This window comes from Zobellia alginiliquefaciens (genome assembly GCF_029323795.1).
Lineage (GTDB): Bacteria > Bacteroidota > Bacteroidia > Flavobacteriales > Flavobacteriaceae > Zobellia > Zobellia alginiliquefaciens.
In genome coordinates this window covers 4,325,359-4,556,044 of record NZ_CP119758.1, presented here as the reverse complement: position 1 = coordinate 4,556,044, position 230,686 = coordinate 4,325,359, and the positions used below count along the sequence as shown (strand labels likewise).

The following is a 230,686-nucleotide window of genomic DNA, read 5'->3' as shown; positions in this document are numbered from 1 at the left end:
AGTTTCACGTAAATCTTCGCGAGCCATGGGTCCTAAGTCGGAGTTTTCATCGGTTGGGTCGCCTAGTTTCACATCTCTCATCGCTTTAACAAAAGCATCACGAAACTGATCATAGACTTTATCAACTACAACAAATCGCTTCGCTGCCACACAGGTTTCCCCATTGTTATAGATTCTACCCATAACACTCGTTTTAGCCGCTAGCTCAATATCGGCATCGTCCAATACCAAGTACGCGTCATTACTACCCAACTCTAAAACTGTCTTTTTAAGAACTGCTCCTGCTTTTTCAGCAATAATTTTTCCTGCATCCGGACTCCCGGTCAAGGTAACACCACGAACCAATTCATTTTTGATGATTTCATCAGATTGATCATGTTCGATTAACAAGACCGTAAATAAATCTTTTGGAAGACCAGCGCTCTCATAAATTTCTTTTAATAGCAATGCCGAACCTGTTACTCCACTTGAGTGTTTTAGTAGCACGCCGTTACCAGCCATTAAATTAGCAATTGAATACCGCACCGCCTGATATGCCGGGAAATTCCATGGTTGTATGCCATAGATTACCCCTATTGGAGAATAGCTAATTACTCCTTTCCCTCCATTTGGGAGTTCTCTTTCCTCGTCCTTTAAAAGTTCTAGACCTTCTGTGGCCGTATATTCGCAAATACCGCTACATAGGTCAATTTCAGGAGCGCCCTGTTTTATGACTTTACCCATTTCTTGGGTCATTAATTTCACGAATTTATCTTTGTTCTTTGCGAGTTCTTCACCAATAGCCTTTATAATTTTGGCTCGTTCTTCTAACGAAGTCAACCGCCATTCTTTAAAGGCCTTATGACATTTTTCAACTGCATTTTGAGCTTCTTCGGTGCTCATATATTCATATTCCTTGATTTCCTCTCCGGTTGCCGGGTTTTTTGTAGAAAATCCGTTTACTAAAGTTTCCATTTTCAATTTAGATTTTAGGGTTAATATTTAATGTATGGTTATAGGTTGGGGATTAATTCTCTTGTTTTTGCTTTATAATCTGTGTAGCCCTCTTTGCCGGTGGTATAAAATGTACTTTCATCCCACTCGGTCCTTTCAATTCCTTCGCGAAAGCGACCGACCAAATCAGGGTTGGAGATGAAAAGTTTTGCGAATGCCACCAAATCGGCATTCCCTTCTCTCAATACCTTATTTGCTTTTTCTTGGTCAAACCCGGTATTTATAATCAGTGTGCCATTATATTTTGGTCTATAGCGTTTGGCTATGTGTTGCTCGGCAAACTCAACTTCGGACACGTCATTAAACGGCTCGGACAAATGGATATATGCCAAATCATAATCCCTGTCCAGCTTTTCAATTATATAATCGAAGGCCGGAATGGTTTCTTCATCCATAGTCATTCCGAAAATATTATGTAAGGAAGGATTAAAGCGTGCCCCCACTTTATTTAATGGCACCACATTCTTGATTTCTTCTAGAACTTCAAAGAAAAATCGCGCCCGGTTTTCAATACTACCACCATATTGGTCATCTCTTTTATTGCTTGTCGCATTAAAGAATTGGTGAAAAAGATAGCCGTTGGACGAGTGTATCTCAATACCGTCAAAACCTGCTTCAATTGCATTTTTAGCTGCACGGACAAACTCTTTTTTAGTGATTTCTATTTCTTCAATAGTCATTGCCTTGGGAGTTACCGTCTTTTTCTTTCCTTCCGGAGTAAAGACTTCAGCCTCAGGGTTTATTGCGGATGGCGCCCAAGGTAATTCTCCGTTATGGAAATCGGGATGCGAAATTCTTCCTACGTGCCACAATTGGGCAAATATTCTACCGTCTCTTTTATGAACTGACTGGGTTACTTCTTTCCATCCATCTACTTGGGCTTTAGAATGAATTCCCGGAGTGTTAATATAACCTACCGCTCTTTCCGAAACTTGTGTTCCTTCGGTTATAATGAGTCCGGCCGTAGCCCGCTGTGTATAATAGGGTACGTGTAAATCTTCAGTAGGTTTCTTTTCGTCGTTATTAGCCCTGCTACGGGTCATAGGCGCCATAACCACACGGTTCGGCAATTTTAAACTTCCTAATTTGTAAGGCTCTAATATATGTTGTTCTTTCATGAATTATTTTGAGTCATTAATACTATTTCAAGTAGACGTCAAACTATAAAAGATACAAAGAGGTAAGGGCTGCAATCAAAATAGATTTTAGCTTAATAAAAATGGCAAGTGAGTTCTGCTCAAAGACGTTAATTTTTCAGCAATTCAAATAAAATAGCCTAAAGTACCAAAAGAAGATTTTCCACCTATTACTACATCCTTTTTGGACTTTCGTTATCGATAAAAAAGAAGAGAAAAATTATGTCAAAAAGACTTTGAGAAATATAACCCAACATTTCCTTGACCGTAACGAGGAACCAGTGTTACATTTTTAAATTTTAAGAAGGGATTATACTTCCATAAATAATCAAAATGATAAACGAGTTTGGTAATTAATATTCCTACTCCAGCACCTGCAAGAATATCAGAAATAAAGTGTTTATCATTAAATAATCTTAAACCACCCGTTACTGTGGCAAAACCATAACCACTATATGCTAAATAGGCATTGGTGTCCTTATATTCTTCATAAACAGCAGAACCAGAAGCAAAAGCAATAGAAGTATGCCCAGAAGGAAATGCATTGTCATTAGAACCGTCCGGTCTTATTTTATACACTGAATTTTTTATGGCTCTGGTTACCACATCCGTAAGTATCATGGATACCGCTAGATTTTTAGTTTGGTCAAACCAATGGTGTTTTGCTTTTACTCCGGCTACGTTCGCAACAAAAATAGTAGCCACGGGAGCATAACGGGTGTAATCATCCAAATGTGTACGAAAATCATTGCCCACCCAACCTTGCGCGGTTTCGTGAAGTTTTTTTTCAAAATTACTGTCCGATAATAGTATACCTGCGGTGAGCAAAGAAAGAGGAACAATTGTTTTTTTAAACAACTTCTTTTTCGGTGGAATCTGTAAACTATCAACTTGGGCAAATAGACTTCCAATGGTACAAAATGTTAGAAGTACAGCAATTTTTATTTTCATATTCGGATGGTGTTGGGTGAACCTTTATAAACCCTGAAACCCCAACCTGTATGGTGTTCAAAACCTTTTGGTACCGTAACAATATACTAAATGTTTTAAAAATATTTTTTTTTGATTTTTCACAATTTAATATATGTAAGATAGTTAAGAACAAAAAATAAGGCATCAACTAAACGTCAACGCCTTATTCAACTAAACTAAACAACTCTCAATTGTAAATGTTATTTATCAACCAGTTTGTAGGTGTGAATCCAGTCTATTTTCATAGTATTCAATGTACTATCCGACAAATGTTCTTTTTGTGCCAAACCGCCCAACCAATCGGCATCTACGGTCCACAGGTCCCATATGATATTTAAGTTTCTTGTAAATTCTCTTGCAGAAACCACATTTCCCGCTGGTTCCCCGTCCAAATAAAACTGAATGTGTGTAGCATCTTTCCACCAAACCCCAAACGTATGGTAGTCCTCATTCCAAGGCACTCCTTTTAAAGGGTTTTCGTCTGAAAGCTCACGATTATCAAAATTCCCTTTATTACGTTTGGTTTCATCGTCAATGACATGAAAATACTGTGCGTTCATCTGCCATGGAAAGTCCGGTTGGCAATCGCAAGAAGGGTTTGAATTATTTTCTATAACATCAATCTCATTACGATTAGAAATATTGCCATTGTTCAACCAAAAAGTATTGTAGGCCGATATATGGGCATTCTTGATTCTACTCACCGTAAACATCGGATAATTTACATCGGCAATGGACATAACCCTTGAACTTTCAAACCAACGTTCACTATCATTGCCCAGCGTAGCTTTTATCCATAAATTACCATCGGCCACTCCCGAATTTTCTTCAACCATTTGAACCGGGACCCCATAATTCCACAGGGATTTAGTCCATTTTGAAGTATTTAAATCGGCATCTTCAAACTCATCCGAAAGTTCATCAATCCGGTTCCACTCCATTCCCTCCGGAGCCTGTGGAGGTGTTTTTCCCGTGAAATCATATACGATATCACTGTTGGCATTTTCATCAGTATCTTCCTCCTCAACCACTTCAGTTGGGGTTAATTCTTCCTCATTAGGTAACTTTTGCTCCATCTGTTCTACAGCAGGTTCTTGTTCAGGTTCACTCTTGCAGGCGAAACTAAGTAGACAAACACTTATAACTACTAATTTTGAAAAATTCATTGAGGGGCATTTTGAGTTAAATTGATATGGGCAAGATACAGAAGGTGTCCAATTAAGAAAAGAAAACGAACTGATCAAAAACTTGACAATTGAAGAAAAAAACTCTACTTTTTCTAACAAATAATCACTAAACGTTTGGTATTCTTTTTATTAACTAAAAAAAAGGCTTGAGGTAGAGGAAATACGACCAGGCATATTCTATTTCCCACACGAGCAGAATTTTGAGAAGACTTAAAAATACAAAAACGGCTGTTTAATATGTAAACAGCCGTTTTATATATGTGTTATTAAATTAATTTTGATTCTCTTCTAATGCAGTTCTTATTTGTTCGCCATCCCAATGGGTGTCAAATTCAACAACACCTCTTTTAAAGTCTTGTTCCAGTAGTTTCTCTTGTTGTTCTAATTCCTTACGCGCTTTAAAGATGTAATTTTCATCACCAATTTTCTCTTTGGCCAAACGTCTAATACTATCTTCATCATACTTAATAAAATTCTGGATTTGACGCTGCAACGTATATCGTCTAAAGCCCATTTGGCTTAAAACCTCACTAGCCAATTTTAATGACGTTTCTAAAGATTCCCTATAAATATGGTCGATTTCCAAATTTAAAAACTCATAGGCCGCATACCTATCCCTTGCCCTGACCATTAATTTTACTTTGGGATATTTACTTTTTACGGTTTTCGCCAGTTGTTTTATCACCTCCGGATTATCCATGGCACAGATTAGAATATTTGCCTCAGAAATACCTGCGGATTCTAATAAGTCCATTCTGGTGGCATCCCCATAATACACTTCAAAACCCATTTTGCGCAGAAAATCCACTCGGTTGGAATCATGATCTAAGATAGTAGCTTCCACCCCATGGGTACGCAGAAACCTACCAATAGTACTACCAAAGTGTCCAAAACCTACTAGAATTACTTTCTGCGACCTTGCAATATGGTCCATTGGTCTTTTTATAGACTCTCTGGTGCCCAATCTTGGTAATAAAAGTCTTTCATTTATAATTCCTATTATGGGTGTAACCGTCATGGTCAATGCTGTTACCACCAACATAATATCTAATTGATCCTGTTCCAAAATATTCAACGAAAAAGCGAACGAGAGCAGTACAAAGGCGAATTCCCCAATCTGTGCCAAACTAAACGTAAGTAATAATTTTTGATTCAATTTCAACTTAAAAAAGGAACCTGTAATAAATAAGACCAATGCCTTTAAAACAATAACCGCTACTAGGATACCACCTACGGTCAACGGACTTTTTGCAATAACTATAAAGTTTATGGAAGCACCAACCGCCATAAAGAACAGTCCTAAAAGTAAATTTTTAAAGGGCTCCAATGTGCTTTCCAACTCGTGCTTAAACTCACTATTGGATAAAACTACACCACCTAAAAACGCTCCTAAAGCAGGACTTAGTCCTACCAATTCCATTAAAAATGAAATGCTAAAAACGATAAGCAAAGCCGCAGCTATCAGCAATTCCCTAACTCCCGTTTTTGCAACTTTACGCAATAACGGAACAATTAAATAACGACCGGTTATTATTATGGTTACCACTGAACCCAGAATGGCCAAAGTCTGTAAGCCTAATGGTAAATTTTGGAGAAGGTTAGCATGTTCGCTATGGCTTTCTTCAGCAGGTATGTCTGTATTTACCAGTAATGGTAAAGCTCCCAACATGAATATTACCACGATATCCTGAAACAATAAAATAGAGAATGAGGAAGCCCCAAAATTGGTATTCAACAGCCCTTTTTCTTTTATCGTTTGTAGTGCTATTGCTGTAGATGACAAGGCAACAGCCATAGAAAAAGTTAAGGCCACTTTCCAATCAAAATCAAATAATATGAACAAAAAATAAGAAAGCAACATGGTCCCGGCAACTTGTATACCTCCCATTCCCACAATTGTCTTCCTCATTTTCCAGAAGTTCTTAGGCTCAATCTCCAACCCAATTAAGAATAGCATCATAACTACTCCGAACTCCGCAAAATGAAGAATGTCTTCGCCCTCGTTTCCTATAAAACCCAATACATAAGGACCTATTAAAACCCCAGCCAGTAAATATCCCAGAACAGAACTTAGCCCCAAGCGCTTGGCAATAGAGACACAGATTATTGCGCCCAATAAAAAGACTATGGCTTCAAAAAGAATACTACCTGTCATAGCTTTACGTATTTAGTTGTGGAATATCGTTTAAAAAAGAAATGGTACTTACTTCGGCCACTACTACATCATCCATTAATAAATCGATTAGTTTATCATACTGATCCGCGTAGGTATGCAACTTTTCATCCTCTATTTTATGAGTACCCATAACGGCAAAAGGAGGTAAATACCGCATGCCACACAAGTTGGCCGTTTGCTGAAAAGGACGTAAAAAGTCATTGATAGCATAGCAGTTAATTCCATTTTCACAATACATAGCTTTGGAACCACCGGTAGTAATCACATTCAACCATTTTTTTTCAAGCAAAGCGTTTCCAGAAGGACCATAAGCCCAACCAAACTCTAAAACCATATCTATCCATTGCTTCATTAAAGGAGGACAGCTATACCAGTAAAATGGATGATGGAAAATAATAATATCATGAGACTCTACCAGTGCTTTTTCAGCATCCACATCTATATGAAAATCGGGGTAACACTCATACAAATCATGAAATGTTACCCCAACTTTATCCTTTATTTTATCCGCTAAAATGGAATTTGCCCTAGATTTTTCAAACTTAGGGTGAGAAAATAAAACTAATATATTCTTCATAACGCAAATTTAGCTGAAACTACAATGCAAAGAATCATTGTTATTTACTTTTTATACAGTAATCATCCGTATTTTTCTTTATAACTTATTCTATTCTAAAGTGATGGTGTCACTTAATGCAATGAGTTCTTCAATCTTTCTTGAATTATAAGCATCCGGATGTGCTTGCGAATACCCACCTTTATCATTGTCAAAATAAGATGCTGTTTTAGCTCTATCGGTCATACCTAAATCGTATAGAATGTCTACCCCTTTTTCAGCGGGAGACCAATGCTGTCCGTATGCTTCTTTCGCCATTTTTGTATTTAATAATGAACCAGGGTTAACGGCTACCACAAGAATAATAGGTTCTTTCGCAGCCAAATCAAAACTCCACATGGTTAAGGCTAATTTGCTTTGCGCGTAGGCTTCATTAGCACCTAATTTCGCTTTTCCTTCTAATGCGATCAATGAAACCGGAGACTGTGCCGCTGAACTCAAATTTACCACGCGTGGGGCTTCTGATTTTTTAAGTAAACTTAAAACTGAATTGGTAAGTTGATACGGTGCTAAATAATTTACTGCCAAACGAATATCAATTCCCGAAGGAGTACTATCTACCTTACTGGTAAAAATACCTGCATTATTAACCAGCACATCAATTTTCGGCATTTTTTCAATGACATCTGCAGCCATTTTTTCAACATCTGCTAGGCTTGAAAAATCCGCTAAAAAGCCAATTACATTTTCGTTATTGGATTGCTCTTTTATTTCTTTTAATGTAGTTTCTAATTTTGTTTGGTTTCTACCATGGATAGCCACAAAGTGTCCCTCTTTCGCTAAACGTAACGCTAAAAGTTTGCCTATGCCGTCTGTACTTCCTGTTATTAATATATGTTTCATTTTTTTAAACTTTTTATCTATTGAAATTTTTTTAAGTATAAAATCTTAGGTTAATCGTTACATTTGGGTGTTGGCATATTCTGGTAATGGATCAGGAATGTGATGCTTGTCATCATCGATCATTTCTCTAATATCAATTTCTATTGCCCTAGAAATGGTGGATATTGGCACATCATTACCCATTCCTTCAAACGGATTTTCAGAAGTATCTCCTACGCGTTCCATAGCAAAAAATATCCACGATATAATAATGGTAAACGGAATGGATAACCACACAAAATGTTCTACAAAAATTCCAAAAAACGCATTGTGTACACCAGATGCAACTAATGATTGGGCAGTTAAATCGAACTGACGCATAAACCCAAATGGCATTATGAAAATAAAAACCCAAATAAAATAGGAGTTTAAAGTAGCAAATTGTCTGGGATACGGGAAGTTTTTAATACGTTCCGCTTTTCCTTGAAGGGTAAATAATTCCCCAATTACAGTCTGAAATTCTACGTGTCTAAAGTTATCAATTAATCCTAATGAAGCTAATTGCCTAATGTGTTTAGACTGAAAATTTAAGACCGCAGTTTGCTTGTTTGTTTTAGAGAGCACCGCTGCTTTTTCATCCAAGGACAAATAACCTTCTAACTCATCTGATAGCGTATTTTCAAATTCTATTACCTTTATTTTTTTCATATGCTCTTGATCCGACTTATTTGTTTTGGCCGTTTCCCAGGTTTTCTTTTGGCGCAAGGCGTGTCTTAAAGCACTCATCCAAGCGACATGCCGTAAAACCATGGTTTTTCTTATTTGAAACATTTCGGCCTCTGTTTTATGAATATCGGCATAGCTATTGGTTATAAAATCATTAACCATTGTTGTAAACCAACGAGAGGCATTTACTATACCGCCATAAATTTTTCTAGCCTCCCATTGCCTGTCGTAAGAAGCATTGTTTTTAAAACCAGTAATAAATGCCAGTGCCATACCAATTAGCCCAATAGGTTGCCACGGTAACGTTAACCATTTAAAACCTGCCACTTCGTAAAGTAGAACCGGGATTAATGCGGTTATAAAAAAGATATAAATATATCTCCTGGTCCATTTAAGAACTGTTGAAATTGGGTATTTTGGTTTGGTATACATAATTTTATTGTTGGTGAAAAACCGGCAACACAAGCGTTGCCAGTTTCCAATGTTATTTATTAGACCGCACTATAAGCAGTAAGTGCATAACGCATACTTCATGTCTTTTTAAAACGGTGCAATGGTATCTTTAGGACCATCTGGTAAACTCCAACGCTGGCGTGCCGTGATGTCTTCTGCCGTCACAACTTTGGATGCAGCGTTATTGCCACCACCATAGCTGCTGGTACTACCTCTTGGTATTTGCATGCGGTCTCCATATAGCCATACTACCAAGTTACTGCGTTGTCCGCTGGTGATTGGGTGTGTAGCATGTGGTGCATTACCACGGTGTAGTATTGCCTTACCTGGTTCAAAAGTTGTTTGTACCGTTTTTCCGGAAGATTTATCATAGAAATCAACTTGTGAACCTGTAAATTCTTCATCAGGTAAGTTAATGTTGATATTTAAGGTTGCAGCCGAGGCATCCGTATGTGCGTGTAAATCTTTATCCTTATCTGGATTGTACTGAATAGAGAAACCAAAGGTTTGGTTATCGTAGCCATAAGTGCCAAGTAGCAAACGAGCGATCGGACGCATGTAACGATCCATCATTTCATTATAAAATGCCTGAAAATTAGGAGCTGCAAGATGACCTTCCGATCGTGGATCTAACATCATACCATAGCGATTCAATTGAATACCGTAAGGTGCGCGTTTCGGAATCTTTGAGTTGACCACATCTTCCAAATAACTGCGGAATTCTGCTAAACGTTCAACATCAAAAAACTGTGCAACATAAACACCAGGAATAATTTCTTCCCACAAATCGGCAACGGCAGATTCTTTTTCTGGATTTTCCCAAGCGTCTTTAATTGCTTTACGTAAACGTGGGTCAAGCAAGGTTTCATCAGGAACCAGTAAATCGTCTTTATTTTCAGTTTCCCATTCTGCCCAAGCGTCTTCTAACAATGTACGGTTGTCATTCCAAAATTGAGCAACAGATGGATCGCGTCTTAAAGAAGCTTCTCGTGTAGGAATTTCTAGTGCAAGAGCTTGTTCAAGTGCATTTGTATGTTCTATTGTTTTCATGATTTTTATTTTTTAAAAGTTGTATAACTGCTTATGTTCTTGTTATTTAATACAAAGTTAAGGACCAAAACCTGTTGGCGTTTGGTAACAAAAATGGAAGTTTAGGTAAAAAACAAGGTATATATATCCAGACCAATACATACACTTATTAGAACAAAAGGATGGAGGTATAATCCTGAAAAAAATTAAAAGAAAATAAGGGAAGCGGTTAGATATCTTTTTTATCCCAAAGATTATCTCCAATTATTTTAGGCACGACCTCTTTACGATAATTTCTGCTTAGTGGAATTTTATGTGCTCCTATTTGTAGTTCGTGTTGGGCGACACCTTCAATTTTATCAATAGCGACTATATATGATTTGTGAACTCGTATAAAAGCATCTTGACTTAACTTCTCTTGTACATTTTTTAAGAACAATAATGTAACGTATTTACGTTTATCAGTTTGTATGATCACATAGTTCTGCATGGCTTGTACAAAAAGAATATCATGGTGATTAATTTTTTCGTATTTACCATCGCATTTTATAAAAAAGCAACCACTCTCCTCTTCTTTCACTAATGCTATACCATTATTTATGAGTTGATATTGGTGGCGGGCTTTTGTAATTGCGGTAAAGAAACGATTAAAGGAAATAGGCTTTAACAAATAGTCTAGTACATTAAGGTTAAACCCATCAATGGCGTAATTTGGAAATGCTGTAGTTAAAATGGTCATAGGTGCATTAGGATTAGATTTTAAATATTCTAGACCGTTCATAAGAGGCATTTGTACATCCAGAAAAAGCAAGTCTACATCAGTTTTTTCTAAAATACGCGGTATATCTAAAGCAGACGTACCTGTGCCTACACAGGTTAGCATATCTATCTGGTCTATATAGTTGGTTATACATTCCCTAGCCAGCGGCTCATCATCTATAACAATACATCGCATCATACCGAAACCTTTTTTAAGTGTGCCCTAACAATATGGGCAAGTGTTAGAACTAGCTTTACGGTGTGTACATCTTTACCTTTTTTAATAAGAAGCACATGCGCATTTGGATAAATTAAATCTAACCTACGCTTTACATTTTTGAGTCCTAATCCACCATAATTTATCCCTTCCGGCAATTGATGGCGAACCTCGTAATTAGCACTATTACTCAGTTCAAAATTAAGCTGATTATTTTCTATGCCGATAGAAAGGTTAAGCCATTTTCGCAATTCTTTATCTTCTGAAATATGTTTAAAGGCATTTTCTATAAACGGAATTAATATAAATGGTGCAACGGTAAGAGTTTCAGCTGTTATTTTAGGAATCTTAATTTCAAGATCAAAATTATCATTCTGTCTTAAACTTTCCAGTTCAATAAAACTTTCAATGTATGCAAGTTCGTTTCGTAGTGGTATTTGATTGCTATTGCATTCATACAATTGATAACGCATTAGACTGGAAAATTTCACCAACGATTCTGATGCCATTTCAGGATTCTTGTTGATTAATACAAAAATGCTATTTATGGTATTGAAAAGGAAGTGCGGATTGAATTGTGATTTTAGAAATTTCAGTTCGGTTTCTAGCTTCTCTTTTTCCAATAGTTGCTGTCGTTTTTGAGCATCTAGCCAATTCTTAGCCAACTTAATGCTCATGCCTAAAGTTGTAGCCGAAATACAGGAAGATAGGGCATTATGTAAAAAAATAGTAGCGGGTGCCGCAGGGCTAATTTTGAAAAGTACATAAACCGATTGTTCAGAGAAGCTCGCCGCAAAAAAATAATTTGCTGTTATTAGGGCAGCCATACCTAAAATCACAATAGCAACTGAAATAAAAAAATGAAGGTACTTGCCTTTAATCAAGTATTTTGGAATGAGAACATACAGACAAAAATATACTCCAACCGCTTGTACTACCACATAACCCAAATACTTAATAATGGTATGGGTATGTTCAAACGAGTCTATAACTGAACTAATACTATTGGTATATACCGTCCACCAAACAAAATGATAACATGCCCAAAAAAGTACATGATGCACCTTATAGCGTATCAAAAATGATACTACTGTATTTTCATAACTACCAGGCATAGTTTTTTAAAGTCTTTTGCAACAAGATACAATGGTACTTGCTTTATATCAAAAGATTACGTTAGAACTTGCTATCAGGTAACTAATAATTGACGAAAGGTAATTGATGACACATATGTATCTATCGAAGCAAAAAATCGGATATATGCTCCTCTTATAATGAATATCCCTCTGTTCATCAATCGCTTTTTTATGCTGTGCTTTGTTAGCGGTACTTGTCTTAAAATTAAACGCAATGAATTTAAGATTTGTAACTACACTAATTGTCCTTAGTATTTCATTTAGTATTTCGGCACAGATAACAGGAAGAATATTGGATGAATTAAACAACCCTGTTGCATTTGCCAATGTAACGCTGCACGATGCAAAAACGAACACCTTAATTTCTGGAGGAATTAGTGATGACGATGGATATTTTGATATAGCTGTTACTCGTATGGGCAGTTTTAAATTAAAGATAAGTCTACTATCTTTCCAAACATGGCAATCTGGTTTGCTTGAGGTTACTTTACTTCCTTATGCACATGATTTCTCAAACATCAACCTGCATGAAGAGGTAACGGAGTTAGAGGGTGTATCGGTTCAAGGGCAACGTAGATTAATACAGCGCACACAAGAAGGTAGTGTAATAAATGTACAAGCCAGTGTTATGAGCAAGGGTACTACCGTATTAAGACTATTAGAGCGTTCACCGGGAGTGATCTTAGATCAATATAACAATACGTTTTCTTTGAACGGAAAAAGCGGAACCTTGGTGCTTATTAATGGTAAACCACAAAGAATGCCTACTTCAGATTTGATAGCTATGCTAAATGGTATGAGTGCAGATACCATAGAAAAGATAGAACTGCTCACCAATCCCTCCGCTCGGTATGATGTGGACGGTAATGCTGGTATCATCAATATAGTAACCTTCAAGAATGAAACTTTAGGCTCGCAGGGAAATTTAAATGTAAGCGCCGGACATGGTGAAGGACCAAAACAGACCACTAGCCTTTCTATAAACCACGGTGGTGAACTAGCAAATTTCTATGGTAGCTATACCTTTTCGTATGATGATACGTATGGTGGATTCAATGCAAAAGGCACCACTGAAATACCCGTTTTAGGTGGATTTACCTCGGTTGATTTTGCAAGTCATACCAAACAAATTAATAGAAATCATAATTTTAACTTAGGATACGAAAGGCAAATTACCAAAACTTCAACTTGGGGTGCCAATGTATTGTACAACATATCTAAACCATTGGTGCTAACAAAAAATAGAGGTATGTACGAGTTTACGAACAATCCTTTTTTAGATGCACAGATTATCTTAAACGGAAATGGCAGGCTAACTAATTTAAACATGTCCACTTTTTATGAAACACAAAAAGATGATAATACTTTTATGGTCTCGGCAGATTTCATAAAATACAATACCAGAACACCCAACCAAGTCAAAAGTTCTTATTTTGATGAAAATGGCAATTCTTTTCAGCCTGAAAATGAAATTTACAATAGAGGAAACAGAGGGTTTAATGAAACTGACATTAAGGTTGGCGTACTTAAACTAGATTATAAACACCAGTTTAAAGAAGATTTGGTTTTTGAAGGTGGAGTAAAAGGTTCCCTGTCCAAAACCGAAAACGATGCCCGTATAGAAATTTTACAGAATGATGAATATGAGCCCGATGACCGCTTTATCAGTAACATTGAAAATATAGAACATATAGGTGCTATTTATTCCATACTTGATGTTGGTCTCGGGAAAGGAACAAAAGCACAAATGGGTTTACGATATGAATATTGGAATCAAAACTTTGATAACTCCGACTTGAATCGAAGTTTTGGGAAAATTTTCCCAACAGTGTTTCTAACCCATTCATTTTCTGATACTACGGCATTGAATATTGCATATAATAAACGTATAACTAGACCAAATTATTCAGACTTGGCTTCTTTTTTAGTGTACAATAGCCCCACTTCCGTATTTAGTGGAAATCCACAATTATTACCCGCCATAACCAACAACATAAGTATAACTTATAATATTCACTCTTTTAGCGTATCCATTATGGCATCGAATGAAAAAAACCCAATTGCCCGTTATCAAGTTACAAGAAACGCCCAAAGTAATGTAGCGGTAATTGCTCCTGTAAATTTGGACTATCAAAGAAATTTAGACGTACAGAGCAACATACCTATAAGGCTCGCAAATTGGTGGAATGTAAACCTTAATGCTACAGTAGGTTATAGAACATTTAAGCTATTACATACCGATGAACCTAAAACTCATAATTATTTACATTATAATTTTAATGGAAGCCAAACCTTACGTTTGCCTGCAAATGTATCTTTAGAATTATCGGGTTGGTACACTTCACAACATTTCAACGGAAGTACTAAATTCAGGGGATTTGGAACTTTAAACGGGGGACTAAAAAAAGAGTTTAAAAATGGAAGTAGTTTGCAATTTACGATAACCGATATTTTTGAAAGTATGGATATGCGTTCTCAGGTAGGTAGTTTAACCAGAGAGGCTTTTGGAGACAGATTTAATGTATCCTATAGTCCAGAATCTGGTTTTTCACGAATCTTTACTATTGGATATACCTATCCTTTTGGCAATAACAAAGTAAAACGGTCCAATTCTAGAACAGGCGCAGCAACTGAAAAATCTAGATTAGGACAATAGTTAATAAAAAATGCCCCATAAATGGGGCATTCAACAAACATATTAATCGACATATATACATATGAAATCTATTCCTTCGCGTACATTTAATTCTAGTTCTCAACTACTATTTTACCAATAGCTTTACCACTTTGTAAATGTGCGTAAGCATCACCAACTTGTTCTAAAGAAAAGCTGTTTTCATCTACAATTGGAGTTAAGTGTCCTTCGTTAGAAATTTCTGCTAAACGCTCTAATACATTACCGTGCACGTCTCTTTTAAAATTATGTAACATTGGTATTAACATAAATACTACGTGTAGTGTAGCTCCTTTAAAGTGTAACGGTGTTAAATCTAACTCACATAATGAAACTGTAGTAGAAATGTGTCCGTTTAAGGCAACGGCATCAATAGAATTGGTTAGGTTTGGACCACCAACGGTATCAAAAACAACATCAAAACCACCATCGGTATATTTTGCTGTGTAATCTGCTACCTTTTCAGTTTTAAAGTCAATAAAGGTTGCCCCGAATTTTTCAACAATTGCTTTCTGGTTTTCTCCTGTTCCTGTAGCAAAAACTTCTGCTCCAAAATACTTAGCCAGTTGTACCGCTAAGTGACCAACGCCACCAGAACCACCGTGCACCAATACTTTTTGACCTGCTTTTACGCCTGCTCTTGTCAACCCTTCGTAAGCTGTAATAGCTACTAATGGTAAGGCTGCAGTTTCGCGCATTGTTAATCCTTTTGGTTTGTGAGCCACAAGGTTGCTATCTGCTACAATGTATTCTGCTAATGTACCTGGTAAATCTGCAAGTCCGCCTGCACAACCATATACTTCATCACCAACATTAAAACCTTCCACACCATCACCAACTGCTTCTACAATACCTGAAAAATCCATTCCCAATAATGCTGGAGTTGCAGGTGACAAAGGCAAATCATTACCCATATTTTTAATCATAGTGTCTATAGTATTTACACTAGATGCCGCTATTTTTACTAAAACGTGATTTGCGGTAACTTCTGGTTTCGCTATTTCTGAAACTTCAAAATTTGCATTTTCTCCGTAACTGTTTAATAACATTGCTTTCATATCAATCTCTGTTTTTATTTAATTATAATTCTTGTTTTATTAATTTACTTCTTGAATATCCATCACCATTTGCTCCCAATTCTTTTGGTTATTATGGTCAAACTGGGCACCGTTATCATCTGCATATTGGAAACGCTTAACGGCTGGTGTTTTACTTGTTGCTTGAAACAATTGGTATGCTTCTTCTTTTAAAGCCTCTTTAATTGGTAAGTCTATAGACGCATAAACTGCGCGTTTGCTAGCTGCAATAGAATCTGCCGGAAATTTTGAAATACGTTCTGCCAAAGCATCCACATAAGGTCCTATTTCATCAGGGTCTAAAGCTTTGTTTATGGTGCCAAATTTTTCAGCTTCATCAGCATCCCAATCTCTTGCTCCTAATATTATTTCTAATGCTTTTCCTAATCCTGCTTGTCTTGCCATACGTGAAGCTCCACCACCACAGGGTAAAATGCCCATACCTACTTCCATTTGCATAAATTTGGCTCTTCCTCTGGCTGCAAAACGCATATCTAAAGCCAATGCCATTTCATGTCCGCCACCACGCGCAAAACCTTCAATTTTTGCTATAGTTGCTTGTGGCACGTTGCTTAAGCGTTCTAATACAGCTTGTAAGTCCAACAATTCCACTTCGTTTCTTGGTACTGCTTCTATAGACATATCTCTAAGCAAGTTGGTATCATAATGACATACCCAATAATCTGGATTTGAAGATTCAAAAACGACTACTTTTACACTTCTATCGCGTTCTAATCGTAAACAAAGACTGCTTAAATCTGCTAGCATTTCTTGTCCTTGTACGTTTACTGGTCCAAAGTTGATATCAATTGTTAAAATTCCTCCTGTTTGTTTTGCCGTAAATGTTTGAAAATTCTTGTAGTCCATAGTATTAAGTTTTTGGTTGATATTTATTCTGTATTAATCTCAGTACAAAGGTATCTTGGACATACACTTTTAAATGGGTAAAAAACAAAGGGCTTCTGGTAAAAAAAAAGGTTAATGGTGATTTTTTAAGTTTATGGAAGTAAATTACTCCAATACAATTGAGATTAATATGAGTACATCTTGTAAGCCAGCACCACAGAATAAAAAAGAATTCATTTCTGATATAGGAGAAATACTAGTTAGAGATAATGGTAAGAAAAAATATTACACACCAGAAGAGGTGAAAAAAGCGCATAAAAAGAGTAAGTGGTATGATTATGTGGACTTGTCATGTTGGGCAATGTCCGTTTTTACATCTCATGAAGCCTTTGATTTGTATCATGAATTAGCGGGTGAAGCTTGTGATTATGTTGCGATGAAAACTGAAATGTTAACCGGACTGTCTTTGACATCAGCATCTGATTGGACTGAAATTTCAGACTTGGATATTGATGCTTCTTGGTTGGATTTCGGTGACGTATTTGAGGGGTTACTTGAAGGAGTTGTGAATTTATTTCAGGAATTTTTGATGGTATTTAATTAAGCAGAAATACTAGCCTTGTAAGCCCCAATTGTCATGCCTTTGTAGCTTTGGAAAGTTTTGTTAAGGTGACTGGAATCTGTAAACCCTAATTCCATTGCAATTTCTGAAAACTGCAAATCGGTATATTTTAAACGGGTTTCTACTAGTTTTAATTTGTAGTTAAGAATGTACTTTTTTAAAGAAACATCGGTATGTTTTTTAAAGTACTCACTAATATAATTGTCCGCCATATGAAACTCTTCTGCCAAGTTTTTGGTGGTAAGCAATTCTGAATTGTAAATATTAGCGTGAATGAAGTTGATGATTTGCTGAATTTTAGACGATTCAACAATTTTAGTGCTCATATCGGCATTTAAAAACTGAATGTTACGCGCAATTAAATGAAGAATTACAGAAAGTGAATTTTGAATGATAAAGAGATCATAGGATTTCTTTTTATCGTTTTCAGCAGCCACCATTTTTATCAGTGATATTAGGTGTATTTTGTCCGATTCCGTTTCAAAACGCATTTCACGTAATTGATGACTTTCACTATTTAAAATACCTTCAATTTTACGAAACCAATCGTTTATCGGAAGATTTGCATTTTGCGGAGCATCTCCCCTAAAAAAGCTCTTTAAAAACTTAATGGCTACAGTTGTAGTTGCCGATTCCGGATTTACGATGTAAATATCGTCCGGCACAAAAACGAAAATACTGTTAGCTGAATAGTTTACCGTTTTCCCATTAATTTTAATGGTGCCCGTACCTTTTTCAAAGTAAACAATTTCAAAAAACCGAATGGTTGTGTATTTACAAAATTCAAAAAACGTTTGCTCTTTGTATTCTTGAATTACAATATTTTCAATTATGGTACGTGGCATGGTCTATAAAATTACGATACAGTATTCACTTCGTTTTCCAGAGCTAAAAACTTATGGATATCACTCACCACAATAGACCCCTCGCCTACTGCCGAAGCTACACGTTTTACCGAACCTGAACGCACATCACCCACAGCAAAAAGTCCGGGTAAACTGGTCTCGAATGTATAAGGCTTTCTATTGTTGAATACAGATTCGCTTTTAAGGGCATTATCGCAAATGGTGAGACCCGTGTGCACAAAACCTTTTTCGTCGGTATCGATAATATTGTCTAGCCATTCGGTACAAGGTTTGGCACCAACAAAAGTGAACAGGTAATTGATGTTATTCTCAATCAACGTTTCATTCTTTTTTATTTCAACCTTTTCTAAATACGTATCCCCGCTAACTTTAACCACGTTACTACTGGTCAATACTTCAATATTTTCGCAAGCGATGATACGTTGCACCAAATAATCGCTCATTTTGGCACCAATATCCTCATTTCTGATGATTACATAAACTTTGTGTGCATAATTAGCTAAAAATAATGCTGCTTGTCCTGCAGAATTACCACCGCCAACAATACCAATTTCACTATTCTTGCACATATTGGCATGCATAGATGTGGCGCTATAGTATATGCCAGAGCCTTCAAATTTTTCAATTCCCTCTAAAGGAAGTCTTCTATATGCAGCGCCAGTTGCAGCAATTACTGTTTTGGCTTTTAATGTTGAAGTGTTGTTAGAGTTGATTTCATAGAAACCTTCTTTACGTTCAATGCCTTCCACTCTATGCGGAACGGAAATAGTACAGCCAAACTTTTGAGCTTGAATGTAGCCGTTGTTCGCTAAATCCCGACCTGAAATACCTGTCGGAAATCCGAGGTAATTTTCAATCTTAGAGCTCTTACCTGCTTGTCCGCCAGGAGAATTACTATCAATGGTCAATACATTTAACCCTTCTGAAGATGCGTATACGCTAGAAGCCAAACCTGCAGGTCCAGCGCCCACGACCAAAACATCATAGATTTCATCATCTAATTCTAACCGAACTCCCGTACACATACCAATTTCATCAATCGATGGGCGAACAGAAATCTTATTCTGACTGTTGATCAATACCGGTAAATCCGATTCCTTTAAGTTGAAAGTATCTAGCATCTGTACCAATCCGTCCTCCTTGTCAGAATCTATAAAATTGTACCAGATATCATTCTTATCCATAAAATCACGGATAGCATACGTTTCATTGGAGTGTTCGGATCCTATTAGTTTTATACCCTGAACGTTGTTTTTAAGAGCATCTTCCCGTAATAAAAAGGCATTTAAGAGTACATCGCTAATATCGCTGAATTTGGCAATAGCGCTTTTTAGCTTTTCGGGACTAATACGTATTAGTTGTGTGTTTTCTAAAGTTTCGCCACATACACCAACCGTTCTATGAGAGAGAATACTACTTGAACCGGAAAATTGATGCCTTCTATGTATGGTAAGGCTATCATCTTTTTTATCAGGATCAATAATTCTTATTCCGCCAGTGAGCACTACGAAAAAATCGTAGTGTTGATCACCAAAATCCAACACCACGGTGGGCTCTTTATAAAATTCGATTTCACCGTAAGATTTAAGCTTCTCTACTTGCAGATCGGTAAGTTCTGGATATTTAGGATCAATCATAGTTTTTGGTTTAGTAAGTTATAAAAGCTTCATCGGCATAGCACCATAGCCATTGTTCATTTTGTTCCGCGGAACTTATGACCGGATGTTTTGTAGCATGATAATGAGCTGTTGCATGCTTGTTCTTTGAATCATCACAACAACGGGTAACACCGCATTCTTGACAAGTTCGCAAATGCACCCAACCATCACCTAACTTTACACATTCGTCACAAACATGCTCAATAGCTGTTTTAATTTCTGAAATAGCAGTTATATGGTTGCATGGCTCTCGTTGCATAATACCTTTTTTGGGTGTTTTATAAATTTAGCGAAAGTACCTGGTACTACCACCACTCACACTTAACCGCTTTATACATTATTCTCTTTTTTTTCTTTAAGCATGCTAATCAGCAAAAAGAAATGAGTTCCAAAACCTTCTCTTCTGGGTCCTACTGTTTGAGTTTAGACTATAAACTTATTTAATCTTCTGGCGGATGACCGTGAATTTGTTCAAAAACGGAATCAAAATTTTCCCGAAGATAGGCGTTAAGCTTTTTTTGGTAATCCAGTTTTAACCAACTGATAAAATTATAGGTACTCTTACTTATACATTTACTGTACACTTGTATCCTGTTATCAATATCTTCTTTAAGTAATTTTGCCAATGCAAGAGCATCGTACAAATCTTCACTGTTTTCTATACAGATATAGGCATGTTGTTCAATGGATTTTTCCAATACCATTTTAGAGGATTCTCCCGAAAAGGTGATATCCTTATACAAAGCCTTAATATCCAGATAAGTATTTTCGGATTTTGAAAATTCCGAACGAATGTCATCGGCCAACTCATGTTTAAAGGTGCTTTCAATATCTTCATCGTCCTTAATACGGTCTATGTAGAAATTCGGAGATTTAAAAATAGCCTCCCAGTCTAGGTCCGCTCCCCAAGGACCAAAACGATGGATATTATTTCCAAGATCTATAACGGTAAATTTAGATTTGTTGTTCAGCACCCTAGAACCCCTACCAATCATTTGGTAGTACAAGGTCAAAGATTTAGTGGCCCTGTTTAGGATAATGGTATCGATAGTAGGTTCGTCAAAACCAGTTGTTAGAATACTTACGGATGTTAGTATCGCGTCCGGAGTTTCATGAAACCACTTCAAAATTTGTTTCCGTTGTTTTTTGGTAGCCGTATTGTCCAAATGCATAACGGGCAACCCTGCGTTTCTAAACGTATGGTATACCTGAATGGAGGTTTCTATACCATTATTAAATATTAATGTTTTTTTTCCTTTGGAATGTGCGGTATAAGCTTCCAATAATTTATTTAACATGGACGGACTCGTATACAGGTCCGAAGAGGATTTAACGGTATAATCCCCATTGGAACCTATCTCCAAAGAAGTCAACCCCATATCATATTGATACGTTTCTGCCCTGGCCAAAAAGTCGTTTTCAATTAAATTCTCTATGGATTCTCCTGGAATCAGCTCATCATAGTTACTGTTCATTGGCAAGTCCTTATTGGAACTTAAAGGCGTAGCCGTAACCCCAAGGACAAAAGAGTTTTCGAAAAATTTGAACAGTTTTGTAAAGGAGTTATAATGGGCCTCATCTACAATGACCAAACCAACGTCCGAGATATCCAATATACCGTCGTTAAGCCTATTATTTAATGTTTCTACCATGGCCACATAACAATTGTAGCGTTCTTGGTCATCTAAATTGGCTTTGCTATTGACTACTTTATTGACTACCCCAAAACTAGTAAGCACTTTAGAAGTCTGGTTACAGAGCTCTACACGATGGGTCATTACCAAAACCTTTTTTGAGTGGTTTTTAAGATATTGTCTAACTATTTCAGAGAAAATTACGGTTTTTCCACCGCCTGTTGGTAGTTGATATAATAGGTGATAATCATCTCTTTCATTATCAAACTTTTCAAATATTTGATTAATAGCACCTTGCTGGTAACTGTAAAGTTCTTTATCCGTTTTCTTTTCCTGAATTTCAAAAGGGGGCTCTTGCATGATATCTTTTTCTTAAGTCTGCAAAGGTAAAACCTTCAATAAGTTATTACTAATATAATGAAAGGCTTTCCGCAACAATTCTCCACGGTTTTCAAAAATACCATCGATTACAGGTATTCATTATAGAACTCTCACATGGTTACCGACAAAGCATCCCGTTTTACAACAAGATGCTTTAATTTGTTTTGCATGTTAGAATGATGTTGCTTAATAAGAACAGAACCTAACTCTTATCAATCTCTAGATACTATTTGTCTATATATTACCTAAAAGCAAAACCTTCAACAATAGGTTTAAACCTGAAAATATAAAAAGGTCTGGTCGCTACACTTTTACCATCATTAAAAGGAGCTCCCCTATTTACTTGTGCGGCTGAAACATACATGTACCCATCTGCGTGATTGTAACTAACACCATCTGGCCATACCATATTCTCATCTTGCACCATAGTTTTTACACTACGGTCTTTTGCTAAAACTACAGCTACGCTTTTGGTCTCCAAAGCTGTTAAGTAAATATTTCCTTCTTTATCAATGGACATTCCTCCATTGTTTGGTTTGTCTGAATAGGTTTCAATTTTAGCATCTAATTCGACATCTGTAAACTTTTCATTTACCAAATCAACTGTTTTGATACGATAGATTTTTGGTCCGTTTAACGGTCCGTAATAAATGTATTCAAAATTAGCATCGGCAGTAATTCCGTCATTACCAATCAACAAATCTTTTCCGTTTACTGCCAGATGCTTATTATTTATAACCGTTGGGGTATTTTCTGGTTTTGTAGTACGTGTACCCTCCAAAACCCGAGGTGTTTTTCCCGTTTTCATATCTACGATGATAAAAGCTGCCTTGCTTCCATCTCCTCCATTACCAATACCTTCATCGGCAATAATAAAATAACCGTGTTTGGTATCAACCACCATATCATTAGGTTGGTTAATTGAAGGTACACTTGACTCTGGCAAGTAATATATACGTTCTAATTTATCGGTTTTTGTATTCCAACCTACAATTTTTGGCGTAACATTATTACGCTGCGCCATATCTATCATCCAGATAACACCATTTTCATCATTACGGATTCCCAGAACATTACTTAAATAATTATCATCGGTTTCTCGTGGTGTGTTCCATTCCAAATTAGGAAAAGGCGAAGTTGTATTCGCCTTTTTATCAAACTTTACCACTCTTATTTCCGGAGAAAAAAATGGATGATGACTATACACTAATTCACCATCATTGGTGAAAGCAATATTCCCCACCGCTTGATCTACCGTAGCATATGTTTCTACTTCGGAAATGGTGTTTTGTCCTTGCAAAGCCATAACTGAAGTAACTAAACTTAATATGATACTAATCTTTTTCATCATTACTTCACTTCAAAATCACCGTTACTTCTTATGTATATCACCGTTTCTTTAGCTGTTGAAATGATTGAGGTTGCGTTTTCTTCTGCACCAAAATATGAAGGAGCGTCTAATTGATTTTTAGTTCCCTTTTTAGAAAACTGATGTGATATTCCTCCAGAAATAACAACTGCCCTAAAGTTAGGACTCAAATTTTTGATTTTTCCACTGAAGCCTGCTGGTAACCTTAAAAGTGTTGCACGCAATTGATTTTCCTCGTGGCTTCCCCATAAAAATGTAGTTTCAACATTACTCTTTGCAGATACCCATTCAATATCATTAGCATTTAGCCAAACCATATTGGTTTTGTCTACATTAATTGGTCTTTCCCCATTATCAAAAGCTTCCGATGTTGGTTGTACTAAATACGGACCTTCTTGAATATCTAAAAAAGCCATATTTTCATTATCGTCAGCAGCTGTAATATGTGCTTCTCCTGCTGGTTGCTGCCAATAAGATCCTGCTGGCAACCACTGTTTTTCTGCTTTTTCATCGTCATTGTGTAATAAACCTTGTATTACAACACCTCTATAAGTAATGTTGTGAATGTGTGGAGGCGATGAAAACCCTTTTTTAAATTTCACTAAAAAACCTGCAGGTTCATTTTTTGTACGATCTCCCCAAAGTTTTCCGGCAGCCGGACTTTTGTCCCCACGTAACGGATTTAACCAACCCCATTCTACATTGTCTGCCGTTACCACCTCATTTGCAGATTTGGCAGGATCCGTTGTTGGTGTTTGTGCACTTGTATATGCCGTTGTTGCTATTGCTAATGCAAGTAATATTGTTTTTTTCATTTTGATATATTTTATAATGTTTTATTAATAAGTATTGCTGATGCAAATTTTATTCGCTTTTCTTTAAATAATCTGGTAATTCTTTACTTAACCAATCTTGGCGAACAGGAACGTGAACATCTAAATCCACTGTTTTTTCCAATGCCCAAAATTCGTGTGGTACATTTTCTGGGAAAACAATTACTTCTCCGCCAGAAACAATTACAAATTCCTCTTTGCCATCAATTATAGTCTTGATTTTTACCTTACCAGACGTAATGTATGTTATCTGCTCATTAGGGTGTTTATGCCAAGGAATATGTGCTCCTTTTTCCAAGTCAAAAATGGTCATTTGCCCTTTTTCACCGTGAAACCATTTTCTTTTAATGCCTTCACCTATGGACTCAGATTCCATTTCATCAAAATTGAAATGTTGCACTTTTGAAGTGGCTACAGAATCTATGGTATTTACTTGAGCATTTGCCGTAGTACTTATAAATAATGCTGTTATAGCTACTGCTGCAAGTGTAATTTTAATTTTCATTATAATATATTTTTTGGCTCATTACACTTAAAATCCTTCTAAAACAATTTTACCTTTTGCTTTACCCGTTTCTAAAAAAGCGTGCGCTCTTCTAAGGTTTTCAGCGTTTATAGTTCCAAAATTTTCTCCTAACGTAGTTCTAATAGTTCCGTTGTCGATTAATTCAGAAGCTTTGTTCAATATATTATGCTGCTCAAACATATCTTCGGTCTGAAACATAGAGCGTGTAAACATTAACTCTATATGCGTAGAAACCGCTTTACCTTTAAAAGGCATTACATTTAGCGATTTTGGATCGTCTATAAATCCGAATTTCCCTTGAGGTTTTATCAGTTTAGCAATTTCATCTACGTGGTGTTCCGTAGCATTTAAGCTTACTACATACTCCGGAGCCGGTAAATTGTATTTCTCGAACTCTTCGCTCAATTTATTTCTGTGGTTAATAACCGTGTCTGCACCTAATTCTTTTAACCAAGAGGTAGTTTCTTCACGAGAAGCCGTACCTATAATGTTCAACTTCGTCAGTTTTTTAGCCAATTGCACCAAAATAGAACCTACACCACCGGCTGCACCAATAACCAAAATAGATTTGTTGGAATCGTCTTTAGATACCTCTAACCTATCAAACAACATTTCATAGGCTGTAAGCGTGGTTAAAGGTAATGCTGCAGCTTCGGCATAAGATAAGCTTTGAGGTTTTTTACCAACAATACGCTCATCTACAATTTGGTATTCTGCATAACTCCCTTGTCGTGTAAAATCGCCTGCATACCAAACTTCATCCCCTACATTAAAAAGGGTAACATCTTCACCAATTGCTGTAACTATTCCGGTAGCATCCCAACCAATAACTTTCCAGCTGTCACCTTCTGCAGGCATTCCCGCACGTACCTTATAATCTGCTGGATTTACGGAAATAGCTTTTATTTCTACTAAAATATCTCTTCCCGTAGCTTTTGGAGTTTCCAATTCTACATCTTGTAAAGACTTTATATTGTCAATTGGAAGGTTCTCTTTGTATCCTATTGCTTTCATAATATTTCTTACTTCCAAGTTACAATGTCCTCTAATGGTCTTCTAGATTTTGGAAATTCCGGATCCGCTTTTCTGTATCCGAATGCAGCCATAAAAGAAATTCCATATTTATCCGTATCTATTCCAAATTTATCTCTTAATAAAGCTTCGGTATCTTCAATATGGAAACCTTCTATAGGACAAGAATCTATACCTGTTAAGGCCGCGGCAGTCATCATATTACCTAGAGCAATGTAGCTTTGCTTTGATGACCAATCGAATAACTTTTTATCGGAATCTAAGGTAAAATCGCGCTCCTGAAACTCTCTGTAAAATTTGGAGTACACATCTACAATCTCTACAGGCATTTGTTTTACCTCTTTCATCATATGTTCAATATACGCCGCATCATGTTTTACCATAGGGGCTTTCATTGCCAGACCTAGAATAAAGTGACTAGCAGTATCTAATTTTACGGGAGCGCCCCAAGCTACTGGCTTTAAAAGCTCGCGTAATTCTTTATCTTGCACAACGATAAAATGCCAAGGTTCAAAACCAAATGAACTTGGAGATAAATTTGCTGTTTTTAAAATGAAATTGATTTGCTCATCGGTTAATGTTTTTGACGCATCAAACTCTTTTGTAGCGTGTCTGTAGTTAAACGCGTTTAAAATGTCTTCTTGTGCAATGTTTGGTGTGTTCATCCTTATGTAATTTATATTGTATTGTTTAATTTTCCTGAAGACAAAGGTAAATCCACAACACACCTTATTTAAGGTACAAAAAGAGGAGAAGAAGGTATAAAAAAAGGTTTTTTAGGGGTTAAATCTTAAAATATTGCCAAAATGCGACATGGACCGGTAAAATTACCGGTTTTTAATACCTTAAAATAAGAGCAAACCTTTATTAGTACAAGCCTAGTTTGTAAGTTCAGTCATCTTGTAAGCAGTAACATTTTCTAATTTGTCTTTTGAGGCAAGCCTATAAGCCGCAATGTGGTCACTTTGTGAATGTTTGGTCAAATAATCTTGATTCACCCATTTCTCGTGGAATAAAAACAGATTCGGATTATCGTTATCTTGATGTAAGTCATAGGCAATACAACCTTCTTCTCCTCTCGTGGGACTAATAAGTTTTAGCAACTCGGCTTTTATTTCTTCTCTAAATTCTTCTTTTACTAAAATGTGTACCACTAAGGTTAAATAAGATTTTTTCATAAGATGCTTTAAATTGGTTCTAAAGTTAGAACTATAAAAGTAAAGATTGATGCCGGATAAATTAGCCGATCCACCTAAAGGTTAGGTTAATTCGTGGGGAAATCTGTTTTGCGGTCTTTGGTATTTTATGCTTCCAGTTTTCTTGGGTAGCGTCTTGCATCAATAAAAGACTTCCATTTGCTAATGGGATATCTACACGTTTTAAATCTGTTCTTGATACATGTTTTAATTGAAAAGGTCTGGTTGCACCAAAGGTAACAGAAGCAATAACCGTATTTTTTCGTTGTTCCCCTTTATAATCTTGATGCCAGTCTACGCTATCTTTTCCGTCGCGATAATAATTGAGCAAACAGCGTGTAAATTTAATAGCTACCTCCTTCTCTATGCGTTCTTTAATGAAAAGTAAATCGTTATTCCACAAATGCATTTTACTCTTGGTATTCGTGTAATTAATGGCTTTGTCAACATCTCCATACCAAGCGGTCAACCTAGGGTAATCTACCAATTTACCGTGAATGGCAATTTGTTCTTGCTGCCACGGCGTATTATGAAGTAGACTTTTATACAGCTTGTTACTCTCTTCAATGCTAAAGAAATTTTCAAACAACGAAATATCCGCTCCTGGCAAGTCAAAAGTAGTTTTACGGACTTCTTTAGCTGAAAATAAATTGGTTTGATTAAATAAATCCATTTGTATTTCTCCCTCTTAATTATGCAGTAATTTGTCGTGGTATTGACTCAAAACTTACCAAAAGCATAGGCCTGCTACAATATATTCTTCAACCAATATTCTGCTTTTCGTTTGGTGATTTACACATCATTAATACTGATGCCAAAGCGGATTCTAGTATTAGATTTTATTAAGTTTAAAATCAGAATCGTCATAAAATACAAGACAAAGATATTTTCTTCTGAAGGTTAGAAAAAGGATAATTATGTATTTTAAAAGGTTAAAATGGATATAAAAATGGATCGTGCTCGTACAAAATCGTATTTTAGCAATCTAAATTGCCTATTATGCGGATATTGGAAGCTCATAAACCTTTTGAAATACAAGAAATTGAAATGACAGAATGGAAGCAACGCCCTGTCAAGAATAATTTTTTTGAGTTGGTATTAATAAAAGAAGGACAAGGTTCGCAGTGCATAAACTATAATGACCACAACTACGGAAAGGGCAACATGTTTCTGCTTCCCCCTCTAAAGTGTCACTCATTTACCATTGAAAAAACTACTAAATTTGTATTCTTAAAATTCACTGATTCATTTTTCAAAAATGAAAACGGATCGGTAATGGAGAAAAATGAATGGTTTAAGGAGGCTTCCTACATTTTATCCAATTACAATCAATTACCGGGAGATATAATTAAAAATGAAACCGACAGACAGTATTTGTTAAATCTGATTTCTATGATCTTACAGGAATCTAGAAGTTTTGGGAATGAATCTGTGGCCTTAATAAAAAGTTTGATGATTTCCGTAATGGAAATATTGATCAGAAATATAAAAAAGGGTAGCTTTTATGAACTCCCAGAAAGTAATATGGATGATCGTATTACAAAAATGTTGACTTTCATCAACGAAAATATTGATAAACCAGAGCTATTAAAAGTTGAAAATTTAGCGGAGGTATTTATGATGTCCCCTACCTATGTAAGTGAATTTTTTAAAAAACAGGTTAGCATCTCTTTGCGGGAATATATTATTAAAGCAAAGCTGAAATTAGTAGAAATACGCTTATTGAATTCGGATTTTACATTGACCCAAATAGCGGATGACCTAGGTTTCACGGATGTGAGCCATCTGTCTAAAACATTTAAGCGATACGCAGGAACATCTATACGTGACTTTAAAAGCAACGGAGAATACATGCTTTTAAAACGCAATAAAAATTGCGCTGCTCCTACCGCACAGCTATAAAAGAGCTGCTTTTAGTAGAACATATCATTATCGTTTCTATGCACCCCTCTTCTCCAAGCTATACTGGTCCCCATACTTGGGTATTGATTAGAACAAACACTTTTTCCTTCTAAAAGTCGATCCAAGGCCAAAATAAGGTCAGCTCCTGTAGCTGGTTGAATGTTGGGTCGGGTCATATCAAACCTTCCTGTATAAACACATTCCAAATTATGGTCAAAAACAAATAAATCCGGATTGCTTTCTGCACCGTAATCCAATGCCACATCTTGGAATTCATCATAGAGATAAGGAAAAGGGTATTTATGGTACTTAGCCACTTGAGACATTATAAAGGGAGTGTCTTCTGGATGCTGTTTTACATCATTACTGCTAATAGCTATAAACTGCATGCCCAAAGCTTGGTATTTATTAGCTATTTCAACAAGTTTTGAATTTATATGTTTCACAAATAAGCAATGATTGCAAATAAATATTATAACGGTTGCTTTGTCGGATTTTAATTGCTCTAAAGACAATAACTCTCCTGAAACCACATCCGGCAATTTAAACTCCGGGGCTTTCTTTCCCAATTCCATCATACTGGATAATACGAATGCCATAGTTATAGTATTAGGGGACTCTCTGTCCATCATTAGACATTTTATATTACATATAACGCAATACTCTCGCAAGTTTAAGTTAAGTATATCTAAAGGTTTTAAAGGTACAAATAAAGGTTTTTTCAAAAAAAAATTTGTATGCTATGCTATGATATCAGGTAAAATCGTACTTATTTACCCTGATAATCGCCAACACACTAACTTATTGCAGATAAAAATCCCTTATTCGTACAATTAAGAATATATTATCCCCTTTAGAGGGTATGGTAGATTTCGTCAATAAATGACCAAAAAGATGAAAAACGTGTAGATTTTTATGACATAAAAGCCCAAAAGCTACCTATTCCTTCCTAAATGATTAAAATAGTCCAAGGCTATCGATGAAAAAAGAAAGAATCTTTCCATCCTTTTAAATTACCCACTGGAATGAATACTATTTTATATTCGAAGAATAAATTACTGAACTCCTATAGAAGATTTAAGTAGAATTATAAACGGAGTTGTAGAACAATCCATGTCAATTTTTTGCCAAACCTATTTCTCTATAAAGGCAAGTACACTTTAAAAATAGCATAATGATCAGGCTTACCCAGAGCAATAATTTCCCCTCGGTGGTTTTCTACAATGCGTTTAACAATGGAAAGTCCAATTCCTGTAGACTTATCGTCTTCTTTAAATTTGAGACGTTGGAAAATTTCAAATATTTTTTGGCTGTATTGCTGATCAAAACCTGTTCCGTTATCTTTTACTATAATCTCACAATACATAACGTTATCCTCCAAACCTTCCATCCCAAACGTTTTACCCAATCCTTTAGCACTACTCACTTCAATTAAAAGAGGTCTTTTAGAACTCTTAAAACTTAGACTATTTGCAAAAAGGTTATAAAAAAGCTGTTCTATTTGTATGGGCACCACATTTAATGTACATAGCGTATCAATATCTATGACCGTGTTGGTTTCCTCTATTTGTTTGTTTAGCCTGGATTTTGCGCGCTCTACAAGAACTTTTAAGTCTTGTTCCTTGAAACTTTTAGGTTTAAATTCGGTCTCTGAATAGGTTAAAAGGTCATTGAGAATACGCCGCATTCTGGTTGCTGCCTTTTTTATCGATTTAAAATATTTTTTACCCTTATTCGAAAGGTTTTGATGCTCCTGCTCTTCAATGGTACTAGTTAAAATTTGGATTTTCCTAAGGGGTTCCTGCAAATCATGACTAGAAATAAAATCATAGGCAGCGAGCTCATTATCTTTCTTTTTTATAGCCGTATCTTGTTTACGCATGGTTTCAATAGCATCTAGGTGAAATGCTATCAACTCTGTAAACATAGAGAACATGTCAATAATTTGCGGATTGTTTACCTTGTTTGGTTTAAGGTCCAACGCACAAAGCGTTCCAAAGAATTCACCATTTTTTCGGATAATAGGCACGGAAATATAACTCTGAAATCCGTACTGCGCCGGTATTGGATGGTTGTGATAAACTTCATCGGTATCAACATGATCCATTACCACTAATTTATCACTTTCCCGAACCTGCTTACAAAATGTAGTTTCTATGGCCAACTCATCACCCACAGAAAGTCCAAAAGGAATCTTGTCCAGAACACCACACGTTACCCAAGTGTCTTCGGTTACCCTAGCAATAGCCGCAAACCCCATTCCGGTAGCTCTGCAAACCACATCTAAAATTGTGGGCACAATGCTTATTGACTGAATGTCTTCAATATCATTCTGTAAGGGACCAATTATCTTCATCAAAATAAATACTATATAATAAACTAACTTTTACCCTGATTACTTTACCATATAATTTAACCAAGAAATGGCCGTATGCCTGTAATCTATTACTTCAATAATACAATTTTTGTTTTTATTTTTTTCGCTGAAACTCATTTTTATATTAAAATTATTCATTTCATAAGATTATCCCCACAGTAGATTCTGTTTAATGTATAAATTGGATAGTTTTGCATTTTGAAAAAACAGTTTATTGAATGCGATTCATAGTATCTATTACCATAATTCTCCTTTTCATATACAATTCCAATGCCCAGTTGGTCAATATTGAATCTAAACGAATGCAAAAAGATTCGGTTCGTTTTGCCCTTAAAAGCGATTTACTCTTTAATTACACCGATAATAATGGCGCCTATATTCTTCAAATTGGTTCAAACCTTACAACCCAATTAAAGTCTAAGGACCTGAAGAAAATTCTCTTTTTTATTGGCAACTATAATCTTATTAGAAGTAAGGACGAAGACTTTCAAAACTCTTATTTCTTTCACCTACGATACAACCATAAAATAACGGACTTCTTTAGACTGGAAGGTTTTATACAAAATCAGAATAATACCCTACTTACCATTTCCAACAGGAATTTAGCCGGTGCGGGAATTCGCTTAAAACTAATTTCCGAGGAGAACGCAAAAGTCTATTTTGGGAATGCCTATATGTACGAGATAGAAAAGCTGGTAGACTCGGAGGTACGCCTATATAACCACCGAAATAGCAGTTACTTATCCGCTACATATGCCTTCCCTAAAACCCGATTAGACTTTACGGGAACCGTATACTATCAGCCTTTGTACCGTTATATGGCCAATCATAGAATACTGGGACAAGTTAAGGCCGAAATGCCACTAACGGAACACCTTAGCATTTCCGCACTGTATAATTATTTCTACAGCAGCTTCTCTACTTCTTCTGAAAGCGACCGTTCATCCAATCTAAAATTAGGTCTCACCTTATCCCTTTAATAATACCCAAAATAGATCAGTCCGCTAAAACCTTGCTCATCCCCTCCCCTATTTTTAGTAGATTTTTACGCTCTTCCTCTGTAAAATCGTACGGTACGGGCTTGGCAATGCCCAATGTTCCATAAAGTTTTCCATTGAGCAACATAGGCACTGCAATGGAGCCTTCTACTTTAGTTTCTTTAGCTGCAGGACGTGCCACTCCGGAATCATCCGTCTGGAGGTTACACATTTCTACGGCTTCCTTCCGCTCAGCAGCAATTCCCGCCATTCCTTTTCCAATAGGAATAGTAGATAACTTTGGGATTAAAAACGGTGGAATTCCTTTATGTGCCTGTATTTTTAAAAGCGATGTTTCTTGATCTAGAAAATGAACAGTACCCGTACTGCAATCAAAACTTGTTATTACATTTTCTAGCAATTCTTGCCAATCTACGCTTCCTTGCTTCAAATCTGATAAAATAGTCGCTACGCTTAATCCTGTCCTCATAATCTGGTATTTTCAAAAAATAGATTAGTGTATTTATAAAAGGCAATTGAATTATTAAAACCCTTGCCCTACAAATTTAACAAAGTAAACGGAAGCATGAGCCTGCCATTCTGGACTTAAAAACTAAACCTTTGTTAAAAAAGAATGAACGTTCATTTTTGTTCTTACCTTTGGACCAGAATTAGAAATCATGGCAGAATTAACAAAGAGTCAAATTAAGAGAAATGCACTGGTAAAAGCTACCATAGAGTTGGTAAACAACAGTGGTTTTCATGCGGCACCTATGTCCAAAATAGCTAAGATGGCCAATGTGTCCCCTGCTACTATTTATCTCTATTTTGAGAATAAACAAGATTTGGTAAATCAGGTGTATATAGAAGTAAAAGCAGCCTTTACAGCATACGCATTCGCCACTTTTGATGAAACAATGGATGTTGCGGAGGGCTTTGAACTCATTTGGAAACGCATAGCCGATTTTAAACTTAAGGAATGTGAAGAAGCTATGTTCCTTGCTCAATGTGACAACACTCCTATAATAGATGAACCTAGCCGTATGGAAGGTATTAAACATCTACAACCTTTGTTGGATCTATGGGCTCGTGGCAAGGCGGAAGGCTCTATTAAACCCTTAGATGATTACATCTTATATGCATACGCCATTAACCCGCTTTCTTTTCTGATGATCACACAAAAACGAGGCTCTTTTCAACTGACGGAGGAACATTTAGAAGAAGCTTTTCAGTCGGCTTGGAGCAGTATAAAAAAATAAATACAACTATCTTAAAATACGATAAAATGGAATTACTTGATAAATTAAATTGGAGATACGCTACAAAAGCAATGAACGGAAAAACCGTTCCGCAGGAAAAAGTTGACCGTATTTTAGAAGCGGCGCGCCTTGCCCCTACTTCTAGTGGTCTACAACCTTTTGAGATTATTGTAGTAAAAAATCAAGAATTAAAAGAACAAATCAAGCCTGTAGCTTGGAACCAATCCGTAGTTACGGATGCATCACATCTATTGGTATTTGCCGCTTGGGATACGTATACCGAGGAACGTATCAATAAAATGTTCGACCTCACCAATGAGATTCGTGGTTTTAAGAACGAAGGTTGGGAGAATTATAGAAAACAATTGTTAGGTATATATCCACAGAGAGATGCCGAAGAAAACTTTCAACATGCAGCAAGACAGGCATACATTGCCTTTTCACAGGCTATAACCGCTGCCGCCTTTGAGGGAGTCGATTCTACACCAATGGAAGGTTTTGACGCAGATGCGGTCGATAAAATTCTTGGACTACGCAAAAAAGGCCTGCGCAGCTGTGTACTGTTGCCAATAGGGTATAGAGATGCAAAAGAAGATTGGTTATCCGACTTAGTAAAAGTAAGAAAGAGCACTGAAGATTTAGTAACAGTTTTGGACTAAAAATGAAGAAAAACATGAAAACAATTTTATTAAAAAATAGACCAAAGGGAAAACCTTCGGTATCGGATTTTGAATTTGTTGAAGAGGATGTCGCATTAGACATAACGGATGGGGAAGTTCTTTTGGAAACCGTTTACGTATCAGTAGACCCCTATTTACGTGGCAGAATGAATGACAGCAAATCATACGTTCCTCCTTTTGAATTGAACAAACCCGTTCAATCAGGTATAGTGGCAAAAGTTGTTGCATCTAAGCACAATGAGCATAAAGAGGGCGACTACCTTTCCGGCATGCTAGATTGGAAGACCCAACAGGTTTCCACTGGAGAAGGTCTTAATAAAGTAGACCCCAATAAAGCACCCTTGAGCGCCTATTTAGGAATTTTGGGTATGACAGGATTAACGGCATACTTGGGTCTTACAGAAATAGGAAAACCCAAAGCCGGGGAAACTTTAGTGGTTTCCGGTGCAGCTGGCGCCGTGGGTAGCGTAGTGGGCCAAATAGGAAAGATTCTAGGTCTTAAGGTCATTGGTATTGCTGGTAGCGATGAAAAGGTAGACCTACTGAAAACGAAATTCGGTTTTGATGAAGGTATTAACTACAACACTACCGAAGATATGACCGCAGCTATCAAAGAGGCGGCTCCTGACGGAGTTGATATTTATTTTGATAATGTTGGCGGACCTATTTCGGATGCCGTTTTGTTCAGCATCAACAGATTTGCGAGAATAATTATCTGTGGGGCCATTTCGGTCTATAACAATACTGAACTGCCCAAGAGTGTTAGTGTGCAACCCTTTTTAGTAAAGAACAGTGCGCTTATGCAAGGTTTTATTGTTTCAAATTATGCGGAGAAATTCCCAGAAGCTATCAAACAACTGGCTACTTGGTTAGGTGAAGAAAAATTGACCTACAGTGAAACTATCGTAGAGGGTTTTGATAATATCCCTCAAGCATTCATCGATTTATTCGATGGAAAAAATAAAGGAAAAATGGTCGTTAAAATATAACGACAGAAACTATTGAAAAAGAGAATACATTATGAATAATTTTGAATTTAAGAATCCCACTAAAATTATATTTGGGAAAGATACTATCCAAAAATTAACCGATGAGATTCCATCCGATGCTAAAGTATTACTGCTTTATGGAGGTGGAAGCATCAAAAAGAATGGGGTTTACGACCAAGTTAAAGCTGCACTGAGCGAAGCTGATGTTGTTGAGTTCGGTGGAATTCCTGCCAACCCGGAATACGCTGTTTTAATGGATGCCCTAAAGGTCATCAAAGAAGAAAACATCACCTATCTTCTTGCCGTTGGTGGAGGTTCCGTAATTGATGGAACTAAATTTTTATCTGCTGCTGCAGTTTATGAAGGTGAGGAACCGTGGGATTTTGTAAGAAAACGAGAGCCTATGAAAAAAGGGATGCCTTTTGGTACCGTTTTAACCTTACCGGCTACGGGTTCTGAAATGAATTCCGGTACCGTAATCTCTAGAAAGGAAACTCAAGAGAAATTAGCGTTTGGAGGACCTGCCCTATTCCCGCAGTTTTCCATTCTTGACCCACAGGTGATTACTTCCATTCCAGAAAGACAATTGGTAAACGGTATAACGGATGCTTTTACCCATGTTCTTGAACAGTACATGACCTATCCGGTAGGTGGATTTTTGCAAGACCGTTTTGCCGAAAGTATTTTACAGACGCTTATTGAGATAGCTCCAAGAGTGATCAAAGACCCTAGCGACTATGAAGCTGCAGCTAACTTTATGTGGAGTTGTACCTTGGCATTAAACGGACTTATCCAACAAGGGGTTCCTGGTGATTGGGCCGTTCATATGATGGGCCACGAGCTTACTGCCTTGTTCGGGATAGACCACGCTAGAACATTAGCCGTTGTTGCCCCAAGTCACTACAAGTACAATTTTGAGGCTAAAAAGGAAAAATTGGCCCAGTACGGTGAACGTGTTTGGAATATTACAGAAGGTAGCATTGACGATAAAGCCTATGCGGCTATAGAAAAAACCGAAGCTTTCTTTAAAGAGTTGGGTATCGATACCAAATTATCCGATTATACTTCGGAGTACGAAGGTACCGCTGAAAAAATTGCCCAACGATTTACCGATCGTGGTTGGGAAGGTCTTGGCGAGCGTCAAGCATTAACCCCAAAAGATGCAGAGAAAATCGTAAAAATGGCATACTAGCCATAACAGTAACTTAAAAACTATATACATGAAAATATTATTCGTTTTGACCTCTCATGATAAATTGGGAGATACAGGGAAAAAAACAGGATTTTGGGTAGAAGAATTTGCCAACCCGTACTATACTTTATTGGATAAAGGAGCCGAAATAACTTTGGCCACTCCAAAAGGTGGTGCAGCTCCTATTGATCCCAGTAGTGATGCTCCGGATGCGAGTACTGCGGATACCGAGCGTTTTAACAATGACCCCGTTGCTCAAGAAAAAATCAAGAATACAAAGGTATTGGCGGATATGAATGCCGATGATTTTGATGCGGTTTTCTACCCTGGTGGTCACGGTCCGTTGTGGGATTTAGCAACAGATGCTCAATCTAAAGCCCTGATCGAAAAATTCAATACGCAGGATAAACCTATTGCTTTTGTTTGTCATGCCCCTGCTGCTTTGAAAGAAGTAAACGGAAAAGACGGTAACTCAATTGTGAAAGGTAAAAAAGTAACCGGATTCACAAACACGGAAGAAGAAGCAGTGCAGCTTACTAATGTTGTTCCTTTCTTGGTAGAGGATATGTTACAAGCAAATGGCGGAATCTATTCTAAAAAAGAGGATTGGGCCGCTTATGCTTTACAAGATGGCAATTTGATAACAGGTCAAAACCCTGCATCATCTGAACTAGTAGCCGAAAAACTTTTGGCTAGCCTAAACTAAATTGTAGTTCCCCCAATAGTAAAAAGCTTACTGGTTTATCAGTAAGCTTTTTTGTTTTTATGCTACCTTACTACTGTTGCTTCTAATTCTACTTTCAGCGTTTCAAATAGACTTTTCACTTCTAATAACGTACTTGCCTGTTTCATACCTTGCTCGTTTACCCAATCTTGGAAAATATCAAAACAGCTAAAAAGCTCCTCCGTAGAGGTTGTATAAACATTTAGCCTTACTATATTTTCACAGCTATAACCAGCATCCTCTATAACCTTTTCTAAGTTTTGAATTGATTGTTTAAGCTGACTTTTCATATCGGCCGTGCTTGTATTACCATCGGCATCTATGGCGGTTTGACCAGATACATAAAGGGTTCCATGAACATCTGTTACTTCAACAGCCTGTACATAACTTCTTTGGTCTTGCCACTCCCAAGGGTTAATTGTTCTTTTTTCCATTGCAATGTTTTGTGCGGCCAATGACATTCCACTTAGCGTTAGAATTGCCAACATTCCGCTTTTATAGTTCATACCTATTCATTAAAATCCTATTACAAAGATTCAAACAAGAAAAGGGTTAACATGTGACAAACATCACAATTACATTCAATGGAAGAATTAAGAAGAAAGCCTACTGAGCGTTTCCCGAGAAACCCCCAAATAAGATGCTAAAAGAGTTTTAGGTACGCGTTGAAACAAGACCGGATGTTGTTTTAGAAGCTGCTCGTACCTTTCCGTAGCGTTAGAAGTTAGAAAAGATAAGACTCTATTTTGTAAAGCAATATGACCAGAATGAGACTTCTTTAAAAAGAAATGCTCCATTTTAGGCAAACCCGCAGCGAGTTTATTATAATTCTTTAATGAGATGACAAACACCTTACTGTCCTCAATACATTGTAAAGATAACTTGGCCCTATTTCCAGAGAAAAACGCAGAAAAATCGCTTTCCCACCAGTCTTCCATGGCAAAAGATGCAATATGTTGCTTTCCGTCTTCATCCTCTAAAACCAGTTTTAACAAGCCATACACCACATAATAACATTGTGTTGTTTTATCCCCTGAACGGATAAGAAAATCATTTTTTCTATAGTTTTCAATCAAAAAATGAGATAGCACAAATCTGTACTCCTCATCTGTTAAGTGTACTACTTCCTCAATATGCTTCCTTAACTGGTTCTCGGCGGTCATAATCTCATTTTGGCTTTACCTATATTTTAAAGCTTGTTCCGCAAGTTAGTCTTAATGGGTTTTATTTATATGATTGTCTTTTAACTTCTTTAAATGGTACACATGAATAATACAGAAAACAACACCGGCAATAATTAACGGGCCGGATTTTAAGAATAGTCCGTAAATAATATAGAAAAAGCTGGAAACCAGGTGCCATATTCTAAATGACCCCATTTCTTTTTTGGTTGCCGCAAAAAATCCCGTACCAATCGCAATATATCCCAATATTTCAGCAAGCAGGTTCATCTCAAATCTAAATTGTTTAATGTTCGTTCCTTATAACTTTTCTTACTTATCTTAATTTCCATCTCTTTTAATTCCTTAATAAAATGCGGACTGTTGGCTACCAGCTCTTCGGTCGTTTTCATTCCAGCGTTCCAGTGTTTATGGAAAAGAGGTAGCTGTTTTTTGGATTTCTCAGACAGCTCTAGCAATTGTCTTCTCAAATCGCGATCATCTGTTCTGGTGGTTACATATCCCTTTTTCTTCATTTTGTTGATAATCTTGACACATGCGGGATGTGACATTCTCAACTCTTGCGCTATTTCCGTAATGGTCATGGACTCATGCTCCTCTAACAATAAGAATATCAAATGCCAATTAGGCTCAATATCCAAACCCACCGTTTTGTAGTAATCTCTTGTGCTATAAAGGATTTCATCACTCAATCGCTTGATTCTACTTATTAATCCTGCAAATTCTATCTCTGATAAATAGTCATCCATAGTCATATATGTAACTGGTTACTCAAATATAAAAATAATATCGTAACTGGTTACATAAATTATCTAAAAAAAGACGTCTTTATAGAATGTACTTTATAAATCTATTGTGCTTAGGTATAGAATTAAGCCCTTTTTATTCTCTTCTTAAGTCTAAGAATACCTCCCGTAATCAATGCTGGAATAGTCATTAGAACCGTAACCTTCACCATGGGAAGCACGTATCTCATTCAAGTTTTAGGACGACCCTCAGAAGTTTCATTTTGCGCTCTTTCCGTCACTTCTTTTGTGATTCGCAGGCTATCTGCCCACTCGCTATAATCTAAAATATAGATCACAAAAGACATAAAAATACTGAATACAATTATATACATCAATTGGCGCGAACTCGTACCTAGAATTCGTTTGACATCTGTTAAATGATGTATATCGCTTTTAAACTTAAGTTTCTTAAAGGCTCCAACAATCCATTTCCAATGCAGGGCAATGTGTACACCTAGTAAGGCCATAAATAATGTAGCACTCACATCGTGAATTTTAGACCAAAATGCATCCGGTTCAAAATGGATACCCACCAATGGTAAGGCGGATTCCGATATTACTATTCCGGAAACGGTAACAACCACCATAAATAGATATAAAATCCAGTTGAAAACATAGTCAAAACGAGTCTTATTAGGCTGTTTCTTGAAAAATTTATTGGAATTTGCACGAATCCATTCCCAATTAATAATAAGATGCAAAAAGAAAGGCATAATAATGATAAAACTTGCCCATTCATGAATAGGTACACCCGTAGTTTGAGGAATTAACACAAGAATCATCAAGGCAAAAAAGAAAATATCTACATATACCCTTACTTTAGAAGTTTTCTTCTTTACTGGATTTTCACTCATTTTTTTATGTATTAGTTTTTACTTAAGGTTTTTGATCGAACCTGCAAAGATGTGCCTTAATAACATTGGAATAAAGGTCAAAAAACGGTCACAGATGGTAAATCTGTAACCAGGGGTTCGTTTAGACAATAATGATCAGTACACCCCTACTGCAAATTGAATACAGAAAACTATTCCAACCCCTTTTTACCAGGATTCCAAAAAGGTTTTGTTTTAATTTGTTTGGTATTCCAGTTCAGTTCCTTTCTAAAATATTTGTTCAAAGCCACACAAACCCTACTGTCTCCTGCAATATAGACCATCTTTTTACCGGACATATTAGGGAGCAGTTTTTGCAACACCTCACTAAGAACTGCTGTTGGGTTTTGGTCCATTTCATAAAAATCGAAAGGGACGGTTCCATCTACATCTGAAAACAATTCACTCAGGTCTGAAGTATAAATAAGGCTCTCTACCTGCTTCGCATTACTCAAATGGCGGTTAATCATATAGAGGTGGGACAATGCCGATAAATCACCGATCATGAGGTAACTGTCCGCTGTATCATCCAGAAGGAAGTTCCCTTTTTTCCATTTAAAATATACTTCATCGCCTACTTGGCAATTTCCGGCCCACTCGGCCCCAATACCTCCACTATGAGTGGCAATGGCTAGGTCTATGGTTTCATTTTCCCGGTCTATATACCAAATACAATAACTTCTTACTTTATCTTTAAGTCCAATTTCATCCTTACCGATACCTACTCCTAATCGGATAAAATATCCAGGAACAAAATCCACATTTTTTATGTGCTCACTCCGTATCCTAATTTTAAAAACAGATTCCGACAGTTGGGTCTTCTGTACAATCATTCCTTTTTCAAGTACCTTTTTAATAAGGGTTTCCACTAATCCCATTCTATTCTTTTTTTTTAGATTCATAGGTAAAATCGCCTATACTTACACCAATCTACTGATTATCAACACCGTATTACAAGCACACCAATATTCAATCATCTGTTCTGGGTTCCTACAGATATAAAGTAAAACCAAAACCTTCTACTATTTAAGGTAAGAGGTGCTGAAAAAGCCGAAACCAAATCTCTTATTGGACGTTTATTTTTGTTTAAAGTTTAACCGGATACCCACTTTATTTACTTCTTTTTTTTGAGATTGAAAGCTGAAGCTGCAGATTCTATTAGCTACTTATGGTATCCTACGCTTTCTAAAATGAAATCTACAATTGGGGATGGATTTTCTAAACTATGCGGGTGATGCCCTACCCCCTTTTTTCCGATGAGTTCAATAGAACCTCCCGCCTCTTTAAACTTTTCCGAAAGCCTAGCGGTATTTTCATCATAGGGAACCACTACATCTGCATCTCCATACACATGCATTACGGGAATACCTTCCTTGGCAACTTCTACTGCATTGTTGATAGGAATATCTGTAAAGTCTTTAACTGAAACGCTATCAAGTTGATACGCTGCCAAACAAAGTTTCCAAGCCTCTGGACTACCTTCCCCATTGTACATTCCTCCTGGCCAACTTTTAATATCGCAAACGGGAGCATCCGCATAAATGCTAAAAACTTTATCCGTGTTTTTCGAGGCCCAGTTGTAAACGATCAATCCACCGCGACTCATTCCCTCTAAAACCGCTTTTCGGTTTAAATCGTACGTGGAAACACAAAATTCATAAAAGTCGTTCCACAATTCTACCGCTTCATTATTTCCGAAAAAGTTGGCAACGTCCACATAAACCACATGAAAACCTTTATTTAACAACGCTTTATCTAATTGTGGCTCATGCCCCCAGAATCTTGCTCGCCAAATCCAGTAGTGGTTGGCGTGTGCTTGTTTTGGAAATACAATTTTGGCATCACGACCTTTAAAAGAGAATTCCTTTACCGTATAATCCGTAAAAATTGTATCCTGCGCAAATACAGAAAATGAAAGAAAACAAGTGATTAAAATTAAGATGAGGGCTCTACTTTGATTCATGTTTCCAGTTTAAATTATCTTCCAGTTTTAGCAACTCTACATACGGATCTCCTTTAATTCCCAAGAGTTTGGCAAAAGCAGGTTCCGTTTTTAGACCTTTTGATTTTAGCTCTATAATGGCCTGTCTAAAATCACTGCCCTTTTTAAGTATCAGTCTATGCTCAATTATCATATGCCGGTAGGCATTTTGTTTTTCAGTGGGTAGGTTTTGACCAAAAATCTCAATTTCAAAGTTATCCAATTTAAATATTGCTACCGTGGTGTCCATTCCGTTTTGCGTTGCAGTGGTCAAACTAAAATCTTTTTCCTTTCCAAAATGCTTCTTTAAAAAACCCTCAAACTCCCTATGGTCCGTACACTGGCAAATTATATCCAAATCACTTTCCGGCAGATCTATTTCAATCGGAATAGTACCCGTTAAAAGAGGGCTATACTTTTCTAGTTTCTCAAAAACCTGGTGTTTTACTAGTACAGCATATGCCGATTGTTGTCTGCTGTTACCTTGTTTCAGGTAATCAATATTTTTAAAATCGATGATCAATTCTGCTTCTCTTTTAATTCTCGAAAATAGTCAATTTGGAGTTTAGCGAATAACTTCAGGTTACATTAAAACCAACGGTAACCGGCTTATAAAACAATCTTAAAGCCAGCCGGCAGTATTTCTCTTCAATGATTTCTATCCACTACAGTGAAAAACCGCTAGAAACAATTTTAGCTAAAGAAAATCAACTCAAACCTTTACCACACTAACAAATGCACACGCTTTATGTTAAAGAATGCCATTTTTAATAAGAATAGGGTGTTTATCATCTATTGTAAAGACAATAATGCTAATTTACAATCCGTTTAATTCTAGCTTGATAGTAAATCCGTTCAAGGCAATTAATTTGTACTGTGCGGTGTACGTTCAATTTTTGATAATTAATATTGAAGGAATTAAAACCCCTGAAGAAGTTTTATAGAATGTCCCTACCTATTGAAAAATTAGAGCGTATTTTAAGCAAACCACATAGAATTGTGGTAGTTTCCGTACTATTTTCCATCTCTTTATTTCTACTATCCGCTTGTTTCATTAAGGTTGCTAATTTTGTTTACGGTTTTACGCTTGCTTTTGTAATGCCCATTATCATTTCATATCCCATATCTCTAGTGGTGATTGGTTACACCCGAAAGATAAAAAGACAAAAACAGGAACTTACCAAGCTAAATACCATCAACAAAAAGCTTTTTACTTTAATATCCCATGATATAAGAAGTCCTATTGCCACTCTTGAGGGGTTGGTACATTCTATGGCGTGCAATGATTTTGACAAAGAAACAGAAAAGGAGTATTTAGCGCGATTATCAAAACATATTGGTAATCTAGATCTATTCCTAACGGATCTACTACAATGGTCACAAGATCAAATCCAGAATAAACCCGCTAATTTCACCCTATTCATGTGCAAAGATACCATTACCCAAATGGGCGGTTTGTTTGAAGGTATGCTACTGGAAAAACAAATAGATTTTACTATGGAAGGTATTGATAATACTATCTATGCCGACGAACAAAATTATGCTTTTGTTGTTCGGAACATTCTGCACAACGCCATTAAGTTCACCCCAGAAAAAGGTAAAATACATATTTCCGTGAAGGTTAAAGAGGATGAAGTCCATACCATAGTCCAAGATTCAGGCACAGGCCTTTCCAAAGAGGAAATAGATACCATCTTTAAGGGTGAACAGCTCTTTACCCAATTGGGAACGTTTGATGAAAAAGGAACAGGTTTTGGATTAAACGCCTGTTTGGATTATTTAAAGAAGAATAAGGGTAGGCTAGAAATTACAAGCGACCCTGTTAAAGGCGCTCGGTTTTCCATTGTTCTACCTAAATCGGCTTCCTAGGTTAGGAAAAAACCAATTACAAGCTAATTTTATTAGCTCCTAAGAAGGTAAATACCCTGTTTTTTCTGAACGAAGTAGTTATGTTTTATTGAGGTTTACTCTTTTTGTCATGGGCACGAGCGTGACACTAGAAAGCCTTTGTTTTCAGTAGATTACAGCAAGTAAAATATACTATAAATCATACCTAAATTGAACCCAGCATGACAAATTATAGAACCCCACAAAGAATCTGATGAGGTTTTCATTCTAAAAAAAATGAGGCTGACAACAAACATTCCCAAAACCCATATCAGTGTGGGAATAATATAAAATTGCCATCTACCATCTATATACAACAATCCAAAATGAGCTATATATGTAAGCGCAAAAGCTGAACTATCTATTAGCGATGCTTTTCTTTCTCCAACGGACTTCGCGAAAGCTCCATGAACAATGCCCCTAAAGAATAACTCCTCTCCAATAGGACTAAACATCATACCCGTACTTGCCATAATTGAGAACAGGACAAGCTTATCTTCAGCTGAAATTATAGCAGGAATTTGGTATGATTTACCAATATATTCATACCAGTTTTGAAAAGAATTGCCATATAGTTCCTGACCTAAAAAGTAAAGTAAAAAACTAAAAGCAGCCCCTACTCCTAAAGCCAATGCCAATGCACCCCATTTCTTAGTTGCTCTAAAACCAATCTTATATCTTCCTCTTTTATTTAAGAAAATAAATGGGACTAGTGCAGAAACAAGCATAATAGCACCAATAGGACCATAATTACCCGTTTGGTTGGCTTGTAAAACCAGTAGAAAACGTGGTACACAAATCAGTATAAGAAGAAACAACCCGAATTTCCAATCGAATTTAAAATACCTATTCCAAAATGGTTTGAGTTCAGCTTTCACTTTTTCTTCATCTTTGATGGTATTTTTACGCTAGCACAAGCATATTTCTTTTACTTTTCCTCTTTTTAACTACTGATAATTTTAATAATCTACAGCTCACATCAAATCTCTTTAGCCATTCGGTACATACCTCTCATAGCTTCATGCATAAAGTCCGAATCAAAACTAAAACTATTCACCTTTTTAAAACCCAATTTCTCATAAAACCGAAGTGCTTGATCTTGCGTATCCATCACTTCTAGCCATAAGGTTGATTTTTCCGTAGTTCTGTATTCCCTCTCTACCCAAAGGATGAGCGCTTTGCCAATACCTTTTCCTTGTAGTGACTGGTCTAAATAAATACGTTGTAGTTTGGTTCCGTTAACTGTATGGTCAGGAGGCAAAGATTCATTTAGAAGTACTTTTAAAATTCCCGCTTTTTCATTTTTATAGGTGATGAAAAAGTATTCGGAATTTGGTTGACCAAGCTCCTTCTCTAAATTCTCTTTAGCGTATAAACTGTTTATATACGAAGCTCCCTTATCCGGCCACAAATGTGAATAAGCAGGCGGATATATAGTACACATTAAATCATATAGCTGTTGATATTCACCTATCGTAATAGGTTTTAAATATAGGTCTACTGTTAACTTATGCATTTGAATAGTCCTGTTCTAGGTTACTAGACTAAAATACGCTTTTATGGGGTAGTAATCAGTTGCGAGAATGATGCCTCCAATAGCCTGGGTAGATTTGAAACTATTTTCCTTAAAGAGTTTTCGCTAAATAGTTAATATACAAACTCTTAGGTTACATTTTTTTCGCGCTAGCGTAGGCATATTGTTTGTGCCGAATTGTCCTCATGCTTTTATGCTATTTTGCCCTATTAGTTGTGGGTACGAGCGTGACCCTCGCACTAGCGGGTTTTTTTTCAATATAGCCTTTCAAAAATCCGATAGACCACATTAAATTCAGGTTTATTATCTGTAAAAGCTGCCGCTGGCCCAAGTGGGTTTCCAATGGCTAAAATCCCATATTTCTTATTAAATAAAATTGGACCCATTCCGTCTATTTCGGGTTTTATATGGACATAACTATCAAATCCATAATTTGAAATATCTCGATTAATTAAACGATTATCTTCTTCCTTTTTATAACCTGTAAATCCTAGGATTAGCTCCGATTGAGACTTGTTATAGTGTGCTTTAAAATTTCTTGTAGTGTCTATTTTACTTAAGTATTCATATTCGATAACCGAATCACCAATTGTTTTAATGAGCTGATATTCCGTTCTGATTTTCAAGGAATCATTTGAAATTCCAGAAAGAAATCTTGTTTCAGAAACTGTTCGTTTCGTGTGATTACCGTCAGAACAACTTACTAATATTACGGTGAGCAGTATTATAGAGATAACTTTTTTCAAAATGTTTTATAACTTTTTGGCTATGCGCAGTGTCCCAAAGGGCATTGCGTATTGGTGTTGTTGTGGTGCGTTTTCAATTGTTAAACTCTTCGTCAATTTCTATTAACATTTCTTCTAGTTCGTTTAGTTGGTTTCTTAAGCTATCGAGGAATATTTCTGCATCATCATTTCCAAACAAAGTCTTTTCTGCCCACCATTGATCGAATCGTTTAAGGATATAATCAATCAGTCGGAATGCTTCAGATATTCCACTAGGTAAATTATCATTATACCGTATATTTAAATTGCTTCTTATCTCGTCAACAGATGCTTTTAAGGTGGTAACTCCCAACTCACCTTGAAAATTCCTTGTTGTATCTCTTATTCCGCGATAAATGAGTTGGATATTTCTACCTGTTCCAACCATCATTTCTTGAAGAGATTTGGTTTTATGTTCGTTCTTTTTCATTTCAATCTTTTTCAAAATTTCTTCGTTTACATTTTGAAGAACATTTCTAGTAAAATCTAATTGTTTGCATATGAATGTTTTTAAATCAACTTCAACCTTTCTGAATTCCGGTGTATATCCTGCATATGTAAATCTATCTTTAGAAATCGGGCCTTTTGCGATAAAATAGAACTCTGTCTTCTTTCTGTTTGTTGGGTGTCCCGCAATATCGTTTCGAACATCTCTTATTTCCTTGTCGAAAGAGAATGCCTCAAAAAATTCCGTTTGTTTTATATTTTCATTTACAACACATTTGTACAAATGATACAGTCCGTCTTGCTGGAGAAAAAGAGATTGTAAGAGCCCATAAATTAGTAATGTACTTCTTCCTTGCTGGCCAATTGACTTAATACTTTCAAATTCTTCTATTGCTATTTGACTATCTTCAATTAAGTCGATTGAAGTAAATTTCTGATTATACACCAATTCGTTCGGTATATTATAGAAATTATGATACAATGGTTCGTGTATTACCCTGTTTAGAGTATTACACAAGTCTAAAATCTCATTCTCCATTGTTCTGTTAGTTTTTCGTCATCCTTTTAATGCAACACCATAATTGGGTAGCATCATTGATGCTATCCTGATTAAATGCACACTAAGATCATAAATTCTTAAACGCCTCATACGTAAAACTACTCCACACTAGCCACTTGACTACTCCCATCATCATAGCTCAGTCTATAAATAGCATCTCCAAAATCATCGGAAATTAATAATGAACCATCTTTTAGAAATAATAAATCTACAGGTCTACCAAATTGCTCTTGGGTTTCGTCATCCAACCAGCCATCAATAAGGGTTTCATAGGCTACAGCCTCATTGTTCTCAAACTTTACCAAAGAAATTCTATATCCAGATTTTTTGGAGCGGTTCCAAGAGCCATGTTCAGCTATAAAGGCGTACTGTTTGTACTTTTCAGGAAACATATCGCCCGTATAAAACTTGACCCCTAACGGCGCAACATGGGCACCTAAGGTCTGCACAGGGGAAACAAAATCCGAGCAAGGGTGTTGGTCGCCAAACTCAGGGTCTTTAATTGTGCCACCATGACAAAACGGATAGCCAAAATGCTGGCCAGCTTCCGTAACACGGTTCAACTCACATGGGGGAATATCATCACCCATCATATCCCTACCGTTATCCGTAAAATACATTTCCTTTGTTTCTGGGTGCCATGTAAAACCCACGGTATTTCTAACCCCACGGGCATACACTTCACGATTGCTTCCGTCTGGATCCATACGGGTAATAGAAGCAAAACGCTCATCTACGGAAGTAGAATCGCAAATATTACAAGGCGCGCCTACGGGCACGTACAGCTTATCGTCCGGTCCAAAAGCAATGTATTTCCATCCATGGTGAAAATTTTCAGGATAATCTTCATAAATCAATTTGGGCTCAGGAAGACTGTCTAGATTTTCCTCAATATTATCATATCTAAAGAGCTTGCTCACATCTGCCACATACAACGACCCATTTCTAAATGCCACTCCGTTGGGAGATTCCAAGGTAGAATCCAGTTCAATTATATGATCCGCTTTAAAATCTTTATCCCGATCTTGGACGGCATAAATACGTTTTTCATTTCTTGTACCTACAAACAAGGTTCCGTTGTCTCCCATAGCCATAGAACGCGCACCATCTATACCATCTGCATATACTTCTATTTTAAAACCAGCGGGCAAGTTCAAACGGTCAACGGGCAGTTCAGAAACTGGCTCATCATAGTTTACCATAGGTTCCTTCTCCTCTACTTTCTGCTTTTTTTCATTACAAGCGGTAAAACCTACAACCGCCAGAGCGATTACTAATGTTTTAATTGTGTTGTTTTTCATGAGATTGGTTTAAAGATATTGTTGCAAGTTCTTTTTGAAAAATTTAGCGCTATCAGCGATACTCTTCATGGAGTTTTTGGCAAAATTACTGCCTTGTTCTATGTAATAATACTCTAATGCATCCGTATCTATACCCGAAAGCATTTTTTTATAATCTATAGAGCCGTTACCCAGTTCCGTATAATCACGGCTTTCCTTATCCATATCCTTTATGTGCCACATGACAAAGCGGCCCGGATTGTCCGTAATAAGTTGCTGTGGTGTCTTTTTTGAGGAATGCATTACCCAATACATATCCATCTGTAACTTTACCAATTGTGGGTTAGTTTCCTTTAATAGAATATCATATCCGGTTTGCCCATTGTGGTCCGTAAATTCAAAATCGTGGTTATGGTACGCAAATTTTAATCCGGCGGCATTTACATATTCCGACATCCAATTCAGTTTTTCCGAAAGAATTTTAAAATTTTCAATTGTTCTAAATTCCGGAGCCAACCAAGGCCAAGTTATATAAGGCTTGTTTAAAATGTGAGCCCCTTGAATACAAGAGTTTAAATACCTTTTTAGTTCATCATCGGGTTTATCAAAATAAGACGAAAAGTCATAATGGCCACTGGTAGTGGTGAGGTTAAGGTCATCTAATATCAACTTAAATTCTTTTGCCTCATAGCCATAATATCCAATTTGCTCTGGGTCAAAACCATAAATTTCCAAGTCTTCATAGCCCATAGCCTTTGCTTTTTTTAAGCTACCCAACGGGTCTGCTTTCATGGCATCACGAATGGTAAATAATTGCAGCCCCATTTTAAATTTGGGTTTGTTTTTCATGGTAAAACCAGTTACCGGCAAAAATGTAGCGGCAGAAGCCAAACCACTCTGTTTTATAAAGTCTCTTCTAAGCATATTTTAATGGGGGAATTTCAAAAAATTGAACAAAAAAACGGGTTTGCCTTTTAAGGCAAACCCGAATATATTACAATCTTTCCGTACGACCGAAAATATCTACATTTTATGAAACCGAATCTATAGCTTTTCCTATTAAGGTCTCACCTTCCAAAATTTCGAAAGTGGCGTTTTTAGCCGCATCATCATGTAAAGAACGTACCAACGTCTGGGCTACATCATCCCTGCTAATTGACCCTGATTGCTCTAAACTTGCTTCGGCCTTAATTTTCCCTGTTCCCTTATCGTTCGTTAAAGAACCCGGACGAACAATAGTATACACAAGGTTGCTATCTTTTAGATACACATCTGCATTATGCTTGGCCTGTAAGTATTCTTTTAGGTCACTTGCCTTATCTGGGTTTTCGGCTCCCATAGAGCTTAGCATTACAAACTTCTTTAAATTTGCCGATTTTGCAGCATCTACCAATTTTTTAGCTCCGTCTTGATCTACAGCCTCTACCTTTTTTCCACCGGAACCAGCAGCAAAAATCACTTTGTCTATGTTCTTTACCGTGTGGGATATATCTTTTTCCAAATCGCCCATAACCGTGGCGATATTGTCTTTTTCAAATTGTTCTTTCTGCGATTCTTCCCGAATCATGGCTATAGGTGTAAAATATTGAGACTCGTTTAGAAGTGTTACTATTTTTTTTCCCGTGGTACCATTGGCACCCGCTACTAATACATTTTCCATTTCTTCATTTTTTTGTTACTACAAACTTATGCTACCCTAGGCTATTTTATTAATGCAGATTGATTGATTTTTAACCCATAAGAACTTCTTTGATTTTCCCATCTTATCCTACACTTCTCTCTAGGTTTTACAAGTTAGTCTTTACTACCTTTACACCATAATCTTTTAAATGGCCCACCAACATTACAAAATGTACAAACCCTTTGGATTTATAAGTCAAATGGGAAGTAATAATAGAAAGGAAAAAAGGTCCAAGCGATTTATAAGCGAGCTTCACCCATTTGATGATAGCGTTATGGCCATAGGACGTTTGGATTTAAAGTCCGAGGGTCTTCTTTTAATGACCACGGATGGAAAACTAAGCGATACCGTCAATCGTTCCGGAATTGAAAAGGAATACTATGCCCAATTGGATGGAATCATTACCCCTGAAGCTATAGCTGAATTACAACAAGGGGTTGAAATTGGGATTGAAGGGAAAAAATATTTGACCAAGCCCTGTAACGCAAGACTACTTACAGAAGAACCGGATTTTCCTGAACCACACCATTTGCTACGTGTTGGTACGCATAGACCAAATTCTTGGTTGTCCGTTACGTTAACGGAAGGTAAGTTTAGACAAGTTCGGAAAATGACAGCTGTAGTGGGTTTTCCAACGCTGCGTTTGGTGCGCGTTCGGATAGGGTCGGTTACGTTAGAAGGTATGAACCCATCGGATGTAATCGATTTTCCTGATTTACCACAGGAATTGAATTTGGAATAGAAAATAAGTTGAGACTTATTCTGTAAGTTGAGTGATCGGCGTGAGCGCAACCTTTCTAAACTCAACTTCCGAGCCTTCTGCTTGCAAAGCGATCTGCCCCGTCTGTGCCGTAGCATCATAACCGTGGTTTACCAAGTCGCCATTGACCCAAACCTTAATTTCGTTTTTTAGACACTCAATTTGCATGTGGTTCCACTCGCCTACCGGCTTTTCGGAATCATCGGTCAGGTTTAATATTCTCCGTTTCTTACCTTCGGTAATACCCCATTCTTCTTGAGGTCCACGACGCGCCAGCATATCATCAACGGTTATATCCTCTACAATACACCAAAAATCCCCTGCATTTTCGTGCATCATTTGCACCTCAATAGATTTTGGAAACATTTTGTATAGGGAGCGTGGCGTAGAAGCAAAAACCAAAACTCCACAGTTGCCAGGTTCACCGGCAAAACGGTATTCCACATCTAAACGAAAGTCTTCGTATGTGGCATCTGTAATAATATGGCCTGCTGGAGTGCCTAAGCTCACCAACATGCCATCTCTTATGATAAAAGGGTTTCTTGCATCTGTGCTATCCATAGCCGGCACATCTATATGCCAACCATTTAAATCTTTTCCGTTAAATAGATTTTTTGCTCTTGGTGCGCATGACCAAAGGGTAGCAAAAACTATAGAAAAAACTAAAATATATTTTTTCATAAATATTGGAAATGGACAAATTATTATGCCCAATTAGAACAATGCAATTGGAAGTTGAACAGCAACAGGTGCTATATTTTCTTTACTCTAACCGCATTCATACCTTTCATACCTTTTTCAAGTTCAAAAGATACTTTATCGTTCTCGTTAATTTCGTCGATAAGACCGCTTACGTGAACAAAGTATTTTTCCTGATTCTCAGAATCGATGATGAAACCGAAACCTTTTGAGAAATCAAAATAAGATACTTTTCCATTGCGTACCGGGTCAAATTCTTCTTCGTCTCCCTCTTCTTTTTTAGGAATACCAAGAACAATATCCTCGGCATCAACTTGAACTTTTTGTGATGGATCTGGCGGAGTATCCACTAGGTTGCCATTGAAGTCTACATAGGCAAACGGAATTCCTTCGTCATTTTCTTTTGCAGCAGCTTTACGCGCAACTTTTTTCTTTTGTTTCTCTTCGCGTTTCTTTAAACGTTTTTTCTCTTTTTCAGTCTTATTATAAGTTTGCTGAGATTTAGCCATTCGGTATTTTTCTTGTTTTAAAATTAGGAGGATAAGGTACGAAATAATTTTGATTTTATTTTGATTTCCATGTTAAGAAACACCAGAGACCTTAACATGAACTTATCATTTAAACAATCGATACAATTAATTGAAAAACAATATATTAAATATATTAATTGAAATTCAAAAACATTCTAAATAGTGGCTTTTTGACCTGCATGACAGAGAACCGACCATTTTGAACGACTACGAACCCATATCATGAAGCTGTAATTTCAAAGTAGAGAGGTAGTAAACTTCCTCGGAGCAAGCCTACTAGGAATAAAAAGGAATACACTTTGATTTCGTGGTAAGCCCGGAACACCTAATCTTTATTATCGAGTAAAAGGCGTTACGGAATTCATTTTTTCGGTTTATCTAGTTTTTATGTTTTTCATGTCATAAGCAATACTTTTATTTACCTTTATTAGTAACTTCCCCTAGTTTCATAACGCTGTCCCTCAAGCGAATAAAACCCTTTTGATTGTGAAGAAGCACTTAAAATCCTTTGCATTAGTAGTTATATTGTTAGTCGGTTACGCCTGTTCTAGCGATAGTAACGAGTACGAGCCTGTCCCTGACCCAGACACGGAATCTCCAACTCCTGATCCCGATCCAGAGCCGGTAACTGAACCTGAAGTAGTTCTGGAGCTAGATGCAATCCCTGCCTCCACCCAAAGAATAGGCAACGCCGCCCAAGGGTATGAGTTTTTGACTAGCGGAAACTACATGAGCTCCGGTGTACCTTATGACGCCTTTATACAGGGCTTTGGAGAAGACCATACAAACGTATTGGAACGCACGGGTGACAACGCCAATATTGGCTATGAATATACAGCCATTGATGCCGCAAATGGTGTTCGGATAGTCTCTCCCAATTGCATGTCATGTCACGCAAGTTTTATAAATAATGAGTTCATGGTAGGCCTCGGAAGTCAGGTTGCCGATTTTACCATTAACAGAGCTGATAATATTGGCCTGGTCAGTACCGGTATTTCTTTACTTTATGGTGGACAGGATAGTGATGAATGGGAAGCCTACGACCAGTTTAGAAAAGGCATTGAGGCTATAGGTCCTAAAACGGTTACGGAAACCCGCGGTGTTAACCCTGCGGATAAAATTACTAGGGTTCTAGCAGCCCATAGAGACAAAAACACGTTGGAGTGGACAGACACACCCTATGTAAATGTCAGTAACGAGGTAATTCCTACAGACGTGCCTGCCTGGTGGTTATTAAAGAAGAAAAATGCCATGTTTTACCACGCTATAGGGCGAAGAGATTTTTGTAAATCATTCATCGGTTCTAGTTTATTGACACTGGACGATAAAACGAAAGCGGAAGAGATAGACCCCAAAATGCCCGATGTACTAGCCTATATTTATAGTATAGAAGCACCGGAATACCCGTTTGAAACTGACACCGATTTAGCAGCTCAGGGTAAACCCGTTTTTGAGGAAAACTGCGTAAAATGCCACGGCTCTTATGGAGAAACCGAAGAATACCCCAACCTCTTGGTATCCCTTACATCTATTGGAACAGATCCGGCCCTTTCTAATCTATACACGACACCTTCAACCGTAAATGACTATTTTTTAGATTGGTTTAATACAGGTTGGTTCGGCACCGGAACTACGGGACTGGAGTTCAAAGCAGAAGGAGGATATATTGCTCCTCCGTTGGATGGTGTTTGGGCAACTGCCCCTTATTTCCACAACAGTTCTGTCGCAACAATAGCAGAAGTGCTAAATAGCTCTGAACGTCCTAAATATTGGAGCCGCAGTTTTAACAGTACCGATTATGATAAAGAAAACTTAGGATGGAACTACACCGTGGAAACTAGTAAAGTAGACAAGGAAACCTATGATACAACCATAAAAGGCTACGGAAACCAAGGACACACTTTTGGAGACGACCTAACCAGCGCCCAACGATTGGCACTTTTAGAATACCTAAAAACACTTTAGAAGTCTAACGCAATACAACAATGAAAAATGCCCTTATCCTAATGGACAAGGGCGTTTTATATTTATATTATGTCCCGTCCTAACATAGCGATACACTAAAATTTAGTGTAATGAATACATCAGTAAAGACGGGTTATATAAAAAGAACCCAAAAAGACTATTCGCTTTCTTTTAAGCTTCAAGTAGTAGAGGAAATTGAATCTGGTAAGCAGGATAGACTTTCCGCTCACCTTAAATATGGCATACAGGCCAGATCAACAATTACTTCATGGTTACGAAAATATGGTACCTTTGATTGGGAAAACCTATCCGTAGTAACCGTGGCAAAAACACCGGAACAAAGAATCGTTGAGCTAGAGGCTAAAGTTAAACTTTTGGAAAAGCAAAAGGCTCGTGCCGAGCACTTGGCCGAAAGAGCTGATAAAAAGGTAATCATTTTTGATATGTTAGTAGATATGGCAGAAAAGGAATATGATATTGCTATCAGAAAAAATTACACGCCCGAGTTATTGAACGCTTCAAAGAAGAACAAAAAGAAACAATAGTTTCCACCTGTAACTTACTCGGGCTAAATAGACAGGTATATTATAGAGCTGTTAAATCTAGGACGAAAAAGCAGCATATAGTAAAACAAGTCATTGCTTTAGTGCGCAGCATTCGTAGTGTCATGCCTAAAATAGGTACTAGAAAATTGTATTATATATTGAAGGATAAACTCTTTGTTTTAAATGTTGGCAGAGATAAACTCTTTAGAATACTCAAAGCAAATCATTTGCTTATAAAGCCTAAAAGATCATATCACATAACTACAGACTCGCACCATCGATTTAGAAAGCATAAGAATATTGTTTGCAATGTTGAGATCAATCGACCGGAACAAGTATGGGTTGGCGATATAACCTATTTAGGGGCTAGGAAAAACCCATCTTATCTAGCATTGATAACGGACGCTTATTCTAAAAAGATAATAGGATATAGCGTATCGGAAAGCCTGGCAGTTGATGGAACCATAAAAGCTCTGGAGATGGCTTTGAACAATAGGATGTATAAAGATGGACCACTTATCCACCACTCCGATAGAGGGTTGCAATATTGTTCCAATGAATATCAGAGCCTATTGTCGCAACACGCAATTACATCCAGCATGACCGAAAAATACGATCCTTATGAAAATGCAATTGCAGAAAGGATCAATGGTATACTTAAACAAGAGTTCAACGTTGCAAAACCTATGGAGTCGTTACCTATGAAGAGAAAATTGGTAGAACAAGCTATTTGCATTTACAACAACTTAAGACCACATCTATCGAACCACATGCTAACACCGGAACTCATGCATCGGCAAAACAAAATCATAATGAAACAATACAAATCAAAAAATCTCATTGAAGCTAGCTTCAATGAGATTTAAATAATAAATTTAATCCTAAATAATCTGTATCGATTATTTAGTACGAGTCATATCTATTTTAGAACTTGTTTCTTACATCTCTAAACTCACCTATAACTTTAGCGCTTCCGAGTTTTTTAACACTTCCAAAGACATTAGCTACAGAATCATCTCCTATAAATTCAAGGGTAGCACCATCATTAAGAATTATATCTCCGTAGACCGTAAAGTTACCTTCAATTCTAAGGGTAGCATCTTTATTAACTGTAATATTTTTTTTAGAATTATTTCTACCGATATACAACGTACCGTTCATTTCAAATAATCCACCACTATTGATGTAGCTACTGTTTTTCACTGCCCAGGTACCACATAATAACAAAGAACCGTTTACATTAAGGGTATTGAACCATTTAGACCCTTTGTATTCTTTAGTTTCACCTTCATTTACGGAGAGGTTAGAACTACCGGAATAATATAGCAAATCAGAACAACGAGCTTCTAAGCTTTCGTCAGGTCTATTTAATTTAACTATCTGCAGACCGGCTTTACCGGAAGCGGCAAAAATATAATCGCCTTTTGAGGCTACAAAGTTTATAGACCCGTCTAAATCTACAACCCCTATAATATTTGTCTGACCATCTTTTTCTTCGGAAAGACACAAGCCCGCACCACCATTGGCCATAAGCAACACATCTTCGTTAATTGCTACAGCGTTGGTTACGATGTTTTCACTTTCGGTTCCTTCAGGATTCAATAGAATAGGAATATATTGTACCAAATCTCCACTGGTCATATTATAAACTCCAGCACCTTTAGCACCTTCAGAAACAAATAATCTATCTCCTGAAAAATCCAACGTTCTCTTACTATTATCTCCAAAATCCGAACTAATTGAAATTTCCTGACTTACCGTAAAATCGGTATCCATAATACTCACACCATTACTGGCATCTAAAACTGCAATAGTTCCATTATTATGTGCCACAGAACGTAAATCGGAAAAAGAAACATCGTTTTGAGTAGAAAGGTCAGTGCTCTTATAAGACGTCAACAAACCATCTTTACCACTTGTAACCAAAACGCCATCAGATGATATTTTTACATCATTGGCCGTAAATCCTTCTTGAAAACCATATACCAAGTCACCACTTGTATCCAATCTTCCTCCAGAAGCAGGAATTTTAACCACAAATGAGTTTGCCGTAGCTCTCACCGACTTTTCTGCATCTACACCACCCACAGCATATACATATCCATTATCATAGGCAATGGCGTTAATATCTGCATTGGAATAGTACAATCTAGAAGTTACTTGAGGATTGTTTGGGTCACTTACATCTATAATATCAATACCGCCCGCATAACCATCTTCAACTGTATTATAAGATACATAGGCGTAGTTACCATCAACATCTACATGGGAAGCGGTAAGGTTTTCTGCACCAGCATATGAAGGTGGATGAACACGGGCAATTAACGTTAATGGATAATCGCCTGCCATTTCCTCAATTGTCTTTGAGGTTTTACCGGAAGAACTCTCGGTATTATTAATATCCAATACACCGGCATCATCATAAAGAATACTATTTTTTAATACAGATTCTTTGGCTTCTATAGCAATATCATCTTCAGTATCGCTAAAAACGGTTGTCTCATCACTACAAGATGTAGCAAATACAACAGCTGCTAATGCAGCTAGGGAAAGTCTTTTCATTATAAGTAGGTTTAAAAGCTATTAGATTTGGGTTCTAACAGAACGTAAAACTACGTTCAAGTGTATACCTATCTTATATTTTTTCGATGAAATACCTATATAACGGGATTTTCCTGCCTTTTTACCGAAATATTAATACGCTAACTAGGAGATTTATTAAGGAATATAGATAAACGGCACCTTATATTTTTCCCAATTTTGCCATCACAAGAAGTATAATAATGGGCAATGCCAGCAACCCTACCATAAGTGGCTCATTGACCAATAATCGAGGCATAAAGAGAAGCATACTTACATACCCACCAATGGCTCCCCCAAAATGGGCCGTATGGCCAATATTACCTAAACGGCTTTTCATTCCATAAATGGAATACAATAAATAACCAATACCAAAAACATAAGCCGGGAGAGGTATTGGAATGAACATAATACCCAATTGCATATTAGGTTGCAGAAGGATTGCCGCATAAAGTATGCCGGTTACCGCTCCACTAGCACCAACGGCACTATAATACGATTCATTTTTATGGAAAAAGAGAGCCAATAAACTTCCGGCCAACAAACTAATAAAATAGATGCCGATAAATTTTCCGGACCCAAACCAGTTCACTACCACAGGCGCAAAAAAGTAAAGCGTAAACATATTGAAAAAAAGATGGGCAATATCTACATGCAAAAAACCAGAGGTTAACATCCTATCCTTTTGTCCGGCTTGAATCTGACCTATGCCAAATTTATAACGTTCAAAGAAAGCGGTATCATTAAATCCTTTTAAGGAGACTAAAACATTGGCAGCGATTACCACAATGGTGGCAATATCTAGGTTGTTCATATTGTGAAGTTAATTTAGTGTCAAATATAGCTATATTTGTGCATTAAAATGTTTTCATGCAGTTGCTTGTTTTTGTTTTGGCGTATCCGTTGCTATGGTTAATTTCTATACTTCCCTATCGCCTTTTTTATGGATTTTCCGATTTTGTTTTCTTTTTGGTATTTCATGTGTTCGGTTACCGAAAAAAGGTTGTTAAGTCCAATTTAGAATTGGCGTTCCCAGAAAAGTCTCAAAAAGAAATATTAGACATTCAAAAGCGATTCTATCACCATATGTGCGATGCTTTTTTGGAAATGGTAAAGACAATGAACCTTTCTAAAGAAGATGTCCAAAAACGGTATGATGTACAAAATATTGAGCTCATCCAAGAAATTGAAAAAGAAAAAACCATTCTCGTGGTATGTTCCCACTATGCCAATTGGGAATGGAACGTTAGTATTAACAATTATGTGGAATCTAAAGGCTATGCCGTTTATCAAAAAGTAAGCAATCGATATTTTGATAAATGGGTAAGGAAAGTACGCGCACGTTGGAATACGACTTTAATTACCAAAGAAGAAACTGCTAAAACTGTTCTTGTAAACTACAAGAATAATGTGAAGGGAATTTTTGGCATGGTAAGCGACCAAACTCCTCAAATGTCACGTGCACAGTATTGGACAGAATTTATGGGCGTTAAAGTTCCTGTGATTAATGGAGCGGAAAGCCTAGCTAGAAAAATGGACCTTGCCGTAGTTTTTCTAAAAGTATCCAAAGTAAAAAGAGGCTACTATAAAGCTGAATTTATTCCTATAACCACCTCTGGGGCTTCTACCGCAAAACACGAGATTACGGACACTTTTATTCGTCTTGCGGAAGCACAGATTAAAGAAAAACCAGAATATTATTTGTGGACCCATAGGCGATGGAAGCATAGAAACAAGGTTCCTGTTGAGTTTCAGTAACCCCTCCCTTCGGCTGTGCTCAGGAAGGGGCAGTTATAACCAATAGTTTCAAACTGACTGTGCGCTGAAAGGGGTGTTTAATTATGGCCAAGCTCCAAGTGAGCTTATACACAAAAAAACGCTTGGAATATAAATGAGAGTAACCTCATTAAACATTCCAAGCGTTAAGTCTTAAAGCACAACCCTGAGCCTAGTCTAAGGGTGGTCTTGTTACAACCCCGCTACCTCTTTGATCTCACCAATAACGCGATCGGCAAGTTCATCTGCTTCAGACTGACTTTTTGCTTCGGTGTAAATACGGATAATAGGTTCCGTATTGGATTTTCTCAAGTGTACCCAATTTTCTGCGAAATCTATTTTCACTCCGTCTATAGTAGATATTTCTTCGTCTTTATATGTATCGGCCATAGCCTTCAAAATACCATCCACGTCCAAACTTGGTGTTAATTGTATTTTCTTTTTACTCATAAAATAAGAAGGATAGCTTGCTCGTAATTCTGCAACAGTACCCCCTTTTTCGGCCATTAACATTAAGAACAAAGCAGAACCAACCAGTGAATCACGACCATAATGGCTCTCTGGATAGATTATTCCTCCGTTGCCTTCACCACCAATAATGGCGTTGTTCGCTTTCATTTTTGTAACCACATTTACTTCTCCTACTGCTGCAGCTTCATACGTGCCACCATGCTTTTGGGTAATATCACGTAATGCACGGGAAGAAGATAGGTTAGAAACCGTATTTCCTTTGGTCTTGCCCAAAACATAATCCGCACAAGCCACTAGTGTATACTCTTCTCCGAACATTTCACCTGTATTGTCAATAAATGCCAAACGGTCAACATCTGGATCTACTACGATTCCAAAGTCCGCCTTTTCTTTGATTACCAAGTCACAGATATCTCCTAAATGCTCCTTTAAAGGTTCTGGATTGTGTGGGAAATGGCCTGTTGGGTCACAGTATAATTTTACAACTTCCACTCCTAGCTCTTCCAAGAGTTTAGGAATAGCGATACCTCCGGTAGAATTCACGCCATCTACCACAACTTTAAATTTTGCCTTTCGGATGGTATCTGCATCCACTAAGGGAAGATCCAATACTTCATCAATATGGATATCTATATATGAATCGTTTCTGGTAATACTCCCTAAATCATCTACTTCAGAGAAATCAAAATCTTCTTTATCTGCAATGTCTAGAATTTTAGCCCCTTGCGCGGCATCTAAAAACTCGCCTTTTTCATTCAAAAGTTTTAGTGCATTCCATTGTTTTGGGTTGTGACTGGCCGTTAAAATTATACCACCGTCCGCTTTTTCCAAAGGAACGGCAATCTCCACTGTAGGTGTTGTGGAAAGGTCCAAGTCAACAACGTCTATACCTAATCCTACCAAGGTAGAAACTACAAGGTTCTGAATCATTTCACCAGAAAGACGGGCATCACGACCAATTACCACTTTCAACTTGTCTTTTTTTGAATATTCTTTAAGCCATATTCCATAAGCTGCTGCAAATTTTACAGCGTCAATTGGGGTAAGGTTATCACCAGAACGGCCGCCGATGGTACCACGTATTCCTGAAATCGATTTTATTAATGTCATTTTTTTCTAAATTCTAAATAGTTTATGCAAATATACAGGTCTAGGGCTAATACTATGTTTGCAATTTGTAAATTCGGACTTATGAATTTTCTTGCACATATTTACCTCTCCTTTGGAGACCAAGAAATTACCTTGGGAAACTTTATAGCGGACAGTATTCGCGCCAATAAATACAAGCATTTACCAGAACGGGTGCAGCAGGGAATTATTTTACACCGCGAAATTGACACTTTTACGGATACACATGATATTCCTAAAATAAGTAGTAAACGGTTGCATAAAAATTATAGCCACTATAGCCGGGTAATCGTGGATATATTCTATGATCATTACCTGGCCAAAAATTGGAGTACCTATAGTGACACGCCTTTGGATATTTATGTGGAGAATTTTTACGACTTGCTAGAAGACAATTATACCATTCTGCCTGCAGGCGTGCAACGGATGATGCCGTATATGATTTCTGACAATTGGATATACAACTATTCCAAAATGGAAGGTATAGCCAAAGTTTTGAATGGCATGAACCGGAGAACGAAAAATAAATCCAAAATGAATTTTGCCATTCTAGATCTTGAGGAGCACTATGATAAATTTGAAGAAGAGTTTACCGCTTTCTTTGAGGAGCTTATGGTCTTTTCAAAACAAAAATTTATATCACTTTAATATAATATACAAGCTTATAGGATTCACTTTAAAAATAGATTAAAATTTTAAACCGGACCGCTTATGAAACCAACACGTTTAATCCTGCTCAAGTTCCTTTTACTTCTTCTCTTTGTAAATTGCAAAAGCACACCCGCTAAACCGGCAAGACCTACCGGTGTAGTGGCCGAAAAAGCAATGGTGGTCTCTGCCCGCGAAGAAGCTTCTACTATTGGTGCAACTATTTTAAAACAAGGAGGCAATGCTTTTGATGCTATGGTGGCTACTGAAATGGCCTTAGTGGTAGCCTACCCTTTTGCAGGTAATGTTGGTGGTGGCGGATTTATGGTCTATCGCAAAGCGGATGGTTCTGTTGGAGCCTTGGATTATCGGGAAAAAGCACCCTTATCAGCTACAAAGGATATGTATCTGGATTCGTTGGGCAATGTTATTCCGGGTATGAGTACCAAAGGTGCAACTGCCGTGGGCGTGCCAGGTACGGTGGCCGGAATCATTGAGGTACACAAAAAGTTTGGGTCTATGCCCTTAGCGGACATTCTCGCTCCCGTAATTGCACTCGCAGATAGCGGCGTTATCGTTACCGAAAAGCAAGCAGCCCGATTTGAAAATGTACGTGATGTTATTCTTGAAGTAAATGATAGCGTTACAACCTTTCCCATTGGTTGTAAAGCTGGCGATTTGGTAAAGTATCCCGCTCTTGCAAACACCCTGCGCCGGATAGCCAAAGATGGCCGAGACGGATTTTACAAAGGTGAAACGGCAAAAGTACTGGCAAGTTTTATCCAAGAAAATGGAGGTTTCGTTACCGAAGAAGATTTAGAGCAATACCAAGTACAATGGAGAGAACCGGTTTCTTTTAGCTACAAAGATCTTCATATTATTTCTATGAGCCCCCCAAGTAGCGGTGGAGTCACTATCAACCAAATATTAAAAATGATGGAGCCATATGATGTGGCTGAGTTTGGCCATAATTCCGAAAAGACCGTTCAATTGTTTACAGAAGCTGCACGCCGTGCCTATGCGGACCGTAATTATTGGCTGGGTGATCCTGATTTTGTAAGTATACCAATGGAAGACCTTTTGAGCGATGCTTATATTGAAGAAAGAATGGACGATTTCTCCTTTGATAAAGCAACTAAGTCTGTAGATGTTCGTGAAGGAAATCCGCAAATGGCGGAAAGTATGGAGACCACCCACTACTCTATTGTTGATGCAAAGGGTAATGCCGTTTCTGTTACCACTACTTTAAACGGAGCCTATGGATCAAAGCTCTATTGTGACGAGCTCGGATTTTTCTTAAACAATGAAATGGACGACTTTAGCGCCAAAGCCGGAGTACCTAATATGTTTGGGCTTGTTGGAGCCGAAGCCAATAGCATTGCCCCGGGAAAACGTATGTTAAGTAGTATGACACCTACTATTGTGGAAAAGGAAGGTCAACTGTGGATGGTTGTGGGAACACCGGGAGGCTCTACTATCATTACCGCTGTGGCACAGACCATTTTAAACGGGTATGAGTTTAATATGAGTATGCAGGAGGCCGTTGACGCACCACGTTTCCATCACCAATGGTTACCGGATATGGTTATTTTTGAGCCAGATGGTTTTTCTGATGAATTAAAGAACGAACTGAAATCCAAAGGTTATAACATTAATGAAGACCGGACGCCTATTATCGGAAAAGTAGATGCCATTCGTGTGTTAGCCGATGGTACTTTGGAAGGTGGTGCCGATCACCGTGGTGATGATACTGCGGTTGGTTTTTAATAGAATTGTAGATGATAAAAAGACTATTGAAAATTATTGGAAAAGGCGTTTTAATTCTTGCCGCTATTCTTCTTATCGGTTTTGGGGTTCTCTATCTAATCTACAATGAGCCATTACCAGAAGGAACCCCAGGAGTTGAGGCCGATGCTCTTGCAAATAAAATGTTAGAAGCGATAAATAATGAAGCCTATACAAAAACCAATTATTTGGAATGGAGTTTTGCCAATGGGGCACACCATTATAAATGGGATAAAACGAATGGTAAAGTTGATGTAAAATGGGATGACTATCATGTTCATTTGCACTTAAAACAATCGTCAAAAAGTAATGTGTTTGAAAACGGTTCTGAAGTAACAGGTGATACTAAAAATGAACTGATTAACAAAGCTGAAGGATTTTTTAATAATGATTCCTTTTGGCTGGTAGCTCCTTTTAAAGTTTTTGACCTCGGAACGGAACGGAGTTTAGTTACTCTAGAGAACGGTTCTAAAGCTTTACTAATTACGTACTCGTCTGGAGGCAGCACGCCTGGGGATTCCTACCTCTGGCATCTAGGCGCTAATGGCGTACCAGAAAGCTACCAAATGTGGGTCAGTATTATTCCCATAGGTGGAGTCAAAGCAACCTGGGAGTATTGGAAGATTATGGAAACAGGGGCTTTCTTGCCTACTTCTCACAAACTAGGACCTATAACTTTGGATATGGGGGAAGTTAGAGGTTATAATTGAGAGATAATTCTTAGCCTTGGATGGTTTTGGAAAGGTTTAACTCAATAATTTTTCACTCAAGAATCTCCCGACTTTTTTGATGTTTAACGATTTTCTGAATTTAATTTCAAAAACACCAACACCACTCACCCATATTTTAAAATCACTATCGCCATCAAAAGTTCCTGCCGTTTCGATGGAAAAGGAGCTAATTTTTGAATACGGAAAAGACTTAAATTCTTTTTTACTGCCCGTAAGTCCCTGAACATCCATAGCAATTATTCGCTTTGTAGTAAACCAAACTTTATCCCTTACATGAGAATATGCTAGGTTTATTTCCTCTCCGTCTATAAGTATATCTTCAATCTTTGCTCTGCTTGCTTCGGGGTTTTCTTCCTTTGTAACGCTAAAGGTTACTAGTAAATCAATTTTCATAAATTACTTAATTCAATTTTTTATACACCTCAATATTCTGAAAAACAGTGTCATTACGGCTGTACGTATTTACCTGTTTGTAACTGTTGGTACTACGTTCTATTGGAATGATGTAGGTGTTCACATCACTCTGCATGGATTTGGACATGGATGTCAAGGTTTCGGTAATTGTATCGTTCTTAAAAGTATACCTGCCATAACCATGCCACTCCGAACCATCGGGAGCTGGGTTTGTATTCCAAATAACATGACCGTCCATGTAGATTTTATGTTGCACTTTAGAGGTGTCTGTAATCAGCGTATCTCCATTACCAAGATTATAGAAATGGCTTAACTCCCACACGCCATCTATGGGAGTTGCATTTTTCGCTTCTGCTGTGGAGCTTGTTGAACCACAAGAGGATAAAACTAGTAGTAAAAGACTGAAATTGGCAAAAATGAGGTTTCTTAGACTAATTTTCATGTTCATTGTTTTGGGTTAAAATTATTATACATTTCTGCCCATTTTAAACGACAAAAGGATAGAAAAGCGTTTATTTCATTTTCAATCAATTCTAGCGCAAACCCAAGTTGCCTCAGCAATAGGTTCATTCTGAGCAAATGCAATACCTGTTTGCTTAATTATCCTATTGCTTACTCTAACATTTTGAATTACATATTTAATTTCCTCTCCATAGGTTACACCTTTCATAAAATTCACATCTGTCATACTCACTAAACCAAAAAAACCATCTGCGAGCCCGGCTTTCTTTAAACCTGCACCTCCACATTGCGCCATAGATTCAACTAAAATCATTCCGGGTATGAAATCATAATCAGGAAAACTTCCTGTTAATATTGAATCCACGGATTTATCAAAACTTTGTAGCCCGATTACCTCTTTCTCGTTCGCAATTAAAATTTTATCCACAAACAAAAAAGGAAATCTATGTGGTATTAACTTTTCTATTTCAGTTTCCATCGGATATTCGTTTTATAATATCCAATTTACGGCCTTTAATAGAATATACCCTACAAAAAGATGTAAGATTAGATATTAATTTTTTATAATAATGGTTTATAAAAAATGCAGCAAAAGCATAAAGCTTCTGCTGCATCAATTTTCAACCCGGTATTTGAGTAGTAACTTCTTTGTGATGTTTACATCACTTTGAATAGAATCGTTTACACTACCCCGGCCACAGCCTCCTTTTCACTTACCATATCTAGAATAAATTCATCAATCTGTGGTTTAGTTACATTTGGCATACAAATAATATGAGTGGCCTCATCTGTGGCCAATTGCCATTTGTCCTTTATGGATTTGGCTACTTTAGGAAACACTACGGTAATACTACCAGGATTCGTCCAAGCTTTAACTCCGATTTTAATTAATTCCTGTTTACAATATTCGGCTGTTTCTAAGCTATGACGGTAACGCTCTTCCAACCCTTTTACACCCATTTTCTTTATAGCATACCATAAAAAAAGTGGACTATGCCCGTTTCTAGAGCCTGTAATTGTTGTATCTAACGAACCTATATACGAAATGCCCCTTGCAATTCTATCCCTTAAAGAGCGCTTGGCGATAATAACTCCAGAAGGAAAAGGAGACCCAATAAATTTATGTCCACTTATAGAAATACTATCGGCGCCATCTTGAAAGTCAAAAGGAATCCTAGGTTCAATAAAAGGGCCATATGAACCCGCTAAAGCAGCGTCACAATGAATGTAGTGATTTTGAATAGCAAGCTTTTTTATAATCCGCTTTACCCTAGAAACATCATCCTTCGCCTCGGTCATGGTAGTACCAAAGGTTGTAAGAATAATTGCGGGTTTATCCCTGTTGAGTTGCAACGTATTTTCCAGGTCTTCATAATCTAGTTCCCCATTCTCTTGTGCTCTAATAGTAATACTTTGCATATTCAACAAATGAATATTCTTTCTTACGCTATAATGGGTAGATTCCGAGAAATACACCATTGCTTTTGGATGCGATTCCCGTGCTAAATACAAGCCATATAGGTTACTTTCAGAGCCTCCGTTGGTTACGTAGCCCCAATAATCGGATGGGTCGGCTCTAAATAAATTCGCAAAGAAATCCACCACTTCTCTTTCCATCTCATGTGTTTGAACCTTATAGGTTGTATCCTCATAAGGGTCTCCCACATTATTTATAGGGTGTTTTAAAAATTCGTACAATCGGGAATAATCAAAATCCTTCGCTACTGGGTAACCTAAAACTCTATTTTTTTCTTCAATCAGTTTGGTTAGCAGTTCATCTACCTGTTGCTCATCATTCATATTCGTTGATTTTATACTGTAAAATTACAAATAGTAAAACCAAATACTGTAAATTTTACAAATACAGAATAATAAACTATTATATTTGCTGTGAAAGTGTTTTTATTCTTTTTGAAAGGATAAATAGTTGAACCGTAGAAAAATAATCTAATATGGATGCGATCGATTACCAAATACTCATGCAGCTTCAAGCGAATGCGAAACAGAATACCAAAGAAATAGCGGGTAAAGTCGGACTTAGTGTAACGCCTACCTACGAGAGAATTAAAAAACTTGAGCAACAAGATATTATCAAATCTTATGTTGCCTTGCTTGATAGAAATAAAATCGGAAAAAAACTTATTGCTTATTGTCAGGTTACTTTAGTACAGCAGCAGAAGAAATTAGCGGACAGCTTTAAAAGTGAAATGCGTTTATTACCCGAAGTAATGGAGTGCCACGAAGTCTCAGGGAACTTTGATTATCTACTTAAAATTGCTGTGGACGATATCGCAGGGTTTCATCTGTTCATCAACCAAAAACTATCCATAATAGACGGAATTTCCACCATACACACTTCCTTTGTTCTAGACTCGGTAAAGGATAGTACGGCCTATAGTTTATAATTATGCCGCCATTTCTTTCAAAGCCTTTACAAACGTATCTAGTTCATCCGTTGTTGTAAATACGTTGGGCGTAATTCTACATCCGTTTACATTGGCATACTTAACAGCGACGGTAAAAATCTGATAATCGTCCAACAATTTCTTTGCTAAGTCGGCAGGTTCCATACCCTCAATACCCACATTGGCAATACCACAGGCTCTATAGGTTTCTTGGGGAGTGTTCAATAAAATCCCGGGTAAGTTTCTCACTTTGCTGGTCCAGTATTCCTGAAGATAGCGCATGCGTGCTTCCTTTTTTGCTCCACCTAATAAATTATAATAATCTATGGCATTTTCAATGGTCAAATCATGGTATACAGGTATTGTTCCTGTATGGTTCAATCTAGAAATATCACCCGGTTCTCTCTTTGCTTCTGCAAAAATGGGCCAAAGCGTATCTATATGCTCGTCGGCGACATACAATAAACCGGTACCTAAAGGTACTGCCAACCACTTATGGAGGCTTGAACCGTAGTAATCACATTCTAAATCCGTAATATCGAATTCAAAATGACCAATACAATGCGCTCCATCTACCAAGACCTGCACGCCCTTCTCATGAGCCATCTGACATATTTTTTTGACGGGTAAGATATGGCCTGTAATATTGATCATGTGGCTTACCATCAGTAATTTGGTATTTGGGGTTATAGCTTTCTCGTAAACGGCGACAATTTCCTCATCTGATTTTGGGTGATTAGGTACTGAAACTTCTTTATTTATAACACCATAACGTTTTGCCACCTGCTCGAACATGAGTTTCATGGCTCCATAATCTTGTAGGGCATACACCGCTTCATCGCCAGTTTTCCAATCCATACCCATAATTACCATATCTAGCGATTCGGTTGCATTTCTGGTTATGATAATGTTCTTATTAGTTGTGCCAATAATTTCGCCCAACTTCTCGGTCATCCGCGCTTTGTTCTCCCATTGCACGGTACGCATGTAATAAGACCCTTCGTAATTTATCTTATCTATATTTTTGTGAAGCCCTTCTAGTGTTGGTGTTGGAATAATATTGTAATACCCGCTTTCTAGGTTAATATAATCCGGTTTAAGTTTATAATCATCACGTACCTTCAACCAAAAATCTTCATCTGTAGTTAGTTTATGTATAGGGGTTTGTGCAACAACTTCTGCCGAATTTGCCAAAGCACTGCCGTAGAATGGTGCACCCAAAGCAGCCAATGATACATTTTTGAGGAAATCACGTTTTTTCATAAGGTCGGTTTTACAAAAATCACATTAATTAGAGAAAACCCAGATTGTGATAATTTGACTAAACCAACCTGGACCTTACTAAATATAGGGCTTTACAATGATTTGTAATACGGACATCAAAGAGAATTGTATATTATGTGTTCTTAAGGGTAGGATTTTTAGAATAATGAAATTTAGAGGGGCTTCTTTTCTCTCATATATAGCACATCCATTCGTATTACTAAGAAAATAGTGCTAGTGTTTCACTCCCGCAACAGTTATGGATTAAAGTTGAATTACCATTGTCAGGTATTTTCCTTATCAAAACAAATGGTTCTCTAAGATATTTATTTCAGATCTTTAAATGGCTTGTTGGCCTATAATGGTCAAAAATTCATCCCTATATGCTTTATCTGCAAAGCAGCCGCCATATTCTAAAGTTGTAGTGAAGCTGTTCTTGTCTTTAATACCTCTTGAAGAGACACATAAATGCTTGGCACTTACGGAAACGATAACATCTTCTGTATCCAACACCTTTTGCAAATCATTGCGTATTTGTAGAACCAATCTTTCCTGTACTTGCGGACGATGCGCATAGTAGTCTACCAGACGGTTAATTTTGGACAACCCGATTACTTTGTCCTTTGGAATATAACCCACATGAGCATGCCCAACTATAGGTAAAAAGTGATGTTCACAGGCAGAATCGATAGTAATATTCTGCTCTACCAACATTTTCTGATAGCCATATTTATTGTCGAAGGTAGAAAGCTTGGGCCTATTGGCTGGGTTTAAGCCATAAAACAACTCTTTTATATACATTTTAGCAACGCGATATGGGGTACCGGATAGGCTATCATCGGTTAAATCCAAGCCCATTTCTTTCATTATCATTCCAAAATGATGTTGAATGTTCTTAATTTTTTCATCATCGGAAGTATCAAAAGCGTCCGCACGTAAAGGAGTTTCCGTATTTGCAGAAAAATGGTTATCTCCCAATATTTCAATCTGCTCCCTATTCTTGTTATTCATGTGCACAGCATTGGTCGTTAGGTGCACAGTTACAGTACTTCTTATTGTAAAGGTGAAGTACTATCAGCGCCAAGGTAGGAATATAGATTACTGCTTCAGGTATGGGCAAAAGCCCCATTTTTTCATTCATAATAATAAAAAATAGGCCGCTATAGCTTAACCACAAGGCTGGTTTTATCCAATTGATAGTGGTTGTTTGAGTTGAACGGTAGACCGCTAAGAATGATATAGCAAGAAAAATATAATCTAGAAATTTCCACCATGAAGGCATAGTAAGGTGATTTACTACCAAGCCGCTTTGGGCAACAAATAAAAACGGAGTGGCAACGCAATGTACCAGACACAAAGAACTTGCTAATGCACCTAAAGCGTCCGGTTTTTTTGTAATATCAATCATGTATGTATTATTAATGCAACTGTGTTGCAAATGTAAAACACAAAATTTGTTGTTGCAACTATGTTGCGTTATATTTGTACTATGGGAATTGTTAGAAGGACAAAATCGGTCGATGCTATTTTGGAGGAATTTAAAATGAACTCGGGTGCTATTTCGGTGGTCAGTTTAGTGGACCAACTCAGTTCTCGCTTTAATAAAACTACTGTTTATAGGGTTTTGGACAGGCTAGAGGAAGATGGAATTCTACATTCTTTTCTTGGAAAAACAGGAATTAAATGGTACGCTAAGTGTTCTGGTTGCTCGGCTTCCGAACACCATGATGTACATCCGCATTTTCAATGTCTTAGCTGTGGAAAAGTGGATTGTCTAATCGTAAATGTTCGTATTCCCAGTATTCCCAATCGTAAAGTAGAAGCTTCCCAAATATTGCTTCAAGGGCAATGTGAGGCTTGTTTGGTGTAGTTTGGTACATTCACCCTACTCCTTTACTATTTCACTTGCTATAAACTCAACACTTCGCTTTTCTAAATATTTCCAAATCTCTGTTGTATTTGCCGTTTCTGATAATGTAGTGAAATCGTTTTGCGACATACAATAGGTGAGAAAACCATTAATATTACTTTCGGGGATATTGAAACTTTCAGCCATTGTTTCCTTCGAAAAATTAGCAAGAATTTTCTTTTCCATCTCTGTATTTACATCTCCTTTCACCATAGTTTCCAATAAATTGGTTTTACCGGAAATTCTATTGAAAATCTTATCCGTATTAACTACAGCACCAATTTTAAAGAACCCCAATAAGATTTTATCATCTTTCATCATCTCTTCTATAGTCATCAATCTTGCATATGTGCCCCTGTCCGCTACTAGAAGTTGTCTTTCATAATGAGACAGAACTTTTAAATTCGCATTGGGCAAACCCAACGTTTTAGAAGTGAGTATAGGGTCTAGACTTAGTCGGTCTAAATCCTGATCTATTCGCCCAGTTAAGTTATATGGGGTAACCGTTACATCCTTTAAATTAATGACATTCTCAACTAGGTTTATAGTAACTAAGCTCAGACTTAAAATGGCATCGGTAATATTAATATCCTTCGTAAGGTATTGAACGGCTGTTACCCTTAGTAAATCACCCAATTTTACCTCAATTGAAAATTGACCTAAAGAATCCGTAATTGTGGTTTTCTTAGAATTAAGGTTCATAACCACAACATCTCTAACTTCATTCTCAAAATTTTGAATTTTACCCTTGAGTAATTTAGTATTGACTTGTGAAAAGCAAGAATGTGTATTTAACAAAATGAATAAAAAACAACTAATTCCAAAATAGGGTTTACATACAGACATTCTTGTTTTTTTCTAAAACCAAAATAGAGAACAAATTAGTATCGAGGATGAAAACAGCAGGTAAAATATTGTTAAATAACTTGTTATAAATATGCTCAACTACTTTTTTGCGAATTCATTTTCTTTGAACTCAATACTTCGCTCTTCTAAATATGCCCAAATCTCTGTTGTATTTGCCGTTTCTGACAATGAAGTGAAATCGTTTTGCGACATACAATAGGTTAGAAATCCATCAACATTTGCTTCGGGGATATCAAAACTTTCGGCTAGGGTTTTCTTTGAGAATTTAGTAATGACCTCTCTTTCCATATCCATAATTTCATCACGAAGAACCATATCCTCAAATGATTTAGTTCTCCCGGACAATCGGTTCATTATTTTATGAGTGTTTATTATTAGTCCAATACCATAATAACGAATATACTTACCTCTATCGGCCTCTAAAAGTAGTCGTTGGCTTTGGCTCATGACCTCTAAATCTGCATTGGGCAATGCTAATGATCCCGAAGTTACCAAAGGTTCAAGTCCTAACCGGTCTAAATCACGGTTTATTTCTCCTGTCAGGTTATACGGGGTAACCGTAACATCCTTTAAATTGATGACATTCTCAACAAGGTTTATAGTAACTAAGCTCAGATTTAAAATGGCATCGGTAATATTAATATCCTTCGTAAGATATTGAATGGCAGTAAACCGGATTAAATCGCCCTTTTTAACCTCAATAGAAAATAGGCCTAAGGAATCTGTAATTGTGGTTTCTTTTGAATTTAGGTTTATCACCAATACGTCCCTAACCTCATTGTCTGCGTTTTGCACCTTTCCTTTTAATAGTTTGGCACCATTTTGTCCAAAAGCAGAGTTTAGGCCTAAGAACAGACAGAAAAAGCAACTAAAGCCGAAAAAAATTTTGGATACCAACCTTCTAGTTTTATCTAGAAGAAAATTATAAAACATTTACGGACTGTGGTTGATACTGGTAGGTAAATTATTGTTAAATAAACAGTTGTGAGCCCATACATTCTTCTTGCGACACAACTTTCCTATATATACTATATCAAGATACATATACCACAGCTACTGTTACAATCCAATCAACACATTTCATAATTGAAGAAAATCATTATCAAATTTTATGGATGTTTACAAAATAGATAAGGGTAAATGATAATTCAATTTAAATAAAATCAAAACTTCTTTTCATAGCAATACTTTAATAAGTTAGTATGTAGAACAGACTTAAAATCAACACTATTTGAAAGAAGAAATCAGTATTTCGCAATTGCAGGAAAAGTTTCCGAACGGAAAAACAGAAACGTATGAAAAGGGTCATACCATATGTTTCATACATAAGAAAGTAACCACGTTTAGGTGGCTTTTAGAAGGTGGTATAGCCTATTACATTTCTATTGAAAACCCTGATAAAGAAATATTGGTCTGTCAAACTTCCGAACCGTTTTCAACTTTGGGACTTAATGGCTTTACGCCTCCCAAACGTTATGTGTACAAGGTATTGGTGGCTTCCGAAAAAGCGGTCTTTTTTGAAATTCCTTTTGAGCAGATAGAAACATACCTGCAGGAAGGACATAAAAATATTCTTCTTAAGAACATAGGTTCAAAATTATACCACCTTTTACATACGGCCTTATTAAAGCAATCGGAACTGTTAAATCCGGTGCGTTTTCAACCTTTTGTGGAAGACCGTAAGTTTCATATTTCGCCCGTAGCGGAAAAAGAAGCGGTAATTTCGTTAATGAGGCGTTCCCCTTTTTTAGATTATTTTGAGGAAAAACAATTGGCCGCTATGGCTACATTGGCCGAGCGTAGGGAATACGAGCCGGACGAAGTACTATATGTCCAAGATGGTTATAGTAATGGCTTATTTATTCTGATCGATGGCGAAGTATCCATAAAACGTATTGAAAATTCAATAGAAATTAAACAGCGTTCCATCAAAAACTCAGGTTTTGTATTCGGTTGGTCTTGTCTACTGAAGCAAAAAGATAGCTGTTCTGCCATTACGCGTACCCGAACTTCGGCCTACTTTATTCATGACCATGACCTCATGAAGCTATTCCAAAAAGATGATCAGTTCGAAGGTCAGTTTTTTCAACGTTTAATATGGCTGATGGGCAACCAGCTGAACGCAGCATTCATAAGATATGTGGGCTTGCTTGGGAAGCATAATCTTCAGGCTGTTTTTCAACTGATCAAAAATAATGAATCCCGCTTATCGGTTTCTTCTTCTTTGCACCAAGTGCCCCATTTGTTAAAAAGCAATAACACCAAAGCTCTGGCTTATGATGCTTTGAACTCTTTGCTTGAAAATGGCACTGCTTTGGAAAGACATATCGCCTCTTTGAGTTTGGAGTTGCTAACGGAAGACCAAAAAGAGAGCAATTTTATAAACGGATTACAGGAAATCTATTCAAACGTAGCGGCAAGGGATACAACGGACCTGGATTTGAATCGGAAAATATGTGCCCGATTGACCAATAAAGTCTTTGAAAATGTACCGTATGTAATTGAAGGATGGGAAAACCTACCAGAAACGGCAGGTCATATTTTTACCTACAATCATTTAATCAATGATGCCCACTACACCTTAAACAACAGTTTTCAAATTACCTTGGATTCCCACTTTTTGAGTGCTAAGGTATTGTTCGAAAAATATGGGGAACCGGGTATTAGAACCGTTCGCATTGGCCGCGGACAGGAATATGGTCATCAAAACTATTACAACAATTTAGGCCATATAAATGTATATACCAAAGACTCGGAGCTCACGTCTTCCGAAAATGTAAAACAGGCGCGAAACATTTTTTATGAAGAGGCCTCCAAACACCTGAACAATAATTACAATATAATTATTAGTCCAGAAGGCACGTCTTACCGAACCGAAGAATCTCCCGGTCCTTTTAAAATGGGTGCTTTTAAATTGGCCGCCGCACAAGAAAAAGAACCGCTAATAGTACCCATAGTTCTTGTGAATTTTGATGACCGAATCGGTAGGTCCTTGTTTTACTGTAAGATTGGACAACCGTTTTTATTAAGCGAAAAGGTGGCATCAAAAAGCAAGGATGGCTTGCGTGCGTTTGTACAACAATACCAAGCGGAGTATACAATTGATGTTCAAAAGGCGAGAGAAAGAGCGGAAGAATTATTCCTATCTCCTGGTGGCACGGTACTTAATGAAGAACCACCTGCCATGTGGGCCAATGAAATTAAAAGGCTTAAAAGAAGGGTTTCAAAACTGAAGACCCAAGAAAATCTGATTGCCATTTATGGAAGTTCTTCGGTACGTTTATGGGTACACATGCAGAAGGATTTACAGCCCTTTCATACTGTGAACCTTGGTTTTGGAGGCTCTACATTTGCTTGGTGCATTCATTATTTTGATGAAATTTTTGCCGAGGTAAATCCTTCTAAAATTGTGCTTTATGCAGGTGAGAACGACCTAAGCCAAGGTAGAACACCGCAAGAAGTACTAGCGGATTGCCACGAATTGGTGGGCATGGTCAAAGCCAAATACCCAGATGTGGCACTGGCTTTTATAAGTTTGAAGCCCAGCGTGGAACGGGAACAGATGATTCCGTTGATTATAGAGACCAATTTACTGTTGTCTAAATATGTGATTTCCGAGTTAAACGCGCAGTTTATAAATGTATTTAGCCATATGATCAGTAGTGACAACCGGCCCATACCGGAACTCTATCTCTCGGACGGCTTGCACTTAAATAAAGAAGGCTATACCATTTGGAGCAGAGTTATTAAAAATGCGCTGGAGTCAGTAGCGCTGTTGGAGGTTGAGAAGTGATATTATGTATTGAAGGCAAGGCCGTCTTGTCGGTTTTTGTAAAAACCGGACTTCACAAGCTGCAAAGTGGGTTTCTATGTCCTGCGAGAACAATGGTTTGTTCTGGTGCTTAAAAAAAATCCCGCCCTAAAAAGCGGTTATGTGAGTCGTTATTTTAATGATTATGGGGTTGTGCAACGGTTACCAATGTTCTAAAACGTGTTTTATTCATTATTTAAATCAGTCCATAATTTATATGCACCGAGAAAAAGTCCAAAGGGAATACATATTCCAAACAGTCCAACATATTCTTTTTCAGAAATGGCGTTTGTAATGAAAAAATAAACTATTGTGAATGAGCATATTATTCCAAAAACAGCAAAAATCTTTAACATTCCTGTTCCCATAATTTTATTAAAACTATTGTTCATTCGAGTTGAGTCCTTTGAAAGACTTGAAAAAAACCAATAGAGCATATGAAATCCAACATTAATTGATATAAGAGCAAAAATCCGTTCTTTAAAATCAATGTCAGTTAAAAAAATGACAAGAAGAATACTGAAAATAAGGTTTGCATATCCGAATATTTGATAGTATTTTTTTATGTCTGTTTGATTGAAAATTTCCATTCAGATTTCGTTTGACAAATGTTTTACGTCAATGAGACTATGGCAAGAAGGCTGGCAAGGAAACCTTTCATTCCTGTCTTAGCACGAAGCTAAAGCTTATTGTTTAGTTTTATTTTTCTTATCCAGAGCTAAATCCATAAGATTTAGCGACACAATAAATATACGCAGACCTTTCGGTTTAGCCCTAAAGTCCGAATTGGGTTTAAGTTTAGTTAACTCATAGTACTATGCCAGCTCTCTTAGACCAAGCACTAACCCATTGATTACCATATGCAATAAAATAGAATATTTTAATCCCAATCGAATTCGAACATAGCCGAAATTAATACCAAATATAAAAAAAGGCAGCAAAATTAGAGGTAAAAAAATTACGTCATAAATATCTAAGTCTAAGTTGAAGATATGCATGAATGCAAATAAAGTTGCATTTGAATAAAATATAATATTTGGTTTCTGATTCCATCTTATTTTTAAATTAACAAATGCATCACGTTTGTAGTTCAATAAAATGAAAACAATACAACTTATAACTAAAATGTAGAAGATCCCGAGTAAAAAAAATGTAATGTTAGTGGAAGGCCACCATAGAATATCAACAAGTAAAAAAGAAATTAGCAGTCCACTAAGTACCGAAAACGAAATTTTAAAATTTCTTACATTAAAATTAGTTAATGGTAGTCTAAATGAAATCTCCTCTAAGATTGGATAAATGATAACAGATAGTAAGAGAAAATATGGTTTATAACTGCTTTGCTGTACTATGGAATCATAAATCTTAATTGATTTCATCTCAACTGGTTTAAACACTTCAAAGTGTACCAGAATCGTTTCCGGGATTGTAACAATAAATATTCCTAAGTAAGTCAATACAAAAACCTTAAATAAAATAACTAATTTACGAGAAGGGGTTACCTCAATCTTTTTCTCATACGTAGGATTTCGCAAAAAATTAAAATAGTCTTTTCTTATAGATTTTTTATCCATACAAGGTATTTTCTATTACCGAGGTTAAAGCGTATTGTTTAGTTTTATTTCTTCTTGTCCAAAGCTAAATCCATAAGATTTAGCGACACAATAAATGTACTCAGAGCTTTCGGTTCTGCCCTGAAGTCGCCATTACGTTTAGCATCTGTGTTGGCAAGCGTTATTTTTTTTCGTTCTTCTTGCGTAATTTTTCCGCCCAAAACAACATAATATCGGTATGAATATCTGGCGGATTTATCTCGTTGTACTTGGACGCAATATTGTATGCATTTGAACCAATTTGTAAACTAACAGCGGTACCATCAGTAAAATATATATTTATACCTTCTCCCGCATGTACATCTTTATGGAATTTAGTTTCTCCAAATTCAATGCTTTCAATTGTTTTTCCTTTCATTTTTAAAGCTTCCTCTAACTTAAATTCAGGCCTTGGTGGTTTGTCAAATTTTGGAAATATTGACAAAGACTCTAGTCTTTGTAAGCATGATTCTGAATCCAAATCAAAAACTATTTCAAATAGATTTTTTAATTCTTTTAAAGCACTAAATATATCTTCTAAATCAGAATTAAATGTTTCAAATGCAGCATAAGGAGTTATGCCTTTGGAAGGGATACCATGAATGGGCATTCTCTTTCTATTTATTTTGTGGAATGGCGTATATATTTCGGATTGTAGATTACTAGGAATTATTTCTTTAAAACTATTTAAACGTTTTCCCTCATCTTTCAGAGTAATGTTTTGTTCTTTTGCAATTTTAATTAGGCAGTTCTTTTCTATTCCATCGATAACCAGTCTATAAAGTTCTAATATTGATTTCGTGTATTCTTCACTATTTTCAGCAGCTGGATAGTTTACTAACCTATATTCATCTTGCTTAAATAATTTGTGGTTCAGTTTAGTTTCGGTAATTGAATTAATAAGTTTTAATTCTCGTTGAATTCCAATTTTTGGACCATCCATTACATCCCAAGAACCATCCAAATATCGTTTTGTCCATCTCTCAAATCCTTTGTTTACTTTATGAAACGATGGGTTTTTAATATAAAAAGCAATCCATTTTGCGTGGTCTTTCTCAGAAATTTTATCTTTAAAAGAAGGCATGAATGCTGCAATACAAACGAAATTATTTTCTAATTTTCTAAATGCAAATTTGAATTCAATATATGGATGTTCTTCACTTAAATTTTCATCCCAATTATCTGAAATGCGAATTTCTCCGCCCATATCATCTTCAATTAAATGATAAGCATGGGAATTTGCTCGATAGTAATTTAATACGGCTCTGTCGAAATATTGAAAGTATTTTTCATGTTCCATATTTTGTCATAATATTTGCTAACAATCATATCAAGCAACAAGTTGCTTTATATCTCTTTTACAAGACCTGTAAGATACACCTATTAACAAAATCTATCTTACAGAAATCTGTAAGGTTTTTAACAAAACCTTCAACAATAACACTTTAAAAATAGTATCGGAAAATTAACAAAGTCTTTGATCGTATTGTTGGTTGACTTTCTTTGAAATAGGTTATTTTTCACCTTACAAACCCTAACTAGCAATTCCATGAAAAAACCCACTGCCCTATTTATAGCAGTCCTTACCATTGTTCTTACCTCCTGTTCATCCACTAAAAAAACGGTAGACAATAAACTCTACGGCACCCTTTGGGAGCTGGAATATCTTTTCGGGCCCCGTATTGCTTTTCAGGGGCTATACCCAGACCGTAAGCCGCGGATTACATTTGTAGAAGCAACAGGTCGTGTTCAGGGTACCAACAGTTGTAATGGCTACTCCGCCCCATTTACCATTAATGGCAACAAACTTTCTTTTGGTGAACCAGGCCCCACTACAATGATGTTCTGTGGCCAAGGGGAATCGTTCTTTTTGAAAACCATAAAACAAATAACGGCCTACCGTATGGATGATGAAGGTAAACTGAACCTTTTGATGGGCGATGTTTCTATGATGCGGTTTAAACCGGTTGAAAATGGTTCAGCCAATGCCTCAGCAAATACAAGCGATAGCCTTCAACCTGGTTGTTACGGGTTTAGTGATACCAACAACAGTTTGGCATTCAACATTACCGAGGTAAAGGGAAATAAAGTAAAGGGCGAACTCAACTATGTTTTACATGAAAAAGATGCCAATACCGGTCATTTTTCAGGAAAGGTAGAAGACAATAAATTGATTGGAGACTATACATTTCAATCGGAAGGAAAGAAAAGCATACGTGAAGTCGCTTTTATGATAAAAGACAATGCCCTTATTGAAGGTTATGGTCCTATGGATGAGACCGGAACAAAGTTCAAAGACCGTTCCGTCATAACGTTCACCTCTACTTATCCGTTAATCATGGGCGACTGCCCAAAGCAATAACCTATATTGTTTTGGGCTGTCACCTGATGTATGGCTAATTGATTGTTACGATACTCTCCTTGATATTTCGGTCATTTTAAAGCGACTTTGCGGGATAGCGGGAAAACGAGCAAGATTCATATTTAAATTCTGTTCTGGAACCCTGTAAACTATGGTATTCACCAAAAAGTCCAAAGCGGACTTCATAATATCTATGGTAACCCATTCGCCGGCACATCTGTGGTTATGCTCGTGGTCACCGCCACCTTGGGGCACAAAATCATAAGGGCAACCACTCCACGAACTAAAACGGTCCGGATTAAAAACGGAAGGTTCGTTCCACCTTTTGGGGTCGTGGTTGGTAGCATACAAATCTAACAATACCCTAGAACCTTCTTGAAATTCAGTATCCTGCCAAGTAAAGGTATTTTTTACTATTGCGGCGGTATAGGGGAAGAATGGGTAAAAACGTCTCACCTCCTGCACGAACAGCCACTGAAAGTTATCTTCGTTCTTTCGTAATCTTTCCAAGTACTGCGGATTTTCGTGTACGGCTTTCCCAATAAAAACAATGTATCTTGCTATCGCTACAATAGGACGTATTAGGTTCAGTAACTCAACACTTACCGTTTGGGCATCCAACAGATTGCCTTCCAAATCTTTATATTCACTAAAACGCTGTAAAATGGTCTGGTTTTCTGGATTATTATTCTCCGGAGCTTTCTTTCGTTCTTCTTCTACCAAAGACGTTATCCAATCCTCAGCTTTCTTTCTACTCGCTTTGCCTTTGTAATGCCGTGTACCCAGGGCACCGGCACCATCGATCATATGATGCAGTTCTTCAGCTCTCAAGTCCACTTCCTCATCGGGCAATGGTACACCAACCCATAAGCAAGCTGCCTCGGTCAGAATTTTTTCCATTTCGCTGAACAGTACAATTTCCTCAGTTTTCTGCCAGTTTTCTAGATACTGGTGCCATATTCTAATAAAATGTTGTTTAAATATAGTAATGGATTCCGGTGTCATTTCACGCATAAACAGGTTTTTACGATGTACATGCGCTTCTCCGTTAAGACCTTGAACCCCACCTTTACCAAACAATGTTTTTTTGAATCGATCAGGGGTCGCCCCTTCCCTAGTAAACTTATCTTGGTCATAGAAAAGTTCCGCGGCCTTCTCCCCTCTTATAACATGGGTATTCTGAAATAATATAGTTGTATTTATAACGTCTGTATTTTCTTTATTGAACTGACGTAAAAAATTATTGTATCCACTTATTGCAATTCCTAAAGTACTATCCATAGCATGTATATTTTATATCCTGTCGGAAAATTATTGTCTAACAAATCGAAACTAATTTAAACACCGCTATCTATTTAATTTGACCTAAAACGTTTTTGGTTTAATACAATACATATGTATTCCAGATGGTAAGTTCTTTTTTATAGCCTGGCGTTTTTCATCCATAGTATAACATTACAGGGGTTCAGATGTATAGATGTTTTGAATATGTGGTATTTGGTTCAAATTCATTTTGATAGCAACCAATTTTTGAATTCCCTTCTTGTACTTTTGCGCAAGCCTTTACAGGTTTACTTTTAGACAATTATCAAAACTCTCATCTATGAAGAAAATATATATCCTACTGCTTGTAACCATAGCCTTTCAGTTTACAAACGCGCAATCGGAAGAACTGCAATGGCTAGATATTGAACTGGCTAATTATGAGTATCCTCTTCCCGTATCCGATATAACGGTGAACAATCAGAAGCAGACCTTAAAAATGGCCTATATGGATGTGCAACCGGACGACTACAACGGTAAGAACGTTCTTTTGCTACACGGTAAAAACTTTAACGGTGCCTATTGGAAAACGACGATTGATGCATTGACTAAAGAAGGGTTCCGTGTTGTTGTTCCTGATCAAATAGGTTTTGGAAAGTCTTCAAAACCCGACCATTTTCATTATACGTTTCAGCAATTGGCACAAAACACCAAAAGCTTGTTGGACAGTTTATCCATTTCAAAAACAGCCATTTTAGGGCATTCTATGGGAGGGATGGTCGCTACACGCTTTGCTTTAATGTTTCCCGATACTACGGAGAAATTGATTTTGGAAAACCCCATTGGCCTAGAGGACTGGAAACTGAAAGTACCCTACAAACCTGTAGAATGGTGGTATAAGAATGAATTGAAGAAAGATTACGAGAGCATCAAAAAATACCAGTTAGAAAGTTACTATGATAACAAATGGAAGCCTGAATATGACCAATGGGTGAACCTTTTGGCAGGCTGGACCAAAAATGCCGATTATGAAAAAATAGCCTGGAATGCCGCCCTCACGTATGATATGATTTTTACCCAACCCGTAGTATACGAGTTTAAAAATATAGAAGCTAAAACCTTATTAATCATCGGTACGCGAGACAGAACGGCTTTGGGCAAACCCTTGGTTTCGGAGGAAGTCCGAAAAACTATGGGGCTTTACAGCCAACTGGGCAAAACAACCCAAGAACGTATTCCCAACGCGCAATTGGTAGAAATTGACAACATTGGTCACTTGCCTCACATAGAGAGTTTTGAGCGGTTTATAAAACCTTTGGTTCAGTTTTTAAAGGAATAGGGGGCTAAAGCATCTTTTGAGTGGCTACTTCGTCTTTTTTGTAGACTTCTTTTACTATCTCGTACAAATCCGGAATCACCGTTTTGGCAATGGGCGAATTGTTGTTCAATAGCACACAGATACCTAAATCGGCCTCCGGATACACGGCAATTTCATTCCTGTAGTTGTTCACGCTTCCACCGTGGTGCCAGATGGTTTTTTCAAAATTGCTATCGCCTTCGGTGAATTTATGGATTCTCCATCCAAATCCGTAATAAGATCTAGTGTGGCCTGGCCATCTTTGGTAGTATTTACTATGTCCTGAAATTTCTATAAACGGATTAAATGCCTCGTTTATGGCATCGCTCTTCATAATATCAGGATTGTGTCCTAATAAAAAACGCATCCAACGGCCCATATCATGCGCGTTAGAGCTTATTCCCCCTGCTGCAACCGCATTGTAGTAGTTGTCCCTAATTTTAGCCGCTCTCCAACCATGTCTGATTTTTACATGTGGCATAGCAATATTAAGCTCGTGCGTTAGGGTTTCATAATCTGTAGAGGTAGTACACATTTCCAACGGCTTAAAAAAGCGGTCATCTAAAAGTGTGTTTATCTTTTTACCCGTAGCTTTTTTCATCATTTCGCCACAAAGCGCGAACATGGCGTTTTGATAGCTATACATAATTCCCGGCTTACTAATGGGCATCACCTCTTTAAAACGTTTGGCAATATCGTTTAAAGGAAGGCCTGCTTCTACCAAATTAGTATAACTGTGGTACGGTGTCCCGGAAGTATGCGAAAGAATATTGGCCAGGGTAACATTTTTGGTATTGGAACCATCGCCCAATTCAAACTCCGGAAGGTAATCGCTTACCCGGTCCGTCCAGTTTATTTTTCCTTCGTCCTTAATATTTGCCGCTAACATACCTGCAAACCCTTTGGATAATGAACCTAGCCTAAAAACAGTCTCGCCATTTACGGTATTATTCTCAACACTATTCTTTCTTCCAAATCCGTCTGAGATTAATATAGAATCTCCTTTTACAATGCTCACTCCTGCCCCAACAACATCTCCTTTGGCAATTGCTTTCTTAAAATAAGCCTTTAAGGCAGTTTGTAAATCCTTTTGTCGGGAAGCGTAAAGGTGAATTTCTTTTGTATTTCGGGGAGCTTTTTCCGAAGTGGTAACTGCGGTTTCTGCTTTTTGGACTTTAGTTTCTGATTCTGAACGAAATACTCGGGACGTAAGCGCTGACAGCGTAAAAACAATGAGCGCAGAAGCAATTAAAATTTTATATTTCTGCATTACGAAAGGGACTTTGGTTGTTTGAGATGAACGAAAATAGGATGAATTGCTTAAATAACGGATGAAATACACTTTTTCTTATGTTTTTAAGTCACTTTTTAAGTAGTTTTTAACATTATCCAATAATCCACCTTAATTTTCATGGGAATCTCACAAATACCATAAAAAAGTAAACAAAAATTGGAGTGCCCTTATCTTCGTATTAAATTTGACCTGAATTAGATACATGAGTTTAAAAGAACAAAGCCTTTCACTTAAAGAAGCCCAAAAATTGGCATTGCTTTCCCAGCGATTACCTGCTAAAAAACAGCTTGGTTCTACCCAAAATGCCACACTCTTCGCAATTGAACACTTGGGGTATATTCAGATAGATACTATTTCGGTAATTGAGCGGGCACACCATCACACCCTGTATAACCGCAATCCTAACTATAAGGCCGACCATCTGTCAGCCTTAGTTGCGGATAAAAAAGTGTTTGAATATTGGTCTCATGCCGCCGCCTTTTTACCTATGACTGAATATCGCTTTAGTCTTCCTCGTAAAACTGCCATTGCTTCCGGAAAACAAAAACATTGGTTTAAAAGGGATGAGAAGCTCATGAAAGCAGTTGTTGAACGTATAACACACGAAGGCCCTTTAATGGCAAAGGACTTTGATAAAAAGGGGAAGAAACATGGAGAATGGAAAACGGCACCGACAAAACAAGCGTTAGAAAATCTGTTTATGCAGGGCGATTTAATGATTACCAAACGTATCAATTTTCATAAGGTATACGACCTTACCGAACGGGTTTTACCTAATGATATCAGTACAGTCATACCTACGGAAGATGAATATGGCCGGTTTATGGTTAAGAAATATTTACAAACAAACGGACTAGGAACACTCCCAGAAATAACCTATTTGCTAAAAAACGTAAAACCATTGGTTACGAACGCTTTGGATACCATGCTGAATACTGGCGAAATAGAACTGGTAAACGTTTCCAACACTGCATATTACGTACTTCCCGAAGCACTAAAACTCCTAAACCAACCTTTGGCCAGAAAGAAACTTAAAATTTTATCTCCTTTTGATAATCTCCTCATTCAAAGAAAAAGAATGACGGACCTCTTTAATTTTGATTATACCCTGGAGTGCTATGTACCCCAACACAAAAGAAAACATGGCTATTTTACCTTACCTATTTTATGGGACGGTAAATTAGTAGCCCGAATGGATAGCAAGGCCGATAGAAAAGAAAAAGTTTTACACATTCACCAGTTAACCTTAGAACCTAGTTTAAGAAAAACCGAAGCCTTTGCAGATGCTTTAAGCAGGGAATTAGAATCGTTTATGAAGTTCAATGCTTGTAACAGTATTCTAATCCATAAAACGGAGCCGGCCAGCTTTAAGGAAGCATTTTTACGTAGCTTTCCCCCATTAATGGGATTGTAGATTAGAAAATTGAGTTAAACCAATTCGCCGTTCTAGGCTACCTCAAATTGAATGTTCATAGAGTTCTTTGTTCAAAAAAATGAACCTTAAGCCAAAACCCATTCATTAGAGGAGTGTCTCCCTCATTTGGTCTTCTTTTTTTGTTTAACTTGTACGTACTATGTTTTAATCTAAGCCTTGGAGAATAGCAATTTTACGCCATATAGCTTGAAACACTTTTTTCATCCTGAGGTCTAAAGAAATTTCAATTTTGAATGGATAACCTTCTTACCTTTTCTATTACCGTGTTCACTGGTTTCTTTGCCATAATGAATCCACTTTCTAACATGCCGGTTTTTTTATCCTTAGTTGAAGGTGCCGATAGGCAAACCCAACGCAACATTGGCAAAAGAGCCACCTTTACGGCCTTTATAATCGTTACCATTTTTCTGGTGCTTGGGAAGTTTATATTTCTCCTGTTTGGAATTACAATACCAGCTTTTAAGATTACGGGAGGTATTTTGGTTTTTGTTGTAGGTTTTGATATGCTCCAGTCCAAAAAATCCAATGTAAAGCATCTTAAAGAAACACACATTGATGAAAACATAGCGATTTCTCCACTTGCAATTCCCATATTGGCAGGACCAGGTACTATTGTAACCGGAATGAACTTTGTTTCCAACGCGGGATACCTTAAGATTGGAATTGTTATCTTAATTTTTGCTGCCATGTGCCTAATGACCTATTTTACATTTATGCTGAGCGAAATGTTCATTAAAAAAATTGGAAACAACGTCATATCGGTAATCGGAAAACTCATGGGACTTATCATTGCTATAATTGGTACGGATATGATTATTCAGGGAATAAAAATATCATTTTCACTATAACTAATAGGGAATGAATTTCTTCCATTTAAAATTATAATTTATGAACACAGCAGAAAACAAGAAAAATGCAATAGCCTTTTACAGAATGGCTTATGAAGGTAACCCTAAAGCTGCTATTGAAAAGTATTGTGGTGGCCAATACATTCAACATAACCCTGATGTAGCCAACGGGCCAAAAGGTTTTATTGATTATTTTGAGCGCATGCACCGTGAGTACCCAAAAAAGTCCATCAACTTTGTGCGATCTGTTGCAGAAGGAAACTTGGTTGCGCTACATACGCATCAAATCTGGCCAGATAATGACCAATACATCACCATGGATTTCTTTCGGTTTGATGAAAAAGGGAAGATTTGTGAACACTGGGATTCCATTCAGCAAATTCCTAAAACATCGGCCAATCCTAATACAATGTATTAATCCTAAAATCAGTTACTTCAAAGGTTGGTTAGTCAGTTTTTTGTATCAATTTTAAGATATACCCGTACTTTTGCTTCCAATATATTCTTAATTTTACTCGATAATCGAGATTAATTGCTTCGAGGCTTACCTCGATATTAAACACTATTTTTTTTAATGCTTCGTGGGCTCGTCCCGAGGTAGTTTACTTCAAAATTTTCAAATTACTAGGCATGACCATCGAAATTCTACATAAATTCAATCTTAACGATCAGGTTCAACAAGAAATTCAGGACTTATACAAACAGCTGAACGACAAAAACAAACAGCGACCTTTGCATCAAATACTTCAAGATGACAATCACGTAGTTTTTGCAGCTTGCAAGCACGAAGGTCATATTATTGGAATAGCACTTTTGGCAACGTACAAGGTTATTTCTGGGTATAGAGGTCTAATTGAAGATGTGGTGGTCAATTCCGAACATCGTGGAAAAGGAATTGGAAGGAAATTGATGCAAAAGCTTCTTGCTGAGGCCGAGCACTTAAACCTAGATGAAATCATTTTGTTTTCAGGTCATCACAGAACAGCGGCAATCAAACTTTATAAAAGCCTAGGTTTTACAACAAGGGAAAGCGGAGTTTACAATTTAAAACTAGCGGAGTCCTAAAAAACGGACTACACTTTTTTAACATGCTGTAGCTGACTTTTTAGTTCATCCATTGATTCCTGCAATTGTCTTAGTAGTCCTTTTTCCGTAGTAGCATCCTCCCCAAAGGTAATTCTACTGCTCACCTCCCAAATCTCCTGAATTTGAAAGGGTTTAATATCATACGGAGGGTAGGTTTCATTCAGAGAGACCAACGTGACATTATTTGAATTAGGTCTTTTTTCAACCTTTTTCACCAAAACGGCATCTTCTAAAACCACAACATACATTTTATTAGGGCTAACATCATCAATATGCTCCACCGCTTTAGCTAAGACCCACTCCCCTGACCTTAAATTGGGTAACATACTATCCCCATCTACCTGAAAACCACGGTATGTTGCATTTCTAAACTCTGGTATGGGAAGGTCAAAAGCGGGAAGTTGTTCATACCAGCTGGTATCCGCTATATTCTGCGGATATCCCGCCGCAGCTTTGGCATTTACTAAAACCATATTATCGTTTCCGGCATTGTCAACAGTTACTACCTTAGGAATAACGCTAACCTTTGAAGTCTCTAAAAACTGATTATCACTGTCACCAAACAACCATAGCGGATTTATCTTAAACTTCTTTAAAAGTTCCATCACCACTTTACCGGACAGTTTTGTCCGTCCACGTTCAATATCCGCAGTAGTACTGGACACTCCAATCAATTTAGCAAACTCTGCCTGTGTATAGCCCAGTTCTCTACGTATATCCGTAAAGCGCTTTAAAGTTATTTCATTTTCCATAGAGGTCAAGAATTACATCTGTTAGCGAAGTGATTAACAGAATTAGAAAAACTCTGCTACCCTTTCATCCTCAAATATACACAATTTGGATATACTCCAAAATATTATTTGGATTATATCCATTGTATGGATTTTTTCCATAATTTTGGAATAAATACAAATACCGTAATGACATCATCTTTTGATAGAATAAAAGAAAAATTGAACATTTTGGCTGATGCGGCCAAGTATGATGTTTCCTGCTCAAGTAGCGGAAGCGTTCGTAAAAACAATTCAAAAGGTTTGGGAGACAGCAGCGGAATGGGCATTTGCCACAGTTATACGGAAGATGGCAGATGTGTATCCTTATTAAAAATTCTATTGACCAACCATTGCATCTTTGATTGTGCGTATTGTGTTACTAGAAAAAGTAATGATGTACAACGGGCCGCTTTTAAGATTCAAGAGGTAGTAGATTTAACCATAAATTTTTATAGGCGGAATTATATAGAAGGGCTTTTTTTGAGTTCCGGAATTTTTAAAAGTCCTGATTATACCATGGAGCGTTTGGTGGCAGTAGCTAAGAAGCTTCGGCTGGAAGAAAATTTCAATGGCTATATACATCTTAAATCTATTCCCGGAGCTAGTGACGAGCTCATGCGTGAAGCTGGATTGTATGCGGATAGATTGTCCGTAAATATTGAGGTGCCTACCATTTCCGGACTGAAGCTATTGGCTCCCGATAAAAAACATGAAGATTTCACAAAACCCATGTTAAAGGTGAAGAATGAAATTATTCAATATAAGTTAGAGAAAAAAATCATTAAAAGTACACCCAAATATGCCCCTGCAGGCCAGAGCACTCAAATGATTGTGGGTGCAACAGGAGAATCTGATAAGGATATCATGTATTCCGCAACACATTATTATAAAAATTACAACATGAAACGGGTCTATTATTCTGGTTATGTTCCTGTTGCAGAAGACAGTAGATTACCTGCTATTGGCACACAGGTACCAATGCTAAGGGAAAATAGATTATACCAGACAGATTGGTTGTTACGATTTTATGGTTTTGGCGTTCAAGAGCTATTGAATAACGACCATCCTAACTTGGACATGGATGTAGACCCAAAATTGGGGTGGGCCTTGAGAAACATGGAGTATTTTCCGGTGGACATCAATAAGGCGGATAAGAATGTTTTGGCCCGTGTTCCGGGTCTTGGTATGAAATCGGTTCATAAAATAATCAGTGCTAGACGCTACCGTAAGTTGAACTGGGAGCACCTTAAGAAAATTGGTGTAGCCCTTAACCGAGCAAAATATTTTATTGTTTGCGACTCTAATACTTGGGAACATAAAGATAGGGAAGGAACAAAAATCAAAGGCCTGATTCTCCAGAATTCAGTGGGGAAATTTAGAAAGGAATACAGTAATCAATTGCAGTTATTTAGTTGATAGTGCCTTCTGGAAGACCATATGAACAGTGAAAAAACATGAAACTATGAATGCTACAAAAACCTTAATTTACGACGGAAGTTTTAATGGATTTCTAACGGCCATTTTTGTGGCTTTTGATGAAAAGGCCCAAGTGGTGGATATTCAAAAAAACTCATCTTCACAAAGCGGACTTTTTTCAGAAACTGAAACTATTTTTACTCAAATGGACAAAGCAAAAAGAGTCTGGAACGGTATTCACAAGAAAAGTCATAACGCCATCAAAGACATCTATTTTGCCTATTTGAGCGAAACTAAGGGCATTGAATTGTTGTTGTATAGATATATTAGAAAAATGTTTGCTTCGGCCTCTTCTATTTCTTCGGATTATTCAGATAGTACCGTTTTAAAAATTAGTCAATTGGCAAGGTCCGTAGGCAGGGAAAAACATAGAATGGAAGCATTTGTACGGTTTCAGTTGACAAAAGATAATATTTACTTTTCCAATATAGAACCGGATTTTGATGTATTACCGTTAATTACTAAACATTTCAGGTCAAGGTATGCAGACCAACAATGGTTGATTTATGATGTAAAACGCAAGTACGGTATTTTCTATGATATGAATCAGGTTGAAATTATAACTTTAGAACTTGAGGCCGCCTACACGAATAGTTTGAAAAAAAGTGTTCACTTTGGTGAGGAAGAATACAACTACCAAGACCTTTGGAACAACTACTTTAAGAGCACCAATATCAAATTCCGCATCAACCTAAAATTACACCAACAGCACGTTCCTAAAAGATATTGGAAATATTTAAGCGAGAAGAAGGTGGTGTAAAATATTACGAAGTATACGGGCTTATAGTAAATAGTTTTAAGACCATGGTTTCTATCGAATAAAATATAAATGCTAAGAGTGCTACAACCTATTAATTCAGGTGTTCACATGATTTCCTTAACATAGATATAAGTACCGGTCACTTCTTTGTTAAAGGTCAAAAACGTACCTTTGCCACTTTGCTATAGAAAATGATAAATTACGAAGAAAATATTGAGGTTCAGGGCGCTCGCGTTCATAATCTGAAAAATATTGATGTTACCATACCAAGAGAAAAATTGGTGGTCATAACCGGACTTTCGGGTAGCGGAAAATCCTCTCTTGCCTTTGATACTATTTATGCTGAAGGGCAACGACGATATATTGAAACTTTTTCGGCCTACGCAAGACAGTTTCTGGGAGGTTTGGAAAGACCGGATGTGGATAAAATAGATGGACTTTCTCCCGTTATCGCAATAGAACAGAAGACCACTTCAAAATCGCCTCGGTCTACCGTGGGTACTATTACTGAAATTTACGATTTTCTACGGTTGCTTTTTGCCCGTGCCGGTGATGCCTACAGTTACAATACGGGCGAGAAAATGGTAAGTTATAGTGATGAACAAATAAAAGACCTTATTAAAAAGGATTATGATGGTAAGAAAATTAATATTCTTGCCCCAATCATCAAATCTAGAAAAGGACATTATAGGGAGCTTTTTGAACAGATTGCCAAACAGGGCTTTGTAAAGGTTAGAATTGACGGTGAGGTAAAAGACATTGTTAAGGGCATGAAAGTAGACCGTTACAAAACACACGATATCGAAATTGTAATTGACCGGTTAAAAGTGGTCGATTCAGAGGATATGGACAAGCGCCTCTCCGAAACGCTGAATACTGCAATGTACAGCGGGGACAATGTTCTTATGGTACTCGAGGAAGGCCAAAAAGTAGCTAGGTATTTTAGTAGGGATTTAATGTGCCCAACAACCGGCATCTCCTACCCTGTTCCCGAGCCCAATACATTTTCATTTAACTCCCCAAAAGGAATGTGTCCTAACTGTAACGGTTTGGGCCATGTGTACGAAGTAAATGAAAAGAAGATATTTCCCAATAAACAATTATCCATAAAATCGGGTGGGATTGCACCTTTAGGTGATTATAAAAAATCATGGGCTTTCAAACAGATTGAAACTATTGCACAACGCTATAATTTTGAGCTCACAGACCCCATTTCCAAAATTTCGGATGAAGCTATCAACGTATTGTTGAATGGCGGACAAGAAAATTTTGAAGTAGATTCAAAAAGTTTGGGTGTAAAACGCACGTATAAAATTGACTACGAAGGAATAGCCAACTTTATAAAAAGTCAATATGAAGATGCCGGTACAACAGCTTTGAAACGTTGGGCCAAAGAGTACATGGACAAAATAGTTTGTCCGGTGTGCGAAGGTTCTCGTTTACGAAAGGAATCCCTTAATTTTAAGATAGATGAAAGGAATATTGCGGAACTGGCCCATTTAGACATTGCAGAGTTGGCAAAATTCTTTAAAGGACTAGAGAAGACGTTAGAAGGCAACCAACTTAAGATTGCCGAGGAAATTATTAAAGAAATTAGAACGCGAATTCAATTTCTGCTAGACGTAGGCCTAGATTACCTTTCCTTAAACCGAAGTTCTAAATCGCTTTCTGGTGGAGAGGCGCAGCGTATACGATTGGCCACCCAAATTGGTTCTCAATTGGTAGGTGTTCTTTATATTCTTGATGAACCAAGTATTGGCTTGCATCAACGGGATAACACTAGATTGATTAAATCGCTGGAATCCCTTCGTGATATTGGTAATTCGGTGATTGTTGTTGAACACGACCGCGATATGATCGAATGTGCAGACCATGTTATCGATATAGGCCCAAGAGCGGGTAAACATGGTGGTCAAATTATCTCGCAAGGCGCTCCAAAAGATTTAAAAAAGGAACATACACTTACTGCAGACTACATTACGGGAAAGAAAAAAATAGCGGTTCCTGACGAGCGTAGAAAAGGCAATGGCAAAAAGATTACCCTTTCCGGTTGCACAGGGAATAACTTAAAAAATGTCTCAATTACTATTCCTTTAGGGAAAATGATCGGTGTTACCGGGGTTTCGGGTAGTGGCAAGTCCACATTAATAAATGAGACCCTCTACCCTATTATGAACGCACATTATTTTAATGGCGTTAAAAAGCCTATGCCTTATAAAAAGATTACGGGCTTAGAACACATTGATAAGGTAATAGACATTAACCAATCGCCCATAGGCAGAACTCCACGATCTAATCCTGCAACATATACCGGTGTTTTTGGTGAAATTCGTTCATTGTTCTCCAAAACACCGGAAGCCGCAATTAGAGGATATAAGCCAGGTAGATTTAGTTTTAATGTAAAGGGCGGGCGTTGTGAAACTTGTCAAGGTGGCGGTCTTCGGGTCATTGAAATGAACTTTTTACCGGATGTTTATGTAGAATGTGAAACCTGTAATGGCAAACGCTTTAATCGTGAGACCTTAGAAATTAGGTATAAAGGAAAGTCCATAGCAGACGTTTTAGAGATGACAATCAATGAAGCTGTCGATTTTTTTGAACCTATACCCAAAATTTATCGTAAGTTAAAGACCATACAGGATGTTGGTTTGGGGTATATTTCCTTAGGACAGCAGTCTACCACGCTTTCGGGAGGTGAGGCTCAGCGTATTAAGCTGGCCACAGAACTTTCTAAGCGAGATACGGGCAACACTTTTTATATTTTGGATGAACCTACTACTGGACTTCATTTTGAAGATATTCGTGTATTAATGGAAGTTTTGACTCGTTTAGTAGACAAAGGAAATACCATTTTAGTTATAGAACACAATATGGACGTCATTAAAATGGTTGATTACATAATAGATATTGGATACGAAGGTGGACGTGGTGGCGGAAAAGTCGTTGCCAAGGGTACACCGGAAGAAGTAGCTCAAGATAAAAAGAGCTATACCGCTAAATATTTAAGACCAGAATTGAATATTCCTGATTGAGTATAAAAAATCATATATTAATTTAATAACAAGTTCAACTATAAATGTGTATAGTTGTGTGCTGCAATAAAATAAAAGCAATAAATTCATCCACTGAATCAATAAATAGAAATGGTCTTGGAGTACATTTAAGTCTTCTTAAAGGCCGTTAATAGTTTGATAATTAGATACTTTGCCTAATAATAAAATCATAAATGAGAAAAGAACAACATCATAAAGGTTGGAATGAAATAAAAACCAACGACTCTTGGGCCATATTTAAAATCATGGGAGAGTTTGTAATGGGATTTGAAAAAATGGGAACCATTGGACCCTGTGTTTCTATATTCGGATCGGCCCGTACCAAGGAGGGTGACAAATATTATGAATTGGCAGTAAGCATTGCTAAAAGTATTGCCGAGGCCGGTTATGGTGTTATAACAGGTGGTGGACCTGGAATAATGGAGGCTGGAAACAAAGGTGCTCATGAGGCAGGTGGTACTTCGGTTGGATTAAATATTGATTTGCCCTTTGAGCAACATGACAACCCTTATATAGACTCGGATAAGAGTCTAGATTTTGATTACTTTTTTGTGAGGAAAGTAATGTTCGTAAAATATTCCCAAGGTTTTGTTGTTATGCCAGGTGGGTTTGGCACACTTGATGAGCTTTTTGAGGCAATCACTTTAATTCAAACCAATAAGATTGAAAAATTCCCAATTATTTTAGTGGGAAGTGAATTCTGGACGGGTCTTATGGATTGGATTAAAAATACGATGCTAGAAGTAAAAAACATTAGCGCCCATGATTTAGACCTTATTAAAATTGTTGACACAGAAGATGAAGTTGTAGACATTATTGACGCATTCTACAAAGGTCGCAATTTGAGTCCTAATTTTTAATAGTACGCTTGAAAATCAAATCCCTCATATTTTGTTTTTATCTAGGAGCCACTATTTTTGGTGCTTCCGAAGAATTAGTTGCGCAGCATGAAAATGTACTGACCGCTACACTTGATGGCGTGGAAAAAGAAATCCATGTGCAGCAGGAATTCACATATAAAAACACGACCAACATTACCCTTAACACCTTGTACTTTAATGACTGGGCACATGCTTATGCAAGTAAAAGTACAGGTTTGGCCAAACGTTTTTCCGAAGAGTTCAAAAAAAGTCTTCATTTAGCTAAAAAACAAGAAAGAGGGTATACCAATATAATGAGTGCCGTAGACAGCGAATACAGGGGGCTTCATTGGCAGCGAACAACTGGTGAGGATATATTAAAAATCGATTTAAATAGTCCGTTGGGCCCAGGAGAATCAACTAAACTTTTTCTAACCTACACTATAAAACTTCCCGAAAACAAGTTTACGCCTTATGGTTATGACAAGAGAAAGAACAGTTATTACCTTAAGGACTGGTATTTGACACCGGCATATTTTGACGGTGCTTGGCATTTATATTCTAACAAAAATTTGGAAGACCTGTATACCGGGGTTACGGAAACTACGGTAAACTTTGTTTACCCCAGTAATTTAAATTTGGTTACCAATTTTACCGTTTTGGGCGATGACCCCATTCCAAATGGGCAAATGGCACAGTTAACTGCGGAACAACAGAAAAATTGTGAGATTCTATTAAGCGCTGAAAAGCGATTCATGACGCATGTAACCCCACAGATAACCGTAATAACGGATATTGAAGTTTATAAATATGAAGACATTTTTAAAGGCCTATCCATCAATAGAGTCACAGAGTTCATTGAGGAAAATCTAGGTACATACCCTCATAAACAACTATTGGTAAGTCAATTGGATTATGAGAAGAATCCGTTATATGGTATTAATCAGTTACCTTCTTTCATAAGGCCCTACGAAGAACAGTTTCAGTTTGAGATGAAGTTTCTAAAAACTGCCCTCATCAACATTCTGGAAGAGACCCTTTTTCTAGACCCAAGAAAAGAACAATGGTTAAGTGATGCTATTGCAAATTATTTAATGATAGAATTTGTAGAACAATACTATCCAGATCAGAAACTACTGGGTAAACTTTCCAAAATATGGGGGGTGCGCAGTTTTAATCTGGCAAAAATGGATTTTAATGAACAGTATCCGTTTTTGTATATGCTTACGGCCCGAACAAATTTAGACCAGCCACTGAGTACCAGTAATGACTCCCTGATAAAATTCAATCAGAAAATTGCCAATAAATATAAAGCAGGTCTTGGATTGGCTTATTTGGCAAGCTACATAGGCAAGGATAAAGTTGATAAAAGTATAAAGACATTTTATAAGCATTACAAGCTAAGTCAAGTTAAAACTTTAGACTTTGAATCCATATTAAAAAGGTCTACAGAGACCGATATTGATTGGTTCTTTAAAGACTATGTAACTACGGATCGTAAAATAGATTTTAAAATTAAAAAGGTTGAAAAAACCGAAGATTCACTCAAGGTTACCATTAAAAACAAAAAAGGGACTAACGTTCCGGTTTCCTTATTTGGGCTTAAAAAGGATTCCGTAGTATCTAAATATTGGTTTTCGGGTATTAGCGATATAAAAACGGTGACCATTCCCAGAAACGAGGAAAAACGTTTGGTACTCAATTATGACCAAAAGATTCCAGAATTCAACCAAAGGGATAACTGGAAGTCTTTGGGCGGCTTTTTCTCCGGAAATAAAAAGCTTAAGTTCACCTTTTTTAAAGATTCGGAAAACCCGTATTATAATCAAGTGTTTTATGTCCCCATTCTCAACTTCAATATTTATGACGGATGGACCCCAGGCATGCGGTTGTATAATAAAACCTTCTTAGAGCGCCCATTCGTATACGATTTTTCACCATCTTATTCATTCCGGGAAAAGAGTTTCGTAGGCTCAGGAAGTTTTTCATATCGTAAATACCTTAGCAAAAGTGGTTTGTATGTAGCCAATTTTAGGCTTGGTGGGTCAACCTACCATTTTCAAGAAAATTCTAGATATTCAACTATAACACCTTCTATTACTTTTGGATGGCGGCCTGAAAATTTAATTTCCAACAAAAGGGAATTCCTGAACTTTAGGTTTGTAAATGTCCTAAGGGATAAGGATGAGAATTTAGGAGATTTTGAAACCCCACCGGACTACAGTATTCTGAACGTTAGGTACACCAACAGAAATCCGGGTATTATTAATTATGTTTCTTGGTTTGCAGATGCCCAACACGCCAATGATTTTACCAAAGTTGCTTTTGAGCTAGAGTATCGGAAGCTATTTGAGAACAACCGTCAATTCAACTTTCGGTTTTATGCAGGTAAATTTATAAGAAATAAAACTACAGATTATACAGACCCCAACTATTATAGTTTTGCTTTGGACCGACCTACGGATTACTTGTTTGATTATGGGTACTTAGGTAGATCTGAAGATTCCGGTATTTACAGCCAGCAAATAATAATTGCCGAAGGTGGTTTTAAATCCTTTCTTCCAGAGGAGTATAGATTTGCCAATGACTACCTCACTACAATCAACACGAGCGTCAATCTTTGGAAATGGATTGAGGTCTATAGTGACCTAGGTTACGTTAAAAATAAAGGTCGAAGTGGCAAGTTTGTATATGATTCTGGTGTTCGCCTCAACTTGCTTACCGATTATTTTGAACTCTATCTACCTGTTTACTCCAATAATGGATGGGAAGTCTCACAGTCTCAGTATGGTGAGAAAATTAGATTCATCGTTACCGTAAGCCCTAAAACTCTAATTGGCCTATTTACTAGAAAATGGTTTTAAGATTTAGTTATTGAATTCTTAATGAAAATTAAATTTAACAACTGAAAATTGTCATAATGATATTTGAAAACAGTCTTTTTTGAATATTTTTTAATGAAGTATATGATGCAAGCATTGTAAAAATGCTTCTAGTTTGTTATTTTTGTGAAAATTCTCACAGCTTAATGGATACATCGCCTAAAACAAGTAACGATATTACGTTTGATGATTTCAAGACCCAAATTATAAGCGATTACAAAATTGCCGTTCTTAGTAGAACCGTAAGCTTATTGGGTAGAAAAGAGGTTTTGACCGGTAAGGCAAAATTTGGGATTTTCGGAGATGGAAAAGAACTGCCGCAATTGGCCATGGCCCGCTCTTTTAAAGATGGTGATTTCCGAAGTGGATATTACCGCGATCAAACATTCATGATGGCTTTAGGGTTAACCAATCCCAAAGAAATGTTTCATGGACTTTATGCCACTACGGATATTGAGAAAGAGCCTATGAGTGCCGGCAGGCAAATGGGCGGTCATTATGTGACCCACAGTCTTAACGAGGATGGTAGCTGGAAAAATCTTACCGAACAGAAAAACAGTAGTGCAGATATATCTTGTACGGCCGGGCAAATGCCACGGTTGTTAGGTCTTGCCCAGGCATCACAAATGTACAGACATTTGGACGGTGTGGATGCAACCAATTTCTCCAACAAAGGGAATGAAGTTGCTTGGGGAACAATTGGGAACGCCAGTACCAGTGAAGGCATGTTTTTAGAAACTATAAATGCCGCAGGGGTACTTCAGGTTCCTATGGTAATCAGTATTTGGGATGATGACTATGGTATTTCCGTGCCTGCAGAATACCACACCACAAAAGAGGATATTTCCGAAATGCTTAGCGGCTTTAAACGTACCGATGAAAAGGAAGGGTTTGAAATCCTAAAAGTTAAAGGATGGGATTACACGGCCCTTATGCATGCCTATGAAAATGCTTCGGATATTGCACGAGAAGAGCATGTGCCCGTTATTATTCACGTAACAGAACTTACTCAGCCCCAAGGCCATTCTTCCTCAGGTTCACACGAGCGTTATAAAGATGCCGAAAGATTAGAATGGGAAAAAGAAAACGACTGTAACAAGCGCTTTCGTGAGTGGATATTGGAAACCGGAATTACCACCGACGAGGAACTTAAAGCAATAGAAAAAAATATTGTTAGAGAAGTTCGCTCTGCTAAAAGAGAAGCATGGTCAGAATACCTGGAGGAGCACAAAGCACTCAAAAAGGAGCTAGTTCAGTTATTGGACAAAGCCTCTGCCAAAAGTCAGAACAAGAACTTTATAGCAAAAGTAAAGAACGATCTCATAGCCATTGAAGAGCCTATTAAAAAGGATTTGGCGGTAAGCTCAAGAAAAGCTTTGCGATACTTAATTGGAGAGTCTTTTTCGGAAAAACAAGAGCTGCTAAACTGGACCAACAGTTTTCTGAAAGAAACCCAGCCAAAATACAGCGCGGATTTGTACAATGATGGCCCAACAGGAGCCAAAAATATCAAGGAAGTCAAACCGGTTTACGCGGATGATGTCGAAAATGTTGACGGACGTATTATTCTCCGTGATAATTTTGACAAGATATTAGAGAAATACCCGAACAGCCTGGTCTTTGGAGAAGATAGTGGTGCTATTGGTGATGTAAACCAAGGGCTTGAGGGGCTTCAAAACAAATACGGTAAGTTTAGAGTAGCAGATACAGGCATACGCGAAACTACCATTATTGGACAAGGAACCGGGATGGCATTAAGAGGACTCCGGCCTATAGCCGAGATTCAGTATTTAGATTACATATTTTATGCTCTTGCCACGTTAACAGATGACGTAGCTTGTTTACGATACCGGACTTTTGGGAAACAAAAAGCTCCTTTAATTGTACGTACAAGAGGACATCGTCTGGAGGGCATATGGCATTCAGGTTCCCCAATGGGAACTTTGATACATTCGCTCCGCGGTATGTATATTCTTTCTCCACGGAACATGACGCAAGCGGCAGGCTTTTACAATACCCTTTTAAAAACAGATGAACCGGCACTAGTAATCGAAAGCTTAAACGGGTACAGACTAAAAGAAAGGAAACCTATAAACCTAGGAGAATTCTGTACACCAATTGGTAAAGTTGAAACTATAAAGCACGGAACGGACATCACCTTGGTTTCTTATGGCTCCACACTTAGAATTGTATTAAAAGCTGCCGAAGAGTTAAAAGAAGTTGGTATTGATGCCGAAGTAATAGACGCACAGACCTTATTGCCTTTTGATATACATCATGATACTGTAGAAAGTGTAAAGAAAACAAATAGATTGTTGGTAATAGATGAAGATGTTCCCGGTGGATGTTCGGCATATTTACTAAATGAAATTATTGAAAAACAGGGAGCTTATACCTATTTGGATTCCGCTCCGCAAACGTTAAGCGCTCAACCTCACAGACCGGCATATGGCACTGACGGGGACTATTTCTCAAAACCCAATGCCGAAGATGTTTTTGAAAAAGTATATGCGGTTATGAACGAAGTTGACCCAGGAAGCTTTCCTAAACTACGTTAAACACTTCATAATCAAACCAATTGGTATTTAATTTGATGACAACACTGTATTTTACAGTGTTCCTGTGGAATTTTTGTTTCATTTGTATTTTGGTCAGTTCATAAAAAAGAATACTTTTATCAATAATATAAACTGAAAAACACATGTCTAACACACTTTTGAAAGATATTGGCTTAGCTCTATTACGAATCGCAGCTTCTGCTATGATGGCTGTTCACGGTTATGGAAAATTGCAAATGTTGATCAATGGTGCTGAATTTGGAGATCCTATTGGTATAGGCGCAACACCATCCTTATTTTTAGCGGTATTGGCAGAGCTTGTGTGTCCAATTTTGATCATATTCGGTTTTAAAACCAGATGGGCGGCTATACCCACCGCCATTACTATGGCTGTTGCCGCTTTCCTTGTACATGGAGCAGACCCTTTTCAAAAGAAAGAATTAGCCCTAATGTACTTAGCAGTCTTTGTTTCCATTATTCTTTTAGGGCCTGGAAAATATAGCGTAGATAAAAGGTAATTTATATTATTTTAACCAGCAGTTCTTTCAATAGATCTGCTTGAGAATTAACATTAGCCCCTACCCCTTTTCCTTTTAAGTCCATTTCACGAAGAGCAGATATAATTCCGCTTACCTTTCTCATTGGATAATTTCGAGCCGCAGTCTGAAACTCACCCACAAAATATGGGTTAATTCGCAATGCACTTGCTACACTCTTAGCAGAATGGTCTTTTAAACCATGATACTGCAAAAGTTGACTAAAGAATGTATGCAATAAAGTTACAGTGAGTACAAATGGATTATCTTTTGGATTTTGAGCAAAATAATTGATTATTCGCGTAGCCTTAAGTACGTTTCTCTCACCAATGGCCTTCTTTAGCTCAAAATTATTGTAGTCCTTGCTAATACCAATATGAGCCTCTATATCTGTTGGTGTAATCTCACTCTTTTGAGGCAGTACAAGCTGAAGTTTTTCTATTTCGTTGTTTATACGGCTTAAATCCGTTCCTAAAAACTCCGTAAGTAATATTGCCGCTTTGTGCGATATACTATACCCCCTGCCCTGCAAGTTTTTCCTTATCCAGTCAGAGACTTGGTTTTCGTACAGTTTTTTGCTTTCAAAAAGAACACCTGCTTTTTTAACCGACTTATATAACTTCTTGCGTTTATCCAGTTTTTTATATTTGTAGCAAACAACCAAAACCGTTGTTGGTTGAGGATTGTCTACATAAGAGGTCAAGTTTTCAATGGTACGCACCAAATGTTGGGCCTCTTTTACGATAACCACTTGCCGTTCCGCCATCATAGGGTACCTTTTTGCGTTGGAAACGATATCATCTATTGTTACATCCTTTCCATAAAGAACCATTTGGTTGAACCCTTTTTCCTCTTCCGCAAGTACATTTTTCTCAATATATGAGGCAATGGCATCAATATAATAGGGCTCCTCCCCAAATAAAAAGTAAATGGGTTTAATTGTGCCGTTTTTAATATCGCTAACTATTTGTTTTGCTTCATCCATCCAAAAAAAATCATCAAATTTGCTATATGGTACCCCTTAATTTTCCTGAGTACAAATTCCGGTTCAAAAGTAGCGAAAATAACGTGCGTATTTTTGACAGCATACGCAAAAAATTTGTGGTACTACAACCGGAAGAATGGGTGAGACAGCATGTAGTCAATTATCTGTTACTCGAAAAAAAATATCCTAAAAGCTTAGTAAACGTAGAGAAACAGCTGATTATCAATAACATTAAAAAAAGGTATGATGTAGTTGTTTTTAATTCTGACGGAAGTATCCATATACTTGTGGAATGCAAGGCTCCTGAAATTACAATTAACCAAGTTACCTTTGACCAAATAGCGCGCTACAACCTAGAACTCAAAGCAGATTACCTGATGGTAACCAACGGGCTCGACCATTTTTATTGCAAAATGGATTTTACGTCAGAAAAGTATACATTTCTGAGGAATATTCCTGATTTTAGCCGTTAATTTGCCATCGTCTTGCGTATAGCCATAGTCATACTTAATTGGAACGGAGAGGTACTTCTTGAAAGGTACCTTCCATCGGTCATTCAATATTCCGATGGTGCGGAAATTTACGTTGTTGATAATGCCTCTACAGATGGTTCCGTAGCATTTATCAAAACCAACTACCCCAATATTACCGTTGTTCAAAATAGTGAAAATGGAGGGTTTACCACAGGGTATAACATAGGTTTAAAAAGTGTAGAAGCCGATGTGTATTGTCTTTTAAATTCCGATGTGGAAGTTGCAGAAGGCTGGTTGGAACCTATTATTAAGGCTTTTAAAGAAAATGAAGATGCGGCCATTATTCAGCCTAAAATTCTTGATTTGATGCGTAAAGATCATTTTGAATATGCCGGTGCTGGTGGAGGTTTCATTGATCAATTGGGGTATCCGTTTTGTAGAGGTAGAATTTTCCAAGAATTAGAGGAAGACAAAGGGCAATATGATGATATTATTGAAATATTCTGGGCCACTGGCGCATGTATGTTCATTAAAAGTGATGTGTTCTGGGATTTAAAAGGATTTGACGAGGATTATTTTGCCCATCAGGAAGAAGTTGATTTATGTTGGAGAGCAAAAAATAAAGGATATAAAATTCTATATGTGGGCACCTCCCATGTATATCATTTAGGTGGTTCCACTCTAAGTAATATGAACCCGAAGAAGACATTTCTTAATTTTAGGAATTCCCTTTTCTCCTTGACCAAAAACCTACCACGAAGAAAAGCATTGATTTTGGTGTTAATTCGCCTTCTATCCGATGGAGTGGCAGCCTTACGATTCATCTTTCAACTAAAATTTACACACTGTTTTGCCATTTTAAGGGCACATTTAAGCTTTTATAGACATTTTGGAAAGATGTATAAACGACGTGAAAAAGCTAATTTTATACCAAAGTATTATAAGGTAAAGTCCATTGTATGGCAGCATTTCGTACATCATGTAAAGAATTTTAACGATTTAGTAAAACATTAACTAATTTTACAAATACCGAGCAGTACGATTATATAATTTTGTAGCTTAGTGACGCTTATAAAAAAAACAAATAACAAACATTAAATACTAGTAACTCTCATTATGAAGAAATTAATTTTAGGCTGTTTAGGAGTGACCTTGTTGTTGTCCTCATGTGTTTCACAGAAGAAGTATTCAGATTTAGAAGCCAAGCATAAGGAAGCACAAGATCTTTTAAATTCTGCAACGGTTAAATTGAACGATTGTTTAGAAGAAAAAGCCACTGCTAGTTCTCGACTTAAAACATTACAAGATCAAAATTCATTTTTAAAAGCGAATAACCAAGAGTTGATCAATAACATGGGCAACTTAACTACCTTGACCTCTAAAGGTGCCGAGAACCTTGAGAAGTCTTTGGAAAGCTTAAAAGAAAAAGACCTTACGATACGTAAACTGCAGGATGCGATTACTAGAAGAGATTCTGTAAATCTTTCTTTGGTTCAGAGTTTAAAAGGTGTTTTGGGTAACTTAGATGACGAAGACATTGAAATCAGCGTTGAAAAAGGTGTTGTTTTTGTGTCTATCTCAGATAAATTATTGTTTAGCAGCGGTAGCTACAACGTAACTAGCAGAGCCAAAGAAATTCTTGGTAAAGTAGCAATGGTTGTAAACAACAAACCTGATTTTGAATTTATGGTAGAAGGTCACACGGATGACGTGCCTTACGGAAGACATGGTGTTTTGTTGGACAACTGGGATTTAAGTGTAAAACGTGCTACTGCCGTAGTTAGAATTTTACAAAATGATTACAATGTTGATCCTAAGCGTATGACTGCTGCCGGTAGATCAGAGTATGTTCCTGTATCTACAACTGAAAAATCAAAAAACAGAAGAACACGTATTGTTGTACTTCCTAAAATTGATCAGTTCTATAGCATGATCGAAGAAGGCATGGATGATCCTGCCATCAACAACTAAGAAGCTGTAAAAGCATAAATAAAAACCGCTACTTAAATTAAGTAGCGGTTTTTTTATGTCCTATTTTTTGGTTTAAAAGGAATACAGTGCTCTACTAGAAAATATCTAAATGACCTTTACCTTCTCTAAGCACTTCCGGCATACCCGTAGATAAATCAATTACTGTAGACGCCACATTATCTCCGTAACCTCCATCAATCACTACGTCCACTAAATTTTCCCACTTTTCATAAATGAGTTCAGGATCGGTAGTATACTCCAATAAATCATCATCATCCCTAATAGAAGTTGAAACAATTGGGTTTCCCAAACCTTCCACAAGAGCCTTGGATATAGAATTATTTGGCACACGAATACCTACCGTCTTTTTCTTTTTAAAGTCTTTGGGCAAATTTGAATTACCAGGAAGAATAAAAGTATAAGGACCAGGTAATGCTCTTTTTAATATCTTAAATGTAGCCGTATCTATTTGACGTACATAATCCGATAGATTACTCAAATCCGCACAGATAAAAGACCAATTGGCCTTAGCCAATTTTATACCTTTTATTCGCGCTATTTTTTCTAAGGCACGAGAATTGGTAATATCACACCCCAAACCATAGACCGTATCCGTAGGGTAGATAACCAATCCACCTTTTCTTAGAACCTCTACTACCCTATTAATTTCTTTGGGGTTAGGGTTCTCTTCATAAATCCGTATAAACTCAGCCATAATATTATTAGCATTTACTCCACTTCAAAAATAATTCATTTTTCTTTATCCAATTCAGCTAAGGCATTTATTCTCAGGGCTAAAACAAAAGTAATACAAGCTAGGGGAAAATGACTCTTAAATTGTTTACCGGTACATTATGGAACCATCTATAAAATTCCTTTCTCAATTGTTTTTGAGCATTAACATACCCCGCCGACATATATATATTTATGACTCGTCCTAAATAATCGATACAGATTATTAAGGATTAAATTTATTATTTAAATCTCATTGAAGCTAGCTTCAATGAGATTTTTTGATTTGTATTGTTTCATTATGATTTTGTTTTGCCGATGCATGAGTTCCGGTGTTAGCATGTGGTTCGATAGATGTGGTCTTAAGTTGTTGTAAATGCAAATAGCTTGTTCTACCAATTTTCTCTTCATAGGTAACGACTGTATATGTTTTGCAACGTTGAACTCTTGTTTAAGTATACCATTGATCCTTTCTGCAATTGCATTTTCATAAGGGTCGTATTTTTCGGTCATACTGGATTTAATTGCGTTTTGCGACAATAGGTTCTGATATTCATTGGAACAATATTGCAACCCTCTATCGGAGTGGTGAATAAGTGGTTTATCTTTATACATCCTATTGTTCAAAGCCATCTCCAAAGCTTTTATGGTTCCATCAACTGCCAGACTTTCCGATACATTATATCCTATTATTTTTTTAGAATAAGCGTCCGTTATCAATGCTAGATAAGATGGGTTTTTTCTAGATCCTAAATAGGTTATATCGCCAACCCATACTTGTTCCGGTCGATTGATCTCAACATTGCAAACAATATTCTTATGCTTTCTAAATCGATGGTGCGAGTCTGTAGTTATGTGATATGATCTTTTAGGCTTTATAAGCATATGGTTTGCTTTGAGTATCCTAAAGAGTTTATCTCTGCCAACATTTAAAACAAAGAGTTTGTCTTTCAATATATAATACAATTTTCTAGTACCTAATTTTAGGCATGACACTACGAATGCTGCGCACTAAAGCAATGACTTGTTTTACTATATGCTGCTTTTTCGTCCTAGATTTAACAGCTCTATAATATACCTGTCTATTTAGCCCGAGTAAGTTACAGGTGGAAACTATTGTTTCTTTTTGTTCTTCTTTGAAGCGTTCAATAACTCGGGCGTGTAATTTTTTCTGATAGCAATATCATATTCCTTTTCTGCCATATCTACTAACATATCAAAAATGATTACCTTTTTATCAGCTCTTTCGGCCAAGTGCTCGGCACGAGCCTTTTGCTTTTCCAAAAGTTTAACTTTAGCCTCTAGCTCAACGATTCTTTGTTCCGGTGTTTTTGCCACGGTTACTACGGATAGGTTTTCCCAATCAAAGGTACCATATTTTCGTAACCATGAAGTAATTGTTGATCTGGCCTGTATGCCATATTTAAGGTGAGCGGAAAGTCTATCCTGCTTACCAGATTCAATTTCCTCTACTACTTGAAGCTTAAAAGAAAGCGAATAGTCTTTTTGGGTTCTTTTTATATAACCCGTCTTTACTGATGTATTCATTACACTAAATTTTAGTGTATCGCTATGTTAGGACGGGACATTATAACAAATAGAAAAGCCCCATGAAATCTATTCATGGGGCTTTTGTTTCTTGTAAAACTAACTCGGGGCAAGTCCACTAGGCATTTAATCTCGGTTATCGAGTAAATGTCTATCAATTAGCCTATTATCTCCAACTTAGCAAAGCGAAGCAACAACTTCTTTATATCCCCTTTATCAAACTGGATTTCGGCTTTTTTATCGTTGCCCACACCTTCAATCTTCAATACCTTACCACGACCAAAACGCGTATGGTTAATAACACTGCCTTCAGCTAAATTAGGGTCTACGGAATTGGTATTCCCAACCGGAGTAGCAAGTTCTGGTTTCAATTTTCTTAATTTTCTGAGCTGCGTTTCATTTGGTTTTTTACGGCTTGGAGGTGTTCCACCTACTGGTTTAGCCTGCCTTAATCTACTTTTATCTACTTCCCCAAAAATATCATTATCTACAAGTGGCTTATATCGATATCCTGTATCTATCGGCGTAAGGTTCTCTACATATTTTTCATCGATCTCCTCTAAAAACCGACTAGGCTCTGCATCTATTAATTTCCCCCATCGGTATCGGTTTTGGGTGTATGTAAGATAGGCCTGTTTCTCTGCTCGCGTTAATGCTACGTAAAATAACCTTCGCTCTTCTTCCAACTCACTACGGGTGTTCATACTCATTCCAGAAGGAAAAAGATCTTCTTCCATCCCAACAATATACACATATGGGAACTCAAGCCCCTTAGCCAGGTGGATAGTCATTAAAGCCACACGGTCATCATCTCCCTTGTCATTATCCAAATCGGTTGCCAAAGCTACATCCTCTAAAAACTCACTGATACTTCCGGTAGCTTCGTCTATTTCTTTCTGCCCCTCCACAAAATCCTTAATACCATTGAGCAGCTCTTCAATATTCTCCATCTTGCCAATACCTTCTGGCGTGCCATCCTTTTTAAACTCTAAAAGAACACCGGTTTTTTTAGCCACATGTTCGGCCAAAGTAAAGGCATCCGTATTTTCATTCATAATTTGAAAACTTTGGATCATGGTGGTGAAATCTTGCAACTTTCGCTGTGTACCCGCGTTGATTTTTAGATTAATTTTTTCCAGATTTTGAATCACTTCAAAAATAGAACGGTTATAGTGATTGGCAGCCACCGTTAGCTTATCCAAAGTGGTTTGACCTATACCTCGGGCAGGAAAATTTATAATCCGCTTAAGGGCTTCTTCGTCTTTAGGGTTAATAATCAAGCGTAAATAACTTAAGACGTCCTTAATTTCTTTACGTTGATAAAAAGAAAGTCCGCCATAAATACGGTAAGGTATATCCCGCTTCCGCAAAGCATCCTCAATAGCACGTGACTGGGAATTTGTACGATATAATACTGCAAATTGACCATTGTCCAACTGTTCGTTCATTTTATGGTCCCAAATGGAACCCGCAACGAACCTACCTTCTTCAGCATCTGTAGTACTCCTGTGTATTTTTATGCTTCCGCCATCATCATTTGACGTCCAAACTACTTTCTCTAGCTGTTCTTTGTTATTTGCAATTATGGAATTAGCTGCGTTTACAATATTTCTAGTAGACCTGTAATTCTGTTCCAGACGGTACATTCCCACATTATCATAATCTTTCTGGAAATTTAGAATATTACTAATGTTAGCTCCACGGAAAGAATAGATACTCTGCGCATCATCTCCTACTACACAAATATTATGGAAACGATCAGCAAGAGCTTTAACAATAAGATACTGGGAGTGGTTGGTATCTTGGTACTCATCTACCAAGATATACCTAAATCGATCTTGATATTTTGCCAATACTTCAGGAAAACGATTCAGAAGTTCGTTGGTTCGAAGTAGAAGGTCATCAAAATCCATCGCGCCCGCTTTAAAACAACGGTCCACATAGTTCTGATATATTTCCCCTATTCTGGGTCTTTTGGCCATGGCGTCCGCCTCTACCAAATCCGGATTGTTCAAATATGCTTTAACCGTAATTAAGCTGTTCTTGAAAGAGGATATACGATTCTGTACCTGTTTGTATTTATATATATCCTTATCAAGTCCCATTTCTTTAATTATGGAAGCTAATAAACGCTGAGAATCTTGAGTATCGTAAATAGTGAAATTACTGGGGAAACCTAATTTATCTCCATCATACCGCAACAACTTTGCAAAAACGGAGTGAAATGTCCCCATCCAAAGGTTTTTGGTCTCAGATTTACCTGCAATCTTTCCAATACGCTCTTTCATTTCACGAGCTGCTTTGTTCGTAAAGGTAAGCGCCAGAATATTGAAAGGATCAACGCCTTGCTGCATTAAGTAAGCAATCCGAAAGGTGAGTACCCTTGTTTTACCGGATCCCGCTCCTGCAATAACCATTAACGGACCGTCTTTGTGAAGAACGGGTGCTCTTTGGGCATCGTTCAGTTCGTCTATGAAATTCTTCAATTTACTAGAGTATTTTTTAGAATTGTGAATTTAACCATAAATAGGCTTATCCTAAAATGATGTTGATTTCTTTTATAAACAGTATGGACTATTAGCTGTTAAAATAAAGGAAGACCACAAAAGTACACTTCTGTGGTCTTAAAAATATGATTTTTCCACACACTCAACATATTGAGCTGTACGGTAATGCTGTCTTGCGAATTAACTATTAACTTACTATACGTTAAATCTAAAGTGCATAACATCACCATCCTTAACGATGTACTCTTTACCTTCTACGCGCATTTTACCCGCTTCCTTTACTTTGGCTTCACTACCAAACTCCACATAATCATTATAAGCGATAACTTCCGCGCGAATAAAACCTTTTTCAAAATCCGTATGAATAACACCTGCTGCTTGCGGAGCAGTTGCTCCAACAGGAATAGTCCAAGCACGCACCTCTTTTACACCAGCAGTAAAATAGGTTTCTAAATCCAATAATTTATAAGCTCCACGAATCAACTTTGCAGAACCAGGCTCATCCAGACCCAAATCTTCCAAGAACATCTGACGCTCTTCATAGGTTTCCAATTCCGTGATGTCCGCTTCTGTGCCAACGGCCAAAACAATAACTTCAGCATTTTCTTGAGCAACGGCAGCTTTTACCTTTTCAACATAATCATTTCCTGTAGCAGCAGCTGCTTCATCAACATTACAAACATACATTACGGGCTTATCCGTAATGAACTGTAATGGTTTTACATATTCTTCTCTATCATCATCGGAAATATCAATGGCACGGACCGAAGTACCCGCCTCTAGGCCTGTTTTTAACTTCAACAGAACAGCTTCTTCTTTTTGAGCTTCTTTATTACCCGTTTTAGCGGCACGTTTTACCTTATCCAGTTTTTTGTCTACTGTTTCAAGGTCTTTTAGCTGCAACTCCATATCAATGGTTTCTTTGTCCCTTATAGGGTCTACAGAACCATCCACATGAACAATATTATCGTCATTAAAACACCGTAATACATGCAATATAGCATCAGTTTCCCGGATATTCCCCAAAAACTGATTCCCTAATCCTTCTCCCTTACTTGCCCCTTTAACCAAACCTGCAATATCAACAATTTCAACAGTTGCCGGGAGAACACGCTCTGGATCAACCAAAGACTCTAATTTTTGCAATCTTGCATCGGGGACATTTACAACCCCAATATTGGGTTCTATGGTACAAAAAGGAAAATTGGCGCTTTGCGCTTTGGCATTGGAGAGACAATTAAAAAGGGTTGATTTTCCTACGTTTGGCAACCCGACTATACCTGCTTTCATGTAATTGAACGTTAAATTTTAGAAGCTATTGACGCTTTTGATCTTTCGTTTTTCTTTTTCAGGATGCAAAGATAACGTATAAAGCCATAAATAGACCTCAAAATTCAAGAAACAAAAAACCCGAGCATTGCTCGGGTTTTATTCACGGTCTTTCGACCCAAAAAATTTCTTTAATTTTCTAACCGTCAGGGTGCATGAATTTTTGCTTTGCCAAAAGCGTGTCTTCAGACTCAACATGGTCATCATCGGGCACACAACAATCTACAGGGCATACCGCTGCACACTGTGGCTCTTCATGAAAGCCCATACATTCCGTACATTTATCTGGTGAAATATAATAAATTTCATCACTGATCGGCTCCTGAACCTCTTCGGCGTTTACTGCTTTCCCATCAGGAAGCACAACATCACCTTCAAGAGAAGTACCATCACTATACCTCCATTCATCCGCACCTTCGTAAATTGCAGTATTGGGGCACTCCGGCTCACAAGCTCCGCAATTAATACATTCATCTGTTATAACTATTGCCATATTATTCAATTTAAGCTGAACAGACTTAAAAGCTGTTCGTTATATTTTCATTTCGTAATCAAAAAGAAAAATCAATTCAGTATTCTTACTTTTGCACAAAGGTACTTCGGAATACAATTTTGAACAAATATATGAACGACCATCACAAAACTTTTATTGCATTTGTTAAACTCGGCCACTTTCTTAGAGAGTTTGTTACATTGGAAACACCAACTGAGGAATGGGCTCGGAAATTAGACGATGCTATTACGTTGTCCAAACATAAAAATGGTTGGTTTACAAGAGAAAATGTTACCCATTCACTAAAAAGCTGGGGAGAGCTATTAACAGAAGAAAATCTTTCCTCTTGGTTGGCATCTTATGATTTAGGTACCAATAGACCAAAAACGGTAGCCTTAATTATGGCCGGAAATATTCCGTTAGTCGGTTTTCATGATTTTTTATCCGTTCTCATTACGGGAAATAAGGTGTTGGTTAAACTATCTTCCAATGATAATGTACTCATTTTATTTTTAAATAGTTACCTCTGCTCTATTGAACCTATATTTAAAGAAACAATTGAGATAGTAGATGGAAAACTGGAAGGCTTTGACGCTGTAATCGCCACGGGAAGTAATAATACTTCTCGCTATTTTGAACACTATTTCAGCAAAGGTCCTCATATTATACGGAAGAATAGAAATTCTATTGCCGTACTAACCGGAAATGAATCAAAGGAACAACTGAATGCTTTGGGCGAGGATATTTTTAGATATTACGGATTAGGATGCCGTAGTGTAAGTAAAGTTTTTGTTCCTAAAGCGTATGATTTTGCTACGCTTTTTGAAGCAATTTACCCATACCACCCTATTGTAGACCATGATAAATATGCTAATAATTACGATTACAACAAGGCTGTTTACCTTATGTCCGAGTTTAAAATACTGGATAATGGGTTTCTTATCTTAAAAGAAGACCATAGCTATTCCTCTCCTATTGCTTCCCTATTTTATGAGCGTTATGAAAATTTAGACGCACTAAAAGAACGTCTGGCCTTAGACTCAAATGAATTGCAATGTATTGTTTCAGAGAATGTTGTTAAAAACGAAATAGCTTTTGGGCAAACCCAGCAACCATCACTCAATGACTATGCGGACAATATTGATACTGTTGATTTCCTGTTAAAAACCTAGTAGATTTTTTATCTAGAAACACCCCTATTTTCCTTTAAATTGAAGACCTTTACCTCTTAAATTTTTATAAGCCTTATGAAAAAACATAATTTTAGTGCCGGCCCATGTATTTTGCCTCAAGAAGTATTTCTAAAAGCTTCGGAAGCTATAATGGATTTTAATGGCTCGGGGCTTTCCCTAATAGAGATTTCTCATCGCAGCAAAGATTTTGTGGCGGTAATGGAAAACGCCAGAAGCTTGGCTCTTGAGCTTTTAGGGTTGGAAGGAAAAGGATACTCCGCAATCTTTCTTCAAGGTGGCGCTAGCATGCAGTTTTTGATGACAGCATACAACCTCTTGGAAAACAAAGCAGGATACCTTAATACGGGTACCTGGAGCGAAAAGGCCATTAAAGAAGCCAAAATGTTTGGTGACGTTGTAGAAGTAGGTTCGTCAAAAGATGAAAATTTTAATTACATACCTAAAGGGTATTCAATTCCCGAAGGACTTGACTATTTACACCTGACTTCAAACAATACTATTTTTGGAACGCAAATAAAGAAGTTTCCAAACACCAATGTACCATTGGTATGCGACATGAGCTCTGATATTTTCTCTCGTCAGTTGGACTTTTCCCAGTTTGATCTTATTTACGCCGGCGCCCAAAAAAATATGGGTCCAGCGGGAGCAACTCTTGTGGTGGTGAAGGACGAAATTCTTGGTAAAGTGACCAGACAAATTCCTAGTATGTTAAATTACCAGGTCCACATTTCAAAAGATAGCATGTTTAACACACCTCCTGTTTTTGCGGTCTACACATCTATGCTAACTTTAGAATGGTTGAAAAATGCGGGTGGCATTGCAGCAATAGAAGAAATTAACGAAAAGAAAGCGCAGTTAATCTACTCTGAAATTGACTTAAACCCAGTTTTTAAAGGATACGCAAATAAGGAAGACCGCTCTAACATGAACGCTACTTTCAATCTAACGGACGAGAAGTTAAAAGAGACTTTTGAATCCATGTGCAAAGAGGCAGGAATTAACGGTATTAATGGGCACCGTTCCGTAGGAGGCTACCGTGCATCTATGTACAATGCGCTTTCACTGGAGAGTGTTGGCATCCTTGTAGATGTAATGAGCGAAATGGAGAGAAAAGGGTAAACAAACCCTAATCATTAGGTTTTAAGAATACCTCCGTTGGCACGTAAGAACGGAACGTATATTGTGGACAGTCAAACTACCGCGAGGTATTAAAAGGAATACATTTTGATTTCGAGGCAAGCCTCGGAACATTTAATCTCAATTATCGAGTAAATAAAGCCGAGCTAAACCTTTCATTATTTACTGTCGATTATCAACAATACTAACAAATTTTCCGAATAGAATGAAGATACTTGCAAACGACGGAATAGCACAACCCGGCATAAAGGCACTTGAAGCCTCCGGTTTTGAAGTTCTTACCACCACAGTAGCACAAGAGCAGTTACAGAATTTTATAAATGAGAACGAAATAGAAGCTTTGCTGGTGCGAAGTGCTACACAGGTTAGAAAAGACCTTATTGACAACTGCCCTACCCTTAAACTCATTGGTAGAGGTGGTGTTGGCATGGATAATATTGATGTTGAATACGCAAAAGAAAAAGGTCTTCATGTTATAAATACACCTGCAGCTTCTTCGTCATCCGTAGCGGAACTCGTCTTTGCCCATCTCTTTGGAGGTGTACGCTATTTGCACGACGCCAATAGAAATATGCCCCTTGAAGGCGATAGCAATTTCAAGAGTCTAAAAAAGTCCTATGGCTCCGGAATAGAACTGCGCGGAAAAACCTTGGGAATTATAGGTTTTGGAAGAATTGGTCAAGCTACAGCCAAGATAGCTTTGGGCGTTGGCATGAAAGTTATTTTTTACGACCCATATTTAGAAGAAGCGTCAATTACAATTCCGTTTTTTGATGGACAATCCATAACCTTTAACTTGGAGTGTCAAACCAAAGAAACATTGGTTTCAACTTCAGATTTCATAACTCTACACGTACCTGCGCAAAAGGATTATGTTCTAGGCAAGGAAGAGTTTGAAATGATGAAACCCGGTGTTGGAATTATAAATGCCGCCCGTGGTGGTGTTTTAGACGAAGTTGCCCTTATTGATGCCTTAGAAAACGGCAATGTTATTTTTGCAGGTCTAGACGTATATGAGTCTGAGCCTAATCCAGAAATTAGAATACTAATGCATCCTAATATTTCTTTGACCCCACATATTGGTGGCGCCACTGGAGAGGCTCAAAACCGCATAGGGACTGAATTAGCGGAACAAATCATTTCGTTATTAAAATAAGTCTAATTCATCAATGCAAAAAACCTCGTTGAGCAATTGCTTTTCAACGAGGTTTTTCGCATTTCACCCATCACTACACCCGAGAACTGTAATTGATTTAATAATTGAAATAAAACTGTTAAATCACTGTTTAACAATGTTTTATTTCAATTATAAACATTTGTTTACTTTCATTTTAGAATCTTCTTTTTTCTCTTTAGCACAATTTTGAAGAAATCTTTTTCGTAAATTGTTATCCAATTATAAAACACTAAGCATTATGTCAGGATTATTAGATTTATTAAGCAGCCCAATGGGCAAACAATTAATAAGTGGTGTAGCCAGCCAGACCGGTAAATCTACCGATCAAACCGGTAGCGTATTAAGCATGGCTTTGCCTGTATTAATGGGCGCAATGAAAAAGAACGCATCTTCCCAGGAAGGCGCTGAAGGTTTAATGAATGCTCTTTCGGGAAAACATAGCGGAGGAATTCTAGATAATCTTGGCGGTCTGTTTAGCGGTGGTGTAGACCAATCCGTGCTGGATGATGGTGCAGGTATACTAGGCCATGTTCTTGGAGGAAAGCAAGCCACTGTAGAAAACGCGATTAGTCAAAAATCCGGAATGGATGCTGGTTCTGTTTCTACTATTCTAAAAGTAGCCGCCCCTATCCTTCTTGGATTTTTAGGCAAACAAACTCAGGAACAAAATATCAGTGATTCAAGCGGTATTAATAACCTTCTCGGCGGGTTAATGGGTGGTGGCAATGCTGGCAACCAACAGCAATCACTAATAGAATCTTTCCTAGACTCTGATGGTGACGGCAGCATTCTTGACGATGTAGCTTCTATGGCCCTTGGGGGAAAGAAAGGAGGTATTGGTGGTATGCTAGGTGGTTTGTTCGGAAAATAGCCGGAAAACCTTATGAAAATATGAAAAGCCGCTTGTTTACACGAGCGGTTTTTTTTGTAAATTGTTTTAATTGCATCATAGCATAAAACAAAGTTTAAGTCATGAGAAAACTATATATCCTTTTAGGAACGATTTCTTTTTTTACTTTATGCATAATAAGTAGCTGCAAAACAACAAAAGAAACCGTTTCTATCTCTGAAGAAGAAAAATCTGCATTCCAACAAAAGGAAGGCGACACCATTACTATTGCCGACGATTCTACGGAATATGAGATTATTATTATTGAACCTGGTTTTAATTTCTGGCTTCAAAGTATAGCTAGGCCGCGTAATTTTTATTCGCAATCATATATGGAGAATAGAAATCAGATTTTCGTTACCAATTACAATCAGCGAGTTACGCAACCCATGCGCTTTGACCCGAATCTGTACGAACTGCAAATTAACTATGATCCCCATATAGATTACGGTTATGAAGTAAATTATAAACTCTACAATTATTTTATTTATTTTCAACGAAAATACAATCAACGCTTAGGTCCTTTTGTACCAAGAATTTGATTGTTTATATTTGCGGAACATTGATGTTATGGAAAAATTAAAACAACGTTGGGGAATAGACTCCAATTTTCAGATAGTAGTTATCTTTATCGTATTTGCCATTACCGGCTCAACAGCTGCTAAATTGGCGGCACCTGTAACTGAATTTATAGGTCTGGATAGCGAAACCACCAATGCTTGGCTGTACTGGACAGCCCGCATACTGCTTATATTCCCCATATACCAAGTGCTCCTAGTGGCAATTGGATGGCTTTTTGGTCAATTTCAATTTTTTTGGAATTTTGAAAAGAAAATGATCAATAGAATCGGACTAGGGTTTCTGCTAAAGTAATTCGTAAATTTTCTATCCCAAACCTATTGCTTCTGTACTTTATGGAATAGAAGCAACATAATCATACATTTTATTTTACGTTTTATTTTACTGCTATTTTACACCATAGACATGCACGAGTATTTCTGATTCATGACTAACCATAAAAATCTAAAATAAAGCTGATTAACAACTTTTCCTAAAGCAACCCTTTAAGAAGTTTTCAAAAAAATCAGCTATTAAGATGATATATTTGTATAGAAATTGAAGATATTTTATTGGCTTTTTCTTCTAAAATTAAAACCATGTACCAGCTGACCCAGAAAGCTTTTAGGTAACTCGTGGTCCCCCTCATACCCTAGAGGTACCAAACCGCTATCCTCGGGAATATAATCTGTTCTAAATATATAATCCCACAAGCTTAGACTTATACCATAATTCACTCCATTCTTTCTGTTTTTGGGAAGTTCATAGGCATGGTGATACAAATGCATAACCGGATTATTGAAAATATACTTCAAAGGTCCCCAAGTAAGTTTTATGTTCGAATGATTTAAATGACCAATGGATATGGCAAAGAAATGAACAATATAAGCTTGTTCCGGCTCAAAGCCACCCAACAGCATTACTGCAAACGTTTTTAGCGGTTTATAGAAGATATTTTCCATCCAATGGTACCGCATATGCGCTGCAAAACCCATCTCTTTCACACTATGATGTACTTTATGAAACTCCCACAAAAAAGCATACCTGTGCAATAACATGTGAGTAAACCACTGAACAAAATCCAGCAAGACAAAAAAGACTCCTAATTGCACTATAGAAGGCCAGTTATCAATATCAAAAATTGATATAGTATCAAATGAAATACCGATATCTAAAAACAATATTTCCAATAACTTATAAAACCCACTAATAGCAATAGCGAACAAGAAGAAGTTGAAGAAAATATAGAACGCATCCAGCCAAAAATCCTTCCTGAAAACGGCTTGGTTTTTGCGCCATGGAAAGGCAATTTCAAGAATCCAAACTAAGATGGACAGCAAAATAATTCCCCAAAAATAATTGGTATACCAAGGCACCTCAAACAAAATGGATTTCCATGTCCAATTTAGAGTACCCAAGAAAGAATTCAGAAATGCATCTCCATACTTCTCCATTGTTAGAAGGTGTAAGTTTTGACTTAATAGTCGGTAAAAAGATTTAATCTTTCAACTCGTACCATTCAATATCTGTTAAAACTTCTCTTCTACCCTTCTTCTTAGGTGGATAGTTCGTTACCAAGTAATCTATGATGATATCTTCGTTTTTACCTAAATCCCATAAATTTTGGGTTTCCTGCATCCATTTAATAGTAGATTTCCAACGCTCTTTGTTCATACGGTTTTGCATCACCAGTTTAGCAGAATGACAATTGGTACAATTTTGAACCGTCTCCATCATTCCTGGCGCTTCTACAAAACCGGTACGTACATGAATTCCATTTTCAATCTTATCAAAATCATCCTCTTCCACAGGCACATCAACCATTTCCGAGTTATGTTCGGAGCTTTTAAAACTAGACAAATCAGGGTCAGCCATAAGATAAATCATAGCTACTGAAAAAAGGGCTACAATTACACATGCTAAAATTAGTATGCGATAAAAACCCTGAAATTCTTGTTTCAGTTTATCGTGATCGTATTTATTCATCTAAGCAACTTTTACGGCTATCCTATGACAAGCATTATTTAAATATCCTTTAGGATTCCAGCCCGGCAGCAACATAGGTTGGCTAACCCCATTAGCATCTGTTGCCCGTGCCCAAACTTCATAATACCCTTCCTGAGGAAAATCTACTTGGGCCGAAAAATGCTGCCATGCCAATCTGTTAGCAGGTTTATCAATAGAGCACTCTTTCCAGGTAGAACCAAAGTCAATAGAATATTCCATTTTAGAAACTTCTAGTTCTCCTGCCCAGGCGTGCCCACGAACCGTTAATTTTTTTCCTCTGGAGATAGTTGCACCGGATTTAGGATAAGTAATAAGGGATTTTACCGGCATAGATTCTATGATACACATATCTTCATCTGCCACCTTTTCTCCGGGAGCTACAGGTTTACAAGGCACTCTGTATGCAGTGCCTGTCATTTTAGTACCATCATGCACTATATTTCTAATGCTGATGCGTTGCAACCATTTGCCAGAAACCGAAGCAGGCCAACCACCCGCAATAACACGAAGCGGATATCCATGAACTAGTGGAATATCTTCCCCATTCATTTTAAAAGCCAATATAGTTTCATCCTGAAGAGCTTTTGCCATTGGAGCACCCCTAGAAATAGGTTCTTTACTCGGATCGCGACTCAAATGAATATCTGCTGCGTGATACCCAAAATATACAGCATCATCTTTTATTCCCACATCTTCAAGTACATCACGAAGTCTAACCCCGGTCCAACTGGCACAATAAACCGCTCCAATAGTCCATTGGTTTCCTTTTGCCGGTGGATCAAACTCACTCCTACCGTTCCCACCACATTCTAATGTTAATTGATAGGTATGATGTTTAAATTTCGATTTTAATTCAGCAAGTGTATAGGTCTTTTTCTGTTTTACAGATTCTCCATCTATGGTAAGCGTCCAGTTGTTCACATCTATCTGCTCTGGTATAAGTCCGTTGTTACGAACAAAAATAGCTTTGTTGGGCGTTATCTTATCATCTAAAAGATGGGCCTGTGCCTCCATGTTCCAAGGTTTGTCGTTCAAGACCACCATATCCTTGTCTTTTTTAAATAATTTAAAAGGATCTGGATCCTGAAGAGCCAATGGGATATAATTTTCGGTCATTTTTGAACCGTAAACGATATCGGTTCCAACGATACTGGCCAAAGATGCTAGCGCAGCCTTACCAATAAACTTTCTTCTTTGCATAAAATCTAGGTCTGGGTTTTACTCAAAGTTATGGCTATTTCATATACTCCTCTATGCTATTTTAAGAATTTAATTTTTTTTTAAGGTTTTGATTGCGACACTCTTAAAATATATGAAGTAAAAAGTCGCAGCCCCATACATACAAGAGCACAATGGAATTAAGAAAATTTTAATCCTAAGGATTTAAAAATGAATTATGTAAACAAATACCTACTAAATCGATGGGTTTTTAGGCAAACTGAAGCGCTTACCAACCTTTGCGCAAATATGCGTTAACAAAACATTAACTTTATATTTTGATAGCTTCCGCGTGCTTTGATTTTTTAAAAACATAGGTGTACAACCACATTATGGTGAAAGTGGGAATTACATCTAAACCAGGTATAATTTCTTCCAGGAAAGTTACAATACCCGCGCCTTGGCCAATTTTGCCCTTGTACATGCGGGTCATAAGCCAACCGGCCAGTGGTGCCCAAACAATATCCGAAAATTCGCCTACAAATGGAATAGCAAACGAGAGCATGCCAATCCCATCAAAAAGCAAACTTAGAAGTAGTTTTTTATATTTATCGTCTTTCTCTTTTGACATGATGAAAAGTTATTTATTCTCTTCATTAAAAGCAATAAGAGTGCCAAAAAATAACGATTAAATCAACTTGGTAAAATACAGGTGAACAAGTCCTTATGACAAATCTGAACTAATCAATTTCAAAAACTCGTTTCGAGTTTCTATTTTTTCAAACTGGCCTCTAAAACCGGATGTAGTAGTAACAGAATTTTGCTTTTGCACGCCACGCATCATCATACACATATGAGAAGCTTCAATGACCACGGCAACACCTTTAGGTTTTAATGTATTGTTTATGCACTCTAAGATATCATGCGTAAGACGCTCCTGCACTTGCAAACGACGAGCAAACACGTCCACCACACGAGGTATTTTGCTCAAACCCACTATATGTCCATTCGGTATGTAGGCTACATGGGCCTTACCAAAAAATGGTAGCATATGGTGCTCACAAAGGGAATACAGCTCAATATCCTTTATAATGACCATATCGTCATAATCTTCTTTAAACATGGCGCCCTTAAGTATTTCTACCGCATCTTGTTGGTAGCCCTGGGTAAGGAAAAGCATGGCTTTGGCAGCTCTTTCCGGAGTTTTTACCAACCCTTCTCGAGTAACGTCCTCCCCTATTCCATCTATAATTTTTGAAAATCGGTCTTTGACGTCGGCCGTGATTTCCATATTGTATTCTTCCAAATTTCTATAGGGTGCCATAAAGCTATATTGTTTATTGTAAATGTAAAAATAATGAACAAAAGTACAGTTTTCTATACTAAAGGGCGAATTTACTCTTTTTACCGTGAAAATGGAGTTTTGTTCCATCAGTATGTAAACATCAAATTTCACTACTTTTACTATCTCCTAAAGTTTAGGGTTATTTTTATTGATAGATTTCACGCAGATTAAGAATTAACATATATGATCAAAGCCAATAATATTAAAAAGTTCTACGGGGATTTAGAAGTTCTTAAAGGTGTTGACCTACATATAAAGAAAGGAGAGGTTATATCTATAGTTGGTGCCTCTGGAGCAGGAAAAACTACACTTTTACAGATATTGGGCACATTAGATGTTCAGTCTAATCCCAACGACAGTGAACTTTTGATAAATGGTACAGAGGTAACAAAACTTTCTGATAAGAATTTAGCGAAGTTTAGAAACGAACATATTGGTTTTATCTTTCAGTTCCACCAATTGCTACCAGAATTTACCGCTTTGGAAAATGTATGTATTCCTGCTTTCATAAAAAACACGCCTAAAGCAAAGGCTGAAACAAAAGCAAAACAACTTTTAGATTTCTTAGGGCTTTCCAAGCGATATAATCATAAACCCAGTGAGTTATCCGGTGGTGAGCAACAACGGGTTGCGGTAGCAAGAGCTTTGGTAAACGAACCTTCTATAATTTTTGCCGATGAGCCCAGTGGCAATTTAGATTCCGAAAGCGCAGACAACCTTCATAAACTCTTTTTTGAGCTAAGGGATGAATTTGGACAAACCTTTGTTATTGTTACCCATAACGAGCAATTGGCAGATATGGCCGATAGAAAACTGACTATGGTAGACGGTCTTATAGTCAACAAAGAAGTGGTTCTAGACGCTCCGGAACTATAACACACATTTGTTAAAATTTCTCCCTAAAATGAACCGTACCGAATTAAAGCAATTTTTAGATGCCAAGGTATTGGAGTACGAACATCCTAAATTTTTGGAAACAGACCCAATCCAAATACCACATAAATTTTCAAGAAAAGAAGATATTGAAATCAGTGCATTTTTAACGGCCACTATTGCTTGGGGAAATCGAAAAAGCATTATCACCAATGCCAATAAGTTAATGGACCTCATGGGTAATTCTCCCTATGATTATGTGGTTGAATATAATGCGGATAAGGCGGACGAACTGTCCAATTTTGTACATAGAACTTTTAACGGAGAAGATTTAAACTACTTTATAAAAAGTCTACAGAACATCTACGCAAACCACAATGGATTAGAATCGGTTTTTGCTAAGAAGTCCGAAGCCAACTCAATGCAAACGGCAATTTCGGAATTCAAGAAAACATTTTTTGAACTTCCACATCCTATCCGCACACAGAAGCATGTAAGCGACCCTTCAAAAGGTTCTGCCGCCAAGCGTATTAATATGTTTTTACGTTGGATGGTGCGAACCAACGCCACCTCAGTAGATTTTGGTCTTTGGAATAGCATTTCGCCCAGCCAATTATCTTGTCCTTTAGATGTTCATTCCGGTAATGTAGGCAGAAAATTAAAGTTGCTCACCCGAAAACAAAACGATGCAAAGGCATTGGCAGAACTAGATAAAAACCTGCGAAAACTAGACCCTTTAGACCCAGTGAAATATGACTTTGCTCTGTTTGGTTTAGGTGTTTTTGAAAAATTTTAGTTCTTATAGAGTCCTTTGAACTCCATGGGCGTCATTTTTGTTTTTGTTTTAAATACACGAGAAAAATAAGCATAGTCTTCATAACCAAGCACTTCTGACACATGTGCCAACGAGCTCTTTGAATGCACTATGAGTCGCTTAGCTTCCAATATGATACGCTCTGTAATTAAGTCCGAGGTGGTTTTACCCAATGTAGTTTTGGTCACCCGGTTTAAATGTTTTGTGGTTATATGCAATGTATCCGCATAAAAATGTGCCTTTTTTTCCGTTCGATAGAACGTTTCTATAGCCTTTTCCAAGTCCGAAAGTATCTTTATATAAGTAGAAGATACGCTATCAACAGTTTTGTCAAGCTCGGCATACATGCGGCTCAAGTCTATATATGTCAAATTTACAAGGCTTGCTAGTTTTTGCTTTTTGTACACACTATGGTGTTCATACTCTTCATTTATTTCTTTAAAACAAACCTCAATTTTTTGGAGTTGTGTTTCGTTTAAACTTAAGTTAGGTGGGTTCTTATAGGTATAATAAAAAGGAAATTGATGCAACTTTACATCCGATACACTCAGCTCAAAGAAAGGCTGTGTATGGAAGAATATATAGCCTTCCACTGGTGAATTAAATTTCCAACTGTGTGTTTGTCCAGGTTTTAGAAAAAAAAGGCTCCCTTTTTTAATGGGATATGAACTAAAATCGATTTCATGGATACCGCTTCCTTCAAGAAAAAGTACACAAAGAAAAAAGTCATGTTTATGTGGTTTGTGCACAATCCCCTTATTTTTCTCTAAATGTGCTGCCAAATTATTACTATAGAACTCTACTGAAGAACTATCAGGCTCAAATTGTTCAATATGTAATACGGGCACAATTTTCATAAAGCTTTAATATGTCCTAAAAGTACAAAAACCTGCGACAATACTATAAGACTTAATTTGCCTAAACCCATTAATTTTGTTGTTGAATTTATGGACTTTTATATTTTCAAGAAAACCCTGTTCGTAAAGTGATACGTGAAAAATATAAAATTCCCAATTAGATCACTCTGAACTGATATAGAGATGTTTTGTTGGTTATTGATTTTATAAAGTGAAGACTATGGAATTTTTAAAAGGAACTAAAGTTTACAGCATATTTACAGGCTCTTGCCCCGTTTGTCAAAATGAGAGTATGTATTTAGAATCAAACCCGTACCAACTTTCTAGCACCCTAAAAATGAAAGAACGCTGTGGGCATTGCAACACCAAATACAAAATAGAACCTTCATTCTTTTACGGAGCAATGTACGTGAGCTATCCCGTAGGGCTCATTTTTGCGTTTATCGCCTTGTTTTTGTGCTTTTTTGTGTTAAACCTAAGTTTGTTGACCACTTTTTTAATCATTGTAATAGAAATGATACTGGTCTTACCAGTTGTACTGCGGCTATCAAGAAATATATGGATCAACTTTTTTATGCATTACGGGCAGCATCTTAAAACAAAACAAAAAGCTTAACTGTAATTTAATAGAGCTAAGAAGAAATTAGTTCATTTAATATCTGTCGTATTTTTTCGGCATTCCAATCGGTAGCGCCTGTTTCCTTTACACTCATCTTTCCTTTTTTATCAATAATATAATTGGTAGGAATGCTTGTTTCGTAAAGTTTCTTAGGCGCTTGCATTTTTGGAATATACACTGGTAAATCAAAGTCCTTTTTATCTAAAAAACTACGTACAGTTTCAGGTGCCTCATTTGTTAAAAGAATAAAGTTCACCGACTCCCCATAATCATCATATAATTTTTGAATGCTTGGCATTTCGGCAATACAAGGTGGACACCAAGTTGCCCAATACCCAATAAATGTGACTCTGCCTTTTCCGATTTCCAGAGAAATGTTTTCACCATTCAAGGTTTCAACTCTATAATTAAAAGGCTCTATAACCGTTTGATTTTCTTCGCTTATTTTAGAAGGAGAGAAAAATTGCATTTTCACGCTATTAAGCGCCACCTGTATTGGTTTGCGTGTCTGGGGAATGACTAGTAACAGTATAAAGACCAACAAAACACCATCACTAATACTAAGCTTTCTTTTTTTCATTCCCATAAATATAACTACAAATTAAAAAGCGATAGTTTAAAGTAGAAGAATCTATTAACTAGCTTTTTTCGCTCATTTTTTTGAACTGTCTATAGATCCATTGTTTTTCTTGTAAGGTAAACTCTTTGTTTTCAAACCAGTCGTGAGCCGCAATTTTTTCATTTTCGATTTGAGCGTTCCGTATGGCCTCAAGGGAAACCAAGTGCCAATGTACACCTTTCTGACGGTTGACAGAATAACCGATACTCTCAGTAATATAGGATATTTTAGGACGATTAATCAGCTTTACGCCATTTCTTAATACCGCTAAAGTTTTAGTGAGTTTAACAACTTCCGAAAAAGAATATCGCACAAAATCGTTAAAACCTTCTTGTTTAGTGTTGTATAATTTGTCGCCTACTTTGAGTTCTTCCATGGGTCTAAAAAGCATCCAAAATTAAAGGCTTCAAACGGTTTTCAAAGAATTAGGATGTAAGAAATTATTAACAAATGGTATTCTTGGTGGATAGAAGATTGATTGCTAAGCATCCACAGAAAAAATAAAGGATGTTGATACAATGGCATCAACATCCTTAAAAAACACTTACTTAAAACTCTTGAATCTAGAACTTATAGGTAACCATTCCGTAAAAACTTCTAGGATCTGTTTGGTTGATGTAACGAGTACGATAAGCATTGTAACCAATTTCATCGAAAATATTATTCAACAATACACGAACACCCCAATTTTGGTTAATTTGATAGGCTACCTGTGCATTTACAAGCGTATATGCTTCAACATCAAAAGGCTCTTGAAGAGGGACAATTCCCTCATGCGTAACAGGACCTGCACTCCAGTTGTTTATAGGGCGCTCTCCCGTATAGTACGCTCCGGCTCCAACCGAAAGCCCTTTTAAATTGTTCTTGAAGGAGTAGTTTCCATAAACGTTAAAGGTGTGTTTAGGCGTGTTCAAAGGTGCCGAACCATAAACGTAAGACGTGTGTTCCTTATACTGCGCATCAATATAGGAATATCCCGTAATGACTTCAAAATTATCAAGAATACGACCCGTAAGTTCTACTTCAACCCCTTGGCGTTGGTCGTTACCTCCTTTTTCGTAAAAACCTGTAGCCACCCAGTTTTCATCGTATACAGGAAGGTTCATGTCTTTGTTGTTAATTTTAAAGTAAGTAAGATTGAAGCGTAATCTACTATCTAACCAGTTGGTCTTTATTCCTGCTTCAAGTTGATCATAACGCTCATTACCTAGTTCCGTGCCGTCTGCGCTTAACCTTGTCCCATTTAATGGATAGGAACTATTGGTATAGGAAGCAAAAACATTCACGTTTTCTAAAGGAGAAATAATAATACCCCCAAGTGGGTTAAACGCATCGCTATCGGTGATTTCCGCATCTGTGCTGGTTTCGGTAGTACTGTACCGGAACCCTAAGAAAGATTTCAACCAGGAATTGAAGGTAATTACATCTTGTGCTACAAAACCAATTGACCTAGATTCCGAACCTCCCGTTACATCACCTGTTAATTCAATATTATCAGGTGTACTATTTGATATTGTACCAAAAACATCTAGAGTATCTACAACGGCAGCGCTGTTGCTAAATGTACTAAATGTTGTTTTTCTATAATCCATTCCTACCTGAAAAGTATGACTGATGCCTCCTGTTTGTACTTCGTCCCCAATAAGGTCAATTTGTAAAACGCTGTTCTTATCGTCTCTGGTAGATGTAGCGTACCCTCTTTCTCTCAGGTTGTAAACAGGGTTTCCATCTGCGTCATTAACAACACCGCCAATACTGGCATTCTTTACATCAAGGTCTAATTTAGAAGCGAAATACGCTGCATTTATACTTAGCTTATCATTAATCTTTTTCTTGAAACGCGCAGAATAGGTAGCATTCTGAGTAAGGTATTTATCCTCTTTATAGCCCAAAAACTGCTCATGCGGTAAATCATAGATAGAATTGGTGTCATCTGCACTAAGGTTAACGGTACCCGGATCTGGAGTTCTACTATCATCAAAATAATCCATTTCTAGGGTTAAGGTCGTACCTTCATCAATTCGCCATTCAAAAGAAGGGTTGATATAAAAACGTTGTGAGGATACGCTAGCACGGTAACTATCTGCCCTTTCTAAAGCTCCGTTAATACGGAACGCCGTGTTTTTCTTATCGTTCAAAGGTCCGTAAACATCAAAAGTAGGCCTTGCTTGTCCAAAACTGCCTCCACGTAATGAAGCAGAACCTCCGTACTGATACTTTGGCGTCTTGGTTACAATATTGATAACCCCACCTGGGCTACCTAAATCTGTGGCTACACCTTGAGTAATGGAAGCCGCACCCTTTAAAACTTGAATATTATCTACACCTTGCATATCGGTTAAAATACCTTGCCCTCTAAAATCTGAGTGTACACGCACGCCATTTTTAAGAATGGGAATTCCTCTAAATCCACGAGAAGACATACTTTCACTGCGATTTCCATAAGTGGCAAAAGAATATACACCGGGAACATTCTTGGTAGCATCGGCAATTGTTAAGTTACCTTGGTTTTCAATTACTTTTTCAGAGATTACGGATATACTCTGTATCTGATCATAGGTCGCCAAAGGTAATCGCGTTAAAGCCTCTATTTTATCCGGATGCTCGTATCGCGAGCCGAATACTTCTACTTCATCCAATTCGGAATCCATACGGACAATAAAATTCAAGGTTACGTTACTATTAGTAATAGTTACTTGTTTTTTAAGCGGCTTAAAGCCCACCGCACTTACATAAAGTTCATATGTACCTGAAGTTACCCCTGATATCTTATAAACACCATTCTCATCTGCGGCGGCACCATTCTTACTTTTTACCACCGAAACATGAGCATAAGCAACGGGTTCCCCGTCACCGGCAGTTACTTTTCCTTGAATTGTATATTGTTGTTCTTGAGCATAGCCAAAAACTAAGCTGAACATAAATAGTAAGAGTGTTGGTTTCATTAAATTTTATTTAGACTTGTTATAAATAATTTTCATGACACAAATGTAAGTCACGATCAATACTTGACCAAGTTATTTATACTCAATCTAAATAGAAGAAAAATAAGTGTTTGATTTACAAGTTTTAAGAACCTAAATTTTAACATTTAAACCATAAGAAAAACCACGATCATTTGACCGTGGTTTAATAATGTATATTTAATTTGTTTTAGTTGAAATCAAACTTTTTTAGTCCTTCACGACTTACTTTAATAGCCTCCAAAGGTTTCATTTTAAAGGTTTTGTCCTGTTCTACCATATAATACTTCATACCCGATAATTTCTTTTGTGCTAGAATACGGCCAAAATCGATACTACCAGTGCCTACCGGCGCAAACCAACCTTCTTCATTCATGTCTTTAACATGCCAAATCTTAAAACGTTTTGGATATTTCTTAAAGTATTCAACCGGGTCAGCTCCCGCTTTAGTTACCCAGAAAAGATCCATTTGAAAGTTTACCAGTTTAGGATTACAATTTTCCAAAAGGTAATCTATGACCACTACCCCATTTTCATCTTTCTTAAATTCAAAATCATGATTATGATAAAGCAGTTTAAGTCCTTGTTTTTTACATTTTGCCCCTAATTCGTCAAGAATGTTCGCTAAGTTTTCTGCACCTCCGGTCATTCCCATTTTCATACCTTCTTCTTCAAAAGTAAAAAGTCCCATTGGTGGAATAGGAATTACGAAATACTTAAAACCTGCGGCTTTTACATCCGCTATCATGACATCTGCATTTTCTAGAGTTACCGATGCTTGATGACTACTAATTGGTTTTAGTCCCAATTCTTTTAGAGTGCTCTTGAACTCCACCGGGGTCATTCCATAGAACTTTCCATCGTCATAACCTGCCGCTTCAATGTATTTATAGCCCTCATCCGCAACGGCTTTTAGCGTAGTTTCCGCATTAGACGCCATATCATCTCTCAGAGTATATAGTGCCAATCCACCATAATTATCTTGGGCATTTACAAACAAAGTAGCCCCCATAAGAAGACAAACAAGAAGTACATTAATTTTTTTCATTTTCAATTATTTGAATTTAGTGAAGAATGCTAAGATACTATATCCTATTAAAAATAATCCAAATGTGTATTTTAGACTTAAAATTGATACAGATGCAATGTCCTTGTAACCCTATAAACATCTACCAAAACTGTTGTCAAAAAGCGCACAATGATATTAATAGTGTGCCAACCGCAGAAGTTTTAATGCGCTCTAGGTACAGTGCTTTTATTTTAGGAAACATAAATTATTTACAAAAAAGTCACCACAGTGCTACCAGACCGAACAAACGGGAAAAACGAGAAATTGAGTCCTGGGCCAAGTCGGTCAGTTGGATAAAGCTTGAGGTTCTGAATACCACCAAAGGAACTGCAATGGATACCGAAGGAACGGTAGAATTCAAAGCATTTTACACCGAAAATGGACAAATGGGCATCATTCACGAGAACTCAAATTTTAAAAAAGAAAACGGGCATTGGGTGTATGTAGATGGAATACATAAAAAATAGGTCCTCTATTTCATTATCGTATCAATGGTAAACTTATTGTTCGCCTTTAAATGCATGTCGCTTCTACGCTTTCCCCATCTGCACAACAACCTTCCCTTCATGCTTACCTTCTCCAAAATATTGGACCAAACGGGGAATGTCTTCAAATGGGTAAGGACCATCTATACGAACATTAATTTTATTCTGAGTATACAACTTTATGAAGTCATCCAAATTCTTATTTGTTTTTAAACTTAAAATCTGAAGTTTTTTTGAGGAGAAAGCTGTAGCCAATCTTCCAAAAAAGAAAATGCTAAGTAAACTGGTTAATTTGCCTCCAATGGTCACATATGCTCCATTGGGAGTTAGCAAGTTAGGGTATGAAAAAGCCGATTTGTTTGTTTTACAGTCCAGAATAAGGTCGTAGGTTTTTCCGTTTTGGGTGAAATTTTCTTTTTTGTAATCTATAACATGGTCAAACCCTATGGATTTCATCATATCAAGTTTCGCTTTGGAATCCACACCCGTAACCTCACAATCATAATTTTTTGCCAGTTGTAGTGCCAACGTACCTACTCCTCCACCTCCTCCGTTAATAAGAATTTTATCACCTTTTTTAATTTTCCCTACATCTTCCAAACCTTGATACGCCAATCCAAAAGCGTGAGGAGCAGAGGTGGCTTCTTCATAGCTCAACTCATCAGGTTTATTGACCAATGATTTTTCTTCAATACAAACATATTCTGCAAAAGTTCCAAAGCCGGATTCCGAAACATCCCCAAAAACGGCATCTCCAACATTAAAACGTGTTACTTCAGCCCCAACAGACTCTATTCTTCCTGCCAATTCCATTCCCATTATTGGGTGTTTCGGTTTGAATAATCCAAACATTAAACGGTATAGATATGGTTTTCCTCTCACCATGCTCCAATCATAATCATTTATGGCCGTAGCATGTACTTTAACCAAAACCTGGTTGGGTTTAGGAGTCGGTTTAGGAACTTCGGTTATTTTGAGTACTTTTTCCGGCGCTCCATATTTTTTAAAGGTAATGGCTTTCATGATTCCTAGAATAACGAGGCATTATAAGGCTGTAATTTAAGCAATTAGCTTTAATTATTTCGCTATCTTTTTGATGTGTGTTTTCTCTTCAACGGATTATACTTATGTTATACAAGGCGTAATCTGACCGGTATTGACCGTTAAAAACTGAAGGCATCCCTTAATTTTAGAGAAACCATTAATTTTTCAATTTCCAAAATGAAAAAACTTATCTCTTCTATTCTGCTTTTTCAACTTATGTTATTGTGGGTTTCGGCTCAAGATTCACCAAATATCCTATATATCATTACCGATGATCACCGGCCCGATGCCATAGAATCCTACAACCAAGCAACCACCGGTAAAAGAGAAAGTGCTTTAGGTTATGTATCTTCTCCGAATATTGATAAATTGGCGAACGAAGGCACAATGTTTGTAAACGCCTACTCCAATTCTCCCGCCTGTGGCCCCTCTAGAGGCTCTATAATTAGCGGGCGATATCCCTTCAGAAACGGGCATTATGGATTTGAACAGACACATCAGAATCCGGATTTTGTAAAACCGACTTTCCCTCAAACTCTTCAAAGAGAAGGGTACAATACGGCCGTTTTTGGAAAAACCGGTTCTTATATCTACAAGTGGGGACCAGGCCAAGGCTTCTATGACGCTGGTCATTACAACCATGTAACACACTTTAAACACAGTTTGCAAAAAAATGGTGTAGGTGACCTGTGGACAGCTAGCCCTTATAAAGTTGTTAATGGCAAAGGGGGATACCAAGGTGTTCTAGAGTATGTAAAATTTCCTGACGGAAGAACTGAAAACTATTACCTATCAAAAAAAAAGGGAGACATTAGCCCGGAAGATATTGCCAAACGGAAAGCTGTAGAAAAGGAACTTGATATTTTACGTTCGTATACGCGCTATAATAAGCATCTAATTATTGGCGGACTTAACCCCATGCCCGCTGGTGAAACTATTGATGCCAAAATTGTAGAAGAATTCAAGAAATACCTTTTCAATACCAATACAAGTTACGTCACTAGTTATGGAGAGGAAATGCAAGGTGCAAACAATCAGAAACCATTGATGATCAATTTGGGTTTTCATTTGCCTCATACACCAGTTCTTCCACCGAAAAGCTATCGGGAACGTTTTCAAAAAGAAAACTATAAAGTACCTGAATTTGATGAAAAGGAACTCGAGAAATTCACCCCACAATTGAAACAATTACATAAAAATTTAAACATGTCTAGAATGACCGATGCCGAAAAGCAACAGGCCATTCAGGATTATTATGCATTTTGCGCTTATGGTGACCGTCTAATTGGAGAAGCAGTTGAAGCTTTTAAGAAATATTGCGAGACTAATAAGCAAGAATACTTAATTGTTTTTACCGTTGGCGACCATGGGTGGCAATTGGGCGAACAAGGTATAGGTGCAAAATTCGGACCTTGGAAACAATCTACCAATGGAGCGGTCATTGTGGTTTCATCTGACAAAAACAAAGTTCCTGCAGGTAAAATCAAGAAGCAATTGGTAGAGTATGTAGATATTGCCCCTACCCTGCTTTCTGCATCTGGAGTTGATATTGAGAATACCGAATTTGATTATTTGGACGGAATAAGCCTTTTCAATTTTATTGACAAGTCAAAAGAACAACGTGATTATATTGTGGGAGAAATTAATCTGATTGCAGGTCCCAGGGCATATCTTAGGTCTAAAAATTTCTCATTTTCTATGCGGACCAGGCCTTCGAACAAACTGCAATTGAACAAGAATATAAAATGGGCATTGGAATGTCCCACCGAAGAGGTTGAACTCGCCTTGTACGACCTTAGAACAGACCCATTGGAACGCAAAAACATAGCCGCCGATCAAAATTACCACAAATTGGCAGCTTGGTTAAGAAACAAACTGGGTAATATTGTTTTAGGTGACGGTCGTGTGGAGTGTGATTGGTCTCAGGCCAACACCTACAACATAAGTAATTTTGCAAAAGGGGCTCACGACGGACATTTAAATATTCCCAAAAACCTGATTCCTAATTTGTAATTGATTTTTGTTAAGAAATTTTATGGCATTAACCGTATGTTAACATGCGGCTGTTGAAAACTCCCCTGAAATAAATGACCATGTTATTTAAATAAAATTAATTCCATGGTTGGCGCAAATGGCAGCTACTTTGTCAAAGTCCGGTGGTCCTTCGGGCAGTTCTGCCAATTCTCCAAACATTATCTCTATACCTGCCGGAAAAGCCGATGTTATCATTTCTGCCTTTTCCGTGCCTACAACCGTCCAAGCATGAGGAATGTTTTTTGGAGCATAAGCAACGTCTCCTTCCTCTAAAACAGTAGTTTCACCGTCTACCATGATTTCTACTTGCCCCTTTATTACCCTAAAAATTTCATCTTCTTTTGTGTGGATATGCGGTGGTATGCCCACACCAGGGTCAACATTGCTTACCCATTCCGTTATTTGATTTCCCGTACCTTCTCCTGCCAGTTTATGTGTTTGTATATCACCTAAAACATTTAAGATATCGCCTTCGCTATTTTTGACAATCGTAGGTTGGCTAGCGCCGGAAAGCCCAGAACTATCGGAATTGTTTTGACATTTTACCAAAGTTGGCATCAAGGTTAATCCTAACCCTAATCCTGTTGATTTTATAAAGTGCTTTCTGTTCATTACTGTAGTTTTTCTGCAATTTCGAACTTTAATAGGCACATGTAAATGTGAAAACCACGGTAAAACCATTGAATTTGAGAAGAACTAACTTTTTCTTAGGGAGGAAGGCGTCATTCCTGTATGGGTTTTAAAAAAATAACTGAAATAATCCGGAGTGGAAAAACCGAGTTCAAAGCTGATTTCCTTCACGGTTTTATCCGTAAACTTTAAAGCGTGACGAGACCTCATAAGCAATTGTTCAATTATGATGTTTTTGGAGCTTACCGAAAGAACTTCTTTAACACATTCATTCAGATATTTTGGAGATATGGTCAGCAGTTCCGCATAATCGGAAACATCATGTTTCTCACTAACATACTTATCTACTAGTTGTTTATATTTATATACCACATTGGTCTTGGAATTGGTGCTCGAGGCTACAGATTGAATGTTACATTGCCCATCGCAATACACAAAAAAGGTGTTCAAGAGTGAGAGTATGGCGTCATCTCTGTGGTTGAGTTGAGAAACCAAAAGTTCATCTATCATCTCAAGAATTGCCTGGGTCCGTTTTTCTATTCCAGGGCTGAGTTTAAACAAGGGAATTTCATCAGAACTAAAAAACCGAACTTGGTTAATGTGTAAATTGCTTAACAGCGGATTGCTCAAAACGGACTCTGCCAAGTACAATATATATCCTGATGAGTGACCGTTGTCGCTTTTTCCAATCTTCCAATATGCCTTTGAATCCAAAAAAATAATGGAGTTAGAAATATTTTGATACACATTCCCATTAATTTCAAGACACTCAATTTCATTCTTGATCCAACAAACCGTATAATGCCCATTATGGCTGGACACGGTTTCTCCTACTATTTGTGATATGTGTATCGTGTTTTCTTCCATTATATAATTACTCAATTAAAGCTATAAATCATAACCTACTGAAAAACAAATATTGAATGGGGGAAGTATATCTTAAAAACAGATACAGCAAAACTGTAGTTTTGATTTACCAAGCACTATAAATATACTAGTTTCTGTTAAATGGTAAAAACTATTATGGTGTAACAAATTCAAACACAGTAGTGTCTCTTTTCACTTCAATTAGTACACGATTGTTGAGAGCTGCTCCATTGCTATAATAGCCCTTTCCCACAATTTCTTTCTTCCCATTAGAACGGATAAAACTCAGCGTATATCTGCCATCTACTTTATTTTTTGACATAGGAAGAAACCCAGTGTACTGTATATTTGGGCCAATACTGTCCAGAACAACTGATTCAAGTTTTTCTGTAGTCGAAAACTCTACTTGAGTAACAGTTTCTTTTGTAGCGTTCTTAATCTGAACTTCAATACCATTTTTTTCAAAAAGCGAGCATGAAGTTAGAGTTAAGCATATAAAGACAAAGGCAGTTAGATTTCGCATTATCAAGTATTTTAATAAAAGAATATACACTTATAAAAGAAATAGAACTGTAAAAAACAAAACCCCATAAACAAAAGTTTACGGGGTTTTTCTGCGGAGAAAGAGGGATTCGAACCCCCGGAGGTGTGACCCTCAACAGTTTTCAAGACTGCCGCATTCGACCACTCTGCCATTTCTCCTGAGTGCCTCATCAGGTATTCCCTGAATGCGGGTGCAAATATAGTAACCTTTTTCTAGTTGGTAAAATATTTTTTTAATTTTTATTGCCCGTGACTTAATTTGCATGTCTATTTTCCTAAATTGCAGCCTATGCAACATCCCCTTGTTAGTATACTTATTCCTTTTAAGGACACTGAAGACTTTATAAATCAATGCCTTAACTCTATTGTATCGCAGAGCTACGAACATTGGCAAGTGCTTGCGGTAAATGATGGCAGTACAGATGGTAGTAAAAATTTAGTTCGTGCTTTCGCCAAAAACGACTCGCGCATACAGCTGTTTGATAATGAAGGAAATGGCATTATTGAAGCCTTACGAACAGCATATAAACAGAGTAACGGACAATTGATTACCCGAATGGATTCCGATGATATTATGACTCCAGAAAAATTGGAAATCATGGTAAAATCGCTTTTAAATCATGGGAAAGGTCACATAGCAGTTGGCCAAGTTCGCTACTTTTCGCATCGCGGAATCAGTAATGGTTACGAACGTTATGAAAAATGGTTGAACGAACTCACCCAAACAGGACATAACTATACTGAAATTTATAAAGAGTGTGTTATACCATCCCCTTGCTGGATGGTCTACAGAGAAGATTTAGACCGGTGCGGTGCGTTTATGCCTAATTTGTACCCTGAGGATTATGACCTTGCATTTCGGTTTTACGAAAACGGACTCAAATGCATACCATGTTCCCAACTCCTGCATATGTGGCGTGATTACGACACCCGAACTTCAAGAACGAGTGAACACTATGCCCAAAACTATTTTCTAGATATTAAACTACGATATTTTCTAAAGTTAAACCATACACCAACCCGACCTTTAGCCGTTTGGGGTGCAGGCGCCAAAGGAAAAGAAATCATAAAAAGCCTACAGGAACAAAATGTTGATTTTTACTGGGTCTGTGATAATCCAAAGAAAATAGGAAAACATATTTATGGTGAAGAAATGTTTCATTTTAGTAAGCTAAAGTCATTGCCGGATGCACAAAGTATTATTACTGTTGCAAACGCAGACGCTCAAGTGCATATTAAAAAGTTCTTTTCTAATCTTAATCAGAAACCCATGGAAGACTATTTCTTTTTTTGTTAAAAACTGAACGTCAAGCATTATCCAAAATTTTTTGACCTCCTTTAAAATTAGTTTTTACGTTGAGTAGCAATAAAGCACGAAATGTCTATCTTTGGAAACTCAATTCAGGAAATGCAGTTTAAATATCCAGAACTTTTTTGGGCCCTTTTTCTTCTCCTGATTCCTATTTTAATTCATTTATTCCAACTTCGCCGTTTTAAGAAAACACCATTTACTAACGTTAAGTTTTTAAAGAAGGTAGTTTCAGAATCAAGACAGAGCAATACCTTAAAAAAGTGGTTATTGCTCCTCACCAGAATGCTATTGTTAGCAGCATTTATATTCGCTTTCGTGCAACCTTTTTTCGCAAAAAAGTCGGCCTTAAAACATAAAGAAACAGTTATTTATTTGGATGATTCTTTTAGCATGCAACTAAAAGAAGAAGGTACATCACTATTAGAAAATGCAGTTCAAGAATTGATTAAAAACGTGCCCTCAGATGAGCAGTTTTCACTATTTACCAATTCAAGAACATTTAGAAACTCTAACATGCAAGATATTCAAAATGAACTTCTTGCGTTACAACACAGCAACCATCAGTTAAAGATTAATGAGATTTATTTAAAAGGTAATACCCTATTTTCTGCCGACCCCTCCACAGAGAAAAATTTAATAATTCTTTCTGATTTTCAATCACTAATGGATGCGCCTCAAATGGATAGCGTTAGTAGTATAAGTTCGCATTGGGTGGCATTGCGTGTTGACGAAATTAAAAACGTAGCCATTGATTCTGCATATATAGAATCCGAGACTTCAGAAAACCTAAATTTAGCGGTGCTACTTTCTGGTTCTGGAACTCTAGATAACACACCTGTTTCGCTGTTCAATGGAGAGAAATTAATGGCCAAAACATCGGCCTCCTTTAGCAACACAAAAAAAGCAACCATAAATTTTTCAATTCCTAAAAATGCAGCTTTTGACGGAAAGATTAAAATATCGGATTCAGGCCTTACCTATGACAACCATCTTTATTTTACTATTGGCGAAAAGGAAAAGATAAAAGTACTTGCCGTAAATGATACACCGACTGATTTTCTTGGCAAAATCTTCACCGAGGATGAATTCATTTATACCGAAACAAGCTTAAAAAATTTAAATTATAGTGACCTGACGACGCAAAACTTCATTGTATTGATCAATTTGCCTGAGATTCCCGCTTCTCTAACAACTAACTTAAAAGCCTTCACGGACAAGGGCGGACATTTAGCGGTTATACCAGCTTCGGATATCGATTTAACTTCTTATGACATATTAACGGCAAATTATAGCGGCACTACCCTTTTGCAAAAAGTTAGTGATGAACGTGCGGTTACAACTATATCTATTTCACATCCGCTATATCAGAATGTGTTTGAGAAAAATGTAACGAACTTTCAGTATCCCAAAGCCTCTGAATTTTACCAAATTAGTACAGGTGCACCAAGCGCATTGAGCTTTCAGGGGAACGAACCGTTTTTGGTGGGAAGCAAATCATTCTTTTTATTTACTGCATCCTTATCCCAGGAAAATTCCAATTTCATTAGCTCGCCATTGGTGGTGCCAACTTTTTATAATATGTCGGCAAGTAGTTTAAAATTACCTCCATTGTACTCTGTATTGGGAGAGTCAGTATCTATTGATGTACCAACCTCATTGATTCAGGATGATATTCTAAAGTTAAAGAAAGGGGATTATGAGTTTATTCCTCAACAACAATCGCTAAGCAATAAAGTATCGCTTTCTTTTAACCAAGAGCTGCAAGAAAACGGTAGTTATGCAGTTCTGCAAAGCGGTAAAACCCTGAAAAATATTAGTTTTAACTACAGTAGAACCGAAAGCAATCTTTCCTATATAAACGTAAACGAACAAAATATAGCGGCTACATCAACCTCAATACCCTCTTTGTTCCAATCCATTGAAAAAGACAGCAGTGTTACGGAGCTTTGGAAATGGTTTGTTATTTTAGCGTTGGTATTGCTGTTTGTTGAAGTACTTATTCAAAAATATCTTAAATGAACATTCTTTTAAAATCGGCAAAAATAATTGATAAGACTAATGAATCGCTTCATTTAAAGACACGCGATATTCACATTAAAAATGGCATTATTGTCAAGATTGCTGCTAAAATAGAACCTGAAAGTAAAACTCAGGTTATAAAACAAAAGAATCTACATGTATCTATCGGCTGGTTTGATAGTAGTGTTTCTTTTGGCGAACCCGGGTATGAAGAGCGTGAAACTATTGAAAATGGACTCCAGGTAGCTGCACACAGTGGATTTACAGATGTGGTTCTCAACCCCACTACCCATCCTTGCCCGGACAGCAGTTCAGATATTGTTTACCTTAAAAATGCTGCTACAGATCAACTCACCAACTTATATCCGCTAGGTACGCTTACCATGAAAGCGGATGGTAACGATTTGGCCGAGTTATACGACATGAAAAATGCTGGAGCTGTCGGTTTTTATGACTACAAGCTACCCATGACCAATGCCAATCTATTAAAGGTGTCATTGCAATATGTCCAGAATTTTGAAGGGTTGGTTTACTCTTTTCCCTTGGATACGAAAATTGCCGGAAAAGGAATTGTAAACGAGGGAGAGATATCCACTAAATTAGGGTTAAAAGGAATTCCCGCCTTGGCCGAAGAACTTCAGGTTGCCAGAGACCTTTTTATTCTAGAATATACAGGAGGAAAGTTACATATACCCACTATCTCAACGGCAACATCCGTGAAACTGATAGCAGAGGCCAAGAAGAAAGGTCTAAATGTGAGCTGCAGTGTAGCAATCCACAATTTAATGTATACGGACTCCGTTTTAGAGGAATTTGATTCAGCTTACAAAGTAATGCCCCCGTTACGCACAAAAACCGACACTAAAGCACTATTAAAAGGGCTAAAAGACGGAACCGTAGATTTTGTAACGAGCGACCATACCCCAATGAACATTGAAGAAAAGCGAGTAGAATTTGATAACGCTTCCTATGGGACTATAGGGCTGGAATCCGCTTTTGGAAGCCTTAATCAACTTTTGGATACGGAAACGGCAATAGACCTTCTAACGAAAGGGCGTGAACGCTACGGATTAAAAACACCTGAACTTAAAGAAGGAAATTCCGCTTGCTTGACACTTTTTAATCCCGAAGAAGCCTATATTTTTAACGAAAACAACATCGGCTCCACTTCAAAAAACAGCATGTTCTTGGGTGCTGAACTGAAGGGCAAAGTATACGGAACTATCAATAACGAAAAGTACAGCAACAACGATTAAGAAATAACACCTTAAACCAACCCAGTATGAACCACAATACAATTGAAGATGGAAAAACGATAGCCATCATTAGCTATATCACTCTTTTAGGAACCCTTGCTGCTTACTTTATGAACCGAAGTAAGAATAATGAATTCGCTACTTTTCATATAGGACAAGCACTTAGGGCATGGATTACAGGCATAGTGGTAGGCTTTATCGCAAAACTTTTAATTATGTTTACCGGTATAGGTTTGTTGGGTTATCTGCAATACGTAGGATTGATCCTAGCTATCATAGGCGCTCTAAACGCCATGAACGGTAAAGTGGAAAAGATTCCTTTGGTAGGTGATATCGGATAAATTAATCTTTAAAGTATAAGATAAAAGAGACCGGAACAAGGTCTCTTTTTTTTGTGCAAGACTATCGCTTACGTTAACTTTGGCTCCATGAACACAGTAAAAGAAGGAAAAACTGCCGCCTTAACGGCTTATTTTACTTTAATAGGCTCGCTTATAGCCCTGAGTATGAACTCCGAAACTAGAAATGAGTTTGCCAGATTTCATATTCGTCAAGCTCTTGGGTTACATTTATTCTTCTTAGGTTTCGCTTTATTTCTTAGCCAATGGTTTAATCAATATGCCTGGTACGGGCTATACATTTGCTATTTTGTACTTTGGTGGTATGGTTTTATTGGCGCTTTACAAGAAAAAAGACAATCCGTGCCTCTTGTTGGAGGCTTGATTCAAAAATGGCTTAAATTTATATAATGACAACAGCTCCCCTATCCCTAGAACATCTCATCAGACCATCTTCATTGACCGAGGGAAAACCTCCCGTTTTATTTATGTTTCATGGTTATGGCAGCAATGAAGAAGACTTATTTTCTTTTGCGCCGGAACTACCCGAAGAACTTTGTGTGATTTCAGTACGGGCGCCCTACCCTATGGAACCTTATGGAAATGCCTGGTATGCTATTAATTTTGATGCCCAGCAAGGTAAATGGAGTGATGATGAGCAAGCAAAATCTTCTCGGGACAAGATTGTCGCTTTTATAGATGAAGCCTGTGCCACCTATGCTCTGGATGCAGAACGTGTTACCATTTTAGGTTTTAGCCAAGGTACCATTCTAAGTTATGCAGTTGCGCTTTCCTACCCAGAGAAAATTAAAAATGTAATCGCATTAAGTGGTTATATCAATGAAGCTATTTTAAAGGGTGGGTTTGAAGACCAAGATCATTCCGGTTTAAAAATATATGCTTCACACGGCCAAGTAGACCAAGTTATTCCACCGGAATGGGCACAACGTGCACCAGAATTTCTAAAGAATTTGAACATTGACCATGTTTATGAGGAATTCCCCGTAGGTCATGGCGTTGCTCCTCAAAACTTCTATTCCTTTAAGAAGTGGTTGGCAGATAAAATCTAAACTATTCGCTGCGGGTATACAGCAAATGGTCTAGCATAGTGAAATCTACGCCTAAATCATCTTTAAGCTCGTACTTAATTAAAAGTTCTCCCCAATATTTTCCATCGGAAAAATCCGTTAGAATCCATTTGTGGTTTAGCACTTTGATTTTATTGATTTTAAAATCGCTTTCCATCCCCTCGTAAGGCACTAAAGGGTTATCACCTTTACTTTCGTTGGTCTCAAGCAACTTATCAGCAATATATCTAGATGGGTTTTCCAGCTGCAAGTGATCGTAATACGCCAAAGCATCATCATTGTTTTCCAAGGAAAAGTATTGCATTTCCAACACCTTTAATTTTGCATCTTGCACCGAGTCTTTTAACTGATCTATTTCAGCTTCCAGCTTAGCGATACGCTCATCTTTAACTGTAGCCATCTTTCCATTGCTCACAAAAAGATAAAGGCAAATAAGTGATACAAAAATCAATAGATAAAAAACGATTCTACTTTTCATAAATAAATATGGTTTGTAATTTAAACTGTAATGGTTAGATTATCGTATGCCAAATGTACATTTTTAGGCAATTTTTTCTCAACTTCGGCATGAAACCCCAACATATGGCTAATATGAGTGAGGTAAGCTATATCCGGATTCATCTCCTCTATAAACTCCAAAGCCTCTTCTAGGTTAAAATGGGAATGATGAGGCTCCTCCCGAAGCGCGTTCACAACCAAAACCTTACTGTTTTTTACTTTTTCCGCTTCCTCGTCTGTAATTGTCTTAACATCGGTTAAATACGTAAAGTCCTTAATGCGAAAACCAAGTACTTTAATACGATTGTGACTAGCTTCAATAGGAATCACCTTTACATCTCCAACGATAAAAGGGGTATCCTTATCTACAAGATTGACGGCTACTGCCGGGGCGCCAGGGTACCTGTTTTCATCAGCAAAAATATAATCAAAGCGTTTTTTAAGAGAGTCCGCCACTCGTTCGTGCGCATAAATTGGTACATCGCCCTGTCTAAAAAAATAAGGTCTAATATCATCTAAACCGGCGGTATGATCAGAATGCTCATGGGTAAAAAAAATGCCATCTAAGGTAGTCACCTGGTTTGTAAGCATTTGTTGTCTAAAATCAGGCCCGCAATCAATAACATAATTACAGTTACCCCATGAAACCAATGCAGAAACACGGAGTCTTTTATCTCTTGGGTCATCACTATTGCAAACTGGGTGATTACTGCCTATTACTGGGATTCCCTGTGAAGTGCCCGTACCCAAAAAAGTAATTTTTAACGCATCGTTCATCTAGAGTCAAATTTATAACTAAAAAATTTAATAGGTAACCCGATCTTGTTAACTTTGTTAAAAGCAAAATCGGACAAATGGCTTCAGTTTTAAAACGAGATACGGTATTTGAGAATATCCCTTCCATCAAAGCGAAAACTTTGAGAATTAACCTAAATCCTGACATTTACGGAACGTATTCGGAGATTGGTGCGGGCCAAGAAACGGCACGGCACTTCTTTCGCTCCGGAGGTGCTTCTGGAACCATTGCCAAAGCGATGAGTGCCTATGACAAGGATTTTAGCGATGCTATTTATGGTATTGAAGATGATGGCCGATATGTAACGCAATCAAGATTGAAAAAAATGCTTTCTCATGAGATGACCCTTATGGAAGAGCGTATTAGTCGCGAAACACACCCAGAACGTCTTTTCTTTTCGTACGCCAATACAGTGGCTACCATAGATTTTTCCAAACGATACAAAGGTCATGGTTGGGTAGGCATCCGTTTTCAGTTGGATCCTAACCAAAAGGAGTTGGACGAAATTATATTGCACATTCGTTTTAAACAGAACGAAGCACGCTTACAACAAGAAACTTTAGGTATTCTAGGTGTTAACTTAATTTATGGTGCTTTTTATAAGTACCATAAACCAAGGAAAATGCTGAAATATCTTTATGATCATATTGATAAGGATACCGTAGAGATTGATATGGTAAACTTTTCAGGGCCTAATTTTAAAGAGGTTGACAATCGACTAATGAGTCTTCAGTTGATCAGAAACGATATGACCGATGCAGTTATGTTCGGTCCTGATGGAAATAACTTCTTGCCTGCTGCTGCACTTTACAAAAAAAATATATTGGCGCTGCGCGGAAGCTTTAGGCCGGTTACCAAGGTAAATATGGATATGTTCCATAAATCGTACGATATTTTTATTCGCGACCCGGCCGTTAATCAAGAAAGTACCATGGTTATTTTTGAAATAACCCTTTCCAACCTAAAAGCTTCCGGAGAAATAGATGAACAAGATTTTATGGATCGTGCCGAACTGCTTTGTTCTCTTGGCCATACGGTAATGATCTCTAAATTTCAGGAATATTTTAAACTAGTAGAGTACTTTAATAGATATACAAAGGCCAAAATTGGTCTTACTATGGGAGTAAACAACTTGGTAGATATTTTTGACGAGAAATACTACAGACATTTATCCGGTGGAATCTTAGAGGCTTTTGGTAAGCTGTTCTTTAAAGAGTTACAGGTTTACCTCTACCCAATGAAAAATGCCGAAACCGGTCAGATTATGACCAGCAACAATATAAAGGTTCACCCAAGAATGAAAGAGTTGTACAAATTCTTTAAGTACAACGGTAAGGTAATGGACATTATAGATTACGATCCTGAGATTATGCATATTTTCTCAAGAGATGCGCTTAAAAAACTCATCAATGATGAAGAAGGATGGGAAGAAATGTTACCTGAAGGTATTCCTCAGATTATTAAGGATGAGAACCTGTTTACCAGGAAGTTAGTAAAACCAAAAGAAGACAAAGTAGAATAGAATTTAAAAAGGGGCTTAGGCCCCTTTTTTATGAATTTACTTTTTAAAAGCATCAAAATCTACTTATTCTTCAAGCAATTGAGTCGCGTGGTCCTTGGTTTTTACTTTGTCAATTACCTTAGTTACAATTGCATCACCATCTACAAGAAACGTTTTTCTATGGATACCATCGTATTCACGGCCCATGAACTTTTTAGGTCCCCAAACACCAAAAGTGTTGATTACAGTGTGGTCTTCATCTGCCAATAAAGGAAATGGAAAATCATATTTCTTCTTAAAGTTGGTCTGTCTTTTTTCGGAATCCGCACTAACTCCCAATAATTCATACCCTTCAGCCTGAAGATCGGCATAATTATCTCGTAAGTTACATGCTTCAGCAGTACAACCTGGTGTACTAGCTTTTGGATAAAAAAATACAATTAACTTCTTACCTTTAAAATCAGATAATTTAATTGTATTTCCGTCTTGGTCTTTCGATGAAAAATCGGGTACTTTGTCTCCTACTTGCAATGTGTTCATAGCACTTCTTTATTTTGTGTTTCTATTTTCATTGCTAAAATTAGACAAAAATGACAAAAGCGGAAAAGGTTGATTTTACTATTAAAACCCTTAGAGAAATTTATCCATCCATTCCGGTTCCATTAGACCATAAAGACCCCTATACTTTATTAATAGCCGTACTCATGTCCGCCCAAAGTACAGATGTGCGAGTTAACCAAATTACACCTCTTTTATTTGAAAAAGCAGACAACCCTTATGATATGGTAAAATTGTCCGTAGAAGAGATTCGTGAAATTATAAAGCCCGTAGGACTTTCTCCAATGAAATCAAAAGGGATTCATGGTCTATCTAAAATATTGATTGAAAAATATGATGGTGTGGTACCACAAGAAATTGAACTTTTAGAAGAATTTCCCGCTGTAGGGCATAAAACTGCAAGTGTAGTGGTGTCGCAAGCTTTTGGGATACCAGCATTTCCCGTAGATACTCATATCCACAGATTAATGTACCGCTGGGGATTTACAAACGGTAAAAATGTAGTTCAAACTGAAAAAGATGCCAAACGCTTATTTCCAAAAGAAATTTGGAACGACTTGCATCTTCAGATTATCTGGTACGGTAGAGAATATTCCCCGGCCAGAGGATGGAATTTAGACAATGACATCATTACCAAAACTATTGGCAGAAAAACTGTGATAGACAATTATTACAAAGCAAAAAAGACCCGCAAAAAAATCGAGTCTTAGTAATAATATTAGTTCAAGCTATTTTCAAATTGAAAATTCTTGTATTCAACAATATGAAATTGCTTTGAAAAACTCAGCAAAAAGTTGATAGTTTCTTTTGTTGCTTGTATAGCTTTACCTCTTTCAAGGTTCTCAGAGTAAATTTTTTCCATAATAGTAGTATTGTTATACAAAGGATAACGCAACTAGAATGGAAATATTGTCAAAAATTATTAGCGATCTATTAATTCGTTAAAACAATGTTATGCTTATCTATAATTTTTCTAAGATTAATAAGAGCGTAACGCATTCTACCTAAGGCAGTATTGATACTTACCCCTGTATTTTCAGAGATTTCCTTAAAGCTCATATCTTTATAGATACGCATTACTAAAACTTCTTTTTGATCATCCGGTAACTCCTCGATCAAGTGCTTTAAGTCTGATGTAATCTGATCTTTTATAATTTGCTTTTCTGCATTTAACTTATCATCCCCAATTACTGAAAAGATATTGAAGTCATCACTACCTTCAAACATTGGCATTCTTTTGTTCTTTCTGAAGTGATCAATAATCAAGTTATGTGCTATACGCATTACCCACGGTAAAAATTTACCTTCTTCACTATACGAACCTCTTTTTAAAGTTTTTATCACCTTAATAAAGGTATCTTGAAAGATATCTTCAGTAACGTCTCTATCTAGAACCTTTGAATAAATAAAACTAGAAATTCTTTGGTTGTGACGGTTGATTAAGATTTCAAGCGCTTTTTCATCTCCGCTGATATAATCTCTTACTAGTACTGAATCTTCGATTTGTGAGCTCATGGTGTAGGGTTTTTAGTTTTTGACTTGAGACTTTCTGAAGAAAGGCTTTTCGTTATTTAGTTAATTAGAGTTCTATTTTTATCCTTTGGTGGATGACCTTGTTGTTAATTATGATATAAAACTAGATAATAGAGGCCTCTAGAAAAAAACATTGTTGTAAAACCGCCAGTTTTTGATGTGAAAAGCTACTTTTCTATTTTTCTGCAAAATAAAATGCAATGTAGTGCGTTAGCCACACAAAATCAGACTTCTGAAGAATAGCCTGAAAGTGCTGTAATAATAAGTTGCTTTATAATAAATGGGAGATAACATATAGTATGTGCTATAAAGACAGTAAGTATAGTTGGTTATTTCCTACAAAAAAGCCCCGGCAAATTAAATTGCCAGGGCTATATATACTTTAAAAGAACTAGTGCTAGTTCAAATTCGATTCGAATTGTAGGCCTTTTGCTTCTGTAATCTCTAATGCCTTTGAATAATCCAATAGAAATTTAACTGTTGAAGGTTTTGCTTTAGCCAATCTACATTTGTCCGATTCTGTAGCGTAAATTTTTCCCATATCTATTTTAGTATTGTTACAGAAGTATAACGCCACCAAGGTAAATATAATGAATCGGTTCGACCTACCGCTTATTAATTCGTTAAAACAATATTGTGTTGATCAATAATCTTCCTAAGGTTTATCAATGCATAACGCATTCTTCCCAAAGCGGTATTAATACTTACACCCGTATTTTCGGAAATTTCTTTGAAACTCATATCCTTATATATACGCATAATCAAAACTTCTCTCTGATCTGCGGGCAACTCCGCCACAAGAACTTCTAAATCACAATCTATCTGGTCTTTTATTAATTGACGCTCTGCGTTTAGTTTGTCATCTCCTATGAGAGAGAAAATATCAAAACTATCCGCTCCGTCAAACATGGGCATGCGACTACTTTTTCTAAAATGGTCTATAATAAGGTTATGGGCAATACGCATAACCCAAGGTAAAAACTTACCTTCTTCATTATAGGCACCACGTCTAAGGGTTTTAATTACCTTAATAAAGGTGTCTTGAAAAATGTCTTCGGTAATATTACGGTTATTTACTTTGGAATAAATGAAACTGCTTAACCGTTGGTTGTGCTTTTCAATCAAAATTTCCAATGCTTTTTCATCACCGGAAACATAATTTTTAATAAGAAGGGAGTCTTCTGTCAATATATCCATAACAATTACTTTAATAGTTAAAACGAGACGCCTTCCCTATGGAAAGGTCTTGTAGTTAATGTTTTAATCTTTCTAAAAGTAATTTTATGCTATAGGCGTATTAACGTTTTGTTAGGGTTCAAATATAGATAAAATTAAATGACTTTTGAAAATTTCTGTTGTTATGCACACATTTTTTAATGCCATCCGTACAATTTTAGTTATTGAATTCCTCATATCGTATCTTTGCAAACTTAGACAAGAACATGGCAGAAATAGTAGATGTAAACCCTAAACACAACATTATCATTAAAGGTGCAAAACTGCATAATTTAAAGAATATAGATGTTGTTATTCCTCGTAATAAACTTGTAGTTATTACCGGGCTTTCTGGTTCAGGAAAGTCTAGCTTGGCCTTTGATACGTTATACGCAGAAGGTCAAAGGCGTTATGTAGAAAGTCTTTCTTCCTATGCTAGACAGTTTTTAGGAAAATTGGACAAACCCAAGGTTGACTATATAAAAGGTATAGCACCTGCAATTGCCATAGAACAAAAAGTAAACTCTACCAATCCAAGATCTACCGTAGGTACCACAACAGAAATTTATGATTATTTAAAACTTTTATATGCCCGTATTGGGCGCACCATATCCCCTATTTCTGGTCGTGAGGTAAAAAAGAATACGGTTACCGATGTTGTTGAACATGTAAAATCCTATGATGAGGGAACCAAACTCTTGCTGTTGGCCCCAATTGCAATTGATGAAAACAGAGAGACCTTAAAATCTCTCCAATTATTATCTAAACAGGGTTATGCAAGAATAAAATATAATAATGAGGTACTTCGGATAGATAATGTACCGGATGATATTGGCAGAAACTTTGATTTGGTCGTTGATCGAGTTATTGTAAAAGACGATGAAGATTTTTACAATCGTTTGGCCAATGCGGTTGATACTGCTTTTTTTGAAGGTAAAGGTGAATGTACCATTGAAGAACTATCTACCCAAAAGCAAACACCATTCAGCAACAAGTTTGAGTTAGACGGCATGTCTTTCTTGGAGCCCAATGTGCATTTGTTCAGTTTTAACAACCCATATGGAGCCTGCCCAAAATGTGAAGGTTATGGAGATGTTATTGGTATTGATCAGGACCTTGTTGTACCCAATACGGCTTTGTCTGTGTATGAAAATGCCGTGTTTCCCTGGCGTGGTGAGAGTATGGGCTGGTATAGAGACCAACTTGTAAACTCCGCTTATAAGTTTGATTTTCCTATTCACAAACCTTGGTTTGAACTCTCCGAAGAACAAAAACAACTGGTTTGGAATGGCAACGACCACTTCATAGGACTCAATAAATTCTTTGAGCAATTAGAAGAGAAAAGTTACAAAATACAAAATAGGGTAATGCTTTCTCGTTACCGCGGAAAAACAAGGTGTGGAGTCTGCCACGGAAAACGATTAAGAAAGGAAACGGACTATATTAAGGTAGGCGGCAAAAATATCTCGGACTTGGTTGAATTGCCAATTAAAAAACTGATCCCATTTTTTGAAGAATTAGTCCTCGATAAATATGATGAAAAAATAGCTTCTCGTCTTTTAAAGGAAATCAACACTAGATTAGGTTTTCTTCATAAAGTAGGATTAAGCTACCTGACCATGAACCGAAAATCCAATACACTTTCAGGAGGGGAAAGTCAACGTATCAACCTCGCAACATCATTGGGAAGTAGTCTGGTAGGAAGTATGTACATTTTAGATGAACCAAGTATTGGCCTTCATCCAAAAGATACCGAAAACCTAATTGAGGTTCTGCAATCGTTGCGTGACCTTGGTAATACGGTGATTGTTGTAGAACACGATGAAGATATAATGAAAGCGGCGGACGAAGTTATAGACATTGGCCCAGAAGCAGGTACCCATGGTGGCGAAGTAGTTGCCCATGGCACATTAACTGAAGTTCTAAAATCAGCTTCATTAACTGCAAGCTACTTAAACGGAAAAGAAGAAATTGCGGTACCTAACAAAAGAAGAACATCTACAGATTACATTACTATTAAGGGCGCCCGCGAAAACAACTTAAAGAATATAGACGTTACTTTTCCTCTGAATATGCTCACTGTTATTACTGGAGTTTCCGGTAGTGGAAAAAGCACTTTGGTTAAAAAACTGTTATACCCTATCATTCTTAAAGAAGTTGGCGGATACGGTGAAAAAGCAGGTCAGTTTACGAAGGTAGAGGGCAAATACAAGACTATAAAACACGTAGAATTTGTTGACCAAAACCCCATTGGGCGGTCTTCTCGCTCCAACCCGGTAACCTATATAAAGGCTTATGATGATATAAGAAATTTATTTGCATCTCAAAAACTTAGTAAAATAAGGGCCTACCAAGCCAAACACTTTTCTTTTAATGTTGATGGAGGCCGATGTGAAAAATGTAAGGGCGAAGGGGAAATAACAGTGGAAATGCAGTTCATGGCAGACGTTCACTTAAAGTGTGATACCTGCGATGGTAAACGTTTTAAAAAGGAAGTACTGGAAGTTAAGTTCGAAGATGCCAGTATTGATGATGTCCTGAATATGACCATTGATGATGCCATTTCTTTTTTTAATGGGCACAAGCAAACCAAAATTGTAAATAAATTGAAGCCCCTACAAGATGTAGGTTTAGGCTATGTTACTTTAGGGCAATCTTCCTCTACGCTTTCAGGTGGTGAAGCACAGCGAATTAAACTTGCCTCATTCTTGGTAAAAGGCACAACTAAAGATAAAGCCCTTTTTATTTTTGACGAACCCACAACAGGCTTACACTTTCATGATATTAAGAAATTATTGAAATCTTTTGATGCGTTAATCTCTAAAGGGCATTCCGTTATAGTCATAGAACATAATATTGAGCTAATAAAATGTGCCGATTATATCATTGACCTGGGACCTGAAGGTGGCGAAAATGGTGGACAACTTCTAGCCGAAGGCACTCCAGAAGAAATTATTAAGAGTAAAGCCTCCTTTACGGCTAAATACCTTAAAGAGAAGCTATAATTATCAAATAGTATAAAAAACAAGACCCTATTTCCGATTGTGAAAATAGGATCTTGTTTTTTCTAAGCACTATCTAAGATTACCTATTCTCATTTTAAAACTCTATCTAAAAAAAACACAACTTACTGATTACCAATATGTTAATTGCGAGTTGTGGTTTTTGGCATGCTGTTTGTATACTACTACCCGAATGTCAATAATAGCATTCAGAAATTAAAAACCTTATATCATGAGAAACTTACTACTCTTTTTTTCGGTCCTTATTTTAGGCACCTCTGGTGCTATGGCCACAAGTACAGTTGAAGATAAGGTTGCAGAACGCAATGCTTATAGATACAACGACTCATTCATTTTTGTAGAGAATGGCATTACGTTTTCGGTATATCCAGATGGTGAATTCGATTTTTATATAGATAGCCGAGTAACTGGTCGTCGTAATGGAGTAACCTTTAATTCCGGTTATGATTATAGCCCTTATGCACAGTATGATGATTATGGAGCTGTAATTCAAGTTGAGAACGTTCCTATTTATTATGACTATTACGGACGAGTAACCCAAGTTGGGGATGTAGACATAAGCTATAGCAACAACCGTGTTCGTAGTGTTGGGGGAATGTATGTATACTATAACAGAAGAGGTCTTTATGATTACCACACGGGTTATATCAACGTTTACAATAGAAGATATGTGTATAGACCTTTCCATGCTTTTTTCGCTAGACCTATAATTGGATTTAGCCTAGTGTTCAATAAGCCGTACAGAAGATACTACACTCCTATTCGATATACGTACTACAATCCATATAGATATAATAAAAGACGTGCTTACGCTACAATAGGAAAAACACACAGATATAATAAAGTACGAAGCAATAGATCTAAAATTTATAGAAACGACAGGAGAGTAGCTGTAAGGAATAGTACTTCTAGAAACAATAGATCGGTCTCTAATAGGAGTAACACTAATATCAGAACAAATAGAGCTATTGCAAGCCGAGATAATTCAAAAAGAAGAACTATATCTAGAAGTAGTGCTACACGTTCAAATACCCAAAATGGAAAAATAACGAACAGAAGCACAGCGGTAAGATCAAGATCAACAACTCCTTCTAGGAATAAATCGGTTACACAGCGATCTACTACAGTAAGAAGACCTGCTAGTAACACCGTTACTAAAAGAACGGTAACCAAGTCTCCGCGTAGTACAACAGTAAAAAGAAGCACAACGACTTATAGAAGTCCACAAAATAATAGAAGTACAAATAGAACTGTAAGAAAATCCCCTTCTCAGAGTAGAAGTAGTGTTAGCACAAGAAGTTCGTCAAGAACCTCAGTAAGCAAGGCTCCTTCCAGAAGTAGCAGAAATACGGCATCTTCATCAAGAAGCACATCATCTAGAAGTTCTAGAAGATATTAAAAATAGTTTTTAGGTTGGTTAGTTGTTGCCCCCGCAGTAGATTTATTTGCTGCGGGGGTTTTGTTTTATAAAAATATCAGCTAACTTTTTCAACAGTTACTTTAATAGATTTACTGATTGGCGTTTTACTCTTGTCCGCATATTGATCATGTGGAATCAATACATTGGTTTCCGGATAATAAGCGGCCAAATCTCCAGAGGGAATATTATAAGGTATAACCAAAAACTTATTTGCCGTACGCACTTTTCCATCGTAGGTACTACTAATATTGATAACGTCTTTTTTCTTTAGACCTTTCCTTTCCATATCCTCAGGATTCATGAACAACACACGTCGTTCATTATAAATACCCCTGTACCTATCATCCATACCATAAATAGTGGTATTGAACTGATCATGGGATCTAATAGTCATCAACATAAATTCATCAGAATTCAAACTGTGTTCTGGCAACGGATTTAAGGTTAATTGAGCACGCCCATTAGGTAACATGCTAAAATCCAAATCACGAACATTGTTCGGTAAATAATACCCTATTCCTTTAGAACGCTCCTTTGTATTTTCAAAACCCTTGATTACCTTGTCTATACTTTCACGAATAAGGTCATAGTTCTCCCCCATTTCCTTCCACTTAACAGAATGCTTACCTCCAAAAAATGTATGGGCCAGTTCGGCAATTAGTTCAGGTTCACTCTTTATATTTTCAGAAGTGGGTTTTAGCAAGCCACGGGATTGTCTTACACGCCCCATACTATCTTCCATAGTCTGATAGCGAAGGGTGCCGTCTTTCATATCTTTTTCGGAACGTCCAAAAGTTGGTAAAATCAATGCGGTTTTTCCTGTAACCAAGTGAGACCGGTTCAGTTTTGTACTCACCTGAACCGTCAATTCGCAATTTTGCACAGCTTCGGCAGTGTATAACGTATCTGAAGCGGCCATTAAAAAATTACCGCCCAAGCAGAAAAACACTTTACCTTCCTTATCATGCATTGCCTTAATGGCCCCTACCACGTCAACCCCTTCTTTATCAGGGGCCGTAAACCCCAAATGTTGTTTTATGCGTGCATTCAATTCTTCATTTACAAAATGCATAATCCCAACACTACGGTCACCTTGCACATTACTATGTCCGCGTACAGGGCAGGTTCCTGCATTTGGTTTCCCCAATGACCCTTTTAGCATTAATAAATTCAGGTATTCGCAAATGGTAGCAACACCATTTTTATGTTGTGTAAGCCCCATAGCCCAACAAACGACTATATTACTACTGGTGGCTAAAAGTGCTACTGTTTCATTTATTTTCTCCTCACTAACACCACTGAGACGCAAGAGGGTTGATTCATCATAATTTTTAAAATCTTCAATAAGAGCATCATAACCTTCAACATATTCCACTAAAAAATCATGGTCAAAGACTTTCTGCCCATTTTTATCTAAAGCTGCGAGTTTTTTCAGAATTAGCTTCATTAAAGCTATATCTTGATTAATACGCACTTGCAAATGTATATCCGTTAAATCTTCTCCACCTCCAATCAGCCCGTTTAAATGCTGCGGATTTTTAAAATTGATTAAGCCGGATTCCTCCAACGGGTTTATACTAATTACTTTACCACCGTTCTTTTTGCACTTTTCTAGGGCCGAAAGCATTCGTGGATGGTTGGTACCAGGATTTTGGCCCGCAACAATAACAACATCCGCTCCGTACAAATCCTCTAGTTTTACAGAACCTTTACCAATACCCAATGTTTCGGATAGAGCCACACCGCTAGATTCGTGACACATATTGGAGCAATCTGGCATATTGTTAGTTCCTAACGCACGAGCAAACATACCGTATAAATAAGCCGCTTCATTGCTAGAACGCCCGGAAGTATAAAAAATAGCATCGTCGGGCGAATTCAATTTATGAAGTTCTATAGAAATAACCTCATACGCTTCTTCCCAAGAAATAGGCTCATAGTTTACGTTGCCCGGTCTTAATACAAGCGGTTCCGTTATTCTTCCGAATTTATTAAGTTGATATTCCGTAAGTTTAGACAGTTCTTCAACTGAATATTTTCTAAAGAATTCACGGTCTATTTTATGGGTCGTAGCTTCATCTGCAACCGCTTTTGCTCCATTCTCACAATATTCCGCAACGGACGATGGATTTTCGGGATTAGGCCATGCACAGCTAGGGCAATCAAAACCATCTTCTTGATTCAGCTCTAAGAATGCCCGCATAGATCGCACAACCCCCATTTCTTTAAATCCATGACGCAACGCCTCGGTAACTCCTAATTTTCCGGCGGCATACCGAACCGGCTCCGTAATTTTAATATTTGAAAAATCTTCAGAACCTATTACTGTTACGTTTCTATGGAATTCTTTATTAGGCATACTAAATTCTATTTCTAGTGTTGTAATTTAGGGTTAGGATAATTATCGGACTCATCTTCCCCTCTATCATCCAAACAGGTGAAATCTTTTTCTACCAAAAGAGATAACTTGTTTTTGTCATTCAGGAATATTGAATTGCTAAACCCTATCTTTTTGTTGTTTTCCCAACCTTCAATAATTTGTGAAGGCAAAACCAAGGTTATTTTGTTCTGTTCAAAATTTGCCGTTAACTCAGGAGCATCTGCCATGCTACTCAAAGCATAAGTGAAGGTATTTTGAGGAAATTGAGTTTTTTCTTCAATATACCCTGTTTTACAAAGTTGAGAAACTTCTGTTTGAGTAATTCGCATGCGTATGGAATTACCTTTAATGCGTATTTTCATTTGAGGTACTAATGTTGTTGGCTAATAAAGTAGCCTTAAATCTTAATTGACCCTAAATATACAAGTCAATTATGAAACAACGCGGAATATTTCTCCTTTCTTGGGTCTTACCCATAGCTCTATTCTCCTCATATAACAAAATACCTTCAGAAGTTGTTATTTTAAAATAAACTCCTGGTCCGGGAATAGAAGATATTGGGGTTTCAATACTTAAAAGAGGAGAGAGATAAGTTTTTTTGAAGTCAATACTTTTATAATCTATTCTAAACTGTCCATTACTATCGGAAACTGCACTTCCCAAAAAATCGTCCTTTACCCAGTCAACGTCAATAGCCGAAACTACCACCCCATCAATGACCATATTTTTATCCGCCGCAGATTTTACACTACCTAGAATCGTCCAAATATCAAACTGTTGCCTTACTTGACTCCAGAATTGAAAATTGAAGCTGTAATTCCAGCTAAATTCCTTGACCTCGTTATTATTTCTCCATATAGGATTTAAGCGACGTGCCGTAAACTGTATTCGATTACTTCTTTTCTTGCGAGTTGTTAACTTATCTGAAACCACCAGATCTATTTCTATTGCGCCCTCATCATACAAGTCACAAATATTAATTCCGAAGTTTCCGTCTTCATCTGTAAAGCCAGTTCCTAAGCATCTCTTTTCCTTAGCAGCAATAGCATTTTCCGAAAGTGTAAGCAACTGGTTTTTGGGTATATTGGATTCATCAACCCCATCCAAGACCTTATAAATTAGAACTTGGACGTTATCTAAGGCCTCATAAATATCTAAATACAAACAAGCTCTTAGATTTCCTTTAATGTTGTACCCCATATTTTTTAATCTTACTTCTAATGAAAACTATTAGAGCCATAAAAGGCAAATCAATCATTTTGGGGGACTACTTAATAATTTAGAAAGCTTAAGGTAAAATTATTGTTGTTTTTTTCCAAATACTTTAGACAAGAGCTGAAAAACATCTTCTGAAATCTTGAATTTATACAAGACTCCAATGTAAAGTATACTGATACCAGCACTCTTTATAATTATGTTTACGATGGGATGAAAAGAAAGATTTACAAAATAAAAAGCAAGAATAGTTACCCCTAACAATAAAGACGTTTGAACAGTTTCTTTAGTAAACGGAAGCATATTGAACTTCATTTTTACATATATTACTTTTACAGTATTGTAGATAAAAAATGCAGAGAAACTGGCAATTGCAGCACCATCCAAACCATATGCGGGTATAAGCCAAACATTTAAAAGTACGGTAACTACGGCCAAAAACAATCCCATATACAAAACTGCCTTGTAATAATCCGAGTTATATAAAATGGAATTATTGTTTCCTAATATGGCGTCATAGAGTTTTGCCAGTCCTAACCAAACAAAGATAACATATCCATTGCGGTAAGCATCCGGTAACAATTCGTATAAATCATCCAAACTCAGAAATATTAGTGCAAATAGAAGGCCGGAAATGATGTACAAGGTCAATGAACTCTTTTGGTAAAGCCTACTCAACCCTACTAAATCGTTCTTATTAAGAAGTTCTGCTGTAAGCGGATAGGTTATCTGGTGCATAGAGCGTGAAGGAACTGCTATGACCAAAGCAATAAAACTGGCCACACTATAATATGCTACATTCTCAATCTTTATAAATTGATTGATCATTACCTTATCTATTTCCAGAAGTACAATTGCTACGGATCCCCCCAATATAATTAATGCACTATAAACAAGAATTTTTCGGGTATTCTCCGGAAAATCAAAAATTAATCTAGGTTTATGTAAGGTATACGCATAAATCTTCATAAACAACATTCGTAGTATATAAACCACTACAAGTCCGTCTATAAACGAGGTCACAGATATCACATCAAAATATAAAAGGATTAAAAGCGTGGATTGCCCTACCCTACCAAAAATCTCTTTCATGAAATTACCAAACACAGATTTCATATGTACCCTTGCCCAAGCATAAAAGACTTCAAAATAAGCCATGACCATAGCAATCAAAAAGATATGCCATACGTACCCCTTTACAATGGGGTTCTCTTTGGATAGGAAATTTCCAATAGTATCGTTAACCACATACGTAAGACCGGCAATAGGAAGTATTAAAACCAAAGGCAAGAATAACATAAGGGTCAAAAAACCATCAGTTGATTTAGCATCATTAAAGCCACTATAGAATTTTACAAGCGTGTTTGGAACTCCAAAAGCGAGCAAAGGCATCAAAACTACGGAAGCAGAGAGGACTACTTGCAGTAGACCATAATACTCGGGTTCCATAAATTGCAAGTACAACACAAGTGTATTCAGTGCCCCAAGTCCAAACCCTAGGTAGGTAATAATTGAGTTATTGAGTGATTGTTTAAATACCAATCCCATTACAGTAGTTTAGAAAGTTCTTGGGTCAATGACTTACGGCTATATTTTTCAATATCCGTAGATTCTGAAATAATCTTACCTTTTTTAAATGCTGTATACCATTCAAGGATGGTTTTCTTCAATTCAGTTTGAGCTTTATAATCAAAAACTTCACCCGCGTTCATATTCTTAATAATATCTCCTGCCTCCCAGCCTTCTGGACCAATGGCCAAAATAGGTCTTTTTGCAACCATATATTCAAAAAGTTTCCCGGGTATTATCCCTTTGGTCTCATCGCTATCTATTTCTACCATTAACAGGAGTTGAGACCTTTGTTGCTTACGTTGAGCCTCTGCATGAGAACCATAGCCCAACATTTTTATGTAGGGTCCTAACTCATAACGATACATGGAATCCATTACATCTTGACTAACAACTCCCATAAATTCTAATTGAAGGTCACCACGAAAAACAGCATCTTCTGCCGCAATCTGGGAAAGCACCTTCCATAGGTTTTTAGGATTTCTTCCGGTCAACAAAGAACCAATGTGCGAAATTGTAAAATTACGATCCAAATGTGCATCACCGCTATAGTCTGAATCATAACCATTGGTGATTACCGAAATGGGTCGTTTGGTAAGCTCCTCAAATTCTAGTTTTGTAGTGTTGCTCGTAACCAAAATTCTATCGGCCTCGTTTAAAACAGCCCGTTCTAATTCTTTATGTTTTTTTTCCGAACTACGGGTAAGCTTTAGCTCTTTATGATATCCAATAGAGGTCCAAGGATCTCTAAAATCTGCCAACCACGTAACTCCTGCATCTTTCTTTAGTTGCCTACCTATTAAATGTACACTGTGAGGTGGCCCTGTAGTAATTATAGTGTCTATATTTTCCTTGGATATAACTTCCGTTAAATATTTGACAGAAGGCTTAATCCAATATTTTCTAGCATCAGGAATGAAAAAATTACCCCTAACCCATAACATTATCTTTTCAAAAAACGATTGGTTCTTAGTCTGTATAATACCCGAACTTATCCGTTTTGTTTTTTTTGAAGAAAATACTTTTGCCAATCCATAGGGTTCAAAAAGGGGCTGGGTATATACTTTTAGACTTTTCGGAATTTCTGATGCCAAGGTAGCGTCCTCAATGGGATAATGTGGGTTTTCAGGAATATAAACAATAGGCTCAACTTCAAAATCTTGAAGGTATTTTACAAACTTTAACCACCTCTGTACACCTGGACCACCAGCGGGTGGCCAATAATAGGTGATAACGAGGACTTTTTTCATAAGTGTGATTTACTAGGTGTAAGATTGGGGAATCTTTACAAACTATTTTTGTACTTCTTTCTTTTCTTGACCTTCACTCTTCTTTGAACTATAGAAAGTAAGTCCAATCCCTCCCAAAACTATTAGCGCTAACAGAATTGAACTTGCCAACGTAATCTGGCTACCTATTCTAACAACTTCAGGTTCAAACTTAAACTCTATGGTATGCTCGCCACTAGGTATTTCAACTGCCCTAAGCGTATAGTTGACCTTAAAGTGTTCTGTTAGATTTCCGTCTATATAAGCATTCCACCCGTTAGGGTAATACATTTCCGAAAAAACAGCCAGACCTTCATTTCTGTTCTTGGATTGGTATGTTAAGTCATTCGGCTTATAATCCGTAAGAACTATTGCAGCCGTTGAATCGACTTTAAATTGAAAATTATTTAGATTCTTTACCTTAGCCAGGTTGACCACAGCTTCGGTCCGTGTATTTAGTTGCCCTAAAGCTTGAATCTCTTCATCGGCCGAATTTACCTTAACCACTTCTTCTACAAACCACGCATTCCCATTTGCATTTGGGTTTAATGCTGGATAGCTTTTTCCTTCTTCATCTTGTTGAACTACGTATTTTACGTTTAGCATATTCAACACCCCCATGTTGCCCTTATATACATAAAAGCTAAACAAATCCTCCAGACCTGCAGGTTTTGCCGCATGATAACCTCCAATTGATTGGTGGTAATAAGATGTTCGCGCACCGTTTATTCCTTCTTGGGGGTCGTAAACCCTATAGACACCTTTATCCTTATTTATTTCTTGATCAATAGCTGTCTCTGGAAAAGGCTGTGTCATTTTTCGCTTTGAAACAAAATTATTGGAATCTACATAGCGTAAACCTACACCTACCAAATCAAAAAGAATAAGAGCACCTACTGCAACAATCGCCAAGTTCTCTTTTAGTTTTCCTTTGATATAAAACCATAATGCCAAAGCGGACAAGAAAACATATATCATGGAACGCAAAAGGTCTGAATTATATACCGCCTTTCTATCCGCCTCAATTAATGAAACCAATTCATCTCCATAATTTCTTTTCAGGAATTCATCACTTGGTCCTTCAAAATCAAAACCAGCTTTAAAAATGAAAAGGGCTACACTTATTCCTAAAACCGTGAAAAATGAAATGCGTAGCGCCTTCAGTTTTTCTGAAACATCAACCGTAGATTTAAAAAGTTCTCGTAAAGCCAAAATTGCCAGTACGGGAGCACATAATTCTAAAATAACCTGAATAGATGATACGGCCCTGAACTTGTCATACAGCGGAAAATAATCTATCATTACATCGGTCAACAAACTAAAATTCTTTCCCCATGAGAGCAGCAAAGACATAATAACACCTCCCAGTAGCCACCATTTTGTCTTTCCCTTAACCAAAATAAGCCCCAGAATAAACAAAAAGAAAATAATTGCACCAATGTAAGCCGGACCAGATGTACCTGGCTGATCCGCCCAATATAACGGTAATCCGCTTGAGAAATTCAAAGCCTGACTTCGAGAAACTCCCTGATCGATTAGAAAATTATAACTTTTTGAATTTTCGCCTAAATTTTCATTGTTAGATCCCCCGAACAACCGTGGGACGAATAAATTAAGCGATTCCGTAATGCCGTAACTCCACTGCGTTATATATGCCTTTTCTAAACCTCCAGTATTTTCTTTCGTATTCCCATCAGGGTCAATAGTCAACTCGGATTTTCCACGCGTACTCCAATCCGCATATTCTTTTGTGGCCATTAGGCTCGTGGCATTTGCAGCAATGCCAAGAAAAACCGCTACCAACAAAAGCCCTACCGAACTAAAATAGTATTTCAACTTTTCTGTACGAATAGCATCAACTAGATATACAACTCCTAAAATCAACACCAATAGCATAAAATAATAGGTCATCTGGTAGTGATTGGCCCTAATTTCCAATGCCATGGAAATAGCGGTAAGAATAAATCCCCATAGATACTTTTTGCGGAATACCAACACAATTCCGCCCAATAACATAGGTAAGTATCCCAATGCGTGGGCTTTTGCATTATGCCCTACCCCAAGAATAATAATAAGATAAGTAGAGAATCCAAAAGCTAAAGCTCCAACAATGGATAAACGGTAATCTACTTTTAAACAGCAAAGCAAAATGTAAAATCCAATAAAGTACAAAAACAAGTAGTCTGCTGGTCTTGGTAAAAACCGAATGAGATTATCTAACTTTTTCACATAATCATGAGGATAATAGGCTCCTAATTGATAGGTTGGCATACCTCCAAAAGCACTGTTGGTCCAGTAGGGCTCCTCCCCTGTTTTCTTCCTAAAATCGTTTTGCTCTTTGGCCATTCCTGTAAACTGAACAATATCCGACTGTTCAATGACCTTGCCCTGAAGCACAGGGTTGAAATACGCCAGGGCGGCAATCACAAAAAAAACGGTAACAAAAAAATGTACGAAGAAGGCCTTCAATCCTTTTTGCATAATGGGATTTATCGGGTTGATTCGGCTAAAATAATGAAGTTATCTCGACTTTCGAATTTGTTTTGATCTTAACTTAAGATATAGCTATTAAGATTAGGATAATCAGCATAAAATAATTCAGTATTTCTTAAGAGAGAAGAGTAATTATCAAGCTGAAAAATATGGAATAGATTAATCGATTTCTTCAAAATCGATATAATCCCCAACTTTATTATTTGAAGAGGTCTTTCTAGAAGGTTTCTTATCAATTATTACATCACCTACTTGCTCGTGTTGTCTCTGAGCATTGTTCTGCTGAGCAAAATCACCAAACTTTTCATTGAAGTGCTCTTGTGTCTTACGAGCAGCATACCCAAAAATCTTAGGCGCAAACATCTTTACCAATATCTTAAAAAGGTAATAGATCAATACAATAATTAAGATTGTCTTTAAAAATGCCATACTTTTTTCAAAATGATTATATCAAAAATACGATTCTAACGTTGTAATAACAGTGTAGAAGTGCTAAAATATTATTAAAGTACCTTCTTTGGAGACCCTTATAGAAATGATAGTTGGTATAAACTGCCCTAAATAGCGGTGAATAGCAACCATTTTCTATTGTAAAAAAGCTCTGAGGGATATTTAGTATATATCCGTATTCTCCACAATAGAACAATTTGAAACGAATAAGAAAGTAACACCAAAATGAAAAAATATCTTTTATCCTTATTTTTCACGCTTCCATTAATTGGATCCGCTCAGTATACTGATGTTATAAATTCTAACCGACCAGGTTTGTCGGTCAGTGCTTATGCGGTGGGTAGAAATGTGTTGCAAGTAGAAGCCGGACTTCTCTATGAACAGCGCGATCACACGCTTTTAGATACTAAAAGCAATATTTGGGGCTCGGATATCTCTTTACGTTATGGTTTACTTTTTGAGCAACTAGAAATAAATTACGAGGGAACTTACGTAAACCAAGATATAACGTATAACAGTTTAGGTACTTCTGAGAGTTTTACAGATTTCTCTAGAAACCGGGTAGGTCTTAAATACTTAATTTATGACCGCTATAAAGACCCAGAACGAAACAAGCCCAATCTATATAGCTGGAAGGCCAATTACGGGTTCAAATTTAAAAATTTAATTCCATCCGTCTCTCTTTACGGTGGGGCTACTTTTAATCTAGGTGAGAATCCTTTTTATGTGGGCGACCCTACGGTTTCATACCGTGGAATGGTAGCCACACAAAGTAGACTAACACCACGGTTTGTTCTTATTACGAATATAGCATACGACCGGATTACGACAGATTATCCTGAATTGAGTTATTTGATTTCCATATCACATGCTTTCCGAAACCCTAAATGGAGCGCTTTTATAGAAAACCAAGGTATACAAAGTGACCGCTACTCAGATGCATTGATTCGTGGTGGTATAGCGCATTTGTTGACTGACGATTTGCAAGTTGATTTTAATCTAGGTGCTAGTTTTAAAAACACACCTTCTCGGATTTTCATAACTGCAGGCGGATCTTACCGATTTGATTTTCATAAAGATAAGTTGAAAGCGATAGATGAGCAGAGTGCAGGTGAAAATGGCGGTCCAATTAAAAAGAACGCTATGAAAAAGAAAGAAAAAGAAGAACGGAAAAAACAAAAAAACGGCAGTGGCGCCGAGGATATAGATTTAGGGCCTTCTAAAAAAGAATTGAAAAAACTTAAGAAAGCAGAGCGAAAGAGAAAGAAAAATGAAGAACGTGGTAGCGGAGCTATAGATTTCTAACTGATGTTAGCTAAGTCATAATTCATAAAATTAAGTTTCATAATTTTATTCTAACCCTATTTATCCCTAATATTGACCTTACAAAATGAATTGTATGGTCACCCTAAAAGAAGCGATTTCAAAAGACGAACTCAAAGCGTTCGTTAAATTTCCATTTTCGCTTTATAAAGATTCTGCTTATTGGGTACCGCCTTTAATTGCGGATGAGATGGCCACTTTTGACAAAGACCAAAACCCTGCATTTAAAAATGCCAGCGGATGGTTTTTTCTGGCATATAAAGACAATAAACTCGTGGGTAGAGTTGTGGCTATTGTCAATCACCTAGAGGTTAATAACCAAAACGTAAGGAAAATGCGATTTGGTTGGTTCGATTTTATTGATGACCCTGAAGTCTCAGAAACACTTCTTAACAAAGTTGCAGAAATAGGTGCAGCGCACAACCTGCAGTTTATGGAGGGACCTGTGGGCTTTTCTAACCTTGACAAGGTTGGTGTGCTTACAGATGGTTTTGACCAACCAGGTAGCATGGTAACTTGGTATAATCACGCATATTACATTAACCATTATGAGCGTTTAGGGTTTGTAAAGGAAAAAGGGTACGTAGAAAATAAGTTTCCGGCCAGTAATGCAGACCCTGCTCTATTCACCAAATTAAACGGGTTAGTAAAACGACGCTATGGTCTTCGCGAAATTAATTTTAAAAAAACTAGCGAAGTACTACCGCTAGTTGATCAAATGTTTGACCTGTTTAATCAAACATACTCCAAACTCTCATCGTTTGTACCGATTACGGATGTTCAAAAGGAATACTTTAAAAAGAAATACATAACATTTATAGATCCAGAATACATTAAGTTCATTGTGGACAAGAACGATAACCTTATTGCATTCGCCATAGTAATGCCATCTTTTTCCAGAGCTTTACAAAAAGCAAAAGGGAAGTTGTTCCCATTTGGGTTTCTGCACTTGCTAAAGGCTAAGAAATACAATAAGGATGCAGTATTCTATTTAATCGGTATCCATCCTGATTACCAAAATAAGGGTGTAACAGCTATCATCTTCAACGAGTATTACAAAACATTTAATAAAAGGGGAATTGAAATGTGCTACCGCACCCCTGAACTTGAAGACAATATTGCTATCCGCCAAATGTGGAAGCATTTTGATCCAAAAATATACAAACGGCGCTGCACCTATAAAAAGAGCTTATAGCTCAACGAAACGCTTTATTCCGTTTGTTTTAAATTATTTCAGGACGAGACATACCAATAAAAAAGCCTTACTTTAATAAGTAAGGCTTTTTCTTGTTTCAGGAGAGAAGTAAATTATTCCCCCATAGCCGCAGCAACTGCAGCCGATAATCTCTTATAAGTACCGTTTTCCAAACGGTCTCTAATTGCTGAAAAAGCATCTAAAGTTTCGTCAATATCCTGCATGGTATGCGTTGCCGTAGGAATCATTCTTAATAAAATCAATCCTTTAGGTATTACCGGATAAACAACAATAGAACAGAATATTCCATAGTTTTCACGTAAATCTTTAACAAGCGCCATAGCTTCAGGGATACTTCCGTTAAGATATACAGGAGTTACACAACTTGTAGTCGTCCCTATATCAAAACCTCTTTCTTTTAATCCATTTTGTAAAGCATTTACGTTCTCCCATAATTTGGCCTTCAATTCGGGCTGGGTACGTAACATATCCAATCGCTTCAATGCACCTTTCACATATACCATAGGTAATGATTTAGCGAACATTTGCGAACGTAAATTATATTTTAAGTAATCTATTATTTCTTGGTCCGCAGCTACAAAAGCACCAATACTCGCCATTGATTTAGCGAAAGTTGCTAAATAAACGTCAATACCGTCCTGGACACCTTGTTCTTGTCCTGCTCCTCCTCCAGTTTTACCTAAAGTTCCAAAGCCATGCGCATCATCAACCAAGAACCGGAAACTAAACTTCTCCTTTAAAGCTACTATTTCCTTAAGTATACCTTGTTCACCTCGCATGCCAAAAACACCTTCGGAGATAACCAAAATACCTCCGCCAGTTTGCTCGGCTAATTTCGTAGCTCGTTCTAGGTTCTTTTCTAAACTTTCAACGTTGTTATGAACAAAGGTAAATCGTTTACCCATATGCAGACGCACACCGTCAATAATACAAGCATGACAATCCACATCATAAACAATAATATCATCTTTAGTTACGAGGGCATCTATAACAGACATAAAACCTTGGTAACCAAAATTCAATAAATAAGCGGCTTCTTTTTCCACAAACGCAGCACATTCTTGTTGCAATTGCTCGTGAAAGTCCGTGTGCCCGCTCATCATTCTAGCTCCCATAGGGTATGCCGCACCATATTCTGCTGCTGCTTCACCATCAACTTTCTTAATTTCAGGAAGATTGGCTAAGCCTAAATAATCATTAATACTCCAGGTTATTACCTCTTTCCCTTGAAACTTCATTCTGTTAGAAATTGGTCCTTCTAACTTAGGAAAAACGAAATATCCTTCTGCCTGTGAAGCCCATTTTCCTAATGGCCCCTTGTTCTCTAAAATTCTGTCAAATAAATCTCGCATTTAGGTGTACTTTGGATTTTAGTGCAAAAGTAAGTTTTTAAGAGCAACATTCATAAAATATTATTCTCTAACAAAAAAGCAACGACCTAACGGCCATTGCTTTCTAACTTTTACAAACTTATAAGTTATTCTTTAATATACTGTACTTTTTGAGTTTCGCTTACTTCGTTGGTATCGAAGAAACCTTGATCTTCCATCCATTGATCACTGTAAACTTTACTCATATATCTTGAACCGTGATCCGGAAAAATAACAACTACATTATCTTTTGGCCCGAACTCCCCTTCTTCATTCAATTGTTTCAATGCTTGCATTGCCGCTCCACTTGTATAGCCTGCAAAAATACCTTCGGTTTTAGCCATTTCCCGAGCGGTATGGGCACTCTCAGAATCTGTAACCTTAATAAATTTGTCTATTACATCAAAATCGGTAGCACCTGGAATCAAGTTTTTACCCAGACCTTCAATTCTATATGGGTAGATTTCGTTGGCATCAAACTCTCTGGTTTCATGGTATTTTTTCAATACCGAACCAAAAGCATCTACACCAATAACTTTAATACCCGGGTTCTGTTCTTTTAAATATTTTGCGGTACCAGAAATAGTGCCTCCTGTGCCACTACACGCTACAAGATGGGTAATCTGACCGCCAGTCTGCTCCCATATTTCAGGACCTGTACTGTGGTAATGGGCATTCATATTCAACTCATTAAAATACTGGTTGATATAAATAGACCCGTTCGTTTCTTTGTGCAATCTTTTGGCAACTTCGTAGTATGAACGTGGATCATCCGCGCTTACATGAGCAGGGCATACATATACCGTAGCCCCCATCGTACGCAGCATGTCAATTTTATCCTTAGACGACTTTGAACTCACCGCCAAAATACATTTATAACCTTTAATAATACTCACCATAGCAATACTAAATCCCGTATTACCAGAAGTAGTTTCTATAATGGTGCTGCCTTCGGTTAAAATGCCCTTACGCTCCGCCTCCTCTATAATATGCATGGCAATGCGGTCTTTAGAAGAATGACCTGGATTAAAAGACTCTATCTTGGCAAAAAAGTTACCTGTAAAGTCTTCGGTAATGCGATTTAATTTTACTAATGGAGTGTTTCCTACAAGTTCTAGGATATTGTTGTATGCCTTAATTTTGTTTTCCATAAAGGATGTCTGGTTTTGGGAACTACTCAGAATCTATAAAGTTTCCAAAATATTCTAGGAGCAAAATTACTATTTTTTTTGAATATGTCATTTTATCATGGAAAATACCTCAAAAAAATGAAGAATTTAGGGCTCAAACGCCACTTTATTAACATTTCGTTAGCATTATACCGCAGATCTAGGTAAATTAAAAGCGGCTAGAACGTATATTTCATGAACAACCATGAGATTAAACGCCCAAAATCCTGCACCCATATATTTATCTAGTTAATTTTTCCTTCCAAATCCAATAAAAAGGCATATTCTTTAGCTACTTCTTTGAGTGCTTCAAAACGACCGGATGCCCCTCCGTGTCCCGTATCCATATTAATATCCATCATTAAAAGATTATTATTGGTCTTGACCTCCCGTAATTTCGCAACCCACTTGGCAGGCTCAAAATACTGTACTTGAGAATCATGAAGTCCTGTAGTCACCAATAAATTAGGATAAGCTTGAGCCACTACCTGGTCATATGGTGAATAGGACAGCATGTAATCATAATACGTTTTCTGGTTGGGGTCTCCCCACTCATCATACTCTCCCGTGGTTAATGGAATAGAATCATCTAACATTGTGGTAACCACATCTACAAACGGTACCGCTGCAATAACACCATTATATAATTCCGGTGACATATTAATTATTGCCCCCATTAATAAACCTCCTGCAGACCCTCCCATAGCATATAGATGCTCTGAAGAGGTATAACCTTCATTAATCAGATACTTAGAACAGTCTATAAAATCCGTAAACGTGTTCATTTTTTTTAATAATTTCCCATTTTCATACCAAGGTCTACCTAAATACTCCCCTCCTCTTATATGTGTTATGACAAACACAAACCCTCTATCTAATAAGCTTAGACGGACAGTAGAGAAATATGGGTCAATTATATGGCCATAGGAGCCATAGGCATATTGTAATACCGGTGTGTTTTTGTTCAATGGAGTGTTCTTGTGGTAAACTACGGACATAGGCACTTTTACTCCATCCCGAGCCGTTGCCCAAATACGTTTCTCTTTGTAATTGGCTTTATCAAACTTACCGCCTAATACTTCCTGTTCCTTTTTTACTTCTTTTTCCTTAGTTCTCATATTAAAATCAATAATGGAACTTGGAGTGGTCATGGAATTATATCCATACCGAAGAATCTCCGTATCAAAATCCGGATTACGACTTACACCAGCTGTATAGGTTTCACTTTCAAAAGGCAGGTAGTAAGAACTAGAACCGTCCCATCTATTGACCTGCACCAGGTTTAGTCCGTTTGTCCTTTCGGAAAGGACGTAGTAATCTTTAAAAATATCGATATCCTCCATAAGAACGTCTTCTCTATGGGAAATAAATTCCTGCCAATTGGCTGAAGAAGTTTTGTCTTCTTCGGTCTTCATCAACTTAAAATTTGTAGCCCCATCCTTATTGGTTAGGATGTAAAAATGATTTCCATAATGAAAAATACTATATTCTATACCTCGCTCTCGACTAGAGAACATTTTTAACTCACCATCTGGATTATCTGATCGTAAAATTTGATATTCCGAAGTAAGCGTACTATAAGAGCCTACAATAATATATTTCTTTGATTTTGACTTATAAACATAAGTGCCGAAGGTATCATCCTTTTCTTGAAAAACTAACTTGTCATCGTTGGCTGAGGTTCCGAACTTATGTTTCAGAATCTTATCCGAACGCAATGTAACCGCATCCTTTTTCGTATAAAAAAGCGTTTTATTGTCCTCTGCCCAAACAGAACCGCCGGTGGTATTTTCTATCCGGTCCTCATAAATTTCACCGGTTTCAAGATTTTTGATTCTTATGGTATATTGCCGTCTTGAAACGGTATCTACTCCAAAAGCAGCAAACTTATTATTTGGACTAACAGCTATACCCCCAATACTAAAATACTCATGGCCTTTTGCCATTTCATTTCCGTCGAACATAATTTCTTCAGGGGCCTCAAGACTTTCTTTCTTTCTAGCATAAATAGGATATTCTTTACCTATCTCATATCTAGTTATGTACCAATATCCGTTTTGCTTGTACGGTACGGAAGTATCATCTTCCTTTATTCTAGACTTCATCTCATCAAAGAGAAGTTCCTGATATTCCATAGTGTGTGCCGTTAAAGTATCATAATACTTTTTTTCAGCTTCTAAGTGAGATATTACCTCAGGATTCTCTTTGTCATTCAACCAATAATAATTATCCACCCTGACATCACCGTGCTTTTCTAGATTATGCGGAATCTTTTTGGCTATTGGCGCTTTTACTTTACTCATATTCTTTTCTTGACTTTGAACTAGGGGCACAAATGTAAGGCATAACCCAAGAAGGATTTTCTTTTTTTTAGAGAGACTCATAGTTAGTGGTTTTTCCTACACAATTTAGTAATTTTGCAAACTAATTTATTTATTAAAAACAAAACTATGTTTGGAGACATGATGGGTATGATGGGGAAACTTAAAGAAACCCAGCAAAAAGTAGAGGCCACAAAGAAACGCTTGGATACGGTAACACTAGAAGAATCTTCTTCTGAAGACCTGGTTAAGGTAGTTATTACAGCAAATAGAGAAGTAAAACAAATTCATATTGATAATTCTTTGCTTGAGGATAAGGACCAATTAGAAGATTTTTTAATTCTAACCATGAATAAGGCTATTGCCAAAGCAACTCAGGTAAACGAAACAGAACTTGCTGCTGTTGCCAAGGAAGGAATGCCCAATATTCCTGGTATGGACTCGTTATTTAAATAATGGCAAGCTATTTGCTTCTAAGTTATCTAAATTCAACTCAATGAAATTATTGCTTTTTCTCATATTACCTTTTTGTTTAATTGGCCAAACCGACGTTTCTACCAGTATAGAATGGTTAAAAGATTATGACGAGGCGCTAATAATATCAAAAAAGGAAAATAAGAATGTTCTAGTTTATTTTACAGGAAGCGATTGGTGCCCACCTTGTAAAATGCTAAAGCGTGACCTTTTTGATACTGATGAATTTTCCGAAGTATCAAAAAGCTATGTTTTACTTTATATAGATATACCTAGAAACAGAGATTTATTGAGTGAGACGCAATGGAACCATAATCAAGATCTTTTAAAAAGACTCAACAAGAAGGGCGTTTTCCCTATGTTGACCGTTTTAAACGAAAAAGGAAAAATGCTTGACGAATATTCCGGTTACGGCATGACCGGAGAAATTAGTTATCATTTAAAATTTCTAAAGAAGAATAAGAAATAAAAAAGGGCCTTTATAAGGCCCTTTTTTTGTGTGTTATTTAAAATTGATTAATTATTGATCAATCTAAATTCTGTCCTTCTGTTCACAGCATGTTCTCTTGAAGTACAAGAAACACCGTCTTTACATCTGTTTTTAAGCTTAGTCTCACCATAACCATTAGCAACCAAAAGACTAGAGTTAATGCCTTTTGAAATTAGGTATTGAGCTACAGATTTTGCTCTTCTCTCAGATAAATCTTGATTAGAAGAAGCACCACCTTGCGCATCCGTATGGGAAGCCAACTCTACCTTAACGCCAGGGTTTTGAGCTAAAACAGGTAACAAGCGAGTATCTATAATGCTCTTGGCCTGAGAAGTTAGAGTTGCACTACCGGAGTTCCAGTTTATAGGAAGCGCTTGATAGGTAACCAATTCGCACTCCACTTCTTTCCAAGTAGTTAAACCTCCTTTTTCCTTCAATACCTCTTTTGTGTAGGATTTGGTAACGGGCGGTACCATTTCCTCTACGGTGTAGGCATCCTTATCCAAAACAGTTCTAGTGATTTCATCATAAACCGCAGGAACAACTTCCTCAACAACTTTAGCTGGCGAAATAAGTATCCTTTTGGTATAGCTAGCGCTTTTTTCAGGAATTGCAGTTTTGCTTGCGCTAGCGTCATTGGCAAGTGTTGCCGTTTCTATGGTCTGAAACTCGGCAGGATAACCCTTGTAACACCAATATCTACAATCATCTGGGTTACCAGAATCACAATCCGGTGCAGAGGCACCCAGTTCCCATTGAGCGTACGCAGGTTTCACTTCAATGGTCTGCGAGGCACTGCCAAAACTAGCAGGACTTATACTTAAAGAATTTCCACCCTCTTTAGACACATAAGTAACCTTTTCAGAACCCCACTCTTCGGGTATAATACGGAGTTTTTTACTCTCCTCCTTAACCAAAACACGTTCGGTCACAGTCTTGTAAGTTGCGGGTATAGTTTTTAAAACTTTGTAGCCCGGTTTAACAGTGATTGTCACGGTTTCATTCACGTAGACATCGGGAGTGGTACATCGTACGTAACACTTTCCAGGTTCAGGGTTTTCTGGCAGGTCTTGTGCCATACCAAATGTTGCCGTAAGCACGGCCACAGAAAAAAGAATTTTTTTCATAATACAGTTAATGTTTAATGTTATTTATAGTTGCATTAAAGTTAACCGTTTAATATTTTTTTAACAAGTAGATTCCTGTTAAGTATAAAAAACATCGATGAAATGCATCATTTTAGAGTAAAAAAGCTTAAAAAATAACACTAGCATAGCATGCCTCATTTAGTTAAGTATTGTCTTTATAACCTGTGGTGTTTTGCATTTGGATTTATTTGTTTCGTAAGATTGCTGAATTAAAACCTTAAGCGTGTAAACTGTTACGCTTATTTTGTATCTTTTACCTAAAAAACCAAAGTGATAGAAATAGTTAACTTATCTAATTCCAATTTTCAGTTTCACATTAAATCCAAGAGTGGTTCCACGCTTCTTGAAAGTAAGGAGTATAGTGACAAAGCCGATTTAGAGACTGCGGTTTTCAACCTTAATAACCTCCAAATACATAGAAGTAATTTTGAACGAAAAACCAATCACCAAGGAAAGTTTCTCTTCAATTTTAAAGATAACAATGGTTCTTTAATAGGTACAAGTCAACTTTATGATTCTGAAGCCGGAATGGAAAACGGTATTAAAAATTTACACAATCGTCTTACCGAAGGAAAAGAATTATAAGCCCTTGAGTATTTCCATAAACCTATTGTGCATGTCAGAGGTATAATCCATGTGGGTGACTATTCGTAATTTTCCTTGACCCATATCTATAATGTGTACATTATTTTCTTTGAGTTTTTGCACAAAACTGGCACCACTCATGGCCTGTTCGTCTATTTCAAAAATGATAATATTTGTCTCTATTGGCTCTACATTTTTAATACAGTTCAGTTTTTTCAGCACCTCCCCTATTTCACGCGCTTTTAGATGATCAAATGCCAATCTTTCTATGTGATGGTCCAATGCATAAATACCGGCTGCCGCAAGAAAACCCGCTTGACGCATTCCTCCTCCAAATATCTTACGAATACGAAGCGCTTTGGACATCATTTCTTCAGTTCCCACCAACACAGAACCCACTGGGCAGCCCAAACCTTTGCTTAAGCATACGCTAATGGTGTCGAACAATTCCCCATATTCAAATAGGCTTTCCTTTTTCTCCACTATGGCATTCCATAATCGAGCTCCATCTAAATGATAGGCCAAATTGTTGTTTACACAAACGGTTTTAATTCGCCTTAACTCCTCTATATCCCAACAAGCACCACCACCCTTATTGGTTGTATTTTCTACACAAACCAAAGAAGTTAACGGACTGTGATAAAAATCGGGAGGATTAATTGCGGCTTCTACCTGTTTAGCCGTAATCATTCCCCTGTGTCCATTTATTAATTTACAGGAAACTCCGCTATTAAAACTAACGCCACCACCCTCATAATTGTAAACATGGGCATATTGATCACATATAAGTTGATCTCCAGGTTGCGTATGTAACTTTATTCCTGTCTGATTGGCCATAGTCCCCGAAGGAAAAAACAATGCCGCTTCTTTTCCGAACATTTTGGCAACCTTATCTTCAAGAGCATTTACAGTAGGGTCAGCTTTAAAAACGTCATCGCCCACCTCCGCAGTCATCATGGCGTCCAGCATTGCCAGCGTTGGTTTTGTTACCGTATCACTAATAAGATTAATATTCATGCGTGTTTTTTAATAATTGAAAGTAAAAAGACCAAATCCAAATGAACTTTTGACGAGTTTACCAATAGTCAATCAAAAGTAGCCAAATATGATAAAAAGAGGGTGTTTTAGCCTTTTTTCGCACAAAAAATGGTAAAAAAACCCCGTTATTTTTATTTATACTACAAATTTTCATATTGATTATTATCTGATTCTTTCAGTTAAAAACCTTGAAAACTAATACCTTAAGTACAAACAAATGTACTATGGTAAACCTCGAGAATCAGATCTTTTCATCTTACGAAAGGAACCCCGTTTTATTTGACGAAATCTTTGACGCCCAAGGACAAGTAAAAGAAGTATATTCTAAACTGTTCAATCTCTATGGAGAGCATTCCATTAATGATTATGTAAACCTGAACGAAAAGGCAAAATCATCATTTTTTAATCAAGGAATTACTTTTCAAGTGTATGACAAAAAGCAAACAAAAGAGAAAATTTTTCCTTTTGATCTTTTTCCGAGAATTATTCCACCTGAAGAATGGGAAATTATTGAAGCTGGCTCCATACAGCGCAGTAAAGCGCTGAACTTGTTTCTATGGGACATCTATCATGATAAAAAAATAATAAGACAAGGAATAGTTCCTATGGAACTCATAAGTTCTTCTGCTAATTATTTAGACCAGATGGTTAATGTTAATCCTCCCGGTGGCATATACAATCATATTTCAGGTACCGATGTCATTAAGCACAGTGACGGACAATATTATGTTTTAGAGGACAACATTAGATGTCCAAGCGGTGTAAGCTATGTTATTTGCAACCGTACGGCCTTAAAAAGAGCGCTCTTTGGCGTTTTTAATCATTACAAAACGTTCTCGGTAACCAATTATGCAGAGAATTTACTAGACCTATTGGAAACCGTTAAACCTAAAGGTGTAGATACACCCAACGTGGTTGTGATTACTCCCGGCATGTTTAACTCGGCGTTTTACGAACATTCCTATTTAGCAAAGACCATGGGGGTGGAACTGGTTGAAGGAAGAGACCTTTTTGTTGAGAATGATTTTGTATACATGAAAACCATTAAAGGTCCGCAGAGAGTTGATGTAATATATAGACGAATTGATGATGGCTTCATAGATCCGCTAGAATTTAATCCAGACTCGGCAATAGGTGTTCCCGGCCTATTTGCTGCATACAAAAAAGGAAATGTAACCTTGGCCAATGCTCCTGGTACGGGTGTAGCTGATGACAAGGCTATTTATACCTATATGCCGGAAATCATTAAATACTATTTAAATGAGGAACCAATTCTGAATAATGTGCATACCTATCACTGTAGCAGACCAAAGGAATTAAAATATGTATTGAACCATATAAAAGATTTAGTGATCAAACCTGTAGATGAAGCAGGAGGCTATGGTATATCTATAGGGAATAGGTTAAGTAAGAAGGAAATTGAAGTAGTGAAAGCCCAGATACTTTTAGATCCAAGAAAATACGTGGCCCAGCCCATAATGTCTCTTTCGGTACATCCAACCTACATAGATAAGACCGAATCTTTTGAACAACGCCATGTAGACTTAAGAACTTTTACGGTACTGGGTAAAGACAAAGAATTTGTACTTAAGGGAGGACTAACACGTGTAGCCTTAAAAAGGGGAAATCTAATCGTGAATTCCTCACAAGGAGGCGGGTCCAAGGACACTTGGGTCTTAAAGGTTTAAAGAACAAACATAAGCGAAAGACACACGATTAAAGAGAACACTAACATATAAAAAATGCCTATGCTAGCACGAGTTGCCAATAATCTTTTTTGGATGGGACGTTACATTGAACGTTCGGAACATATTGCCCGATACCTCCGTGTAAATTACTTCTCATCGTTAGATGCTCCTAATCAGATTTCTCAATCTAGACAATTTGTACTTCGTTCTATGTTAACTATGGTGGGCGACCCTATAAGTGATGATTCCATAGAGTTAAATGAGCCAGAGGTATTATACAAAATCGGACTAGACCCTAATTACCAATCATCCATTTTAAATAATGTTAGAAGCTCCCGTGAGAATGCCAATAGTGCCAGAGATTTGATCTCTACGGAATTATATGAATCGCTGAATAAGTTCTATCACTTTATATCTAACTATGATGTGAACGTGTACACAAAAAACGGACTCAACGACTTTACCCTGAATGTTACCGAAATGTCCGCTATTCTAAGGGGCAAGGTACGAAGTACTCTTATGCATGATGAAATATATGCCATAATCATGATGGGCGCCAACATTGAGAGAGCTATGCAAATTATACGTATTATAAATTCAAAATATAATGATGCACTAAAAGCACAGGGAAGTTATGGCGATAAATTTAAAAACAGCTTTGAGTGGACCACACTTCTAAAGTGCACGGAATCTTATGATATGATGCGCAGATATTATAAAAAAACCCCCACTAGTATATCTACTTTGGAGTTTTTGATTCTTAATCCTAATTGCCCAAGGTCAATTATGAACAGTCTTAACCAAGTGTGTAAACATATAAAGATATTGAGTCCGGACAAAAAACACGAACGGGGTTCAACGGCTTTTTTAGTGGGCAAGGTCCGAGCAGAATACGAGTTCAAATGTATTGTGCAAATAGAAAACGATATTCAATCTGTTATAAACGAAATACTGGGTAGCCTCTACGAGATAAGCGAAAAAATGGAAAATGAGTTTTTTAGCTATTAGAATCATTTATAATACTTCATCATACCTAACCAGTTTACACATCTACCATGTCTCTAGAATACGCTATTACTTATAAAGCTGAAAACACCTATCAAGAATGGGTTCATGATGCCTATTGGCAATTTACGGTCGTTCCGGAAGAAAACGAATCACAACAGTTCATAGCGGTTGATTTTGAAAATTCACTGAATGCCAAAAATGAATTCTCCATTAACGGATACGGTTTTAAAACCATACGTGTACACCCAAAAGACAAGTTTAAGGAAATCTCTTTTGAAGCTAATTTTAAACTCATCAAAAAAGAGATTAATCCGTTTGATTTTGAGCCAGATACAGACGTATCAAAATCATATAAAAAAATTAAAGAACTAGATTTTAAAATAGATTATGAGGCCTTCCTAAAAAAAACACACTACACTTTAATTCCTGAAGAAAAAACGAAGCTGTTTGAATTTGACAAAGAAAAATCGGTTTTCGACAACCTTCTTGCCTTAAACAAGTACACCTATAATTTTATTCAATTTAATGCGGAAGCTACGGATGTTCACACCACATTATCCGAACTATTGAAAATTCGGCAAGGGGTATGTCAGGATTTCACCCACTTGTTTTGTGCTTTAGCTAGGGCCAACAGTATTCCTGCCAGATATGTTTCCGGTTATTTACATCAAGGAAACGGTTACTTTGGCGATTCACAAATGCATGCATGGGCCGAAGCCTATGTGCCTTTTGTAGGCTGGATAGGATTAGACCCTACAAATGATATTTTAGCGGGCACAAACCACATTAAAGTTGCTCATGGAAAAGACTATAGTGATTGTTCCCCATTAAAAGGAGTGGTGTATACCGCGGGCAAAAATGAAACCGCCCATTCGGTACAGGTAAGTAGCCAGGACCAACAATAGGAATATAAAAATAACCTATACTTCTATATAAACATTCAACTATTTACTACAGAATAGATAAAAAAGAGTAGTATTTTTGTCTGAAAATAGAATAGAATGACAATTACTACAGACCTATTTAAAGGTCTTCAAGATCGCCTTGGTGCGTTAAGGAGGTATCTTTGACGTTGATGCGAAACTTATTGAAATAGAGAACGAACAGGAGAAAACCTTAGCTCCTGATTTCTGGGACAACCCTCAGGAAGCCCAGGCTCATATGAAATTCATACAGTCTAAAAAACAGTGGGTGGATGATTATAATGCCGCCAAAACACGTGTGGACGACTTGGAGATTTTAATGGAGTTCTTACAAGAAGGTGAGGTAAACGAAACAGAAGTAACCGCTCAATATGAAAAAACAATTGATCAGTTAGAGAAGTTAGAGTTTAAAAATATGCTTTCCGAAGAAGGAGATGAATTGCCTGCCGTTTTACAAATTACAGCTGGTGCCGGTGGAACCGAAAGTTGTGATTGGGCGTCCATGCTTATGCGAATGTATATGATGTGGGCCGAAAAGAATAAATACAAGGTAAAAGAACTTAACTACCAAGAAGGAGATGTTGCCGGTATTAAAACCGTAACGTTGGAGATAGATGGCGATTTTGCTTTTGGATGGTTAAAAGGTGAAAACGGTGTTCATAGGTTGGTACGTATATCCCCGTTTGATAGCAATGCCAAGCGCCACACTTCATTTGCTTCAGTATACGTGTATCCACTTGTTGATGATAGTATTGAAGTTGATGTGAATCCGGCTGACATAACTATTACCACAGCGCGCTCTAGCGGTGCGGGTGGTCAAAATGTGAATAAAGTGGAGACCAAAGTACAATTGGTTCACCACCCTACGGGCATTCAAATTTCTTGTTCGGATTCTAGAAGTCAGCATGACAATAGGGCTACGGCCATGAAAATGCTGAAATCCCAATTGTACGAAATAGAATTGCGCAAGAAGATGGAAGCTCGCCAAGAAATTGAATCTTCAAAGATGAAAATTGAATGGGGGTCTCAAATCCGTAATTATGTTATGCACCCGTATAAATTGGTGAAAGATGTGCGTACTACTCAGGAAACCGGTAATGTAGACGCTGTAATGGATGGTGATATTGATGCCTTTCTCAAAGCCTATCTTATGATGATGGGACAAAAAGAAGAGGATTAGGAAATTAGTACGACTATAGAAGTGTTCAAGAAAGTTTATCAAAAATATTACTTAAGATGATTAAAATTTATCATAACCCAAGATGTCAAAAATCTCGAGAGGGATTGAAGGTTTTAGAAAATTCAGGTAAGGAATTTGAAGTTATAAAATACTTGGAAGATGTGCCTACCAAAGAAGAACTTCGCAAGGTTTTGGATTGTTTGGCCATAACTCCCGAAATGCTAGTTCGTAAAAACGAAGCTGTTTGGAAAGAAAATTACAGAGGAAAGTTACTCTCTCATGAAGAAATTCTAGATGCAATGATTCTTCATCCAAAATTAATAGAAAGACCTATTGTCGTAAACGGAGGAAAGGCTGTCATTGGCAGACCTGCTAATTTGGTAGAGGATATTCTTTAAGAACGTTACCAAATCTTTAAAATTAAAGCATGAAGGTATCTCATTGGTTTTAAATGAGGTACCTTCTTTGTTTTTAGCCTATAATTCTCTTCAATAATTTGGTACATTTGTTGCATATTAGCTTTTAACAAAGCTTTAACCTAATTGGATTAAACCATTCTATAAAAACATAATCTCATTAATTGATATCGTCATGAAAAACAATATCCCATACGTTATTTTATTTTTTGTTCTATTGCTCACAAGTCCGGAATTAATGGCCCAATATGGCTACGGTGGCGGAGGTTACGGTTATGGTGGAGGTGGCTATGGTGGTGGATACGGAAGACAACGTAGTGCCATACCTCAAGTTCAGGATACCCCAAAAGAGCCGGAGCCAAAGACTGCCGAACAAATTGTGAATGATGAGATGCCCAATATTGCAGCTGTATTAGAACTTAACGAGTTTGAGTCTGCTGTAATGAGTTCCGTGTTAAAAAAGTATCTGCAAAAACGAATTGAAATGCAGATACTACAGCTTACTCCCGAGCAAATGCGCGAGGGTATGGAAAAGATTACCAAAGCACAGGACGAAGAGTTAAAAGCTGGGCTTCCTATTGAGAAATACGACGCTTTTGTAGAAATGCAGAAGAAAGGGATGCAAAAGACAAAAAAAGAAAAGAAGCGAGAAAAAAAACGAAAGAAGAAAAAATCTAAAGATTGATATGAAAAAACCGTTCTTGATTGCCCTGTTACTGTTATCGCTAAATACATTTGCACAACGGCCACAGAGGCCCCAAAATCAAGAACAAGAACCCATTAAAATAACCGGAAAAGTTCTGGACAAAGATGATGGGCAACCTTTAGAATACGCTACGCTGGTACTGCACAGCGTAGAAAACCCTGAAAAGGTCACGGGAGGCATTACAAATATAGATGGGGTGTTCGAAATTGAAGCGGCTCCCGGGGAATACAATGTTAGCGTAGAGTACATTTCATATAAGACCTACAAACTACCCAAACAACAACTTAACAAATCAACAGATTTAGGTACCATTAGACTCGCTCTAGATGTAGCACAATTAGAGGGTGTTGAGGTGGTTGGCGAAAAAACTACCGTAGAGGTTAGACTAGATAAAAAAATCTATAATATAGGTAAAGATCTTACCACAAGTGGTGCTACCATTAGTGACGCTTTGAACAATGTTCCTTCTGTAAATGTAGATGTTGAAGGTGGTATTAGCCTAAGAGGTAATGAAAACGTAAGGATTTTAATCAACGGTAAACCTTCGGCACTGGCCGGTTTTGGATCTACGGATGCACTTCAGGAATTACCCGCAGACGCCATTGAAAAGGTTGAAGTAATTACCAGCCCATCTGCACGTTATGATGCGGAGGGTACGGCAGGTATTTTGAACATTGTTCTTAAACGTGAAAAAACCCTTGGTTTTAACGGTTCTGTAAATGTTAATATAGGATACCCTTCACAAAGCAGTTTGTCTATAAATGCCAATCTCCGTACGGATAACTTTAATATATTCAACACCCTAGGTTATCGTTACAACAACTCACCCGGACACGCTTTTTACAAAAACTCATATATTGATGATGACGGAAGCCAAGTATACGATCAGATTAATGAAGAGCGCGATTATACAAGATCGGGCAAAGGCATTAATAATAACTTTGGAGTAGAATATTTCATCAACAAAAAATCTTCGATCACAGGTAGCTTTTTTGTGCGCTTTCAAGATGGTGATGACCTCACCGAAAACTATAGCGACTACTTTGAAAACGGAGTTCTTACAAGACAAAGTTTTAGGGAAGAGATTGAATTGGAAGATGAAGAAAATTACCAATTCTCTTTAAATTACATGAACAATATTGATGACGACGGACAAAAATTAACGGCCGACCTTCAATACTCAAATGGAGACGAAGTAGAAAATTCAACTATTGATGATAACAATACTTTTCCCAATTCAAGTTTAAACACGCTGGAAAGTGTTTATCAGAACGAAATTGAAGATGAGTATTTGGTGCAAGCAGATTACGTCCTGCCTTTAGGGGATGCCCAGTTCGAAGCAGGCTATAGAGGTACGTTCGAGAGAGAGATTACCGACTATAAACTTGACTCATTAAATCGAAACACGGGACAATTCGTCACTAACGAAGACTTGACCAATAAGTTTGAATATCACGAAAACGTAAACGCTCTGTACACACAATACGGTAACAAATTTGGAAAATTCTCCTTTCTCGCAGGGTTACGCTTAGAAAACACTCAATTAAAAGGAGAGGTTACTTCGGAATATGATACCGCTTCAATTGAAGAAGCTCTTGGGCAAGATGTAGACCTTAATTTTGACAAAAACTATTTAGGCCTCTTCCCTACCCTAAACTTCATTTTTGAAATAGGAGAGATGGAGAACATATCCCTAGGTTATAACCGCCGTATAAACCGGCCTAGAGGACGTTTTATAAACCCATTCCCTTCTAGATCTAGTAGAGCAAACATTTTCCAAGGTAATCCTGATCTGGATCCAGCTTATTCCAATTCATTTGACTTGGGCTACCTGAAGAGATGGGACAAGCTCACCTTAACCTCTTCCGTATATTATAAACGTGAGACCAACTCTTTTGAATACATTCAACAGGCTACAGGCCAGGTAACTACAGATAGCGTACAAATTATAAGATCTATTCCCATTAACCTTTCTTCCAATGAAAGAATTGGTGCAGAAGCGGGTATTCTTTATAATCCAAAAAAATGGTTGCGAATCAATAGTAGCGTAAATTTCTTTCAATTTTCTAGTGATGGGGAGTTTGATGGTGTGGATTACGGAACGGACAATACAAGCTGGTTTGCACGGTTTGGATCCAAAGTAAGCCTGCCAAAGAAAATAGAATGGCAAACCAACGCGTTTTATATGGGGCCTCGCCAGAATGCACAGACGGAAACCGATGGAATGCTTTCCATTAACTTAGCATTTAGCAAGGATATTATGAAAGATAAGGGAACTGTCTCTTTCAACGTGAGCGACCTTCTGAATTCTAGAAAACGGCAGTCATATACCGTTTCAGATGATTTCATCTCTGAAAGCGAATTTCAGTTTAGGCCTAGATCATTTACTTTATCGTTCCGGTACAGGATAAACCAAGCTAAAGACCGTGAACGTAAAGGTAGAGGTGATGATAATGGTGGCGGTGAAGACGAAATGGAAGGATAAAAAACTACGTAGTAAAAAATCCCTGTTAGATATTTAAATCAGTAGGGATTTTTTATTTACCAATAGGCATAAAAAAAGCAGGAAAGCGACAAATCGCTTTCCTGCTTTTTTCTATAAATAGAAGCGTTATACGCTACGTTTTGCTTTCTTCTTATCTCTCCACTCTTTGTAAAGTTCCAAGATGTTGCCACCTAACCAATAAGGTACTACAAAGGTTAACAAGAATATCATTAACCAAAAACCAATAGTTAAAATGGTCAAAAATGCTAAAAATCCAAGATACTGATCAAATTCCATGTGCTCAATTTTGCTGTACAAAGATACTTTAGAAAGAATGAAAATTGCAAATCGAAATCAAAAAAAATAGCATAAATTGAAAAACCTAAATTTTTAAAGCCCCAAAGGGGAAATAAAATGGCGAAATAGTACCTTTGTCAACTAACGTAATACTACCAATAATGAGCTTTAGAATCGAAAAAGACACAATGGGCCAAGTAGAGGTTCCCAGCGATAAATACTGGGGCGCCCAAACTGAGCGTTCTAGAAACAATTTTAAAATAGGACCTTCTGCATCTATGCCCTTAGATGTAGTATATGGTTTTGCTTACCTAAAGAAAGCTGCCGCTTATGCCAATCATGAACTAGGGGTTCTCGCCAAGGAAAAAAGGGACCTTATTGCACAAGTTTGCGATGAAATTTTAGAAGGGAAACATGATGACCAATTCCCTTTAGTTATTTGGCAGACCGGATCAGGTACACAAAGTAACATGAACGTTAACGAAGTTATTGCAAACCGTGCTCACGAAATAGCGGGCAAAAAAATCGGTGAAGGCGAAAAAACAATTCAGCCTAATGATGACGTAAACAAGTCGCAATCATCCAATGACACTTTTCCTACAGGCATGCACATAGCTGCTTATAAAAAAATTGTGCAGAATACGATACCTAGTATAACCCAATTGCGGGATACTTTAAACAAGAAATCAGAAGATTTTGCTGAAGTTGTAAAAATAGGTCGGACACATCTTATGGATGCCACTCCCTTAACCTTAGGTCAAGAGTTTTCTGGCTATGTTTCGCAATTAGACCATGGTTTAAAGGCCTTAAACAATACCTTAGACCACTTAAGTGAATTGGCCTTAGGAGGAACGGCAGTAGGAACAGGTTTAAATACACCAAAAGGGTATGATGTACTTGTAGCAAAATATATTGCGGAATTTACCGGACTCCCTTTTCGCACAGCGGAAAACAAGTTTGAAGCTTTAGCCGCCCATGATGCTATAGTAGAAAGTCATGGCGCCCTTAAACAATTGGCTGTTTCCCTAAACAAAATTGCCAATGACGTGCGTATGATGGCTTCTGGCCCAAGATCAGGTATCGGTGAAATTATTATCCCTGCAAATGAACCTGGTAGTTCTATAATGCCCGGCAAGGTTAACCCAACGCAATGTGAAGCCATGACAATGGTCTGCGCTCAAGTAATGGGTAACGATGTTGCCGTATCCGTTGGTGGTACGCAAGGACATTATGAATTGAACGTATTTAAGCCTATGATGGCCGCTAACATCTTACAATCCGCTGAGTTGATTGGTGATGCCTGTGTAAGTTTTGATGTAAACTGCGCCGCTGGTATTGAGCCTAACCACGAAGTAATCAAAGAACTTTTAAATAATTCCTTGATGCTGGTTACCGCCCTTAATACAAAAATTGGCTATTACAAAGCTGCTGAAATTGCAAATACCGCTCACAAAAACGGAACGACTCTAAAAACAGAAGCCGTTAATTTAGGGTATGTTACCGCCGAAGATTATGACGACTGGGTAAAACCTGAAGAAATGGTCGGGAGTCTAAAATAGATAGACCTTACCGTTGAACAAAAAAAGGGGCAATCTTTAGATTGCCCCTTTTCATTTATATGTAATGGATAGTGCGTTTTCTATTTTAAAGTGAACTTAGAAGTTCCCAATAATTTTAGTCTGTCATCATAAACATTCACCATATAGTTTCCTTCTTTGAAATCTCCAGAAGGCTTATTGATATAATCACAAACATCTAAAGACTTATTCTCATAGTAAAAACCAGTTCCTTTGCTGTATGTTACAGAAGCACCAGAATCATTAGTCTTAGAATAGCTCTCTCCTAGTACATTTCCTTGAGGATCAAGAACCTCAATAAAGAACTCTCTATCTCCAGCTTGTGCAATTACGTTGTCCGCAACCGTAAAACAGATTTTAAACTTATCACTTCTTTTAGCTCTAGAAGTAGAAACTAGTTTTCCACTGCTACGTTCCTTAACAGCATCAACACTAAACTTGGACAGGTTAAGAGCTGAACCTTTTTCAACTACATCTGCCAATTGAGTGTTCTGTACAACTAAAGAATCGTTAAAAACAGTTTGCTTCTCTAGTTCTGTATATGTACTGTCTCTTTGCATAGCAATAAAAGTGTTCGATTTGGTAAGTGAATCTACTTGCTTCAATAATTGCTCTCTTTCTTGCTTTAAAACACCTACTTGTCTTCTATATCTAGAAAGAGAAGAGATATCAGCCTTCATTCCTTTTACAGAATCAATATATTTTGCAATATTATCCCTTGCTGAAACCAACTCTTCATTTGTGGCGTTGCTCTCTAGGATAGCTTTGTCATATTCCGACTTCAAACTATTTAAATCCTCAACCACCAATTGCTTCTCTTGAGTAAGCGCAGTTTCGTTTTTCTTCTTTTCTTGGTATAGACTAACTGTGTAAATTATGGTACCCAAAAGTACTACACCTAGCAATCCTGCCAGCACTTTTAACCCATTGTTGTTTTTTGTTTCAGTCATAATGTTAATATTAATTACTAATAAAAATTATTGGTTTGTATCGCTTTATATACGATAAGATTTTCTTTTTAGATTTTTTGATGTAAAAAAATCAAATAATAAGTCAATCAAAAGTTATGATATAGTAACTTTAAACATCAGTAAGAAATTAACTGAATCTTATGTCAATCAAAATTATTCCTTTCAAAACCGCGTACGCCCCCATTTTTAAAGAGCTAAACCATAAATGGATAGAGCAATACTTTTCGGTTGAACCAATGGATATTTACCTTTTGGAAAATTGTCAAGAACATATCATTGATAAAGGAGGATATATCTTTTTTGCGCAAAAAGATGATAACATCGAAGGGTGTTTCGCTCTTTTGCCTGTAAACAACACCACTTTTGAGCTAGGAAAAATGGCTGTGTCATCGGAATTTCAAGGCCTTAAAATAGGTCAGAAAATGCTATCCTTTGCTATAGAATTTGCTAAGGACAAATCCTTGGAAACACTTATTCTTTACTCCAGCACCAAATTGGACAATGCTTTACATATCTACAAAAAATTTGGTTTTAAAGAGGTTCCCATTGAAAAACACGTAGAGTACGCACGAAGTGACATAAAAATGCAATTAACCCTATAACAGAAATATCATGAAAAATCTTTTATTTATACTAGTGAGCTGTGGCGTTCTTTTCCTAGGATGCAAAGAGAACAAGAAAAACACGAAGAGTACAACAGAAGTAGAAAATACTGCCGAAGCCGCACCTGTGGATAAAGAAATTGAATCCGAAATTAAAATAACACCTATAGAGCATGCTACCGCCGTAATGGAATGGAACAATGTTACTATCTATATTGATCCCGTAGGAGGAGCGGAAGCGTTTGATGGGCAAAAATCTCCCGACTTAATATTAATTACGGATATTCACGGTGACCATTTGAATGTAGAGACTATAGAAGCCCTGGGAACTGACAAGGCTAAAATCATAGTTCCACAAGCTGTTGCTGACAAACTACCGGAAGTATTTACGCCGCAGATTGATGTATTAAACAATGGTGATAGTAAAGAACGTTACGGTATTACCATTGAAGCTGTACCCATGTACAATTTAAGAGAAGAAGCTTTAAAATATCATGAAAAAGGACGTGGTAACGGCTATATATTAAATATAGGTGATGAGCGTATTTATTTTTCCGGTGATACCGAAGATATACCTGAAATGAGAGCCTTAGAAAATATTGACAAAGCTTTCATTTGTATGAATCTTCCGTACACTATGACCCCTGAAAGCGCAGCGGCCGGGGTGTTGGCTTTTAAACCAAAACAAGTGTATCCATACCATTACAGAGGCAAGCCCGATGTTAGTGATGTTTCCAAATTCAAAGAATTGGTAAATGCCGGTGACCCCGAAATTGAAGTAGTTCAATTAGACTGGTACCCAAATGAAGATTACTAAAAATAGAGTCACTAAAAAAAAGCTCCTAAGAATACGTTTCTTAGGAGCTTTTATATGAAAGATGGTTCTATTATTTATCGAATCAACTTCTTGTATTTAATACGTTGAGGAATTAAATCACCACCTAAACGTTTCTTCTTGTTCTCTTCATAATCAGAGAAAGACCCCTCAAAGAAATAGACTTGAGAATCGCCTTCAAAAGCCAAAATATGCGTACAAATACGATCCAAGAACCAACGGTCGTGAGAAATAACAACCGCACAGCCTGCAAAATTTTCAAGCCCATCTTCTAATGCACGTAACGTATTAACATCTAGATCATTAGTTGGCTCATCCAAAAGTAATACATTACCTTCTTCTTTCAGTGTCATTGCCAAGTGAAGTCGGTTACGCTCCCCACCGGAAAGCATATTTACTTTCTTATTTTGCTCACTTCCGGAGAAGTTAAATCTACTCAAATACGCTCGTGAATTTACTTGACGACCGCCCATCATAACAAGCTCTTGCTCATCACTAAAGTTTTGCCAAATTGTTTTCTCTGGATCTATGTTGGAGTGACTTTGATCTACATAAGAAATCTTGGCAGTTTCCCCTACTTCAAAATCACCTTTATCAGGCTTTTCTTCTCCCATGATCATTCTAAAAATGGTGGTTTTACCTGCGCCATTGGGTCCTATAACACCAACAATACCTGCTTGTGGAAGTTTAAAGTTCAAGTCTTCATAAAGCAACTTATCATCATAAGCTTTACTAACACCTTTAGCTTCAAGCACATTTGTTCCTAAACGTGGACCATTTGGAATATAGATTTCCAGTTTTTCGTCAAGCTGTTTTTGGTCTTGACTCATTAACTTATCATAGTTCTTTAAACGCGCTTTCTGTTTGGTCTGACGGCCTTTAGCTCCTTGACGAACCCATTCCAGCTCTCGCTCCAATGTTTTTTGTCTTTTAGATGCCGATTTACTTTCATCTGCCATACGCTTGGATTTTTGGTCCAACCAGCTAGAATAGTTCCCTTTCCACGGAATACCTTCGCCCCTATCCAATTCTAAAATCCATCCAGCTACATTATCCAAGAAGTATCTATCGTGAGTTACAGCGATTACGGTACCCTTATATTGTGCCAAATGATGCTCCAACCAATGTACGGACTCTGCATCAAGGTGGTTGGTAGGCTCATCCAATAATAGGATTTCCGGTTCTTGCAGTAATAGGCGACAAAGCGCTACACGTCTTCTTTCACCACCGGATAACACACTAATTTTCTTATCTGGCTCCGGAGTACGAAGGGCATCCATTGCTATTTCTAATTTCGTATCCAGTTCCCAAGCGTTTGAAGCATCAATTTGATCTTGGAGTTCTGCTTGCTTGTCCATCAACTTCTGCATCTTATCAGCATCCTCATATACTTCAGGAAGCCCGAACATATCATTGATTTTATTATACTCATCAAGTATCGCTACGGTCTCACTTACCCCTTCTTTAACAATTTCAAGAACCGTCTTGTTCTCATCTAGCCCTGGCTCTTGTTCTAGGTAACCTACTTTATACCCGGGAGAAAAAACAACATCACCTTGAAAGTTCTTATCCACTCCCGCTATAATCTTAAGCAAGGTAGATTTACCTGATCCGTTCAGACCTAGAATACCAATCTTGGCACCGTAGAAAAAGCTTAAGTAAATATTTTTAAGAACAGGCGTATTTGCGTTCTTATATGTTTTGGTGACTCCGGACATGGAGAAAATCACCTTCTTATCATCAGACATATTATGTTATTAAATATTTTATTAAAAGGATATTGTGTAACTTACCTAAACTCTTCCTTTAAGTGCATTAAACACCCAAGCAATAGCGAAAAATCCTATTCCAACAGAGGCAAAGCCCCAACCGGCAACTTCATCGTATCTAAAAGCGCCTAAAGCAATTAGTGCCAGACCCACAAAAATCATAATAAAAGTGGCCCATGCCAAAACGGTATTTTTATTCATTCCCATGTTAATTCGGTTTCAATTTTGGTAACTTCAAATATCGTAAATTTTAAAATATATTAGGGCTCTATCCCTGCTTTTGTTCCTCAAAAGGAAAAATAACCCCCGATTCCTGACGTACATCATAAAGAAGCTGTGCCAAATCCTTAGTATTCTGATGGCTCCAAACGTTACTTTGGAGTTGTCCGGAAGTTAAACAAGAATGTACTTCTTCAATTTCATATGTATACCCTTTACCCTGGGTGGGCAAACTATAATCCGTCAACTTACCTTCTTTTTCTATGGTGTATACCTGTGCTTCATGCCATCTTGGGTGAAGAAAAATGGCACCTTCACTTCCTGATATTTCAGCTTTCATTTCAGATTTTGAATTTAATCCACTGTAAAGAATAGCCTGCGCTTCGTCATACTCAAAAATTATTGAAGTCTGCATTTCTACACCTGTCTTAAAAAAACGAGATGATGCCTGTATTTTCTTTGGCATGCCCAGTAATATATAAGCTAAAAAGATAGGGTATATACCAATGTCCAGTAGAGAACCTCCTGCTAAATTTGGATTCAACAACCTACTTTCAACATCCCTACCCAACGCATAAAAAGCAAAATCGGCATGAATAAATCCAATAGGACCAATTTCTCCTTCTTCCACAAGTTGCTTGGTTTTTTGGATGGTTGGATTAAACCTACTCCACAAAGCTTCCATTAAAAATACTTCGTTCTTTTCCGCAACAGAAATCATTCGTTCTACCTCCGAGGGGTTCACTCCCATGGGTTTTTCACAAAGCACATGCTTACCGCTTTCCATGGCTCTTACACTTAAATCTTTATGGGATGTATGCGGTGTAGCTATATAAACCACATCTACCTCGCTAGATTCAAAAAGCGATTCATAACTATCAAAAATATGCTCCACCCCATATTCATTAGCAAATTCCTTAGCTTTATCCATACTCCTGGAAGCAACAGCAGCAAGAACTCCCCCTGAAACTAAAGCCAAATCTTTTGCAAAAGTGTGGGCAATACTTCCCAATCCTACTATTCCCCAACGTACCTCTTGTACCATATGATTTTCAATTTTTTCAAATGTAAACAATTTTACTCCTTATCTTTAAGCATTGAAATGTCAAGGCAAAAAAATGGATTTAAAATTTAACAAGAACGAAGACCACAACAAATTGCTTTTAAGCGACCTTAAGAGGCGCTTGGCCCAAGTAAAATTGGGCGGTGGTAAAGCGCGTATTGAAAAACAACACGCTCAAGGGAAAATGACCGCTCGCGAGCGCATTGACTATCTGCTGGACTCCAATAAAAATAGTGTTGAAATAGGTGCTTTTGTGGGAGACGGCATGTATGAAGAACATGGCGGATGCCCATCTGGCGGTGTCGTTATTAAAATTGGTTACGTTTCCGGCAAACAATGTATTGTTGTTGCCAATGATGCAACGGTAAAAGCCGGAGCCTGGTTTCCCATAACGGGAAAGAAAAACCTCCGTGCGCAGGAAATTGCCATGGAAAACCGCTTGCCAATTATTTATCTAGTTGATAGCGCCGGTGTTTACCTTCCGCTACAGGACGAAATTTTTCCTGACAAAGAGCATTTTGGCAGAATATTCCGGAACAATGCCGTAATGAGCAGCATGGGAATTACCCAAATTGCCGCAGTTATGGGCAGTTGCGTGGCCGGTGGCGCGTACTTACCTATAATGAGCGACGAAGCTTTAATAGTAGATAAGACAGGTAGTATTTTCTTAGCAGGAAGTTATCTGGTAAAAGCTGCCATTGGAGAATCCATAGACAATGAAACCTTAGGAGGAGCCACCACGCATTGCGAGGTAAGTGGCGTAACCGACTATAAGGCCAAAGATGATTCTGATGCGTTAACCACCATTAAAAACATCATGGATAAAATTGGCGATTTTGATAAAGCCGGTTATAACAGAAAACCAACGGAAAAACCAAAAGAGAACCCAGAAGATATCTTTGGTATCCTTCCTAATACCCGGACGGACCAGTATGATATGGGCGAAATTATAAAGCGCCTAGTAGACAACTCAGAGTTTGAAGAATACAAAGAAGGCTACGGCAAGACCATTCTAACCGGCTATGCTAGAATAGACGGCTGGGCAGTAGGTATTGTTGCCAACCAACGTAAAGTAGTAAAGACCAAAAAAGGTGAAATGCAGTTTGGTGGGGTTATTTATTCCGATTCCGCGGATAAAGCCACCCGTTTTATCGCTAATTGCAATCAGAAGAAAATTCCTCTTGTATTCCTGCAAGACGTTACAGGTTTTATGGTAGGAAGCAAAAGTGAGCACGGGGGCATTATTAAAGATGGTGCAAAAATGGTGAATGCCGTCAGTAATTCAGTGGTTCCTAAATTTACTATTGTTATTGGAAATAGTTACGGTGCCGGAAACTACGCTATGTGCGGAAAAGCGTATGACCCAAGATTGATTGTAGCTTGGCCCAGTGCTGAGCTTGCCGTAATGGGCGGTAATTCTGCTGCCAAAGTTTTACTACAGATTGAAAAAGCATCCTTGAAAAAGAAAGGTGAAACACTAACCGAAAAGAAGGAAGCAGAACTTTTTAATAAGATCAAAAGCAGGTATGACAACCAAGTTTCTCCTTACTATGCTGCTTCACGTCTTTGGACGGATGCTATTATAAATCCTTTGGATACCCGTAAATGGATATCCATGGGAATAGAAGCAGCAAACCACGCACCTATTGAGAAGGATTTCAATCTAGGCGTTATTCAGGTTTAGCTGTTTCAAAATACTAAAAATTAAAAGGCAATCTTATCTAGGGTTGCCTTTCTTTGTATTTTACCACTTGTGGTTTCCTCAAGCCTGTTCACAGAATAAATCTTCTTGGGTATTTCAAATTTCTCAAGTGAAGCTACTTTTTCTATTTTACGCTGAAGAGCCAGTGTATCTTGATTACCCTCTATTATCAAAATTAATTTTTGGCCCAATTTATCATCTGGAACTCCTGCTACAAAAAAACGACTCTCCACCACAGACGCTAGCTTTGTTTCTATATGTTCAGGAAATAATTTTACACCTCCCGAATTAATGACATTATCATAGCGTCCCAGCCATTTAAATTGGTCTTCAGACACTAAATTCACCATATCATTCGTATGAATCAACCCATTGGAAACTGAAGGCGCATCAATGAGTAAACATCCTCTTCTATCCATTTTTATTTTTACATTGGACAAGGTCGAGAATACATCCATATCCATAGACTGATTCAGTAAAGGCTTTACGGCTATATGGGTAATGGTTTCGGTCATACCATAAGTTTCGTAAACTTTTGTTTCTTGAGCCCCCTTCAAAAACTGCTGTTTCAATTTGTAAGAAATAGGCGCACCACCCACGATTAATTTCTTAACCCTGTTTAGTTTGTCCAAAGAATTCTCGAACTGTAAAGGAACCATTGCCACAAAATCATATAAATTATCGATTTCCTCTAACGGATATGAAGATGGGGTGACGCAATCAATTGAAAGTCCCAGTACCATTGCTCTGACCAACATCATCTTACCTGCAATATAAGTTGCCGGCAGACATAGTAAAGCATTGTTCATGGGTTGAAGTTCAAAAAAAGCCCCTGTTGCCAAAGCCGAGTTAACCATATGCTCCTTTAGCAGTGTAATGGGTTTTGGTTTTCCTGTAGAACCGGAAGTATGTACCGTTATAGTTGATTTTTCGTTTAACCAATCTATCAGAAAATCACCAATGTGCTTTTCGTACTCCTCTCCTTCCTTAACTAAACTGTAAGCTACTTCTTTCAGTTCCTCTTTAGCATATACATTGCCATTAAACTTAAAATGTTTATGAAGATTTTTATACGTCTGCATTTTCTTTTTCTAAAGCTAAAAATGTTTCTTCGGACGGAACATCGCCTGTTAGTCTTTCCTTCCAATCCGTCCACTTGTATTTTTTAGAGAAAACATAGAGAAGGATCGGATAAATTACGAATACCGGCACCAATACATCCCAACCCAAAACTGGGTCAGAAATATCTCTGTATATGGAATCCACCTGAAACGCGGTCCAATCTGCGGTCACCAAAAGTGCCGCTGTTAGGTTATTTGCTGCATGAAAACCTAAGGCCAATTCTAAACCTTCATCCATTAAGGTCAATATACCCAGAAAGAACCCTGTGCCAATGTAAAAAACCAAAATGCCATAACCCAGTTCCGCTACTTCCGGATTAAAAATGTGCATGATACCGAATAATAAGGAAGTAACCACTAAAGGCAGCCAACGGTTTTTGGCCATGATGCCCAGCCCCTGCATCATATAACCTCTCATATAATACTCTTCCATACTCGTCTGCAAAGGAATCATCAAAATTGCGATAATAGCCAAAACTACAAACCGATCTAGGTTAAAGTTTAATTCATAATCCTCCGGAGCCAAGGTTATATCTATAAAAATGAATGCCGTAGAAATCAATGCCCAAACACCAAATGCAAAGAATACCCTTTTAAAATCGATTTTCTTGCGTGAAGTGGTGAGCTGTGTAATTTTCTGTCTATGCACTATACTCACATAAGCGAAAAGACCTACCAAACCAATAACAAAGGTGAGTAACATAAAAAACAGTAGCGTATTTGAGCCTAAAACACTGGCCATTGCCCCCATATCCCCCGCGCCCAATACCGAAAGGGAGTCAGCTTCTACCAAAAGAGCTATTATCAAAGGAATACCACCAATAAACTGCCAAACAAAAAACACTGCCAAGAGACCAACTACATATCTCCATGAATCACTTAAACCTTTATAGGCTTGTGCTATATACATAAATCTTCTATTAAATTACTTTTCCAACTCTTTTCATTACTATAAAATAATTGCCCGTTTTTGACTGTTAAGGGAGAATCAAAATTATTTGTATACAAACCACCTGTTCCTAAACCCTGCGGCATTGAATTTTGCAAAGTATAGGTCCATTGAGCTATTGCATTTAAACCAATATTACTTTCCAGAGCACTTGTCACCCACCAACTAATATTCATTTTCTGAGCTATATCAATCCACTCTTTAGAACCTTTGTATCCACCTACTAAACTTGGTTTTAAAATTATATATTGAGGGTTTATGGTTTGTAGAAGTTCTTTCTTTTTTGTTACACCAAAAACCCCTATTAATTCCTCATCTAAAGCGATGGGTAAAGGAGTTTCCTCACAAAGACTATGCATGGCGGCATACTGCCCTTGTTTAATGGGCTGTTCTATGGAGTGCAGAGAAAATTGGGATAGAGTGTTTAATTTTTGCAATGCATCTTCCGGCGTAAATGCTCCATTGGCATCAACACGTAACTCTATTTCCGAAGCATTGTATTTTTTTCTGATAGACTCCAGAAGTTTAATTTCTGTTCTAAAATCAATAGCCCCGATTTTCATTTTAATACACCTGAAGCCGTCCTCTAATTTTTGGGCTATTTGCTCCAGCATAAACGATTCATCACCCATCCAAATAAGTCCATTAATGACGATAGGCTGCTGTTCTTTAATAAAACTAGAAGGAAAAAGTTGAAATGGGTTATCTGCAGAAAGTGATAAAAAGGCCTGTTCTACCCCAAACTGAATACTGGGATACTCCATTAATGCCTCCCACAAGGCATCTTTATCTAGATGAATATTTTCGCAAGTCCATTTTAGTATTTCCTCATAACCCTCTACATCATCAACACTTAAGCCTCTTAAAATTCCACATTCTCCAATTCCCTGACTTTCGTTATCGTTTAGGATTAGGAACCATGTCTCTTTTTGTCTTAAGATACCTCGGGATGTTCCGCTTGGACGCTTAAAGTCTAAAATATATTTTTTATAAGTTGCCTGCATAATTGACTTCAAATTTAGCTATATTTTACCTCATAAATACCCAAAATGGCAAGCATAAACAATAAAACAATTTGGATTACCGGAGCTTCTTCTGGAATTGGCGAGGCGTTGGCGTATAAACTGAGTGAAAAAGGGTGTCAACTCATATTAAGCTCCAGGAACCAAGCAGCACTTGAAGTCGTCCGAGGTAACTGCAAAAATCCAGAAACCGTTAAAATACTTCCATTGGATATTACCAAATATGAACTGATGCCCTCAAAAGCTGAAGATGCAATTAATGCCTTTGGCTCCCTAGATATTTTAATCAATAACGCAGGCATAAGCCAACGTTCTTATATTTTAGATACCGACTTTGAGGTTTATAAAAAATTAGTGGATATCAACTATTTAGGGACGGTAGCAATCACAAAAGCGGTTCTACCTTATTTCATTAAGCAGCAAAATGGACATTTTGCCACAGTAACGAGTCTGATGGGAAAATTTGGTTCCCCTATTCGCTCGGGGTATTGCGGCTCAAAACATGCTCTTCATGGCTTTTTTGATGTTCTACGGATGGAACATGAGAAAGACCACCTTAAAGTTACTCTTGTTGCTCCAGGCTTTGTTCAAACCAATATTGCAAAAAATGCATTAGTTGGGGATGGTAAAGCTAGAGGTCATGAAGATGAGGACAACGCCAACGGATTAACCACAAGCGATTTTGCAGAGAAAATGATCAGAGCTTTAGAAAAAGAAAAGTTTGAAGTATATATGGGCGGAAAAGAAGTTTTAGGCGTCTATCTAAAACGATTTTTTCCAAGGTTACTACATAAAATGGTCTTGAAAAATACAGCTAAAAATTCATAACCTAGCAAAAATTAAACCAGTACCGAACCCCATCTTCAGCGGTTTTATCGATATTAAGTGTGGTTTGCAATTGGTTGGCCAAACGATTCATTAACCTAATACCCATTGATGAATTTGCTCTTTCGTCCGTGTCATCTGGCAAACCTATACCATTATCGGAATATTCAAAATACCCTTCTTTCTCTCCAATTTTTCGAATGTGAATGTAAATCTTCCCATTATCATCATTCTCAGGAAAGGCATACTTAAAAGAGTTAGAAACAAGCTCGTTAAGCATAAGACCAAACGGAATAGCCCTATCAATATCCAACTCAACACCTTCGGCATCTACTGTAATATTAATATTGTGCCCACCTTTTTTGTAAACCGATTGAACGCTATTAATTAAACTTTCGATATAACTTTGCATTTCAATAACCGAAAGGTCCTCGTTTTGATATAATTTTTGATGAATCAGAGCCATAGCCTTAACCCTACTCTTTCCTTCTTCCAAAGCTTCTATAGCGGCTTTACTCCGTGTGTTCTTAGTCTGCAAACTCAATAAACTAGAAACCATCTGAAGGTTGTTCTTTACCCTGTGGTGAATCTCTTTTAAGAGCGAATCTTTTTCTACTAAAGAATTTTCTATAATATATTTCTGCTCCGCAATTAAACGTTGATTTTTTATACTTTTTAAATAGGCATAAACCAAGCCGGCAAAACCTACCAGGGTAAATAATAAGGAGATAAGCACCAAGTTGATATTTCTATCCTTAGCCATCATATCATTACGAGACTTCTCCAAAGCTAACTTTTGCTCCGCCAACATGGTTTGAGAAACAGCAAGATCTTGCCCCATAACCGTAGCTAATTGCTGCTTTCTTAATTCCGATTGATTATCTAAAATCGAATCTCGTACGCGAATGTTCTTTTTTAAATAAAGAGCTGCATTTTTGTAGTCCTCGGTTCTATCATAGTACAATGCCAGTAATCTATTTTTACGAAGCAGATTTTTAGTTGTACTAGTCTCTAAGTTATCACTTAAAAAATCAGTAGCTTTTTCATAATCTTCCAACTGAAGATAGCACTCACTAATTGCCAGGCTATTCTCGGTTATCTCAGAAGACAGCTCCTTGCTCTTATACTTTTTTAGGGTATTTATACCACTTTCCAAGTGTGGAATAGCCTCTTTATATTGTTTTAAATCTACGTGGCACTTACCTATATTACCTTCTATTATTCCCTTTAAAAGGTTGGCACTTTCGATTTCTTTTTCAGATTTTTTACGGGTAATAAGATTCATGAAGACATCTATATACCCTTTTGCCTTTTTGTAGTGGCTTAATGCAGTAGGTGCAGATTCATCCAACCTTAAGTAATTCCCTAAATTATTATAGTATTCAGCTTGAGCGTAGAAATCATTCTCTTCAATGGTCTTTTTAACATTATCTATATAATGCTCCATTGCCTTTCTATACATTCCTAGATTGGCATAGATATCATAAAAAGCTACGTTGTCATTGATTTTGAGCTCCTTTTGTTCCTTACGAATTTCAATTTGCTCAGTATACATCGTTAACTGCCCATAATTGTCGTCCATTGTGTCCAACAACTTAGATTTCAAATAAATATCTAAATCATCTTTTTCTGCATAGAGCTCTTTTGAAATAGCTAAACTCTTATCATAATCCCCTAAATCATAATAAATTCTAGCCTGAATAAGTTTGTAACGTACAATTTCCGACTCATCATCATCTTTTATTGCAGCGTTAAGGTAGAGGTTAACCAAATCCAGCCAATCATAGGTCGAAGTTTCCCTATAACGGTCTTGAGCGTTAAAAAAGAAACTGAGTTTCTCTTCAGGGGTCTCAATGTCCTGAAACTGATGAAACAAGTTTTGCTCAGTGGTTTCTTCTTCCTGGGCAAATACGCCGAAGGATAGAAAAAAAACTGCCCAAACAAAAAAGGTGTTTTTATAGTAAATGTTGCTCATATATCTAAATGGAACAAAATCAAAAATATTCTGTTCTGTTTGTACTTAGTTCTTACATTAGCTTATGGTATCCGGTCATAATACACACAAAAACAACATTTTATTAAAGCTAATGGCTTATCTAAGCTAATCTATTTAATTGGTTATTTAGTCCATTTATCTATAAAATTAAAAAAAAGGACTGTAAGAAAATAATCTAATCCAAGAACTATTCAAAATAAGTGTGCCGCCCCTATATAAAGTACTTGTCTATGCGATATTTTAATAATATAAAAATACTATTAACAAGTAAAGAACCGATTACTATTGTTGTGAAACCCCATTTAGTTGTTGTGAAATGTAACTTCCTTTATATACTCTTATGTACATCTTTAGCTTCCAATAACACTATATGAGAAAAATTTTCCTACAATATTCACAAACTAAAAGGAACCTTATCTGGGTAGACAAGGCTCCTTTACGAGAACACTATATGAAAATGAAAAATTGTATATCTATTTTGGATGTATTGTTTTTCTAATACACTACCAAACTATTGTATTATGTAGGAAAATGGAAAATAATGTTGTGAAACCTTCAAAAGTTGTGGTGAATGCGATCTTTTAGCAAATAAAAAAGGAGAACATACAAATGTTCTCCTTTTTCACTATTATATTTTGTTTGCTACGAATTCATGGCAGAGATAATAAACTCCTTAAAATCTTTTGAAATAGGAATTAATGTATCTTTTATCATAATATCCTTTGAGTTGATAGCGTCTATATGATCAACGTTTACAATATATGATTTATGGGCTCTGTAAAATTTGTTTTTCGGCAATTTCTCTAAATAATCCTTTAGTGGTGAACGGACCAAGAACTTCTTATCTACCGTATTCACTTCTAAATACACATTATCCGCTTTAATAAAGCGAATATCACTAAATTGTATACGATAATAAAGGTGTTGTTTCTTTACAAAAATAGAATCCTTTAAAACAGTATTGGACATTGGAACATCTTCTTCATTTTCCACTACAGCTGCCGTAGATTTGTCCGATCTTGTAAAATTAGAAAGAGCAATTTCTATAGAAGTGTAAAGGTCTTGCTGTTCAAAAGGTTTCACTAAATATCCATTTGGTTTTACCGTTTTAGCATTCTCTACTGTAGCCCTATCTGAGTTTGATGTTACAAATATGAAAGGTATATCATAATTTTCTCGAATATGTTTACCTAGGTCAATCCCAGTTTTGTCAGAAGCTAAAATTATGTCAATTAAAACAAGGTCAACATGTTGTGTTTTTAAAACTTCTTCGGCTTGCTCATAGACAATAACATTATCTACAATCTCATACCCTATTTCTTCTAGCATGGATTCCATATCATCTGCAATGATAACGTTGTCCTCTACGATTAGAATTCTAATTGGTTGTTCCAAAATGGTTGTTATTTTAGTAGGTTCATATTCTAAATTTACAAAAAAATATTACAACTGATGTAAATCAGTACTGACAAAAAGAAGGTGCTTAATGCTAGTTTCTTTAACTCAGGGTCTATTTGATCATTTCTATCCGTTCCAAGCACCCTTCTCAAATGAAGGAAAATTGGTACGTAAGCAATTAAAGGTAAAAAAAATAGCCAACCTTTTAAATTCACAACGGAAAATGCCAGTGTACTGAAAAAGGCAATGATCAATAATATACTATGATAGATTTTTCCTTTTTTAAACCCCATAAAAACAATCAGCGTGTTTTTATTGGCCTTTTTATCCGACTCATAATCCCTTAAATTGTTGAGATTCAAAACCCCTACACTCAAAAGTCCAATAGCAACTGCCGGTAATATGGCAATACTATGAAGCTCTTTTGTATAAAGTACCATAGAACCTATCACTGCCAATAATCCAAAGAAAAGAAAAACAAATATATCTCCTAATCCTCTATACCCATATGCCGAAGATCCTATTGTGTATTTTATGGCTGCCCAGATACTTATTGCCCCCAGGATTAAAAATAATATAGGATACATCATATTATCAAAACCGAAAGCAAAATATACTAGCGCTACAACCAGTATAACATCTATAAGTATTGAAAAAATTATACCTTCTTTTAAATCTTTTCTAGATATGCTACCACTCTGCAGTGCTCTTTTGGGCCCAATTCTGTCATCATTATCAGTTCCTTTTACTCCATCGCCATAGTCATTGGCAAAATTAGAGGTTACCTGAAACCCAATTGTAGTTAACAACGCTAAGACAAATACCACTGTATCTTCAAAGCCAAAGAAGTTAGCTAAAGCTGTACCTACTACTATACCAGAAACAGATAGTGGTAAAGTTCTTAACCTAGCCGCACGTATCCAAGCTTTAATATTCGTCAAAATTACTGAGGGGATTCAATCTGTATTCTTTTTCCTTCCTTATATGATGCTACAAAAGCATCTTGAAAACCAAGGTCTACCAATTGCTCCCTAAATTTTCGTGCCTCTTCTAAAGTTTCAAAATTACCTAGCGAGTATGAGTAAAATGGATTGGTTTTTACAAATATGGTATTGGTAAGTGCTTCCGAAGCAAGTGTCATATTGTTATCTACAAACGACTTTATTTGTACCGAATAAATTTTTTCCTTTTCTAAAAATTCTTTGGCCAAATAAAATTCACGCACCAAACTAAGTTCTTCATTTTGCTGCTTTAGATTGTCTATTCTAGACTTAATAGCATCTAAACTATCTATTGAAACCAGTAAGTTGCTTGGGCTTTCAAAATTATTGGAAACATTTCTTCCCGCGGTAAAAGAAAACACAATTAAAGCTCCAATAAGAAATAACCCAGTTACACCTGCAAGTAAGTTACGCTGCAACTTCTTCTTTCTTATCTCCTTATTTTTAAACTTAATCTGATCGAGAAGACGTTCGTTTATAATCTGCGCCTTGTCTATATCTTTGTGCAACTCCAATAAGTCGCTTTCTTCTATAAATGGCATATAATTATTTTTTCTAGGTTATACTGTTAAAGTTAACCAAAATACCGAAAGATCGATGAAATGCACTCCCGGAATGTTGCAAAATTACCATATTCTGTGGTATAGAATATAATACGCGATGTTAAAAACTAACCGTTCATCGATAAATAGCCTACCGTTCATCGAAAAGAGTCTCGCTTTTAATTAGATAGCATGGATACCATCCTCCTTAATCAAAATCTTTCGCTCTCTGTATAATGTCCCCACCCCTTTTTTAAAAGTCTTCTTGCTCATCTGAAGTTCTTTCTTAATAAGTATTGGATCGGATTTATCGTGAAGCGCTAAATATCCTCCATGCGCCATTAATTTCTTATATATTGCCTCTGCAGCAGGCTCAAGTACTTTTTCACCTATTGGTTGTAGAGAAATATCTAATTTGTTATCAGGTCTTATATTTTTGATATACCCCTTAGTTCTGTCCCCAACTGCAACGTGCTTATAAATCTCATTGGAATAAACCAAGCCTTTATGCTGGTCATTAATTATAACCTCCCAACCTAAATCTGTTAACCTGGTAAAAAGTAGTTCTACTTCCTGGCGCTCACGAACTGTTAGTTCATCATTGCTCAAAAACTTATCTATTTTATTGGAACCGACCAATCTAAAAGAAACGTCGTCCATATAGCAGCGTACCACATACCACTGCCCTTCTTTCATTTTATCGCGTTGTTCACTAAACGGAACCAACAAGTGCTTCTCTAGACCCCAATCCATAAAAGCCCCAATCTTATTCACTTCTGCCACCTGCAGAAACCCAAATTTATTTCTAATAACACTTGGTGTCAGAGTTGTAGCTATAGGTCTTTCCTCATGATCTAGATAACAAAATACCTTGATCATATCTCCAATATCTATTGTTTTTGGAACATACTTATTTGGCAAAAGAATTTCCGTGCCGGTCTTACTACCCAAAAAGAGTCCAACACTCGTGTCTCTAAGCACTTCTAACTCATTATAATTTCCTAATTCGATCATACTGCAAAAGTAACTTTAAAAATTGGGTATAAAAAAACCGTCCGCTTAAAAGCGGACGGTCAAAATTATATTTTATAAGTCTTTCTAGTATATAGAAGCTTTATCAAAGTGCTTACAAAGCATATAATATATAACCGCTCTGTGCTTATTTCTGTTAGAAGAACCGTATTTTTCTACTACAGACTTAATAGCTTCCATCAATTTTGGATCGTCAGCCATACCTAATTTCTTCATTAAGTAGTTTTTCTTAACCGTTTCTAATTCCTTTTCGTCAGAACCAGAAACCTTAGAAGCATCAATATTGTAGATTGCCGGACCTAGGCCCACGGTCACTTTTGTAAGAAGATCCATGTCCGGTGCTTCACCAAATTTATCCTTAATGTCTTCGGCGTACTTTACGATTAAATCGTCTCTTTTACTCATAATAGTTAGTGTTGAAAATGTTAATGGTTTTTATTAATTACCTCGAAGATATAAAATCAAAATAACCGAGCAAAATTTTGTTGTTTATAAATCTTGGTGTATGGACTTCCAAAATTTTTGGTTTTTCTGACAAAGCATAAAATTCCTTGAGCCTGTCATTCAGACTAGTTACCTCGTTTACCACTACATATTCTAACCCGAACTGACTACTTAAGTGTTCCACATTTCTATCGTGGGCAGTTTCAAAAAACGTAGCAAAATTTTCCGTTTCTTCTTGACCTGGTAAAATTCTAAAAATACCACCTCCATTATTATTTATAACTATTATTCTAAAATCTGGCCGAATATAATTATTCCATAAACCATTGCTATCGTACAGAAAACTAATATCTCCCGTAATCAACAAAGTAGGTGTTTTTCCATAAAATGCCGCTCCAACCGCCGTTGATGTACTTCCGTCTATTCCACTTGTTCCCCGGTTGCAGAAAATTTCTAAAGAAGGGTCAAGGTTGAATAGTTGGGCGTAACGTACCGTTGAACTATTGGCCAACTGAACTTGGTAGTTTTTTGGAATAGATTTAAGAATACTGTCAAAAGCTAGCATATCTGAAAATTCAATTTCATTTATGTAATTCTCTCGCTTGGCTTCGTACTGCAACCGCTTATTATTCCAATATTCGAAATAATCACTTTTTTGGGAAACAGTAAATTTCATAAGATTTCCAAAGAAGTTATTCACATCAGTTTTGAAGTGATGCGTTAACGAAAAAAATGTATTGAACGCCTTAAGCTCATCTATATGCCAATGATGTTCGGGTTTATAATCCCTTAAAAATGCTTTTATTTTTTTTGACACCACAAGTCCCCCAAACGTCAACAGCACCTGCGGACGAAGATTTTCAAACAACTCGTTTGATACCGAACTTTTTTCAATAGGAGCCACTATACTATCAATACTGGCAAAAAAATTAGGATGATGGAGATTAGAAGTAGTTTCCGTCATAACAATGACGGAAGGATCTGCCGCCAAAGTATTTAAAAACTTTTGTTCCACAGCATTGGGAGGATTCACCCCTACAAGAACCATCTTTTTATCGGAAGTATTCCAAATATCGCCGTATGTCTTATAATCTATAGCATCAATATCATTGATATTTTGAACAGGAACAATCAACGCCTTTACTGTAGGTTCCGTAATGGTATCATACAACGGCTCTTCAAAAGGAATGTTTATGTGGACAGGTAATTTCACCTGAAGCGCCACATTTAAAGCCGTATTGAGCTCCTTATCGTTATAATCCTTGATGTTTTGTTGTGCGGTTTCCTTATCCCCATTGGATAGCCATTCCGATTTGTATTTTTCAACACGTTGTACCGCATGCGAAACATCTTGTTTTAAATTGGCCGAATAGCCTATATGCCTGTCAAAAACATTATCCTGCCTAATGGTCTGACCATCACCAACATCAATTTTATAAATGGGGCGGTCTGCAGAAATAACCACTAACGGAATACCACTGTAAAAAGCTTCGGCCACAGCTGGATAGTAATTAAGCAACGCACTGCCCGATGTACATACCACCGCAACAGGTTCATGCAATTGCTGCGCAATGCCCAATGCAAAAAAAGCGGCGCTACGCTCATCTACAATACTAAAACATTTAAAATAGGGGTCTTCACTAAAATCTATGGTCAACGGAGCGTTTCGTGATCCTGGGGAAATTACTATGTTTTTTATCTTTTTCGCCTTGCAGTGTTGTACTACCAATTGGGCGGAAGGTATGCTAGAATATCTCATGAATTACAAAAATACAACGGTTGTATGTCTTAAACCAATCTTGTGTGAATTACTCGGTGGCCATTATTACCTTAAGCATGGTCTTGCTTTTAGCTACTGTTTCTTTCCATTCTTTTTCTGGATCCGAATCTTTAGTGATTCCGCCTCCTACATAGATTTTAATCTTATCATTAATCACCTGCATACAGCGTAAGTTGACAAAAAGTGTTGTGCTCTTAGAAATGGACCGATAGACACTATTCTCTGTATTTCTTGGGCGGTTATTACGATTTCTTTCTGTTTTAAAATTTAATTCACCTAAAAAACCTGTATAAAACTGGCGGTCATATTTTTCTTCTGTCAAAATAAAAGCTTTGGTCTCCTGCTTAGGCATACCACAAACAGCGGGCGTTGGATGCAGCGCACTAATTATTGTGCTAAGGTTTTCTTGTTTTGGAAATCCTGATATTTTGGTTCGCAAGTGCAATAAATTCCCGGCCCGTACGGTCTCCGTCTGTGTTTGTTCAAGACCAGAAACCTTGTTGCTTAAGGCATTAACAATATATCTTGTGACCAACTGCTGTTCTTCAAGTTCCTTGTTTCCCCAGCTGGGGTTTTCATTGGCAATATAGTTTTGGGTACCGGCCAATGACATGGTCGTTAACTTTCTATTTTGCATGGTCAATAGAATCTCCGGGGTAGCTCCAAGCCACATACCAACCTTAGGATGATACCATAAATAGCAAAATGCCAATTTATATTGACGCAACAATGTTTTGAATAAAGGCAAAGGTGGAATTTCCGAATTAACCTGAATTTTGCGTGATAACACCACTTTATCAAAAGTCCCAGCATCAATCTCAGCTATTCCTTTTTTCACCAAATCTAAGTGGCTATTTTTTTGTTCATCATTATCTTCTTCCGCATGCGTTTGAGATAATTCTTTGGTTTCAGAAGAGAAATCAGTCAAACTAAAAACTTCGTCCAGTTTTAAAAGTACTGCAGGCGAATCTGAATCAAAAGGAGCAAAAACGAAACCCGTTTCGGTATAATCCTTTACATGATGTAAATCACTATCTTTTTGGAAAATGGCGTTAATTGCATTCTCATTGGGTTTGCGATATGCTACAAAAGGTAATTTACGCTCTAACTGAGATTCAATTTTTTGAAAAAAATCCAACGGCATTAAATTTTCTTTGCTAATGCAATGGTCGTCAATTTACAGAACGAGACCAATTTGCCTTCTTCATTAGTAATCTTAATATCCCATAACTGAGTGGTTTTGCCTTTATGTAAAATAGTCGCTTTGGCAAAAACTTCACCTTTACGTACACTCTTTACATGGTTTGCCGAGATTTCAATACCACGGATAGCAAACTGTTGGGCATCAAGAAAAATATAGGAGGCCATACTACCAATGCTTTCGGCCAAGGCAACCATAGCTCCACCATGAAGTACCCCATCTGGCTGGTGAACCCTAGAATTGACAGGCATTTTGCCTATCAAAAAATCCTCCCCTACATCTACATACTCAATTTGCAGGGTTTCCATAAGTGTATTTTTTGAAGATTCATTACAGACCTTCAGTATTTTTTCCTTGTAGCCATCCATATCTACTATTTTTTTCAAAATTAAGCATTACGGCATCAATAAAAGCTATTACTTTTATGGAGATTTTTTATTCTATGGATTATTCTGAAAACACGGTGTCCTACACCTCTACAAATAGCTATGTTACACTCAATACACTAACAACCCGGACAAAAAATGTTTGGATTGTATTGCATGGTATTGGTTATTTAAGTCGCTACTTTTTGAAATATTTTGATAATCTGCCTCCTGAGGAGAACTATATTATTGCTCCACAAGCACCCTCTAAATACTACCTGAACAACAAATACAGGCATGTAGGTGCCAGTTGGCTCACCAAAGAAGCTACAGAGCAAGAAACGCAAAACGTCTTGGCCTATTTAGACGGTGTACTCGCCATGGAAAACTTTCCTGAAGATTGTAATTTTATTGTATTTGGGTATTCGCAGGGCGTTTCTATTGCTACCAGATGGGTTGCTAAACGAAAAATAAAATGTGATCAAATGGTATTATATGCCGGAGGAATTCCTAATGAGCTAACTGCTTTAGACTTTGAGTTCCTACAGGAAAACCAAACAAAAGTAACGACCTTAGTTGGTGATGCAGATGAATATTTAACTAAAGATAGAAGAACTTCCGAGTCCAATAAAATTATAAATCTATTTAACGGAAAGGCTGAGCAAATATTCTTTGAAGGAGGCCATGAAATAAAAAAAGAACTTATCCTTAATTTAATTTCATGAGCTCAGCTATTACTCTAGAAAAAAACTTGGTTAAATTAGTTCCCTTAAAAGAAACACATGTGGAGCCGCTCTGGCCTATCGCTCAGCAGGTAGACCTATACCAATATGGGTCTAACGATATTTCTACAAAGAACAAATTAAAGGCCTACCTCATGACCGCCTTAAATGAAGCGCAGCAAGGAAAGGCCATACCGTTCGCTATCTACAACACATCAACCAATGCATGTGTGGGTAGCACTCGTTTTGGTCATATCGATCATAAAAACAAAGTACTACATATTGGATGGACATGGATTGCTCCTGCGGTTCGTGGTACCGGCTTTAACCATCAAATGAAATTCTTGATGCTCAGTCACGCTTTTGAAAAAATGGGATTTGAAAAAGTTGAGTTCAGAATTGACGAACGAAATATACGCTCCAGAAAGGCTGTAGAAAAATTAGGTGCATCCCTAGAAGGTACCCTAAGAAAGAATATTATAACTAAAGACAATTTCAGAAGAAATTCTTGCTGTTACGGAATTCTAAAACAAGAGTGGGCAGGAATAAAACAAACAAAATTTAAGGACTTTATATGAGCCAAGAGATAGCACAGATTACCTTAGTTGTTAAAAACTATGACGAAGCAATTAACTTTTATACTAAAAAGTTAGGTTTCTCCCTTGTAGACAATATTGACCTTGGTGATAATAAAAGGTGGGTGACCGTATCTCCTACAAGCCATAATGGATTTTCTCTTTTATTGGCCGAAGCTACGAATGAAGAGCAGCGGAAGGCAATTGGCAACCAAACGGGAGGTCGTGTTTTCCTATTCTTGCATACGGATGATTTTTGGCGTGATTATAAAACAATGAAGGACAATGGTGTTGAGTTTAATGAAAATCCTCGCGAAGAAGCTTATGGTACCGTAGTAGTTTTTAAAGATTTATACGGTAATCTTTGGGATTTGATTGAAAAGAAATAACCAACTTATAAGTTTTTAAAACCTTCTATCCGGGGAAAAAGGTTCAATATTCATAGATATATTTCTACCATCTACTACTTCAGAGACCAATTTTCCTGTAGCAGGGCCCAAACTCCACCCCATCATGGCATGCCCTGTAGCAAAAGTTAAGTTGGCACATTTGGAAGACCTGCCAATGTAAGGCAAGCCATCTGGTGATACGGGACGCAACCCCGTTTTTACATTGGCAATCTCATTTTCATTTATATCTATATTGGGATAATACTTCTTTGCTCCATTGGCAATGGCAATCACTCTTTCTTTACGGATAAAATCGTTGTTTCCCGAAAATTCCATTGTACCGGCAAAACGAGTAAAACCTTCCATTGGTGTTACGGCCATTTTAGACTCCATAAGTATGGCCGGGATGGTTACTCCGGTGGGTCGTGCCACATTAATACTATACCCTTTCCCTCCTTGTAATGGTACATTAAGATGAAGTTTTTTTGCAATTTCCCCACTCCATGAACCTGCCGCTAGGACAACTTCATCTGCCTTATAATTAGATTTTGAAGTGAAGACCTCCTGAATGTGCCTCCCTTTTAACTTTAGATTCAAAACCTCTTCGTGGGTTCGTATATCCACGCCAACGTTTTTTAGATAGGATATCATTTTTGGCATAAATTGGGTGGGCGTGGAATGTGCATCACACTCATAATGAATAGCCCCTTTTGCATCAATAGCTACTTCTGGTTCAAGTCTGGCCAATTGCTTTTTATCCAATTCTTTTACTTCAAGACCAAGAAAAGCAGCTTTACTGGCTACATCTTTCTCATGACGATAAGCCTCCACCGTCTTGTAAAGCATTAATAGTCCCTTTCGCTCCAATTGAAAATCTCCTAAATCACCGGAGGTCTTTATGCCTTCAAAAAGTTCAAGACTTAACGTATTTATATCTTTGATGACCGGTATTGCCTTAGTTACTTTTTCTTTTGTTGAAGACTTGTGAAAATACCAAGACCATTTAAAAAAATCAGTGTCCCATCTAGGTTTCATATAAAAGGGGCTAGCTGAATTGAACATCATTTTGATTCCTTTGGCAATCATTCCTGGCGAAGCCAACGGAACTATATGACTTGGCGTGATATATCCCGCATTTACGAATGACGCACCCGCACTCATATCGGACTTATCAATAACCGTAACCTCATGTCCCTCCTTACTGAGGAAGTAAGCAGAACTCAGGCCAACGATTCCCCCTCCTATTATTATAATTTTCTTGCTCAATTCTCTTCTGTATTATATCACCTGAAACCCATGTGCGTAAGGGTCGTCATCATCTATTGTAATTGTATTGTGACCGTATATTTTCGCCCACCCTTGAATACTGGGGTAGATTGCCGTCATCCCATTCAAAACGGTCTCCTCCTCTACACGGCCGATAAATTTTGAACCTATAAAGCTCTCATGAACAAATGCTTCCCCTATTTTCAACTTTCCTTTGGCGTACCATTGGGCCATTCTTGCAGAAGTACCCGTACCACAGGGAGATCTATCAATTGCCTTATCTCCATAAAAAACAGCATTTCTGGCAGTTGCTTCTGGGGAAATAGTTTTTCCTGTCCACAAAATATGACTGACGCCATTAATGCTATTATCATCCGGATGAATAAATGTATCGGGATATTCAGTATTTATTTTATCTCGGATTTCTTTGCTCATTTGCACCAACTTTCCTGCAGAAAAATCTTGAATTCCCGAGAAGTTTTTTTGCGGATCTATAATGGCATAGAAATTCCCTCCATAAGAAACATCAAATATCAATTCACCTAAAACCGAGCTTTTTATAGTTAAATCTGTAGCTGCTAGATAAGATTTTACGTTTGTTAACTTTACCCAATCTACCTTTTTATCAGTTTGTTGATAAGTGATTTTCACTAAACCAGCTGGAGTTTCCATACGTATCTCTCCTGGAGTTTTAGGTTTTAACAAGCCCTCTTCGACACCTATGGTTATCGCTCCTATAGTTCCGTGACCGCACATGGGCAAGCACCCACTCGTTTCAATAAAAAGAATACCAAAATCGTTTTCAGGATTTGCAGACGGATAAAAAATACTACCACTCATCATGTCATGACCCCGGGGTTCAAACATAAGACCTCTACGGATCCAATCGTAATCCTTTAGAAAATGCTGTCGTTTTTCGCTCATAGTTGAGCCGCTAAGCTCAGGGCCACCATGAGCTACCACCCTAACGGGATTTCCACAAGTGTGTGCATCAATACATGTGAAAATACTAGTCGCCATAACTCAACTATTTTTTAATTAACAGTACTTTTATTCTATTTTTTTACTCGTATGTTCACTATCCACAATACGCATTATAGCAAGTGGATTCTCATTTTGCAATGCTTCCGGGAGTGCTTCCTGTGGCCAGTTTTGAAAAGAAACGGGTCTCACCCAACGCTTAACCGCAGAAACTCCAACCGAAGTAAACCGACTATCCGTGCTGGCCGGAAACGGCCCACCGTGTTGCATAGAAGGACAGACCTCTACCCCTGTAGGCACTCCGTTAAAAATTATACGTCCTACTCTACCTTGCAAAGCGTCTACTGCCGTACGATACAATTTTAATTCGTCTGCATTACCGAGCACAGTTCCCGTTAATTGTCCCTCTAAGCGATTTAGGATTTCCGTCAATTCCTTTGCATCGGCACATCTTACCACAACAGAAAAAGGACCGAATACTTCTTGATGTAATTTTGGATTTTTCAAAAAATTGGTTCCATTAACCGTCAACACCTTTTGTTGAGCATAATTTGGGGCAACAGATTTTCCATATTCCGCAACCACATCCGTACCTCCTTGGGAAGACACCTCTTTCTTCCCTTTTTCATAATTGCTATGAATATTAGGGTGTAGCATACATGTAGGCTCCAATTTATCTATTTCCTCGCCAAGGGCATTAATAAATACATCTAGCGAAGTGCTTTTTATCCCCAATATCAACCCTGGATTGGTACAAAACTGACCTGCACCTAACATAACCGAACCCGCATATTGCTTGGCCCAATCTATCCCTTTTTCCCGCAAAGCGGATGGTAGTGCAACCACAGGGTTAATGCTTCCCATTTCCGCAAAAACAGGAATAGGTTCCTTACGTTCATTTGCCAATTTATAGAGTGCCGTTCCTCCTTTAATACTTCCGGTAAAACCAACTCCTTTAATTTTTGGGTGAAGTACCAATTGTTGACCTACTTCAATACCACTACTATTTAAATTTGAAAAAACGCCATCCGGCATATTTGTACGTTCCGCCGCTTTAATTACCGCCGAAGAAATGAGCTCCCCAGTACCGGCATGCATTGGATGACTTTTTACGATTACCGGACAACCGGAAGCCAATGCGCTGGCCGTATCACCACCGGCGGTAGAGAATGCAAATGGAAAATTACTAGAACCAAAAACCGCAATAGGGCCAATGGGAAGTAACATTTTACGTAAGTCAATTTTGGGTAAAGGTTTCCTATCCGGTTGAGCGGTATCAATTGTAGCTTCAACCCAAGAACCTTCCTTTAATAATTGAGCAAACGCCCTTAACTGCCCCATTGTACGGCCTCTTTCCCCAACGGCTCTACCCTCTGGCAAACCTGACTCCCTACAATAGGTTTGTATAACTTCATCCCCTAAAGCCTCTATTTCTTCGGCAATTGCTTCTAAAAATTCAGCTTTTTTTGCACCTGAAAATGTTTTGTAGCTTTGGAAAGCTTCACTTGCCTTACTAACAGCACCATCTATTTCTTCCTTTGTGGCCTCATGAAAAGTCCACTCCGTATCCAAATTTAATTTTGGATCAAAGGTTTTATATGTGTTCGCTCCATTTGACGAAAGTTCCTTTCCTATATAATTTTTTCCTGTAATCATAATATGATGTTTCAACGCTTAACAATGAGCATGAAGCTACTCTATTTGAGATAAAGCACCAAGAATTTCAAAGAAAGTCTTTTGCCTTATAATTGAGAATAAAGATCAAAGATTTTGCTTCTTTTTTGGGATTACTTTCCTTTGAATAGCCCTGAGATTATTTATTTACCGATCAACTTCAATGTTTATATAAGATTAAAATCTCTACAAAAATTAATTAGTATACTAAACCAATTGCTTGTTCACATTTGTTAAACTCTTATAATCCGGTAAAACTGGTCTATTCTTTAAACCGGTATTAATAACGCTTAAAACTCGTTCACGCTCTTCGCCCCGTAACGGAAGCCTTGGTTTTCTTACAGTTTCTGTTCCAATTCCCGTAGCTACTTCGGCCAACTTAATATTCTGTACCAACTGCGGACTTATATCCAGCTCCAATAAAGGCAGAAACCAACGGTAAATTTCGGTAGCTTCTTTGGTGTAACCCGCTTTTGCCAGCTCGTAAATTGCAACTGTTTCAGCTGGAAAAGCGCAAACTAGACCCGCTACCCAACCATCGGCACCTATAAGAAGGCTTTCTAATGCCAAAGGGTCAACTCCGGTTAAAATACTTAGGTCAGAGCCAAACTTGTTTCGCAAACGCCCAATATTAATAATATCTCTAGTAGATTCTTTTACGGCTGTGATATTTTGCAACTCCACTAATTCTTCGAACATACCAACCGTTACCTCTATTTTATAATCCACGGGGTTATTGTAAATCATTATAGGAAGTTCTGTGCTCTTGGCTATTTCTTTAAAATATTCAACAGTTTCATAATCGGTAGATTTGTAACGCATGGGAGGAAGAACCATTAATCCGTCCGCACCACTATCTTCTGCGTCTCTTACCGATTGGAGTGCAACCTTTGTAGCCTGCTCCGCAATGGTCATAATTACCGGAATCTTCCCTTCAACAATGTTAATAGTTTCTTTAACCAAAATGATTTTCTCCTCTGACGTTAAGGTACTTGCCTCACCTAAAGACCCACCTAAAACAATTCCATGAACACCCGCTTTTACCTGAGCTTCTATATTGGTCCTGAACATTTTCAAATCTAGTGTATCGTCCGGATTAAATTTTGTGGTTACCGCTGGCATAACGCCTTTCCATTCAAATTTCATGTGATTGCCTTTTAATTATATCATTCAAAATTAAATCGCTTTCATGATCTACAATTAGATGATTTTATCAAAAAATTAGATTATCTTATCCATAAATTGCTGTAAAGTAACAATACAAGCGTTAAATGCGCTTATTAGAAATATGAAAGTACATCCGTTTCAGGTACCAAAACCTTTACATCAGAATCTAATTGTACAAGTAGACCGTGAATTGGTATTCTATGACAAACTGCATCAGCATGCAGAAATACAACTGACCTTAATCGTTAAAGGAAAGGGGAAACTGATTATAGGTGATAGTGTCCACCCCTTTACGGACGGGGATTTTTTTGTAATTGGATCACACAGTCCCCATTTGTTCAAAAATGAAATATCAGACGAAATGGTTCATAAAATTTCTATATTCTTTACCGAAACCACTTTTGGAGAATCCTTTTTTGCACTGCCCGATTTAGAAGAATTACAAGTATTTTTAAACTCATCAAAAGAAGGGTTTCATGTGGTAGGAAATACGGAAGCAATTCACAAAACTATGATTGCCCTTCCCAACTTGGAAAAACTAGACCGATTCATTTGTTTCGTGCAATTGCTACAGAACTTGATCAGTGCCGATAAAAAGACCTTAACCAACTTTGTCTACCCAAAAAGAATTGGTAGTTCACAAGGTCAACGTATGCAAACTATTTTCTCATATGTAGTAACGCACTTTCAAAACGACATAGATTTAAAAACCGTGTCGGACCAAGTTCACATGACGCCCAATGCCTTTTGTAAATTTTTTAAACAGCACACGAACAAAACATTTTTCCAATTCTTGATCGAGCTTCGTATTGAACATGCTTGTCAGCTATTAAAACGAGAAGATGACAACCTCTCTATTTTGGAGATTTCGGAACAATCCGGGTTTACCTCCATTTCTAACTTCAACAGGCAATTCAAGAAACTAAAAAATGTAATCCCTTCTAGATTTGTGTCTCAACAGAAAACGAATAGACCTACTATGAACAACGCCTAGTTTTCCGTAACACCAAACTTGTAGGTACAATACGAAGTATATGTTTCCCCTGGATTTAAGCGTGTACTAGGAAAATCCGGCTGATTAGGAGAATCGGGGAAATGTTGTGTTTCAAGACAAAAAGAACCTCTACGAACATAAGGATTTCCACTTTTACCAATATCGGAACCATCTAAAAAGTTACCACCGTAAAACTGTACGCCTGGTTCGGAAGTGTAAACTTCTAAGGTTCTACCACTGTTTGGCTCTACTACTCTAGCCGCAAAAGTAAGGCCTTCATTATTTTTAGGTTCTTCATTAAGAACAAAATTATGATCGTATCCTTTTCCTATTTTTAATTGTTCAAAATCTGCATTAATATCTTTTTCAATAGTTTTAGGCGCTCTAAAATCAAAAGGGGTGTCCTCCACATTCATTATTTCCCCCGTAGGAATCAACCCATTATCCACAGGTGTAAACTTATCCGCATTTAACAGGACCACATGATCGTTTACAGTGCCCTCTCCTTCTCCTTTTAAATTAAAAAAAGAATGATTGGTGAGGTTTACATAGGTAGGCTTATCCGTCTTTGCCTCATAACTAATCCGTAGTGCATTATCATCAGTAAGTACATAACTCACCGTAACTTCTAAATTACCCGGATACCCTTCTTCCATATCTGGAGAAACACGACTAAAGCTAATGCTATTATCCGTATGGTCGTCAACCTTCCAAACAACACTCTCAAAACCGACCAGACCGCCATGAAGGTGGTTTTCATTATTATTGATGGCTAAATCATAGGTTTTACCATCTAAACTAAATTTTCCCTTTGCAATTCGGTTACCATATCTACCTATAACTGCGCCAAAGAAATTCTTTTTCGCTCTGTAATCCTTCAAATTATCAAAACCTAAAACCACATCGTCAAATTTACCATTCTTATCCGGTGCATATAATGACACTAGACGTTGACCGTAATTTGTGAAGGTGACCTCCATACCATTGGCATTAGTTAAAACAAAGAACTTTACGGAATCTCCTTCTATAGTGGTGGTGAAATCTGCAGGGTTAATATTTTGCGCGTATTTTGCGCTTGGTGTTTTTGAAACGGATTCGGTCATTTTTTCTTTTTTCTTTTGATTACAAGAAATGCTTATAGCACTGGCAAGGCTACAAGCGATTAGTAGTTTTATAATTTTCATAATAAGAAATATATCTAGATTTGATAAAACCTTGAGCAAGTTAATTAAAAAAGTAATGGACCTGCGTACTAAATATTATCTAGTAAGAGACCGGTTCTATTTGTTTTCGTTATTTTTGGAAACTTTATGAAAGCATAACTCACATCACATGAAAAAACTCATAATCCTTAGCATAGGATTGGCTATGGCCTGTAATTCATCGCAAACCACTGTTTCCGATGGAAATAAAACTGTAGCTACTAAATCTACTCAAACCCCAGAAACTTTCGCCGAGACTATAACCGAAAGTGAACTAAAAGAACACTTGTACACCTATGCCTCCGATGAATTTGAAGGTAGGGAAACAGGTAAACCTGGACAAAAAAAAGCTGTTGAATATTTAAAAGCAGCATATGAAAATTTAGGAATTCCAGCCGCTCAGGAAAACGGTGATTATTTTCAAAAAGTGCCGCTCGAAGTCAGTCAGCTGCCTGTTGGTTCTCTTACTGTTAACGGTAAGGAATATCCATTAGGAGACGATTTCCTAACTTTTTCAAAAGCACAAGGGTCTTTTGATAATATCGTTTATGCCGGTTATGGTATTGAAGATGGCGATTATTCAGATTACAAAAACATTGATGTTACCGATAAAGTGGTTCTGGTAAAATCCGGAGAGCCTTTAGCCGCAAATGGAAACTATCTTTTATCCGGAACTTCGGAAAAATCTATTTGGAGCAATATGTCCGAATCTTTAGGCAAACGTTTGGAATTGGCTACATCAAAAGGCGCTAAAGGCATTCTTTATTATGACGAAACTAATTTTTCCCGTTTTAAAAGTAGGTTTAATTGGATGAAAAATAATGATAGTGGAAGAATGGAACTTTCTAAAGATGGTGCGGACGATTTTTTTAACTTCTTAATCAACGCTAAACTCGCTAAAGCCATTTTACCAAATATCCAATCTGACGATAAGCCAAAAAAAATAGCTAAAAAACTAGCCGTAGACGTGCGAAGTGAAAATAATGGGATTGAATCTGAAAATGTTGTTGCCGTGCTAAAAGGTTCGGAAAAACCAGATGAATATCTGGTGTTGTCCTCTCACTTAGACCATATTGGTATTACCGCAGATGGCGAAATAAATAATGGTGCTGATGATGATGGTTCTGGAACCGTTGCCCTTTTAGAAATTGCCCAAGCGTTTAAAAAAGCGGCAGATGCTGGTCAAGGCCCCAAGCGTTCCATTGTTTTTTTACATGTTACCGGTGAAGAAAAAGGGTTGTTGGGTTCTCAATACTATGCCGATGTAGATCCTATTTTTCCTTTGGAAAACACAGTGGCCAACCTAAATATTGATATGATAGGAAGAATTGATCCTAAACGTACAGGTGATCGGAATTATATTTATCTAATCGGCTCCGACAAACTTAGTACTGATTTACATGAGCTATCTGAAGAGGTCAACACCAAATACACTAATATTGAATTAGATTACACCTATAATGATGAGAACGACCCTAACCGTTTTTACTATAGAAGTGATCACTACAATTTTGCTAAGAATAATATTCCTATCATCTTTTACTTTAATGGTACGCATGATGATTACCATAGACCGGGAGATACACCGGATAAAATTAATTACGATCTTCTAGAGAACCGTACACGTTTGGTTTTCTATACTGCGTGGGAAGTTGCAAATAGAAAAGACCGTGTTGTTGTTGATAAAGCAACTAAATAAAAATATGAGCCCATAAAAAACCTGCTCTATAGGGCAGGTTTTTTTATGTCCAAATTTCAGCAATGTATATTACCAAAAAGCCCTGTCAATTAAGACAAGGCTTTTTATTTTGGGGTGGAAGACCGGTTTCGAACCGGCGACCTCTTGAACCACAATCAAGCGCTCTAACCAGCTGAGCTACAACCACCATTTGTAAGCGGTGGCAAAGATACTTTTTTTCAAGTAATCTTTCAAAATAAAACTTCTGTTATTTTTATACGTCATCAGATTACACCATAGAACGTGTTGATAATGAATGTCTAATGGGAAACAAAAACTTCAAAAACATCGATAAAGTGCAAGGTACTTACGTTAAAACACACAATTTTTAGCGTTTCACAACAATTATTAGAGATATCTACATCATGTAGATAAATTAGATGAATAATTAATTTTCAAAATGCTTTTTGTCAAAAATCTTTCTTTGACCCCCAACCGGTTATCTCAAATAGGTATTTTCCTCTTTGGAATACTGGTTTTGTGTACTGCTCAGGTAAAAGCGCAACATGAGATTAAAGACAGTTTACAAACACGCATTAAGGAATTAAGAAATACTCCCAATTTTTCCCCTAAAGACACCACTCACATCAACCTGTTAAATGACCTGGCTTACGAATTAAGGTATTATAATACGGACAGTCTTCTTTTGCTTTCACAGCTTGCCCTAGACTATAGTAAGTCTTCCCACTACAAAATAGGAGAAAGTTACGCATTAATAGGTATGGGTAATTATTATTCCGATAAGGGAGATCATACCCAAAGTATGCTTTACTTTAAAAATGCGCGCTCCATAGGCAAAATGATAAAAGCTGTTAAACCGCAGTTGAGGGCCCAGAACAATCTTGCTTCAGAATTCGCATATATTGGTGATTACGCAAAAGCTCTAATCTACTATTTGGAAGCTATAGATATCGCCAATGAAAATGACGACAAATTCATGCAGTCCGTGCTCAGTGAAAATGTAGCCAACCTATACGCTTCACAAAAAGACTATGTGCAGGCCTTGGAGTTTTACAAAAACGTAAAAAAGATTAACGAAGAAATTGGCAATGAGATATATTCTGCGGAGACCATGAGCAATATAGCCTCTTTATATGCAGATATGGGTGAATTGGAATACGCCATGTACAATGCCAACTCTAGTATTGCCATCTTTGAGAAGAACAAGAAAATGGAATGGCTTGCGTATGGTTACGCTACAAAAGGTAAAATCTATTTAAAGGACAACAAACCGGAGTGGGCACTATATTGGTATAGCCAAAGTGAAATGTTGCACAAAACCATTCAGGATGATCGAGGCAAAATAGAGTTGCTAAACGGAATGTCTCAAGCCTATCTAGGAATGGGTAAAGACAGTATTTCTGAAAAATATGCATTAGATGCTTACGCTATTTCCAATGACATACAAGATATGGAAGAGTCTCAGCAATGTGCTAAAACGCTATATCTAATTAATAAGAACAAAGAAAATTACACCGAAGCTTTAAAATATCACGAGATATATCAGACGTTGTCAGACACACTATCACGAAACGAGAACAAAAAGAGTCTGACCATGTTGAAAACCAAAATGGAACATGAAAAACAAAAGGCAGATCTTATAGAAGAAAATAACAAACAGCTAGACATGCAACGGGCTTATGTTAATGTAGCCCTAGGTATTCTTGTAATTTTCATTATCGTTACTTTATTGGTCGGTAGAAGTGAGAAAATCCAAAAAAACTTAAATTCGGAACTTCAGAAGAAAAAAGAAGATTTAGAGCAAAATGAACTTGCCCTACACGAAATAAACCGTACCAAAGACAAACTATTTTCTATAATTGGTCATGACCTTCGTGGTCCCATTGCCGCTTTCCAAGGGTTATTAAAATTATTTAAAGATGGGGAGATAGAACAAAATGAGTTTATGGGATTCCTTCCTAAGCTCTCTAATGATATCGATCACATATCTTTTACTCTAAACAACTTGTTGACTTGGGGCCAGACCCAAATGAACGGTGCGGTTACCAGACCTGAAGTAGTTGCGCTAGAAACGGTTGTAAAAGATAATATCGATTTACTTTCCGAGATAGCAAAAACAAAATCTATACGTCTTATAAACCATTTGGAAACCAAGACACTTTCTTGGTCAGACAGTAACCAAATAGATATTGTTGTTCGTAACCTCATAAGCAACGCCCTAAAATTTACACCTGAAAACGGTATGATAACTATTACTGCCATTGAAAAAACAAAACAATGGCAAGTTTCAATTAGAGATACCGGTGTAGGTATGACAGAAAAAACGATTGAAAGGCTATTTTTAGATAACTCCACATTAACAACTTACGGCACCAATAATGAAAAAGGTACTGGTCTAGGTCTATCTCTTTGTAAAGAAATGATAGAGAAAAATAATGGAAAAATCTGGGTAGAAAGTACTTTTAGAAAAGGAAGTACCTTTCACTTTACCTTACCCAAGGCTAAAAACAAATACCAACGAACTGCTTAGATTAAATCGTCAATATTTTTAACAGCAACAAAACGTTCTGTTGTAAAACCCTCGGCATACTCTACTCCTACCAATCTCCCTAAATCCCTAGCTCGGTAATTTACACTTTCAATAAAATTTTTACTGCTTATGGGCGTTTCCGGTTCCTTACTATTAGGATCATGAAACTGTGACGAATATGCTAAAATCGCCTCTGTTTTCTTTTCAATAAATTCTGAAATATCTACAACAAAATCGGGCTCTATATTTTTCCATTGAATATAATGGTACACCACTTTAGGCCTCCATTGTCCTTGGTTCGTCTCTTCTCCATCTAACTGCGTATCAATTTTCACCAATCCACTTAAAAAACAGGCATCACTAACCAATTTACTTCCCTTACCATGATCTATATGGCGATCATCTATAGCATTACATAAAACCATATCCGGTTGGTATTTCCGTAGTATTTTAATGATTTCTAATTGATGCGCCCTATCGTTCACAAAAAAACCATCTGCAAACCCCAAATTTTCACGAACCGTTACTCCCAATATTTCAGCGGCGGTAGTAGCCTCCTTATCTCTTATCTCCGCGGAACCCCTCGTACCAAGTTCGCCCCGGGTCAAATCTATAATTCCTACTTTTTTACCATTGGCAATGGCTTTGGCTATAGTTGCTCCGGCACCAAGTTCAACATCATCTGGGTGAGCGCCAAAAGCTAATATGTCTAATTTCATTCGTTTTTCTTGAGTATTGATAATCTTTAAGGTCTTTTGAGCCTAACTAGTCGTTATTACATCAGTAGACCTTACTTTTTCCAATGCCTGTTCTATGTCCGCTATTAAATCCTCTGGTTCTTCTATACCCACTGAAAAGCGAATTAAACCGTCTTGAATTCCCTGTTTAGCTCTTTCCTCGGCACTCAAAAGTGCGTGCGAAGTTTTGGTCGGCGAAAGTACGGTACTCTCCACCCCTGCCAAACTCATAGAAGGTTTAATTAATTGTAGTTCTCTCTGAAACTGAGCTGCATCATAATCTTCGTTTAATTCAAAAGACAGCATACCTCCAAAACCATGCATTTGGGATTTTGCCAGTTCATGATCAGGGTGACTTGGTAAACCTGGGTAATACACTTTATTAACAGCGTTGTTCTCATGAAGATATTCCGCCATACGCTGGGCATTCTCATTTTGTGCCTTCACCCGTATTCCCATAGTCTTTAAACTTCTTTCTAAAAGCCAGACCGTGTAATCACTAAGGCTTCCGCCAAAATTCTTTGCCAAACCAAAAATACGATTGATATTTTCTTCGGATGATGCAACAGCTCCTGCCAAAATATCGGAATGCCCCCCCATATATTTAGTCGCACTATGAACAACTACATCAATACCAAAGTCAATAGGATTTTGATTGACAGGACTAGCAAACGTATTATCGATCATGGAAACTAGGTCATGCTTTTTAGCCAACATTCCTATAGCATCCAGATCGGTTATGGTTAACAATGGATTAGAGGGGGTTTCAATATAAATGACCTTGGTGTTAGACCTAATCTTTTTTTCAAAATCCTCAGGACGCCATCCTTCGGTAAAAGAATATTCTATACCAAATTTCTCAAACTCCTCTACCACCAAATTATACGTCCCTCCATACAAAACCTGTTGAAGAACAATATGGTCTCCAGCTTTTAAAAAAGCCATAAGCGAAGTAGTAATAGCAGCCATACCACTGCCAAAAATGAGTCCTGCTTCAGCATGCTCCAAAGCTGCAATTTTTCTGCACAGTGCTTCTTGATTTGGCGTATTAAAGTATCTAGGGTACCGTTTTGCATCAACGCCTTCAAAAGCATACGAACTGCTCATGTATAAGGGCGAAATTGCTCCTTTAAACTGTTCATCTTTCACTTCACCCACATGGGTACAAATTGTATTCAGGCCTATTTTCTTCTGCTGCATATTTTCCAAGATTAAGAAGGATAAAGTTACAAAAAGCGGATTAGACGCTCACCTTTTTCCAGTTTCCTTTTTTAAACCAAATCATAGAAATTATGGCCAATAGAACCTCTGCAGCGGTAATTGCAATGAACACGCCCATAGCCCCCAAATTAAATGTTATGGCGGCCAAGTAAGCAAATGGCAGTTGAAACAACCAAAAAGCAATAAGATTAATCTTAGTAGGTGTACCTGTATCTCCAGCCCCATTAAAAGCCTGAGTCACCACCATACCATAGGCATAGAAAATATACCCTATAGCTATTATCTGAAGACACAACCCTCCATTTTCCACCACTATGGGATTAGTATTGAACCACGCAACGATATCGTAAGCAAAGAGGAGATAAATCACCGAAACAACCCCCATAAAAATGGCATTGTACTTTCCTGTTTTCCAGACCGATTTTTCTGCGCGTTCCGGTTGTTGGGCACCTAGGTTCTGCCCAACTAATGTAGCCGCTGAATTGCTCATACCCCAAGAAGGCATTAACGTAAATAACATTACCCGGATGGCAATCGTATAACCAGCCAATACCTCGCTACCAAATTCCGACATCATGCGCATTAAAAATACCCAGCTAGAAGTGCCAATTAGAAATTGAGCGATTCCCCCAAGAGAAACCTTAATAAGATTGAACATTACACTAAAACGAATGACAATATCTTTGAACCCTATTTTTATACGGCTCCATCCAAAGAATAAAACCGCTAGTTGAAACAAAACGGCAGTTCCTCTTCCAATATTGGTTGCTATAGCAGCTCCCATTACTCCGTATTCCGGTATTGGACCCCATCCGAAGATAAAAATAGGGTCAAGAATAATATTGAGTCCGTTAGAAAGAACCAAGGCCCACATAGCAACGGAAGCGTCACCCGCTCCCCGAAATATAGCATTGATAAGAAACAAAAGTAGAATAGTAATATTACCTCCTAATAAAAGTTGGGTATAACCATAGCCCTCCGCTATCAAATCTGGTTCAGCTCCCATAAGAGCCAGAATGTCTTTGGCGTAGAAAACCCCCAAAACACCTACAATTACCGAAACTAATACTCCTAGAGCAATTGCTTGCACGGCGGCTTCTTGTGCACCTTTGATGTCTTTTGCCCCAATTCTCCGAGCAACGATTGCAGTAGCTGCCATGCTCAGGCCAATGGCAACCGCATATACCAAAGTAACTACGGATTCGGTAAGTCCAATGGTTGCTACGGCATTTACGCTTACCTGTGATACATAAGCTATATCTACAATGGCGAAAATAGATTCCATCATCATCTCCAAAATCATGGGGATGGAGAGCATAAAAATAGCCTTGCGGATACTTCCGGTGGTAAACTCTGTTTCTTTACCCGTAACGGCAACTATAAAGTACTGAAACAGTCTTTTAAATGTGATTCTATTTAAGTGTGGCATTTGAAATGAAATTATGTTGATAAAAAGAAAAGTATGTCAAAACCGAACGAAGAAAGCACGATTCATTTCTAGGCAAAAACCTAGCGACATTTATATGGAACATAATTTCTATAACTTCATGATGTTGCAAAGATGCAAAAAAAAGTGAATCGACTCCTCCAAAAAAAGAAAAAACACACTAGAACTACTTCGTTTTGCGTTTATAACTTACTTAAAGTTAGCAGTATGAAATACAGTCAGCATATATATAAGCATATTTTCACTCTATTATTCACATGTCTGATCGCAAGTGCATGTTCCAAAAATTCTGATAAAAACACCGATACCGGAGAAAATTCTAAAGAACAAATCCAAACTGTAACAGATGACGAAGGCAACACTAAAGAAGTAGATGTTTCAGGAAATAAAAAGTCTGTAGGTGATTCTTCTAATGATCTATTGAGCCAAGACACCTATAACGCCATTATATTTGAACTGTTTTATGTAGCAGGATTTAAACCAACGGAAAGCACAATTGAAAACTTTGAGGAATTCGTTTCTCAACGATTGAATAAACCCGAACAAATTAGTCTAGAATTAATAGAAATTGAATCTCCTGGGCAAGAGGTGTATTCCATAGAGGATATTCGTGACCTTGAAGATGATATACGCACCCAATATAACCTAGAGAGTACTATTGCCGTGTTCGGTATATTTCTTGATGGCGAATATTCTAAAAACACGGAGAACGGGTCTGTTCTTGGTATTGCGTATCAAAATACATCTTTTGTTATATTCGAGGAAACCGTAAAAAGTTTTAGCGGTCAAACACTTGGTCCGAGTCTTGCTGTTTTAGAAAGCACTGTTCTGAAACATGAATTTGGACATCTATTGGGAATGGTAAATGCCGGTACACCAATGCAAACTGAACACCAAGATACAGAACATGGTCGCCATTGTACCGATGATAAATGTTTGATGTACTGGACTGCGGAAACCGGTGAAGGACTGGTAAACATGCTTAGTGGAGGTACGGTGCCCAACTTTGATTCTCAATGTTTAGCCGATTTAAAGGCGCATGGAGGAAAGTAAAACCGCCTCGTATACCTATGTCCAAACGAACATTAGTACTCGAAACGGCTTGTTATTTCAGGTTGTGAATGTACTAAGGTTTTTAACCTCAATTATTTCAATTCCAACTCTTTGATCTCCACATCAGACGTACCTCTTATTGCCTCATAATCAGCAATTAGCTCTTGTAGTTTTTCAGGATTTTCCTCTGCCACGTTTTTAGTTTGACTTAAATCCTCTTTTACATTATACAACTGGTACTCGCTGTCGTTACCTAATTCAATATTAACTTGCGTATTAACTGCAGCACCCTTATATGGTGGAATCATTGCCCAATCTCCTTTTCTTAAAGCCGTTCTAGAACCGGCTTCCAATACTAGTTCCGTTCTTGCTTCCTTAGTTTCACCCATAAAGGCCTCTAAGAGATTCTCACTATCCTCTCCTTTTTTATCGCTGCCTACCAATGTCGCCAAGGACGTAAGTAAATCCACCTGACAAACCAAAGCATCTGATTTCCCCGGAGCTATCTTTCCTTTCCAATAGGTAATAAATGGAACACGCGTACCCGCTTCAAAAAGACTATATTTTCCGCCACGCAGTACTCCCGCTGGCGTATGGTCACCTAATTTCTCTTCTGAATCGTCATAATAACCATCATTTACCACAGGACCGTTATCACTTGAAAAAACAATCAGCGTATTTTCCAATAACCCTTGGGCTTCCAAAGTTTTCATGAATTCACCTACAACCCAATCCGCCTCAAGAATAACATCGCCACGTGGTCCCATTCCTGATTTACCCACAAATCTTGGATGTGGCGTACGCGGCACATGTGGTTGTTGTAATGCGTAGTATAAGAAGAAAGGTTCATCTTTATGGTCTGTTACATAGGCTTGCGCTTTCTCCAAAAAGTGATCTGCCATATCCACATCCTTCCATTGAGCAGCTTCGCCACCTTTCATGTAACCAATACGTGGAATTCCGTTTACAATACTATTATTGTGGCCGTGATGCCATTTCATGGTAGTCAACTCCGGGTTGTCCAAGCCTGTCGGCTCCCCTTCAAAGTTCTTCTTATAATCAACCTCGATCGGATCATTGGGGTCTAGACCGTCTACATTGCCATTGTCTATATATACTGTTGGAACCCTATCTTGTGTTGCCGCAAGAATATAAGAATAATCAAAACCGACTTCGTTCGGCCCTGGTGATACTCTTTCGTTCCAATTTACATTTCCACTTCCTAAGCCCAAGTGCCATTTACCTACTATACCCGTAGCATAGCCTTTTTCCTTTAGCATTTTAGGTACGGTCAACTGATCCGTACTTATAATTAAAGGTGCCGTTCCCGGAAGTATTTTCGCATCTTTGTTTCTCCAAGGATACCTACCGGTAAGAATGGCATAACGACTTGGCGTACATGTGGCTGAAGTAGCATAACCATTGGTGAATTGAACACCACCTTCCGCCAAAGCGTCAATATTGGGCGTACTCAATTCGGTTGCTCCATAGGAACTAAGGTCTCCGTACCCCAAATCATCCATATAAATGAAAACGATATTGGGCCGCTTTGGACTTTCGTCCTGAACTACCGTTTTTTCTTCCTTTGACTTACAGCCAGATAACACCAGCAATAAGATGGCGCCACTCAAAAAATACTTCCTTAAACTTGTCATGAACTATTTTGTATTTATAAATTAATCTACTCTCAAATTTATTCCTTTTCGCTTAAATAGAAATTACCTTTTTAGGATCAATGGTTATTTCTATACCACTTATGGTTTTTTCTGTTGCCCCTTCTCCTATAAGTAGGGTGTATTTCCCCTTTTCGTATACGGAGGGCGTATAACTATTCCCTTTAATCCGCATAGCATGTACCAGTTCTTTGGTATCTTCATTGATAAGCTTCACCAACTGATCTTCTGTTTTTAACTTTAACTTTGGAAGAAATCCTATTGCTCTTCTTCCGTCATTATCCGTTTGTTGAATCGTTAACGGCCACCCGGGATAGGTGTTCTCTTCAGAATTGTTATTCAAATCCGCTAAAAATCGAATAGCCTCCATTTTTATAGTACGTTCAGAAGTATTAAAAGTAACGAGCCCATACCCCGAAGCTTTTTTCTGCGCCTTTTGGTATCTGTTGAATTCTTCATCAAAATCATCTGTGGGGTTACCAACGGCATAAATGAAGTTATCGTTTCCAAAACCATCACGATAACATCCTGTGTTCGGTAATCCGTGTGCCGGTCTATCCGTATAAGGAACGTTTACTGAATCTGGTTGTCCCCATCTTGGGTACCCTGTAGAAATAGCTGGCGTACAAAATGTCCAACCTCCATCCCTTGGTTCATTTACACTGTATTGTACCATAAATGGCAAATGCTGATCACCATTAATGTGAAAAGCACAAGCTTTTCTAATTGTTTCAACAACCTTATCCCGTTTTGATTTTGGCCATCCTCCCGAATCAAGGTCTCCAAAAAGAAATTCTTTTGTTGGCCCGTGATGTGTTCCCACATTGGAGAAAAGCGTCTGACTCAGCAATACTTTCATATTGGCCCCTTGCCAATCTGCAACCCATTTTTCTAGAAAATGGAGTTGTCTTTGCCCCATAAAAGAAAGGGTTTCCGCTTCCAATTCCCCTTCTTTTGCAGGAGCGGTCAAGTGATCTATTCTGCCCTCGCCTTCCCTAACCATTTCTGGTCCGGATTTAAAAAGACGATCACTGACAATGGCAAAACTGACCTTACCATATACCAGCTCCGTATACCAAGTGGTCATGCCGGATTTTAAAGGTGTAGCATCATAAGCATCTGGCATGTGACCACATTGTGTCTGGTTCACCACATTTACAAAATTGGGAGTCTGTACCAAACCACCATGGGCATCACGCACTTTCTCCCATTCTTCAAATGAGATTCCTTCTCCCCCTTCTCCCCAAAGGTTTCCTTGATACACATCATGATCATCCGGTGTACATACGCTTGGTCTATTTTTTAGAACATCGCCAAACGCCCATCCGAACATATACCATTTGCCCAAATAATTTAAAATAGCCTTATTTTCCGGTTGTCTTTTAATAGGATAACCACCGTTACCTTCATACAATTGGTCTCCTGAAAAATAGAGCATATCCGGATTGGACTTATCTAAATTTTCAACCAAAGGACGGTACGGAAACCCCATAGCATGCTGACATGTTAGTCCGCCAAAGGTTAACGCTCTATCCGTAGGTTCTTCACGTATAACGCCTTCGTAACTATGTTTTTTCTTATTCAAACTGTAACGTAGACGGTATTTTACATCTTCAGAAGCATCCCAGTTAGCAACAGAAAAAATTGAAGTAAAAGAAACAGGATCTATTTGTACCTTATCTGCTTTTACCCATTTCCCATTCCTCAAAAACTGCAGTTCCACCTTTTGTGAGTCTTTGGCCCCTACAGGCGGTAATTGAGCGGTAAGCTTTAAATTCCCTTGCGACAAGGTATACATTGCCCATAAAATAGGACCAAAACTGTTATCTGGTTCATGTTGAACCTTTGTGCCCGATAGATTTATAGCACCCCACCAAAAAGTACTTTCCTCTTTTTCTCTCCCTTTATTCTCAAGAGCGACTAACCCGTTTATATTTTTATCTACTGAATACTCTAGAGTTTTAGAGATACCTGCACTATCAATTACTTCAAGGGTCAATTCTGTAGCCTTAGCTTTAGTTTGTCCATTCAGTTGAAGGGAGAAATTTTTAAAGTCGAATTCCGCTGGAAGCGATTCTTTCTTCTTATCAAGATATATTTCCCTATCTAGATTTACCCCTACGGATATACCTTTCCCAAAATAACAGGCAGCTTTTACACTTTTAGGATCGGTGAAATCTTTAATTCCTACGGAAAAACCAACACCTCCTTTTTTGCCCTTATCCGCTAGTAACCCTAAGTTTCCTTTCAGCACAAAATCACCTTGATTCTCACCTAACACATGGGTTAAGATATGTAGCCTTGACTGTTTTTCTACACCGGAAAATTCCAATCGGTTGTTTTTTATTTCCCAATCTTCCATGGGTACCGCCCAGAAAGAGCTACCAATCCACACTCTATCATTCAACTTTTTAAAATCCGCTGAAAAACTAGAGCTAGCAGAATCTAATAATGTCCCTTTCTCAAATACCATTTCTTTGGCAAGAATAGGATTAAAAGGACTTGCCAGCATGGGCACGGCAAGTCCTAAATTTTGTATAAACTTTCTTCTTTTAATGGTCATGCTTAGTTTCCTAATTTAGGATTAACGTTAACCTCAGATTCCGGAATAGGCCAAATATCATCCGTTCCTGCCCTGAAATTTTTGGTCGTCACGTACCATCTTGATTGTGGGTCGATTTTCTTGGATGTAGTTGGATACAAAGTGGAGTTTGGAAAAGGAGCTCCCCAGAAATCGCCAACTAGGACTTCGTCTCCTATATCCCATCTAAAAATATCCCAAAGGCGCTGACCTTCCAATGCCAATTCAATTCTTCTTTCGTTTCTTAAAATAGGACGAAGTGTAGCCGGATCGGTTTCGGTTATCGGTGGCAGTCCTACAGAAGCTCTACCTCTAACCTTATTAATAGTCTCGTCTAACAACGCTTGTGTTATAGGGTTACCCGCTTCAAGCTCAGCTTCCAAATAACTCAATAAAACTTCGGCATACCTTACAATTGGAATATTTCCGCCATAATCAGATTGCAGATTGCCACTGAAAGACTCGTCAAAAAACTTTCTTAGCCCATAACCCGTTCGCGTTGCCTGTTTGGAATACGTTAACTGATCCAAAGATTCTGTATGATCAGGGTGACAGTCATAAATTTTGTCTCCAAAAGAAGAACCGTCCCAAAGCAAATTATATCTAAACCTTGGGTCTCTATTGGCACCCATATCATCATAATCAAATCTAGGATCGTCATAGGACAATGGCGTACCATCATCAAAACCATAGGCATCTGCCAAGCTACCCAAGGGGTTCACAATATGCCAACCCGAAGATACTGCTGGGTAAGCATGTTGAGGCAAAGCATTCCCGGCCTGTCCTCCAAAATATTGTGTACTGAAAATATTTTCACTGCTTGCTTCATTAGCCGGAGTAAAAAGAGAGGCATAGTCCGGGTCTATTATATTCTCGCCCATATCTATAATCTCTTTGTACACCTTTGATGCTTCCACAAAGTTCTTTTCTCCAAGGTACATTCTACCCAAGAAAGCCAAAGCCGCTTGCTTGCTGGCCCTACCTGCCTCTGTACCGGACAACTCTGCAAAAGATGGTAAATCTGCAGCGGCTGCTTGTAATTCACTGATTACAAAAGAAACCAATTCTGCCTTTGATACTTTATCTACATTGTTTGCCTCATCTGGCGTTAAGGTTGTGGTCACCAAAGGAGCACTTCCCCAAAACTGGGAAATATAAAAATACGTTGCCGCCCTTAGGAAACGAACCTCGGCACTCATTCTATCAATCTTGGCCTGATCCATATCAACATTACCAATGTTTTCTAAAAAGTCGTTACAGATGGCGATTCGCTTATAAGAACCTGTCCAATACCCATTAATAACATTATTATTTGGTAACAAAGTACCGTCGGTAAGACGATTTTGAGTGGAGTTATCCCCCCTACGATCATACGCGTTATCCGTTGCAAATTCCATAAAAACGATTCCACAATACGTCCACCAATCAGAGGGTACTACTTGCGTTCCGTATTCTATAGCCCCGCGATATGCCCCTGTCAAGGCTATATCTGCATTGGACTCCGATGTCCAAAAGTTATCTTTTGCAAAAGCATTACTTGGAAATTGTTCTAGTTCTTCGTCGCAGCCCCATAGGGTAATCAATGCCATGCTTAAAACAGCGAACCGAGCGGTGGATGATATGCGACCTATATATGTGTTTAATAAGTTTGTCATGTCCTAAAATTTTAAGTTTAAACCAAAGGTGTAGGTAGTTAGAATAGGATAATAGCCCCCAGAAGAATTAATCTCAGGATCCCATCCATCTCTATAGGAATTGAACGTATGCAAATTCTCTGCGCCCAAATAGATCCTTAGGTTATCTATACCGATTAAATCGGTTACCGGATCAGGGAAATTATAGCCCAATTGCACATTTTTAACTCGAAGGTACCCAGCGTCTATCACCCAAAAATCCGAAGTTTCCGTATTTGGTGTACCACTGTTGGTAATCACTTCAAGTCTAGGATAGTCTGGGTAACGTACCGGGTTTTCCGGGTCAAACCTTCCTTCCATTTGCCACCTTTGGATATTACCTAAATTGTAAAAAGCATAACCAGCATAATTGGTCAACTGCCCTTTAACCCCTCCAACACCTTGAAGGAAAAGGGAAAAATCGAAGTTTTTGTAATTAAGGTTAATGTTAGCTCCATAGGTGTACTTTGGAATACGACTTCCTAAATATTTACGGTCATATGTTGGATCAACTTGACCATCCGGTACCCCATCCGGTCCACTGATATCTTTATATCTAAAATCTCCAGCCTGTGAACTAGGGTTAACTGCTGTCTGGTCTGCCCAGCTAGATACTTCTCCGTCATTTAGAAAAACACCGTCCGTTTCATACCCATAATACATTTGCATAGGGTAGCCAATAAAAAGATCAGATCCGTTACCAACATACCCGTTAGGTTGTTCTACGTTACCTAAGCCCAATGTTACAACCTCATTATCTATTACCGAAAAGTTTCCGTTAACCGAATAGCTGAAATCACCTTTACTTCCTCTGTATCCTAAATCAAATTCCCAACCTGTATTTTTGACCGCTCCCGTATTGGTTTCACTAATGCCAACCCCTAGAACCGAGGATACACTTGAAGACGGCTTAAAGAGAACATCTGTAGTATTTCTTCTAAAATACGTAGCGTTAAACGTCAATCTACCATCAAAAAATCCAGTTTCGACACCTATATCGGTAGTTTCCGTTGACTCCCATTTAATGTCGGCATCTCGATATGTAGAATACGCAGCACCTGTTGAAAGTCCACCGCCCAATGCATAATCACGCCCTGAGGCCAGTACGGTCTGATATGGATAGTTCCCAATATTCTGGTTACCTAAAATACCCCAAGATCCTTTCACTTTTAAGTTTGAAAGCCAATCTACATCTTGTAAGAAAGATTCCTGTGATGCTCTCCAACCAACAGCCGCCGCTGGAAATACCGCATATTTATTACTCTTTGGGAATCTTGATGATCCATCATAACGAAGCGTAGCTTCAAAAAGGTAGCGCTCATCAAAACTATATTTTAAGCGAGAAAAGAAAGACTGTAAGGCCCACTCCGCATCATAACCCGCAGTTTGCTGATTTTCCGCACTACCTAAATCTAGTACAGTGTAATCATTACTAGCAAAGTCTTGACGGTAGCCATTAAAAAATGAAAACTCTTCGTTCTCAAAAGAATAACCTCCCAAGAAGCTAAAATCATGTATGCCTACTTCTTTTGACCATTCACCTGTAAATTGCAGTGTTTTATAAAGTTCTTTATTACTGTACTGGTTCAAATAAGACTGACTCAAATTAATCTGGTCGTTCAAACGTTGAGACGCGTAGTATGAGCGTTCTTCGTGCAGTGTAAAATTATACCCGCCTATTGCCGAAAACACTAAGTTATCATTAGGCTTATAGTCTAGTTTAACGTTTACACCTGCTTTTGTCCGTGGGTTTTCCAAATAAGAATCAGAAGCCAACCAAGCCACTGGAGTTCCACCACTTTCAGGACCGATTCCAAAATTACCTTGAGAATCTTGCCCTAGCTCAATTGCTGGATATCTTACGGCATTAGATACCAATTGACTCACAAAACTGCCCGCATTATCAGTTGCGTCAGATGCCCTACTAGCTTCACTCTGGTACCCTGGGCCTTTATTCCCTGTCACCTGAGGCTCTTCTCTTTTTTCTACACTACCAAAAAACCGGGTATTTAATGTAAACTTATCCCCCAACTTATTCTGAAGGTTCATACGCACATTATAACGGTTAAAACTATTTTTTGGAACGATACCGTCTTGTTGTAAGATTCCGGCAGATACATAGTATTTATTTTTTTCGTCTCCACCATTCAAGGTTAGCGTATGTGAAGTCTGGATTCCGTTTTTTGAAAATAAATCTTCTAGAAATTTTGTGTTCGGATAATTATCCGGGTCATCTTGTGCCTTATATTTTGCAATATCCTCCGCAGTAAAACTATTACTGCCAGAAGCTATATTATACATTTCGGCATATTCCCAAGAATCAACAAATTCCGGAAGCTCTGTTGCCGCATTAAAGCCAACGTAGCTATTGTAATTTATAGAGAACTTGTTCTCGCTTCCATTTTTTGTAGTAATAAGAATTACCCCATTTGCCGAACGCGCTCCATAAATTGCCGCAGAAGAAGCATCCTTTAGAACAGAAATAGATTTAATATCATCCGGATTAATATCATTCATACTTCCAGCAATACCATCTATCAAAACAAGTGCGTCCGGTGTTGCTCCAAAAGAACCTACACCTCTAACACTTATGTTTCCACCACTCTGACCAGGTCGCCCAGAGCGTTGAACCACCGTAACACCCGGCATTTGACCGGTAATGGCCTGAGATACCTGAGTAACCGGTCTGTTCTCTATATCTTTGGAGGATACTTGCGAGACAGATCCAATTACGTTCACTTTCTTTTGTGTGCCAAAACCCACAACAACCACCTCTTCTAGACCAGCAGCACTTTCCACTAGCTGAACGTTAATGGATGTTTGATTGTTAACGGGAATTTCCTTGGTAGCAAAACCAATGTAAGAGACTACTAAAATTGCATCATCAGAGGTTACTTCAAGACTAAAATTACCGTCAAAATCTGCCGTAACACCGTTTGTGGTTCCTTTTTCTACCACATTGGCACCCGCTAGGGGAACTCCGGTTTCGTCTGTGATAGTACCGCTAACAGACTGTTGGTCTTCATTTATAACATTATTTTGGGGAATACCTGATACATCATGTGCACTCCTTTTTAAAACAATTTGGTTTTTAACTAAAGTATAGGTGACATTTTCCCCAAAAACCAAGTTCAAGACTTCTTTTATAGGGCGTTTTTCTACATTGAGTGTTACTCTTCTAGATACGTTTAACTGTCCCGTTTTATAAAAAAAACGGAACTGACTTTGCGCTTCTATTTTCTCCAATACACTTTCAATAGTTTCGTTGTTCGCTTCTATTGAAACCTTCTTGTTTTGCGAATAGGAATTCGCATGAAGATTGAACAAGGCAAAAGCAAACATTAAAATGGATATTTTCACTGTGCGATTCTTGTTAAGAATGTTTTTCATGAGAATGAAAAACAATGGTTTTTTTTCCATAATTTTAAATGATTTTGGTTTGTTATTACTCGGACTGAAATCACTATTGATCGGGGACGTGGCAGCGTACCCCGATTTTTTTATATTTTAAGCTACATCATATTTATACTGGTTTTTTGATTAATATTTGGTTATTGGCTATCTCATAATCGAACTCTGCACTCTCCTTGAAAGTGTCTAACAAGTCTTGTATCGTCTCATTTTTAAAAGCCCCCCTAAACCGAACGGCTTCCAATTCTGTATAACCATTTTGAATACGTACACCATAGCGACGTTCTATTTTTCGTATAATATCTTCAAAAGGCTCATTGTTGAAGGTTAAATCACCTTCTCGCCAATTAAGGTAATCGTTTATATCAACCTCACTGATTACAACAGCTTCTTCTTTCATAGCTGCTTTTTGTCCAGGCTCAAGAATACTTGGTTCTTGCTTTATCTGTTCACTTCTATTATCATTTATAGCCACACTACCTTCGGCAAGTACCGTATAGGCTTCTTCGTTCGCATAACAACTAACGTTAAAATGGGTTCCTAGCACCTGAACATCCATATTCTGGGCCACCACGGTGAATTGATGATCTGGGTCCTTGGCAACTTCAAAATAGGCCTCCCCCTTTAAAAAAACTTTTCGCTCTACACCTTTCACAAAACTTACGGGATACTTGAGTGAAGTATCTGCATTTAAATGCACTAATGTGCCATCGGAAAGTAGTAATTCAAAGGTCTTTCCCTTTGGAATAATTATCTCATTATACACAAGCTCAGTAGTAGGCTTGCCATGGTACACCATTTGATCATTAGCTTGCGATGCCAAAATGTTCCCATCTGCATCTTTTATGGATTCCTCACTACCAACAACGATTTCCTTTGTTTTATTATCACCGGTTTTCAGCACAATAGCGGTATCATCCACTACCAATTCCGATTCTTCCGATTTATCTTGGGTCAGAAAAAAATATGATCCCATAAGCCCCACTACCCCAACAAATATGGCCGCATACCTTAAAAAAGAAAGATTAAAATTAACTTTCTTGATTTTGGATGGATTCGTTTCATTTGTGATTTTTTGCCAAACCTCCTGCTTTACCGAATTGTCAAACTTAAAATTTGACATTTCAGTGTCATCACCTTGATACGATTCAAGAAACCTCTCCAACAACTCTCTTTCCTCTGCAGAGCACTCATTATTCAAGTATTTCTTAAATAGCTTTTTTGCATTTTTTGCGTTCATCTATACCTCTATTAGAAACCGATATCATTATTAAGTACCCAAAATAATGCGATGGTACACGTTAGAAGTCGATTATTTTTTAAAATCAATAAAATATTGATGATTAAATTGCGATTAACCCAATTACAACCACCTGACATCTTAACTAAAAGGAGCTTTAAAACACTCGTTAACAATGTTTAGCAGAAAGGTTTAATAAAGAAGAAGGAGAGAAAGAATAATGGCTTCCTCTAACTGAAGATTGTTTCTAAGAGAAGCCAATGCTTTTGAAATTTGATTTTTTACCGCTTGCACGGATATTTCTAGTTCTTCGGCAATTTCTTTGTTCGATTTGTGATGGTACCGGCTCAGAACAAAAATATGACGACACCTTTTTGGAAGTTTAGCTACATGATCACGTATAATTTGATCAAGTTCTGAGTACTCCAGTTTTTGAGATACGTTCATTGAAACGTCAATAATGTTCAATCGGGTTAAATCTTCCGTCGATAACTTATTGTTCCTAAAATGATTGAATATCTGAAACTTTACAGCTTGAAACAGGTAAGGTTTTAAGGAAGTAATCTTATTTGTTTTTCTTTTTGACCAAAGCGAAATAAAAACCTCTTGAATAATATCTTCACATACAGCCCTGTCCTTAATTATGTTGTGCGCATATATGAACATAGCCCGAGAATATTTGTCATAAATAGCCTTGAAAGAAGAGTTATCATCTTCTTTCATGCCCTTTAAGAACGCGGAATCCTCTGTTATCATCTTCATCACACAACAATCAAGATGCTAAATCTATAAAAAATAGACTTAAAATTACAATAACAGTAAAAAGAACACTAATTTTTAGATAAATATGATGCCTTATAACTAATAAACGATAGATTCCAAAACCTACTTCACATAATTAACCCTATACCTCCAGTAACTTATGATGCCAAGAATCAATGCTCCTAAAGCTATATACCAAACATAATCTGGAGTAATTGCAGCTGCACCACTTTGTCCGTAACTATGTAGACCTACCAAGTAATAATTCACTCCAAAATAGGTCATCATAATACTTCCAAAAGCTATAACACTTAGAAAATTGAACGTCCATTTACTTCGTAAAGCGGGTACGAGACGTATGTGAAGGACAAAGGCATACACCATTATGGATATCAATGCCCAAGTTTCTTTAGGATCCCAACCCCAATATCTACCCCAACTTTCGTTTGCCCATTGCCCCCCTAAGAAGTTTCCAATGGTGAGCATAACAAGCCCTACAGTCATAGATAGTTCATTGATAATAGTCAGCTCTTTAATATTCAGATCCATTTTGGCTTTGTTCTTCTTGTTGGTAAAAATCATAAGCAACAAAGAAACCAAACCAAGAATCATAGCTACGGATAACGGCCCATAACTTGCAACGATTACGGCAACGTGAACCATAAGCCAATAACTATCAAGCACCGGCACCAAATTAGAAATAGCAGGATCTACCCAGTTCCAATGCGCAATGGTAAGCAACATACTCGCAACAAAAGCCGAGGCTGCAATGGTTATATTACTTTTTCTAGCAAACAAGAGTCCCATTCCCATGGTTGCCCAGGAAACGTAAAGAATACTCTCATAGGCATTTGTCCAAGGGGCATGTCCTGAAATATACCAACGTAAAATAAGACCTGCCGTATGCCATAGGAACAGAATAAAAATAGTACCCTTTAAGGCGTACACGGAAACCCGCCAAATAGAACGATCTTTAAAAATCTGGAATACCAAAATAAAGAACATTACCACCCCTACTACAGCATAAAGACGATACAATGTGTTGAAAATATCCAGCTTATTATAGATGACCTCCGTATTGATTTTAGCTTCAGAAGGAAGTACTTCTTTACCATGATTCAATTGATTTTGCTTAAAAGCATCCAACAATTTATCGGCATTAGTATAGTCTCCTGTTTCCTTTGCTTTACGCAAAGTCATAAGATAATAGGGAACCGAATTCTTTATAAAGTTGGCGTAAAGCGAATCCGAAACCTGATACTGCCCTCCTCTATATTCTATAGCCGATATCCATTTGTTGTTTTCGTCATTCAACAATGGGAAAATTTTAATGATACGCCCACTTAAAGCCTGATCTAATAGACTTAAACGAATATTGGCATCCTTTAGATCCGTATCAAACTGATTGGGAATATTGGTTGAAGTTGCTTTAGCTAAAAAGGGTTGTAATTTATAATTGCCTTCAGCATCAAAAAAGTCGGTAGCCTTAGCAAATTTCTGTCCTTCCGGAACACCTATTACGTGTCGTATACTATCGTTCTTTCCCTTTTTATCAACAGCCAAGAATTTTGCATTGTACCACGCTGCCGGACTCAACATCATGGATAAAAACACCTGATCGGCATTCATATCCTTATACACATCCTTTAAGCTTAGTTTTCTTAACAACTCTGATGAAAACGTATGGATAGGCT

The 230,686-nt window shown here is 37.4% G+C and carries 214 protein-coding genes and 2 tRNA genes (2 of these 216 running past the window's edge); 82 read left to right on the top strand and 134 right to left on the bottom strand.

Annotation, left to right across the window (positions count from 1 at the left end):
* The 11 genes from P0077_RS18745 to P0077_RS18695 all read right to left on the bottom strand — a co-directional run.
* On the bottom strand, positions 1-954 hold the 5' portion of the coding sequence (locus tag P0077_RS18745; RefSeq protein ID WP_276166725.1) for an NAD-dependent succinate-semialdehyde dehydrogenase. Its footprint begins 441 nt before the window's first position; the window shows 954 of its 1,395 coding nt (coding positions 1-954); the start codon lies at positions 952-954; its stop codon lies off the left edge, out of view.
* A 38-nt stretch (positions 955-992) separates the two neighbouring features.
* The gene (locus P0077_RS18740) at positions 993-2,111 is read right to left on the bottom strand and encodes an alkene reductase (RefSeq protein WP_276166724.1); all 1,119 of its coding nucleotides are present in this window, start codon (positions 2,109-2,111) and stop codon (positions 993-995) included.
* A gap of 243 nt (positions 2,112-2,354) precedes the next feature.
* Positions 2,355-3,080, bottom strand: coding sequence for a phosphatase PAP2 family protein (locus P0077_RS18735; protein ID WP_276166723.1), 726 nt, complete (start codon positions 3,078-3,080; stop codon positions 2,355-2,357).
* Positions 3,081-3,301: 221 nt separating this feature from the next.
* Positions 3,302-4,267 (bottom strand): LamG domain-containing protein, encoded by a 966-nt coding sequence (locus tag P0077_RS18730; RefSeq protein ID WP_276166722.1) that lies wholly within the window; start codon positions 4,265-4,267, stop codon positions 3,302-3,304.
* A 292-nt stretch (positions 4,268-4,559) separates the two neighbouring features.
* Positions 4,560-6,443, bottom strand: a complete 1,884-nt coding sequence (locus P0077_RS18725) for a monovalent cation:proton antiporter-2 (CPA2) family protein (protein WP_276166721.1) — start codon at positions 6,441-6,443, stop codon at positions 4,560-4,562.
* A gap of 4 nt (positions 6,444-6,447) precedes the next feature.
* Entirely contained in the window at positions 6,448-7,041 is a 594-nt protein-coding gene (gene kefF, locus P0077_RS18720; RefSeq protein ID WP_276166720.1) for a glutathione-regulated potassium-efflux system oxidoreductase KefF, read from the bottom strand.
* Positions 7,042-7,131: 90 nt separating this feature from the next.
* Entirely contained in the window at positions 7,132-7,923 is a 792-nt protein-coding gene (locus P0077_RS18715; RefSeq protein WP_276166719.1) for an SDR family NAD(P)-dependent oxidoreductase, read from the bottom strand.
* A 57-nt stretch (positions 7,924-7,980) separates the two neighbouring features.
* The gene (locus tag P0077_RS18710; protein WP_276166718.1) at positions 7,981-9,060 is read right to left on the bottom strand and encodes a bestrophin family protein; all 1,080 of its coding nucleotides are present in this window, start codon (positions 9,058-9,060) and stop codon (positions 7,981-7,983) included.
* 108 nt (positions 9,061-9,168) lie between these two features.
* Positions 9,169-10,131: a 2OG-Fe(II) oxygenase family protein gene (locus P0077_RS18705; RefSeq protein ID WP_276166717.1), complete on the bottom strand. Its 963-nt coding sequence runs from the start codon at positions 10,129-10,131 to the stop codon at positions 9,169-9,171.
* A 208-nt stretch (positions 10,132-10,339) separates the two neighbouring features.
* Entirely contained in the window at positions 10,340-11,068 is a 729-nt protein-coding gene (locus tag P0077_RS18700; RefSeq protein ID WP_116769099.1) for a LytR/AlgR family response regulator transcription factor, read from the bottom strand.
* Complete coding sequence (locus P0077_RS18695; protein ID WP_276166716.1) at positions 11,065-12,201, bottom strand: sensor histidine kinase; 1,137 nt, start codon at positions 12,199-12,201, stop codon at positions 11,065-11,067. The genes P0077_RS18700 and P0077_RS18695 overlap by 4 nt, the downstream gene beginning before the upstream one ends.
* 235 nt (positions 12,202-12,436) lie before the next feature.
* On the opposite strand from P0077_RS18695, the gene P0077_RS18690 reads away from it, so the two are divergent.
* Entirely contained in the window at positions 12,437-14,878 is a 2,442-nt protein-coding gene (locus P0077_RS18690) for an outer membrane beta-barrel protein (protein WP_276166715.1), read from the top strand.
* Between the two features lie 92 nt (positions 14,879-14,970).
* On the opposite strand, the gene P0077_RS18685 is transcribed toward P0077_RS18690, so the two are convergent.
* Positions 14,971-15,954, bottom strand: a complete 984-nt coding sequence (locus tag P0077_RS18685) for a zinc-dependent alcohol dehydrogenase family protein (protein WP_276166714.1) — start codon at positions 15,952-15,954, stop codon at positions 14,971-14,973.
* 39 nt (positions 15,955-15,993) lie between these two features.
* Positions 15,994-16,839, bottom strand: a complete 846-nt coding sequence (locus P0077_RS18680) for an enoyl-CoA hydratase/isomerase family protein (protein WP_276166713.1) — start codon at positions 16,837-16,839, stop codon at positions 15,994-15,996.
* A 133-nt stretch (positions 16,840-16,972) separates the two neighbouring features.
* On the opposite strand from P0077_RS18680, the gene P0077_RS18675 reads away from it, so the two are divergent.
* Positions 16,973-17,422: a DUF6559 family protein gene (locus P0077_RS18675; RefSeq protein ID WP_276166712.1), complete on the top strand. Its 450-nt coding sequence runs from the start codon at positions 16,973-16,975 to the stop codon at positions 17,420-17,422.
* On the opposite strand, the gene P0077_RS18670 is transcribed toward P0077_RS18675, so the two are convergent.
* From P0077_RS18670 to P0077_RS18620, 11 genes are all read right to left on the bottom strand, one after another.
* Entirely contained in the window at positions 17,419-18,285 is an 867-nt protein-coding gene (locus tag P0077_RS18670; RefSeq protein WP_013622430.1) for an AraC family transcriptional regulator, read from the bottom strand. The genes P0077_RS18675 and P0077_RS18670 overlap by 4 nt on opposite strands.
* Positions 18,286-18,296: 11 nt before the next feature.
* Entirely contained in the window at positions 18,297-19,943 is a 1,647-nt protein-coding gene (locus P0077_RS18665) for an FAD-dependent oxidoreductase (RefSeq protein ID WP_276166711.1), read from the bottom strand.
* Between the two features lie 10 nt (positions 19,944-19,953).
* Positions 19,954-20,223 carry a UBP-type zinc finger domain-containing protein gene (locus P0077_RS18660; RefSeq protein WP_116769093.1) on the bottom strand — a complete coding sequence of 90 codons (270 nt, stop codon included), beginning with the start codon at positions 20,221-20,223 and terminating at the stop codon, positions 19,954-19,956.
* Between the two features lie 181 nt (positions 20,224-20,404).
* Entirely contained in the window at positions 20,405-21,958 is a 1,554-nt protein-coding gene (locus P0077_RS18655; RefSeq protein WP_276166710.1) for a DEAD/DEAH box helicase, read from the bottom strand.
* A gap of 262 nt (positions 21,959-22,220) precedes the next feature.
* Positions 22,221-23,330 (bottom strand): L-dopachrome tautomerase-related protein, encoded by a 1,110-nt coding sequence (locus P0077_RS18650; protein ID WP_276166709.1) that lies wholly within the window; start codon positions 23,328-23,330, stop codon positions 22,221-22,223.
* Positions 23,330-24,163 carry a DUF4437 domain-containing protein gene (locus P0077_RS18645; protein WP_276166708.1) on the bottom strand — a complete coding sequence of 278 codons (834 nt, stop codon included), beginning with the start codon at positions 24,161-24,163 and terminating at the stop codon, positions 23,330-23,332. Before P0077_RS18645 ends, P0077_RS18650 begins: the two co-directional genes overlap by 1 nt.
* Before the next feature lie 49 nt (positions 24,164-24,212).
* Positions 24,213-24,686: a cupin domain-containing protein gene (locus P0077_RS18640; protein WP_276166707.1), complete on the bottom strand. Its 474-nt coding sequence runs from the start codon at positions 24,684-24,686 to the stop codon at positions 24,213-24,215.
* 27 nt (positions 24,687-24,713) lie between these two features.
* Complete coding sequence (locus P0077_RS18635) at positions 24,714-25,721, bottom strand: zinc-binding alcohol dehydrogenase family protein (RefSeq protein WP_276166706.1); 1,008 nt, start codon at positions 25,719-25,721, stop codon at positions 24,714-24,716.
* Between the two features lie 8 nt (positions 25,722-25,729).
* The gene (locus tag P0077_RS18630; RefSeq protein ID WP_276166705.1) at positions 25,730-26,404 is read right to left on the bottom strand and encodes an NAD(P)H-dependent oxidoreductase; all 675 of its coding nucleotides are present in this window, start codon (positions 26,402-26,404) and stop codon (positions 25,730-25,732) included.
* Between the two features lie 213 nt (positions 26,405-26,617).
* On the bottom strand, positions 26,618-26,917 hold the full coding sequence (locus P0077_RS18625) for a putative quinol monooxygenase (RefSeq protein WP_276166704.1): 300 nt from the start codon (positions 26,915-26,917) through the stop codon (positions 26,618-26,620).
* 61 nt (positions 26,918-26,978) lie between these two features.
* Positions 26,979-27,608: an alpha-ketoglutarate-dependent dioxygenase AlkB family protein gene (locus P0077_RS18620; protein ID WP_276166703.1), complete on the bottom strand. Its 630-nt coding sequence runs from the start codon at positions 27,606-27,608 to the stop codon at positions 26,979-26,981.
* A 326-nt stretch (positions 27,609-27,934) separates the two neighbouring features.
* Here P0077_RS18620 and P0077_RS18615 point away from each other — a divergent pair, with 326 nt between their 5' ends.
* Positions 27,935-28,837 (top strand): AraC family transcriptional regulator, encoded by a 903-nt coding sequence (locus P0077_RS18615; RefSeq protein WP_276166702.1) that lies wholly within the window; start codon positions 27,935-27,937, stop codon positions 28,835-28,837.
* An 11-nt stretch (positions 28,838-28,848) separates the two neighbouring features.
* Here P0077_RS18615 and P0077_RS18610 read toward each other — a convergent pair whose 3' ends face one another.
* Together P0077_RS18610 and P0077_RS18605 are read right to left on the bottom strand one after the other, a co-directional pair.
* Complete coding sequence (locus tag P0077_RS18610; RefSeq protein ID WP_276166701.1) at positions 28,849-29,436, bottom strand: thioredoxin family protein; 588 nt, start codon at positions 29,434-29,436, stop codon at positions 28,849-28,851.
* Positions 29,437-29,978: 542 nt separating this feature from the next.
* Positions 29,979-31,193 carry a GAF domain-containing sensor histidine kinase gene (locus P0077_RS18605; protein WP_276169231.1) on the bottom strand — a complete coding sequence of 405 codons (1,215 nt, stop codon included), beginning with the start codon at positions 31,191-31,193 and terminating at the stop codon, positions 29,979-29,981.
* 239 nt (positions 31,194-31,432) lie between these two features.
* Here P0077_RS18605 and P0077_RS18600 point away from each other — a divergent pair, with 239 nt between their 5' ends.
* A complete protein-coding gene (locus P0077_RS18600; protein ID WP_276166700.1) occupies positions 31,433-32,194 on the top strand; it encodes a DUF481 domain-containing protein in 762 nt (253 codons plus the stop codon).
* A 16-nt stretch (positions 32,195-32,210) separates the two neighbouring features.
* Here the strand turns inward: P0077_RS18600 and P0077_RS18595 are convergent, their stop codons facing one another.
* Positions 32,211-32,681, bottom strand: a complete 471-nt coding sequence (locus P0077_RS18595) for a GAF domain-containing protein (protein WP_276166699.1) — start codon at positions 32,679-32,681, stop codon at positions 32,211-32,213.
* Between the two features lie 190 nt (positions 32,682-32,871).
* On the opposite strand from P0077_RS18595, the gene P0077_RS18590 reads away from it, so the two are divergent.
* The 5 genes from P0077_RS18590 to P0077_RS18570 are packed head-to-tail and all read left to right on the top strand — an operon-like array spanning position 32,872 to position 37,017.
* Complete coding sequence (locus tag P0077_RS18590; protein WP_276166698.1) at positions 32,872-33,450, top strand: TetR/AcrR family transcriptional regulator; 579 nt, start codon at positions 32,872-32,874, stop codon at positions 33,448-33,450.
* A gap of 26 nt (positions 33,451-33,476) precedes the next feature.
* Positions 33,477-34,109 carry an NAD(P)H-dependent oxidoreductase gene (locus tag P0077_RS18585; RefSeq protein ID WP_276166697.1) on the top strand — a complete coding sequence of 211 codons (633 nt, stop codon included), beginning with the start codon at positions 33,477-33,479 and terminating at the stop codon, positions 34,107-34,109.
* Positions 34,110-34,123: 14 nt separating this feature from the next.
* Positions 34,124-35,119, top strand: coding sequence for an NADP-dependent oxidoreductase (locus P0077_RS18580; protein WP_276166696.1), 996 nt, complete (start codon positions 34,124-34,126; stop codon positions 35,117-35,119).
* 31 nt (positions 35,120-35,150) lie between these two features.
* The gene (locus P0077_RS18575) at positions 35,151-36,311 is read left to right on the top strand and encodes an iron-containing alcohol dehydrogenase (RefSeq protein ID WP_276166695.1); all 1,161 of its coding nucleotides are present in this window, start codon (positions 35,151-35,153) and stop codon (positions 36,309-36,311) included.
* Between the two features lie 28 nt (positions 36,312-36,339).
* The gene (locus tag P0077_RS18570) at positions 36,340-37,017 is read left to right on the top strand and encodes a type 1 glutamine amidotransferase domain-containing protein (RefSeq protein ID WP_276166694.1); all 678 of its coding nucleotides are present in this window, start codon (positions 36,340-36,342) and stop codon (positions 37,015-37,017) included.
* A gap of 62 nt (positions 37,018-37,079) precedes the next feature.
* Here P0077_RS18570 and P0077_RS18565 read toward each other — a convergent pair whose 3' ends face one another.
* The 8 genes from P0077_RS18565 to P0077_RS18530 all read right to left on the bottom strand — a co-directional run bounded on the left by P0077_RS18565 (position 37,080) and on the right by P0077_RS18530 (position 42,380).
* Entirely contained in the window at positions 37,080-37,469 is a 390-nt protein-coding gene (locus P0077_RS18565) for a RidA family protein (RefSeq protein ID WP_276169230.1), read from the bottom strand.
* Positions 37,470-37,628: 159 nt separating this feature from the next.
* Positions 37,629-38,198 (bottom strand): Crp/Fnr family transcriptional regulator, encoded by a 570-nt coding sequence (locus P0077_RS18560; RefSeq protein WP_276166693.1) that lies wholly within the window; start codon positions 38,196-38,198, stop codon positions 37,629-37,631.
* Between the two features lie 51 nt (positions 38,199-38,249).
* Positions 38,250-38,486 (bottom strand): YgjV family protein, encoded by a 237-nt coding sequence (locus tag P0077_RS18555; protein ID WP_276166692.1) that lies wholly within the window; start codon positions 38,484-38,486, stop codon positions 38,250-38,252.
* Entirely contained in the window at positions 38,483-38,965 is a 483-nt protein-coding gene (locus P0077_RS18550; RefSeq protein WP_276166691.1) for a MarR family transcriptional regulator, read from the bottom strand. The genes P0077_RS18555 and P0077_RS18550 overlap by 4 nt, the downstream gene beginning before the upstream one ends.
* A 227-nt stretch (positions 38,966-39,192) precedes the next feature.
* A complete protein-coding gene (locus tag P0077_RS18545) occupies positions 39,193-39,858 on the bottom strand; it encodes a DUF4405 domain-containing protein (protein ID WP_276166690.1) in 666 nt (221 codons plus the stop codon).
* Between the two features lie 170 nt (positions 39,859-40,028).
* Positions 40,029-40,754, bottom strand: a complete 726-nt coding sequence (locus P0077_RS18540) for a siderophore-interacting protein (protein ID WP_276166689.1) — start codon at positions 40,752-40,754, stop codon at positions 40,029-40,031.
* A gap of 284 nt (positions 40,755-41,038) precedes the next feature.
* Positions 41,039-41,839, bottom strand: coding sequence for an alpha/beta hydrolase family protein (locus P0077_RS18535; RefSeq protein WP_276166688.1), 801 nt, complete (start codon positions 41,837-41,839; stop codon positions 41,039-41,041).
* A complete protein-coding gene (locus P0077_RS18530; RefSeq protein WP_349292963.1) occupies positions 41,826-42,380 on the bottom strand; it encodes a DUF4269 domain-containing protein in 555 nt (184 codons plus the stop codon). Before P0077_RS18530 ends, P0077_RS18535 begins: the two co-directional genes overlap by 14 nt.
* A 422-nt stretch (positions 42,381-42,802) precedes the next feature.
* On the opposite strand from P0077_RS18530, the gene P0077_RS18525 reads away from it, so the two are divergent.
* Positions 42,803-43,726, top strand: a complete 924-nt coding sequence (locus P0077_RS18525; RefSeq protein WP_276166687.1) for a sensor histidine kinase — start codon at positions 42,803-42,805, stop codon at positions 43,724-43,726.
* 152 nt (positions 43,727-43,878) lie between these two features.
* On the opposite strand, the gene P0077_RS18520 is transcribed toward P0077_RS18525, so the two are convergent.
* The 7 genes from P0077_RS18520 to P0077_RS18490 all read right to left on the bottom strand — a co-directional run bounded on the left by P0077_RS18520 (position 43,879) and on the right by P0077_RS18490 (position 49,988).
* Positions 43,879-44,622 (bottom strand): CPBP family intramembrane glutamic endopeptidase, encoded by a 744-nt coding sequence (locus P0077_RS18520; protein ID WP_276166686.1) that lies wholly within the window; start codon positions 44,620-44,622, stop codon positions 43,879-43,881.
* A gap of 101 nt (positions 44,623-44,723) precedes the next feature.
* The gene (locus P0077_RS18515; RefSeq protein WP_276166685.1) at positions 44,724-45,260 is read right to left on the bottom strand and encodes a GNAT family N-acetyltransferase; all 537 of its coding nucleotides are present in this window, start codon (positions 45,258-45,260) and stop codon (positions 44,724-44,726) included.
* Positions 45,261-45,532: 272 nt separating this feature from the next.
* Entirely contained in the window at positions 45,533-46,024 is a 492-nt protein-coding gene (locus P0077_RS18510; protein WP_276166684.1) for a hypothetical protein, read from the bottom strand.
* Between the two features lie 73 nt (positions 46,025-46,097).
* The gene (locus P0077_RS18505; protein ID WP_276166683.1) at positions 46,098-47,027 is read right to left on the bottom strand and encodes a hypothetical protein; all 930 of its coding nucleotides are present in this window, start codon (positions 47,025-47,027) and stop codon (positions 46,098-46,100) included.
* Positions 47,028-47,146: 119 nt separating this feature from the next.
* Positions 47,147-48,349: a PQQ-dependent sugar dehydrogenase gene (locus P0077_RS18500; protein ID WP_276166682.1), complete on the bottom strand. Its 1,203-nt coding sequence runs from the start codon at positions 48,347-48,349 to the stop codon at positions 47,147-47,149.
* Between the two features lie 9 nt (positions 48,350-48,358).
* Positions 48,359-49,252, bottom strand: coding sequence for a sugar phosphate isomerase/epimerase family protein (locus P0077_RS18495; protein WP_276166681.1), 894 nt, complete (start codon positions 49,250-49,252; stop codon positions 48,359-48,361).
* 106 nt (positions 49,253-49,358) lie between these two features.
* A complete protein-coding gene (locus P0077_RS18490; RefSeq protein WP_276166680.1) occupies positions 49,359-49,988 on the bottom strand; it encodes an SDR family oxidoreductase in 630 nt (209 codons plus the stop codon).
* 190 nt (positions 49,989-50,178) lie between these two features.
* On the opposite strand from P0077_RS18490, the gene P0077_RS18485 reads away from it, so the two are divergent.
* Complete coding sequence (locus tag P0077_RS18485; RefSeq protein ID WP_276166679.1) at positions 50,179-50,751, top strand: pseudouridine synthase; 573 nt, start codon at positions 50,179-50,181, stop codon at positions 50,749-50,751.
* A gap of 15 nt (positions 50,752-50,766) precedes the next feature.
* On the opposite strand, the gene P0077_RS18480 is transcribed toward P0077_RS18485, so the two are convergent.
* On the bottom strand, positions 50,767-51,450 hold the full coding sequence (locus P0077_RS18480) for a 3-keto-disaccharide hydrolase (RefSeq protein ID WP_194527370.1): 684 nt from the start codon (positions 51,448-51,450) through the stop codon (positions 50,767-50,769).
* A 71-nt stretch (positions 51,451-51,521) separates the two neighbouring features.
* Positions 51,522-51,977, bottom strand: a complete 456-nt coding sequence (locus P0077_RS18475) for a cold-shock protein (RefSeq protein ID WP_276166678.1) — start codon at positions 51,975-51,977, stop codon at positions 51,522-51,524.
* 507 nt (positions 51,978-52,484) lie between these two features.
* Between P0077_RS18475 and P0077_RS18470 the strand changes: the two genes are divergently transcribed.
* The 3 genes from P0077_RS18470 (at position 52,485) to P0077_RS18460 (ending at position 55,374) form a co-directional block, all read left to right on the top strand.
* Positions 52,485-53,963, top strand: a complete 1,479-nt coding sequence (locus P0077_RS18470; protein ID WP_276166677.1) for a c-type cytochrome — start codon at positions 52,485-52,487, stop codon at positions 53,961-53,963.
* A 110-nt stretch (positions 53,964-54,073) separates the two neighbouring features.
* Positions 54,074-54,508: a hypothetical protein gene (locus P0077_RS18465; RefSeq protein ID WP_276166634.1), complete on the top strand. Its 435-nt coding sequence runs from the start codon at positions 54,074-54,076 to the stop codon at positions 54,506-54,508.
* Positions 54,472-55,374 (top strand): IS3 family transposase, encoded by a 903-nt coding sequence (locus P0077_RS18460; protein WP_349293007.1) that lies wholly within the window; start codon positions 54,472-54,474, stop codon positions 55,372-55,374. Before P0077_RS18465 ends, P0077_RS18460 begins: the two co-directional genes overlap by 37 nt.
* Positions 55,375-55,432: 58 nt before the next feature.
* On the opposite strand, the gene P0077_RS18455 is transcribed toward P0077_RS18460, so the two are convergent.
* Both P0077_RS18455 and P0077_RS18450 read right to left on the bottom strand, forming a co-directional pair.
* Positions 55,433-57,070, bottom strand: a complete 1,638-nt coding sequence (locus P0077_RS18455) for an LVIVD repeat-containing protein (RefSeq protein ID WP_276166676.1) — start codon at positions 57,068-57,070, stop codon at positions 55,433-55,435.
* 181 nt (positions 57,071-57,251) lie between these two features.
* On the bottom strand, positions 57,252-57,902 hold the full coding sequence (locus P0077_RS18450) for a rhomboid family intramembrane serine protease (protein ID WP_276166675.1): 651 nt from the start codon (positions 57,900-57,902) through the stop codon (positions 57,252-57,254).
* Positions 57,903-57,958: 56 nt separating this feature from the next.
* Here P0077_RS18450 and P0077_RS18445 point away from each other — a divergent pair, with 56 nt between their 5' ends.
* Positions 57,959-58,846 (top strand): lysophospholipid acyltransferase family protein, encoded by an 888-nt coding sequence (locus tag P0077_RS18445; protein ID WP_276166674.1) that lies wholly within the window; start codon positions 57,959-57,961, stop codon positions 58,844-58,846.
* 210 nt (positions 58,847-59,056) lie between these two features.
* Here the strand turns inward: P0077_RS18445 and glmM are convergent, their stop codons facing one another.
* The gene (glmM, locus tag P0077_RS18440) at positions 59,057-60,445 is read right to left on the bottom strand and encodes a phosphoglucosamine mutase (protein WP_276166673.1); all 1,389 of its coding nucleotides are present in this window, start codon (positions 60,443-60,445) and stop codon (positions 59,057-59,059) included.
* 81 nt (positions 60,446-60,526) lie between these two features.
* Here glmM and P0077_RS18435 point away from each other — a divergent pair, with 81 nt between their 5' ends.
* The 3 genes from P0077_RS18435 (at position 60,527) to P0077_RS18425 (ending at position 63,606) form a co-directional block, all read left to right on the top strand.
* Entirely contained in the window at positions 60,527-61,111 is a 585-nt protein-coding gene (locus P0077_RS18435) for an acyl carrier protein phosphodiesterase (RefSeq protein WP_276166672.1), read from the top strand.
* A gap of 63 nt (positions 61,112-61,174) precedes the next feature.
* A complete protein-coding gene (gene ggt / locus P0077_RS18430; protein ID WP_276166671.1) occupies positions 61,175-62,878 on the top strand; it encodes a gamma-glutamyltransferase in 1,704 nt (567 codons plus the stop codon).
* 11 nt (positions 62,879-62,889) lie between these two features.
* Positions 62,890-63,606 (top strand): hypothetical protein, encoded by a 717-nt coding sequence (locus P0077_RS18425; protein ID WP_276166670.1) that lies wholly within the window; start codon positions 62,890-62,892, stop codon positions 63,604-63,606.
* Positions 63,607-63,642: 36 nt separating this feature from the next.
* Here the strand turns inward: P0077_RS18425 and P0077_RS18420 are convergent, their stop codons facing one another.
* The 4 genes from P0077_RS18420 to P0077_RS18405 form a co-directional block, all read right to left on the bottom strand.
* Positions 63,643-64,020 (bottom strand): PH domain-containing protein, encoded by a 378-nt coding sequence (locus P0077_RS18420; protein WP_276166669.1) that lies wholly within the window; start codon positions 64,018-64,020, stop codon positions 63,643-63,645.
* Between the two features lie 7 nt (positions 64,021-64,027).
* The gene (locus P0077_RS18415; RefSeq protein ID WP_276166668.1) at positions 64,028-64,483 is read right to left on the bottom strand and encodes a hypothetical protein; all 456 of its coding nucleotides are present in this window, start codon (positions 64,481-64,483) and stop codon (positions 64,028-64,030) included.
* A gap of 81 nt (positions 64,484-64,564) precedes the next feature.
* A complete protein-coding gene (locus P0077_RS18410) occupies positions 64,565-64,981 on the bottom strand; it encodes a 3-hydroxyacyl-ACP dehydratase FabZ family protein (RefSeq protein WP_276166667.1) in 417 nt (138 codons plus the stop codon).
* A 203-nt stretch (positions 64,982-65,184) separates the two neighbouring features.
* Positions 65,185-66,303, bottom strand: a complete 1,119-nt coding sequence (locus tag P0077_RS18405) for a histidine decarboxylase (RefSeq protein WP_276166666.1) — start codon at positions 66,301-66,303, stop codon at positions 65,185-65,187.
* Positions 66,304-66,455: 152 nt separating this feature from the next.
* Between P0077_RS18405 and P0077_RS18400 the strand changes: the two genes are divergently transcribed.
* On the top strand, positions 66,456-66,908 hold the full coding sequence (locus tag P0077_RS18400) for an Lrp/AsnC family transcriptional regulator (protein ID WP_276166665.1): 453 nt from the start codon (positions 66,456-66,458) through the stop codon (positions 66,906-66,908).
* Here the strand turns inward: P0077_RS18400 and P0077_RS18395 are convergent, their stop codons facing one another.
* The 3 genes from P0077_RS18395 to P0077_RS18385 all read right to left on the bottom strand — a co-directional run bounded on the left by P0077_RS18395 (position 66,909) and on the right by P0077_RS18385 (position 69,579).
* Entirely contained in the window at positions 66,909-68,171 is a 1,263-nt protein-coding gene (locus tag P0077_RS18395; RefSeq protein ID WP_276166664.1) for an aminotransferase class V-fold PLP-dependent enzyme, read from the bottom strand.
* 339 nt (positions 68,172-68,510) lie between these two features.
* Positions 68,511-69,182, bottom strand: a complete 672-nt coding sequence (folE, locus tag P0077_RS18390) for a GTP cyclohydrolase I FolE (RefSeq protein ID WP_276166663.1) — start codon at positions 69,180-69,182, stop codon at positions 68,511-68,513.
* Positions 69,175-69,579, bottom strand: coding sequence for a MerC domain-containing protein (locus P0077_RS18385; RefSeq protein ID WP_276166662.1), 405 nt, complete (start codon positions 69,577-69,579; stop codon positions 69,175-69,177). The genes folE (P0077_RS18390) and P0077_RS18385 overlap by 8 nt, the downstream gene beginning before the upstream one ends.
* A gap of 81 nt (positions 69,580-69,660) precedes the next feature.
* Between P0077_RS18385 and P0077_RS18380 the strand changes: the two genes are divergently transcribed.
* The gene (locus tag P0077_RS18380; RefSeq protein WP_276166661.1) at positions 69,661-70,041 is read left to right on the top strand and encodes a Fur family transcriptional regulator; all 381 of its coding nucleotides are present in this window, start codon (positions 69,661-69,663) and stop codon (positions 70,039-70,041) included.
* Positions 70,042-70,056: 15 nt separating this feature from the next.
* On the opposite strand, the gene P0077_RS18375 is transcribed toward P0077_RS18380, so the two are convergent.
* Together P0077_RS18375 and P0077_RS18370 are read right to left on the bottom strand one after the other, a co-directional pair.
* Positions 70,057-70,782: a hypothetical protein gene (locus P0077_RS18375; RefSeq protein WP_276166660.1), complete on the bottom strand. Its 726-nt coding sequence runs from the start codon at positions 70,780-70,782 to the stop codon at positions 70,057-70,059.
* Between the two features lie 243 nt (positions 70,783-71,025).
* The gene (locus P0077_RS18370; protein ID WP_276166659.1) at positions 71,026-71,742 is read right to left on the bottom strand and encodes a hypothetical protein; all 717 of its coding nucleotides are present in this window, start codon (positions 71,740-71,742) and stop codon (positions 71,026-71,028) included.
* 436 nt (positions 71,743-72,178) lie between these two features.
* Between P0077_RS18370 and P0077_RS18365 the strand changes: the two genes are divergently transcribed.
* Positions 72,179-74,740 (top strand): cyclic nucleotide-binding domain-containing protein, encoded by a 2,562-nt coding sequence (locus tag P0077_RS18365; protein WP_276166658.1) that lies wholly within the window; start codon positions 72,179-72,181, stop codon positions 74,738-74,740.
* A gap of 203 nt (positions 74,741-74,943) precedes the next feature.
* On the opposite strand, the gene P0077_RS18360 is transcribed toward P0077_RS18365, so the two are convergent.
* The 3 genes from P0077_RS18360 to P0077_RS18350 form a co-directional block, all read right to left on the bottom strand.
* On the bottom strand, positions 74,944-75,348 hold the full coding sequence (locus P0077_RS18360; RefSeq protein WP_276166657.1) for a hypothetical protein: 405 nt from the start codon (positions 75,346-75,348) through the stop codon (positions 74,944-74,946).
* A 225-nt stretch (positions 75,349-75,573) separates the two neighbouring features.
* A complete protein-coding gene (locus P0077_RS18355) occupies positions 75,574-76,332 on the bottom strand; it encodes a CPBP family glutamic-type intramembrane protease (RefSeq protein WP_276166656.1) in 759 nt (252 codons plus the stop codon).
* A gap of 160 nt (positions 76,333-76,492) precedes the next feature.
* Positions 76,493-77,650 carry a hypothetical protein gene (locus tag P0077_RS18350; protein ID WP_276166655.1) on the bottom strand — a complete coding sequence of 386 codons (1,158 nt, stop codon included), beginning with the start codon at positions 77,648-77,650 and terminating at the stop codon, positions 76,493-76,495.
* 249 nt (positions 77,651-77,899) lie between these two features.
* On the opposite strand from P0077_RS18350, the gene P0077_RS18345 reads away from it, so the two are divergent.
* A complete protein-coding gene (locus P0077_RS18345) occupies positions 77,900-78,712 on the top strand; it encodes an META domain-containing protein (protein ID WP_276166654.1) in 813 nt (270 codons plus the stop codon).
* 45 nt (positions 78,713-78,757) lie between these two features.
* Here P0077_RS18345 and P0077_RS18340 read toward each other — a convergent pair whose 3' ends face one another.
* Entirely contained in the window at positions 78,758-79,993 is a 1,236-nt protein-coding gene (locus P0077_RS18340; RefSeq protein ID WP_276166653.1) for a cytochrome P450, read from the bottom strand.
* A gap of 322 nt (positions 79,994-80,315) precedes the next feature.
* On the opposite strand from P0077_RS18340, the gene P0077_RS18335 reads away from it, so the two are divergent.
* A complete protein-coding gene (locus P0077_RS18335) occupies positions 80,316-81,314 on the top strand; it encodes an alpha/beta fold hydrolase (RefSeq protein ID WP_276166652.1) in 999 nt (332 codons plus the stop codon).
* A 4-nt stretch (positions 81,315-81,318) separates the two neighbouring features.
* Here the strand turns inward: P0077_RS18335 and P0077_RS18330 are convergent, their stop codons facing one another.
* Positions 81,319-82,602 (bottom strand): serine hydrolase domain-containing protein, encoded by a 1,284-nt coding sequence (locus tag P0077_RS18330; protein WP_276166651.1) that lies wholly within the window; start codon positions 82,600-82,602, stop codon positions 81,319-81,321.
* Between the two features lie 226 nt (positions 82,603-82,828).
* On the opposite strand from P0077_RS18330, the gene P0077_RS18325 reads away from it, so the two are divergent.
* The 4 genes from P0077_RS18325 to P0077_RS18310 all read left to right on the top strand — a co-directional run bounded on the left by P0077_RS18325 (position 82,829) and on the right by P0077_RS18310 (position 85,974).
* Positions 82,829-84,040, top strand: a complete 1,212-nt coding sequence (locus P0077_RS18325) for a winged helix-turn-helix domain-containing protein (RefSeq protein WP_276166650.1) — start codon at positions 82,829-82,831, stop codon at positions 84,038-84,040.
* A gap of 254 nt (positions 84,041-84,294) precedes the next feature.
* Positions 84,295-84,909, top strand: a complete 615-nt coding sequence (locus P0077_RS18320) for a MarC family protein (RefSeq protein ID WP_276166649.1) — start codon at positions 84,295-84,297, stop codon at positions 84,907-84,909.
* A 40-nt stretch (positions 84,910-84,949) separates the two neighbouring features.
* A complete protein-coding gene (locus tag P0077_RS18315; protein ID WP_276166648.1) occupies positions 84,950-85,327 on the top strand; it encodes a nuclear transport factor 2 family protein in 378 nt (125 codons plus the stop codon).
* 212 nt (positions 85,328-85,539) lie between these two features.
* Positions 85,540-85,974, top strand: a complete 435-nt coding sequence (locus P0077_RS18310) for a GNAT family N-acetyltransferase (protein WP_276166647.1) — start codon at positions 85,540-85,542, stop codon at positions 85,972-85,974.
* Between the two features lie 8 nt (positions 85,975-85,982).
* Here P0077_RS18310 and P0077_RS18305 read toward each other — a convergent pair whose 3' ends face one another.
* The gene (locus P0077_RS18305; RefSeq protein ID WP_276166646.1) at positions 85,983-86,747 is read right to left on the bottom strand and encodes an XRE family transcriptional regulator; all 765 of its coding nucleotides are present in this window, start codon (positions 86,745-86,747) and stop codon (positions 85,983-85,985) included.
* A gap of 126 nt (positions 86,748-86,873) precedes the next feature.
* Here P0077_RS18305 and P0077_RS18300 point away from each other — a divergent pair, with 126 nt between their 5' ends.
* From P0077_RS18300 to P0077_RS18270, 7 genes are all read left to right on the top strand, one after another.
* Positions 86,874-88,184, top strand: a complete 1,311-nt coding sequence (locus tag P0077_RS18300; RefSeq protein ID WP_276166645.1) for a putative DNA modification/repair radical SAM protein — start codon at positions 86,874-86,876, stop codon at positions 88,182-88,184.
* A gap of 46 nt (positions 88,185-88,230) precedes the next feature.
* Complete coding sequence (locus P0077_RS18295; protein ID WP_276166644.1) at positions 88,231-89,004, top strand: TIGR03915 family putative DNA repair protein; 774 nt, start codon at positions 88,231-88,233, stop codon at positions 89,002-89,004.
* Between the two features lie 191 nt (positions 89,005-89,195).
* Positions 89,196-92,036, top strand: a complete 2,841-nt coding sequence (uvrA, locus tag P0077_RS18290; protein WP_276166643.1) for an excinuclease ABC subunit UvrA — start codon at positions 89,196-89,198, stop codon at positions 92,034-92,036.
* Between the two features lie 194 nt (positions 92,037-92,230).
* Positions 92,231-92,917 carry an LOG family protein gene (locus P0077_RS18285; RefSeq protein WP_194527160.1) on the top strand — a complete coding sequence of 229 codons (687 nt, stop codon included), beginning with the start codon at positions 92,231-92,233 and terminating at the stop codon, positions 92,915-92,917.
* A gap of 14 nt (positions 92,918-92,931) precedes the next feature.
* Entirely contained in the window at positions 92,932-95,781 is a 2,850-nt protein-coding gene (locus P0077_RS18280) for a gluzincin family metallopeptidase (protein ID WP_276169227.1), read from the top strand.
* 164 nt (positions 95,782-95,945) lie between these two features.
* Complete coding sequence (locus P0077_RS18275) at positions 95,946-98,357, top strand: alpha-ketoacid dehydrogenase subunit alpha/beta (protein ID WP_276166642.1); 2,412 nt, start codon at positions 95,946-95,948, stop codon at positions 98,355-98,357.
* Between the two features lie 143 nt (positions 98,358-98,500).
* Positions 98,501-98,875: a DoxX family protein gene (locus tag P0077_RS18270; protein ID WP_276166641.1), complete on the top strand. Its 375-nt coding sequence runs from the start codon at positions 98,501-98,503 to the stop codon at positions 98,873-98,875.
* Position 98,876: 1 nt separating this feature from the next.
* Here the strand turns inward: P0077_RS18270 and holA are convergent, their stop codons facing one another.
* Complete coding sequence (gene holA, locus P0077_RS18265; protein WP_276166640.1) at positions 98,877-99,878, bottom strand: DNA polymerase III subunit delta; 1,002 nt, start codon at positions 99,876-99,878, stop codon at positions 98,877-98,879.
* A 26-nt stretch (positions 99,879-99,904) separates the two neighbouring features.
* Between holA and P0077_RS18260 the strand changes: the two genes are divergently transcribed.
* From P0077_RS18260 to P0077_RS18250, 3 genes are all read left to right on the top strand, one after another.
* Entirely contained in the window at positions 99,905-100,351 is a 447-nt protein-coding gene (locus tag P0077_RS18260) for a type I restriction enzyme HsdR N-terminal domain-containing protein (RefSeq protein ID WP_276166639.1), read from the top strand.
* Between the two features lie 12 nt (positions 100,352-100,363).
* Positions 100,364-101,365 carry a glycosyltransferase family 2 protein gene (locus P0077_RS18255; RefSeq protein WP_276166638.1) on the top strand — a complete coding sequence of 334 codons (1,002 nt, stop codon included), beginning with the start codon at positions 100,364-100,366 and terminating at the stop codon, positions 101,363-101,365.
* Between the two features lie 102 nt (positions 101,366-101,467).
* Complete coding sequence (locus P0077_RS18250; RefSeq protein ID WP_276166637.1) at positions 101,468-102,322, top strand: OmpA/MotB family protein; 855 nt, start codon at positions 101,468-101,470, stop codon at positions 102,320-102,322.
* Positions 102,323-102,416: 94 nt separating this feature from the next.
* On the opposite strand, the gene P0077_RS18245 is transcribed toward P0077_RS18250, so the two are convergent.
* The 6 genes from P0077_RS18245 to P0077_RS18220 all read right to left on the bottom strand — a co-directional run bounded on the left by P0077_RS18245 (position 102,417) and on the right by P0077_RS18220 (position 108,931).
* Entirely contained in the window at positions 102,417-103,037 is a 621-nt protein-coding gene (locus tag P0077_RS18245; RefSeq protein ID WP_276166636.1) for an L-threonylcarbamoyladenylate synthase, read from the bottom strand.
* Positions 103,038-103,300: 263 nt separating this feature from the next.
* Positions 103,301-104,050 carry an IS3 family transposase gene (locus P0077_RS18240; protein WP_276166635.1) on the bottom strand — a complete coding sequence of 250 codons (750 nt, stop codon included), beginning with the start codon at positions 104,048-104,050 and terminating at the stop codon, positions 103,301-103,303.
* 117 nt (positions 104,051-104,167) lie between these two features.
* Positions 104,168-104,602, bottom strand: a complete 435-nt coding sequence (locus P0077_RS18235; protein WP_276166634.1) for a hypothetical protein — start codon at positions 104,600-104,602, stop codon at positions 104,168-104,170.
* 158 nt (positions 104,603-104,760) lie between these two features.
* Entirely contained in the window at positions 104,761-107,088 is a 2,328-nt protein-coding gene (locus tag P0077_RS18230) for an ATP-dependent helicase (protein WP_276166633.1), read from the bottom strand.
* Between the two features lie 216 nt (positions 107,089-107,304).
* Positions 107,305-108,399: a redox-regulated ATPase YchF gene (gene ychF / locus P0077_RS18225; RefSeq protein WP_276166632.1), complete on the bottom strand. Its 1,095-nt coding sequence runs from the start codon at positions 108,397-108,399 to the stop codon at positions 107,305-107,307.
* A gap of 178 nt (positions 108,400-108,577) precedes the next feature.
* A complete protein-coding gene (locus P0077_RS18220) occupies positions 108,578-108,931 on the bottom strand; it encodes a 4Fe-4S dicluster domain-containing protein (protein ID WP_276166631.1) in 354 nt (117 codons plus the stop codon).
* A gap of 131 nt (positions 108,932-109,062) precedes the next feature.
* Between P0077_RS18220 and P0077_RS18215 the strand changes: the two genes are divergently transcribed.
* From P0077_RS18215 to P0077_RS18190, 6 genes are all read left to right on the top strand, one after another.
* Positions 109,063-110,103 carry an acyl-CoA reductase gene (locus P0077_RS18215; protein ID WP_276166630.1) on the top strand — a complete coding sequence of 347 codons (1,041 nt, stop codon included), beginning with the start codon at positions 109,063-109,065 and terminating at the stop codon, positions 110,101-110,103.
* Positions 110,104-110,178: 75 nt separating this feature from the next.
* Entirely contained in the window at positions 110,179-111,243 is a 1,065-nt protein-coding gene (gene serC / locus P0077_RS18210) for a 3-phosphoserine/phosphohydroxythreonine transaminase (protein WP_276166629.1), read from the top strand.
* A gap of 223 nt (positions 111,244-111,466) precedes the next feature.
* Entirely contained in the window at positions 111,467-112,417 is a 951-nt protein-coding gene (locus P0077_RS18205) for a D-2-hydroxyacid dehydrogenase (RefSeq protein WP_276166628.1), read from the top strand.
* Between the two features lie 259 nt (positions 112,418-112,676).
* Positions 112,677-113,309: a DUF937 domain-containing protein gene (locus P0077_RS18200; protein ID WP_276166627.1), complete on the top strand. Its 633-nt coding sequence runs from the start codon at positions 112,677-112,679 to the stop codon at positions 113,307-113,309.
* Between the two features lie 101 nt (positions 113,310-113,410).
* Complete coding sequence (locus P0077_RS18195; protein ID WP_276166626.1) at positions 113,411-113,869, top strand: DUF6146 family protein; 459 nt, start codon at positions 113,411-113,413, stop codon at positions 113,867-113,869.
* Positions 113,870-113,897: 28 nt separating this feature from the next.
* Entirely contained in the window at positions 113,898-114,200 is a 303-nt protein-coding gene (locus P0077_RS18190) for a DUF6787 family protein (protein WP_276166625.1), read from the top strand.
* 254 nt (positions 114,201-114,454) lie between these two features.
* On the opposite strand, the gene P0077_RS18185 is transcribed toward P0077_RS18190, so the two are convergent.
* The 5 genes from P0077_RS18185 to folE (P0077_RS18165) form a co-directional block, all read right to left on the bottom strand.
* A complete protein-coding gene (locus P0077_RS18185; RefSeq protein WP_276166624.1) occupies positions 114,455-115,339 on the bottom strand; it encodes a sterol desaturase family protein in 885 nt (294 codons plus the stop codon).
* 43 nt (positions 115,340-115,382) lie between these two features.
* Entirely contained in the window at positions 115,383-115,871 is a 489-nt protein-coding gene (locus P0077_RS18180; RefSeq protein WP_276166623.1) for a monoheme cytochrome C, read from the bottom strand.
* Positions 115,872-117,092 carry a sulfite oxidase gene (locus P0077_RS18175; protein ID WP_276166622.1) on the bottom strand — a complete coding sequence of 407 codons (1,221 nt, stop codon included), beginning with the start codon at positions 117,090-117,092 and terminating at the stop codon, positions 115,872-115,874.
* A gap of 289 nt (positions 117,093-117,381) precedes the next feature.
* Positions 117,382-117,681: a hypothetical protein gene (locus P0077_RS18170; RefSeq protein ID WP_276166621.1), complete on the bottom strand. Its 300-nt coding sequence runs from the start codon at positions 117,679-117,681 to the stop codon at positions 117,382-117,384.
* Positions 117,682-117,774: 93 nt separating this feature from the next.
* Positions 117,775-118,374 (bottom strand): GTP cyclohydrolase I FolE, encoded by a 600-nt coding sequence (gene folE / locus P0077_RS18165; RefSeq protein ID WP_276166620.1) that lies wholly within the window; start codon positions 118,372-118,374, stop codon positions 117,775-117,777.
* A gap of 204 nt (positions 118,375-118,578) precedes the next feature.
* On the opposite strand from folE (P0077_RS18165), the gene P0077_RS18160 reads away from it, so the two are divergent.
* Positions 118,579-119,271 (top strand): ABC transporter ATP-binding protein, encoded by a 693-nt coding sequence (locus P0077_RS18160; protein ID WP_276166619.1) that lies wholly within the window; start codon positions 118,579-118,581, stop codon positions 119,269-119,271.
* A gap of 28 nt (positions 119,272-119,299) precedes the next feature.
* Complete coding sequence (locus P0077_RS18155; RefSeq protein WP_276166618.1) at positions 119,300-120,064, top strand: TIGR02757 family protein; 765 nt, start codon at positions 119,300-119,302, stop codon at positions 120,062-120,064.
* Here the strand turns inward: P0077_RS18155 and P0077_RS18150 are convergent.
* A complete protein-coding gene (locus tag P0077_RS18150; RefSeq protein WP_276166617.1) occupies positions 120,061-120,939 on the bottom strand; it encodes an AraC family transcriptional regulator in 879 nt (292 codons plus the stop codon). The genes P0077_RS18155 and P0077_RS18150 overlap by 4 nt on opposite strands.
* Positions 120,940-121,159: 220 nt before the next feature.
* Here P0077_RS18150 and P0077_RS18145 point away from each other — a divergent pair, with 220 nt between their 5' ends.
* A complete protein-coding gene (locus tag P0077_RS18145; RefSeq protein ID WP_276166616.1) occupies positions 121,160-121,555 on the top strand; it encodes a DUF983 domain-containing protein in 396 nt (131 codons plus the stop codon).
* 16 nt (positions 121,556-121,571) lie between these two features.
* Here the strand turns inward: P0077_RS18145 and P0077_RS18140 are convergent, their stop codons facing one another.
* The 4 genes from P0077_RS18140 to P0077_RS18125 form a co-directional block, all read right to left on the bottom strand.
* On the bottom strand, positions 121,572-122,138 hold the full coding sequence (locus P0077_RS18140; protein ID WP_276166615.1) for a TlpA family protein disulfide reductase: 567 nt from the start codon (positions 122,136-122,138) through the stop codon (positions 121,572-121,574).
* A 58-nt stretch (positions 122,139-122,196) separates the two neighbouring features.
* A complete protein-coding gene (locus P0077_RS18135) occupies positions 122,197-122,553 on the bottom strand; it encodes a pyruvate kinase (protein ID WP_194527132.1) in 357 nt (118 codons plus the stop codon).
* Between the two features lie 187 nt (positions 122,554-122,740).
* Positions 122,741-125,122 (bottom strand): TonB-dependent receptor, encoded by a 2,382-nt coding sequence (locus tag P0077_RS18130; protein ID WP_276166614.1) that lies wholly within the window; start codon positions 125,120-125,122, stop codon positions 122,741-122,743.
* Positions 125,123-125,330: 208 nt separating this feature from the next.
* A complete protein-coding gene (locus P0077_RS18125; protein ID WP_432422794.1) occupies positions 125,331-126,188 on the bottom strand; it encodes a sugar phosphate isomerase/epimerase family protein in 858 nt (285 codons plus the stop codon).
* A 62-nt stretch (positions 126,189-126,250) separates the two neighbouring features.
* Between P0077_RS18125 and P0077_RS18120 the strand changes: the two genes are divergently transcribed.
* Positions 126,251-126,676, top strand: a complete 426-nt coding sequence (locus P0077_RS18120) for a YchJ family protein (protein ID WP_276166613.1) — start codon at positions 126,251-126,253, stop codon at positions 126,674-126,676.
* 63 nt (positions 126,677-126,739) lie between these two features.
* Here P0077_RS18120 and P0077_RS18115 read toward each other — a convergent pair whose 3' ends face one another.
* Positions 126,740-127,717, bottom strand: coding sequence for an NAD(P)-dependent alcohol dehydrogenase (locus P0077_RS18115; protein ID WP_276166612.1), 978 nt, complete (start codon positions 127,715-127,717; stop codon positions 126,740-126,742).
* 198 nt (positions 127,718-127,915) lie between these two features.
* On the opposite strand from P0077_RS18115, the gene P0077_RS18110 reads away from it, so the two are divergent.
* Positions 127,916-129,751 (top strand): sulfatase-like hydrolase/transferase, encoded by a 1,836-nt coding sequence (locus P0077_RS18110; protein WP_276166611.1) that lies wholly within the window; start codon positions 127,916-127,918, stop codon positions 129,749-129,751.
* An 87-nt stretch (positions 129,752-129,838) separates the two neighbouring features.
* Here P0077_RS18110 and P0077_RS18105 read toward each other — a convergent pair whose 3' ends face one another.
* From P0077_RS18105 to P0077_RS18090, 4 genes are all read right to left on the bottom strand, one after another.
* Positions 129,839-130,384 carry a cupin domain-containing protein gene (locus P0077_RS18105; RefSeq protein WP_276166610.1) on the bottom strand — a complete coding sequence of 182 codons (546 nt, stop codon included), beginning with the start codon at positions 130,382-130,384 and terminating at the stop codon, positions 129,839-129,841.
* An 84-nt stretch (positions 130,385-130,468) separates the two neighbouring features.
* Positions 130,469-131,284 carry a helix-turn-helix domain-containing protein gene (locus tag P0077_RS18100; RefSeq protein WP_276166609.1) on the bottom strand — a complete coding sequence of 272 codons (816 nt, stop codon included), beginning with the start codon at positions 131,282-131,284 and terminating at the stop codon, positions 130,469-130,471.
* Positions 131,285-131,423: 139 nt separating this feature from the next.
* Positions 131,424-131,792, bottom strand: coding sequence for a hypothetical protein (locus P0077_RS18095; protein ID WP_276166608.1), 369 nt, complete (start codon positions 131,790-131,792; stop codon positions 131,424-131,426).
* Between the two features lie 94 nt (positions 131,793-131,886).
* A tRNA-Ser gene (locus P0077_RS18090) sits at positions 131,887-131,971 on the bottom strand.
* A 130-nt stretch (positions 131,972-132,101) separates the two neighbouring features.
* Here P0077_RS18090 and P0077_RS18085 point away from each other — a divergent pair.
* The 6 genes from P0077_RS18085 to P0077_RS18060 all read left to right on the top strand — a co-directional run bounded on the left by P0077_RS18085 (position 132,102) and on the right by P0077_RS18060 (position 137,807).
* Complete coding sequence (locus P0077_RS18085) at positions 132,102-133,109, top strand: glycosyltransferase family 2 protein (RefSeq protein ID WP_276166607.1); 1,008 nt, start codon at positions 132,102-132,104, stop codon at positions 133,107-133,109.
* Positions 133,110-133,190: 81 nt separating this feature from the next.
* A complete protein-coding gene (locus tag P0077_RS18080; RefSeq protein ID WP_276166606.1) occupies positions 133,191-135,143 on the top strand; it encodes a BatA domain-containing protein in 1,953 nt (650 codons plus the stop codon).
* Positions 135,140-136,399, top strand: a complete 1,260-nt coding sequence (locus tag P0077_RS18075; RefSeq protein WP_276166605.1) for a dihydroorotase — start codon at positions 135,140-135,142, stop codon at positions 136,397-136,399. Before P0077_RS18080 ends, P0077_RS18075 begins: the two co-directional genes overlap by 4 nt.
* A 26-nt stretch (positions 136,400-136,425) precedes the next feature.
* Positions 136,426-136,740 carry a magnetosome magnetite crystal formation protein family gene (locus P0077_RS18070; protein ID WP_276166604.1) on the top strand — a complete coding sequence of 105 codons (315 nt, stop codon included), beginning with the start codon at positions 136,426-136,428 and terminating at the stop codon, positions 136,738-136,740.
* Between the two features lie 87 nt (positions 136,741-136,827).
* On the top strand, positions 136,828-137,148 hold the full coding sequence (locus P0077_RS18065; protein ID WP_194527125.1) for a hypothetical protein: 321 nt from the start codon (positions 136,828-136,830) through the stop codon (positions 137,146-137,148).
* Positions 137,148-137,807 carry an alpha/beta hydrolase gene (locus P0077_RS18060; protein WP_276166603.1) on the top strand — a complete coding sequence of 220 codons (660 nt, stop codon included), beginning with the start codon at positions 137,148-137,150 and terminating at the stop codon, positions 137,805-137,807. The genes P0077_RS18065 and P0077_RS18060 overlap by 1 nt, the downstream gene beginning before the upstream one ends.
* Position 137,808: 1 nt before the next feature.
* Here P0077_RS18060 and P0077_RS18055 read toward each other — a convergent pair whose 3' ends face one another.
* Positions 137,809-138,303 (bottom strand): hydrolase, encoded by a 495-nt coding sequence (locus P0077_RS18055; protein ID WP_276166602.1) that lies wholly within the window; start codon positions 138,301-138,303, stop codon positions 137,809-137,811.
* A 20-nt stretch (positions 138,304-138,323) separates the two neighbouring features.
* Complete coding sequence (locus tag P0077_RS18050) at positions 138,324-139,100, bottom strand: MBL fold metallo-hydrolase (protein WP_276166601.1); 777 nt, start codon at positions 139,098-139,100, stop codon at positions 138,324-138,326.
* 77 nt (positions 139,101-139,177) lie between these two features.
* Here P0077_RS18050 and P0077_RS18045 point away from each other — a divergent pair, with 77 nt between their 5' ends.
* A complete protein-coding gene (locus P0077_RS18045) occupies positions 139,178-140,641 on the top strand; it encodes a TonB-dependent receptor (protein ID WP_276166600.1) in 1,464 nt (487 codons plus the stop codon).
* Positions 140,642-140,704: 63 nt separating this feature from the next.
* Here P0077_RS18045 and bcp read toward each other — a convergent pair whose 3' ends face one another.
* The gene (gene bcp, locus P0077_RS18040) at positions 140,705-141,160 is read right to left on the bottom strand and encodes a thioredoxin-dependent thiol peroxidase (protein WP_276166599.1); all 456 of its coding nucleotides are present in this window, start codon (positions 141,158-141,160) and stop codon (positions 140,705-140,707) included.
* A gap of 50 nt (positions 141,161-141,210) precedes the next feature.
* Between bcp and P0077_RS18035 the strand changes: the two genes are divergently transcribed.
* Positions 141,211-141,888 (top strand): endonuclease III domain-containing protein, encoded by a 678-nt coding sequence (locus tag P0077_RS18035; protein WP_276166598.1) that lies wholly within the window; start codon positions 141,211-141,213, stop codon positions 141,886-141,888.
* 223 nt (positions 141,889-142,111) lie between these two features.
* Here P0077_RS18035 and P0077_RS18030 read toward each other — a convergent pair whose 3' ends face one another.
* Positions 142,112-142,693: an RNA polymerase sigma factor gene (locus P0077_RS18030; protein WP_276166597.1), complete on the bottom strand. Its 582-nt coding sequence runs from the start codon at positions 142,691-142,693 to the stop codon at positions 142,112-142,114.
* 633 nt (positions 142,694-143,326) lie between these two features.
* On the bottom strand, positions 143,327-143,908 hold the full coding sequence (locus P0077_RS18025) for a sigma-70 family RNA polymerase sigma factor (RefSeq protein ID WP_276166596.1): 582 nt from the start codon (positions 143,906-143,908) through the stop codon (positions 143,327-143,329).
* A 245-nt stretch (positions 143,909-144,153) separates the two neighbouring features.
* On the opposite strand from P0077_RS18025, the gene uvrA (P0077_RS18020) reads away from it, so the two are divergent.
* Together uvrA (P0077_RS18020) and P0077_RS18015 are read left to right on the top strand one after the other, a co-directional pair.
* The gene (gene uvrA / locus P0077_RS18020; protein WP_276166595.1) at positions 144,154-146,931 is read left to right on the top strand and encodes an excinuclease ABC subunit UvrA; all 2,778 of its coding nucleotides are present in this window, start codon (positions 144,154-144,156) and stop codon (positions 146,929-146,931) included.
* Positions 146,932-147,160: 229 nt separating this feature from the next.
* Positions 147,161-148,348, top strand: a complete 1,188-nt coding sequence (locus P0077_RS18015; RefSeq protein ID WP_276166594.1) for a hypothetical protein — start codon at positions 147,161-147,163, stop codon at positions 148,346-148,348.
* A gap of 76 nt (positions 148,349-148,424) precedes the next feature.
* On the opposite strand, the gene P0077_RS18010 is transcribed toward P0077_RS18015, so the two are convergent.
* From P0077_RS18010 to P0077_RS17980, 7 genes are all read right to left on the bottom strand, one after another.
* Positions 148,425-150,728 (bottom strand): FdhF/YdeP family oxidoreductase, encoded by a 2,304-nt coding sequence (locus P0077_RS18010; protein WP_276166593.1) that lies wholly within the window; start codon positions 150,726-150,728, stop codon positions 148,425-148,427.
* Between the two features lie 14 nt (positions 150,729-150,742).
* Complete coding sequence (locus P0077_RS18005; protein ID WP_276166592.1) at positions 150,743-151,111, bottom strand: DUF7009 family protein; 369 nt, start codon at positions 151,109-151,111, stop codon at positions 150,743-150,745.
* Positions 151,112-151,163: 52 nt separating this feature from the next.
* A complete protein-coding gene (locus tag P0077_RS18000) occupies positions 151,164-151,949 on the bottom strand; it encodes a peptidase associated/transthyretin-like domain-containing protein (protein WP_276166591.1) in 786 nt (261 codons plus the stop codon).
* 99 nt (positions 151,950-152,048) lie between these two features.
* On the bottom strand, positions 152,049-153,512 hold the full coding sequence (locus tag P0077_RS17995; protein ID WP_276166590.1) for a lipopolysaccharide biosynthesis protein: 1,464 nt from the start codon (positions 153,510-153,512) through the stop codon (positions 152,049-152,051).
* Positions 153,512-154,783: a glycosyltransferase gene (locus tag P0077_RS17990; protein WP_276166589.1), complete on the bottom strand. Its 1,272-nt coding sequence runs from the start codon at positions 154,781-154,783 to the stop codon at positions 153,512-153,514. The genes P0077_RS17995 and P0077_RS17990 overlap by 1 nt, the downstream gene beginning before the upstream one ends.
* Before the next feature lie 42 nt (positions 154,784-154,825).
* Positions 154,826-157,282: a YfhO family protein gene (locus tag P0077_RS17985; RefSeq protein ID WP_276166588.1), complete on the bottom strand. Its 2,457-nt coding sequence runs from the start codon at positions 157,280-157,282 to the stop codon at positions 154,826-154,828.
* Positions 157,283-157,453: 171 nt separating this feature from the next.
* The gene (locus P0077_RS17980; protein WP_276166587.1) at positions 157,454-157,723 is read right to left on the bottom strand and encodes a DUF4834 family protein; all 270 of its coding nucleotides are present in this window, start codon (positions 157,721-157,723) and stop codon (positions 157,454-157,456) included.
* A gap of 246 nt (positions 157,724-157,969) precedes the next feature.
* Between P0077_RS17980 and P0077_RS17975 the strand changes: the two genes are divergently transcribed.
* Both P0077_RS17975 and P0077_RS17970 read left to right on the top strand, forming a co-directional pair.
* On the top strand, positions 157,970-159,049 hold the full coding sequence (locus P0077_RS17975) for a transporter (RefSeq protein WP_276166585.1): 1,080 nt from the start codon (positions 157,970-157,972) through the stop codon (positions 159,047-159,049).
* Positions 159,050-159,143: 94 nt separating this feature from the next.
* Entirely contained in the window at positions 159,144-160,262 is a 1,119-nt protein-coding gene (locus tag P0077_RS17970; RefSeq protein ID WP_276166584.1) for a GTP cyclohydrolase, read from the top strand.
* Positions 160,263-160,375: 113 nt separating this feature from the next.
* Here P0077_RS17970 and capB read toward each other — a convergent pair whose 3' ends face one another.
* The 3 genes from capB to P0077_RS17955 form a co-directional block, all read right to left on the bottom strand.
* Positions 160,376-161,635 (bottom strand): cysteate-C-fatty acyltransferase, encoded by a 1,260-nt coding sequence (gene capB, locus P0077_RS17965; RefSeq protein ID WP_276166583.1) that lies wholly within the window; start codon positions 161,633-161,635, stop codon positions 160,376-160,378.
* A gap of 125 nt (positions 161,636-161,760) precedes the next feature.
* Positions 161,761-162,804 carry a cysteate synthase gene (gene capA / locus P0077_RS17960; RefSeq protein ID WP_276166582.1) on the bottom strand — a complete coding sequence of 348 codons (1,044 nt, stop codon included), beginning with the start codon at positions 162,802-162,804 and terminating at the stop codon, positions 161,761-161,763.
* A gap of 263 nt (positions 162,805-163,067) precedes the next feature.
* On the bottom strand, positions 163,068-165,125 hold the full coding sequence (locus P0077_RS17955; protein WP_276166581.1) for a S9 family peptidase: 2,058 nt from the start codon (positions 165,123-165,125) through the stop codon (positions 163,068-163,070).
* A gap of 147 nt (positions 165,126-165,272) precedes the next feature.
* Between P0077_RS17955 and P0077_RS17950 the strand changes: the two genes are divergently transcribed.
* Together P0077_RS17950 and P0077_RS17945 are read left to right on the top strand one after the other, a co-directional pair.
* On the top strand, positions 165,273-165,599 hold the full coding sequence (locus P0077_RS17950) for a YbaB/EbfC family nucleoid-associated protein (RefSeq protein WP_194527101.1): 327 nt from the start codon (positions 165,273-165,275) through the stop codon (positions 165,597-165,599).
* A gap of 40 nt (positions 165,600-165,639) precedes the next feature.
* Positions 165,640-166,086, top strand: a complete 447-nt coding sequence (locus P0077_RS17945; protein ID WP_276166580.1) for a thioredoxin family protein — start codon at positions 165,640-165,642, stop codon at positions 166,084-166,086.
* Positions 166,087-166,133: 47 nt separating this feature from the next.
* On the opposite strand, the gene P0077_RS17940 is transcribed toward P0077_RS17945, so the two are convergent.
* On the bottom strand, positions 166,134-167,234 hold the full coding sequence (locus tag P0077_RS17940) for an OmpA family protein (RefSeq protein WP_276166579.1): 1,101 nt from the start codon (positions 167,232-167,234) through the stop codon (positions 166,134-166,136).
* Positions 167,235-167,525: 291 nt separating this feature from the next.
* On the opposite strand from P0077_RS17940, the gene P0077_RS17935 reads away from it, so the two are divergent.
* On the top strand, positions 167,526-167,840 hold the full coding sequence (locus tag P0077_RS17935) for a YegP family protein (protein WP_276166578.1): 315 nt from the start codon (positions 167,526-167,528) through the stop codon (positions 167,838-167,840).
* On the opposite strand, the gene P0077_RS17930 is transcribed toward P0077_RS17935, so the two are convergent.
* A complete protein-coding gene (locus tag P0077_RS17930; RefSeq protein WP_276166577.1) occupies positions 167,835-168,857 on the bottom strand; it encodes a threonine aldolase family protein in 1,023 nt (340 codons plus the stop codon). The genes P0077_RS17935 and P0077_RS17930 overlap by 6 nt on opposite strands.
* 245 nt (positions 168,858-169,102) lie before the next feature.
* On the opposite strand from P0077_RS17930, the gene P0077_RS17925 reads away from it, so the two are divergent.
* From P0077_RS17925 to P0077_RS17895, 7 genes are all read left to right on the top strand, one after another.
* Positions 169,103-170,566, top strand: a complete 1,464-nt coding sequence (locus tag P0077_RS17925; RefSeq protein ID WP_276166576.1) for a circularly permuted type 2 ATP-grasp protein — start codon at positions 169,103-169,105, stop codon at positions 170,564-170,566.
* A gap of 60 nt (positions 170,567-170,626) precedes the next feature.
* Entirely contained in the window at positions 170,627-171,574 is a 948-nt protein-coding gene (locus P0077_RS17920) for an alpha-E domain-containing protein (protein WP_276166575.1), read from the top strand.
* 47 nt (positions 171,575-171,621) lie between these two features.
* Positions 171,622-172,479 carry a transglutaminase-like domain-containing protein gene (locus tag P0077_RS17915; RefSeq protein ID WP_276166574.1) on the top strand — a complete coding sequence of 286 codons (858 nt, stop codon included), beginning with the start codon at positions 171,622-171,624 and terminating at the stop codon, positions 172,477-172,479.
* Between the two features lie 96 nt (positions 172,480-172,575).
* Positions 172,576-173,677, top strand: a protein-coding gene (gene prfB / locus P0077_RS17910; protein ID WP_276166573.1) for a peptide chain release factor 2 whose coding sequence is annotated in 2 segments (ribosomal slippage) — positions 172,576-172,641 and positions 172,643-173,677 — 1,101 coding nt in all. Because the reading frame shifts where the segments join, the coding sequence is not laid out codon by codon here.
* A 56-nt stretch (positions 173,678-173,733) separates the two neighbouring features.
* Complete coding sequence (gene arsC, locus P0077_RS17905; protein ID WP_276166572.1) at positions 173,734-174,075, top strand: arsenate reductase (glutaredoxin); 342 nt, start codon at positions 173,734-173,736, stop codon at positions 174,073-174,075.
* Positions 174,076-174,268: 193 nt separating this feature from the next.
* Entirely contained in the window at positions 174,269-174,778 is a 510-nt protein-coding gene (locus tag P0077_RS17900; protein WP_276166571.1) for a hypothetical protein, read from the top strand.
* Between the two features lies 1 nt (position 174,779).
* A complete protein-coding gene (locus P0077_RS17895; protein ID WP_276166570.1) occupies positions 174,780-177,284 on the top strand; it encodes a TonB-dependent receptor in 2,505 nt (834 codons plus the stop codon).
* Between the two features lie 126 nt (positions 177,285-177,410).
* Here P0077_RS17895 and P0077_RS17890 read toward each other — a convergent pair whose 3' ends face one another.
* On the bottom strand, positions 177,411-177,581 hold the full coding sequence (locus tag P0077_RS17890) for a hypothetical protein (protein ID WP_162857241.1): 171 nt from the start codon (positions 177,579-177,581) through the stop codon (positions 177,411-177,413).
* A 161-nt stretch (positions 177,582-177,742) separates the two neighbouring features.
* Between P0077_RS17890 and fumC the strand changes: the two genes are divergently transcribed.
* Positions 177,743-179,140, top strand: a complete 1,398-nt coding sequence (gene fumC, locus P0077_RS17885; RefSeq protein ID WP_276166569.1) for a class II fumarate hydratase — start codon at positions 177,743-177,745, stop codon at positions 179,138-179,140.
* An 80-nt stretch (positions 179,141-179,220) separates the two neighbouring features.
* Here fumC and P0077_RS17880 read toward each other — a convergent pair whose 3' ends face one another.
* Positions 179,221-180,108 carry a DUF8428 domain-containing protein gene (locus tag P0077_RS17880; RefSeq protein ID WP_276166568.1) on the bottom strand — a complete coding sequence of 296 codons (888 nt, stop codon included), beginning with the start codon at positions 180,106-180,108 and terminating at the stop codon, positions 179,221-179,223.
* A gap of 161 nt (positions 180,109-180,269) precedes the next feature.
* Between P0077_RS17880 and P0077_RS17875 the strand changes: the two genes are divergently transcribed.
* Both P0077_RS17875 and P0077_RS17870 read left to right on the top strand, forming a co-directional pair.
* Positions 180,270-180,731: a GNAT family N-acetyltransferase gene (locus P0077_RS17875; protein ID WP_276166567.1), complete on the top strand. Its 462-nt coding sequence runs from the start codon at positions 180,270-180,272 to the stop codon at positions 180,729-180,731.
* Positions 180,732-180,741: 10 nt separating this feature from the next.
* Positions 180,742-181,548, top strand: coding sequence for an MBL fold metallo-hydrolase (locus P0077_RS17870; RefSeq protein WP_276166566.1), 807 nt, complete (start codon positions 180,742-180,744; stop codon positions 181,546-181,548).
* A 74-nt stretch (positions 181,549-181,622) separates the two neighbouring features.
* Here the strand turns inward: P0077_RS17870 and ettA are convergent, their stop codons facing one another.
* The 3 genes from ettA to P0077_RS17855 form a co-directional block, all read right to left on the bottom strand.
* Positions 181,623-183,314 (bottom strand): energy-dependent translational throttle protein EttA, encoded by a 1,692-nt coding sequence (ettA, locus tag P0077_RS17865; protein ID WP_276166565.1) that lies wholly within the window; start codon positions 183,312-183,314, stop codon positions 181,623-181,625.
* Between the two features lie 45 nt (positions 183,315-183,359).
* Positions 183,360-183,542, bottom strand: coding sequence for a CAL67264 family membrane protein (locus P0077_RS17860; protein WP_013995358.1), 183 nt, complete (start codon positions 183,540-183,542; stop codon positions 183,360-183,362).
* A 61-nt stretch (positions 183,543-183,603) separates the two neighbouring features.
* The gene (locus tag P0077_RS17855) at positions 183,604-184,599 is read right to left on the bottom strand and encodes a Gfo/Idh/MocA family protein (RefSeq protein WP_276166564.1); all 996 of its coding nucleotides are present in this window, start codon (positions 184,597-184,599) and stop codon (positions 183,604-183,606) included.
* A 73-nt stretch (positions 184,600-184,672) separates the two neighbouring features.
* On the opposite strand from P0077_RS17855, the gene P0077_RS17850 reads away from it, so the two are divergent.
* A complete protein-coding gene (locus P0077_RS17850) occupies positions 184,673-186,301 on the top strand; it encodes an acyl-CoA carboxylase subunit beta (RefSeq protein WP_276166563.1) in 1,629 nt (542 codons plus the stop codon).
* A 20-nt stretch (positions 186,302-186,321) separates the two neighbouring features.
* Here P0077_RS17850 and P0077_RS17845 read toward each other — a convergent pair whose 3' ends face one another.
* The 3 genes from P0077_RS17845 to P0077_RS17835 are packed head-to-tail and all read right to left on the bottom strand — an operon-like array spanning position 186,322 to position 189,393.
* Positions 186,322-187,401 carry an AMP-binding protein gene (locus P0077_RS17845; RefSeq protein ID WP_276166562.1) on the bottom strand — a complete coding sequence of 360 codons (1,080 nt, stop codon included), beginning with the start codon at positions 187,399-187,401 and terminating at the stop codon, positions 186,322-186,324.
* Positions 187,388-188,350 carry a CPBP family intramembrane glutamic endopeptidase gene (locus P0077_RS17840; protein ID WP_276166561.1) on the bottom strand — a complete coding sequence of 321 codons (963 nt, stop codon included), beginning with the start codon at positions 188,348-188,350 and terminating at the stop codon, positions 187,388-187,390. Before P0077_RS17840 ends, P0077_RS17845 begins: the two co-directional genes overlap by 14 nt.
* Positions 188,341-189,393 carry an o-succinylbenzoate synthase gene (locus P0077_RS17835; protein WP_276166560.1) on the bottom strand — a complete coding sequence of 351 codons (1,053 nt, stop codon included), beginning with the start codon at positions 189,391-189,393 and terminating at the stop codon, positions 188,341-188,343. Before P0077_RS17835 ends, P0077_RS17840 begins: the two co-directional genes overlap by 10 nt.
* Before the next feature lie 45 nt (positions 189,394-189,438).
* Between P0077_RS17835 and P0077_RS17830 the strand changes: the two genes are divergently transcribed.
* The gene (locus P0077_RS17830) at positions 189,439-190,239 is read left to right on the top strand and encodes an SDR family oxidoreductase (RefSeq protein ID WP_276166559.1); all 801 of its coding nucleotides are present in this window, start codon (positions 189,439-189,441) and stop codon (positions 190,237-190,239) included.
* Position 190,240: 1 nt separating this feature from the next.
* Here P0077_RS17830 and P0077_RS17825 read toward each other — a convergent pair whose 3' ends face one another.
* The 9 genes from P0077_RS17825 to P0077_RS17785 form a co-directional block, all read right to left on the bottom strand.
* Positions 190,241-192,211, bottom strand: a complete 1,971-nt coding sequence (locus P0077_RS17825; RefSeq protein ID WP_276166558.1) for a sensor histidine kinase — start codon at positions 192,209-192,211, stop codon at positions 190,241-190,243.
* Positions 192,212-192,874: 663 nt separating this feature from the next.
* On the bottom strand, positions 192,875-193,627 hold the full coding sequence (locus P0077_RS17820) for a LytR/AlgR family response regulator transcription factor (RefSeq protein ID WP_276166557.1): 753 nt from the start codon (positions 193,625-193,627) through the stop codon (positions 192,875-192,877).
* A 35-nt stretch (positions 193,628-193,662) separates the two neighbouring features.
* Positions 193,663-194,571, bottom strand: coding sequence for a 1,4-dihydroxy-2-naphthoate octaprenyltransferase (gene menA / locus P0077_RS17815; protein WP_276166556.1), 909 nt, complete (start codon positions 194,569-194,571; stop codon positions 193,663-193,665).
* Between the two features lie 2 nt (positions 194,572-194,573).
* Complete coding sequence (locus tag P0077_RS17810) at positions 194,574-195,173, bottom strand: SPOR domain-containing protein (RefSeq protein ID WP_194527076.1); 600 nt, start codon at positions 195,171-195,173, stop codon at positions 194,574-194,576.
* Between the two features lie 183 nt (positions 195,174-195,356).
* Positions 195,357-196,187 carry a CvfB family protein gene (locus P0077_RS17805; protein WP_276166555.1) on the bottom strand — a complete coding sequence of 277 codons (831 nt, stop codon included), beginning with the start codon at positions 196,185-196,187 and terminating at the stop codon, positions 195,357-195,359.
* 84 nt (positions 196,188-196,271) lie between these two features.
* Positions 196,272-196,610 carry a DUF2853 family protein gene (locus P0077_RS17800; RefSeq protein WP_276166554.1) on the bottom strand — a complete coding sequence of 113 codons (339 nt, stop codon included), beginning with the start codon at positions 196,608-196,610 and terminating at the stop codon, positions 196,272-196,274.
* Positions 196,611-196,647: 37 nt separating this feature from the next.
* Complete coding sequence (menD, locus tag P0077_RS17795) at positions 196,648-198,408, bottom strand: 2-succinyl-5-enolpyruvyl-6-hydroxy-3-cyclohexene-1-carboxylate synthase (protein ID WP_276166553.1); 1,761 nt, start codon at positions 198,406-198,408, stop codon at positions 196,648-196,650.
* A 49-nt stretch (positions 198,409-198,457) separates the two neighbouring features.
* Positions 198,458-199,573, bottom strand: coding sequence for a chorismate-binding protein (locus P0077_RS17790; protein ID WP_276166552.1), 1,116 nt, complete (start codon positions 199,571-199,573; stop codon positions 198,458-198,460).
* Positions 199,573-199,998, bottom strand: a complete 426-nt coding sequence (locus tag P0077_RS17785; RefSeq protein WP_276169225.1) for a PaaI family thioesterase — start codon at positions 199,996-199,998, stop codon at positions 199,573-199,575. The genes P0077_RS17790 and P0077_RS17785 overlap by 1 nt, the downstream gene beginning before the upstream one ends.
* Before the next feature lie 56 nt (positions 199,999-200,054).
* Here P0077_RS17785 and P0077_RS17780 point away from each other — a divergent pair, with 56 nt between their 5' ends.
* From P0077_RS17780 to P0077_RS17770, 3 genes are read left to right on the top strand one after another with little or no spacing between them, the layout of a single operon-like run.
* Positions 200,055-200,720: an alpha/beta hydrolase gene (locus tag P0077_RS17780; RefSeq protein WP_276166551.1), complete on the top strand. Its 666-nt coding sequence runs from the start codon at positions 200,055-200,057 to the stop codon at positions 200,718-200,720.
* The gene (locus P0077_RS17775) at positions 200,717-201,295 is read left to right on the top strand and encodes a GNAT family N-acetyltransferase (RefSeq protein ID WP_276166550.1); all 579 of its coding nucleotides are present in this window, start codon (positions 200,717-200,719) and stop codon (positions 201,293-201,295) included. The genes P0077_RS17780 and P0077_RS17775 overlap by 4 nt, the downstream gene beginning before the upstream one ends.
* Positions 201,292-201,681, top strand: coding sequence for a VOC family protein (locus P0077_RS17770; RefSeq protein WP_276166549.1), 390 nt, complete (start codon positions 201,292-201,294; stop codon positions 201,679-201,681). The genes P0077_RS17775 and P0077_RS17770 overlap by 4 nt, the downstream gene beginning before the upstream one ends.
* A 15-nt stretch (positions 201,682-201,696) precedes the next feature.
* Here P0077_RS17770 and P0077_RS17765 read toward each other — a convergent pair whose 3' ends face one another.
* The 4 genes from P0077_RS17765 to P0077_RS17750 all read right to left on the bottom strand — a co-directional run bounded on the left by P0077_RS17765 (position 201,697) and on the right by P0077_RS17750 (position 206,748).
* Positions 201,697-202,947 carry an NAD(P)/FAD-dependent oxidoreductase gene (locus P0077_RS17765; protein ID WP_276166548.1) on the bottom strand — a complete coding sequence of 417 codons (1,251 nt, stop codon included), beginning with the start codon at positions 202,945-202,947 and terminating at the stop codon, positions 201,697-201,699.
* Between the two features lie 12 nt (positions 202,948-202,959).
* Complete coding sequence (locus P0077_RS17760; protein WP_276166547.1) at positions 202,960-203,967, bottom strand: 4-hydroxyproline epimerase; 1,008 nt, start codon at positions 203,965-203,967, stop codon at positions 202,960-202,962.
* Positions 203,968-203,997: 30 nt separating this feature from the next.
* Positions 203,998-205,584, bottom strand: coding sequence for an aldehyde dehydrogenase (NADP(+)) (locus P0077_RS17755; protein WP_276166546.1), 1,587 nt, complete (start codon positions 205,582-205,584; stop codon positions 203,998-204,000).
* A gap of 225 nt (positions 205,585-205,809) precedes the next feature.
* Positions 205,810-206,748, bottom strand: coding sequence for a dihydrodipicolinate synthase family protein (locus P0077_RS17750; RefSeq protein WP_276166545.1), 939 nt, complete (start codon positions 206,746-206,748; stop codon positions 205,810-205,812).
* Between the two features lie 142 nt (positions 206,749-206,890).
* Between P0077_RS17750 and P0077_RS17745 the strand changes: the two genes are divergently transcribed.
* The gene (locus P0077_RS17745; RefSeq protein WP_276166544.1) at positions 206,891-207,763 is read left to right on the top strand and encodes an AraC family transcriptional regulator; all 873 of its coding nucleotides are present in this window, start codon (positions 206,891-206,893) and stop codon (positions 207,761-207,763) included.
* Here P0077_RS17745 and P0077_RS17740 read toward each other — a convergent pair.
* Positions 207,760-208,947, bottom strand: coding sequence for an aldose epimerase family protein (locus tag P0077_RS17740; RefSeq protein WP_276166543.1), 1,188 nt, complete (start codon positions 208,945-208,947; stop codon positions 207,760-207,762). The genes P0077_RS17745 and P0077_RS17740 overlap by 4 nt on opposite strands.
* A 148-nt stretch (positions 208,948-209,095) precedes the next feature.
* Between P0077_RS17740 and P0077_RS17735 the strand changes: the two genes are divergently transcribed.
* Positions 209,096-210,664: a M28 family peptidase gene (locus P0077_RS17735; protein ID WP_276166542.1), complete on the top strand. Its 1,569-nt coding sequence runs from the start codon at positions 209,096-209,098 to the stop codon at positions 210,662-210,664.
* Between the two features lie 110 nt (positions 210,665-210,774).
* Here the strand turns inward: P0077_RS17735 and P0077_RS17730 are convergent.
* Positions 210,775-210,851: transfer RNA gene (locus P0077_RS17730), tRNA-His, on the bottom strand.
* Positions 210,852-211,127: 276 nt separating this feature from the next.
* Between P0077_RS17730 and P0077_RS17725 the strand changes: the two genes are divergently transcribed.
* Complete coding sequence (locus P0077_RS17725; protein WP_276166541.1) at positions 211,128-213,194, top strand: tetratricopeptide repeat-containing sensor histidine kinase; 2,067 nt, start codon at positions 211,128-211,130, stop codon at positions 213,192-213,194.
* On the opposite strand, the gene bshB1 is transcribed toward P0077_RS17725, so the two are convergent.
* The 3 genes from bshB1 to P0077_RS17710 are packed head-to-tail and all read right to left on the bottom strand — an operon-like array spanning position 213,191 to position 216,581.
* Complete coding sequence (bshB1, locus tag P0077_RS17720) at positions 213,191-213,913, bottom strand: bacillithiol biosynthesis deacetylase BshB1 (protein ID WP_276166540.1); 723 nt, start codon at positions 213,911-213,913, stop codon at positions 213,191-213,193. The genes P0077_RS17725 and bshB1 overlap by 4 nt on opposite strands.
* A gap of 42 nt (positions 213,914-213,955) precedes the next feature.
* Positions 213,956-215,131 carry a trans-sulfuration enzyme family protein gene (locus P0077_RS17715; protein ID WP_276166539.1) on the bottom strand — a complete coding sequence of 392 codons (1,176 nt, stop codon included), beginning with the start codon at positions 215,129-215,131 and terminating at the stop codon, positions 213,956-213,958.
* Between the two features lie 40 nt (positions 215,132-215,171).
* A complete protein-coding gene (locus P0077_RS17710; protein ID WP_276166538.1) occupies positions 215,172-216,581 on the bottom strand; it encodes an MATE family efflux transporter in 1,410 nt (469 codons plus the stop codon).
* Positions 216,582-216,806: 225 nt separating this feature from the next.
* On the opposite strand from P0077_RS17710, the gene P0077_RS17705 reads away from it, so the two are divergent.
* Positions 216,807-217,652 carry a membrane metalloprotease gene (locus P0077_RS17705; RefSeq protein ID WP_276166537.1) on the top strand — a complete coding sequence of 282 codons (846 nt, stop codon included), beginning with the start codon at positions 216,807-216,809 and terminating at the stop codon, positions 217,650-217,652.
* A gap of 92 nt (positions 217,653-217,744) precedes the next feature.
* Here P0077_RS17705 and P0077_RS17700 read toward each other — a convergent pair whose 3' ends face one another.
* From P0077_RS17700 to P0077_RS17670, 7 genes are all read right to left on the bottom strand, one after another.
* On the bottom strand, positions 217,745-219,307 hold the full coding sequence (locus P0077_RS17700; RefSeq protein ID WP_276166536.1) for a sulfatase family protein: 1,563 nt from the start codon (positions 219,305-219,307) through the stop codon (positions 217,745-217,747).
* A 52-nt stretch (positions 219,308-219,359) separates the two neighbouring features.
* Positions 219,360-221,888 (bottom strand): alkaline phosphatase D family protein, encoded by a 2,529-nt coding sequence (locus P0077_RS17695; protein ID WP_276166535.1) that lies wholly within the window; start codon positions 221,886-221,888, stop codon positions 219,360-219,362.
* A 2-nt stretch (positions 221,889-221,890) separates the two neighbouring features.
* On the bottom strand, positions 221,891-223,561 hold the full coding sequence (locus P0077_RS17690; RefSeq protein WP_276166534.1) for a RagB/SusD family nutrient uptake outer membrane protein: 1,671 nt from the start codon (positions 223,559-223,561) through the stop codon (positions 221,891-221,893).
* Between the two features lie 3 nt (positions 223,562-223,564).
* Complete coding sequence (locus tag P0077_RS17685) at positions 223,565-226,999, bottom strand: TonB-dependent receptor (protein WP_276166533.1); 3,435 nt, start codon at positions 226,997-226,999, stop codon at positions 223,565-223,567.
* A gap of 103 nt (positions 227,000-227,102) precedes the next feature.
* Entirely contained in the window at positions 227,103-228,230 is a 1,128-nt protein-coding gene (locus P0077_RS17680; RefSeq protein ID WP_276166532.1) for a FecR family protein, read from the bottom strand.
* Between the two features lie 192 nt (positions 228,231-228,422).
* Complete coding sequence (locus P0077_RS17675) at positions 228,423-228,992, bottom strand: RNA polymerase sigma-70 factor (protein ID WP_276166531.1); 570 nt, start codon at positions 228,990-228,992, stop codon at positions 228,423-228,425.
* 123 nt (positions 228,993-229,115) lie between these two features.
* Positions 229,116-230,686 carry the 3' end of a cytochrome c biogenesis protein gene (locus P0077_RS17670; RefSeq protein ID WP_432422793.1) on the bottom strand. 1,609 nt of this gene lie beyond the right edge of the window, so 1,571 of the gene's 3,180 nt are visible here — the last part of the coding sequence; its start codon lies off the right edge, out of view; its stop codon occupies positions 229,116-229,118.

Bases quoted from the DNA above. Each gene is read 5' to 3' on its own strand.
- P0077_RS18740 (WP_276166724.1), bottom strand. From the start codon at position 2,111: ATGAAAGAACAACATATATTAGAGCCTTACAAATTAGGAAGTTTAAAA.
- P0077_RS18735 (WP_276166723.1), bottom strand. From the start codon at position 3,080: ATGAAAATAAAAATTGCTGTACTTCTAACATTTTGTACCATTGGAAGT.
- P0077_RS18730 (WP_276166722.1), bottom strand. From the start codon at position 4,267: ATGAATTTTTCAAAATTAGTAGTTATAAGTGTTTGTCTACTTAGTTTC.
- P0077_RS18725 (WP_276166721.1), bottom strand. From the start codon at position 6,443: ATGACAGGTAGTATTCTTTTTGAAGCCATAGTCTTTTTATTGGGCGCA.
- kefF (WP_276166720.1), bottom strand. From the start codon at position 7,041: ATGAAGAATATATTAGTTTTATTTTCTCACCCTAAGTTTGAAAAATCT.
- P0077_RS18715 (WP_276166719.1), bottom strand. From the start codon at position 7,923: ATGAAACATATATTAATAACAGGAAGTACAGACGGCATAGGCAAACTT.
- P0077_RS18710 (WP_276166718.1), bottom strand. From the start codon at position 9,060: ATGTATACCAAACCAAAATACCCAATTTCAACAGTTCTTAAATGGACC.
- P0077_RS18705 (WP_276166717.1), bottom strand. From the start codon at position 10,131: ATGAAAACAATAGAACATACAAATGCACTTGAACAAGCTCTTGCACTA.
- P0077_RS18700 (WP_116769099.1), bottom strand. From the start codon at position 11,068: ATGATGCGATGTATTGTTATAGATGATGAGCCGCTGGCTAGGGAATGT.
- P0077_RS18695 (WP_276166716.1), bottom strand. From the start codon at position 12,201: ATGCCTGGTAGTTATGAAAATACAGTAGTATCATTTTTGATACGCTAT.
- P0077_RS18690 (WP_276166715.1), top strand. From the start codon at position 12,437: ATGAATTTAAGATTTGTAACTACACTAATTGTCCTTAGTATTTCATTT.
- P0077_RS18685 (WP_276166714.1), bottom strand. From the start codon at position 15,954: ATGAAAGCAATGTTATTAAACAGTTACGGAGAAAATGCAAATTTTGAA.
- P0077_RS18680 (WP_276166713.1), bottom strand. From the start codon at position 16,839: ATGGACTACAAGAATTTTCAAACATTTACGGCAAAACAAACAGGAGGA.
- P0077_RS18675 (WP_276166712.1), top strand. From the start codon at position 16,973: ATGGAAGTAAATTACTCCAATACAATTGAGATTAATATGAGTACATCT.
- P0077_RS18670 (WP_013622430.1), bottom strand. From the start codon at position 18,285: ATGCCACGTACCATAATTGAAAATATTGTAATTCAAGAATACAAAGAG.
- P0077_RS18665 (WP_276166711.1), bottom strand. From the start codon at position 19,943: ATGATTGATCCTAAATATCCAGAACTTACCGATCTGCAAGTAGAGAAG.
- P0077_RS18660 (WP_116769093.1), bottom strand. From the start codon at position 20,223: ATGCAACGAGAGCCATGCAACCATATAACTGCTATTTCAGAAATTAAA.
- P0077_RS18655 (WP_276166710.1), bottom strand. From the start codon at position 21,958: ATGCAAGAGCCCCCTTTTGAAATTCAGGAAAAGAAAACGGATAAAGAA.
- P0077_RS18650 (WP_276166709.1), bottom strand. From the start codon at position 23,330: ATGATGAAAAAGATTAGTATCATATTAAGTTTAGTTACTTCAGTTATG.
- P0077_RS18645 (WP_276166708.1), bottom strand. From the start codon at position 24,163: ATGAAAAAAACAATATTACTTGCATTAGCAATAGCAACAACGGCATAT.
- P0077_RS18640 (WP_276166707.1), bottom strand. From the start codon at position 24,686: ATGAAAATTAAAATTACACTTGCAGCAGTAGCTATAACAGCATTATTT.
- P0077_RS18635 (WP_276166706.1), bottom strand. From the start codon at position 25,721: ATGAAAGCAATAGGATACAAAGAGAACCTTCCAATTGACAATATAAAG.
- P0077_RS18630 (WP_276166705.1), bottom strand. From the start codon at position 26,404: ATGAACACACCAAACATTGCACAAGAAGACATTTTAAACGCGTTTAAC.
- P0077_RS18625 (WP_276166704.1), bottom strand. From the start codon at position 26,917: ATGAAAAAATCTTATTTAACCTTAGTGGTACACATTTTAGTAAAAGAA.
- P0077_RS18620 (WP_276166703.1), bottom strand. From the start codon at position 27,608: ATGGATTTATTTAATCAAACCAATTTATTTTCAGCTAAAGAAGTCCGT.
- P0077_RS18615 (WP_276166702.1), top strand. From the start codon at position 27,935: ATGCGGATATTGGAAGCTCATAAACCTTTTGAAATACAAGAAATTGAA.
- P0077_RS18610 (WP_276166701.1), bottom strand. From the start codon at position 29,436: ATGGCATTCGTATTATCCAGTATGATGGAATTGGGAAAGAAAGCCCCG.
- P0077_RS18605 (WP_276169231.1), bottom strand. From the start codon at position 31,193: ATGAAGATAATTGGTCCCTTACAGAATGATATTGAAGACATTCAGTCA.
- P0077_RS18600 (WP_276166700.1), top strand. From the start codon at position 31,433: ATGCGATTCATAGTATCTATTACCATAATTCTCCTTTTCATATACAAT.
- P0077_RS18595 (WP_276166699.1), bottom strand. From the start codon at position 32,681: ATGAGGACAGGATTAAGCGTAGCGACTATTTTATCAGATTTGAAGCAA.
- P0077_RS18590 (WP_276166698.1), top strand. From the start codon at position 32,872: ATGGCAGAATTAACAAAGAGTCAAATTAAGAGAAATGCACTGGTAAAA.
- P0077_RS18585 (WP_276166697.1), top strand. From the start codon at position 33,477: ATGGAATTACTTGATAAATTAAATTGGAGATACGCTACAAAAGCAATG.
- P0077_RS18580 (WP_276166696.1), top strand. From the start codon at position 34,124: ATGAAAACAATTTTATTAAAAAATAGACCAAAGGGAAAACCTTCGGTA.
- P0077_RS18575 (WP_276166695.1), top strand. From the start codon at position 35,151: ATGAATAATTTTGAATTTAAGAATCCCACTAAAATTATATTTGGGAAA.
- P0077_RS18570 (WP_276166694.1), top strand. From the start codon at position 36,340: ATGAAAATATTATTCGTTTTGACCTCTCATGATAAATTGGGAGATACA.
- P0077_RS18565 (WP_276169230.1), bottom strand. From the start codon at position 37,469: ATGGAAAAAAGAACAATTAACCCTTGGGAGTGGCAAGACCAAAGAAGT.
- P0077_RS18560 (WP_276166693.1), bottom strand. From the start codon at position 38,198: ATGACCGCCGAGAACCAGTTAAGGAAGCATATTGAGGAAGTAGTACAC.
- P0077_RS18555 (WP_276166692.1), bottom strand. From the start codon at position 38,486: ATGAACCTGCTTGCTGAAATATTGGGATATATTGCGATTGGTACGGGA.
- P0077_RS18550 (WP_276166691.1), bottom strand. From the start codon at position 38,965: ATGGATGACTATTTATCAGAGATAGAATTTGCAGGATTAATAAGTAGA.
- P0077_RS18545 (WP_276166690.1), bottom strand. From the start codon at position 39,858: ATGAGTGAAAATCCAGTAAAGAAGAAAACTTCTAAAGTAAGGGTATAT.
- P0077_RS18540 (WP_276166689.1), bottom strand. From the start codon at position 40,754: ATGGGATTAGTGGAAACCCTTATTAAAAAGGTACTTGAAAAAGGAATG.
- P0077_RS18535 (WP_276166688.1), bottom strand. From the start codon at position 41,839: ATGAATCAAAGTAGAGCCCTCATCTTAATTTTAATCACTTGTTTTCTT.
- P0077_RS18525 (WP_276166687.1), top strand. From the start codon at position 42,803: ATGTCCCTACCTATTGAAAAATTAGAGCGTATTTTAAGCAAACCACAT.
- P0077_RS18515 (WP_276166685.1), bottom strand. From the start codon at position 45,260: ATGCATAAGTTAACAGTAGACCTATATTTAAAACCTATTACGATAGGT.
- P0077_RS18505 (WP_276166683.1), bottom strand. From the start codon at position 47,027: ATGGAGAATGAGATTTTAGACTTGTGTAATACTCTAAACAGGGTAATA.
- P0077_RS18500 (WP_276166682.1), bottom strand. From the start codon at position 48,349: ATGAAAAACAACACAATTAAAACATTAGTAATCGCTCTGGCGGTTGTA.
- P0077_RS18495 (WP_276166681.1), bottom strand. From the start codon at position 49,252: ATGCTTAGAAGAGACTTTATAAAACAGAGTGGTTTGGCTTCTGCCGCT.
- P0077_RS18490 (WP_276166680.1), bottom strand. From the start codon at position 49,988: ATGGAAAATGTATTAGTAGCGGGTGCCAATGGTACCACGGGAAAAAAA.
- P0077_RS18485 (WP_276166679.1), top strand. From the start codon at position 50,179: ATGTACAAACCCTTTGGATTTATAAGTCAAATGGGAAGTAATAATAGA.
- P0077_RS18480 (WP_194527370.1), bottom strand. From the start codon at position 51,450: ATGAAAAAATATATTTTAGTTTTTTCTATAGTTTTTGCTACCCTTTGG.
- P0077_RS18475 (WP_276166678.1), bottom strand. From the start codon at position 51,977: ATGGCTAAATCTCAGCAAACTTATAATAAGACTGAAAAAGAGAAAAAA.
- P0077_RS18465 (WP_276166634.1), top strand. From the start codon at position 54,074: ATGAATACATCAGTAAAGACGGGTTATATAAAAAGAACCCAAAAAGAC.
- P0077_RS18455 (WP_276166676.1), bottom strand. From the start codon at position 57,070: ATGAAAAGACTTTCCCTAGCTGCATTAGCAGCTGTTGTATTTGCTACA.
- P0077_RS18450 (WP_276166675.1), bottom strand. From the start codon at position 57,902: ATGAACAACCTAGATATTGCCACCATTGTGGTAATCGCTGCCAATGTT.
- P0077_RS18445 (WP_276166674.1), top strand. From the start codon at position 57,959: ATGCAGTTGCTTGTTTTTGTTTTGGCGTATCCGTTGCTATGGTTAATT.
- glmM (WP_276166673.1), bottom strand. From the start codon at position 60,445: ATGACATTAATAAAATCGATTTCAGGAATACGTGGTACCATCGGCGGC.
- P0077_RS18435 (WP_276166672.1), top strand. From the start codon at position 60,527: ATGAATTTTCTTGCACATATTTACCTCTCCTTTGGAGACCAAGAAATT.
- ggt (WP_276166671.1), top strand. From the start codon at position 61,175: ATGAAACCAACACGTTTAATCCTGCTCAAGTTCCTTTTACTTCTTCTC.
- P0077_RS18425 (WP_276166670.1), top strand. From the start codon at position 62,890: ATGATAAAAAGACTATTGAAAATTATTGGAAAAGGCGTTTTAATTCTT.
- P0077_RS18420 (WP_276166669.1), bottom strand. From the start codon at position 64,020: ATGAAAATTGATTTACTAGTAACCTTTAGCGTTACAAAGGAAGAAAAC.
- P0077_RS18415 (WP_276166668.1), bottom strand. From the start codon at position 64,483: ATGAAAATTAGTCTAAGAAACCTCATTTTTGCCAATTTCAGTCTTTTA.
- P0077_RS18410 (WP_276166667.1), bottom strand. From the start codon at position 64,981: ATGGAAACTGAAATAGAAAAGTTAATACCACATAGATTTCCTTTTTTG.
- P0077_RS18405 (WP_276166666.1), bottom strand. From the start codon at position 66,303: ATGAATGATGAGCAACAGGTAGATGAACTGCTAACCAAACTGATTGAA.
- P0077_RS18400 (WP_276166665.1), top strand. From the start codon at position 66,456: ATGGATGCGATCGATTACCAAATACTCATGCAGCTTCAAGCGAATGCG.
- P0077_RS18395 (WP_276166664.1), bottom strand. From the start codon at position 68,171: ATGAAAAAACGTGATTTCCTCAAAAATGTATCATTGGCTGCTTTGGGT.
- folE (WP_276166663.1), bottom strand. From the start codon at position 69,182: ATGAATAACAAGAATAGGGAGCAGATTGAAATATTGGGAGATAACCAT.
- P0077_RS18385 (WP_276166662.1), bottom strand. From the start codon at position 69,579: ATGATTGATATTACAAAAAAACCGGACGCTTTAGGTGCATTAGCAAGT.
- P0077_RS18380 (WP_276166661.1), top strand. From the start codon at position 69,661: ATGGGAATTGTTAGAAGGACAAAATCGGTCGATGCTATTTTGGAGGAA.
- P0077_RS18375 (WP_276166660.1), bottom strand. From the start codon at position 70,782: ATGAACCTTAATTCTAAGAAAACCACAATTACGGATTCTTTAGGTCAA.
- P0077_RS18360 (WP_276166657.1), bottom strand. From the start codon at position 75,348: ATGGAAATTTTCAATCAAACAGACATAAAAAAATACTATCAAATATTC.
- P0077_RS18355 (WP_276166656.1), bottom strand. From the start codon at position 76,332: ATGGATAAAAAATCTATAAGAAAAGACTATTTTAATTTTTTGCGAAAT.
- P0077_RS18350 (WP_276166655.1), bottom strand. From the start codon at position 77,650: ATGGAACATGAAAAATACTTTCAATATTTCGACAGAGCCGTATTAAAT.
- P0077_RS18345 (WP_276166654.1), top strand. From the start codon at position 77,900: ATGAAAAAACCCACTGCCCTATTTATAGCAGTCCTTACCATTGTTCTT.
- P0077_RS18340 (WP_276166653.1), bottom strand. From the start codon at position 79,993: ATGGATAGTACTTTAGGAATTGCAATAAGTGGATACAATAATTTTTTA.
- P0077_RS18335 (WP_276166652.1), top strand. From the start codon at position 80,316: ATGAAGAAAATATATATCCTACTGCTTGTAACCATAGCCTTTCAGTTT.
- P0077_RS18330 (WP_276166651.1), bottom strand. From the start codon at position 82,602: ATGCAGAAATATAAAATTTTAATTGCTTCTGCGCTCATTGTTTTTACG.
- P0077_RS18325 (WP_276166650.1), top strand. From the start codon at position 82,829: ATGAGTTTAAAAGAACAAAGCCTTTCACTTAAAGAAGCCCAAAAATTG.
- P0077_RS18320 (WP_276166649.1), top strand. From the start codon at position 84,295: ATGGATAACCTTCTTACCTTTTCTATTACCGTGTTCACTGGTTTCTTT.
- P0077_RS18315 (WP_276166648.1), top strand. From the start codon at position 84,950: ATGAACACAGCAGAAAACAAGAAAAATGCAATAGCCTTTTACAGAATG.
- P0077_RS18310 (WP_276166647.1), top strand. From the start codon at position 85,540: ATGACCATCGAAATTCTACATAAATTCAATCTTAACGATCAGGTTCAA.
- P0077_RS18305 (WP_276166646.1), bottom strand. From the start codon at position 86,747: ATGGAAAATGAAATAACTTTAAAGCGCTTTACGGATATACGTAGAGAA.
- P0077_RS18300 (WP_276166645.1), top strand. From the start codon at position 86,874: ATGGATTTTTTCCATAATTTTGGAATAAATACAAATACCGTAATGACA.
- P0077_RS18295 (WP_276166644.1), top strand. From the start codon at position 88,231: ATGAATGCTACAAAAACCTTAATTTACGACGGAAGTTTTAATGGATTT.
- uvrA (WP_276166643.1), top strand. From the start codon at position 89,196: ATGATAAATTACGAAGAAAATATTGAGGTTCAGGGCGCTCGCGTTCAT.
- P0077_RS18285 (WP_194527160.1), top strand. From the start codon at position 92,231: ATGAGAAAAGAACAACATCATAAAGGTTGGAATGAAATAAAAACCAAC.
- P0077_RS18275 (WP_276166642.1), top strand. From the start codon at position 95,946: ATGGATACATCGCCTAAAACAAGTAACGATATTACGTTTGATGATTTC.
- P0077_RS18270 (WP_276166641.1), top strand. From the start codon at position 98,501: ATGTCTAACACACTTTTGAAAGATATTGGCTTAGCTCTATTACGAATC.
- holA (WP_276166640.1), bottom strand. From the start codon at position 99,878: ATGGATGAAGCAAAACAAATAGTTAGCGATATTAAAAACGGCACAATT.
- P0077_RS18260 (WP_276166639.1), top strand. From the start codon at position 99,905: ATGGTACCCCTTAATTTTCCTGAGTACAAATTCCGGTTCAAAAGTAGC.
- P0077_RS18250 (WP_276166637.1), top strand. From the start codon at position 101,468: ATGAAGAAATTAATTTTAGGCTGTTTAGGAGTGACCTTGTTGTTGTCC.
- P0077_RS18245 (WP_276166636.1), bottom strand. From the start codon at position 103,037: ATGGCTGAGTTTATACGGATTTATGAAGAGAACCCTAACCCCAAAGAA.
- P0077_RS18235 (WP_276166634.1), bottom strand. From the start codon at position 104,602: ATGAATACATCAGTAAAGACGGGTTATATAAAAAGAACCCAAAAAGAC.
- ychF (WP_276166632.1), bottom strand. From the start codon at position 108,399: ATGAAAGCAGGTATAGTCGGGTTGCCAAACGTAGGAAAATCAACCCTT.
- P0077_RS18220 (WP_276166631.1), bottom strand. From the start codon at position 108,931: ATGGCAATAGTTATAACAGATGAATGTATTAATTGCGGAGCTTGTGAG.
- P0077_RS18215 (WP_276166630.1), top strand. From the start codon at position 109,063: ATGAACGACCATCACAAAACTTTTATTGCATTTGTTAAACTCGGCCAC.
- serC (WP_276166629.1), top strand. From the start codon at position 110,179: ATGAAAAAACATAATTTTAGTGCCGGCCCATGTATTTTGCCTCAAGAA.
- P0077_RS18205 (WP_276166628.1), top strand. From the start codon at position 111,467: ATGAAGATACTTGCAAACGACGGAATAGCACAACCCGGCATAAAGGCA.
- P0077_RS18200 (WP_276166627.1), top strand. From the start codon at position 112,677: ATGTCAGGATTATTAGATTTATTAAGCAGCCCAATGGGCAAACAATTA.
- P0077_RS18195 (WP_276166626.1), top strand. From the start codon at position 113,411: ATGAGAAAACTATATATCCTTTTAGGAACGATTTCTTTTTTTACTTTA.
- P0077_RS18190 (WP_276166625.1), top strand. From the start codon at position 113,898: ATGGAAAAATTAAAACAACGTTGGGGAATAGACTCCAATTTTCAGATA.
- P0077_RS18185 (WP_276166624.1), bottom strand. From the start codon at position 115,339: ATGGAGAAGTATGGAGATGCATTTCTGAATTCTTTCTTGGGTACTCTA.
- P0077_RS18180 (WP_276166623.1), bottom strand. From the start codon at position 115,871: ATGAATAAATACGATCACGATAAACTGAAACAAGAATTTCAGGGTTTT.
- P0077_RS18175 (WP_276166622.1), bottom strand. From the start codon at position 117,092: ATGCAAAGAAGAAAGTTTATTGGTAAGGCTGCGCTAGCATCTTTGGCC.
- P0077_RS18170 (WP_276166621.1), bottom strand. From the start codon at position 117,681: ATGTCAAAAGAGAAAGACGATAAATATAAAAAACTACTTCTAAGTTTG.
- folE (WP_276166620.1), bottom strand. From the start codon at position 118,374: ATGGCACCCTATAGAAATTTGGAAGAATACAATATGGAAATCACGGCC.
- P0077_RS18160 (WP_276166619.1), top strand. From the start codon at position 118,579: ATGATCAAAGCCAATAATATTAAAAAGTTCTACGGGGATTTAGAAGTT.
- P0077_RS18155 (WP_276166618.1), top strand. From the start codon at position 119,300: ATGAACCGTACCGAATTAAAGCAATTTTTAGATGCCAAGGTATTGGAG.
- P0077_RS18150 (WP_276166617.1), bottom strand. From the start codon at position 120,939: ATGAAAATTGTGCCCGTATTACATATTGAACAATTTGAGCCTGATAGT.
- P0077_RS18145 (WP_276166616.1), top strand. From the start codon at position 121,160: ATGGAATTTTTAAAAGGAACTAAAGTTTACAGCATATTTACAGGCTCT.
- P0077_RS18140 (WP_276166615.1), bottom strand. From the start codon at position 122,138: ATGAAAAAAAGAAAGCTTAGTATTAGTGATGGTGTTTTGTTGGTCTTT.
- P0077_RS18135 (WP_194527132.1), bottom strand. From the start codon at position 122,553: ATGGAAGAACTCAAAGTAGGCGACAAATTATACAACACTAAACAAGAA.
- P0077_RS18130 (WP_276166614.1), bottom strand. From the start codon at position 125,122: ATGAAACCAACACTCTTACTATTTATGTTCAGCTTAGTTTTTGGCTAT.
- P0077_RS18125 (WP_432422794.1), bottom strand. From the start codon at position 126,188: ATGAAAAAAATTAATGTACTTCTTGTTTGTCTTCTTATGGGGGCTACT.
- P0077_RS18120 (WP_276166613.1), top strand. From the start codon at position 126,251: ATGTGTATTTTAGACTTAAAATTGATACAGATGCAATGTCCTTGTAAC.
- P0077_RS18115 (WP_276166612.1), bottom strand. From the start codon at position 127,717: ATGAAAGCCATTACCTTTAAAAAATATGGAGCGCCGGAAAAAGTACTC.
- P0077_RS18110 (WP_276166611.1), top strand. From the start codon at position 127,916: ATGAAAAAACTTATCTCTTCTATTCTGCTTTTTCAACTTATGTTATTG.
- P0077_RS18105 (WP_276166610.1), bottom strand. From the start codon at position 130,384: ATGAACAGAAAGCACTTTATAAAATCAACAGGATTAGGGTTAGGATTA.
- P0077_RS18095 (WP_276166608.1), bottom strand. From the start codon at position 131,792: ATGCGAAATCTAACTGCCTTTGTCTTTATATGCTTAACTCTAACTTCA.
- P0077_RS18085 (WP_276166607.1), top strand. From the start codon at position 132,102: ATGCAACATCCCCTTGTTAGTATACTTATTCCTTTTAAGGACACTGAA.
- P0077_RS18080 (WP_276166606.1), top strand. From the start codon at position 133,191: ATGTCTATCTTTGGAAACTCAATTCAGGAAATGCAGTTTAAATATCCA.
- P0077_RS18075 (WP_276166605.1), top strand. From the start codon at position 135,140: ATGAACATTCTTTTAAAATCGGCAAAAATAATTGATAAGACTAATGAA.
- P0077_RS18070 (WP_276166604.1), top strand. From the start codon at position 136,426: ATGAACCACAATACAATTGAAGATGGAAAAACGATAGCCATCATTAGC.
- P0077_RS18065 (WP_194527125.1), top strand. From the start codon at position 136,828: ATGAACACAGTAAAAGAAGGAAAAACTGCCGCCTTAACGGCTTATTTT.
- P0077_RS18060 (WP_276166603.1), top strand. From the start codon at position 137,148: ATGACAACAGCTCCCCTATCCCTAGAACATCTCATCAGACCATCTTCA.
- P0077_RS18055 (WP_276166602.1), bottom strand. From the start codon at position 138,303: ATGAAAAGTAGAATCGTTTTTTATCTATTGATTTTTGTATCACTTATT.
- P0077_RS18050 (WP_276166601.1), bottom strand. From the start codon at position 139,100: ATGAACGATGCGTTAAAAATTACTTTTTTGGGTACGGGCACTTCACAG.
- P0077_RS18045 (WP_276166600.1), top strand. From the start codon at position 139,178: ATGGCTTCAGTTTTAAAACGAGATACGGTATTTGAGAATATCCCTTCC.
- bcp (WP_276166599.1), bottom strand. From the start codon at position 141,160: ATGAACACATTGCAAGTAGGAGACAAAGTACCCGATTTTTCATCGAAA.
- P0077_RS18035 (WP_276166598.1), top strand. From the start codon at position 141,211: ATGACAAAAGCGGAAAAGGTTGATTTTACTATTAAAACCCTTAGAGAA.
- P0077_RS18030 (WP_276166597.1), bottom strand. From the start codon at position 142,693: ATGAGCTCACAAATCGAAGATTCAGTACTAGTAAGAGATTATATCAGC.
- P0077_RS18025 (WP_276166596.1), bottom strand. From the start codon at position 143,908: ATGGATATATTGACAGAAGACTCCCTTCTTATTAAAAATTATGTTTCC.
- uvrA (WP_276166595.1), top strand. From the start codon at position 144,154: ATGGCAGAAATAGTAGATGTAAACCCTAAACACAACATTATCATTAAA.
- P0077_RS18015 (WP_276166594.1), top strand. From the start codon at position 147,161: ATGAGAAACTTACTACTCTTTTTTTCGGTCCTTATTTTAGGCACCTCT.
- P0077_RS18010 (WP_276166593.1), bottom strand. From the start codon at position 150,728: ATGCCTAATAAAGAATTCCATAGAAACGTAACAGTAATAGGTTCTGAA.
- P0077_RS18005 (WP_276166592.1), bottom strand. From the start codon at position 151,111: ATGAAAATACGCATTAAAGGTAATTCCATACGCATGCGAATTACTCAA.
- P0077_RS18000 (WP_276166591.1), bottom strand. From the start codon at position 151,949: ATGGGGTACAACATTAAAGGAAATCTAAGAGCTTGTTTGTATTTAGAT.
- P0077_RS17995 (WP_276166590.1), bottom strand. From the start codon at position 153,512: ATGGGATTGGTATTTAAACAATCACTCAATAACTCAATTATTACCTAC.
- P0077_RS17990 (WP_276166589.1), bottom strand. From the start codon at position 154,783: ATGAAAAAAGTCCTCGTTATCACCTATTATTGGCCACCCGCTGGTGGT.
- P0077_RS17985 (WP_276166588.1), bottom strand. From the start codon at position 157,282: ATGCAAAAAGGATTGAAGGCCTTCTTCGTACATTTTTTTGTTACCGTT.
- P0077_RS17980 (WP_276166587.1), bottom strand. From the start codon at position 157,723: ATGGCATTTTTAAAGACAATCTTAATTATTGTATTGATCTATTACCTT.
- P0077_RS17975 (WP_276166585.1), top strand. From the start codon at position 157,970: ATGAAAAAATATCTTTTATCCTTATTTTTCACGCTTCCATTAATTGGA.
- P0077_RS17970 (WP_276166584.1), top strand. From the start codon at position 159,144: ATGGTCACCCTAAAAGAAGCGATTTCAAAAGACGAACTCAAAGCGTTC.
- capB (WP_276166583.1), bottom strand. From the start codon at position 161,635: ATGCGAGATTTATTTGACAGAATTTTAGAGAACAAGGGGCCATTAGGA.
- capA (WP_276166582.1), bottom strand. From the start codon at position 162,804: ATGGAAAACAAAATTAAGGCATACAACAATATCCTAGAACTTGTAGGA.
- P0077_RS17955 (WP_276166581.1), bottom strand. From the start codon at position 165,125: ATGAGTAAAGTAAAAGCGCCAATAGCCAAAAAGATTCCGCATAATCTA.
- P0077_RS17950 (WP_194527101.1), top strand. From the start codon at position 165,273: ATGTTTGGAGACATGATGGGTATGATGGGGAAACTTAAAGAAACCCAG.
- P0077_RS17945 (WP_276166580.1), top strand. From the start codon at position 165,640: ATGAAATTATTGCTTTTTCTCATATTACCTTTTTGTTTAATTGGCCAA.
- P0077_RS17940 (WP_276166579.1), bottom strand. From the start codon at position 167,234: ATGAAAAAAATTCTTTTTTCTGTGGCCGTGCTTACGGCAACATTTGGT.
- P0077_RS17930 (WP_276166577.1), bottom strand. From the start codon at position 168,857: ATGAATATTAATCTTATTAGTGATACGGTAACAAAACCAACGCTGGCA.
- P0077_RS17925 (WP_276166576.1), top strand. From the start codon at position 169,103: ATGGTAAACCTCGAGAATCAGATCTTTTCATCTTACGAAAGGAACCCC.
- P0077_RS17920 (WP_276166575.1), top strand. From the start codon at position 170,627: ATGCTAGCACGAGTTGCCAATAATCTTTTTTGGATGGGACGTTACATT.
- P0077_RS17915 (WP_276166574.1), top strand. From the start codon at position 171,622: ATGTCTCTAGAATACGCTATTACTTATAAAGCTGAAAACACCTATCAA.
- arsC (WP_276166572.1), top strand. From the start codon at position 173,734: ATGATTAAAATTTATCATAACCCAAGATGTCAAAAATCTCGAGAGGGA.
- P0077_RS17900 (WP_276166571.1), top strand. From the start codon at position 174,269: ATGAAAAACAATATCCCATACGTTATTTTATTTTTTGTTCTATTGCTC.
- P0077_RS17895 (WP_276166570.1), top strand. From the start codon at position 174,780: ATGAAAAAACCGTTCTTGATTGCCCTGTTACTGTTATCGCTAAATACA.
- P0077_RS17890 (WP_162857241.1), bottom strand. From the start codon at position 177,581: ATGGAATTTGATCAGTATCTTGGATTTTTAGCATTTTTGACCATTTTA.
- fumC (WP_276166569.1), top strand. From the start codon at position 177,743: ATGAGCTTTAGAATCGAAAAAGACACAATGGGCCAAGTAGAGGTTCCC.
- P0077_RS17880 (WP_276166568.1), bottom strand. From the start codon at position 180,108: ATGACTGAAACAAAAAACAACAATGGGTTAAAAGTGCTGGCAGGATTG.
- P0077_RS17875 (WP_276166567.1), top strand. From the start codon at position 180,270: ATGTCAATCAAAATTATTCCTTTCAAAACCGCGTACGCCCCCATTTTT.
- P0077_RS17870 (WP_276166566.1), top strand. From the start codon at position 180,742: ATGAAAAATCTTTTATTTATACTAGTGAGCTGTGGCGTTCTTTTCCTA.
- ettA (WP_276166565.1), bottom strand. From the start codon at position 183,314: ATGTCTGATGATAAGAAGGTGATTTTCTCCATGTCCGGAGTCACCAAA.
- P0077_RS17860 (WP_013995358.1), bottom strand. From the start codon at position 183,542: ATGGGAATGAATAAAAATACCGTTTTGGCATGGGCCACTTTTATTATG.
- P0077_RS17855 (WP_276166564.1), bottom strand. From the start codon at position 184,599: ATGGTACAAGAGGTACGTTGGGGAATAGTAGGATTGGGAAGTATTGCC.
- P0077_RS17850 (WP_276166563.1), top strand. From the start codon at position 184,673: ATGGATTTAAAATTTAACAAGAACGAAGACCACAACAAATTGCTTTTA.
- P0077_RS17845 (WP_276166562.1), bottom strand. From the start codon at position 187,401: ATGCAGACGTATAAAAATCTTCATAAACATTTTAAGTTTAATGGCAAT.
- P0077_RS17840 (WP_276166561.1), bottom strand. From the start codon at position 188,350: ATGTATATAGCACAAGCCTATAAAGGTTTAAGTGATTCATGGAGATAT.
- P0077_RS17835 (WP_276166560.1), bottom strand. From the start codon at position 189,393: ATGCAGGCAACTTATAAAAAATATATTTTAGACTTTAAGCGTCCAAGC.
- P0077_RS17830 (WP_276166559.1), top strand. From the start codon at position 189,439: ATGGCAAGCATAAACAATAAAACAATTTGGATTACCGGAGCTTCTTCT.
- P0077_RS17825 (WP_276166558.1), bottom strand. From the start codon at position 192,211: ATGAGCAACATTTACTATAAAAACACCTTTTTTGTTTGGGCAGTTTTT.
- P0077_RS17810 (WP_194527076.1), bottom strand. From the start codon at position 195,173: ATGCCATTTATAGAAGAAAGCGACTTATTGGAGTTGCACAAAGATATA.
- P0077_RS17805 (WP_276166555.1), bottom strand. From the start codon at position 196,187: ATGATCGAATTAGGAAATTATAATGAGTTAGAAGTGCTTAGAGACACG.
- P0077_RS17800 (WP_276166554.1), bottom strand. From the start codon at position 196,610: ATGAGTAAAAGAGACGATTTAATCGTAAAGTACGCCGAAGACATTAAG.
- menD (WP_276166553.1), bottom strand. From the start codon at position 198,408: ATGAGATATTCTAGCATACCTTCCGCCCAATTGGTAGTACAACACTGC.
- P0077_RS17790 (WP_276166552.1), bottom strand. From the start codon at position 199,573: ATGCCGTTGGATTTTTTTCAAAAAATTGAATCTCAGTTAGAGCGTAAA.
- P0077_RS17785 (WP_276169225.1), bottom strand. From the start codon at position 199,998: ATGGATGGCTACAAGGAAAAAATACTGAAGGTCTGTAATGAATCTTCA.
- P0077_RS17780 (WP_276166551.1), top strand. From the start codon at position 200,055: ATGGAGATTTTTTATTCTATGGATTATTCTGAAAACACGGTGTCCTAC.
- P0077_RS17775 (WP_276166550.1), top strand. From the start codon at position 200,717: ATGAGCTCAGCTATTACTCTAGAAAAAAACTTGGTTAAATTAGTTCCC.
- P0077_RS17770 (WP_276166549.1), top strand. From the start codon at position 201,292: ATGAGCCAAGAGATAGCACAGATTACCTTAGTTGTTAAAAACTATGAC.
- P0077_RS17760 (WP_276166547.1), bottom strand. From the start codon at position 203,967: ATGGCGACTAGTATTTTCACATGTATTGATGCACACACTTGTGGAAAT.
- P0077_RS17755 (WP_276166546.1), bottom strand. From the start codon at position 205,584: ATGATTACAGGAAAAAATTATATAGGAAAGGAACTTTCGTCAAATGGA.
- P0077_RS17750 (WP_276166545.1), bottom strand. From the start codon at position 206,748: ATGAAATTTGAATGGAAAGGCGTTATGCCAGCGGTAACCACAAAATTT.
- P0077_RS17745 (WP_276166544.1), top strand. From the start codon at position 206,891: ATGAAAGTACATCCGTTTCAGGTACCAAAACCTTTACATCAGAATCTA.
- P0077_RS17740 (WP_276166543.1), bottom strand. From the start codon at position 208,947: ATGAAAATTATAAAACTACTAATCGCTTGTAGCCTTGCCAGTGCTATA.
- P0077_RS17735 (WP_276166542.1), top strand. From the start codon at position 209,096: ATGAAAAAACTCATAATCCTTAGCATAGGATTGGCTATGGCCTGTAAT.
- bshB1 (WP_276166540.1), bottom strand. From the start codon at position 213,913: ATGAAATTAGACATATTAGCTTTTGGCGCTCACCCAGATGATGTTGAA.
- P0077_RS17715 (WP_276166539.1), bottom strand. From the start codon at position 215,131: ATGCAGCAGAAGAAAATAGGCCTGAATACAATTTGTACCCATGTGGGT.
- P0077_RS17710 (WP_276166538.1), bottom strand. From the start codon at position 216,581: ATGCCACACTTAAATAGAATCACATTTAAAAGACTGTTTCAGTACTTT.
- P0077_RS17705 (WP_276166537.1), top strand. From the start codon at position 216,807: ATGAAATACAGTCAGCATATATATAAGCATATTTTCACTCTATTATTC.
- P0077_RS17700 (WP_276166536.1), bottom strand. From the start codon at position 219,307: ATGACAAGTTTAAGGAAGTATTTTTTGAGTGGCGCCATCTTATTGCTG.
- P0077_RS17695 (WP_276166535.1), bottom strand. From the start codon at position 221,888: ATGACCATTAAAAGAAGAAAGTTTATACAAAATTTAGGACTTGCCGTG.
- P0077_RS17690 (WP_276166534.1), bottom strand. From the start codon at position 223,561: ATGACAAACTTATTAAACACATATATAGGTCGCATATCATCCACCGCT.
- P0077_RS17685 (WP_276166533.1), bottom strand. From the start codon at position 226,999: ATGGAAAAAAAACCATTGTTTTTCATTCTCATGAAAAACATTCTTAAC.
- P0077_RS17680 (WP_276166532.1), bottom strand. From the start codon at position 228,230: ATGAACGCAAAAAATGCAAAAAAGCTATTTAAGAAATACTTGAATAAT.
- P0077_RS17675 (WP_276166531.1), bottom strand. From the start codon at position 228,992: ATGAAGATGATAACAGAGGATTCCGCGTTCTTAAAGGGCATGAAAGAA.